The following is a 216,633-nucleotide window of genomic DNA, read 5'->3' as shown; positions in this document are numbered from 1 at the left end:
CCCCCGCGCTGCGGAGGAAGTGGCCCCGTCTGCGCTGCGAAGGAAGTGGCGCGTCCGCGCTACGCGCGCGAGTCGCGCGGCTTATCTCCCTCCCCCGCATCGCGGGGGAGGGCTGGGGTGGGGGCGCTGTTCGCGGCAAGCCCAGCCTCACCCGATGCCTGCGGCGTCGACCTCCCCCCAGGTGACGCGCGCGCGCCGTTACGCTGCGCCGGCCACGCGCCCGCGCCGCGCGCGTTCGAGGTGCACCAGCAGCAGCGAGATCGCCGCTGGGGTCATGCCCGGGATGCGCTGGGCCTGACCGACAGTCAACGGCCGCACCTGGCCGAGCTTCTGCACGATCTCCGCCGACAGCCCACGCACACCCGCATAGTCGAAGCCGTCCGGGATCGCCGTGCCTTCCTGACGCTGTTGACGTTCGATCTCCACGCGCTGGCGCTCCAGATAGCCGGAGTACGTCGCCTCGATCTCCACCTGCTCGGCGATCTGCGCATCCATCACGCCGGGCCCGATGCCCGCCACGCGCATCAGCGTCGGGTAATCGAGCCCGGGGCGGCGCAGCAGGTCGATCGCGTTGCTCTCCCGGCGCAGCTCGATGCCCAACGTCTCGACGGCGGCCCGGCCCAACGCGTTGTGCGGCGATGCCCACAGCCCGCGCAGGCGCGCGGTCTCGCGCTCGAGCCCCTCGCGCCGGGCGTCGAAGCGTCGCATGCGCGCATCGTCCACCACGCCCAGCTCGCGGCCGATGCCGGTCAGGCGCAGGTCGGCATTGTCCTCGCGCAGCTGCAGCCGGTACTCGGCGCGGCTGGTGAACATGCGGTACGGCTCCTTCGTGCCGTGGGTGATCAGGTCGTCGATCAGCACGCCGATGTAGGCCTGGTCGCGGCGCGGGGTCCAGGCATCGAGGCCCCGCACGTGGCGCGCGGCGTTGAGGCCGGCGATCAGGCCCTGCGCGGCGGCTTCTTCATAGCCGGTGGTGCCGTTGATCTGCCCGGCGAAGAACAGCCCCGCCACCGCGCGCGTCTCCAGCGACGCCCGCAGCCCGCGCGGGTCGAAGAAGTCGTACTCGATCGCGTAGCCGGCGCGGGTGATGTGCGCCTGCTCGAAGCCGACGATGCTGCGCACCAGCGCCAACTGCACGTCGAACGGCAAGGACGTCGAAATGCCGTTGGGATAGATCTCGGCGACGTCCAGGCCCTCGGGCTCGACGAAGATCTGGTGGCTGTCCTTGTCGGCGAAGCGCACCACCTTGTCCTCGATCGACGGGCAGTAGCGCGGCCCGATGCCTTCGATCTGGCCCGAGAACATCGGCGAGCGATGCAGCGCGCCGCGGATGATCTGGTGAGTGCGCTCGGTGGTGCGGGTGATCCAGCACGGCACCTGGCGCGGGTGGTCGGCCTGCGAGCCGAGGAAGGAGAACACCGGGCGCGGATCGTCGCCGGGCTGGATCGCCATCGCGTCGTAGTCGAGCGTGCGGCCGTCGATGCGCGGCGGGGTGCCGGTCTTGAGCCGATCGACGACGAACGGGCGCTCGCGCAGGCGCTGGGCGAGCGTGGTCGCCGGCGGATCGCCCGCACGCCCGCCCGCCGACTGGGCTTCGCCGACATGGATGCGACCGCCAAGAAACGTGCCGGCCGTCAGCACCACGGCCGGCGCGTCGAAGCGCAGGCCGGTCTGGGTGATGGCACCGCGGACCGCGTCGCCCTCGATGACGAGGTCGTCGACGGCCGACTGGAAGATCGTCAGGTTCGGCTGCGCCTCGACGGCCCGACGCACGAACGCACGGTAGAGATTGCGGTCGGCCTGGCAGCGGGTGGCGCGCACCGCCGGACCCTTGGAGGCGTTGAGCCGCCGCCACTGGATGCCGGCAGCGTCGGCGGCGCGGGCCATGACCCCGCCCAGGGCGTCGATCTCGCGCACCAGGTGGCCCTTGCCGATGCCGCCGATCGCCGGGTTGCAGCTCATCACGCCGATGGTCTCGACGTTGTGGGTCAGCAGCAGGGTGCGGGCGCCGGCACGCGCGGACGCGAGCGCCGCTTCGGTGCCGGCGTGGCCGCCGCCGACGACGATGACGTCGTAGCTATGGAAGTCGTTGGGCATCGACGGATTATCCGGCAGGTCGGCCGCCGCCGGCGAGCCGGTGCTTGGCACGATTTCTGCGTACGTTAGAACTGCACCCGGGACGGCGAGCGTCTGAAAGGGGGGCGCGGCTGGAGATTGGAACAGGGCCGGCCATGTACGTCCCGGGGAAGCGCGGGGCCGGATGTCGGGGGACATCCGGCCCCTTTTTCATTGGCTCGTCGCGCTACACACGCATCGTGCGCGGCAGAGCGAAGAGCCGACGCCCGGCGGAGGGCGGAACAGGGGGGATCCGAGAGTCCCCCGCCGGGCATCGACAGTCGTATGACCTTTTCGTCGCAAACCGACGCAATCGGTCAGGCGGGGCCAAGCTTCGCCCGGGAATGCCAAAGGCGCAAGCCCCAATGCAGGCCGACTTCCCGGAATGGGCCGGAGTTCACGAAAGCCGCCAAGCGCAGCAAAACCGGGAGGACCGGGAAAACCGGGGTCAGAGGCGCTTTTCGCCTAGACATCGCGCCATGTCGTCAGCAACGCATGCGCGAAAAGCGACTCTGACCCCGGTTTTTGGGCCGATCAGGGGATGCGCTGGTCGGGGCGGCGGTAGCCGGCGCGCTCGCGTGGGGCCGGGCGCGGGGTGTCGCTGCTCGGCGGACGGCTCGGGGGACGCTGCTCCGGCGGGCGCGCCTGCGGTGGCGGGCGGTAGCCCGGACGCGGGCCGCTGTGGCCGGGACGGCCGTCGCCGCCGCCGGGGCGGCCGCCCCAGTGCCCACCCGGGCGACCCGGGCGATCGGTGTCGGGGCGTCCGGGCCGATCCGGGCGGCCGACACCGGGTCGGCCATCGCCCCAGCCCGGGCGGCCAGGCCCGTGGCCGTGCGGCGGCCGGTATCCGGGTCGTCCGTGTCCGTACCCAGGGCGACCGGGCACGACCGGGCGCACGATCACCGGCGGCGGCCGGTAGTAGCCGCCGCCGTAGTCATACCCGTAGGGCCGGGTGCCGTAGTACGGCGCGCCGTACCCCGCACCGCCGTACCAGCCCGAATAGCGGCCATAGCCGACGCTGCCATAGGGCGCGCCATAGCTGCGATACACCGTGCCGGGCGCGCCGTAGTAGTAGTCGCCGCTGCCGCCGCGGTAGCCATAACTGGCGCAACCTGCGAGGGTGAGACAGGCGACGAGGATCAATCCCTTGCGGATCATGGCGGTCCCCCGGTCGATAAGGGGTCCAGCTTCGGCCGCGCCCATTGAATCGGCCCTTAAGGGCGCCGGTCCGCCACGCGACACGGTCAGGTTGGATCGTGAATCCGCAAGGCCGCTCGGCTACGCTGTCGCGATGCATGCCGCCCTGCCCTTGCCCGACGCCAACGCCCTGCTCGCCGCAGCTGCCCGGCTCGCGCCGGTCGCCCATCTCACACCGGTGCTGCGCAGCCGGGTGATCGACGCAGCCGCCGGTTGCGCGCTGCATTTCAAGGCCGAACATCTGCAGCGCGCAGGCGCGTTCAAGTTCCGCGGCGCCTGCAATGCGGTGCTGGCTCTGGACCCTTCGATCGCGGTGCGCGGGGTGGTCACCCATTCGTCCGGCAATCACGGCGCAGCACTCGCCCTGGCCGCGCATCTGCGCGGCATCGCCTGCCATGTCGTGGTGCCCGAGGGTGCGGTGGCGACCAAGCTGGCGGCGATCGCCAGCTACGGCGCGGTGTTGCACCACTGCGCGCCGACGCTGGCCGACCGCGAGCGCGCCTGCGAACAGGTCCGCGCACAGATCGGCGCCACACTCGTGCATCCGTATGCCGATACGCAGGTGATCGCGGGCCAGGGCACGGCCGCACTCGAACTGCTGCATGCGGCCGGGCCACTCGACGATCTGGTGGTGCCGGTCGGCGGCGGCGGGCTGGCGGCCGGTACCGCGTTGGCGATCGCGCACGCCGCGCCGCAGACCCGGCTGGTGCTGGCCGAGCCGCGCGGCGCCGACGACACCCTGCGCTCGCTGCAGCAGGGCACGCGTGTACACGACCTGGTGCCCGATACGGTCTGTGACGGCCTGCGCGGGCTGCTGGGCGCGCCGAACTTCGAGATCCTCTCGCGCCACGGTATCGAGCGCGGCCAGCCGGTCGAGGTGCTGGCGGTCGACGATGCCGACACCGTGGCTGCCGCACGGCGGATCGCCGTGCACACCAAGCAACTGGTCGAGCCGTCGTCGGCCATCGCGCTGGCCGCGGTGCTGGGCGCGCCGGCGCGCTTCGCCGGCCGTCGCGTCGGCATCGTGCTCAGCGGCGGCAACGTCGATCCGGACCAGCTGCCGTGGCGGCCATGAGCCAGCGGCGTCGACGTCGCCCGCTGCTGCGCCTGTGCGTCTGGATCGCGCTGCTGCTGGTCGCCTGGCTGGCCGGCGTCGCGGGCTGGATCGTGCATGTGGGCAGCCGCGACGAGGCCGGGCCGGCGGACGCGATCGTGGTGCTGGGCGCGGCCGCCTATGACGCGGTGCCCTCGCCGGTGTTCGAGGCGCGCATCGACCATGGCCTGGATCTCTACCGCGCCGGCCATGCGCCGGTGCTGATCTTCACCGGCGGCTACGGCGGCGCCAAGGCGCGGTTCTCCGAGGCGCAGGTCGCACGCCGCTATGCGTTGCGCCGCGATATCCCGGCCTCGGCGATCCTGACCGAGTCGCGCTCGCGCACCACGGTCGAGAACCTGGTCGAAGCGCAGCGGCTGATGCGCGAGCACGACCTGCATCGGGTCATCGTGGTGAGCGACCCGCTGCACATGGCGCGCGCCCTGCGCGCCAGCCGCCGACTCGGCATCGACGCGCTCGGTTCGCCGACCCCGTCGACGCGTTTTCGCACCTTCCGCACCCAACGCGAGTTCCTGCTGCGCGAGGTGTACTTCTTCCACCGCGATCTCTACGAGTCGATCGTTCGCAAGCTAGCTGCATGACCGAAACCCATTCGGCCGCGGTACTCGCGCTGGTTGAAGGCAGCGACAACTCGAGCACCGGCGCGCAGATCGTCTGAGGCGCGACGCACACGCGCGCTCCACGCACCGGGCGTTGTGGGTCAATCGCCGGCTTCGCTGTGGCCCGCAGATGCGTGTCGATCGACCGCGCCGCCGCTGAACGTCACGCGCGAGGATCGGCGCCGCCCCTTTGACATACGCAACGTATGTGAAAGATGATCCGCATCCCAATCCCACTGACCCGTCGCGATGCCGCGCCAGACCCGCCAGGCCATGATGGCGCAGACCCGTGCACTGCTGATTGCCAGCGCGCGTCAGGCGTTCGCACAGGTCGGCTATGCGCAGACCTCAATGGATGCGTTCACCGCCAAGGCAGGCCTGACGCGGGGCGCGCTCTATCACCACTTCGGCAGCAAGGAAGGGTTGCTGCGCGCGGTGGTCGAGCAAATCGAGGGCGAGGTCGCGCTGCGCCTGGAGGCCATCGGTGCAGCCGCCGGCACGCCCCTGGAGGGGTTCCGGCGCCGGTGCTGCGCTTACCTGGAATTCGCACTCGAACCGGAGATCCGACGAATCGTGCTGCAGGACACCCGCGCAGTCTTTGGCGATGTCCCGGCGGCCGCGCAATCGGCGGCCATCCTCACGCTCGAAACGGCGCTGCATACGCTGGTGGACGCGGGCACCATAGCGCCCGTGGCGGCCCCCGCCGCGGCGCGAATGATCTACGGCGCGGTCACTGAAGCTGCGTTCTGGATCGCCGAGTCAGACGACGCCCAGGCAGACCGCCTGGCGGAGGCGCTGCGAACACTCCATCGCGTGCTCGACGCGATCCTTCTCCCCCCGCCCCAAGGGCCGATTCGATGATGCAATGGTCGAACACCGCGACGCGCTTCGGCGCGATCGCCAAGCTGTTCCACTGGACCACCGCGGCCGCGTTCATCGGCGCCTACCTTGTGGTGTACGTCGTGATCTGGTGCATGGACGACACCTCGCCGGCCTCGTTGCCCGTCCTCAACATCCACTGGGCGCTCGGCTTGCTCGTCGGCTTCCTGGTCCTCCCTCGCTTGCTGTGGCGGGCGTGCAATGTCACGCCCGCCCCACCGGCGGCCTCGCGGGCCGAGCACTGGCTTGCCGAAACCGCGCACTGGCTGCTCTACGCCTGCATGATCGTCATGCCGCTCACCGGTTATCTCGGCACCGGGGCGCCGACCGACTTCGGCCTGTTCGTGGTGCCTGGCTTCAACGAGACCGCCGCTTTCCAGTGGCTGTCATCGACATGGCAGCTATCGTGGGAGGCCTTCGAGGCGCCGATCGACGTGATCCACCACGCGCTGGGCAAGTGGGTGGTCTGGGTGATCGTGCTCGGCCATGTCGCAGCCGCCCTGCATCACCACTGGATCCGCCGCGACGACGTGCTGTTGCGCATGTGGCCCGGTGCTCGTAGCGGACGCGCGACGCGCCGCTGACCCGTCCCGCGTCGGCGCACCGTCGATGGCGAAGCAGGCCGCCGCGGGCGTCAGCGCGCAGGCTGGCCGTCGGCCACCAGGGTCAGGCCCTCGGCCAGCAGCCAGCGGGTCGCGAGCACGCGCTGGGGCTGCGGCTGGTCCTTGAGCACGTCGACCATCTGCCGGAATGCGCGGCAGCGCCCTGCCCGGCTGGCCTCGTCGGTCCCGGTCGAAGTGAGCCCGAGCATGAAGCCGTCGTGCAGCAGCGTCGCGGTCACCGCCGCGGCGCGCAGCACCTGTTGCGCGGCGGCCGGATCGAAGGCCTGCGGCTGACCTTGCAGGCCGGTCAGCGCGACGTTGGTGAAGGCATTGGCGAAGCGATTGCGGCTGGCCGGTCCGAGCCGGTCGACGGTGCGCTGGAACGCGGCCAGGTCGCGCGCAGCGTCGGGCTCGAACAGATCGCACAACGCCCGCGCTTCGCCGGGTTCGCGCGAGGCGTGCAGGACCGCCTGGAACAGCCCGTCGATGGCCTCGGGCGCGGCGCGCCGCAGGACATCGCTGCCCGTCGACAGCACCGCGGTGGCATCGATCTGCGACAGGTCGATCTCGTACTGCTGCGCGGACGCCGGCAACGCCGGCAGCCACAACGCGGTCAACAGCAGCACAGCGGTCGGGCGCCAGCGCATCAAGGCATCCACGTAGCGGGAAGGAGGCGCCGAGTCTAGGCGGTGGCGTGCGGCGGCGGATGAACGCCGCGCTCAGGCGCCCATGTAGCGCCCGGGCCGGTGGTTGAACAGCAGCACCAGGTTGAGCACCAGCACGCCGAGCGCCGAGTACAGCACTTTGGAGGGCGGCAGTACGGTCAGCGAGACCAGCATCAGCACCGCGTCGAAGCCCAGCTGCAGCTTGCCCGCACTCCAGCCGCGGCTGCGCTGCAGCCAGACCACCACGATGCCCACGCCGCCCAGGCTGGCGCGGTGGCGGATGAACGACAGGATCCCCATGCCGACCAGCGCACCGCCAAACACCGCCGAGAACAGCGGCGTCATCGAGTCGAACGGTGCCATGCGCGGGATCACGTCGGCGACGACGCCGGTCACGCCGACCGCGAGGAAGGTCTTGAGGGTGAACTCCCAGCCCATGCGCCGCACCGCGATCCAATAGAACGGCAGGTTGAGCAGCACGAACAACAGGCCGAAATGCGCACCGGTCGCGTAGTGCGCCAGCAGCGCCATGCCGGCCACGCCCCCGACCATCAGGCCGCCGGTGGCCAGGATCGACATCCCCAGCGCACTGACCAGGCTGGCCAGGATCAGGCCCTGCACATCTTCGGCGACGGTATGGCGCTGCGGCAGCGGCGCCGGGGCGGCCACGGCCACGGCCGCGGCCACCTCGGCAGCGTCGGGCACGGGGTCGAAAGCGCCAGGGCGGGAATTGGCGGACACAGAAGGGAGATCCGGATATTGTTGCAGCGCAGCATAACGCTTGCGAGCCATCGTCGTCATTGCGCGCGGCACCCCGCCCGCGTCGTGGCGGGACCCATGCCACCGCAGGCGCGCCCTGGTGCGCCCGGCTACGCGGGTGCGATGACGTCCCGGGCGTAACGGGCCGGCGAGACGCCGACATGCCGCGTGAACGCCGTGCCGAAGGTGTTGGCGGTCGCGTAGCCGACGCGCTCGGCGACCTGGTCGAGACTGAAGCCCGCGCCGCGCAGCAGGCGCTTGGCCAGCGCCATGCGCCAGGTCAGCAGGTAGGCCATCGGCGCCATCCCGACCACGCGGGTGAAGCGCGCGAAGAACGCCGAGCGCGACAGCGCGGCCTCGGTCGCGAGTTCGGCGACGGTCCAGGGGTGCCGGGGCCGGGCATGCAGCGCGCGCAGCGCCGCCGCGAGCCGCTCGTCGGCCAAGCCCCGCGCCAGCCCGGAGGCCTCGCCGGCATCGCCGCGGCCGCGCAGGGCTTCGATCAACAGCACCTCGAGCAGGCGCTCGAGCACGACCTCGCGCGCCGGCCGATGCGCGCGCGCCTCCTCGCCGACCAGGTGCACCAGCGCGGCCAGCCGCGGGTCGTCGCGCACGTGCACGACCCCAGGCAGCAGCGAGACGAGAAGCCCTGCGTCGGGCGCCGCGAACTGGCAGTAGCCGATCTGGACGCGCAGATCGACCGGCGCCTCCGGTCGCCCGATGCGCACCAGGCCCTCGCGCACCTGCACCGGCACGGTGGCCGCGACCGCGTCGGCCGCGTCAGGCACGGCGCTGGTGGCCACCAGCGCGTGCATCGCCGGCGCCAGCAGGAAATCGCCCGCCTGCAGGGCGATCGTCGGGCCATCGTCGACCGACAGCCCGCAGGCGCCCTCGAGGACGGCGGCATAGAACGGCTCGCCGGTGCCGTCGCGATGGATGCGCCACGCGCCAGCGCCCTCGAGTAGTTTCGAGAACCGTGCGGCCGGTTGCAGCAGGCCCACGACCTCGGACAGCGGATCGACCATGCAGGACGCTCGGCGTGGAATGGGCGACGTTCGATTCTAGAGGGTCCGGCTGCCGCGCCCTATCGTCGAGGCTCCTTCCCCCAGACAGGCATCGCCCATGTCCACCGTCCTGATCACCGGCTGTTCCTCCGGCTTCGGCTTGCACACCGCGCAGTGGTTTCTCGACCGCGGCTGGCAGGTCGTGGCGACGATGCGCACGCCGCGCGCCGATGCACTGCCGGCATCCGACCGGCTGCGCGTGCTGCCGCTCGATGTCACCGATGCCGACAGCATCGCGCGGGCGGTCGACGCCGCCGGGCCGATCGATGCGCTCGTCAACAATGCCGGCTTCGGCGCGCCCGCCCCGATCGAGCTGACGCCGGCCGATGTCGCGCTGTCGCTGATGCGCACCAACGTCCTGGGCACGCTGGCGATGACGCAGGCGGTGCTGCCGCAATTCCGCGAACGCGGCGCCGGCGTCGTGGTCAACGTCAGTTCGTCAGTGACGCTGCGGCCGCTGCCGCTGTTGGGCGTCTATCGCGCCAGCAAGGCAGCGGTCGAGGCGATGACCGAATCGCTGGCCGTCGAGGTCGAACCACTGGGCATCCGCGTGCGGCTGGTCCTGCCCGGCCGGGCACCGGAGACGCGCTTCGGCGAGAACGCACGCGCGTACCTGCGCGGCGTCGACCATCCTGCGTACGGACCGCTGGTCGAGCGCATAGTCACCGGCTTCCGCGAGACCGGCGGCCCGGTCACCCAGGCCTCGGACGTGGCCGAGGCGATCTGGCGGGCGACGACCGAGCCCGGGACGCCGATGCGGATCGCGGCCGGCGCCGATGCCGAGGCCTGGATCGCCGAGGCCGGTTGAGCCTGCGCCGGCGGCGCGGCGTCAGTCGCGTCGCCGGCGGACCGGGATCGCGCTGGCCGGGAACCGCGCGAGTTCCTCGCCGCCGTCGCGGATCGGCGCCCCCGGCTGCGGCGCCCAGGCCATCGCGGTGATCCATTCCCAACTCGCCGGCAGGCCGTCGGCCTCGCGGAACTGTTCGTAGTGCGCCGCGGCCGCGGCGAAACGCGCGCGTCCGGTCAACGCACGACGGCGACCGGCCAGCGCGTTGGTCGCACCGACCGCGCGCAGCTCGCGCATCAGCGCGGCCATGTCGGGGTGATGGTGGACGGCGACCTCGCGGTCGAGCACCGGATTGCGGAAGCCGGCCTGCATCAGCGCGTCGCCGAACTCGGCGATCGACGCGAACGGGCTGACGTGCGGCACCTCGTCGGCATGGCCGAAGGCCTCGCGCAGTTCGATCAGCGTCTGCGGGCCGAAGGTCGAACACAGCAGCAGGCCGTCGGGGCGCAGCACCCGACGAAAGCCGGCAAACGCGGCTGCCAGGTCCTCGACCCATTGCAGCGACAGGTTGCAGAACAGCACGTCGACGCTGTCCTCGGCGATCGGCAGTGCGCGCAGATCGGCGCAGACCCGGTCGACGGGGCGCTGCAGGCCGAGGCGGTCGCGCCAGCCGGCGCGCACCGGCGCCTGCTGCAGCATCGGCAAGGCCAGGTCCACCGCCACGATGCGCGCCTTGGGCCAGCGCGCGCGCATCGCCAGCGCGGCATGCGCCGGGCCGCTGCCGACATCGAGCACGCAGCCGGGCACGCGGTCGTCGAGATAGTCCAGCGACTCGAGCAGATGCGCCTCGACCTGCCGTTGCAGAGCGGCGGCGCCGGCGTAGCTCGACGAGGCGCGCGAAAACGCCCGGCGGACGTAGGTGCGATCGAAGATGGCGGTCATGGGGTCGGCGATTCGGGGGCGGGGAAACGGCGCGCGCTAGGCCGCGGCCGTGGACAGGAACGCGAGCAGATGCTCGGCCACGGCATCGGCGTGAGTCAAAAACGGCGCGTGGCCGGCGTGCGCGATCGTGTGCGCCTGCGCGCCGGGGGCCTGCGCAGCGGCCGCGTGCATCGCCTGCGGGTCCACCAGCCGGTCGCGCCGACCGGCCAGCCACAGGCTCGGCACGGTGAGCCCGGGCAGTGCCGCACGCAGGTCGACGCTGCGCAGCAGCTGCAGCCCGTCGACGAGCGCATGCGCGGCCGGCTCACCGCGCGCGAAGACTTCGGCGCGCAGCGCGCGCACCTCGCCGCGCGCATCGTCCGAGCCGAAGGCTTCCAGCGCGATGAAGCGGTCGAGCGTGCCGCGGTAGTCCTCGCGCAGGCCGCGCGCGAAGTCGCGGAAGACCTCCGGCGCCATGCCGTGGGTCCAGTCTTCGCCGCGCACGAAGCGCGGACTGGCGCACAGCATGGCCAGTGCGGTCGCCGTGCCCGGGCGGCTCGCCGCAGCCTGTAGCGCGAACAATCCACCGAGCGACCAGCCCAGCCACGGCGCTGGCGGCAACCGCGACGCAAGCGCATCGACCACCGGGGCGAGCGCCAGCGGCACGGTGGCCTCGCGGCTGCGTCCATGACCCGGCAGGTCCACGCAGTAGACGGTGCGGTGGGCGCGCAGGCGCGCGACCAGCGGCGCGAACACGCCGCCATGCATCGCCCAGCCGTGCAGCAGCACCAGCGGCGGCCCGTCGCCGCCGACCTCGATGTGCAGGCCACTGCCGTCGTCGGGCAGCGTGGCCGCGGGGGGCATGTCGTGCATCGTCGGTGTGCCTGCGTGGGTCATGCGCCCTTGTCCCCGCGCAGCGCGCGTGTGCGGCGCGGGCTGCTGGCCGCCGGGCGTGCGACCAGCAGCGCGAACGCGACGATGCCGCCGGTCACCACCAGCGCGCCGATCAGCGCCCGGCCCTGCGGCCAGGCCTCGTGCAGGAACAGCGCGCCCAGCAGCGCGGCGAACAGCAGTTCGGCCGCCTGCATCGCTTCGGCCGCGCCGAGCGCGACCGGGTTGTGCCGGACCATGCCGGTGGCCTGGAAGAACAGGATCGTTGCGATCACGCCGGCGCTCAGCGCCACGCCCGCCGCCAGCCAGACCTGCGACAGCGCGGGCGGGCCGGCCTGGTGCCAGGCGAAGGCCGCCACCACCAGCCACAACGGCTGGCTGGCCAGCGTCAGACCGAACACGCGCTGGGTCGCGCTGAGGTCCTCGCCGGTGCGCTCCAGGTGCAGCAACAACAGGCGGTTGCCCAGTGGATAGGCGATCGCCGCGGTCAGCACGCAGGCCAGCGCGATCCAGCCCGCCGCATCCAGGCCCGCGCCGCCGTGGCCGAACTGCATCAGCAGCACGCCGACCAGGATCGCCGCCGCCACCGCCAGCGCGGCCGGCGGCACGCGGCGACGGGCGTCGCGATAGAGCAGCGGCGCGCACAACATGCCGGCGATCACAGTGAACTGGAAGCTGCCCGCCACCAGCCACGCCGGGCCGCTGGACGCGGCGAACGAGAGCATGCAATAGAACACCAGGAAGCCGATCGCGCTACAGCGCAGCCACGCCCACGGATGCGCGGCGATCGCACGCAGGACCGGCGCGGTGCCGCCCTGCCACGGCATCAGCGGCAGCAGCAGCGGCAGGGTGATGAAGTAACGCAGGCAGGCGGTCCAGGCCCAGTGGCCGCCGCCGCTGGCGCTGGCGCGGTTGAGCACATAGGTCAGCGTGAAGAACAGCGCCGAAGCGAGTGCGATCGCCACCGCCAGCAATGCGCGGCGGGTGTCTTGGGGCTGCGTGCTCATGCCGGGATCGCAGACGCTGTCGGTGCCAGCGTATCGCGCGCAGCGGCGAGCGCATCGACCAGCGCGTCGATCTGGGCGTCCTCGTGGGTCGCGGCGAGCGTGATGCGCAGTCGTGCCTGGCCCTCGGGCACGGTCGGCGGGCGGATCGCCGCGACCCAGAAGCCGGCCGCATCGAGGGCCTGCGACAGCGCGAGCGCGGTCGCGTTGTCGCCGCAGCACAGTGGCTGGATCGGTGTGTCGGACGGCATCAGGTCCAGGCCCGCGCGCGCGGCGCGTTCGCGCAAGCGCTGCACCAGCGCGCCCAGCCGCTCGCGGCGCCAGTGCTCGTGGCGCGCCAGCCGCACCGCGGCCAGCGTCGCGGCGGCCTGCGCCGGCGGCAGTGCGGTGGTGTAGACGTAGGGCCGCGCGGTTTCGGCCAGGTGCGCGACGAGGTCGGTATCGCCGGCCACCACCGCGCCGTAGCCGCCGAGCGCCTTGCCCAGCGTCAACAACTGCAGCGGCACCGCGTCGACACCGAGGCCGGCCTGGGCGACGCTGCCGCGGCCATCGGGCCCGCACACGCCGATGCCGTGCGCGTCGTCGACGTACAGCAGCGCCTGCTGCGCCTGCGCGACCGCGGCCAGTGCACGCAATGGCGCGATGTCGCCGTCCATGCTGAAAACGCCGTCAGTGGCCACCAGCGCCGCGCCGCCCGGCAGGCCCTGCAACTGGCGCAGCGCGCCTTGCGCGTCGCCGTGCGGGTAGCGGCGCAGCCGGCAACCGGCCAGCCGCGCAGCGTCGATCAGGCTGGCGTGGTTGAGCCGGTCCTGCACGCAGGCATCGTCCTCGCCCAGCAGCGCCTGCAGCACCGCGAGGTTGGCCGCAAAGCCGCTGCCCAGCAGCAACGCCGCCGGCACCTGCAGCCAGTCGGCGACCTCGCGCTCGAGCGCGACATGGCGGGCGTGATGACCGCAGACCAGGTGCGAGCCGCCACTGCCGACGCCGTCCTCAGTCGCCGCATCGCGCAGCGCCGCCGCCACCCCCGGATGCTGGGCAAGGCCGAGGTAGTCGTTGCCGCAGAAGTTCAGCAGCCAGCGGCCATCGACCTCGCAGCGCATGCCGTCGCGGCGCGCGACCGTGCGCCGCCGTCGGCGGGCGTGGCGGGCCTCGCGCGCCAGCCGCGCCGCGCGCGCGCGTTCGCGCAGGTCGGGCCGCTCAGGCGACATCGCCGCCCGCGTCCGCGCGTGCCGACGTCATGCCGCGCAGCTCGCCGGGTGCTGCGGCAGTTCGATGATGTCGGCGTGCACGGTGCCCGGGTGGTCGTGATCGGCGGCATCGACCATCACCTGCATCGGCCGCAGGCCCAGGCGCGCGAACAGCGCCAGGTCGCGCTCGGTGTCGGGGTTGCCGGTGGTCAGCAGCTGCTCGCCGTAGAAGATCGAGTTCGCGCCGGCCAAAAAGCACATCGCCTGCAGCTCGTCGCTCATGTCCTGGCGCCCAGCCGACAGCCGCACCATCGAGCGCGGCATCAGGATCCGCGCGACCGCGATCGTGCGCACGAAGTCGAATGGGTCGATCTGCTCGGTGCCATGCAGCGGGGTGCCTTCGACCTGCACCAGCCGGTTGATCGGCACCGAGTCGGGATGCGCCGGCAGGTTGGCCAGCGTGCGCAGCAGACCGGCGCGCTGGCGGCCACTCTCGCCCATGCCGACGATGCCGCCGCAGCAGGTCTTCAGGCCCGCCTCGCGCACGTGCTCGAGGGTGTCGAAGCGGTCCTGCAATTCGCGCGTGCGGATGATCGCGTCGTAGTACTCGGGGTCGGTGTCGATGTTGTGGTTGTAGTAGTCCAGGCCCGCGTCCTTGAGCGCGCGCGCCTGCTCGCCGCTGAGCATGCCCAGCGTGGCGCAGGTCTCCAGGCCCAGCGCTTTGACCTCGCGGATCATCGCCGCGACCTTCGGGATGTCGCGGTCCTTGGGCGAGCGCCACGCCGCGCCCATGCAGAAGCGGGTCGCGCCGGCGGCCTTGGCCTGGCGCGCCTTCTCCAGCACCGCCTCGGTGGCCATCAGCTTGGTCGCATCGACGCCGGTGTGGTAACGCTGGGCCTGCGGGCAGTAGGCGCAGTCCTCCGGGCAGCCGCCGGTCTTGACCGACAGCAGCGTGCTGACCTGGACCTCGGCCGGATCGAAGTGCTCACGATGCACCTGCGCGGCGCGGAACAGCAGCTCGGTCAGCGGCAGCGCGAACAGCGCCTCGACCTCCGAACGGCTCCAGTCGTGACGCAGGATGGGCTGGCCGGCGGTATCGCGGGCGTGGCTGACAACGGACATGGCGGTTTTCCGACGGTCGCGGCGGGATAGGGCCGGCAGTCTGGAAAGCATGACGCAGGCTGTCAACCAGACGCCGGCCTCGCTGGTTGACGAGCGCCGTGCCCATCGCTGGCTGCGGCGGCTGTTCGCGGCGCGCTGCCTGGTATGCGAGGCACGCGGCGACGACGGCCGCGCGCTGTGCGCGGCCTGCGCGGCGGCGCTGCCGTGGACCGGGCCGGCCTGCGCGCGCTGCGCCGTCCCGCTGGCGGCCGGCGACACGCTATGCGGCGGGTGCCTGCGTCGCCCGCCGCCGCTCGATGCGACCTACGCGGCCTTCGTCTACGGCTTCCCGGTCGACCGCCTGCTGCCGCGGCTGAAGTTCCATCACGACCTCGCCGCCGGTGCCCTGCTCTCGGCATCGATGGCGCGGGCGCTGGCCGCGCGGCCGCGGCCCGACGCGCTGGTGCCGGTGCCGCTGCATCCGGCGCGGCTGCGCGCCCGCGGCTACGACCAGGCGCTGGAACTGGCGCGTCCACTGGCCCGCGCGTTGGCGCTGCCGCTGCGTGCCGACCTGTTGCGCCGGTCCCGGGCGACCGCGCCGCAGTCCCGGCTCGATGCACCGGCGCGGCGCCGCAATGTCCGGGGCGCCTTCGTGGCGACAGCACGTGGCGCGTTGCCTGCGCACGTCGCACTGGTCGACGACGTCATGACCACCGGCGCGACCCTGCACGCGGCCGCGCTGGCGCTGCGTCGCCTGGGCATCGCACGCGTCGATGCCTGGGTCTGCGCGCGGGTGCCGTGAGCGCGGCAGGTAGGATGGGCCGACGTCCCCACACGGTCCTGCCCATGTCGAGAGCACGCCTGCTGCCCCTCCTGCTTGCCCTGTCCGCGCTCGGCGCGCTGTCCGGTTGCGTCGAGCGACCCGCCGAGTCCGCGGTTTCCGAGCGCTATGTCGACATTGAATTGCACCTGGAGCCCGCGCGCGATGCGCCGCCGGGCAGCGAGACGACCCGCGCCTGGACCACCGACGACGGCCGGACGCTTCACCTGCGCCACGTCGATACGATCCCCGGCGCCGATGTCCGCTCGGTCCGCGCCGAGGTCCTCGGCGATCGTCCCGCGATCGTGGTCGAACTCACCCCGCCAGGCGCCGCCCGACTCAAAGCACTGACCACCAACCATATCGCCCGGCAGCTGGGCCTGGTCGCCAACGACAGACTGCTGATCACCGCACGCATCGCCGGCCCGTTCTCTGACGGCTTCCAGGTGTCGACCGACACGCTCGAGGACGCCGAACGCCTGCGTCGCGCGTTGGTGGTCGGCGACGACCGGTAGCTGCCCCCACCCCAGCCCTCCCCCGCAGGCGGGGGAGGGAGCGAAGCGCGCGCACTTTGGGAGAGCGCTCGATTGGACGAGGAGGACTGGATGACGTGCGCAATGCTCCCTTCCCCGCCTGCGGGGGAGGGCTGGGGTGGGGGCGACCGCACGGCCCCGCCGCCAACGTCCGGTCGTCAGCCGCGCAGCGCGCGGGCGTGGTGGGCGATGTGGTCGCCGATGAAGCTGGCGATGAAGTAGTAGCTGTGGTCGTAGCCGGGTTGCATACGCAGCTCCAGCGGATGGCCGGCGGCGGCGCAGGCGGCCTGCAGCAGTTGCGGGCGCAGTTGGCCGTCGAGGAACTCGTCGGCCTCGCCCTGGTCGATCAGCAGCGGCAGGCGCTCGCTCGCGGTGGCCACCAGCGCGGTCGCGTCCCAGGCCTGCCAGGCGGCGCGGTCGTCGCCGAGATACGCCGAGAACGCCTTCTCGCCCCATGGCACCTGGCTGGGCGCGACGATCGGCGAGAACGCCGACACGCTGCGGTAGCGCCCGGGGTGCTTGAGCGCGATCACCAACGCGCCGTGGCCGCCCATCGAATGCCCGCTGATCGCGCGCGCATCGGTGGTCGGGAACTGGGCTTCGATCAGCGCCGGCAGCTCGCGCGCGATGTAGTCGTGCATGCGGTAGTGCGCCGACCACGGCGCCTGCGTGGCATCGACGTAGAAGCCGGCGCCCTGTCCGAGGTCGTAGCCCTCGGCGTCGGCCACGCCCTCGCCGCGCGGGCTGGTGTCGGGCGCGACGACGATCACGCCATGCTCGGCGGCGTAGCGCTGCGCACCGGCCTTGGTGATGAAGTTCTGCTCGTTGCAGGTCAGGCCGCTGAGCCAGTACAGCACCGGCCGCGGGCCGTGCTCGGCCTGCGGCGGCAGATAAACCGCGAACCGCATGGTGCAGCCGAGCGTGTCCGAGGCGTGTTCGTAGACGTCCTGCCAGCCGCCGAAGCTGGCGCGATGTTCGATGCGTTGCATGAGGCGCTCCTGCATGCCGGCCTTAGCCGGCCCGTGTATTGATCAGTGCATCCAGCTGCGAGAGAAGGCGCAGCAACGGTTGTGCGTCAGGCTGGCCGTCGAGATTGCGATAGGCGGCCACCGCCACGTCACTGCGCGTTGGCCATTGGCCATCGGCGCGAGCCTCGTGCAGGCGTGGCAGGAACACCTGCGCCAGCCAATGCTCGAACGGCATCTCGTCAATGCCGAACGGTGAATCCACCGCGCGCGGCGCCCCGACCTCGCCCTCGACCCAGCCCAGCGCGCGCAGCGCCTGCTCGATCGGCTCGACCAGAGGCCGCGCGCGGATCGACCGCACGCGACCCGCGCAGGGCGTCGAACCAGCCCACGCTGCGGCTCAGTAATGGACGACCGAGCGGATCGACTTGCCTTCGTGCATTAGGTCGAAGGCGTCATTGATCGCGTCCAGGCCCATCGTGTGGGTGACGAACGGCGCCAGTTCGATCTCGCCCTTCATCGCATCCTCGACCATGCCCGGCAGCTGCGAACGGCCCTTGACGCCACCGAACGCGGTGCCGAGCCACTTGCGCCCGGTGACCAGCTGGAACGGCCGCGTGCTGATCTCCTGGCCGGCGCCGGCGACGCCGATGATCACGCTCTGGCCCCAGCCGCGGTGCGCGCATTCGAGCGCGGCGCGCATCACGTTGACGTTGCCGATGCACTCGAACGAATGGTCCACGCCCCAGCCGGTCATCTCGACGATCACCTGCTGGATCGGCTGGTCGAAGTCCTTCGGGTTCACGCAGTCGGTGGCGCCGAACTCGCGTGCCAGCTCGAACTTCGACGGATTGGTGTCCACGGCGATGATGCGACCGGCCTTGGCCTGACGCGCGCCCTGGATCACCGCCAGGCCGATGCCGCCCAGGCCGAAAACGGCGACACTGTCGCCTTCCTGCACCTTGGCGGTGTTGTGTACCGCGCCGATGCCGGTGGTCACACCGCAGCCCAGCAGGCAGACGTGCTCGGGGTTGGCGTCGGGATTGATCTTCGCCAGCGAGACCTCGGCGACGACGGTGTACTCACTGAACGTCGAACAGCCCATGTAGTGGTAGATCGGCTCGCCGTTGTACGAGAAGCGCGTGGTGCCGTCGGGCATCACGCCCTTGCCCTGCGTGGCGCGCACGGCGACACACAGGTTGGTCTTGCCCGACTTGCAGAACAAGCACTCGCCGCACTCTGCGGTGTAGAGCGGAATCACGTGATCGCCCGGCTTGACCGAGGTCACGCCCTCGCCCACCTCGACGACGATGCCCGCGCCCTCATGGCCGAGCACCGCGGGGAACAGCCCTTCCGGATCGTCGCCCGACAGCGTGAACGCGTCGGTGTGGCAGACACCGGTGTGGGTGATCTTCACCAGCACCTCGCCGGCCTTGGGCGGCGCGACGTCGATCTCGACGATCTTCAGCGGTTGCCCGGGGGCGAAGGCGACAGCAGCACGGGATTTCATGGCGATGACTCCAGGGAATGTCAGGAAAGGAATGCGCGGGCGATGGGCCGCTCAGCGCAGGTAGGAGCGGACCAGCGCGATGGCGTCGTCGATCGAGGCCTGCCGCCGGTCGGCACTGCTGGCCCCGGCGAGCTCTTCGCGCAGATGACTTTCGAGCACACCGGCCATCAGGCCGTTGACCGCGCCGCGGATCGCGGCGAGCTGCTGGAGCACCGGCGCGCAATCGGTCCCGGCTTCGAGCGCGCGCTCGAGCGCGTCGAGCTGACCGCGCATGCGGCGCACACGGGCGAGCACACGCTTCTTTTCCTCGGGCGAATGGGGCATGGCCGGCCTGCGGACTCGGTACTGGGGTGGAGTATATCGCGATGAATGCGAACTCGTGCAACTCGCCTCGCGCGCGTCTTGAACAATGCTGTGCCCCGGGCCGGACATTGGCGGCTCGAGACGCGCGCGCGACGCATGCCAACGGCGCGCGTCGGCAATACACGGCGAGAAGGGGCTCACACGCAGGGCGCCGATCGCCTCACCACTCGCGCGGGTCGAGCGCCAGCGCCCTGAGGATCGCGTCGCAACCGCGACGTCGACGCTCCCATCGCAGTGCGCCGACGTGGTCGCCCGCGCGACGGAGGCGCGGCTCAACCGGTGTTCTGGATGCCTGCCGCGATGCCGTTGACGGTCGAGATCAACGCACGCAGCAGGTCGTCGTCCTCGCGGTCGGCCACGCGCCAGCGGCGCAGCAGTTCGACCTGCAGCAGGCTGATCGGATCGACGTAGGGGTTGCGCAGGCGGATCGACAGCTGCAGGCGGTAGTCGTCGGCCAGCAGCGTGTCCTGGTCCTTGAGCAGCAGGATCGCGTTGCGGGTGCGGCAGAACTCCGCCGCGATCTCGGGGAAGAACACCGCATGGGCATCGCCGGCCAGCTGCGAGTAGCGCTCGAAGATATCGATGTCGCTCTTGGCCAGCAGCATCTCGACATCGTCGAGCGCAGCGCGGAAGAACGGCCAGTCGCGCGCCATCTCCCTCATCGCTTCGCGACCGTGGCGCTCGATGCCGTGCATGAGCGCGGTGCCCAGGCCGTACCAGCCGGTCAGGCCGGAGCGGTTCTGCGCCCAGGCGAACACCCAGGGAATCGCGCGCAGGTTGGCGATGCCGCCTTCGCGTCGGCGCGAAGGCCGCGAACCGATCTGCAGCCGCTCGATGACATCGATCGGCGTGGCGGCGCGGAAGTAATCGGGGAAGTCCTCGCGCTCGTGCACCATCGCGCGGTAATGCGTACGCGAGACCCCAGCCAGCTCGCCCGCCAGGTCCCGCCAGGCATCCTCGCGCGGGTCGGCCGGGCGCGGACGCAGCGTGGCCTGCAGCACCGCGGCGGCGGTCTGCTCGAGGTTGCGCAGCGCCAGCGCGCGGATGCCGTATTTGCGATGGATCACCTCGCCCTGCTCGGTCACCCGCAGCACGCCGTCGACCGAGCCGCGCGGCGCGGCATGGATCGCGCGTCCGGTCTTGCCGCCACCGCGGCTGACCGAGCCGCCGCGGCCGTGGAAGAAGGCGATGCGCACCCCGGCGGCCTGGGCCAGTGCGGTCAGTTCGACCTGGGTGCGCTGCAGTGCCCAGCGCGAGGCCAGCAGGCCGCCGTCCTTGGCGCTGTCCGAATAGCCGAGCATCACCGTCTGGCGATTGCCGCGCGTAGTCAGGTGCGCCCGATAGCGGGGATCGTCGAACAGCGCGCGCATGACGGCCGGCGCCGCCTCCAGGTCGTCGACGGTCTCGAACAACGGCGCGACGTCGAGCGGCACGTTGCCGTTCTCGACGCAGCCGGCGATGCGCGCCAGCGCCAGCACCGCCAGCGCATCGGCGGCGCTGCGCGCCATCGAGATGATGTACAGGCCGGTCGCGGATTCACCATGACTGCGGCGCAGATCGGTGACCGCATCGAACACGCCCAGCGTCGAGGCGACGGTCGCGTTGGACAGCGCGCCGTTGGCCTTCGGGGGCGCATCGAGCATGGCGTGCAGACGCTCGACGCGCGCCTCGACCTCGAGCGCGGACCAGTCGCTGTCGTCGATGCGGCCGAGCACCTCGTCGTGCACGGCCGAATCCTGGCGCAGATCGAGCGCGGCGAGATGGAAGCCGAACGTACGCACACGCCACAGCAGGCGTTCGAGCGCGAACAGGCCGGCGTGATCGCCACGGTTGCCGCGCAGGCTCGTATCCATCAACACCAGATCGGCGAGGAACGCATCGGCATCCGCGTAGCCGGCGCGGTGATCGGCATCGGTCAGGCGCAGTCGCAGCTGCATCAGATCGAGCAGGCGCCGGTACGGCATGTCGGCATGGCGCGGGTTGAGTGCGGCCTCGGCGTCGGGCAGGCGGCGCCGGTAGTCGTCGACTCGCGCCATGATCGTTTCGTCGATCGTGGCGCGGCCCAGTGTTTGCGTGAGCACATTGCCGAGCCCGCGCAGGTCGCGGCGGTACTGCGCCAGCGCCTGGCTGCGCTGGGCGCCGAGCGCGGCGCGCATGGTGTCGGCGTTGACGTTGGGATTGCCGTCCATGTCGCCGCCGACCCAGGTCCCGAAGCGCAGCACCTGCGGCAGCGCCGGCCGCGTGCCGTAGACGCGTTCGATCGCGTCGCCGAGCGCTTCGTAGAACACCGGCAGTACACGGTAGAGCACATTCGACAGATAGAACCCGACGTGGTCGACCTCGTCGGCGACGGTGGGCTTGCGCGCGGGCGACTCGGAGGTCTGCCAGGCAGACGCGAGTGCCAGCCCGATCCGGGCATCGTCGGCCCGGCGTTCGGTCGGGGTGCGTTCGCGGTCGATGTCGGCGATCAGCCGCTCGACGATCGTGCGCTCCTTTTCCAGCAACACCCGGCGCACCGCCTCGGTGGGATGCGCGGTGAACACCGGCTCGACGTGCAACCGCGAAAGGCAGGCCTGCAGGTCGTCGAGCGTCACGCCATCGTCGTGCAGTGCGCGCACCGCCGCCTCCAAGCCACCGGGCTGCGGCGCGTCGCTGGCGCGCTGGTAGTCGCGGCGACGGCGGATGCGGTGCACACGCTCGGCGAGGTTGACCGCACCGAAATAGGCGGCGAACGCGCGCACCAGCGCCTCGGCATCGTCGGTGGCGACTTGCGACAGCCCCTCGGCCAGCGCATCGACCGGCGTACCGGACTCGCGCCGTGCGATCGCCGCGCGCCGCAGCGCCTCGACGCGCTCGAGCAGCGCCGGCGAGGCTTGTTCGGCGAGCATGTCGCCGACCATCGCGCCGAGTCGGCGGACATCGTCGCGCAGCAGGGTATCGGTACGCGCGAACTCGACTTCGCGCAGCGGCAGGGCGGACTCTCGGGTGGCGTCTGGCGTCATCCCGACAACTTACACAAGCCGGGCCCGTGGTGGGTGACGGCCGCGCGTCAGTAGGCGAACTCGCGGAACACGCGATCGATGTCGCCCTGCCAGGGGCCGTGGTAGAGCGCGAGCTTCTGCTCGGCCGGGGTCTGCCCCGACTCGGCGATCTCGATCAGCGTGTCCAGGAACACGCGCTCGTCCTGGCCGTCGCCGTTGTGGCGGGCGCGACGCTGCAGGCCGGCGGCGGAGATCTTCAGCGCCTCGACCGCGAGATCGCGCAGCGTGCCCGTGCGCCACGGCGTGGCGAGCGCCTGCCGGGGCACCGCGTCGCGCAGCGCGTTGCGCTCGGTGAGCGTGAGGTCGCGCACCAGGTCCCAGGCGGCATCGAGCGCGGTGTCGTCGTAGAGCAGGCCAACCCAGAACGCGGGCAACGCGCACAACCGGCTCCAGGGGCCGCCGTCGGCGCCGCGCATCTCCAGGTACTTCTTGAGCCGCACCTCCGGGAACGCGGTGGTCATGTGATCGGACCAGTCGCGCAGCGTCGGCAGCTGACCGGGCAGCGCCGGCAGCCGGCCGCGCAGGAAGTCGCGGAAACTCTGACCGCTGGCGTCGTGGTAAACCCCATCGCGATAGGAGAAGTACATCGGCACGTCGAGCAGGTAGTCGACGTAGCGCTCGTAGCCGAAGCCGTCCTCGAACACGAAATCCAGCATGCCGGTGCGATCGGCGTCGGTGTCGGTCCAGATGTGCGAGCGGTAGCTGAGAAAGCCGTTGGGCTTGCCTTCGGTGAACGGCGAATCGGCAAACAGCGCGGTCGCCACCGGCTGCAGCGCCAGCGACACGCGGAACTTCTTGACCATGTCCGCTTCGGACGCGTAGTCCAGGTTGACCTGCACCGTGCAGGTGCGGGTCATCATGTCCAGGCCGAGCGTGCCGACCTTGGGCATGTAGTCGCGCATGATCCGGTAGCGGCCCTTGGGCATCCACGGCATCTCGTCGCGCCGCCACTTGGGCTGGAAGCCCATGCCCAGAAAGCCCAGGCCGAGCGCTTCGGCGACCGCGCGCACCTCGCGCAGGTGCGTGTGCACCTCGCTGCAGGTGGCGTGGATGTCGATCAGCGGCGCGCCCGACAGCTCCAGCTGTCCGGCCGGCTCGAGCGTCACCGACGCACCGTCCTTGAGCAGGGCGACAGTGCGGCCGTTCTCGTCGACCGGCGCCCAGCCGAAGCGAGTGAGCCCGGTCAGCAGCGCCTCGATGCCCTGCGGTCCATCGAAGGTCGGCGGGCGCAGGTCGGACAGGCGGAAGCCGAACTTCTCGTGTTCGGTGCCGATGCGCCAGTCGGCGGCCGGCTTCTCGCCCGAGGCCAGCACCTCCACCAGTGCGTTGCGGTCGGTGATCGGCGTATCGGCGACGTGGCTGGGGCTGGACAAGGCGATGATGCTCGGCGGAAATGGCGGGGACAGCCGCAGGCCAGCCGCGGAATCCGCGCACTATACCGGTTGCTTCGGCGGCGATCGTTGAGCGGATCGGGCCGCAGATTTCCGCCGATGCAGCGCTCGCCCCGGCGACGCCGGACGGCTGCCGGGGCGACCGCACGATGCCCGGCGCGTGGCGCGGTCGTATTCACGTCCAGATGAATGTGGGCAGGCGCAGGCGCGTCCGATCATCCGTGACTCCAATCACAGCCAGGCACCGGGTTTGCGCCCATAGTGGTCGCTCGCGATCGCTGCGACATCGTGTCGCACCGCGCTGTCGCACGCCGTATCGGCTGGATGCCAGTCGCCGCATGTCGCGACGCAGGACAGGGAGGTGCTCCGAGGTCATTGCTGTATCGACGCATCGCATTGGCTGCGCGCCGACCGGCATCGATGCCGCATCGCCTTCGACGCCATGCCGGACCGCACCGCCGGGCGGCCCGGGGTATTTGCGACACGCTCTTTCCGGCGCATTCCCTCTCGAGGACCATCCATCGACACAAGGAGTTTTACGATGAAGCATGTGACCGTACTGGGGTTGACCCTCGCGCTGGGCGCATTGAGCGCCAGCGTCGCGAGCGCCGAGCCCTTGAAGTTCGAAAGGTTGGGCGAGAAGGCCCGGTTCATCCACGGCGACGACCTGGTGACGGGCATCCAGCCCGAGAACGCCGCCGCCGGCCGGCCTCCGACCCTGTTGCAGAAGGCCGCGGGCCTGACCACGATCATGGCCACGCGCGAGGGCGACCAGTACATCGCGACGATGGACCCGCGCGACGTCGCACTGTTCGAGCAGGCGATCGAGGCCCTGGAGGTCCTGGGCCGCACCCCCGCCGCAACGCCCGGGATGCCCCCCTCGCTGCCCCGGACCGACGGCCTGCCGACGGTTTCGCCCAAGGTCGTCATCGGCGCCGACAATCGCGTGCAGGTGACCAACACCACCGTTGCACCGTTCTACAACATCGGCCGCATCGGCATCGGCTGCACCGGCACGCTGATCGGGCCGAAGCATGTGCTCACCGCCGGGCATTGCGTCTCCAACGGGGCGGGCAGTTTCTATTCCAGCCTCAACTTCACTGTGGCGCAGAACGGCAGCTACCAGCCCTGGGGCACGACGTCCTGGAGCCGGGTCATGACGACCGCCGAATACCACAACGGCGGCAACACCAACTACGACTACGCGCTGATCGTGCTCAGCGCGCCTGCGCACGGCGGCTACGCGGCCTGGGGCACCTACGGCGGCGGCACGCACACCATCACCGGCTACCCGGGCGACAAGCCGTTCGGCACGATGTGGCGGCACTCGGGCACGGTCAACACCAGCGGCTCGTTCCGACTCTGCTATACGATCGACACCGCCGGCGGCAACAGCGGCAGCGGCATCTACGACAGCGGCTATGTCGTGCGCGGTGTGCACACGACCGGCTCGTCGAGCCAGAACTGCGGGACACGGATCACTGCCACAGTGCAGAACACGGTGCAGAACTGGATCTCCGCCAACCCCTGACCGGCGCGTTGCCGTTGCAGGCCGACAACCGCCATGGCGTCCCGGGCACGGGCGCCATGACGTTCCTTCCAGACGCCACGGGAGACGCCATGAAATCGATGCTTGCCGCCCTCGCCCTGCCGGTGCTGCTGACCGCCTGCGGCGCCACGCCCCCGTCCACCCAGCGCGCACCGCTGGAAGCGGCGACGATCGCGGGCAGCGCCGAATCGCCCGATCCGGTGCTCGAGCGGGTCCAGGCGCTGGAACGGCGCGGCGTCGTCAAGGACGTCGTAATACAGGAATCGTTCCCGGTGCAGATCCGCCTGCGCGCGCCGCGCGAGGTGATCGACGAACTCGAAGCGATGCCGCGGGTCGGCGTGGCGCGTCCGACCGCGCCGCAGTAACGCACCGGGCGCCTCGCACCGGCTAGTCGGCGCCGGCAGCGGGTGCGCCGATCTCCATCCAGCGCGCGACGATCGCGCGCAGTTCGTCGACGCCGGCCTTGGACTCCGACGAGAACGTCTGCACGCTGACCTGCTCGCCATGCTGGGCCTGCAGTTCGCGGCGCACGGCCTGCAAGGCATTGCCCGCCGCGCCGCGGCCGAGCTTGTCGGCCTTGGTCAGCAGCGCGTGCGCCGGCGTGCCGTTGCGGACCGCGAACTCGATCATCTGCCGGTCGTAGTCCTTGAGCGGGTGGCGGATATCCATGACCACCACCAGGCCGCGCAGCGCCTGGCGCTGGGCGAAGTAGTCGGCGATGAACGCCTGCCAGTGCGCTTGCAGTTCGCGCGGCACCTTGGCGTAGCCGTAACCCGGCAGGTCGACCAGGAACCGGCGCTCGTGCGGCGGCAGCTCGAAATACACCAGCTGCTGGGTGCGGCCCGGGGTCTTGGACACGCGCGCCAGGGCGTTCTGCCGGCACAGTGCATTGAGCGCGCTGGACTTGCCGGCATTGGAGCGACCGGCAAACGCGACCTCGAAGCCGTCGTCGGGCGGAAGCTGGCGCGGAACGTGCGCGGCGAGCAAGTACGCGGCGCGGTTGAAAGGATTGGCCATCGGCATAGCTTGGCACACCGCCCCTGCGGCGTCCGGTCGCGGTTTGACCGCTTCGGGTCCGCCACACATAATTTCAACCCTCGCGAGCCGCATTCCGCCGGCCGCAGCGTCGAGAATTCTCGGAGCCCAGCCATGCGCCACGCTCGCGTCTTTGCTATCGCCGGCCTTGCCGCCCTCGTGGTCGGCGCGGTCGCGTTCGCCCAGTCCACCGTGGCGCCGCTGCCCGATGCCCCCGAGGTGGAGGCCGTCGATCTGGACAGCCATCCCGACGTCAACGCGGTCGCCGCGCTGGCCAAGGCGCGTCCGGGCGATGCGCAGAAGGGCGGCCAGTTGGCCGGCACCTGCGCCGCCTGCCATGGCGTGGACGGCAATGCCGATGCCGCGCCGACGGTCTATCCGCGCATCGCCGGCCAGGGCGAGCGCTACATCGCCCGCCAACTCGCGCTGTTCAAGAGCGGCGAGCGCATGAGCCCGATCATGCAGCCGTTCGCCGCGATGCTCAGCGCGCAGGACATGCGCGACCTGGGCGCGCACTACGCGCTGCAGAAGAGCGGTGCGGGCATCGCCGACGATGCGGTCGTCGAAGGCGGGCCCTACGACGGCATGAAGTTCTACGAGATCGGCCAGACGCTGTTCCGCAGCGGCGACGCCAGGCGCGGCATCCCGGCATGCATGGCCTGCCACGGCCCGGCGGGCAGCGGCAACCCGGGCCCGGCATATCCGCACGTCGGCGGCCAGCAGGCCTGGTACAGCGCCGCGCGCCTGCAGGCCTACCGTGCCGGCGAGACCCACGAGGCCGACCGCCATCTGTTCGACATCATGGCCACGGTCGCCAAGCCGCTGACCGACCAGGAAATCGAGGCACTGGCCAGCTACATGCAGGGCCTGCACCAACGCCCCGACCCGAAGATGCTGGCCGCGATCGAGGCCCAGGCCGCGGCGATGCCGGCACCGGCCACGCCGCCGGCCGAGCAGCCGGTCCCGCCGACCGACGAGACTGCCGACCAGGCCCAACAGGGCGACGGCGCCGCCGATACGGCCCCGGCTGCCGACGCGCCCGCCGAGCCGGCGCCCGCGACCGAGTGAGTGCGCCGCCGGGCGGGGGCCATGCACGGTCCCGCCCGATCCCGTATTGTCCGCAACGCCGGCCGGGCTTCCCGCGCCGGCGTTCGCGTGTCTGCCCCACCCTGTGTCCATCCCCGTGTTCCCGGCCGGCCTGCGCCGCGCCGCTCCAGGAGTCCACGCCGCCATGTCCGTCTCCCGCTCCGTTTCCGCCTGGTGCCGCTGGCTGGCCTGCGCGCTGCTCGCGCTGGCGGCCGCCCTGCCCGCCGCCGCGCAGTCGCCCGCGCCGGTGGAGAACGTCGACTACGCCGTGATCGAGGGCGGCACGCCGTGGCAGCCGCTCGATGGTCACATCGAGGTGGTCGAGGTGTTCTCCTACGGCTGCATCCACTGCTTCCATTTTCAGCCGATGATCGACGCGTGGCTGGCCCGGCAGCCGCGCGATGTGCGCTTCACCTATCTGCCGGCGGTGTTCACCGCGGGCGACCCGTTCGCGCGGGCGTTCTTCGCCGCGCAATCGCTCGGCATCGACAAGCGCGCGCATGCCGCGGTGTTCGACGCCGTCCACAAGACCGGCCAGCTGCCGCGCAGCGGTGCGAGCCTCGATGCGCTGGCGGCGTTCTACGCCGCGCACGGCGCGCCGTCACAGGCCGCGTTCAAGACCGCGATGACCAGCGCACAGACAGACGAGCGACTGAACGCGGCGCAGGCCTTCGCGCGGCGCAGTGGCCTGCAGGGCACGCCGACGCTCATCATCAATGGCCGCTACCGGGTCCAGGCGCGTACCCTCGAGGGCGCGCTGACGATCGCCGACCAGCTCATCGCCCGGGAACGCGTCCGGCCCTGAGCCGACGCGCCGCCGCCACACCGGCGACCGGGCCCCCGTACCGACCGCTCACATCGAGAGACCGTCCATGAAGATCCGCCATTCCCTGCTGGTGCTGCTCGCCCCCGTCCTGATCGCCGCCTGCGGGCAGCAGCCCGACCCGGCCGCCACGCCCGACGCCGCGCCGACCGCGCCGGCCAGCGCCCCCGCAAGCGAGCAGACGCCCGCGCCCGACGCGACCCAGCCGCCGGCCGCCGAGCCGAGCCCCGGGGCAGAGGCCGCCGCACCGGCCCCCAACCACAATCCGGTCGTCGCGCCCGAGGGCCCGGCCCCGGTCGCCGGCACCGACTACGTCGTGATCGACAACGGCCAGCCGTTCGCGCAGACCGCCGGCAAGATCGAGGTCGCCGAAGTGTTCGCGTACTGGTGCGGCCATTGCGCGGCGTTCGAGCCGCTGCTCAACGCCTGGAAGGCCAAGCTGCCCGACGACGTGCATTTCGTCGCCGTGCCGGCGACGTTCGACGATCGCGACCAGTTCCCGCGTGCGTTCTATGCCTCCGAGGCGATGGGCACGCTGGCGCGCACCCACGATGCGACGTTCAACGCCGTCCACATCGAACGCAAGCTGCGTCAGAACGCCGATGCCGACAGCATCGTGGCGTTCTACGGCAGCCTGGGTGTGGACCCGCAGCGCTTCCGCAGCACGATGCAGAGCTTCGCGGTCAATGCGAACCTGGGCCGGGCACGGCAGTTCGCGATGCGCAGTGGCGTCGACGCCACGCCGACGATCATCATCGACGGCAAGTACCGCGTGATCGGCGGCCGCTCGCTCGAGGACGTCCTGCGCATTGCCGATCACCTGATCGCAACGGAGCGTGCCGCACGCTAGGGCCGATGTCGCAGCCCGACCCCACGCCCGCCCCAGTGTCCGAACCCGCACCGCAGCGCCTGCGGCTGCTCAGCGCCAACATCCAGGCCGGTTCGAGTACGCGCCGCTACAGCGACTATGCGACCCGCAGCTGGTCGCACGTGCTGCCGGCCGGCAAGCGCACCGCGCTCGACGCGATCGCGGCGCTGGCCGGCCGTCACGACATCGTCGGCCTGCAGGAGGCCGACCCAGGCAGTTGGCGCTCGGGCTTCACCAACCAGACCCACTACCTCGCCGAGCGCGGCGGCTTCGCGTTCTGGAGCCACCAGCCCAACCGCCGCGTCGGCGCGGTCGCCTCCAGCGCCAACGGGTTGCTGAGCCGGCTCGAGCCGGTCGAGGTCATCAACCACGCCCTGCCCGGCCGGATCGGCGGCCGCGGCTTGCTGCTGAGCCGGTTCGGCGAGGGCACCGAAGGCCTGGTGGTCGCCATCGCGCATCTGTCGCTGGGGGCACAGTCGCGGCGCGCGCAGCTGACCTTCATCTCCGAGGTGCTGCAGGACTATCCCAACGCGGTGCTGATGGGCGACTTCAACTGCACCTGGGACCGCCCGGAGATGGACGTGCTCTACCGCGGCACCGAGCTGCAACCACCGGCCTGCGCCGTGCATACCTTCCCCAGTTGGCGACCGCAGCGCGCGATCGACCACATCCTCGCCACGCGCACACTGCAGTGCACGAACATGCAGGCGTTGCCGGCGGCGTTCTCCGATCACCTGGCGCTGTCGACCGAGCTGGTGGTACCGGCCGACGCGCTGCGCCGCTGAGTCGCGCGCCCTTCTGCGAGCGGCCGCTGCGCGGCGAGCGCGTAGAATGCCGCGATGACCAACACGCCCAACCCCGTCGTCCGCCTCAAGAACGCCTGGCGTTCGAGTCATCCCTGGATCTTTCAGCGCCTGGTCGACAAGCCCGCGCAGCGGCCCAAGCCCGGCAGCATCGTCGAGGTCGTCGGCGTCGACGGCGAATGGATCGGCCGCGGCTTCTACAACGGCCATTCGCGCATCGCCGTGCGCATTCTCGAAACCCATCCCGATGTCCCGGTCGACGCGGGCTGGTTCTCGCGCAAGATCGCCGACGCGGTCGCGCTGCGCCGCGAGGTGCTCGGGCTCGACGCCGTCTCCGACGCCTGGCGCGTGGTGCACAGCGAAGGCGACGGCATCAGCGGCCTGGTCGTCGACCGCTATGGCGACCTGCTGGTGGTCGAGTTCTTCAGCGCCGGCGCGTTCCGCCACCGCGACTGGATCTTCGAGGCGCTGCGCGAGCAGTTCCCCGGCTGCCGGTTCCACAGCTTCGCCGACGAGCATGTGCAGAAGCAGGAGAGCTTCGACTTCCGCGGCAGCACGCCCGCCGAGCCTGCGATCATCACCGAGCACGGCGTGCGCTTCCGCGCCGACCCGGCCGGGGCGCACAAGACCGGCTTCTTCGCCGACCAGCGCGAGAACCGCGAATGGCTCAGCCGCCAGGTCGCGGGCAAGCGCATGCTCGACCTGTGCTGCAACACCGGCGGCTTCGGTGTCTACGCAGCCGTGCGTGGCGCCAGCGAAGTGGTCGGTGTGGACATCGACGAGGACGTGATCGAGATCGCCAAGGGCAATGCCCGCCTCAACGATGTGCGCATCCGCTTCGTGCAGGCCGACATCTTCCCGTGGCTGCGTGATGCGGGGAACGCGGGCGACGCCTACGACGTCGTCGTGCTCGACCCGGCCAAGATGACCCGCGATCGCGACCAGGTGATCCCGGCGCTGAAGAAGTACCTGGACATGAACAAGCTGGCGCTCGGCGTGGTGAAGCCGGGCGGCCTGCTGGCGACGTTCTCGTGCACCGGGCTGGTCAGCGAGGAGCAGTTCCTGGACATGCTGCGCCGCGCGGCGTTCTACGCCGGCCGCACGATCCAGGTGCTCAAGGTCGCCGGCGCCGGCCCCGATCACCCGTTCCTGGCGCACGTGCAGGAATCGCGCTATCTCAAGGCGGTGTTCTGCCGCGTGCTCGACTAGGGTGACGGCGCGGCTGCGGCCCGGCGCACGCCGGGCGCTGTGGGGCGTGGCGGCACTGACGCTCGCCGCGCTCGCGGGCAGCGTCTGGTGGGAGCGTCGGCACAGCGAACCGCCACTGCTCGGTCCGCCACCGGCGGGCCTGCCGGCACGCCTCGAGCTGGCGGCCGGCGACGGGCATCGCGGCGCGGTCGACGACGATCGTGCACAGGCGCGCTTCGACGACCCCTACGGCATCGTGATCGCGGCCGACGGCACGGCGTTCGTCGCCGAGGGCGGCGCATCCAACCGCATCCGGCGGATCGGCGCCGACGGCCGCGTCGACACCCTCGCCGGCGGCGCGGAGGGATTCGCCGACGGCCGCGGCGCGCGGGCGCGCTTCCACACGCCCTCGGGTCTGGCGATCGACGCCGCCGGCACGCTGCTGGTCGCCGACACCGGCAACCACGCGATCCGCGCCGTCGCGCCCGACGGCACGGTGACGACCCTCGCCGGCACCGGCGAGGCCGGTTTTGCCGACGGCCCGGTGAGCCAAGCGCGCTTCCATGCGCCGACCGGCGTTGCAGTCGACACGTCCGGCCGGATCTTCGTGGCCGATGGCTTCAACGACCGCATCCGTGTGATCGAGCACGGCCAGGTGCGCACGCTGGCCGGCGACGGCCGGCCGGGTTTCGCCGATGGCGCCGGGGCGCAGGCGCGCTTCGACACACCGAGCGGAGTCGCCGTCGACGCCGACGGCCGCGTGTGGGTCGCCGATACCGGCAACCACGCGCTGCGGCGCATCGCGCCAGACGGCAGCACGACGACGCCGCTCCTGCAGGGCGACGCGCCCTCGGCGCCGATCTCGGTCGCGATCGATGCCCAGGGCCGGCTCTACCTCGGCGAACTCGCGCGCGGGCGCGTGCTGCAAGTCGCGCCCGATGGGCAGACGCACGTGCTGATCGGCCGCGACATGGACCAGCGCCTGGCGCGACCGGCCGGGCTCGCGTTCGATGCCTGGAGCCGGCTGTGGGTCGCCGACGCGGCCGCGCATCGCGTGCACCGCATCGTGCAGGTGCGCCCGCAACGCGCCAAGCAGAACCTCGCCAATGCCGCCGTCGGTCCGGCACCCGACATCGCGCTGCCCGACACCCGCGGCCGCTGGCCGCTGGCGCCGCAGGACGGCTGGCACGAGGTCGTCGGCACGCTCGGCGAGGTCCGCGGCAACTTCCGCGGCGAGTCGCGCAACCACCTGCATGCGGGGTTCGACGTGCGTGGCGATGTCGGCACCCCGGTGCTGGTGATCGCCGACGCCAAGGTCGCCAGCCCGTTCGCCGCCGCCGGATTCGGCGACCAGGCCGAGCATCTGGTCCTCGACGAGCTGACCTACATGCACATGCGCGTGGGCCGCACGCCGCGCGGCGAGGCGCTCGATCCGCGCTTTCAACTGATCGCGGGCGACGACGGGCGCACCGCGCGCGTGCGCATCCCGCGCGGCACGCGGCTGCGCGCCGGCGATGCGATCGGCACGATCAACGCGCAGGCGCATGTGCACCTCATGGTCGGCCCCCCCGGCTATCAGCGCAATGCGATCGGGCTGCGCTTCCGCAACTTCGTCGACACCGTCGCGCCGCGCATCGATGACCTCGCCCTGCTCGACGCGAGCGACCAGCCGATCGTCGCGCGCGAAGACGGCCGGCTGCGCGTGCCGCGCGCGGGCGGTGGCGTGCAGATCGTCGTCGAGGCCTGGGACCAGGTCGACGGCAACCTGGCGCGCCGGCGCCTGGGCCTGCACGCGCTGGGCTGGCAACTGCTGACGGCCGACGGCACGCCGCTGCCCGGCTTCGAGACCCCGGTGATGACGATCGACTTCGACCGCATGCCGCCGCATCGCGAGGCGGTGCGCGTGGCCTACGCGGCCGACAGCGGCATCACCGTGCACGGCGCCTCACGCACGCGCTTCCGCTATGCGGTCAACAACGTGGTGCGCGACGGCCGCCTCGAACCGGCGCTGTGGGATCCGGCGACGCTGACGGCCGGCGACTATGTGCTGCGCGCAGTGGTGCGCGATGCCAGCGGCAACACCGCCACGCGCGCGCTGCCGCTGCGGCTGCATTGAGGCGCGTGCGGCACCCCGATCAGCGCAGCGCCGGCGCGTCGTCGGTCAACGGATAGCCGGCAAAGGCCTTGACCTCGTCCATCAGGAAGTGCGAGACGATCTTCTCTACGCCGTCGTCGCCGCTGAGCAGCGCGCGGGCGACGTCCTTCCAGTGGTGCACGTCGCGGACGATGACCCGCAGCATGTAGTCGTAGGGACCGGACACGCGACTGGCCTCGACGATCTCCGGCATCGCCAGGATGCGCCGGTCGAACTCGGTGAACCCCTCGAGCGCATGCTGGCGGAAGCTGACCTGCGCCATGACGATCGTCGCCGAGCGGATGCGATCGACCGCGACCTGGGCGCGGTAGCTGCGGATCAGGCCGCGCTGCTCCAGCGCACGCACCCGCGCCAGACACGCGCTGGGCGACAGCGCGACGCGCTCGGCCAGCGCATGGTTGGTGATGCGCGCGTCCTGCTGCAGCACGTCGAGGATTCTCAGGTCGGTGCGGTCGGGCGGACGGATCGTCATGACGGCATGGGCGGGACGATGGGGTGGTGTCGGAACAATGGACGGTACAACGTACCGAATTTTGGTGGTCGGGACGCAGATTCTGCGAAATTGGCCGCCCCATACCGTCGCATATGCGGTGCGGACCCGCACCCTCCCATTTGGATTCAATGACTTGGCCGATGATTGGCGGCCGTGGAATCTGCTGGACGCGGTCGCGCACGTCTTCTAATACTCGAAACGCGTCGCAGCGCGCCGGGAAGGGGACGCCCAGCCGCGCCACGGACGTATCCGTGTCCAGCCACCGCCAAACGGGGATTCCCATGCAGCCGCCTACCGTCTCACGCCTGACCCGCGCCGTTCATCTGGCCTGTCTGTGTACGCCGTTGCTGACGGCCCCGGCCGTGGCCCTGGCACAGGACGCCGCAGCAACCGGACCCTCGACCACCGAGCTCGACACCATCATCGTCACCGCCGGCAAACGCCAGGAGTCGGTGCGCGAGATCGCCGGCTCGGTGTCGGCGGTCACCGGGCAGCAGCTCGAGGATCTCGGCGCACAGTCGCTGGGCGACTACATCCAGCGCACGCCCGGCGTGGTGTTCAACAACTACCAGCCGGGCGTCTCGCATGTGGTCATGCGCGGCATCGCGACCAGCTCGGGCAACGTGCAGGGGCAGACCACGACCGGCTACTTCCTCAACGAAGTGCCGCTGACCGAGCCGGGCTGGACGATCGTCGTCCCCGACATCGACGCCTTCGACATCAATCGCGTCGAAGTGCTGCGCGGACCGCAGGGCACCTTGTTCGGTTCGGCGTCGATGGGCGGGGCGATCAACTACGTCGCCAACCTCGCCGATGCCTCGGGCTTCGACGCCGCCGCCGAACTCACCGCCAGCCAGACCCGCAATGCCGATGTCGGCTTCGGCGCCAAGGCGATGGTCAACCTGCCGATCGCGCAGGACGTGCTCGCGGTGCGCGCCGTCGCGCAGCTGCGCGAGGACCCGGGCTACCTCGACAACATCGGCCTGGGCCGCGACGGCAGCAACGACAGCCGGACCGCCGGCGGCCGACTGTCGGTCACGCTGACGCCATCGCAGGCCACCACACTGAGCTGGTTGAGCCTGTGGCAGAACACCGATGCCGACGACAACAGCTACCGCATCGCCGGGCTCGGCGAGTTCGAGCGCAATACCGCGATTCCCGAGTTCACCGACACGCGGGTCGCGGTGCACAGCCTGCGGCTGGACCAGGACCTGGGCTTTGCGACCCTGACCGCGCTGCTCGCCCAGCAGGACAAGCGCCAGGACTGGCAGTTCGACTACACCCCGATCCGCGGCGCCTACAACGCCGACCTCGGGCTCGATCTCGACACCCCGCTGTACATCGCATCCGGCGGCGAAAGCACCGGACGCAGCCTGGAACTGCGGCTGGCCTCGTCCGGTGCGCAACGGCTCGAGTGGCTGGTGGGGGGCATGGTGTTCCAGACCGACAAGGCCACCTACGAAGCGCTCGGCGCGCAGGGGGCGGCCGGGGCGTTCGACCGCTCGCCGCTGTTCGGACCGGGCAGCGGCGCGGTCATCGCGCCGGACGACGCGATCTTCAACGCGTTCTACAGCCATCTCGACGGCACCGAACTGGCGGTCTTCGGCGAGGGCACGTTCCATTTCAACGACCAGTGGAAAGCCACTCTCGGCGGCCGCTTCTTCCGCACCCGCGTCGAGTCGCGCAGCACCCAGGTCGGGTTCTCCACCTGGCCCGGCGCCCCGGTCGTCACCCGGGCGCGCACCGACGAGGACGGCTTCAATCCGAAGGCCTCGCTGACCTGGACACCGTCGCAGGACCTGATGGTCTACGCGCTGGTGTCGGAAGGTTTCCGCTTCGGCGAACCCAATACAGGGGGCCTGAGCGCCTACCCGATTCCCGCCGGCTCGCGCAGCGACAGCCTGGTCAACTACGAGCTCGGCGCACGCAGCAGCTTCGCCGACGGCCGCTGGCTGGTCGACGCCACGCTGTTCTACGTCGACTGGAAGGACATCCAACTGCGCCAGCAAACGCCCGACTTCTACAACTACGCCAGCAACGGCGGCCAGGCCTACAGCCGCGGCGTCGAACTGGCGACCACCTGGCGACCGGTCGCCGGCTTCGACTGGCAGTTGGCCGCGACCTGGCAACAGGCCCGACTGGACGAGGACCTGGAGATCCTCTGGGCCGGCACCGCGCCGGCAGGTGCGCAGCTGCCAGGCTCGGCCGACTGGACCGTCAGCAACGTGCTCAATTACCAGTTCGACGCACGCTTCGCGCCGACGCTGACGCTCGCCCACCAGTACGTCGGCAGCGGCATCAGCGACCTGGCATCGGCCGTGCCCGGTGCGGTCCGTCACACCCAGGGCAACTACAACACCGTCGACCTGCGCTATCGCATGACCTTCGGCAGCACCGACCTGACCCTGTTCGGCAGCAACCTGGGCGACGTGCGCGGCATCACCCGCAGCGTGTCCGAGGTCAACGGCATCGGCCAGGGCCTGGTGCGGCCGCGCACGTTCGGCGTGACGGTGCACTGGCGCTACTGATCCGACGCGGCTGCGCCGCGTCGCAATTCTTCATGCCGGCCCAACCCGGGCACGGCGCGACAGGAGATGCACGAGTCCATGACGTCATTCGATTCCCCGGCCGGGCGCGCCGATGCGCTGGCGCTGGGCCGGCTGGACGCGCACGCGCAGGCCGCGCTGCGCAGCAGCGGCAAGGTGTCCGCGCTCGAACTCACCGAGGCGGCGATCGTCCGCGCGCAATTGCTCGATCCCGCGCTCGGCGCGTTGAGCCATCCGGCGTTCGACGATGCCCGGCGCCGCGCGCGCGCACTCGATGCCGCAGGCCCGGACCCGGCCGCGCCGCTGGCCGGTGTCCCATGGCTGGCGAAGGATTCGCTGCGCGTACCGGGCATGCCCACGCGCGGCGGCTCGCGCAGCCGCAGCAGTGAACCGGCGACCGAGGCGCCGCCGTTCGTGCAGCGCTTCGACACTGCGGGCCTGGTGGCGATCGGCAAGAGCGCAATGCCCGAGTTCGGCCTGATGGGCTCGACCGAACCGCTGCTCGGCCCGGTCACGCGCAACCCGTGGTCGCGCGCGCATTCGCCGGGCGGCTCCAGCGGCGGCGCCGGAGCCGCACTCGCGGCCGGCATCGTGCCGCTGGCGCACGGCAGCGACGGTGCAGGCTCGATCCGCATTCCGGCCTCGGCCTGCGGCGTCGTCGGGCTCAAGCCCGGGCGTGGGGCCTGCGTGCAGGTGCGCGGCCGCCATGCGATCGAGGACCTGATCGTCGCCGACAGCCTGATGTCGCGCAGTGTTCGCGACACCGCCTGGGCCTTCGCCACCGCGCATCCCGACCGCCCGGCCGCGGTGACCGGGCCGGATCGCAAACGCCTGCGCATCGGACTGGTGCTCGAATCGCTGCCAGGGCTGGCGCCCGCTCCCGAGGTCGCGGCGGCGACGCAGTCGGCCGCGCAGCTGTGCGCATCGCTGGGCCATGCGGTCGAGGCGGTGACCTGGCCTCTGGACGGCGAGGCGGTCTGGGCGGCGTTGCACACCTTGTGGTCGCGGCTGGGCGTGGACGCGGTCGAACTGGCGACCGCCCAGGGCGGCGCCGCATTCGCGCAGCGCGCACTCGAGCCGTGGACGCAGGGCCTGGCGCAGTGGCACGAGGCGCACTGCGGGGTCGCCGAGCTCGAACGCGCCTGGACGACCATGGCCGCGCTGCCGGACCTGTTCTCGCGCTTCCACGCGCACTACGACGTGCTGCTGTGTCCGACCCTGCGCACGCCGCCACCGACCCTGGGCACGCTGGCGCCCGACCGCGACTTCGCCGCGCTGTTGCCGGCGATGTTCGAATGGATCTCCTACACGCCGCTGCAGAACCTTGCCGGCACCCCTGCGATCTCGCTGCCGCTGGCGCACAGCGACAGCGGCCTGCCGATCGGGGTGCAGTTCGCGGCCGACCGCGGCCGCGAAGCCCTGCTGCTGGCGCTGGCCTACGAACTGGAGGCGGCCGCACCCTGGCAAGATCGCTGGCCACCGACGTCGGTGGCCAACCACGAGGACACACGCTGATGGGTCACGCCCGCGACACCCGCTATGCGCCCCGCCACGACGGCGACATCGTGCGCCTGGTCCAGGCGCAACCCTTCGCCTGGCTGGTGTCGCCCGGCGGCGACGATGCGGCGTTCACCCCGCTGCCGTTGCGCGTGGAATGCGACGCCCAGGGGCGGCTGGTCGCACTGCGCGGCCACCTGGCACGACGCAACCCGCACGTGGCCAGGCTGCAACGCGATCCGCGGGCCCATGCCCTGGTCATCGGTCCGCACGCCTACGTGTCGCCGAGCTGGCTCGACGACCGCACCCAGGCCCCGAGCTGGAACTACGCCGCGGCTGCGTTCACGCTGGACGTCGCCTGCAGCGACAGCCAGGCCGACATCGCCGACGAGCTCGATGCGCTGGTGACGTCGATGGAAGCGGGCCGCCCGGCTGCCTGGTCGATGCAGGAAATGGGCGAACGCTACGCCCGGCTGGCGAGCGGAGTGACCGCGATCCGCGGCCACATCGCCGCCACCCGCGCCACGTTCAAGCTCGGCCAGGACGAAGCGCCGCACGACTTCGCGCAGTTGCTCGCGGGCCTGACCCGCGGCGGCGAACACGCGCTGGTCGACTGGATGCGCGACTTCGCCGCGGACCGCCACGCATGAGCGCCGCGCCCGACGCGCTGGACCCGATGCTGCGCGGCTTCGTGACCGCGATCTGCAGCGAAGGCGCCCGCCTGGCCGGCGGCCGCACGCTCGACTGGCCGCAGCGGCGTGCGATCGCCGAGACCGTACGGACGCCGTGGCGCGCGGGTGGGCCGACGATGGCGCAGACCACCACGCATCGCATCGACAGCGCGGCGGGCGCCTTCGACGTGCGCGTCTACCGTCCGGCGGGCGCGAGCCACCCGGCTCCGGCACTGGTCTACGTACACGGCGGCGGCTGGTGTCTCTTCAGCCTCGACACCCACGACCGGCTGATGCGCGAACTCGCTGCGCGCGCGGGCATCGTCGTGGTCGGGATCGACTACGCGCTTGCGCCCGAGCATCCCTATCCGACCGCACTGCGGCAATGTGTGGATACGGTGCGTGCGTTGCGCGCGCGCGCCGACGACTTCGGCCTCGATGCCACGCGACTGGCGATCGGCGGCGACTCGGCCGGCGCCAATCTCGCACTCGCCAGCGCACTGCAGTTGCGCGACGCGGATGGGCAGACGGGACTCGCCGGCTTGCTGCTGCACTACGGTGCGTTCGACACCGCGATCGACGCCGACTCGGCGACGACGCTGGGCGGCGACGATGCGATGCTCGGCGCGGACGAGATGGCCGATTACTGGCGCGCCTATCTCGGTGAGGCGGCGGACCGCTGCGGCGACCCCGCGGCCGTGCCCGCGCATGCCGCACTGCACGGCCTGCCCGCGACGCTGCTGCTGTGGGGCGAACGCGACGTGCTCGCGGCGCAGAACGCGGCGATGGCGGCGCGCCTGCGTGCGAGCGGCGTCGAGGTCGACGCGCAGGCGTATGCCGGGGCGCCGCACAGCTTCCTGGAGGCCATGTCGGTGTCCGACATCGCGCGCGATGCGCTGGCGCGCGGCGCCAGCTGGCTGCGCACGCGGCTGGCGCCTGCCGGAGCGGGCGCATGATCCGCCGTCTGGCGCTGGGCCTGCTGCTGTTACCCGGACTGGCGTCCGCGCACGTCCCTGCGCACGGCCACCTGCCGACCCCCGAAGACATCGCCGCGCTGGCCGCCGTCGACGATCCGCAGATCGCGCCCGACGGACGCCGCATCGCCTACACCGTCGGCACGCCGCAGCCCGGCGGCGCAGCGCCACGCACGCAGGTCTGGCGCGTGGCGTTCGACGGCGACACTGCGCCGCGTGCCCTGCCCGTGCCGGACGACGCCCAGGACCGCCAGCCGCGCTGGTCGCGTGACGGCCGGCAGTTGTTGTTCCTGTCCGACCGTCGGCCACCGGGCGCCGACGCCACCGGCCCGACCCAGGTCTGGCGCGTCGACGCCGACGGTGATGCGGCGACACCGCTCACCGATACGCCCGCCGATGTGACCGCGTTCGACCTGTCGCCCGACGGCACCCGGCTCGCCTGGCTGCAGACCGATCCACCCTCGCCCGATGAGGCCGCGCGCCTGGCGGCCAAGGACGATGCCGTCGTGGTCGAGCAGCCGACACGTTTCTCGCGCGTGTGGCTGCGTGCGCTGCCCGATGGCGCGGCACGCGCGCTCACGCCGGTCGGGCTGCAGGTCCACGACCTGGCGTGGTCGCCCGACGGCCGCACGCTGGCGCTGCGCACGTCTTCGGGCACCACGCTCAACGACTACTGGTACGACTCGGCAGTGGTCTTGCTCGACGTCGCCAGCGGACGCATCGGTGCGCCGCTGGAACCGCATGCCTCGGCGCATCCGCTGCAGTGGTCGCCCGACGGCACCCGGCTGCTGTACGGCCGCCTGGGCACGCACGGCATGGTCGCCACACCGATCGTGCACGACATCGCTCGCGACACCCGCGTCGCGCTTGGCGAACACTGGCCGGGCACGCTGTGGCTGGCGCGCTGGCAGGATGACGCGACCCTGCTCGGCCAGGGCCAGCGCGGCATCCGCGGCGCCTTGGTGCAGCTCAATGCGGCGACCGGCGCGGCGACCGAGCGCGCGCGGCCGCAGATTCCGTTCCGCGGTTTCACCGTCGCCGCCGATGGCCGCGCCGCCTACCTCGGCCTGCGCGACGACAGCCCCGGCAATGTCTGGACCTTCGACGGCACGCGGCTGGCGCAACGCAGCGACCACCATCGGCAGGTCGCCGGCTGGCGGCTGGGTCGGGTGCGCGAACTCGAATGGCCCGCCTCGCATGATGGCCGTTTGATCAGCGCCCTGCTGGTCACCCCGCCCGACTGGGACGGTGCGACGCGGCTGCCGACGCTGGTGCAGATCCACGGCGGGCCGGGTTGGGCCTGGTGGTCGGGCTGGCAGGGCTCGTGGCACGAATGGGCGCAGCTGCTCGCCGCACGCGGCTACGCCGTGTTGCTGCCCAACCCGCGCGGCTCGGAAGGGCACGGCAGCGAATTCGCCGAACTCGCCCGTGGCGACTGGGGCGACGGCCCGTTGCAGGACGTGCTCGACGGCCTCGACCTGCTCGAGCGCGACGGCATCGCCGATCCGGCGCGCGTCGCGATCGGTGGCTGGAGCTATGGCGGCTACCTGTCGGCCTGGGCGGTCGCACGCAGCGACCGGTTCCGCACTGCGATCGTCGGCGCCGGCGTGCTCGACCTGGCGAGCGCGGCGCTGACCAACGACGTGCCCGACTACCTGCCCGGCTACTTCGGCGATCCGCTGCGCGAGCGCGCGACCTACGACGCGCAATCGCCGGTGCACCACGCGCGCGACATCCACGTCCCGGTCCTGATCCTGCATGGCGAGGCCGACGCGCGCGTGCCACTGTCGCAGGCGCAGATGCTCCATCGCGCGCTGCGCTTCAACGGCACGCCGGTCGAGCTGGTCACCTATCCGCGCGGCCCGCACTGGTTCCACGAACAGGCCCACGAGATCGATCTGCAGCAACGCGTGCTCGACTGGCTCGATCGCACGCTGCGCTGAACCGGCTCGGTTCACGGTCCGCAGCCGTGCGGGCTGGCAGGGTGCGGGATCACGGCATCGCCCCGGCGCCCGCGCGCGGGGCGGTGCTGCCCGTTTCCCCGCACGATGGAGCCCGCCATGTCCTCCCGACGCGCTTTCCTGTCCGCCGCCGCCCTCGGCGCCGCCACCCTCGCCGCCGCGCCGCTGGCCGCGCGCGCCCAGACCGCCCCCGGCGATGTCCTGCCGACGCAGGGCCATCGCCGGTCCGCTGCGCTGCCGACCAATCCCGCGGGCAGCGGCAGATACCGCCCGCGCGCGCGCGTCGGGCTGGGCGGCGCGCCACTGGGCAACAACTGGGCGGTCGTCACCGAGGACGACGCGCAGGCCACACTGGAGGCCGCGTGGGACGGCGGCATGCGCCTGTTCGACACCTCGCCCTGGTATGGCCTGGGCCGCTCCGAACGTCGCTTCGGCCATGTGCTGGGCCAGAAACCACGCGACGAGTACGTCATCTCCAGCAAGGTCGGCCGCCTGCTGACCGCGACGAAGGAAACGCCGAAGGTCGGCTGGAAGGACCCGCCGCCGTTCGACTACCGCTACGACTACAGCGCGGCCGGCACGCGCCGCTCGATCGAGGACAGCCTGCAACGCCTGGGGATCGATGCGATCGACATCGTGCTGATCCATGATCTGTCGCCCGACAACGGCGACATGAAGGAACGCTGGACCGAGTACTTCGAGCAGGCCCGCACCGGCGCCTTCGTCGAGCTGACCAAGATGCGCGAAGAAGGCCTGATCAAGGCCTGGGGCATGGGCGTCAACACGCCAGACCCGGCGCTGCGGGCGATCGAGGTGGCCGACCCGGATCTCTTCCTGCTCGCCTGCCAATACTCGTTGCTCGACCACCAGCGCGCGCTCGACGACACCTTCGCCAAGCTCGCCGCGAAGGACATCTCGGTGATCGTCGGCTCACCGCTGCTGGCCGGCTTTTTGACCGGTCGCGACCGCTACCTGTACGGGTCGCAGCCGGTGCCGGCCGATGCCCAGCAAAAACGCGCGAAAGCCGAAGAAATCGTGCGTGCGCACGGCGTCGACCTGCGCACTGTCGCCCTGCAGTTCGCCAATGCGCCCGAGGTCGTCTCGGCGATCGTGCCCGGCGCACGTAACGCGCGGCAGGTGCAGGAAAACATCGCCTCGATGTCGGTGGCGATTCCCGGCGGCGTCTGGGACGACCTGCGGCGCGCCGGCATCGTCGCTGCGAACGCGCCGGTGCCTGCAGCGGGCTGATGCAGCCCGCCCCCGGCGCTACGGCGCCGAGTGCGAGGCCGCCAGCCGGGCGCGCACGGCCGCGATCAGCGCTGGCAGCGTCTCCACGCGCGGCACGCCTTAGCGCGCGGCGGTGATGTCCAAGTCGCCCTTGCGGAAGTAACCGGCCGGCGCCGCCAACAGCCGCTTGCCCGAGCGCGAGCAAGGTTCGACGCATCGTGGCCATACCTGCACAGGCCCGCCCTGATCGCAGACGCGCGGCCATCGCCACCGGCGACGCACCGCATGCGACGGGGCTGGCTACACTTGGCGCCAATGAACCCGCATGTCGTCCTGCTCGCCTTGATCCTCGTCCTCGTCGCGGTCGCGACGGGCCTGCTCGTGTTGTTGCTGTTGCGTCGTCCCGGCGCGGGCGGCGAGGCGCTGGAGCGCGCGCTGCGCGAGGAACAGCGCGCGGGCCGGACGGAGCTGCGCCAGCAGCTCGATGGCTTCGCCACTGCCCAGGCGCAGCGCATCGACGCGTTCGGCGCGCAACTGCAGGCGGTCGCCGCACGCACCGACCAGCGGCTGGATGAGTTCACCGTGCGCACCGATGCACGGCTCGACGCATTCACCCGCACCACCGACGAACGCCTCGACGTGCTGCGCGCGGCGCTGGGCGAGGACGCGCGCAAGGCCCGCACCGAGGGCGCGGACCAGCAGCAGCGGTTCGCCGATGCGCTGGGCGCACGCCTGAACGAACTGACCCAGCGCAATGAGCAGCGCATCGGTGAGATGCGCGCCACGCTCGAGCAGCAGCTGCGCGCCTTGCAGGCCGACAACGCCGCCAAGCTCGAGCAGATGCGCGCGACCGTCGACGAGAAGCTGCAGACCACGCTCGAGGCGCGCCTGGGCGCGTCGTTCAAGCTGGTGTCCGAGCGGCTCGAGCAGGTGCAGCGCGGCCTGGGCGAGATGCAGCAGTTGGCGACCGGCGTGGGCGACCTCAAGCGCGTGCTGAGCAACGTCAAGAACCGCGGCGGCTGGGGCGAGGTGCAGTTGGACAACATCCTCGAGCAGACGCTGACCCAGGAGCAGTATGGCCGTGGCGTGCGGGTCAAGCCGGGCGGTGCGGAAGTCGTGGATTTCGCGATCCGCCTGCCGGGCCGCGGGGATGCCGACGCCGTCGTGTGGCTGCCGGTCGATGCGAAGTTCCCGCGCGAGGATTACGAGCGCCTGCTCGATGCGCAGGAACAGGGCGACGCGGAGGCCGTGAAGACCGCGGTCGCCCAGCTCGAACGCGCAATCCGGGTGCAGGCCAAATCGATCTGCGACAAGTACGTGTGCCCGCCGCACACCACCGATTTCGCGGTGATGTTCCTGCCGACCGAAGGGCTCTACGCCGAGGTCATCCGCCGCGCCGGCCTGGTCGATCTGCTGCAGCGCGAGCACCGCATCGTGGTCGCCGGGCCGACGACGATCACCGCGCTGCTCAACAGCCTGCAGATGGGCTTCCGCACGCTGGCGATCGAGCAGCGTTCGAGCGAGGTGTGGCAGGTGCTGGGCGCGGTCAAGACCGAGTTCGGCAAGTTCGCGACCGTGCTCGAGCGCGCCACCAGCCAGCTCGACACCGTGCAGAACAGCATCAAGGCGGCGGGTGTGCGCACGCGTGCGATCGAGCGCCAGCTGCGCGGCGTCGAGTCGCTGCCCGGCCCGGACGCGCAGGCGCTGCTGGGCGATGCGCTCGACGACAGCGTCGACGGCGCGCAGGACTGACCGGCGCCCGCATCGCCGCCGCCATGACGGCGCGGCGGTGGCATGATCGGCGCTCCCCCACCTGCCGGCGCATCCCATGACCGCAGCACTGACCGACATCCCGCTCACGACCATCGATGGCGAGACCACGACACTCGGCGCCTACGCCGGCAAGGCGCTGCTGGTGGTCAACGTGGCCTCCAAGTGCGGGCTGACCCCGCAGTACGCCGGACTCGAAGCGCTGTATCGCGAGCAGCACGCGGCGGGGCTGGAGATCTTGGGCTTTCCGGCCAACGACTTCGCCGGCCAAGAGCCGGGCAGCGACGCGGAGATCCAGCAGTTCTGCGCGCTCCACTACGACGTGGGATTTCCGTTGTTCTCCAAGATCGCGGTCACCGGGCCAAACGCGCATCCGCTGTATGCCGCGCTGACCGCGGCGCAGCCGCAGGCGACCGGCGAGGGTCCGATGCGCGAACGCCTGCGCGGCCACGGCATGACCCCCAACCCGGCGCCGGGCGTGCTGTGGAATTTCGAGAAGTTCCTGATCGACCGCCACGGTCGCGTCGTCGACCGCTTCGCGCCGGACGTGACCGCCGACGATCCGCGGCTGCGCGCGGCGGTCGAGGCCGCGCTGGCGGGCTGAGCGGGTTCGCCCCGCCCACACGATCGACGGCGGGACCGCATGCGGCCCCGCTGTGACTCAGGGGTTGGAGATGCCCGGCACGACTGGGATCGCATCGACCGGCACGGTCGGCATCGCGTCGTCTTCGTAGAGGTAATCGGGCAGGTCGTCGTCGTCGCTGCGATGGCGGCGCACCGACTCGATCTGATAGGCGCGGCGCTGCATCCAGGCATCGCGGATCAGCGCGTACTCGTCGGTCGCGCCCTCGCGCATGCTGTCGACCACGAACAGCCGCGTACGCAGGTCGACCAGTTGCAGACCCTGCAGGCCATAGCGCCAAGTGTCGTCGCTGAGCTGGCGCAGCGGCGACAGCGGCGCGTCGCCGACCATGCCGAACCCGTCGCGCAGCGTGCGCGGGCCGAACAGCGGCAGCTCGACATAGCGCGAGTTCTGCCAGCCCCACACGCCCAGCGTCTGGCCGAAATCGGCATCGCGATGCGGGATGTCGGCGTCGGTAGCCGGGTCGAAGATGCCGCCGATGCCCAGCGTACTGTTGACGACGAACCGGCCCAGCGACTGACCGGCGTCCTTCGGCCGCCCCTGCAGCAGCGCATTGAGCGCCGACACAGGCTGACGGAGGTTGCTGAAGAAGTTGGTCACGCCCAGCCGCACTGGCCGCGGCACGATCTTCGCGTAGACCTTGGCCAGGGGCTTGGCGACGCCGCGGTCGACCGCGCTGTTGAACGCGAACATCTTGCGGTTGAACGGTTCCCACGGGTCGTAGCTGCGCGGCATCTGCGCGGCCGCCGGCAGCGTCGGGTCGGCGACCGGGTCGTAGACCTGCTCACCGTAGAGCGCGGCGTAATCGAGCTCAGCCTGGGTCGGCATGTCGGCGACCGGCGTGCCATCCGCGGGCGTGGCATCGCCGGCGATGCGCGCAGCCTCGTCGAAGGCCGCCACGACCGTGGCCTGATCGGGCGCGACCGGCCGCTCGGACGCATCGGCCTGGGCCGCGTCGGGCACCTCGGTCGGGGCAGGCGCATCGACCGCGACCGGCGAGGGAACCCGATCGCGCGGCGCGCCGGTCCCGGCGCAGGCGACGAGCGTGGCCGCGGCGAGCAGCGGCAGGATCGGGCGGAACGTACGAAGCGGTGTCGACATCGGAGAAGTCCGGTGGGGGGGCCGATGGAACATCAAGAAACCCTGGATCGAAGGGGCGCCGGTGGTCTCGCCGTCGTCCCCCCGGGGTCCGGCGCCGATGCCGCGCGCAGGCGCGACCTCAGGGCAGAACCGACCGCGTCGGCGACGACGACGATACACCCGCCGTCCTGCACGCCGCGCGTCACGCGCGCACGTAGGCCAGCGCCGGGGTCAGCCGGTAGGCGCTGCGCAGCTCGGCCAGGCCCGGCGGTTCGCCGTGGACCGTGAGCGCACCGTCCCCGGCCAGTTCGGCCAGCAACGCGAGCCCGGCGCTGTCGACGGCAGTGACCGTGGTCAGGTCGAGACGGCTGGCGCCGGCGCGCAGCGGCTGCACGCGCGGCCACAGCGCCGGCACCGTCACCGCCGACAACGCGCCGGCGAACGCCAGGGCATCGCCGTCGCGCCGGACCGAGGCTGCGGCGGGCGCGCTCATCGGCCGGTGTCGGCCTGGATCTGGCCGGCGCGCAGTTCGCGGGCGACCTGCTGGATCGACTTGCGCTGCAGCTCGGGGTCGAACTGCTCGCGGAACGTGCGCACGAACGACACGCCCTCGACCATGACGTCGAACACCTTCCAGGTGCCGCCGCTCTGGCGCATCAGGTAATCCACCGGGACCGGCTCGCCGCCGCTGCGCAGCAGCTCGCTGGACACACGCACGCCCAGGCCGCGCGGCAGGGGCGCCTCGGACTTGATGCGCACGCGCAGCTGGGTGTTGAAATCGAGCAGCGAGGAGCCGTAGCGGCGCATCAGGTTCTCGGCCAGCGCATCGCCGAATGCCTTGACGTCGGCATCCGAGGCGCCGCGCCCATGCCGTCCGAGCACCTGGCGCGCGGCGTAGTCGCGGTCGAACATGGTGTCGAACTCGCCGGTGATGAAGCGCTGTAGCGCCGCGCGGTCACGGCTGAACTCGGCGCGCCGGGCCTCGATCGTCTTGAGCACGCGTTCGCTGTTGGCCAGCACCAACTGGCTCGGGGAGCCGGCCTGGGCGTCGGCGACCGGCGCGGCGGCCGGACGGGCCTGCGCGGACACGGTCGCGACCGGCAGGGCGAGTGCGGCGGCCAGCGCCAGCGGCAGCACACGGCGGATCAGGGGCATGCGGATCATGGGAGCACTCCTTCGTCACGGGGGGACGCGTCGGGGGACGCGGCGGCGGGCGGATCGTCCGCCGGCGGCGCGGCATCGCCGCCACCGCTGAACATGTACTTGCCGACCATCTGGATCAGATCGACCGCCGGCGAGGTGAACGCGATCTCCTCGCCGGGCTGCAGCGATTCGAGGTCGCCGCCAGGCGACAGGCCGACGTAGCTCTCGCCCAGCAGGCCGCCGGTGAGGATCGCGGCCGAGGTGTCGGCCGGAATCTCGGCGTAGCGGTCCTCGATCGCCAGGGTCGCGATCGAATCGAACTTCACCGGGTCCAGGTCGATCCTGTCGACCCGGCCGATGGTCACGCCACCGATCTTCACCGGGGCGTTGGGGCGCAACTGGCCGAGATTGCTGAAACGCGCGGTGAGTTCGTATGTGCCGCCACGGCCGAAGCCGAACTTGCCGTTGGTCGAGGCGATCGCCAGCACCAGCAGCGAGCCGAGCGCCAGCAGCAGGAACGCGCCGACGGCGAACTCGAGACGGGGACCACGGGCGCTTGTCATGGGTGTCACCTTTGCAGCGGGCCGCCTGCGCGGCGGTGAAGGAAAAGACCGGACGCCGGATCGGGCATCAACGGAACAGGAATGCGGACATCACGAAGTTGAACATCAGCACCAGCAGCGAGGCGTTGACCACCGCCCGCGTGGTGGCGACCGAGGTGCCCTCGATCGTCGGCTCGGCATGGAAGCCCACATAGGAGGCGACCAGCGCCGCGGTGCCGCCGAACACCGCCGACTTCAGGAACGCGGTCAGAAAATCGCCGCGGAAGTCGACCGCATCCTGCATCGTCTGCCAGAACATGCCGTTGTCGATGCCCAGCACCTGGACCGCCTGGAACCAGCTTGCCGACAGCGCCAGGCTGCAGAAGAACGCGGTCAGCAGCGGCACGCAGATCACCGCCGCCCAGAACCGCGGCGCGACCGCCTTGGCGACCGGGTCGATCGCCATCAGGCCCAGCGCGGTGATCTGGTCGGTGGCCCGCATCAGACCCAGCTCGGCGGCGATCGAACTGCCGGCACGGCCCACGAACAGCAGCGCAGTCAGCACCGGCGCCAGTTCCCGGTACAGGCCCAGGCCGATCAGCACGCTGACCTGGTTGCTGGCGCCGTAGGTCTCCAGCGCGCGGTAACCCAGCAGCGTCAGCGACAGGCCGACGAAGGCGCCGCCCACGGCGATGATCGGCAACGAACGGCCGCCGATCTTGTAGACCTCGCGCAGCAACTCGGCGAAGAAGTCGGCAGTCGGCCGGGAGGCGCGCAGCACCGACAACGAGAACAGCCCGGCACGGCCGAGCGAACGGATGGCGGCGGTCATCGGCGGCATCCCGGGCAGCGATGGCGGGCGGTACACGGACGGATCGCGCGCGTCATGCCGCCTCCGTCCGGACGAGGTCGGCACGGTCGAACGCGATCGGCCCATCGGGCTCGCCGCGCAGGAACTGCCGCACCAGCGGGTCCTCGGAGGCCTCGAGCGCGGCTGGGGTGCCGGCGAACACGATCCGGCCATTGGCGATCACCACCGCGCGATCGGCGACCGGCAGCGTCTCGTGGACATGGTGGGTCACCACGATGCTGGTCAACCCCAGGCTGGCATTGAGCCGCGCGATCAGGCTCATGATCACGCCCGAGGCGATCGGATCCAGGCCGGTCAGCGGCTCGTCGTAGATCATCAGCGGCGGGTCGAGCGCCAGCGCGCGGGCCAACGCGACCCGCCGCGCCATGCCGCCCGACAGCTCGCGCGGATACAGATCGGCGGCCGCGCGCAGGCCTACCGCCTGCAGCTTCATGTCGACCAGTCGCGCGATCACCGGCTTGGGCAGGTCGGTGTGGATGCGCAGCGGCAGCGCGATGTTCTCGGCCGCCGTGAGATCGGTCAGCAGGCCGTTGCCCTGCAGCAGTACCCCGATGCCCTTGCGCATCTCCAACAGCGCGCGCTGGCGCTGCGGCACCGGACGCCCGAACACCTCGACCTTGCCGGCGGCGGGCACCAGCTCGCCGGTCAGCGCCGAGAGCAGCGTCGACTTGCCGCTCCCCGACGGGCCCAGCACCGCGGTCACGCTGCCGCGCGGCACCGTCAGGTCGATGTCCGCGAGCACGGTCCGGCCGCTGCGGTCGAGACGGACCCGGTCGAGACGGACGGCGATGTCGGGAGCGGGATCGAAGGACACGCAAGCAGCCGAAGTTAAAAACCCGTCAAGGTTGGCGGAATGCAACTGAACACAGGCGGAGTGACTGAACCGAATAGTACAGTAATTCGTGCCTCCCTGAACGCCTTGGCGGCGAGACGCAGCGCCTCGCGCGCCGCCCGATCGCCCGATCGCCCGATGTGGGACGCGGTGCGCCCGTCACTGGCTGGGCCGGACGCGGGGTCGGATCGGGTGTCGTGCCGACGACCGATCCGGGCGCGCGTCACGCGCCTGGATCGACGATCGCTTCGTGGCCGGGCCGCACCGGCGTGGCGTCCGGGCGCCCCGCCATGTCCTGGTGCAGGATCCGGCGGATCTCCAGGACCGCCGGTGCGGTCTCCTGCACGCTGTGCCCGGACACGATGACCTTTTCCGACAGCGCGTTCGGCAAGTGCGCGCTGCGGTACGGCACCAGACCATCGTCGCTGTCGGCCAAGTCGCCCTCGGCGCTGCGCCGCGCGACGATCGAGTGCAGCCGCACCGCGGGCGAGATCGGCAACTGCGCCGCCGCGCGCACGAACGGATCGTCCTTGGACAGGTTGTCGATGCTGTTGGGCGAGCGCGTCGCGTCGCTGTCCGCATCGTGGCCGGCCAAGGCCTGGATCACGTCGCCGAAGCCCTCGAGCAAGGTCAGTGGCAATCGCACCAGGCCCGATATCCAACGCCCGAGCCGGGTCCCGGCGACCTCGGTGCCGCGGTGCGGCGCGGCGATGAACACCGCACGGCCGACCTGCGGCATCGGCTCGAAGCGCAGCATCGGTTCGAGCCTGGGGCGGATCCGCGCCAGCCGCGCCGGTTCGATCTCGCGCGCCTCGACGACTGCGTCCCACAGCGCATCGCCTGACGACGACACCAGCAGCCGTGCGATCACCCCACCCATGCTGTGGCCGATCAGCACGATGTCGCGCGAAGCGGGGGCCTGTCCGTCGGGATCGACGTGCGCGAGCGCATCGATCACCAGGCGCCGGATCGCCGCCTGATTGAGCGCGATCGGCATGTTGGTCGGGTAATAGACCTGCCAGACCTGGTAGTTCCGGCGCAGCGCCTCGTCGCCCATGATTTCGTTGGCGACGTTGACCCACGCCTCAGGACTGCTGGCCAGGCCATGGATCATCAACACGATGCGCCGCTGCGGATCGTAGGGCTGCATCATGTACAGGTGCGGACGCTCGATTCCGCGCTCGCGGCCCAGCAAGGTGCGCAGCGACTGCACGGCGAAGCCCGAGCGCGCCAGCCACAGCCCGTAACCGGCGCTGAAGTTCGCGGCCAGCGGCACCGGCTGGCCGCGCAGCACGACGGTGTCCTCGATGTAGGGGTCGTGCGCGCTGGCCAGCACCTCGCGCGTGGCCAGCACTTGGGCCGCATCCTCACCCGGAAAGCGGAACAGCAGGGTCAGGCTCGGCGAAGGCATCTCGCTCCACGCCGGCACTTCGGGGCCGTGCCCGGCGCGCGCTTGGGGCGCGGCCGCAGCGGCGGCGGCCACCGGGTCGTCCATCACTGCCACCATCTCAGCGCCGAACCCATCACGACGGTAGATGCTGCGCAGGCCCTTGAACGACAGCGATGCGGCCGGCAGCAGTTCCTGCGGCATGTCCGTGCCGCCGGGCAGGCGCACGCCGGTCACGTCCATATGCAGCGTCCAGCCAACGACCTCGATGCGGTCGGCGGCCGGCGCGCTGCGCAAGCGGGTATCGAACAGCTGTGTCGCCGCCGCCTGGACGGCATGGTTGTACCAGTCCCGGACCTGGGTCTGGCGATCCTCGAACGCACGCTCCCCCGGCGAGCGCGCGGTGTAGAACAGGTAGACGTAGGCATGGCGCGCGGCTTCGAACAGCGCCTGCAGCCGGGCGTCCGCGCTTGCCGGGTCGATCGGCTTTCCAGGCACCGGCGAGGCCAGCGCCAGGGCGTGCTGCAACCACAGTTCCGACACCGCCGATTGCAAGCGCTCGTCCGCGATCCCCTCCACCCCCGGCAACGCGTCGATGCACGCGATCGACGGCTGCGCGCAGGCGGCGGTGTCGAGGCCGGCGACGCGGATCGTCTGCGCCGTGGCGGCGCTGAGACGACCGGTGGTCAGGATGTCGCCGCGTTGCAGCGCGATGGTCTCGCCGGGCGTCATCGGCTCGACGGCGACCGAGGGGCCGAACTCACGCAGGATCGCGCAGCCGCCCAGCAAGGCCACCAGCAGCGCGACGACGACCGCCCGCCGCAGCCGCCGGTCATGGCGCGGCGGCAGGCGCGCTCGGCACGCCTTCGCGGATTGCGCGCGGGAAATCGGCCGCCGGCCCGTCGAAAGCGCGGGCGCGCGCGGTGATGCGCCCGGCTGTCCGCAGCGTGTCCAGGTCGTAGCCGGGCATCAGCCCAGCGTGGTCGTAGGCGTAGCCGTCGAAGTGCCCCGACAGCAGCAGCCGGTAGTCGAGCGGCAGCGCCGGCGCGATGCGCCGCGCGAGCGCGAACACGATGGTCGTGCAGTTGCTGGTCAGCGTGTTGTAGAAGCGGGGCTTGCGACGCAGCCGCGCCGCCTCGTCCAGATAGCCCAGGAACACCTCGCGCAGTTCCGCCGGCGGCACGTCGAGCCGGTACAGATACACGTCCTCGCCGCGGACATTGCTGCGCACGCGCACGATGTCGTGCTCGTCGGCCGCCACCAGTACGGTCTCGAACTGGCGGAAGAAGCCGCCGACCGCCGAGAACGACTCGTCGCGCTCTTTGCGGATCTCCAGTGAGAACACCAGCTGCCGGCCATCGTCGAAGCCGAACGAGATCAGCGTGTGGGCGATGTGCGGCCCCATCCAGTACGACAGGATCAGATCGGCCGACACCAGGTGATCGAGGTCATAGGTGCGCGTCTCCCAGCGCACGGTGTAGTCCTGGTCGCTGCGCCAGTCGAAGTTGCGGACATTGCGCAGCGTGACCCGACTGCCATCGACATCGGCGTCGAGCAATCGCGCGACATCGTCCGCCCACAGGCGCGCGTGCGAGGGCATCAAGGTCTGCCACCAGCCGAGCAGCATCAGCAACGCGATCCCGCCGACGACCGGCGCGATACGACCCCGCGCCCGACGCGGCCGTGGCGGCAGGGACACCAGTACGGCCACCGCAACCGACAACCAGGCCGCGATCAATGGCCATCGCCAGGGCGCCGGCGCCTGGTACCCCAACGCGAACGCCCCCCACAGGGCGACAGGCACGACCGCCAGCGCGGCCATGGCGGCACCGAGCCAGCGCCGGGCCGGGTTGCCGGATGTCGTTGGAGGGGGATCTGAACGGAAATCGGGCGCCATGGTCGCGGTTCGAGCCGGGCCTGCAATAGGCAGGACGCGTTCATCCTAGCAATATTTGAACCAGCAAGTACACTATTTAAGTCCGCCCTCAGAGCCCGCCCGCACGCGGCCCATGGCCGTCCGGCGTGTCGCCGGACGCATCTCACGGCATGCTGCGACCCTGAACCGCACGCGTGCCGGAGGCGGGACACTCACGCAATTTGAGCCAAATCACGACACCCCCGCCACACCCGGCGCGGAAGACTGGGCGCGTCACTTCCGACCGACCCAGGAGTTTTCCATGCGTCGTATCGTGCTTCCTCTTGCGGCCGTCGCCGCCCTCGCGCTGTCTGCGTGCAACAACCACGACACGCCCGCCACCGGCCCTGCGTCCACGACCGATCCGGCGACGGCGCCGCCGCCGATGGACTCGCAGACGCCACCGGCCAGCGACCCGATGATGCCGCCGCCGACCGACCCGACGCTGCCGATCAACGACCCGGTCGACCCCAGCATGCCGCCGCCGACCGATCCCACGATGCAGCCACCCACCGATCCGACGACCACGCCGCCGGCACCCCCGACGGGTCAGGACGGAACGACCGGCACCTGATCGTCGCGTTCCGATCGCGCTCCTCTGCCCGGTTCGACACGCGGCAGGCGCGACACGCGCTCCAACCGACATGCCGCCCGTGTGTTCACGGGCGGCTCTTTGTTGGCTTACTGGCGCATTCGGCTCGAAATCGAACATGCCATCCACCCGAGGGTGGCGGCATCGGCGCGACCAGGTGCGTCAGCGCGACGGGTTGCGCCGGGCCTCGTCGCTGACGGTTCGACGCGCGCGGAACTCGCTGTCCTCGTTCCACTGCGGCCAGTCGCCCGTGTTGGCGAGCGCCGCCGCCAGGCGGTAGACCGTGCGCGTATCGGCTGTGGGGCCGGCCATGTCCCAGCTGTCGTCGAAGGCGTCACCGGGCTGGTGATAGCGATGCGCGAAGTAGTCTGCGCGCGCCGCTTTGCCGCCTTCGACGCCGCCATCGAGCTGGTCCATGCCCGGACCGATCGTCAGCGCCGGCACCCCGGCCTGGGCGAATGCGAAATGGTCGGCGCGGTAGAACAGCCCCGCTTCGAGATTGGGATCGGGCGACCAAGTGCGGCCGTCGATGGCCGCCGCCGCGGCCAGATCGCGCTCGAGCGAGACGCGGCCGTTGCCCCAGGACGAGATGTCGCGGGTTTCGCCGTCCGGGCTCCACATTTCCATGTTCAGCACCGCGGCCGTGGTCTCGAGCGGACGCAGCGGATTGGCCGCGTAATAGGTCGCACCGAGCAGGCCGTTCTCCTCGGCCGTCAATGCGATGAACTGCAAGGTACGCGCCGGGCGCGGACCGGCGGCGAACACGCGCGCCAGTTCGATCAGCGACGCGATCGCGGTCGCGTTGTCGACCGCGCCGTTGATGATCGCATCGCCACTGGCATCGGGCTGGCCGACACCGAAACTGTCCCAGTGGCCCGACAGCACGACCGTCTCGTCGGGACGCGACGCGCCCGGCAGCACGCCGACCACGTTGTGGCTGGTCACGCGCTCGCGCTGCACGTCGAAGGCGATGTCCAGGCGCGCATCGCCGAGCGCGCTGCCGCGAAAGCCCGTCTGCTGCGCCCGTCGCTTTTCGGCCTCGAAATCGAGCCCGGCATCGGCGAACAGACGCACCGCGACCTCGCGCTGCATCCAGCCACGCATCGGCAGGTGATGGGTCTGGGCGTCGGCGCGGACGATGTCGTACTGCGGCCCGGCGCGACCGTTGCGCACCGTCGCCCACGGGTAGGACGCCGGCTCGGTCTCATGGACGATCAGCACGCCGGCCGCGCCGCGTCGCGCGGCCTCTTCGTACTTGTAGGTCCAGCGGCCGTACCAGGTCAGCGCGCGCCCGCCGAAGCGACCCGGCGCCTCGGCCTCGAAATCGGGATCGTTGATCAGGACCACGACCAGCTTGCCGGCGACGTCGAGACCCGCGTAGTCGTCCCAGTCGAGTTCCGGCGCGGTGATGCCGTAGCCGGCGAACACCACCGGCAGGTCGGACAGCGCCACGCGCGCGCCCGGCCGCAGGGTCTCGACCGCGATGTCCTCGCCATTGGCGAGCGCGCGCGTCTGGCCGCCGACATGCAGCCGCGCCTCGACCGGGCCGACGATCGCACTGCGCTCAAGGACGACCGCCTGGGTCCAGCCACCGTCGTCGCCGCCCGGCGACAGTCCGGCCTGCGCGAACTGTTCGGCGATATAGGCAATGGTCTTGCGCTCGCCCTCGGTCGTTGGCGCGCGCCCTTCGAAGGCATCCGAGGCAAGCACCGACAGGTGACGGGCGAGATTGTCGGCGACGATCCCGCCGCCCGGCACATCGGCCGTTGCGGCCGGAGCGGGGCCGCGATCGGTCCCGGCGGCGGCGGCGAATGCCGGCTCGCCGGCGAGCGACAGCGCCAGGGCGGCGGACAGAAGAGCGACAGGGACAGCGCGGCGTGGCATCGGCGGATTCTTCCTCGCATGAATTCTCCCCATCATGCCGCAACTGGCCCGGGCCCCTGCCAGCGGCTAAAGTGGAAGATGGTCCCCCCGACAGGAGCACTGCATGTCACGACGCCTCCGCGTTTCGCTGCCCCGGCCCATGCTGGCCGCCTTGCTGGTGCCCGCGTTCGCACTGGCTGCCTGCGCACCTGCCCATGACGAGGGCTTCGAGGAAGAGCCGCCCGCAGCCGGCGTCGCCGATGCCGACACCGGGGCCGGCAGTGCGATCGAAACCGAAGCGGCGGCCGGCGAGCCGTCGGCCGAGGGCGCGATCGGCACCACGCCCTGCGACACCGAGGCGGTGCAGGCCATGATCGGCCAGCCCGGCAACGACGCGCTTTTCGACAAGGCCCAACAGGATGCCGGCGCCCGCACCCGTCGCGCGATCCGTCCTGGCGATGCGGTGACGATGGATTTCCGCGAAGACCGGCTGAACATCGATCTCGACGCCGAGGGCCGGATCACCGGATTCCGCTGCGGCTGATGTCGCGGCGGCCAAGGGGGCCCGGCACGCCGGTGCCAGGCCCCAGGCGCCTCATGTCGCGCCGTGCACGGCTGGGTGCGAGCCGCGATGGCGGAACCGGCGCGACAGCCAGTCGCCCAGGTCGTCGATGACCGTGAACGCGGCCGGGATCACGATCAGACTCAGCAGCGTCGAGGTGATCAAGCCGCCGATCACAGCGATCGCCATGGGCGCGCGGAAACTCGAATCGCCGGCAAAGCCCAACGCGATCGGCATCATGCCCGCGCCCATGGCCAATGTGGTCATGATGATCGGCTGGGCGCGCTTGCGGCAGGCGTCGACCAGCGCGTCGTGCTGGCTCATCCCCAACTCGTCCTCGGCGATCACCGCGTAGTCCACCAGCAGGATCGAGTTCTTGGTGGCGATGCCGATCAGCATCAGCAGGCCGATCAGCGCCGGCAGCGAGAGCATGTTCTGGGTCAGCAGCAGTGCGCCGAATGCACCGCCTGCGCTCAGTGGCACCGCCGCCAGGATCGTGACCGGCATCAAGGCGTGGTTGAACAGCAGCAACAGCACCATGTAGATGCACACAAGGCCGGCGGCCATCGCCAGCACGAAGCCCACGAACAGCTCGACGAACACCTCGGCATCGCCGCTGTTGAGGAAGCTCACGCCCGGCGGCAGCGTCTTGACGCTCGGCAACGCCTGCACCTGGGCCATGACATCGCCCATCGGACGCCCGTTGAGTTCGGCGGTCAGCGTTACGTTGCGCTGGCGCTGGTAGCGCGAGAGCTGCGACGGGCCGCTGCCGGGCCGGATCTCGGCGACCGCGGCCAGCGGCACCGGACCATCGCGACCGGGCACGCGCAACTGTCCGATCAACGCCGGGTCGGCGAGCACCGCTTCGGCGAAGCCGACCCGGATCGGCACCTGGCGGTCGGGCAGGTTGAGCTTGGCCAGGCGCTGCTCGTAGTCGCCGGCGGTGGCGATGCGGGCCGCTTCGGCGATGTCCGCCGTGGCCACGCCCAGGTCGGCGGCGCGCGCCGGCACGGGCACGATCTGCACTTCGGGTCGCAGCAGCGATGCACTGGAGGTGACGCTGCCCAGCCCTGGGATGCCGCGCAGGTCGCGCTCCAACGCGATCGCCGCCTCCTGCAGCCGCTGGGGGTCGTCGCCCGACAGCACCAGCTGCAGCAGGTTGCCCGGTTCGGAACTGACATAGCTCACGCGCACGCCGGGCAGGTCGGCCAGACGCTGCCGCGCCTCGCGTTCGAGGACCCGCTGGTCGCGATCGCGGGTATTGGCGGTGCCCCAGTCCAGCACCAGGACCGCCTTGCGCGACTCGCCGACGCCGGTCGCGCCGGGATCGCCGAGATCGAGCACCGCGCCCACCGCGGTATAGACCTGTCGAAGCTCGGGCATCTCGCCCAGCAGCCCGCGCGCGCGCTCGGCCATCGCCACGGTCTCCTGCAGGCGCGTGCCCGGCGGCAGCTCGAGGCTCAGGTTGCTGCGCCCCAGATCGGACTGCGGGATGAAGGTGGTCGGGATGAACGGCACCAGCGCCAGCGAGGCGACGAACAGGCCCGTCGCCAGCCACAGCGTGCGACCCCGGTGGCGCAGCGCCGCGTCCACCCAGCCCAGGTACCAGACCATCAGCCGGGAATCGGCCTTCTCCTCGCCGTGCGGCTTGAGTAGGTAGGCCGCCATCATCGGCGTGAGCAGGCGCGCCACCAGCAGCGAGAACAGCACCGCAGTGGCGGCGGTCCAGCCGAATTCCCGGAAGAACTTGCCGGCGATGCCGGGCATGAACGCCACCGGCACGAACACCGCGGCGAGCGTCAGCGAGGTGGCGATCACGGCATTGCCGATTTCGCCGGCGGCCTCGCGCGCCGCTTCCAGCGGCGGCTTGCCCATGCGCAGATGGCGCACGATGTTCTCGATCTCCACGATCGCGTCGTCGACCAGGATGCCCACCACCACCGACAGCGCCAGCAACGTGATCAGATTCAGCGTGAATCCGAACGCGTACATCACCGCGAAGGTCGGGATGATCGACAGCGGCAGCGCCAGCGCCGCCACCCAGGTCGCGCGCCAATCGCGCAGGAACAACCACACCACCAGCAGCGCCAGCAACGCGCCTTCGTAAAGCATGGTCATCGACGAGTCGTAGGACCGGTGGGTCTCGTCGATCGCGGTGGAGACCAGCCGGAAATCGACGCCGGGGTGATCGGCCTTGAGGCGGTCGAGTGCGGCATGCACGCCCGCCTCGACCTTGACCTCGCTGGAGCCGCGCGTGCGCGACATCGAGAACGCGACCACGTCCTCGCCGTCGAGCAGCGCCGCCTCGGTCGGATCGGCGGCGGCGTCGGTGACCGTGGCCAGCGTCGACAGCCGGACCGCACGACCATCGGGCAATGCGACCGCGTAATCGCGCAACGCCTGCGCATCGGCGACGGTGCCCAGCGTCCGGATGGTCTGCTGCGCACCCGCGATCTCGGTCTTGCCGCCTGCGCGTTCGACCTGGATGCGGGCCAACTGCTGCGAGACATCGCCGGCCGTGATGCCCATGGACATCAACGCTCTGGGGTCGAGATCCACCCGGATCTGCCGCTGCACGCCGCCCACGCGGGTGACCCGGGCCACGCCCGGCACGCCGTACATCGCCCGGGCGATGTCGCGGTCGACGAACCAGCTGGCCTCGTCGGCGGTCATGTGCGGCGCGACCAACGCATAGGTCATCAGCGAACCGCCGATGTCGACCTTCGAGATCACCGGCTCCTGGATGTCCTGCGGCAGGTCGGTGCGGATACGGGTGATCGCATCGCGGGTGTCGTCCAGCGCCGTGGCCAGGTCGGCCTCGAGCTGGAATTCGATCGTCGTGGTGCTCACGCCCTCACTGACCGACGATATCACCCGCTTGACGTTGCTGACCGTGGCCACCGAGTCCTCGACCTTGCGGGTGACCTCGGCCTCGAGTTGACTCGGCGAGGCGCCGGGCTGGCTCACGGTCACCGTGGTCATCGGAAACGCGATGTCGGGGAAGCGCGCCACCGGCAACTGGTGGAACCCCCACAGGCCGGCCACGCACAACACGAAGAAGATCAGCAGTGCCGGCAACGGACGCTTGATGGCCCAGGCGGAGATGTTCATCGCGCAGCCGCCCCGGTGCCGCCAACCACCCGTACGCGGTCGCCCTCACCGAGGAAGCCGGCACCGTCGAGCACGACACGGTCGCCGGCGGCCAGGCCATCGACGATCGCGGTCCGGCCGGCGACGGTCTGGCCCGTGCGCACGCGGCGTCGGGTGGCCCGCTGCTGGTCGTCGATGCCGAACACATAGCTGTGACCATCGCGCTGCACGATCGACGCCGTGGGCACAGTCAGCACCTGGCCTTCACCGGTGACGATACGGCCATCGACAAACACGCCGGCCTTCAACGGGCCGGGCGCCGGCAGGTCCGCATAGACCGTGCCGGTGCGCGTTTGCCCGTCCACACCGGGACTGACCGCGCGAATGCGGCCCTCGATCGTCTGGTCCGCGTACTGCAGCACCACGGCATTGCCGACGACGACGTCGGCCAGCTGCGCCTCCGGCAGCTCGGCCCGCCATTCCAGGCGACCGTCGCGGATCAGACGCAACAACTCGGTACCGGCCGCGACCACCTGCCCGGGTTGCACCAGGCGCTTGGAGATCAGGCCGTCGGCGGGCGCGCGCAGGTCCGCAAAATCGCGGCGCAACTGCGCCGCGTCGCGCGCCGCCCGCGCCGTCGCGGTCTGCGCTTCGGCATTCAGACGCGCGGCACGCAGTTCGTCCAGATTGCCGGCACTGATCAGCTGCTGCGCCGCCAGGGTCTCGCTGCGCGCGTAGTTCATCTGCGCCAGCGCCTGCGCAGCGTGCGCCTGGCGCAGCGACGCATCGGCCTGGGCCAGTTCGCTGTCCAGACTGCGGTGATCGAGCCGCAGCAGCACCTGGCCTTTCTTCACCCACTGGCCGACGTCGACCTCCAGCGCGGTGACACGTTGCCCGCTCAGTTCCACGCCCAGTTGCATGTCCTCGTACGCGCTGACCGGCCCGGACACCAGGACCGTGCGCGCCATGGTCTGGCGCTCCACGAGCGCCAGCGACACCGGCAGCGCCGAGGTCTCGGCGGTCGCGTCAGCGGTGGGCCCATCGGCGTCGCCACAAGCCGAGAGCGCTGCGACGAGCAGCAGACAGCAACAACGCAATAGTCGATCACGCATGGCGAGGGTCCCGGACCGCGGTAGCGGGGATGGAGGAGGAAGGAAAAGAGAGACGGTGAGATCAGCCGTCGCGGGCGATCCGCTGCGCGATGCCGTCGAGCATCAGGCCAAGTCCTTGCTCGAAGCGCGCGTCGAAATCGACCGCGTTCCAGGCGTCGCGGGCCTGCCAGCAGTGTGGGAACCGCGCCTCGGCCAAGGCGAGAAACGTCGCACCCAGCGCCTGCATGCTGCCGTCGCCGGGCCACGACTGTTCCTCGATGACGAAGCCCATCGTGTAGTAGACCAAGTCCATCGACGTGGTCGCGGCGAACGTCGCCGGCGCCCCGGCACCCACCAGCGCCGCGATGCTCGCCTCGCCCACGCGCAGCATGTTCTCGGTGGCCAGGAACGTGCCCACATAGACCCGGGCCCCGTCACGGCGCGCCTTGAACGCCGCCCGGAACTCGTGGGCGATCTGCAGCAGCGTTTGCCGCCAGGGCTGGCCGTCGGGCACGTTCCGCGCGACGTCGGCGAGCATCGCATCGGCCATCGCATCGAGCAGCGCCTGCTTGCTGCAGAAGTGCCAGTACAGCGACGGCGCCCGGATGCCCAGTGCACACGCCACCTTGCGCAGCGTGAGGCCTTCGAGGCCGGCGTCGTCGAGGACCTCGAATGCGGCTTGGATGATGGTGTCCCTGGCAATGGGCGTACGCACGCGACGAGGCGACCTAACTTTGTTAGGGAGAGAATCTAACAGCGTTAGTTTGACGCAGCAAGCATCGCAAACCCCGCCCATGCGGCGGTCTGCTCGATCTTCTGACCGATGGAGGCGTGGCGCCTAGCGGCCGGCTCGCGAGGCCTCGAGCATGCGGCGACCGGCCTGGCCGTCGTAGGGCATGCGCCCGAGCCGACGCTGCTCGGCCTGGATCGCGCGCGGTGGCGGTCCAGGTCATGCCGTCGACCTCGCCGAAGTGGTGTCCGTGCGCGGAGCAGGGTCTGCAGCGCGCGGGGCGTCGGCGCGCGGTCAGCGCTCGTCGCGTCTGCCGAACTCGACCGGTTGGGCGTCGGACTTACTGCGCCAGACCCCTTCGCGGTAACGCTCGCAGTCGCGCGACACCGGCTCGCCCGGCTGGTCGGGCCGGCTGACGCATAGCGGATTGTTGTCGACCGCGGCATTGGTATCGCGGTACTCCATCGTGCCGCAGGCGGCGAGCGGCAAGGCCGCTGCCAGGCTCCACAAGCTGCGCATGGATGCAAATTCCGTCGCGTGACGGCCTCGACAATGTCAGGGACACGCCGCCTGCGCAAGGCCGGCCCGGCTGACCAGGCGATGCGCAGCGCCGCGGGTCTCCCAGCCGGTATCGACGCGGCCACGTCGTGGCGATGGGATGCGCTCGACTGCGCCCGCGATGCCGGCGAGCCGTCCGCCTAGGGTCGGCCCGGGGATGCCTGCGCGATCGTCGCGCGCGACGCTGGCGCTCCCCTCTGATGACGGGAGCGCAAGGTGAACACGATCCAATCGACGACGTCGTCCGGACTTGCCGCCGAGGCCCGCCCCGGGCCGGATGAGACCGGGCGGCATCACACGGTCGAACGTGGCGACACGCTGTCGGCCATCGCCCGGCGCTACGGGACCGATATCGCCGGTTTGCTGGCCGCCAATCCCCAGATCCGGAACCCCGACGTGCTGTATCCCGGCGACACGGTCGTCGTGCCAGCAGGGCAAGGCGCCGTGGACGTGCGTGCTGGCGACACGCTGTCCGGCATCGCCGCCGCACATGGCACCACGGTGCGCGCCCTGCTCGACGCCAATCCGCAGATCCGAAATCCCGACCTGATCCACGCCGGCCAGTCGATCGCGCTGCCGGGCGACCGGGGCGCGGCGCCCGTGCCCGGGCAGCCCGCTCCGCCGACCGCCGTCGACACCCCCTCCACGCCGCCCGCCGATGCCGGCGACCATCGTCTGGGCCAGTTGTCGGAGCAATACGAGACCGGCGGCCGCGGCCCCGGCACGGTGTCGAGCGGCGTCGGCGATCCGGGGGGCGTGTCCTACGGCAGCTACCAACTGGCGACCAATCGCGGCCGTCCGCAAGAGTTCCTGGCCGAGGAAGGCAGCCGGTGGGCAGGCGCGTTCGGCGGCGCCGCTCCGGGAACACCAGCCTTCAGCGCGACCTGGCGCGAGATCGCCGCGCGCGAGCCGGCGGCATTCGCCGACGCACAGCATGCCTACATCCAGCGCACGCACTACGACGTACAGACCGAACACGTGCGGACTAACACCGGTCTCGACGTCTCCGACCGCTCGGCGGCGGTGCAGGACGCGGTCTGGTCCACGGCGGTCCAACATGGGCCGGCGCGACGAATGCGATCACCCGCGCCGTGCGCGACGTCGAAGCGCGCGGGCTGTCGCCCGACGACGGTGTCGCATACGACCGCGCGCTGATCGATGCGATCTACGACGAGCGCGGCCGCCGCAACGCCGACGGCGCGCTGGTGTACTTCACCAGTGCACCGGCGTCCACGCAACGCAGCGTGGCCGAGCGGTTCGAGAACGAACGCGCGGACGCGCTGGCGATGCTCGACCCACCGTGATGCGCCGATGATGGCGGCCCGGGTATCGTGCGGCGCAACCACGGACGATGGAGCCGACCCCATGCAGCGCATTTCCACGCCTCGTGCCAGCCGCCTGATCGGCGTCACTTGCCTGGCCCTCGCCCTGTCGGCCTGCTCGCAGGCTGCAGCGCCGCCGGACGAGGGGTCGTCTGGCGCAGCACCATCGCGCGGCGCGGCGCATGACGCCGGCCAGCCGGCCTCCGAGCATCCCGAACGCGCAGGGCGCTATGTCCTGCGGGGCGCGCACGCAGCCGACCTGGAGTTGGCGCCTGCGGCCGCCGGTGCGCACTGGGAGGTGGTGCTGCGCGGCGGCGGCGCAGCCGCCGATGGCGCGGCCGTGGCGGCCGATTGCGAACTCCATGCCCGCGGCCCGCTGCGCGACGACCGCATCGATGCCGACGTCGTGCCGTTCGAGGGCGAACTGATGTCGGTGACTGCCGCCGACCTCAAGCGCGTACCTGCATCGGTGACGGTCCGCTTCGACGGGCCCAGCGTCGTCGTCCAGACCGACGCCGCGCTGTGCGGCAACGGCGCGGACTTCAACGGGCGCTACCAACGCAGCCAGCAATTGCAGCACGCTGGGTGACCCAAGCCGGTGTCGCCATGCGCGCACTTGAAGGCCACACGCATCGGCGAGAGCGAACGCTAACGGCCGGCCTGCAAGGCCTCGAGAATACGGCGACCCGCCCGGCCGTCGTCGGGCGTGAGCCCAAGCCGGCGCTGCTCGGCCTGGATCGCACGCCGGGTGGCGGTCCCGATCATGCCGTCCACCTCGCCGATGTCGTGCCCGCGCGCAGCGAGCAGGGTCTGCAGCGCGCGACGGTCGGCGCGCGACAGCCCAGGATCATCGGTCGGCCACGGCGTCGCCAGGCCCGTCCCGCCGCGCAGCCGGTCGGCGAGCAAGGCGATCGCCAGTGCGTAGCTCTCGGCGGCGTTGTACGAGTAGATCGCATCGTAGTTACGCAACACCAGAAACGCCGGGCCCGACGCGCCGGTCGGTGCGATCACCGCCGCGCGTGTGTCGCCGGCCGGCAACGCGCCGCCGTCGACGCGGGTCACGCCGCGCGCGGCCCACTCGGACACCGGCCGGCGGTTCGTGCGCCCGGCCTGCGCGATCGCGAAGCCCGACGGCAACCGGACCTCATAGCCCCAGGGCTGGCCGCGGCGCCAGCCGGCGCGCGCGAGATAGTGCGCGGTCGAGGCCAGGGCGTCGGGAATGCTGTCGACGAGATCGCGGCGGCCGTCGCCATCGAAATCCACCGCGATGCGCGCGTAGGTGCTGGGCATGAACTGCGTGTGGCCGAAGGCACCGGCCCAGGAACCGGTCAGGCCCGGATCGCGCAGATCGCCGTCGTGCAGCAGCTTGAGCAGCGCCAGGAATTCGCCGCGGAAGAACGGCTGTCGACGACCGTTGCAGGCCAGCGTCGCCAGCGACACGCGCAGCGGCCGCTTGCCCGAGATGCGCCCGTAGTCGCTCTCCACGCCCCAGACCGCAACCACGGTCTCGGCATCGACGCCGTACTGCGCCGCAACTCGCGCCAGCAGGTCGCGGTGCTCGGCCAACATCGCGCGGCCATCCTCGACGCGCTGCGCATCCACCAGCCCGGCCAGGTAATCCCACAGCGGCGTGGTGAATTCGGGTTGCGCGTCGAGCAGCGGCAAGACGCTCATGTCCGGCTGCAGGTCGGACGTCAACCGGTCGAAGGCATCGCCGGGAATACCGCGCTTGGCCGCATCACCACGGATGCCGGCCAGGCACTGGGCGAACGCGGCCGGATCGGCCGGCGGTGGCGGCGGCGTGGCCGCCGACACCGTGCCGGCCGCGCCCAGCAGCGCGAAGGTCGTGAGGGTACGCAGACGGATCTTCATCGCATGGAACTCCTGGGCAAAACGGCCCTGCCACTGTGCCTGAGCAGGCGGTCAGCGGGCGCGTGCGCGGGTTCGGGTTTAACGCGCCGCTCAGGCGGCCGCGCACGAACGATGGCAGAACGCGCAGGCCGACTCGGCCTCAGCGCACGTCGCCATCGACGTAATACCAGTGGCCGTCCTCGCGCACGAAGCGGCTGCGCTCGCGCATGCGCACGACGCTGCCGCCGCCGATGCGATAGCGCGCGACGAACTCGACCTCGGCGCGATCGTCGTCCAGCACGTCGAACGCACGCACGTCCAGGCCCAGCCACGTGGGCTGCGGCCCGCGCAGATCGAGATCCGGCGGGCAGGTGCGCGGATGCCAGCTCGTCCGCAGGTAGTCGACATCGCCGCGCACATAGGCGCTGTAGCGCGCACGCATCAGGGTCTGGGCATCCGGCGCCGGCATGCCGGCGTGGATGCGACCGCAGCAGTCGTCGAACGACAGGTGGCGGCCACAGGGACAGGCGGTCACGGAGGACGTATCGGAAGCGGACATCCGGGCATTGTGCAAGCACCGCGGCGCGATCGCGAGCGTGGACGGGGCGCGCTCACAGAAAGCCCGTCGCCGCCAGCGACACTGCCTCGCCCTCGCCGATGACGAAGTGATCGAGCACACGCACGTCGACCAGCGACAACGCCTGCCGGATCATGCTGGTGACTGTGCGGTCGGCGCCGCTCGGGCGATTGCTGCCGCTGGGATGGTTGTGGCCGACGATGATCGCCGCAGCGTTGTGGGCGAGCGCGCGCCGTGCCAGTTCGCGCGGATACACCTGCGCGTTGTCGATCGTGCCCTGGAACACCTCCTCGAAGGCCAATGCGCGATGCCGGGCGTCCAGGTAGAGCACGGCGAAGACTTCATGGGGAAGGCCGCGCAGGCGCTGGGTGAAGTAGCGACCGGCCGTGCCGGGGTCGGTGATTGCCTCGCCACGTTCGAGCGTCTGGGCCAGCACCCGGTTGCCCACTTCGAGTGCGGCGCTCAGGCAACTGGCGCGCGCCATGCCCAGGCCCGGCAGTTGGGTGAGTTCTTGCGGCCCGCGCTCGAGCAATGCGCGCAGCGAGCCGTGGTCCTTGAGCAGGTGGCGGCCGGTCGCCACCGCGTCCATGCCGCGCAGGCCCGAGCCCAGGAAGATCGCCAGCAACTCCGCGTCCGACAGCGCGCCCGCGCCCCGGGCGAAGAGTTTCTCGCGCGGCCGCTCGCTCTTGGGCCATTTCGATATGTGCATCGCCGCCTCCGTTGGGGGAGCCGGCACCGGCGCGACGCGACGGGGAGGACGTCGGACGCGCATCGCCGGTGCCGGCGGGACCTGTATTGCAGCGCGTCCGCCGGTCCCCGCGCAGCCAGCGGTCCACACCGCTTCGGGTAAGCTGTCGGTCGATTTTCCGGTAGGGCTTCCCCGACCATGGCTGGCGCGTCGACCTCGCTGCATGGGCAGCGCATTCTGCTGTGCGTGTGCGGCGGCATCGCCGCCTACAAGGCCGCCGACCTCGTCCGGCGTCTGCGTGATGCCGGCGCCCAGGTGCGCGTGGCGATGACCGACAGCGCGCTGCACTTCGTCTCGGCCGCGACCTTCCAGGCGGTGTCGGGCGAACCGGTGCGCACCACCTTGTGGGACCCAGGCGCCGAGGCCGCGATGGGCCATATCGAGCTGGCACGGTGGGCCACGCGCGTGGTCGTGGCGCCAGCGACCGCGAACACGCTGGCCAAGCTCGCGCACGGTTTCGCCGACAACCTGGTCACCACGCTGTGCCTGGCGACGACCGCGCCGCTGACCGTGTGCCCGGCGATGAACCACCGCATGTGGCTGCACCCGGCCACGCAGGCCAACCTCGCGCTGCTGCGCGAGCGCGGCGCGCAGGTCGTGGGGCCGGAGGACGGCCCGCTGGCCGAAGGCGAATCGGGCCCCGGACGACTGGCCGAGCCGACCGCGATCGTCGCGGCGCTGCCGGTATGAGCGGGCCGCTGGCCGGCCGACGCGTGATCGTCAGTGCCGGACCGACGTACGAGGACCTCGATCCGGTGCGGTTCCTGGGCAACCGCAGCAGCGGCAAGATGGGCTTCGCGGTCGCCGCGGCCGCCGCCCAGGCCGGTGCCGAGGTGCGGCTGGTGGCCGGCCCCGTGCACCTGCCCACGCCCGACGGCGTGACGCGTGTCGATGTGCGTTCGGCCGCGCAGATGCACGCCGCGGTGTTCGCGGCCCTGCCCGCCGACGTCTACGTCGGGGCCGCTGCGGTCGCGGACTTCACACCGGCCCAGGTCGCCACGTCGAAGATCAAGAAGCGTGCCGGCGAGGCCGGCCTGACGCTCGAATTGGTGCGCACCCGCGACATCCTCGCCGAGCTCGCCGCCGACCCGCGCCGGCCTCGGCTGGTGGTCGGCTTCGCCGCCGAGACCGACGACGTCGACGGCAACGCCCGCCACAAGCTCGCCACCAAGCGCGTCGATCTGATCGCGGCCAACCGTGTCGGTGTCGCCGGCAGTGGGTTCGAGGGCGACGACAACCTGCTGGTGGTGCACGATGCCGCCGGCCAGCACACGCTGGGCCCCGGCCCCAAAACCGCGATCGCGGCCGACCTGGTCGCGCTGATCGCCCACCGCCTCGATCCGGAGCCGCCATGAACCACATCCTCGATGTCCGCGTGCTCGATGCGCGCTTCGGCCAGCAGTGGCCGCTGCCGGCGTACGCCACTGAAGGCAGCGCCGGTCTCGACCTGCGCGCGGCGCTCGACGAGCCGCTGGCGCTGTTGCCCGGCGACGTCGCGCTGGTGCCCTCGGGCCTGGCGATCCATATCGGCGACCCGGGCCTGTGCGCGGTCGTGTTGCCGCGTTCGGGGCTCGGCCACAAGCACGGCATCGTGCTCGGCAACGGCACCGGCTTGATCGACGCCGACTACCAGGGCCCGCTGATGATCAGCGTCTGGCACCGCGGCAAGGACGCCTTCACCATCGAACCGGGCGACCGCATCGCACAGCTGGTGCTGCTGCCGGTGGTGCGCGCGACGCTCAACGTGGTGGATACTTTCGTCGACACCGCACGTGGAGCCGGGGGATTCGGGCACTCGGGCGTCCGCTGACGGGGAAGGCCATGGGCGAGAAGGATCCGCATCGCACACGCGAACTGACCACGCAGCTGGCTCGCGTCGCGCCGGTGCTCGCCGTGGTGCTGGCGCTGCTGGCCCTGTGGTGCGCCTGGCAAGGCGTCCGCCAGTGGCAGGCCGGACAGCGCAGCGCCAGCGTGGCGCAGGCGCGCGATGCCGCGATCGATGCGACCGGGCAGGCGCTGCAGGCCGAACTGCGGCGGATGGGCGAACGCCTGGCCAGCGCGCCGGTGCAGCGCGCGCTGCAGGACGGCCGCCTGGATGCCGCCGGCGTCGAACTCGGCCGCGACTGGTCCGGCGCGACCGGCGTCGCGGTGGTGCCGCGCGACCTGCGCGGCGAGTACGACGCCCTGGGCCCGGGCCACTTCGGCCGACTCGCGGCCCTCGAAAGCGCACTCGCCGCCGGCGAGCCGGTGCTGATGGTGGCCGGCGGCCCCGCCGGTCCGCAGATCCTGGTCACCGCCCCCGCGCGCGCCGGCGAACGACCGGTAGGCGTGGCGATCGCCGCGCTCCCGCTCGAGCGCGCGACCGCCGGCCTGGCTGCGGCCGACGTCGACCCGGCGACCTACGTCGCGCTGCGGCAGGGGGGCCAGACGCTGCTGGCGCGCGGCGAGCCGGCGCTGTCGAACGTCGCCGAGCGCCTGGGCCGACAGGTGCCGGGCACGCAGTTGCGGATCGTCGCCGCAACCCCGCACGTCGGTCCCCCGCCGCTGGGACTGTCGGCAGTGCCGTTGCTCGTGCTCGCCGCGACGCTGCTGGCCTTGGCGGTCGTGGCCTGGCGACTCGCTCGGCGGCGCTCGCCTGCCGGCAGCGCACCCGATGCGGCGCCCACGCTCGCCCAGTCGCTGGCAACAGCCGACGCGGGGCGCCCGGCCCCCCGTCCGGCGCCGGCAACGGCGCCCAAGCCAGTGGCGGCACGGCTCGATCCGGCGATCTTCCGCGCCTACGACATCCGGGGCGTCGTCGGGCGCACACTCGATGCCGCGATCGCCGAGTCGATCGGGCGCGCGATCGGCACGCTGATGCACGAGCAGGGGCTGGACGAGATCGTGGTCGGTCGCGACGGCCGGCTCTCGGGCCCGGACCTGGTCGCCGGCCTCGTCACCGGTCTGCGCGCGAGCGGGCGCAATGTCGTCGACATCGGCCTGGTGCCCACTCCGCTGAGCTACTTCGCGGCCTACCACCTGCGCACCGGCTGCTGCGTCTCGGTCACCGGCAGCCACAATCCGCCCGAGTACAACGGGTTCAAGATCGTCGTCGGCGGCGAGACGCTGTCGGGCGAGGCCATCGCCGATCTGCATGCGCGCATCACGGGCGAGCGCCTGTACGCTGCGCCGGCGCCGGGCGGACTGGTCGAGCGCGACCTCGCCGAAGACTACATCCGCCGCATCGCCGACGACATCCAGATCGCACGGCCGCTGAAGGTCGTCGTCGATGCCGGCAACGGCGCGGCGGGCACGCTGGGCCCGCGCGTGCTCGAGGCGATCGGCGCCGACGTGATCCCGCTGCACTGCGAGATCGATGGCACCTTCCCGCATCACCATCCCGATCCGAGCGAGCCGCGCAACCTGGCCGACCTGATCGACGTCGTCAAGCGCATGGGCGCCGACCTGGGCGTGGCCTTCGACGGCGACGGCGACCGGCTGGGCGTGGTCGCCGCCGATGGCGCCATCATCGAGGCCGATCGCGTGTTGATGCTGTTCGCCGCCGACCTGCTCGAACGCAATCCCGGCGCGTTGATCATCCACGACGTCAAATGCACCGGCCGCTTGACCGGCCATGTGCTGCGCCACGGCGGCAGCCCGCTGATGTGGAAGACCGGTCACTCGCTGATCAAGGCCAAGATGCGCGAGACCGGCGCCGAGCTGGCCGGCGAGATGAGCGGCCATTTCTTCTTCGCCGAGCGCTGGTTCGGTTTCGACGACGGGCTCTATGCCGCCGCGCGGCTGCTGGAGATCCTCGCGCTGGAAGCCGACCCCACCGCCGCGCTCCATGCGCTGCCGGTCGGCGTGTCGACGCCCGAGCTCAAGGTCGAGGTGCCCGGCGGCGACCCGCACGCATTCGTCGCGAGATTCCTCGCGCAGGCCGCATTCGACGGCGCACGGCTGTCGACGATCGACGGGCTGCGTGCCGACTGGCCCGACGGCTGGGGACTGGTGCGCGCGTCGAACACGACGCCGGTGCTCGTACTGCGCTTCGATGCCGACGATGCACAGGCGCTGGCACGGATCCAGGGATTGTTCCGCGAGCGCCTGCTCGCGATCGAACCGGGACTGACGCTGCCGTTCTGAGGTGCGCATCGCCTGCGACCTGCACGCCGCGCGCCCTCGCGCTGGCGTGTGGCCACCGGGATCATGGAAAGCACCGCGCACCGCCCGACCCGCGCTCGCGGGCACGTCCGACATCGGCACGGGCAACAGGCCGATGTCACGCATCGACGCACTGACCGAGGCTGACGGCACACCTTCATCGGAGTGCCGCCATGTCGATGCCGATCCGTTTGTCCTGCCTGCTGTGGCTGTGCACCGGCCTGGCGCCGATGCCGGTGCCTGCGCAGCCAACCCCCGATGCGCTCATGCTGGCCACCGACCTGCGCGGCGAGATCGACGTCGGCGCCTACTACGTCAGCGAGAAACTCGACGGCGTGCGCGGGCGCTGGGACGGTCAGGCGCTGTGGACGCGCGGCGGCCACCGCATCGCGGTCCCGGCAGGCTTCACCCTGGGCTGGCCCGACGGCTCGATGGACGGCGAGTTGTGGCTCGGGCGCGGCCGGTTCGACGAGACCAGCGCGCTCGTGCGTGGCGCCGATCCGACCGATCCGCGCTGGCGGCAACTGCGGTTCCTGGTCTTCGACCTGCCCGACCACGCCGGCCCGTTTTCCGAGCGCATGGCCGCGATGCAAGTGCTGACCTCAGGCACGGCGCATCCACAGTTGGCCATGATCGCGCAGACGCGCCTGCCGTCGCGGGCCGCGCTCGACACCCGGCTGGCGGAGGTCGTGGACGGCGGCGGCGAGGGATTGATGCTGCACCACCGCGACGCGCGCTACGCCGCCGGCCGCAGTCCCGCGCTGCGCAAGCTCAAGCCGTTCGACGATGCCGAAGCGCGGGTCGTGGGTTACCTGCCGGGCAAGGGCAAGTACGCCGGTCTGGTGGGCGCGCTGGTGGTCGAGCATGCCGACGGACGCCGGTTCCGGATCGGCAGCGGACTGCGCGACGCACAGCGGCGCGACCCGCCCGCGATCGGCAGCCTGGTCACCTACCGCCACAACGGCGTGACCGCCAACGGCCTGCCGCGTTTCGCCCGGTTCCTGCGCGTCCGCGACGACGAACCCAACGCCTCGCCCCCTGGTGACGGCAAGCCGCCTGAGAGGCCCTCGCCGCGATCGTGATGCCGGCACCCCGGCCGGTCCTCCGGCAGGCGCACCCGAAACCGGGCGCGCCCGCCGGGACCGCTGGCAGGTTAAGGCGAGGGACCGTCGTCGCGGCGACGGTCCAGGTAGGCCTGCGCCCACCGGTCGGCCACCTTGCCGGCCGCTGTGCGCCCGCCCAGGCCGAAGGCCAATGCGACCGCCACCGCCACTGCACCGAGCACCAGGCCGAACGCGAGATTGACGATGTCATCGGCGATGCCCATCGCGCGCAGCCCCATCGCGATCACCAGCCCCAGGATCGCGACGCGGGCGATGCGCGACAGGCCGACGCCGCCGCCGGGATTGGCGCGCTGGATCGCGCGCGCGGCCAGGTCGGCCAGCCAGTAGCCCACGACCAGGATCACGCCGCCCAGCAGGATGTCGCCACCGAAGGCGATGAAGGTCGCCAACAGGTCGCGCACGCCGGTGAAGCCCAGTCGATGCGCGGCTTCGACCGTCGCAAACAGCAGGATGAAGAACAGCGCCACGCGGCCAACGCACACCGAAAGGCCGGTACCGGCAGGCGGCGCCGACGTTGCGGAGGCCGGGGCCACCGGTGTGGTCTTAAGCGGCAGGCCAGGCTCCGGCGTGCCGGCGGCGGCAACCGGATCGGCGGTCGCGAGCGCCGTGTCCACCGGCGCCGGCCCGGTCGGCGTCGTGCCGAACACGCCCCCCAATCCAAGGCGCTCGGGCAGGCGGTCGAAGCCGAGATTCTCCAGCAGGCGCGTCAGCAGCCCGGAGACGAACCGGCCCAGGTACCAGGCCACCAGCAGAATCAGCGCAGCGGCCAGGATGTTGGGCACCGCGGTCAGGAACAATCCCAGCATCTCGCCGGCCGGCTCGGAGATCGCGCGGATCGCAAGCGCGTCGAGCGCGGCGATCAGCGTCGGCACGATGACCAGCACGAACGCCAGCGTGCCGCCCAGTTGCGACAGGCGCACGCCCGCACCGGCCTGCCCGTGATCGCCGAAGCGGTCGATGCCGGTCGCCGCGAGCAGGTTGCTCACCAGCCCGCGCAGCACCTTGGCGATGAGCCAGCCGACCAGCCCGATCACCACGGCGGCAAAGACATTGGGCAGCATCGACGTGACCTGCGCGGTCATCTGCGACAACGGTGCCATGAGGCCTTCCACGCGCAGGGCTGCAACGATCGCCGGCAGGAACAGCAACAGCACCAGCCAGTAGACGACATCGCCGAGCACCGCCGAGATCGGCCGCACCCCGGCCGATGCCGACAGTTTCTCGTCCCAACGCCCGGCGGCCATCAGCCGGTTGACGCCCGCGCGCAGCGCCGTGGCCAGCAGCCAGGCGACCAGGGCGAGCACGCCGGCCAGAATGATCCGCGGCAGATACAGCATGACTTCGGCCACCAGCGCCGAGAACGGGCCGTACAGGCCATCGAAGCGCAGTACGCTGAACACGCCGATCAACGCGACGATGATCACGAACCAGAACGCGACCGACGCCGCCACCCGGACGACATCGATACTGGACGCGGTCTGGGCGTTCACCCGTTCGTTGAGGCGCAGACGGGTCAGCCCGCTGCGGACCAGGCCGCGCACGAACAGCGCGACGATCAGTCCGACGACCAGGACGGCGACCGCCGCCAGGACGGTCGGCAAATAGTGGCCCAGGCTCAGTTGAAGTTGCCGGGCGAGCGTATCGGGTTGCATGGGGCGTCTCTCCTCGCAGGGATGCGGATCCACCGCATCGCGTCGATGGCGCCGGCAGCGCGGGCGGCAGTGCCGACGGCGGAAGGCGCGCGGCGGCATCGGGATCGCACCGTCATGCGACGGTCGAGCAGAATCGATCCCCATGCCGGGGCGATGACGGTGACCGCATCGCCGGAACCGGGCGAGGTCCAGTCTGGTGATGACGATGTCGGCTCAGAGTGAACGGAACGTAACGCCCGTATCGTGCAGGCAACGCCATCAAGCGCCGTCCGGCGCGATGCCGCGCCCCCGGCCCCACGGCTCGCGGGTCAATTCACCGGCCAGGCATGACGCCGCCGGCGCGTCTCAGCAGGCGCGTTCCCGGGCGAAGGGATTGAGCCTGCGCACCCAGCTGTCGCCGCAGTCGATATCCACCGGCTCGGGCTCAACCGGCTTGGCGGGCGCACGCGCCGCCGCGCGCGCGCGCTCGAGTTCGGCGCGCTTCTCGCGGATGCGCGGCAGCGCGGCCAGCGCGGCGCGCTCGCCCTGCAGGATCGCCGCATTGCGCTGTTCGAAACTGGCCGGCCCGATGTCGTTGACCTGTGGGCGGATCACCACGTCCGCGCGGGCGAGTTCCTGCCGGCCGAGGTTCTGGCCCATGATCGCGATCGACTGGTTGACGATGCCCAGCATGCTGCCGGGCGTGCTGCCGCTGGCCTTGCTGGAGATATCGACCGCGATCACCAAGTCGGCGCCGAGTTGGCGGGCCGCATCCACTGGCACCGGGCTGACGACCCCGCCGTCGACATAGTGGCGGTCGCCGATCTTCACCGGTTCGAACACACCCGGCACGCTGCTCGAGGCGCGCACGGCCTGGCCGGTGTTGCCGCGGACGAACACGATGCGATCGCCGGTCTCCAGGCGCGTGGCAACGGCTGCGAACGGGATCGGCAGACGGTCGATCGTGCGATTGCCGACTTCGCGATTGACGTAGTCCTGCAGCGCGACGCCCTGCACCAGCCCGCCGGAGAACAACCGCACGTCACGGATGCTCGATTCGTCGAGCGCAACCGCCCGCTCCTGCATCCGGAACGGATCCATGCCGCTGGCGTAGAGCGCACCGACCACGCTACCGGCGCTGGTCCCGGCGACGACATCGGCCTTGATGCCATTGGCTTCGAGCATCTTGATCACGCCGATGTGCGCGAAGCCCTTGGCCGCACCGCCGCCGAGCGCCAGGCCGATCCGGACCGGAGGCGTCCTGGTCGCGGGCGCCGCGGACGTCTGGGCGGGGGCGACCGGCACGGGTTTGACGTTGTCGCGTCCGCAACCGGCCACGAGCAACGCCAACGCGCACAGCACGAGCGCCAGCGGGACGCGGCGCGAGACGGGAAACGGCGGGGAACATGGACGCATGGCGGTGGCATCGAAGGGGCGAGGCGCGAGGATACCGAGGCAGGCCCCGCACGGGCAGACACCGGCGACATGGCGCAACACGCGGGCGCATGACGCGCGATGGGCGTCGCATCGGCACGACGAAAAGCGGCCGACCCTGTCAGGATCGGCCGCTTCTTCGACGCTTGGAGACGACGCCGCGACGCGACGCCCGGGGGCGGCTCAGTCCTGGCCGGCGTCGTCCGACGCGGTCTGTCCACGTGCCGCGTTGACCGAGCGCTTGCGTGCGGCGGCGTTGCCGGCCTCGATGCGACGTGAGTTGCCCTGGATGGTGCCGTTGGCCTGCTTCTTGCGGTACTGCCGCGCGGCCACCCAGACCAGGCCCAGGCCGATGGCGCTGGCGGCCACGATCGCCGGGTTGCGACGCAGGAACCCGCCCGCGACCTTCGCGCCAGTGCGCGCGGCACCCACGGTCAGGCCGGTCTTGAGCCACTTTTCCGCCGTGCCCGGAATCGCGTGGCGCAGGCTGTCGCCTGCCTGGCCGACCAGCGACACGGCCTTGTCGGACAGCGCTTCGAACTTGCTCATCGGGGGCTCCTGGAAAATGACCATGGGGAAAGGCCGTCAGTGTGCGGCCGCGACCGTCGATCCAGCGTGAGCGCAGGCCCGGCGCGCCTTGGCGTTCAACCCCCGTTGTGCACGCCGCGCCGCGCCGCGCCACACACCACCAACCCCCGCAGCCGCGCCACGCACGCCCGACCGCCGCGGCAAAGTCCCACCGTCGCCACGGGTCCAGAGCCCCACGTCGCTAAGTACCGCGCGGTTTGGCCCGATGTGTTGCAGGGGCATTCCAAGGATCCTCCGGCCACGGATGTTTCGGATACCGCCCCTTCATCTCCTTGCGCACCTCGGGGTACGTCCGTGCCCAGAACCCCTGCAGGTCGCGGGTGACCTGCAACGGCCGACCGGCCGGCGACAGCAGGTGGATCGTCAGCGCGACGCGGCCATCGGCGATCGTCGGCGTGTCCCCCAGGCCGAACAGCTCCTGCAGCTTGACCGCGAGCACCGGCGGGCGCGGCGTGCCGTCGGCCTCGAGGCCGTACTCGATCGCGCGCACCTGACCGGATGGCACGGCGATCCGCACCGGTGCCAGGCGGTCGAGCTGCTGGCGCTGCGCCCAGTCGAGCCGGCCCTGCAACGCCTGCGCGAAGGTGTCGGCGTCCAGCGCGTCGAGCCGCGTGCAGCCGGCGAACGCCGGCGCCAGCCAGCCCTCGCGGGTGGCCAGCAGCGCCGCGTCGGACAGGTCGGGCAGGCCCAGCTCGGGCATCCACATCCGCAGCCCCTCGACACGCGCCTGCCACTGGCGCAGTCCGTCGCGCCACGGCAGCACGTCGAGTCCGAGTTCACCGACCGCGTCGCTGAGCGCGCGTGCAGCCTGCGCCGGATCGACCCGGCCGTTGGGCCGGGCATCGAGCACGATGCCGTCGAAACGCTGCACGCGCAGGCCCACCAGCGCGCGCTTGCCGGCATCCCAATGGGTCTCGTCGGCGACGACGAAGCGCGCAGGCCAGGCCCGCCGCAGCTGCGCCTCGTCGACCGGCGCGCCGCGCAGCAGCAGCGCGTCGCGCGCCTCGAAGCGCAGGTCGCTGGCGACGATCCATGGCTCACCGAGCAAGGCGCTGTCGTCGAACAACCGGGCCATGCGTCCGTTGCTCAGGCCGTAACGTCGGGCGTCGCGGGCATGGCGATGGCCGATCCGGTCCGGGAAGGCATGCGCCAGCAGGTCACCGAGCGCATGCGCTGGCACGCTCGACGGCGGCGCGACCTCGACCCGCAGGCGCCGCCGCCATTGCCGGGCCGCCGCATCGATCGCCGCCAGCGCCGAGCGCGCGGCATCGGCCGGCACGCGCCCGGCGCGGAACGCGGCCAGCGCCTGCCAACGCACCGCCAGCGCGTCCGAACGCGTCGCGCCGCGCATCGGATCGCGCGCCTCGATCAGCGCGCACAGGTCGCAGGCCAGTGCACGCGCGGCCGGCGCGTCGGCGGCCAGCAGCATCGCCGCCAACCGCGGATGGGTGCCCAGCGCGAGCATGCGTCGGCCGATCGGCGTGATCGTGTCCCCCGCATCGAGCGCGTCGAGCCGGCGCAGCAGATCGCGCGCGGCCGCCAGCGCCCCGATCGGCGGCGCATCGGGGAACGCGAGCGCGTTGTCACCCCAGGCCGCCAGTTCGAGCGCGAGCGCCGCCAGTTCGACCTGCGCGATCTCGGGACGACGCTGCGGCTCGAGCCGTTGCGATTCGGGCCACAGCCGCAGCGCCACGCCCGGTGCCACGCGGCCGGCGCGCCCGGCGCGCTGGTCGGCCGAGGCCTGACTGACCGTCACCACGTCCAGCCGCGAGAACCCGCTGTTGGGATCGAAGCGCGGTTCGCGCGCCAGTCCGCTGTCGATCACGATGCGCACGCCCGGCAACGTGACGCTGCTCTCGGCGACATTGGTCGCCAGCACGATCCGGCGCCGGCCGTGGGCGTCCGGCTGCAGCACGTGCGTCTGCGCCTCGACCGGCAGCTCGCCGTGCAGTGCGAGCACCTCGGGCGTGCCGCTCGCGTCCAGCCGCTGGACATCGCCCTCCAGCAGCGCCTGCACGCGCGCGATCTCGCGCTGGCCGGGCAGGAACACCAGCACGTCGCCCGGATACGCGGCGAGCGCGTCCACCAGCACGCGGCGGACCTGCTGCGCCAGCGCTTCGTCGCGGCGCGGCGGTGCGTGAGAGATCTCCACCGGGAAGCTGCGGCCGGCGCTCGACAGGCGCGGCGCATCCAGCCACTGCGCGATGCGCGCCCCATCGAGCGTGGCCGACATCACCACGATGCGCAGGCCCTCGCGCAAGCCCGCCTGCACCTCGCGCGCCAGCGCCAGCCCCAGGTCGCCGGCCAGGTGTCGCTCGTGGAATTCGTCGAACAGCAGCGCGCCGACGCCGGCCGGCCCCATGCCGCCGAGCTCGGGGTCGTCCTGCAGCATCCGGGTCAGGATGCCTTCGGTCACGACCTCGATGCGCGTGCGCGCCGACACCCGGTGTTCGAAGCGGATGCGGTAGCCGACCGTGCCGCCGACCTCTTCGCCGAGTTGGCGGGCCATGAACGTCGCGGCCGAACGCGCCGCGACCCGGCGCGGTTCGAGCATCACGATGCGGCGACCGGCGAGCCAGGGCGCGTCGAGCAGCGCCAGCGGCACCTGGGTGGTCTTGCCGGCACCGGGCGGCGCCTCGAGCACCAGCCGCGGGTGCGCGGCCAGGCTGGCGAGGAGCTCGGACAGCAACGGGGCGATCGGGAAGTCGGGAGCAGCGGCGGTCGTCACGGCGCACAGGCTAGCGGGCCGGTCGGCCGCGCGATAGCCGTGGCGCGCGCCCGACCGCTTAGGGTTGTCCCGGGTGGCAACCGTCATCTGCGGCGCTTAAGGTCGGCACGTCTCCGAGCCCGGAACCGCCATGTCCCGTCGCCCTGCCCGTCCCGCCCGCACCGCGGCGTGGCTGCTCGCCCTGCTCGTCGCCCCGGCTGCCCACGCCGAGGTGTTCGTCAACGAACTGCACTACGACAATGCCGGCGCCGATGCCGGCGAGGCGGTCGAGATCGTCGCCACCGCCGGCGAAGACCTCGCCGGTTACCGGCTGTGGCTCTACAACGGCAGCAACGCGCCAAACGCAGCGACGACCTACGCCAATGTGGCGGTGCCCGCCGGCCAGGCACGCAACTGCGGGGCGGCGGTGTCGATCGCGACGGTGACCTTCCCGCGCGACGGCTTGCAGAACGGCCCCAACGACGGCATCGCCCTCGTCGACGCGGCCGGCTCGGTCGTGCAGTTCATCAGCTACGAAGGCACGATCGTCGCCGGAAACGGCCCGGCCGCCGGGCTGTCGAGCCACAACCTGCCGGTGTCCGAAAGCGCGTCGGCGCCGGTCGGCACCTCGCTGCAGTTGACCGGCAGCGGCGCGACCGCCGACGACTTCGACTGGGCGCCGTCGGCGTCGCAGACCTTCGGGGCCTGCAACACCGGCCAGACCTTCGCAGGCACCGGCGGTGGCACGGGCACGCCGCCGGCGGTGGTCGCGACCATCCCGGTGGCCGGTGCCGGCGATTTCCCGGCCGCCGGCGATCTGTCGGTGGACTTCAGCGAAGCGGTCACGCTGTCGCCGGGCGCGTTCGCGCTGCAATGCGCGACGTCGGGCGCGATCGCGCTCGACCATGCGACCAGCGGCACGCATTTCGCATTGTCGACCGGCACCGCGCTGCATGGTGGCGAGTCCTGCACATTGACCATCACGGCCGCTGCGGTCCACGACGCCGACGGACGGCAGCCGGCCAGCGATGCCAGCGTCGCGTTCACCGTTGCCAGCGGCGGCACCGGCGGCGGCGACTACTACGCCCGCGTCAACACCAGCAGCGCCGCGCAACTGCGCTGCTCGCTGCACGCCACGATCCGCGGCCACACCTCGTATCCCTACAGCGGCAGCGGTACCAACACCTGGACGATCCTGGAGATCGCCGACGAGGACCCCAGCGATCCGGGCCGCATCCTCGATGCCTATCGCAACCGCAGCTACCCCAAGGTGTCGGGCCGCGCAGGCACCGGCAGCGGCCTGACCTACAACCGCGAGCACACCTGGCCCAAGTCGCTGGGCTTTTCGAGTGCGACCGGCGACAAGGGCCTGCCCAATGCGCCGCACACCGACGCGCACATGCTCTATCTCACCGACACCGACCACAACGCCGCGCGCGGCAACAAGCCGTTCGCCGACTGCAGCGCGCAGGCCAGCTGCAGCGAGCGCGCGACCGAGGCCAACCACGGCATCGGCGGCGGCACCGGCACGTTCCCGGGCAATTCGAACTGGACCGACAACGCCGGCTTCCAGGTCTGGCGCCATCGCAAGGGCGACATGGCGCGCGCGGTGCTGTACATGGCGATCCGCTACGAGGGCGGCACGCACCCGTCGACCGGCCAGTCCGAGCCCGACCTGGAACTGACCGACGACCGCAGCCGCATCGTCGGCACGTCGGCCTCGCCCGCGTACATGGGCCTGCTGTCGACGCTGCTGGCCTGGCACCAGGCCGACCCGCCGGATGCGGCCGAGCGCGCGCGCAACGAGGTCGTCTACAGCTTCCAGGGCAATCGCAATCCGTTCGTCGACCATCCCCAGTGGGCGACCCGTGCCTTGTTCGAGAGCAGTCAGCCGGCCAGCTGCCAGTTGGCGAACTGAAAGACCCCGCGCCCGTCCGGCACGCATGGCGTGCCGGGCGCGACGCGCCGCGTGTCCGTCGACCCACGGCCTACAATGCGCAGCCCGTTCTCAAGGTGCTCGCGCGTGACCCCGCCCCTGATCGACATCGGCGCCAATCTCACCCACGACAGCTTCGACCGCGACCGCGACGCCGTGCTGGCGCGCGCGCGCGATGCCGGCGTGACCCGGATGATCGTCACCGGCGCCAGCCGCGAGCACTCGCCCAAGGCGCTCGAGCTCGCGCGCCAGCACCCCGGCATGCTGTACGCGACCGCCGGCGTGCATCCGCACCACGCGGCCGAGTACACCGAGGAATGCGACGCCGAACTGCGCGCGCTGCATGCGCACGCCGAGGTGGTGGCGGTGGGCGAATGCGGGCTCGACTACTTCCGCGACTTCTCGCCGCGGCCGGCGCAACGCCGCGCCTTCGAGCGCCAGTTGCAGATCGCGGCCGATCTCGCCGCCGCCGGCACGCCCAAGCCGCTGTTCCTGCACCAGCGCGACGCACACGAGGACTTCGTCGCGATCATGAAGGACTTCGAGGGCCGCATCGGGCCGGCGGTCGTGCACTGCTTCACCGCCGGCCAGCGCGAACTGTTCGATTGCCTGGATCGCGACTGGCACATCGGCATCACCGGCTGGCTGTGCGACGAGCGGCGTGGCCACCACCTGCGCGAACTGGTGCCCAACATCCCCGCCCACCGGTTGATGGTCGAGACCGACGCCCCGTACCTGCTGCCGCGCACGCTCGACCCGATGCCCAAGGACCGCCGCAACGAGCCGGCATTCCTGCCGCACATCGTCGCCGAGCTCGCGCGCGACCGCGGCCAGACGCCCGAGGCCGTGGCCGCGGCCACCACGACCACGGCAGCTGCGTTCTTCGGTCTGGATTGATCGCAGGTCTGCGCAGCATCGCGATGCTGGTGATCCGGGCACACGGCCCGGCATCCGCACAAGCGGCGCGAAGCACCGCAGGGGGCGAGCATGCGATGCTCGCCACTCTGCCATCAGGATAGATCGCATGATCGAGATGATCATTCCGCAGCGCCGCCACGACCTGGGGGGCGGCTTCTCGGTCGGCCGGGTGCTGCCGTTCGCCAAGCGACGCATGATCGGGCCCTTCGTGTTCTTCGACCACATGGGGCCGGTCGATCTGCCCGCCGGCATCGATCGCAGCGTCGATGTCCGTCCCCATCCGCACATCGGGCTGTCGACCGTGAGCTATCTGTTCTCCGGCCAGATCATGCACCGCGACAGCCTCGGCTACGCCCAGGCGGTCAAGCCGCACGAGGTGAACTGGATGACCGCCGGCAGCGGCATCACCCACAGTGAGCGCTTCGACCACGCGCGCCAGCACGGCGACTGTGTGCACGGCATCCAGGCCTGGGTGGCGTTGCCCGATGGGCAGGAGGAGATCGCGCCCTCGTTCTCGCATCACGCCGGGCACGAACTGCCGCAATGGGACGAGGCGGGCGTCACCGGTCATCTCATCGCCGGCAGCGCCTACGGGCTGAGCGCGGGCGCCAAGACGCTCTCGCCGCTGTTCTACGCCCATCTCGAACTGGCCCCCGGCGCGGTCGCGGAGATTCCAGGCGGTCACCGGGAACGCGGCCTCTATGTCGCCACCGGCGCGGTGGAACTGGACGGCGCGCGCTACGGCGCCGGGACGATGCTGGTGCTGGACGCGGCAGCCTCTCGCGTGCGCGCCGCCGAGCAGGCCACAGTGATGGTGCTGGGCGGGGAACCGATCGGCGAACGCTTCATCTACTGGAACTTCGTCTCGTCCTCGCGCGAGCGCTTGGCGCAAGCGGCCGCGGACTGGAAAGCCGGCCGGATGAAACTGCCGGACGCCGACGATGCGGAGTTCATTCCGCTTCCCGACAACATGCCGTTTCCGGCGCCCCCGGCGATGTCGTAACGCGGGCGGCGTACGACCGCACCCGCGGGCACAGCTACCGCGACAGGCGTCCGCGCCGCGGCCAGGCCGCGAGCAAGGCCCAGACGCCGCCGATGCCCGCGACCCAGGTCGCGACCGGCAGGCCGCCCACCCGCGGGCCGCCGGCCTCGAGCGCGTAGAGCACCGCCGCGACGATCAGCAGGCCCACGCCGAGGATCGCCGCGACCACGCGCCGCTGCATGCCCTGCATCGTGGTGGTCAGCAGCGCCAGGTCGTCGGAGCGCATGCGCAACTCGTGCCGGCCCTCGACCTGCTGCTTGAGCCAGGCGTGCAGCAGCTGCGGCATCTCCGGCGCGCGCGTGACCAGTTCGGGCAGGCGGTCGCGGAACTCGCGCAGCAGCCGCGGCGGACTGTAGCGCTCGATGAGGATACGCTCGAGCACCGGGCGGGCAACGGCCCAGATATCGATCTTCGGGTCGAGCAGCCGGCCGATGCCCTCGATGCTCAGCAGGGTCTTCTGCAGCAGGATCAGCTGCGGCTGCAATGTCAGCTCGTAGCGCTGCGCGGTGCGGAACAGCTTGCCCAGCACCTCGCCCAGCGAGATCTCCGACAGCGGCCGGGTGAAGTACGGCTCGCAGACCGCACGCACCGCCGCCTCGAGCTCGTCGATGCGCAGATGCGCGGGCATCCAGCCGGCCTGCACGTGCAGCTCGGCGATGCGGCGGTAATCGCGGCGGAAGATCGCCATGAAATTCTCGGCGAGGTAGTACTGATCCTCGCGCGAGAGCTGGCCCATGATGCCGAAGTCGAGCGCGATGAAGCGCGGATTGGTCGTGCGCTCGGGATCGACCCAGATGTTGCCCGCGTGCGCGTCGGCGTGAAAGAAGTTGTCGCGGAAGACCTGGGTGTAGAACACCCGCACGCCCTTGGCCGCCAGCGCGGACCGGTCGATGCCGGCCGCGTCGAGCGCGGCGATGTCATCGCTGGGAATGCCGTACACGCGCTCGAGCGTGAGCACGCGCTGGGCGGTGCGCTCCCAGACCGGCGCCGGCACGTAGAGATCGCTCGATTGCGCCCAGAAGCGCCGCAGCACCGAGGCGTTGGCGCCTTCGCGCTGCAGATCGAGCTCGGCGGCGAGGGTGTTCTCGATCTCGGCCACGACTTCGCGCGGGCGGATCTTGTCGGCGTTGGGATGGGTGCGCGCGACCAGCGCGGCGAGATTGCGCAACAGCGCGACGTCGGCGGCGATCTGCTTCTCGATGCCCGGACGCAGCACCTTGACCACGACCTCGCGCGGCGGGCCGTCGGCAGTGCCGGGCAGCATCGCCGCGTGCACCTGGGCGATCGATGCCGAGGCCAGCGGCACCGGGTCGAAGGCAACGAAGGCCTGCGCGATCGGCATCGCCAGTTCGCGCTCGACGATCGCCTGCGCCAATGCGCCGTCGAACGGCGCGACCCGGTCCTGCAGCAGCGCCAGGTCGTCGACGATGTCGGGCGGCACGATGTCGCGACGGGTCGAGAGGATCTGTCCGAACTTCACGAAGATCGGACCGAGTTCCTGCAACGCCAACCGCAGCCGGGCGCCGCGCGACTGCGCGGCGATCGCGGCCGAGGCCCGCGGCACGAATGGCCGCGCCAGCCGCAGCCAGCGTTCGGCCGGCGTGCCGTCGAGCAGGTCGTCGAGCCGGTAACGCAGCAGCACCCGGCCGATGCGCGAAGCGCGCAGCAGGCCCTTCATGCGGCGGTCCCGCGACCGAGCCGCGCCACCCGCACCGCGAGCCGCTCGATATCGTCGCGCAGGCCGTCGACATCGTCATAGAAGGCCTCGAGCTCGGCGCGCGGCACCACATCGCGCGATTCCTCGGTCACGTACTCGGCGACACTCTCGGCCAGGTTGCGGCCGACCTCCTGCGCCTGGCGCAGCGCCGTGGCGAAGGCGTTGGCGACCTGCACACCGACCACCTCGCCGAGCACGGCGACAAACGGCCGCTGCCAGTCGGGGTCGAAGCCCGCGGCCAGGCGTTGCAGCCGGCGCGCGAGCTCGGCATCGCCCGAGACCCGGACCTGGCCGATCGGCGGCGCATCGCCGCGACGCAAGAACGGCAGCTGGCCAAGCGCGCCGGCCAGCGTGGTCCGCACCGACAGGTCGGCCTCGACCTCGGGATCGGGCGGGCCCACGCGCAAGCGCTCGCCGTCCACGCGCAACGTCAACGCCAGCGGCGGCGCACTCAGCGCGAGCGCGATCTGCTGGCCGTCGAGCGCGCGCAGCGCCGCCCCGGTGTCGGCATCGAGCGCGATCGCGCGGTTGAGCGCAGTCTCCAGCGCGCGGCCGGCCATCGGCTTGAGCACGGAGAACGGAGAGAACGGAAGGTCGGCCATGACGCGATTGTAGCGTCGGGCCTAGGCCAGGGCGCTCGCGCAACCCAACGCAAAAAGGCCCGCCGGTGGCGGGCCCTTTGCGTCATCGCGACGGTGCGGTCGGGGCGTCAGACCCCTCGTCCGCGCAGCATCGAGATCACGGCCAGGATCAGGAACACCACGAACAGGATCCAGGCGATATTGGTGGCGGCACCGGCCACGCCGCTGAAGCCGAGGACACCGGCGATGATGGCGACGACGAGGAAGATGACGGCATATCTGAGCATGGTGGTCTCCTGGTGGGCTTCGGCCAGTAGCGGCTGCGGGACCCACCGTATGCCCGCTCAGGTCGCGATCAGGTGATGGCTGAGCAGGACTTCCACGAATCTTTCAGTCGAATGAGACCGTCGTGAAGGGAGACCGCGGGCCGGTAGCCGAAATCCCGCATCGCCGGCGCCATGTCGTACCAATGCGTGGTGCTCAACTGCTCGGCGAGGAAACGCGTCATCGGCGGCTCGCCGGACAGGCGCAGCAGTGGCCAGAGCGTTTCGCACACCGCGCCTGCCGCATAGGCCGCGCGGAACGGGATCGTCTTGTGCACCGGCGGGGCTCCGGCCGCCTCGAGCAGCGCGTTGACGATCCAGCGCACCGTCGTCGGCTCGCCATTGCTGATGAAGTACGCGCGTCCGGCGCAGGCCGCGCCCGGCGCCAGATGCGCGAAGGCGTCGAAGTGCGCCTGCGCGGCATTGTCGATGTAGGTGGTGTCGATGCGATTCTCGCCGTCGCCGACGAAGCGCAGCCGGCCGGCGCGGGCCCGCTCGACCAGGCGCGGCAACAGTTGCTGATCGCCCGGCCCCCAGATCAGCCGAGGCCGCAGCGCGACCGTCGCCAGGTCCGGGCCGTTGGCCGCCAGCACCGCACGCTCGGCGATCGCCTTGGTCGCCGCGTACGGCGCCTTGAACCCCTCGCCGTAGGGCACGGTGTCGGCGGTGCCGCCCTCGACCGGATGCGTGGCGCGATGGGTGACGCTCGGCGTGGACGTGTACACGAGCCGTCCGATGCCGTGCGCGCGGCAGGCGTCGAGCACGTGCTGGGTACCGACGACGTTGGCCTGGTGGTAGCTGTCGTAGTCCCCCCACGCGCCCGCCTTGGCGGCGTTGTGGAACACCGCGTCCATGCCGGCCGTCGCCGCGCGCACGGCGTCGCGGTCGGCGAGATCGCCGCGGATCTGGCGCACGCCCAGGGCTTCGAGTTCGGGATAGTGGCCGCGATTGAAGCTGGCGACCGTGTGGCCGCGCGCGACCAGGCCGCGGCACAGCGCCTGCCCGAGGAAGCCGCCGCCGCCGGTGACCAGGATCTGCATGTCGCGCTCCACGCTTGAGGAGCGCACACGATAGCGGGCGCCTGCCGGGCTGGCGACGCAGGCGCGCGCAAGCGCTTGATCGGCAAGCCCTTCAGAAACCTTCATCCCACCACCGGGCACTTCATCCGCCGCTTTGGTGGGCTGGCCACTTCCCCAACGGAGTGCCGACGATGTCCATCCTCCCGCGCCTGCTTCTGCTGGCCGCCCTCGCCTGCCCGCTGTCCGTCGCCACCGCATCCCCCCCGGCGCTGGACGACGGCTGGCCAGTGGCCGATCCCGCCCGGCTGGGCTGGGACGCCGCACAACTGGCGGCGCTCGATGCCGCGATCCAAGCAGGCGCGGCGCCCGACGCCACCAGCGTGCTGGTCGTCCACCGCGGCGCCTTGATCCACGAGGCCTACTTCGACGGCGCCGAGCGCGGCACGCTGCACGACACCCGCTCGCTGACCAAGAGCGTGACCGCGCTGCTGGTGGGCGCGGCGCTCGATCGCGGCCTGATCGCCGATGTCCGAGCGCCGGTGCTGGGCTTCTTTCCCGACCGCCGGCCGGCCCATCCCGGCGCGTTCAAGGACGCGACGACCGTCGAGGACCTGCTGACGATGAGCGCGCAGTGGGAGTGCGACGACAACAACACGTTCTCCAGCGGCCACGAAGAACGCATGTACGTGAGCGCGGACTGGACGGGTTTTGCGCTCGACCTGCCCGAGCGCGGCTACGCGCCGTGGCAGACGCGGCCGGCCGACAGTCCGTATGGGCGGGCGTTCGCCTACTGCACCGCCAACAGCCTGCTGCTGGGCGCGATCGTCGAGCGCGTCAGCGGCAGGCCGCTGGCCGACTTCGCGCGCGACGCGCTGGAGCGACCGCTGGGCATCGCGGAGGCCACGTGGAAGCGCGCGCCAGAAGGCACCGGCATGGGTGGCGGCGGCACTGGATACCGCAGCCGGGATCTCGCCCGGCTTGGCCAGTTGCTGGCCGATGGCGGACGCTGGCAAGGCCGCAGCATCCTGTCGGCGGCGTGGATCGACGCGATGCTGCAGCCGCGCGCACGCACGCCGTTCGACGCCGACTACGGGTATCAGCTGTGGCGCTTCGATGTCGCCGCGGGCGCGCGGCGGTGGCAGGTCTGGACGATGTCGGGCAATGGCGGCAACGCGGTCTTCGTCATCCCCGAAGGCCAGTTGGTCGTGGTCGTGACCCGGACCCACTACAACCGGCCGGGGATGCACACGCAGACCCGGGCCTTGTTGTCGGACTACGTGCTCAGCGCGCTGCCGTGACCGCGACCGCGTCGGCCGGCAGGCGCCCGGCGGCGCGCACGCGCGCCCGCTCGTGCGCGATGCCGGCATCGATCCGCGCCAGCACTGCGGCGAAGCCCGGCGCGCCGCGCAGGTCGGCGAACAGCGGCGAGACCCGCAGGTAGTCCGCATCGCGGTGGCCGGCCGTGACCGCGGCGTCCAGCGCCTCGAGCGCCGCGGCGCGGTCGCCGGCCAGCTACGCCAGCAGCGCAGCATCGAGTCCATCCAGCGGATCGGCGCCGGCGGCCAGCCCCGTGCGCAGCGCGGCGCTGCGTGCGCGCAGTGCCGGCGCCGCGGGCCGCGACTCGGCCCCGACGATCCAGGCGACCGTCGCTGGCAGGCTCGCGTGCGGCTTGAGCGCACGCGCGCGCTGCGCCGCGTGCCGCGCGGCATCGAGATCGCCGCGCTGCAAGGCCAGCTCGGCGGCCAGCAGCTGCAAGCCGGCGTGGTCGGTGCCGCGCGACAAGGCTTCGTCCAGCGCCACCTGCGCCTCGACGTCGCGCCCGTGGCGGTGCAGGAAGCTCGGCCAGGCAAGGTTGGAGAACACATTGTCGGGATAGAGCTGGAAACTGCGCCGGTAGCGTCCTTCGGCCGCATCGGCATAGCCGAGCAGGTCGAGGTCGGCGGCGATCTGCAGCGCCAGGAACCGCGCGTCCTCGGGACGGTGCACGGCCAGGTTGGCCGCCAGCGCATCGGCCAGCCGGCCCTGGCGCGCGTACAGATAAGCGGCCGACGCCCGCGCGGCATCGTCGTCGGGGTCCAGCGCCACTGCGCGTTCGTAGCCGGCCAGCGCCGTGGCCACCTCACCCCGGCAATCGTGGGCATAGGCCAACGCGGCGTGCGCGGCCGCCAGGCGCGGCTGGCGCGCGAGCACGTGTTCGGCCAGCGCCTGCGCGCGGTCGGCATCGGCGGGGTCGCCGCCATACAGGCACAGCCGCGCAGCATGCGCGCGGGCCAGGCCCAACGCGGCCTGCACGTCGTCGGGCGCTTCTTGCAGGCGCTGCCGGTACAGCGCGAGCGCACGCGCGTTGTTCTCGCGCTGGCCGATGCGGGCGTAGTAGTCGGCACGCTGCAGCAGCGGCGACAGCGCCTGCGCGGCCGGCCTCGGCCACGACCACCAGCCGATCGCGGCGATCACCGGCAGCAGCGCCAGCACCGCGCCGGCAACGAGCCGCCTGCGGCGAACGCCGGGCACGCGCAGCGCATCGTCGTCCGGATGTGGCGGGCTGCACAGCTGATAACCGCAGCCCCGCACCGAGCGCAGGTAACGCGCCCGGCGCCCGTCGTCGCCGAGCGCCTGGCGCAGCAAGCGCACGCGCTGGGTGACGGTGTCCTCGCTGACCAGCGCCGGCGCCCAGACCTGTGCGATCAGTTCGTCGAAGCCAACGACCCGCGTGCCCTGCCTCAACAGGTAGTGCAGCAGGCGGAAGCTGAGCCCGGCCACTTCCAGCACCTGGCCGTCGTCGCGCACCACCCGCTGCCGGGCCACGTCGATGCGCAGATCGTCGAGACGATAGTGCGCAGGCGACGCGGCGGCGGGCTCAGACACGGGCGGCGGCCCAGGCGGCGAGCGTCTCGCGGCCGATCTTGGCGTTGTGGCGGATATCGACCGGGAAGCGCGGGTGGAACAGCACCGTCGCGATGCCGGCGGTGTGCACGAAGCCGGCACCGATATGGCGCAATTCGTCGGCGATGCGCGCGTGCTCGGTCTTGCCCACGCCCGGCCGCGGCTCCACGCACAGCACTGGGGTCTGGCGGCCGGCGGGGCCGACGCCGACCAGGGCGGTGCGCGCGACATCGGGGTGGACGTTGAACACCGGCTCGACCTGCTCGGTGCACAACGTGGCGTCGCCGGTCACGACGCGATGGCCCTTGCGCCCACAGAACCACAGCCGGCCCTCGCTGTCGAAATAGCCCAGGTCGCCCATGCGGTGGACGATGCGCACGCTGCCGTCGGGCCGGGTCTCGGCGATCTTCGCCAACCGGGTCTGCGCCTCGCGGCCGAAGTAGGTATCGGTCGCGGTGGGGCCGGCGACGGTGATTTCGCCGATCTGTCCGCGCGGCACCTCCAACGCATCGGACCACGTGGCGATCGCGGCATCGTCGACGCCGATGATCCGCACCTCGTTGGGCGGGACCGGCCGGCCGACACAGGTGCCCGCGCCCTGCTCGGTGCGGCTGCGCAGTGCCAGCAGTTCGCGTCCCTCCACGACCGCGACCGGCAGGCATTCGGTGGCGCCGTACGGCGTCCACAGCGAGGCCTGCGGCGGTAGCAGCGCGAGCATCGTCGCCACCACGTCCGGCGGCACCGGCGCCCCGGCCGAGGTGACCCGGCGTATGCCAGGCAGCGGCGCGCCATGCGTGGCGAGCACCCGCATCAGCGCCGGCGAGCCGAACAGCTGGTCGACACCGAAGCGCGCGATCGCCGAGTGCAGTTTGTGCGGGTCGGCGCGCGCCGGGCGGGTCGGGTCCATGTCCGGGACGATCGAGGTCAGCCCCAGCGCCGGATCGAACAGGGCGAACGGCGGGAACGTCGGCAGGTCGACGCCACCGGGTGGGATGCCGAACGCGTCGCGCAGCATCGCGATCTGCGCGACGAAATGGCGGTGCCGGTACACCACCCCCTTGGGCACGCCGGTCGAGCCGCTGGTGAACAGGATCGCGGCGACCTCGTCGGCGGCCGTGGCCGCCAACTGCGGCCCGGCGCCGGCGCCGGTACGTTCGACCTGCGCCAGGGTCGCGTCGGCCAGCACGGCGCGGTGGCCAGTGGTGATGCGGATCGCCGCCGAACGCGCCCAGCCCAGCAACACGCGCGCGAACTGGGCCAGCGGAATGCCGATGAAGGCCTGCGCCTGCGCCTCGTCCAGGCACTGCCGCAGGGCGCGCCGGTCGATGCCCGGATCGACCAGCACCGGCACCGCGCCGGCCTTGAACAGCGCGAACATCAGCAGGAAGAACTCGGGACTGGGCCGCACCATCAGCACCGTGCGGGTGCCGCGGACGATGCCGCGCGCGGCCAGGCCGGCGGCGATCGCGTCGCTGCGTGCATCGAGCGCGGCGTAGCTGAGTGCATGCGCATCGCGATAGCGCCCGTCCGGGCCGGGGCAGCGCAGTGCGATCTGGGTGGGGCGCTCGCGCGCCAGACGCGGCAACGCGGCCGCGATGTTGACCGCCTCGACGGCGGGGCTGGGGGCATCAGGGTGCGTCATCGGCGACAGGATACCGGCGTGCCGGGCCCGGCCGGCAGGCGTTGCGGCTACGATGCGCGCACGCCCGTTGCCCTGGACACTGCCGATGCGCGCGATCCGCCGCTCCTCCCTGCCGCTGCTGGTCCTGATCGCCGCCCTGGTGTTGACGATCGGCGGCTGCGCCAGCAGCAGCCAGCAACGCAACGCGCTGGAACGGGTACAGACCGCCTGGGCGAGCGCGATGCGCTGGAACGACATCGAGGGCGCCTGGCAGTTGGTCGACCCGGAGGTGCGCGCCGAGCGGCCGATGGGCGAGCTGGCGTTCGCTCGCTACGGGCAGTTGCAGGTCACCGGCTACCGCGCGCTCGGCGGCCAGGCCGGACCGGACGAGGCCCTGCGCGAGATCGAGATCCGGGTGGTCAACCGCCATTCGATGGCCGAACGCACGCTGCGCCACACCGAGCGCTGGCGCTGGGACCCGGACGCCGGCACCTGGTGGAATGTCAGCGGCCTGCCGGATTTCTGGGAAGGCGAATAGCCGGCCCGGGCGGCGGCCCTGCCCCCGGTCGGGGCCCCGGGTGGTGCGCTCGGCGCGGTGTGCGACAATCGCCGCCCGCTGACGCTGCGCGAATCGTGTCGTGAACTTCGAAGAACTGCTGGCCTTCCTGGGCCGAAACCAGATGATGTCGCTGATCCTCGCCGTGCTGACGGTGGCGATCGTCTTCAATGAGATCTCGCGGCTGTTCCGTGGCTTCAAGGCTTTGCGGCCTGCCGAGCTGACCGCGCTTGTGAACCGCGACAACGCGCTGGTCGTCGACCTGCGCCCGAGCGCCGACTTCGGCAAGGGCCACATCCCCGGCTCCAAGAACGTGCAGATGAGCCAGTTCGACCCGGAGAGCAAGCAGCTCGTCGCGGCCAAGGCGTTGCCGGTCGTGCTGGTGTGCAAGACCGGCAGCACTGCCGGCGACGCCGCCAAGCGCCTGAAGAAGGCCGGCTTCCAGAACGTCTACGTGCTCGATGGCGGCATCGCCGGCTGGCAGCAGGCCGATCTGCCGCTGGTCAAGGGCCGCGGCTGAAGGCCGACCGCCCTCCGCGGGTGCCATAATCGGCGATCCGCTTCATCCACATCATCGCTGGAGTCGATCCCATGTCCGAAGAACAGGCCAACAACGGCGCCAACGGCGCAGCCCCGGCACAGCCGGCCGGCGCGCAGTTCAGCGTCGAGAAGATCTACGTCAAGGACGTCTCGTTCGAGTCGCCCAAGGCCCCGCAGATCTTCAACGAGCAGGCCCAGCCGCAGCTCAACATGAACCTCAACCAGAGCGTGCAGCGCGTGGGCGACAACGCCTACGAAGTCGTGCTGGCGATCACCCTGACCTGCACGATCGGCGAAGACGACAACAACACCGTCTACGTCGCCGAGGTCAAGCAGGCCGGCGTCTTCGGTCTGGCCGGTTTCGACAGCGGCACGCTCGACGCGCTGCTGGGCACGCAGTGCCCGAACGTGCTCTACCCCTACGCGCGCCAGCTGATCGGTGACCTGATCCAGGCCGGCGGCTTCCCGCCCTTCCTGCTGCAGCCGATCAACTTCGACGCGCTGTACGCCGAGGGTCTGCGCCAGCGCGGTAGCCAGCAGCCGGCCGGCCAGCCGACCACCGACCAGATCGGCAACGCCTGAGCGTGACCGACCGCGCGACTGCCGTCGCGGTGCTGGGCGCGGGCTCCTGGGGCACCGCGCTCGCTTCGCTGATCGCCCGCAACGGCCACCCCACCACGCTGTGGGGCCGGGACGCGGCGACGGTTGAAGCGATCGACCAGCGCCACGAAAACCCGCGCTACCTGCCCGGCATTCCGTTGCCGGAACGGTTGCGCGCGACCACCGACTTGGCGCGCGCGCTCGACGGCGCCGGGCTGATCCTGGTCGTGGTGCCCTCGCACGCGTTCCGCGAGACGCTCGCCGACCTGGCGCCGCTGCGCCCGTCCGGCGTCGGCATTTCGTGGGCGACCAAGGGCTTTGAGCCGGGTTCGGGCCGGTTCCTGCACGAGGTCGCCGGCGAGTTGGTCGGCGACGACGTGCCGCTGGCCGTGGTCACCGGGCCGTCGTTCGCCAAGGAGGTCGCGTCCGGGCTGCCGACTGCGGTGACGGTGCAGTCCGAGGACGAGGATTTCGCCCGCAGCGTCGCCGATGTGCTGCATGGGCCGAGCTTCCGGGCCTACACCGGCACCGACATGCGCGGCGCCGAGCTCGGTGGTGCGATGAAGAACGTGTTGGCGGTCGCCACGGGCGCGGCTGACGGCATGGAATTGGGCCTCAACGCCCGCACGGGCCTGATCACCCGTGGCCTCAACGAGATGCTGCGCTTGAACCGCGCGATCGGCGGTCGCCCGGAAACGCTGATGGGACTGGCTGGCCTGGGCGATCTGGTGCTGACGTGTTCGGGCGATCTGTCGCGCAATCGCCGGCTGGGCCTGGCCCTGGGCCGGGGCGAACGGCTCGAGGATGCGGTGCGCGCGATCGGCCAGGTGGTCGAGTCGGTGCAGACGGCCGATGAAGTCATGCGGCTGGCGAACCGCCACGAGATCGAGTTGCCGATCTCGAGCAACGTCCAGGCCGTGCTGCACGGCGAGATCAGCCCTGCCGAGGGGCTCGCCCGGCTGATGGCCCGCGAGCGCAAGCCCGAGTACACCGGGGCGCTGTTCTAGGCGGCGTTGCCGGCTGGCGAAGATGCGCGGCGATGCCCGCAGCTGCGATGCTGGACCCGCAACCGCGGTCAAGATCGGTTGACGGTGCGGGCATCGTGCCGGACCCGATAGCGATCGCGCCTGCCTTCGGAGCCCCAGCCGCGATTTTCAGGAACGCCGAGATCGAAACGCGTGTGCCCCTGAGCGAAGACGAAAGGCGAGCCATCCCTCGCGGCACCGACGCAAGGGGCGTGGTGTGCATGGTCGGCCTTGCAATCGCCGCGGTGCTTGCCGGCTGCTTCTTCGTACTGTCGCTGGACTGGACCGACTACGTCTTCATCCTTGGCATCATCGCACTCGGGGTTCTCGTGTTCGGGGCGATCATCAGCGTCATGAACGCCGACGTGCGGCGCGATCTCAAGGCAGGGCAGAAGGCCGTGATCACGGGCACTGTGGAAGCGCGCGTGCTGACCCATATCGAGCAGCTTGCATTCCACAGCGTCCGAATACGGGAGCCGCAGGGCACCCGCCACGTGTTCGCGATCCATGAGGCGATCTACGCAAGGCTGCAGGCCGACGAGAACGTGGAAGTGAGTTGTCTGCCCTACTCGCGGATCCTCCTGAGCCTACGCACGCGCCATGTGCGATGGTCGCTGCAGGACGACGCCAGACGGCGCACCGCATGAGGCCCGCCCCGCCCTCCCGGGCCATGGCGCGGTACTACGGCGCCAGCCTGGTGCTCAGCGTGCTTGCGCTGTCGGTCTGGGCAGGCTGGTTGCTGCACTACCAACCGCCGCGTGCTGTCGATGGCAATGGCCCCGACCCGGTCGGCTTGCTGCTGTTCTTCGGCGCCTGGCCCCTGGGCCTGTTGCTGGTGCACTCGGCGCTGCTGGCCTGGCGCCTGCAGCGGCGACGCCCTGCAACGATTCTCGCCGGTCGGCACGGGCTGGCGATCCATGCCGTGCTGATCTGCCTCTTCATCGCCTGCCTGCTGCGCTGAGCGACATCTCGGGCTGGCGACCACGCCCGATCTGCCATGACGCCCTGCCACGTGCAGCGGTCTCGAGCGCACGGCAACCCGCCACACGACGGGGCGAGGCACCGCACATTCACGTGGACTGCTCCCCATCCAACGGGGTCCGGCACGGCTTGTCCCGCGCGATCCGGGCGAGCGCTCCGCCTGGCGCACCAAACCCGGGGTCAGAGTGCAATTTCGCCTCCCTAAATTGCACTCTGACCCCGGTTTTGATTTAGACCCGCCTTTGCGACGTCTGGACGCACGCGAATATCACCTGCTGGGATGTGGGGCAATCCCTGGCCAGGACGCCGCGCCGCCGGACGAGCACCTCGATGCGCCCGCTGACTTCGACACGAACCCCCAAAAAAAAACCCGGCCGTTTCCGGCCGGGTCGGTGCAGCATCCAGTAGGGGGAGAGAGGACGCGCCAGGGGAAGCGCGGACCGGATGCTGCGGGGACTCTTACCAGCTCAGACGGGGACCGACGAACCACTGCACGTCGCCGCCCTTGATGAGCTTGACGTCACCGGCGACGCCGAAGTTGGGGTTGAACTTCCACTGCGCGCCGAGGCGGCCGTAGAACTCGCTGTCGATGCCACGGCCGTAATGCTCGTAGCCGGCCAGTGCATAGCCTTCGAGCGCCGGCAGCAGCGCACTGCGCGCGCCCACTTCAACGGCGTAGCCGCTGGCGTCGAGGCCCTGACCGAAGTCGATGCGCTGGTAGGCCACGCGGGTCAGCAGGTCGGTGCGATCCGACAGTTCGTGGTTGTAGCCGATGCCCAGCCGCCACTGGTCGCGGTCGCGGTGCACGTTATCGATGCTTTCGCGGGTGTAGTCGCCGAAGGCGTGAAAATTGGGATGGAACGCCGCGGCGCCACGGATCGACCAGCCGTCGGAATCGACGTCGCGGTTGATCGGCGCGATGTCGGCCTTACTGGCCGAATAGCCGCCTTCGACATAGTTGTAGGACAGGCCCTGGGCCGCGTTCGCGGCGAACGGAAGGGCGGCGGCCAAGGCCGCGATCGGCAGGATGCGCTTCATGGGGGACAACTCTCTCTCAGTGAATCGGGACAACGAAATCGAACGTCTTGTTGTTTTTATGGACTTGCGCAGATGCGCGGACGCATCGAAAAAGGCCGGCCCGGGTGGCGGGGAGGGGATGGCGCTTCGAGGGGGAGGGGAAGCACGACCACCCGGGCCGTGAACGCATCTTCGGCCCGCGCGCTGAAATCCCGGCTGAATATTGAACTTTCCAGTACAGGAACTTTTGTCCCCGCATTCAGTCCGCTCATGCGCCGCCTTCGAAGCCCTGCTGCCGCCACGCCTCGAAGACGACCACCGCCACCGCGTTCGACAGGTTGAGGCTGCGGTTGCCTGGCCGCATCGGCAGCCGCAGGCGCTGGCCATCCGCGACGGAGGCGAGCACGTCGTCCGGCAGGCCGCGGGTCTCGCTGCCGAACAGGAACGCATCGCCGGGCGCGAAGTCCGGCGCGTCGTAGCGCACGGCATTCCGGGTACTCAGCGCGAACAGCCGAGAAGGCGCGATCGCCGCCAGCGCGGCGTCGAGGGTGTCGTGCACCTGCAGCGTCGCGTACTCGTGGTAGTCGAGCCCGGCGCGGCGCAGGTTGCGGTCGTCGAGGTCGAAGCCCAGCGGCCGGACCAGGTGCAGCCGCGCGCCGGTGTTGGCGCACAGCCGGATGACGTTGCCGGTGTTGGGCGGGATTTCGGGCGTGTGCAGGATGACGTCGAACATGGTGCGGGGGCCGGGACGCGGGCCGCCATTGTCCGTGCTTGCGGCGTCACCAGGGCATCGACGCGCCGGTCCAGTCGAGGAACCGGCCGCTGTCGTCGGCCGACAGGCCGTCGATCACCCGCAGCAGGCCGGCGACCGCGTCGTACGGGGTCTCGCTCGCCTGCTCGCCGCCCATGTCGGTGCGCACCCAGCCCGGGTGCAGCGCGACGACGACGATGCCGCGCTCGCGCAGCGCATGCGCCAGTTGCACCGTGGCCATGTTCAGCGCGGCCTTGCTGATCGCGTAGCTGGGCGTGCCAAAACGGGTGGTGCCGGCGATCGAGCCCAGTTGCGAGGACAGGTTGGCCACGCGGGCGCCGCCCGCCAACCACGGCGCCAGCGCCTGGGTCAGCAGCAGCGGGGCGATCGCATTCGTGCGCAGGCTGTGCTCGAGGGTGTCGCCGTCCAAGTGCCCGAAGCGCTCGCCGCCATGCAGGACGCCCGCGTTGTTGACCAGCAGATCGATCCGGCCGGCCTTGCCGATCGCCAGCGGCAGCTCGCGCACCAGCTCGGCGCGCGAACGCGGGTCGATCGCATCGAGCGGCAGGACCTTGAGGTGGCCGGGGTGTTCGCCAGCGAGTGCGTTGAGTGCTGTCGCGCGCCCTGGCTGCCGGCAGGTGGCGACGACCGGTGCGCCGTCCGCCAGCCGCTGCCGGACGAACTCCAGGCCCAGGCCGCGGTTCGCGCCAGTGACCAACGTCCACTCGGGCATGGCGGCAGACTCCAACAGGGCAGTGCCCCCACCCTAGCCCGCCGGCGATGAGGGCGAAGTCGTCGCAGCCGAGGCGATCGCGGCATGCGCGGCCGCCGGCCATGACCTGCGGCCCGTGCCAGCCCACGGGCGTGTGGCTAGGATGGGCGCATCGTCCGCCCCGCGCGGCCCGTTGCTCAGGAATTGCACATGTCCGTCGGTCTTGCCCGTCCCGCCTTCTTCCGTCCCCGCCGCGCTGTGTTGGCGCTGGCCACCGGGCTCGCCCTGGCCGGTGCCGGCCTCGCACCGTCGGCCATGGCGCAGGCATCCGCCCCGGCCGCCGTCGGCGTCGACATCCCCTTTGAGAGCTTCACCCTGCCCAACGGGCTGCGGGTGGTGGTCCACACCGACCGCAAGGCGCCGATCGTCGCGGTCAACATCTGGTACCACGTCGGCAGCAAGGACGAGCCGGCCGGCCGCAGCGGCTTTGCGCACCTGTTCGAACACCTGATGTTCCAGGGCAGCGAGAACCACCACGGCGAGTTCTTCGAGCCCTTCAAGCAGGTCGGTGTGACCGACCAGAACGGCACCACCAACACCGACCGCACGAACTATTTCCAGAACGTGCCGACCACGGCGCTGGACATGGCGCTGTGGATGGAATCCGACCGCATGGGCCATCTGCTCGGTGCGATCGACCAGGCTGCGCTCGATGAGCAGCGCGGCGTGGTCCAGAACGAGAAGCGCCAGGGCGAGAACCAGCCCTACGGCCAGGTGTGGGACAAGCTCACCCGCGCGCTCTATCCCAAGGGCCATCCCTACCACCACGGCGTCATCGGCTCGATGAACGACCTCGACGCAGCCTCGCTCGACGACGTCAAGCAGTGGTTCCGCACCTGGTACGGCCCCAACAACGCGGTGCTGGTGCTGGCCGGCGACATCGACCTGGCGACGGCCAGGCAGAAGGTCGCGCGCTACTTCGGCGATATCCCGGCCGGCCCGACGATGGCCCAGCCGCAGGTGGATGTCGCCCGGCGTAACGCCGACACCCGCGAGACCATGGAGGACCAGGTGCCGCAGGCCCGGATCTACCGCGCGTGGAACGTCGCGCAACTGGGCACCGCCGACCTCGACCATCTGCAGGTGCTGGCCAGCGTGCTCGGCGGCGCGAAGGCCTCGCGGCTCGACAAGCGCCTGCTGCACGACGACCGCCTGGTCGACAACATCAGTGCCGGGGCCTACGGCTCGCAGCTGGGTTCGAACTTCATCGTCATGGCGACCGTCAAGCAGGGCGTGGACCCGGCGAAGGTGGAAGCGGCGATCGAGGAGGAACTCCAGCGCCTGATCGAGCAGGGCCCCACGGCCGAAGAACTCGAGCGCGCCAAGACCTCGTTCCGCGCCGGTTTCGTCCGCGGCATCGAGCGCATCGGCGGATTCGGCGGCAAGGCCGACGCGCTGGCCGAATGCACCGTCTACGACGGCGACCCGGGCTGTTTCCGCGAAGCGCTGGCGAACGTGGCCGCGACCACCATCGACGACGTCAAGGCGGCCGGCGCGACGTGGCTCGATGTCGGCAGCCACACCATCACCGTGGTGCCGGGCGCGCGCACGCCGCTGGCCGAGGAACCCGCGGTCACGCCGGCACCGTTCACGCCGCCAGTGCCCGATCCGAAGTACCGCACCGCGCGCACGGACGTCGATCGCAGCCAGGGCGTGCCCCGGACCACGTCGTTCCCGGAACTGAAGTTCCCCCAGCAGCAGCGCGCGACGCTCACCAACGGCACCCAGGTGATTCTCGCCCGTCGCCCGGAAATCCCGGTGGTGCAACTGAGCTACGAATTCGGCGGCGGCTACACCGCCGACCAGGGGCGCACGCCGGGCACCGCGAGCTTCACGATGAGCGTGCTCGACGAAGGCGCTGGCGGCCTGGGCGCGCTGGACTTCGCCGACCGCGTCGAATCGCTGGGCGCGAGCTTGGGCGCCGGCGCTTCGCTCGACGGCAGCAACGCCTATGTATCGGCGCTCAAAGAAAACCTGGACGCATCCTTGGCGCTGTTTGCGGACATGGTCCGCCGCCCGAACTTCGAGCCCAAGGAGATCGAGCGCATCCGCGCCAGCTGGATCGCCGGGATCGGCCAGGAAAAGGCGCGGCCGTCGAGCGTGGCGATGCGGGTGCTGCCGCCGCTGGTCTACGGCGCCGGTCATCCTTACGCGATCCCGTTCACCGGCAGCGGCGACGAGGCCTCGATCGCCAAGCTCACGCGCGAGGACCTGGTGGCCTTCCATCGCGACTGGGTGCGCCCGGAAGGCGCGACGCTGATCGTGGTCGGCGACACCACGCTCGAGGAGATCGTGCCGCTGCTGGAGAAGCACTTCGGCGACTGGCGCGGCACCGGCACTGCGCCCGCCCCGATCACCGTGCCGGAGGTCGCCCGTCCCAGCGCGCCGCGGGTGTTCCTGATCGACCAGCCGGGCGCGGTGCAGGCCAACATCTTCGCCGCCCAGGTGATCCCCCCGACCAACGACCCAGCCTCCACCCGCTTCGACATGCTCAACACCGTCGTCGGTGGCGACTTCACCGCACGCTTGAACATGAACCTGCGCGAGGACAAGCACTGGTCGTACGGCGCACGCAGCTCGGCGACCGGCACGCTGGGCCAGCGCCCCTGGATGGCTTCGGCGCCGGTGCAGATCGACAAGACCGCCGAAGCGATGGCCGAGATCCGGCGCGAGCTGGCCGAGGTCGCCGATGGCGAGCGTCCGGCCACCGACGCCGAGCTCGCGCGCGCCAAGGCGATCCAGACCCTGAGCCTGCCCGGCGCCTACGAGACCGCGTGGTCGGTGATGTCGACGATCGGCGGCAACCTCCGCTTCGGCCGGCCGGACGACTACGTCTTCCAGCGCAAGGCCGAAATCGAGGCGATGACGGTGACCGACCTGGCCGGCGTGTCGCGCACGCTCGACCCCGCGACGTTGACCTGGGTGGTCGTGGGCGACCTGTCGAAGATCGAGACACCGATCCGTGCGCTCGAGTTGGGCGAGGTCCAGGTGCTCGACGCCGACGGCAAGCCGGTGGCCCGGTGACCGCATTGATCGCGCGTCCGCGCGATGCCCGCCACAATGGCGGGCATCGCGCCCTTCCTCGACTGTCCGGAGTCTCCATGCGCAAGTCCCTGCTGGTTCTGCTGCTGTCCGTGTCCGCCACCGGCTGTACCTGGGTGCACATGGCGCCCGGTGCGAGCGCGGTACGTGTGGTCAACCCGGCGCCGGGCAACTGCGAGAAGCGCGGCGAGGTCGAGGTCTCGGTCAAGCACAGCATCGCGTTCGTGGAGCGCAACGCGCTGCGTGTGCGCGAGGAGCTCGAGACACTGGCGCGCAACGAGGCGCCGGGCCTGTCGGCCGACACCATCAGCCCGCTGGGCGAGCCGGTCGCCGGCAGTCAGCGCTTCGGCGCCTGGCGCTGCGGACGCTGAACACGGTAATCCCCCTGCGGATCGGCCCGCAGGGCATCGCCCGCCCCATCCTCGCGCGGTCGGGCGGCCCGACTGCGCGCCCGCAACATGCGTCGCCCTGGCGAAGCGGTTACCCTATGCGGCTCCCTTTGCCACATCCGGCGCCCAGCCCATGCTTTTTGAAAACGTCGCCATCGCCGGCCTCGCCCATGTCGATGCGCCGCACCGTCTGTCCAGCGACGACATCAACGCTCGGCTGAAGCCGACCCTCGACCGCCTCGGCATCAAGACCGACGTCCTCAAGGACATCGCCGGCATCCACGCCCGCCACCTGTGGGACGACGAGACGCTCGCCTCCGACGCGGCGACGCTGGCCGGACGCAAGGCGCTCGCCGATGCCGGCATCGAGGCCACGCAGCTGGGCCTGCTGGTCAACACCTCGGTCAGCCGCGACTTTCTCGAGCCGTCCACGGCGAGCATCGTCGGCGGCAACCTCGGCATCGGCGACACCTGCCAGAACTACGACCTGGCCAATGCCTGCCTGGCATTCGTCAACGGCATGGACGTGGCCAGCCGCATGATCGAGCTGGGCGAGATCGACTACGCACTGATCGTCGACGGCGAGACCGCCAACCTCGCCTACGAAAAGACCATGGAGCGTCTGCTGCATCCCGACGCGACCGAAGAGGACTTCCGCAACGAGCTGGCCACGTTGACCCTGGGCTGCGGCTCGGCGGCGATGGTGCTCGCGCGCGCCGACTTGGTGCCCGACGCGCCGCGCTACAAGGGCGGCGTGACCCGCTCGGCGACCGAGTGGAACACCCTGTGCCGCGGCAACCTCGACCGCATGGTCACCGACACCCGCATGCTGCTGCTCGAAGGCATGAAGCTGGCGCAGAAGACCTTCATCGCCGCACGCGAGGCGCTGGGCTGGGTCGTCGACGAACTCGACGAGTTCGTGATCCATCAGGTCAGCAAGGTCCACACCGCCTCGTTCGTGCAGGCCTTCGGCATCGACCCGAAGAAGGTCCACACGATCTTCGGCGAGCACGGCAACATCGGCCCGGCCTCGGTGCCGATCGTGCTGAGCAAGCTGCGCGAGATGGGCCGCCTGAAGAAGGGCAACCGGGTCGCCCTGCTGGGGATCGGCTCGGGCCTGAACTGCTCGATGGCCGAGGTGGTCTGGTAACCATCGACCCGGCGTCGCGCGCATCGCGCGGGCGCCCGGCGGTCCCAGCATCGCCACGGGCCGGTCGTACCGGCCTGCGACGAGGCGTCAGTTCCCGGTCGCGTGCGCCGGTCCGATCAACGATTGCAGTTCGGCCTCCAGGCCGTTGATCCGCGCCGACAGCTGCGCCGCTTCCTGCGGGCTGACGTGCACCAAACCGTCGAGCAGTTCGGACATCTGCATCAGCCGGGTCCGCTGCTCGCGCACGTCCATGCGCGCGCGATGCGCACGCAGGTCGCCGACCTCGGCATGCAGCACGCTGTGGCGGTAGCGTTCGCGCAGGGTGGCCTGCAGGCGGCCGACGATCCGACGGTCGGCATCCGACCACGGCACGCCGAAGCCGCGCACGGTCTCGTGCCAGGCGGCAAAGCTCGCCCGCGGACCGATGCGACCGCCATCCTCGTCGATCAGGAACGGCTCGTCCGGGCGACCGGCCCAGCGCACATCCTGGACTTCCTCGCAGCGGAAGAAGAACAGCCATTCCTCGCGTGCCGGGTCGAGCGGCAATGCCAGCACGCCGGCGATGCCATCGGCCTCGTCCAGGTCGCGGCTCCAGTCGGCAGCGGTGTCGGTGCTCACCAGACCGGTGCCCGCATCGTTGCGCCGGATCCAGTCCAGCAGCCCGGGCATCTGGCCCTGGCCGGGCGTGCGTCCGGCACTGTGCCAATGCCCGCCCTGCAGCAAGCCGACGCCGTCGCAGTCGACTGCGCGGGCCAACAGGTCGAGCTCGGTGGACAGCGCCAAGCGCGGATCGATCGCGTTGTCGAGCCGCAGGGCGAGGGTCTCGCGTACACCGCGTGCCGCTTCCTCCAGCGCCAGCGCCCGCTGCTGCTCGCGCGCGGCCACCCGCATCGAGACGAACAGCCCGAACAGGTCGGCCGCCGCACGCACGCCCGGGGGCACGCGGCGCGCCGTGCGGTGGTGGCAGGCGATCAAGCCCCACAACCGGCCCGCGGACACGATCGAGATCGACATCGACGCGACCACGCCCATATTGGCGAGGTATTCCAGATGCACCGGCGAGACACTGCGCAGCGCCATCTGCGCCAGGTCCAGCGGCCCGCCGCGCCCGTCGCGATCGGGCAGGATCGGCACCGGCACATAGGTCGCATCGGGGATCACGCGGATGCGGTTGCGCAGGTACAGGGTGCGCGCCTGCACCGGGATGTCGGATGCGGGATAGCGCAGGCCCAGATAGGACGTCAGCGCCGAATCGCGCGACTCGGCGATCACCTCGCCCGAGTCGTCGTGGCGGAAACGATAGACCATCACCCGGTCATAACCAGTCAACAGGCGCACCTGCTCGGCGACCCGCTGGTGGAAGTCGACGATATCGTCGCTGCCGGCCACGCGCGCGATCATCGCCTGCGCGACCACCGTCGGCGAGCGCTCGGCTGCGCTGCGCGGCTGCGGCTCGATCTCCAGGTGCACCAGTCCATCGACGACGTGCACGCTGACATCGCATAGATGCGCCATCGGGCCGATGTTGCCCACCGCGGCGCGCTGCGGCGGTGCGCCGGATTCGCCAAAGCCGATGGTCTCGGCCACGGCCTGGATCAGGTCGTCGGTCAAGAATTCCCGCAACGTGTGCCGCAACATCTCCTCCGGACCCACGCCCAGCAGCGATTCGATGTTCGCCGAGACATGGTGGATGGTCCAGTCGGGCAAGTGGCAGCTGATCAGGTACCCGTGTGGCTGGATCGCCCCGGACAGGTGGATCGGTTCATTGGCACAGACCTGCAACGCGCGCTCGAGAGCGGTGTTCATGTGGCGGACTCCTGAGCGGGAACGGGGTGGGTCTAGAAACTGCGTTCGAAACAGTCATGCACCTGGACGAACGCATCGCAGGCGCCGCGCTGCAGGCGTGCCATCAGGGCCTCGTCCTCCGGCGCGCACGCCGCGAGACGTTCGAGCACGCGGGCCCAGCCTTCATCGTTCGCATGACGGGTGAGGAACCGCGCGCCGGCCGCCTCGTCGTGACCGAGCGCGAGCGCGTGCCGCAGCAGATAGCGGGCGCCGACGCTGCTGCCGGCCATCACGTAGTGCCAGCCCAGGCGTTCGTCGGCATTGGCGACCGGCGTGCAGACCCCACCCGGCGGCAAAGGGGCCAGCCCGAGCGTCTGCAGATCGCACGCAAGCCAGAACGACTGCCGCGGCAAGGCGCCGACGGCAATCTCGTGGTCGGCCGCAAAGCGATGCATGCCGACCAGATAGCGCGCGTAATCGCCCGCGGTCCGCAACCCGTCGGCGAAGAAGGCGTCCACACGCGCGTGCAGATGCCGCGTCTGGCAACGCAGGAATTGCCTGGCATCGACCCGTGGATCGGCCGGCTGATGGACGCTCGCATTCATCGAAAAAAGCATACCGGGCCGCATCGTCGCCTTCTGTTGGATTCCGACATTGCGTGCAGATCGCCGCACCCTCGGGCAGTTGAGGCCCTGGCGCCTACAATGGCGCGTTTCCACGACCGCGCCGGATCCACGTCACCGTGCAAGAATTTCCCGATTACGACTTCGCCCGCCATCGCCTGGAGGTCCGGCCCGGCATCGGCATGCATTACCTCGACGAGGGCCCGCGCGACGGCGATGTCGTGCTGATGCTCCACGGCAATCCATCGTGGAGCTATTACTGGCGACATCTGGTGCGCGGCCTGCGCGACCGCTATCGCTGCATCGTGCCCGACCATGTCGGCATGGGCCTGTCGGACAAGCCCGACGACGGCCCGCGCGCGTGCCCGCGCTACGACTACACGCTGGACTGGCGCGTCGAAGATGTCGGTACGCTGCTCGCGCACCTGGGCATCGACGGACCGCTGACGCTGGCCGTGCACGACTGGGGGGGCATGATCGGCTTCGGCTGGGCGCTCGCGCATCAGGCGCAGGTGCAGCGCCTGGTGATCACCAACACCGCCGCGTTTCCGATGCCGGCCGACAAGGCGATGCCCTGGCAGATCGCGCTGGGGCGCGACTACACCGTCGGCGAATGGCTCATCCGCGGCTTCAACGCGTTCTCGGCCGGGGCCTCGTGGCTGGGCGTCGAGCGACGCATGCCCGCCGACGTGCGCCGCGCCTACGTCGCCCCGTACGACAGCTGGCGCAACCGGATCGCCACGGTGCGCTTCATGCAGGACATCCCGCTGGGGCAAAACGACCGCGCCTGGCCGCTGCTCGAAGCCGCCGGCCGGGCGCTGCCCGACTACGCCGACCGCCCGGCATTCATCGGTTGGGGCCTGCGCGATTTCGTCTTCGACCGGCATTTCCTCGACGGGTTCCGCAGCGCGCTGCCGCAGGCCGACGTCGAGGCTTTCGACGACGCCGGTCACTACGTGCTGGAGGACCGGCATGCCGTGCTGGTCCCCCGGATCCGCAGCTTCCTCGAACGCCATCCGCTGCCCGCCTAGTTCACGTACGCGCAGCGGCGGTTCAAGCCGCAATGGGCGGCACCGTCGGTGGCGTCGGACTGTGGCCGTTGTCGTCGGGTTCGTCGTCGTTGGCCGGCTCGTCGCGCCAGCGCCAGTCGGCGGCCGACAGCAGCGGCAGGCCATGCGCCAGGCGCGCCCGATCGCACTGGCCGCTGCGCTCGCCGAACTCGAGCGAGGCCGGCACCGCGGCGCAGACCGACGGCCGCACCGGATGGATGGTGCAGCGCGAATACCGGCCGATGTCGGCGTCGAGTGCGATGCAGCGCGGCTGGGCACAGGACGTACCCCGCATCGCGCGTTCGTGCGTGCGCAGCGGTTCGGTCAGCGCCAGCGGGACCGGCCCGCCGAGTTCGGGGTCGGCCTCGCTCCAGTGGAAGCTGATGCGGAAATGCGCACAACAGGCACCACAGGTCAGACACGGATGCGGCATGGCGCGACCGGACGGGAGAAGGCAGGCGGGGCGCGGATTCTCGATCCCTGCGGCGGTGCGCGCAAGGGGGCCGGGGACCACGCCCACGCGGCATTCAGCCCAATGCGCTCAACGGTCGGCGCCGGGCCGGAGAATCGCGGCGTAGCGGGCCTGCATGCCAGTCGCGACTGCGCCATCGGGCAGCACCACCTGCGCGGCCAGTTGCACGCGTGCACGGCCCCGGATGCGCAGGGTCCGTACGAACGTGTCCCAGTCGCCGTCCGACAGCACGGCCTCGGCCTGCAGGTCGTCGCACAGCGGGGCACGGTAGCGGATCTGCGAATCGGCGACGTAGACATCGGCATCGAGTCCGGCGGCTTCGGTGCGTAGCGTGGTCAGCCCCCAGCCGGCGAGCGTCATCAGCGACACCAGGCTGCCGCCGAACGCCGACCCCTTGTCGTTGACGTGCTCGGCGAGCGGCGCGCGCAGGCGCAGGCGCTCGCCATCGAAGCCGGCGATGTCGATCCGCATCGCCGCGACCGGCGGCATGGAAGCGTAGTGCGCCGCGAGCCGGCGCAGCGGTTCTTCGTGTTGCATCGGGTGTCCTGTCGGGGGGAGAGTCGTCCGGCTTGCGCCGTTCCCCGGCAGCCACCAAGCTTCGCGCATGCATGTCGCGCCGGCTTCCTCGCTTCTGGCGGGATACTACGTCATCTCGCTGCGCCCGGTCGGGGCCCACGTCGCATTGCGGCGCGCCGCCGCACGCCTGGGTGCGCGCACGTTCGCACTGTCGCCTTGGCGCATCGCCCAGCGCGACGGCGACGCCGTCCGCGCCTCGCTGCAGGCCGCGCTCGAGGCCGAGATCGTGATCTTCTCCAGTCCGCCGGCGGTGGCCGCGGCCGCGGCCTTGCAGCCCCTGCTGCGCCGCGCAGGCCAGGACTGGCTTGCCGTCGGGGCCGGCACGGCCGCAGCGCTGGCGGCGCGCGGCGTGGCCGAAGTCCGCGCGCCGACGCGCATGGACAGCGAGGGCCTGCTGGCGCTGCTGCCACTGACCGACCTGGCGGCGCGCAGCGTCGGCCTGGTCACCGCGCCCGGCGGCCGCGGCATGATCGCGGCCGCACTCGCGGCCGCAGGCGCCCATCTGCGGCGCGCCGATGTCTACGCGCGGGTGCCGGTCCGGCCGTCCGCGCGCCGGCTGGCGGTCCTGCAGACCTTGCCAGACCCCTGGCTGTTGCCGGTCAGCAGCGGCGAAGCGCTGACGACGCTACTGGCCGACCTGCCCGATCGCGTCCGTACGCGTCTGCAGCGCGCGCAGGCGCTCGCGGCCAGCGAACGGCTGGCCGTGCTGGCGCGGACACTGGGATTTGACGACGTGCGCGTCGCCGCCGACGCCCGCCCGGCATCCCTGCTCGCGGCCGCATCGCCCGCCACGCAGGCGCGTGCGCACGTATCCTGAATGGCGCTCCCATCCACCACGGAGCCATCACGATGCTGTCAGGCACCGTAGCCTGTCTTCGCATCGCCTTTACGGAAGCCTCCCCATGTCCCTGCTTCGCGCGTTGCTGATCTGGATCGTCATTGCCCTGCTGGGCGCGCTGGCTGCGCAGTTGCTGCTGTCCAGCGATCCTGGCCTGGTCATCGTCCGCTACGACGGCCTCGATCGCAGTACCACGCTGGTCAATGCGATCGCGATGGCGCTGGGTGCGCTGGTGCTGCTCTGGCTCGTGATGAGCCTGATCGCCTTGCCGTTCCGCAGTTGGGGCCGCTATCGAGAGTCGCGCGCCCAGAGCCGTCTGGGCGAGGGGCTCGACGCCTTGCACCAGGGCCATTACACGCGGGCCGAGAAGCTGCTCACGCAGTCGGCGAACGAAAATCCGCATTACGAGCCGGCGGCCCGCCTGGCGGCCTCGCAGGCCGCATTCGCGCGCGGCGACGCGGCAGCGGCACGTGCGTACCTCGACGGCCTGGGCGACCGGCATCCGGCCACGCGCGCCATCGCACTGGCGCAGATCGCCATGCTCGAAGACCGTCCGATCGATGCGCTGACCGCACTCGATGCCCCCAACGCGCAGCCGCTGCCGCCGCGCGGCCTGGCGTTGCGCGCCGACGCCTGGGCCCAGACCGGGCACGCGGCGGAAGCCTATGGGCTGCTCGGCGCGCTGCGGCGCCAGCAGGCGCTGCCCGAGGCCGAACTCGCTGCCCGCGAGGTCCGCTGGGCGGCCGCGTCGCTGCACGAAGCGGCCGACGCCAACATGCTCGCCGAGCGCTGGGAAGCGCTGCCCAAGGGGCTGCGCACCGAGACCCCGGTGGTGCTTGTCTATGTCGACCGCGCATCCGCGCTGGGCTGGCACGATGCCGCACTGCGCAGCCTGGAAACCGCACTCGATGCCCGCTGGGACGAGCAACTGGCCTCCCGTTACGCGATGCTCGATGTCGGCGACCCCGAGCATCGACGTGCGCGCCTGGAGCGCTGGCTGCAGGCACATCCGGCCAGCTCGGCGGCGATGCTGGGCCTGGCGCGGCAGCATCACGCGCGCCGCGACTGGGGTCGTGGGCGCAGCCTGCTGCAGCGCGCGGCAGAGCAGGGCGCCGGCAGCGAGGCCTGGGTCCAGCTCGGCGACGGCTACGCGGCCGAGGGCGATGAGCGCACCGCACGTCTGTGCTACGCCAACGCCCTGCGTGCGGCGCGCAACGAGCCGATCCTGGCCTTGCCCGCGGACGCATCGGCACCCACGATGGCGGCGGCCGAACGGCGCGACGATCACGGCCTGCCGCACCTGCGCGATCCCGACGACCTCACGCCGCGGCCCTGAGCCCGACACCGCGGTCGCCTCGATGGGCGGCCGCGAACGGCCGTCACCCGCGGCCGGTCAGCGCATCAGGCGATGGATCGCCACTGCACCATCGACAGCCTGCGCCAAGGTCACATTGGCCACTGCGCCACGCGCGTTCGCGGCCAGGGTCACCGTGACCGGACCGACGATCACCTGCGGCCCGACCGGCCCCAGGATCTCGGCCCCATCCAGGCGTCCTTCGGGATAGGCGATGAAGCCGCCGAGCGCGGCGACCCTGGGATCGTCCACGTACAACCCGGCCCGGCGCATATCGGCCTCGGTCAGTGGCTTCTGGTCGACGATCACGATCGCGCCCAACGCAGCGCCATCGTCCGCCCCGCGCCAGGCGCAGCTCAGGCTGAAGGCGTCCGCGGTGTCCTGCCGGGTTCCGGCGGGGTCGACCACCTCCAGGCCGACGACCAGCTCGCCCAGCGCGGTGGCGATCGCATCGCAGTCCGGCAAGGCGTCGGGCGGGGGCGGCGCAGAGATGACCGCAGGTCCACGCGCCGGCGCCGGAGCCTGATCGCAGGCGGCGAGGGCGACGAGCAGGACCGCGGCGAGCGGCCCGAGCCGGCGCGCGGAAGAAGGGAGAGCGGACATGGATGCGGCCTTGGATGGACGTACGATCAACGTTCGAGGATCGCGACCACGCCCATGCCACCGGCGGTGCAGATCGAAATCAACGCCCGGCCGCCCCCGCGCTCGACGAGTTGCTTGGCGGTGGTGGCGACAATGCGTGCGCCGGTCGCCGCGAACGGGTGGCCGGTCGCCAGCGACGAGCCCAGCGGGTTGATCTTCTGCGGGTCGATGCGTCCCAGCGGCGCCTCCAGGCCCAGCCGCGTGCGGCAATAATCCGCGCTTTCCCACGCGCGCAGCGTGCACAGCACCTGCGCGGCGAAGGCTTCGTGGATCTCGTAGATGTCGAAGTCCTGCAGCGTCAGGCCGTTGCGCGCGAGCATCTGCGCGACCGCGACCGTGGGCGCCATCAGCAGGCCCTCGCCGTGCACGAAGTCGACCGCGGCCACGTGCGCGTCGCGGATGTGGCACAGCACCTGGTGTCCGTGCGCGGCTGCCCAGTCGTCGCTGGCCAGCAGGCACGCGGCCGCGCCGTCGGTGAGCGGCGTGGAGTTGGCGGCCGTCAGCGTGCCGCGGCCCGACGCCTTGTCGAATGCCGGCTTGAGCGTGGCGAGCTTCTCGATCGAGGTGTCGGGCCGCAGGATGTTGTCGCGCGCCACGCCGCGGAAGCTCACGACCAGATCGTCGAAGAACCCGCGCTCGTAGGCGGCGGCGAGCTTGTGGTGCGAGGCGACCGCGAGCTCGTCCTGCGAATCGCGCGCGATGTTCCATTCCTTGGCCATGTCCTCGCAGTGCTCGCCCATCGACTTGCCGGTGCGCGGCTCGGCCACGCCCGGGAAATCGGGCTTGAGTTCGCGCGGACGAAATCCCCGGAACGCCGCGATGCGGTCCTTGGTGGACTTGGCCGCGTTGGCCGTCAGCAGCCTGCGACGCAACGCGCGGCCGTAGACGATCGGCACGTCGGAGGTCGTGTCCGAGCCGCCGCCGATGCCCGATTCGATCTGGCCAGTCGCGATCTTGTTGCCGATCGCCACGATGGTGTCGAGCGAGGTGCCGCAGGCGCGCTGCATCGTGATGCCCGGCGTCAGCGCCGACAGCCCCGACGACAGCGCCGCCTCGCGTCCGAGGTTCCAGTCGCTCGAGTGCTTGATCACCGCCCCCATCGCCACCTCGCCCAACTGCTGCCCGTGCAGACCGAACTTCTCGACCAGGGCGCCGAGCGTGCGGACCGACATGCCCAGATTGCCGACGTCGGCGTACGCGGTGTTCTGGCGACAGAACGGGATGCGGACGCCACCGAGCACGGCGACGGGACGACCTAGCAGCATCGGATTTTCCTCGCAGGGGCTTGCGTGAGACTGTCCACGACGCGGGACGGGCATAATGTGAACGAGTGTATCCCTGCCCGTGTGGACGGCCAATGACCGCAGATCCCGACTTTTCCCGACACGATGCCGCGCCGCTCGTGCGCGGCGTCCTGGCCCTGGAACTGAGCGACGACTCGGTACCGGCCCGCGATGCCGTGGGCCAGCAGGCGGCCGGCGCACTGGCCACGCGCCTGGGGCGCGACCTGGGCGTGCTGGTGCCCGGGGTGCGCGATCTCGACCTGGTCTTCGCCGCGGCGCATTTCGACCCGGCCGAGCTGCTGCGCCCGGGCTGGCCGGTGCACCGCCGGCTCGAGGAACTGCGCGCGCGTGCGCCGCAGGCCGGGCAGGGGCCGCGGATCATCGCCTTCGGCGCCGACGAGCAGGGCGAAACACCGTTGCCGTTCCGCGCAGACCCGCAACTGGCCGGCGGTCGCCTGCGCGTGCTGCCGTATCTGTTCGTCGGCGAACCCGCCGCGACCGAAGCAGTCTCGGCGCACATGGAATCGATGCTGCTCGACCTGGGCATGGTCCAGGCCGACACCGCGTTGCAGACGCAGGACGCGTTCGGTGCACGCATCGAACACGCCCGTTACCTGACGCTGCACGACCTGTTGGCAATGACCGCGCTGCAGTACCGCAACCAGGGGCTGGAGCCGCTGTGGGACGTGCTCGAGGCTGCGTTGTTGGCGCCCGACGACGAGATCTGGCTCGATGCCCCGCCCGAGCCGCTGCTGCGACATGCGCAGGGCGAGGTGCGCATGGCACTGCTGGGCCCCGACGACTGGCGGCGACGCTGCGCGCCCGGCGAGCAGGACGAAAGTCGCCTCGCTCATGGCCTGGCGATGCACGAAGCCCGCCAGCGCCAGTTCGCGGCCGTGCTGCAGGCCCATGGCGTGCCGGCCGAGTTCGTGCACGTCACCCCGGGCCATGACCCGCGCGCCGCGCTGGCCTGATCACAGGCAGCCGATCGGCGCTACAGACGCCACGCGGAAGGTCGGCGGGGCCGCCTCCTGGCCGACCTGGACTCATCTCCCCGCATGCGGGGAGGTCGATGCCACAGGCATCGGTTGGAGGCAGCGGCTTCTGCATGCACCACCGCGGCCTCTTGCCCCCACCCAACCCTCCCCCGCGATGCGGGGGAGGGCTCATGGCATCGCGCCTGCGACAACTCATGGCATCGCGCCTGTGACGACGTGATCGCGCCTGTGACGAACTCGCGCGACGATAGGCAGCGCATCAGCGTGCCGAGGCCTGCGAACAGAGCCTACCTCCCCGCGCGCGGGACATCGGCGGGTGTAACCGTTTTGCGGCCGACCTGGATTCACCTTCCCCGCGCGCGGGAAGCGTCGATGCCGTAGGTATCGGGTGGGGGCAGCGGCTTCTGCATGCACCACCGCGGCCTCTTGCCCCCACCCAACCCTCCCCGCGATGCGGGGGAGGGCTCATGGCATCGCGCCTGCGACAACTCATGCCATCGCGCCTGCGACGACGTGATCGCGCCTGTGACGAACTCGCACGACATGACGGCGGGCAGCGCATCAGCGGTACCGCCATACCCCGTATCAAGCGCCGCACCGAGGTGCGATTCGACGCGGAATCTGGACGCCATCAACGCGCAGCTCCCCGCTCAGCCCGAAATACCAGCAGTGAACTGGCGCCAGACGCTGCCGAGGTTCGCTAGCAGAGCCACCTCCCCCGCTTGCGGGGGAGGTCGATGCCGCAGGCATCGGGTGGGGGCGAGGCTTTCATCTCGCTCGCCGACGCCCAGCCGCGAGGCGCAAGGCCCCGCGAGCGGGCCGGCAGTCCGTCAGGACCGGATCACACCGCAGGCCAGCCGATCGCCGGCATTGCCGGTCGGCTGGGTCACGTAGTCGTCGGCATTGGCATGGACGATGACCGCCTTGCCGACGATGTCGGTGGGCGCACCATCGCCGAGCGTCGCGCCTTCCAGCCAGCCGTCGACCGACGCGGTGCCGTCGGTACCGGCGACGATGTTGTCGCTGTCGCCGACGTGGTGCGCGCCGTGGCCCACTCGGCCGTGATCGCTGCTGGCCGGATTGAAGTGGCCACCGGCACTGGTGCCGTCAGGCGCGCTGCAATCGCCGTGTTCGTGCACATGGAAGCCGTGGGTACCGCCAGGCGGCAGGCCGGTGACCGTGCCGGTGACCTGGATGCGGCCATCGACCATCGCAAAGCGCAGGGTGCCGGCGGTCTCATGGCCCTGGGTCGGGGCGAGCTCGGCACTGGCGCCGGCGTTCGCGGCCTGCGCGGCAGGCGCGGACGCCTGGCCCGACGCAGGCGCAGCGGCGCGGTCGGCCTCGGCGGCGGCATCTTCGTTATCGGTCGTGCTGCTGTTGCCGCAGGCCGACAGTGCCAGCGCGAGCACGGCGACGGCAGGAACGAGGCGACGGGTCTGGGTCATGGGAACACTCCTTCGGGGTCGAAATGGCGCAGTGCGCCGAGAATGGGATGAACGCAGGCGGATCATTCGGTCCGGACGATGCCGCAGGCGACCCGCGCGCTGATCGCCCCAGGCGTGGCGCCAAGCACCAGCAGCGCGCGGCCGACGACATCGTTGGGCGCGCCGCCGCCCAGCACCGCGCCGGGCAGCAGCAGGTCGACCATGGCGACACCGCGCGCATCGGCAACGATCCGCCCGCGTTCGCCCGAGTCAGGCACTTGCGAGGGTGCGCCACGCTGGGCGTCGTACTCGGGGCCGGCGCTGGCGGCATCGACCGCGCTGCAGTCGCCGCGGGCGTGCAGACGCAGGTTGTGGGTGCCGTTGCCGACCAGGCCGCCGATCTCACCGCGTATGCGCACGCCGCCTTGCGCAGGGCTGAGCATCACGCGCCCACTGACCAGGGTGCCCGACGCCGACGCGAGGTTGGCGACCGCAGCATTCGCGGTGCCGGTGCCGGCCAATGGCGGCGTGGCCGCAGCGGCCGGCGGCGGCGCCGGGCGCGGCGCGCTCGCGCAGCCCACGACCAGTGCGGCGGCGAACAGGGACAACACGGGGCGAAACGATCGAAGCATCGGACGACACCTTATGGATCGGGAGTTCAGTGCGGATGAAGGCCCGGGACCCGCTCAGCCGCGCCGACCGCGGGCACCGAGCTTGCGGGTCAGCGTGTTACGGCCCACGCCCAGGCGCACCGCGGCCTCGGCGCGGCGCCCCCCGGTCTGGGCCAGCGCGGTTTCCAGCAGCACCCGGTCCAGGCGTTCGCGGGCCTGGGCATGGAGGTCGGCATCGCCGGCGCGCAGCCGCAGGTCGGCCCAGGCGCGCAGTGCGTCCTCCCAGTGCGTGGCGTCGCCCGGGGCCTCGTCGCTCGGCCGCGCGAGAACGGACTGCACCGGCAACAGCGCGTCGAGATCCTGCACGGTGATGCGCTCCGACGGCGCCAACGCCGCCAGCCGCCAGCACAGGTTCTGCAGCTCGCGCACGTTGCCCGGCCAGTCGTACGCCGCCAGCCGCTGCAGCACGGCCCGCCCCAGCCGCTTGGCCGGCGCGTCGAGCTTGGCGGCGGCCGCCTGCAGGAAACGTTCGGCCAGTCGCGGCACGTCGTCACGGCGCTCGCGCAGCGGCGGCAGGCGCAGGCGCACCACGTCCAGCCGGTGCAGCAGGTCGGCGCGAAACCGCCCCTGCGCGACCAGCGCTTCGAGATCCTGGTGGGTCGCGGCGATCACCCGCACATCGACCCGGATCAGTTCACGGCCGCCGACCCGGAAGAACTCGTCCTCGGCCAGGACGCGCAGCAGCCGGGTCTGCAGCGAGGCGGGCATGTCGCCGATCTCGTCGAGGAACAGCGTCCCGCCGTCGGCCTGCTCGAAGCGGCCGACATGGCGCCGCGCAGCGCCGGTGAACGCGCCGGCCTCATGGCCGAACAGTTCGCTCTCCAGCAGTTCGGCCGGAATCGCCGCGGTATTGAGGGCGACGAACGGCCGCCCAGCGCGCGGGGATTCACGGTGCAGCGCGCGCGCGACCAGCTCCTTGCCGGTCCCGGTCTCGCCAGTCACCAGCACCGCGACCGGGGCCTGCGCAAGCCGGCCGATCGCGCGGAACAACTGCCGCATCTGCGGCGTGTCGCCGACCAACGCATCGTCCGCACCCGCGTCCGCGCTCTCGACCGCCGGCTCGCCGGCGCCGGCCGGTGCAGGCTCGCGATCGCCGAGCACGCGCGCCGCCAGGGCCACCGCTTCGTCGAGATCGAACGGCTTGGACAGAAACTCCTGCGCACCGCCGCGGAATGCACCGGCGGTGCTGGCGACATCGGTATAGGCCGACATCACCACGACCGGCAGCTGCGGATGCGCCTGTTTGAGCGCATCGAGCAGTTGCAGACCACTGTCGCCGGGCATGCGTACGTCGGTGAACAACAGATCGGGCGCGGCACGCCGCTGCAGGGCCTCGTGCACCGCCTGCGCGCTATCGAAGCCGGACACGTCGTAACCCGCCTCGCTGAGCGCGGTGGCGAGCACGAAGCGGACGGCGCGATCGTCGTCGACGACCCAGATGCGGCGGGCAGTGGAGGTCATCGGGGTGCAGGATCCTCAGAGGCGCCGACCTCAGCAGCGGTGTCGGTGGGCAGCGCAGACGCGACATCGAGCGGTGGAAACGGCAGTTGCAGCGTGAACACGGTATGGCCCGGACGCGAGCGGTAGACCAGCGCACCGCGATGCTCGCGCGCGACCTGCTGCGCCAGCGCCAGCCCGAGCCCGCTGCCGTCCGGACGCCCCGACACCAGGGGCAGGAAGATCTGCTCGACGAGATCGCCCGGCACACCGCGGCCATCGTCGACGACCTCCAGTCGCAAGGCCATCGCATGCACCTCGTCGCCGATCCGCGCCGCGAGTGCGGCGCGGGTGCGCAAGGTCACGTTCGCCGCGCCGGCCTGGATCGCATTGCGCACCAGGTTCCAGATCGCCTGGGTCAGCCGATCGGCATCGCCCGCCAGCTCCGGCAGGCTGGGATCGTAGTCGCGGACCATCCGCACCGCCCAGCCGGCATCGGCCTCGGCCAGCCGCAGGACCTGTTCCAAGACACCGTGGATGTTCAACGGCCGATGCGGCTGCGGCGCCTGGGGCGACAACAACTGGTCGACCAGCGCACTGAGCCGGCCGACCTCCGAGCCGACCAGCGCGACCAGTTCCCCCGTTTCGCCGTCGCCGGCACGACGGGCCAACAACTGCGCTGCGCCCTTGAGCCCGGCCAGCGGATTGCGCAGCTCGTGCGCCAACCCGCGCAGCGCGGCCGACAACGCCATCGGCATCGCCAGCGTCGGATCGGCGCCCGGAAACTCGTCCACCGGGTGCGCCTCGAGCAGCACGCCGCCATCGGCGGCGTGCGTCACCCAGGCGTCGGCAAAGCGCGGCTCGCCGCCAAGGAAGGCCAGTGCCAGGCGCCGCAGTCGCAGCGGCGTGTCGCTCTCGTCGCCGGGCTGGCGCAACGCATGCCGCAAGGTCTCGCCCTCGACCTCCAGTGCGGCCAACGGCTGCTCCAGCAACCGGCGCCGGCCCACCCCCAACCAGCGCGCGAAGGCCACGTTGCAGTCGCGGATGCGGCCATCACCCCCGGTCCACACCAGGGGCGTGGCCAGCGTGTCGAAGTCGGCAGCGGGCAGGGGGGCGACGGCGGGCATCGCACCAATGTAGTGCACTGCGCCGCCGCCGGCACCCTTCCCCTCACGCCGCCCGTGTCGTGTAGAACTGCGCCTCCTCGGTCGAGCCGGTCAGTGCGGTCACGCTGGAGGCGCCGCCCTGGATCACGGTGGTGACATCGTCGAAGTAGCCGGCACCGACTTCCTGCTGATGCGAGACGAAGGTGTAGCCCTGGTCGCGGGCGGCGAACTCGCGTTCCTGCACCTGCTCGACGTAGTGGCGCATGCCTTCGCCGCGCGCGTAGTCGTGCGCGAATCGGAAGCTGTTGAACCAGTTGATGTGGATGCCCGCCAGGGTGATGAACTGGAATTTGTAGCCCAGCGCCGACAGTTCGTCCTGGAACGAGGCGATCTGGCGGTCGTCGAGGTTCTTTTTCCAGTTGAAGCTCGGCGAGCAGTTGTAGGCGAGCAGCTTGCCGGGTGTGGCGGCGTGGACGGCCTGGGCGAATTCGCGTGCAAAGCCCAGGTCCGGGGTGCCGGTTTCGCACCACACCAGATCGGCGAACGGCGCATAGGCAACGCCGCGGCTGATCGCCTGCTCCAGGCCGTTGCGGACCTTGTAGAAGCCCTCGGCGGTGCGCTCGCCGGTGACGAACGGCGCGTCGTTGGGATCGAAATCCGACGTCAGCAGCGTCGCGGCCTCAGCGTCCGTGCGCGCCAGCACGATCGACGGCACGCCGAGCACATCGGCGGCCAGGCGGGCGGCGATGAGCTTCTGCACCGCTTCCTGGGTCGGCACCAGCACCTTGCCGCCCATGTGGCCGCACTTCTTGACCGCGGCCAGTTGGTCCTCGAAATGCACGCCCGCCGCGCCGGCGACGATCATGTTCTTCATCAGCTCATAGGCATTGAGCACGCCTCCGAAGCCGGCCTCGCCGTCGGCGACGATCGGCAGGAAGAAGTCGATCGCCTCGTGCGCGTCGAGCTTGCCGTCGGCGATGTTCTTCCATTGGATCTCGTCGGCGCGCTGGAAGGTGTTGTTGATCCGCCGCACCATCGCCGGCACCGAGTCGTAGGCGTAGAGCGACTGGTCGGGATACATGGTCTCGGACGTATTGCCGTCGGCCGCAACCTGCCAGCCCGACAGGTACACCGCTTCCAGCCCAGCCTTGGCCTGCTGCATCGCCTGCCCGGCGCTGATCGCCCCGAACGCGTTGACATAGCCCTTCCTGGCCTGGCCGTTGAGCAGCGTCCACAGCCGCTGCGCACCGCGCCGGGCCAGCGTGTGCTCGGGCTGCACGCTGCCGCGCAGGCGCACGACGTCGGCCGCGGTATAGGTGCGCCGGATGCCGCTCCAGCGCGGGTCAGTGGTCCATTCGTGCTGCAGGGCGTCGATCTGGTGCTGGCGCGTGGTCATGGGGAACTCCTTCGGGCGTGGTGATGGGAATGGGTGCGGCGGCGCGGGCAATCGGCTTTCCGGATGCGTGTTGGGGGGACAATCACGCCACCCATCACCCATCGCGGGGTTTCACAGCCGCTCGTACGCCGGCAACGTCAGGAAATCGGCCAGCGTGTCGGCCCGGGTCAGCACCTCGAGCAGGGCAATGGCCTCGGCCACGCGAGCGGCGCCGGGGACCGCCTGGCGCGCCAGGCGCGAGGGCAGTGACAGCAGCACCCGGTCGAACAGCGCGTCGTCGATCGCGGTGCCGTCGTCGAGATGCAGCGGCGGGCCGGGCACCCCGCTGGCGTCGGCGTCGGCGCAATGCAGCCACTGCCACAGCTGGGCACGTGCGATCTCCGCGGTCGCGGCGTCTTCCATCATTCCGTGGATCGGCACGCAGCCGTTGCCGTCGAGCCAGGCAGCGAGGTAGCGCACGCAGACCTCGACATTGCCGGCGAAGCCGGCGTGCGTGATCGTGCCCAGCGACGGCACGATCAGATCGTCGCGTGCCACCAGCACGTCGTCGCGCGTCATCGCGTGCTGGTGCGGGCCGCGCATGCGCGCATCGAACACCTGCCGCGCGATCGGGATCAGCGCCGGATGCGCGACCCAGGTGCCGTCGTGGCCGGCGGTGACCTCACGCAGCTTGTCGGCGCGCACCCGGTCCATTGCCGCCTCGTTCGCAGCCGCGTCGCCCGGAATCGGGATCTGCGCGGCCATGCCCCCCATCGCATGCGCACCACGGCGATGACAGGTCTGGATCAGCAACTCGGAGTACGCCTTGAGGAACGGCTGGACCATCGTCACCTGGCCGCGCTCGGGCAACACGCGATCGCGGTGCCGGCGGAAGGTCTTGATGTACGAGAAGATGTAGTCCCAGCGTCCGCAGTTGAGGCCCGCGATGCGCCCGCGCAGGGCGTGCAGGATCTCGTCCATCTCGAAGGCGGCCGGCAGCGTCTCGATCAGCACCGTGACCCGGATCTGCCCCGTCGGCAGGCCCAGCGCGCGCTCGATGTGCGCCAGCGCGTCGTCCCACAGCTGCGCTTCTTCCATCGACTGCAGCTTGGGCAGGTACAGATAGGGCCCGCGATCGCGCGCGGCCAGCGCATGGGCGTTGTGGAACGCGAACAGGCCGGCATCGAACAGCGCTGCCGACATCGGCGCGCCATCGACGAGCACGTGCTTTTCGTCCAGATGCCAGCCACGCGGCCGCACGATCAGCACCGCCTGGCGTGCCTCGGGCAGCAGCGCGTAGTGCTTGCCGTTGCCTTCGAACGTCAGGCTGCCGGCGACCGCCTCGCGCAGGGCGCACTGGCCGGTCAGCAGATTGGCCCAGGTCGGCGAGGTCGAGTCCTCGAAATCGGCCATGTAGCACTGCGCGCCGGAGTTGAGCGCGTTGATGACCATCTTCGGATCGACCGGCCCGGTGATTTCGACCCGCCGGTCGCGCAATGCCGGTGGTGCCGGGGCGACCGTCCACGCCGACTCGCGGATCGTCCGGGTGTCGGTGCGGAAGTCGGGCAGGGCGCCGGCATCGAAGGCGGCCTGGCGGGTCTGCCGGGCGCGGAGCAGAGCCTGCCGCCTGGACTCGAATTCGCGGTGCAGATCCGCCAGACAGGCCTGGGCGGCGTCATCGAGCAGGTCGCCCGGGAGACCTGCCGGCAGGCCCGCCGGCAGGTCGCAGGCGGGAGAGGGGGACAGCGCATGCAGTCGGTGGACAGCGTTCATCGCAACGGTCGCCTTGGGGGTGGTGCGGTGCAGCAGACCGTCTCTCCACACCTGGTATTTGACAAACGAGTTCTGTCAATGCGAACTATGAGTCTGGCTAATAACCATGCCGAAATGGCCGCCAAGTCCCCGCCCGCATTACGGTTTCCGTACAAGAGCGACCGGCTCAAGCCGCTGCGCGCGTTCTGCCAGACGACCCGGCTGGGCTCGGTCTCGCGGGCCGCCGAGGCGCTCTACGTCAGCCAGCCCGCGATCTCGCTGCAGTTGCAGGCGCTCGAGCGCGAGCTCGGGGTCAAGCTGCTCGAGCGCAGCGGCCGACGGCTGGTGCCCACCCGGGCCGGCGAGGTGCTCTACGACCTGGCGCTGCCGCTGGTGGAGGGCATCGACGGGCTGCCGGCGGCCTTCCGCCGCGAAGTCGGCGGCCTGGACGCCGGTGCGCTGACGATCGCGGCCAACAGCGCGACCATCCTGTACCTGCTGCCGAAGATCGTCGAATTGTTCCGCCGCCAGCATCCCGATGTGCGGCTGACGCTGCATGACGCCATCACCGCCGACGGCAACGACCTGCTGCGCAGTGACGCGGTCGATCTGGTGGTCGGCTCGATGGTCGACGTGCCGCCGGACCTCGACTACGCACCGGTGTACCGCTTCGAACCGGTCCTGCTCACGCCGCCCGACCACGCCCTGGCGCGCGCGCGGCGGATCACGCTGGAGGAGATCGCGCGCTACGGCCTGATCCTGCCGCCCAAGCGGCATGTGACCTACCGGCTGGTCGACCAGGTGTTCCAGCAGGCGCGCGTGCCCTACACGATCGCGCTGGAAGTCGGCGGCTGGGAGGTGATCAAGCAGTACGTCGCGATGGGCCTGGGCATCTCGATCGCCAGCGCGATCTGCCTGGAGGCGGGCGATGCGACGCGACTGGCGACGCGTCCGGTCTCGGAGTGGTTTCCTGCGCGCAGCTACGGCGTCGTGGTGCGCAAGGGCAAGCTGCTCTCGCCACAGGCCCGCGCGTTCGTCGAGCTGATCCGCCCGGACCTGTTCGCCCGGCGCGACGGCAGCGGCAGCGGACACTCGGAACGCTGAGCGCCCGCGTCGCCGTCGTGACTGTCACCGGCCGGCGGTGACCGGCTCGGCGCGCTGGGGGTCCGGTGCCGCGGACCGGCGCGAGGCCTTCTCCAACTGCGCCAGTGCGACCTCGCCGGCGGCCTTGGCCTCCATCGCCTGCTTCTGCACCATGCACAGGGTCTGCATGTGGTCGGCGTCGAAGTTCAGGCGCTCGATGAGGAAGTCGACGAACGCACGGACCTTCGGCGAGACCAGCCGGCCGCCGGCGAACACCGCGTTGAAGTCGACCTCCGGGCCGGTCCAGCCGGCGAGCACGCGCTGGACCATGCCCGCTTCGACGAAGGCCTTGGCCATCACATCGCCGGTCAGCATCAGGCCCTCGCCCTTGATCAGTGCCCAGTTCAAGGCGGCCGGGTCGTTGCCGACCAACTGCGGATTGACCGGGAACTCGCGCAGCGCCTGGCCGTCGGTCAGCGACCACACGAACCGGCCGTTGTGCGGGTTGCGGCTCTTGCGCATCACCAGTGTGCGGTGGTGCTGCAGGTCGTCGGGATGCAGCGGCTCGCCGTGCTGTTCGATGTAGGCGGGGCTGGCAAAGACCTGTGTGCGCAGGCTGCCGAGCTTGCGCGCGACGAAGTTGGAATCGGGCAGGGTGCCCACGCGCAACGCCAGGTCGGCCTCGCCGCCGATCAGATCGAGATGCTCGTTGCCCATGTGCATGTCGAGCAGGATCTCCGGGTATTGGGCCTGGAAATCGCCGAGCAGCGGCGCGATCCAGGTGATGCCGATCGAGTAGGGCACGGTGAACCGCAGCCAGCCGCGCGGACCGCCCTGCAACTGGCCCACCGCGGCCTCGGCCTCTTCAAGCCCGCGCGCGATGCGCTGGCAATGCTCGTGGTAGACCGCGCCGGCCTCGGTCAGCCCCAGGCGACGTGTGGTCCGATGCAGCAGCCGCGCCCCCAGCCGCTGCTCGAGCTCCTGCACCTTGCGGCTGACCGTGGTCTTGGGCAGGCCGAGCGCGTTGGCGGCAGCGATGAAGCTGCCCTGCTCGACCACCTTGACGAAGATCAGCGTGTCGTTGAGATCGTGGGCCATGCGCGCACTCCGGTGGGGACGGACGCGATTGGCCCGTTCGAGGGACAATTATTCCCTCGAATCGGGACTAATCAAGTCCGGGATGGCGGCCTATCGTTTGCCGCCTCGCCCGACCGGAGTTCGCCGGTGTCCCTCGATCGCCCTGTTCCCAGCCTCCATGCCGTCGCCCGACAAGGCCGCACGGCCGCGCCCCGGCGTCGGTTGGAAATCCCGCCGAATCAATCATCTAGCGCCCGCCTTGCGGTCCCCCGCGGGGTGCGTGGTGGCGGTTTCGACTGGCGGCGGATGTGGGCGTGGCTGGGGGTGTCGACCCCCGACCAGGAGTCCCAGGCCTCGGTCGAAGCCTGTTTTTCGGGAGACAAAATCCCATGACCGGGACAATTTCGCCGCTGCTGGTGCTCGGCGCGACCGGGGCGATCGGCACGCGCCTGGTCGCCCGCGCTGCAGCCGCCGGACGTCGGACGATCGCGGTGGCGCGCGACGCCGCCGCCCTCGCCGCGCTGCGCGAGCGTCACGGCGCGACCGTGCTGCCGCTGGCCGCGACGTTGTGCAGCGATGCCGACGCCGCCGCGCTCGCGGACCGCGTCGCCGCGCTGGCCGGCCCCCGTCCCGGCGCGGTGGTCGCGGCCATCCGCGGCGCCGCCCCGGCACGCCGACTGCTCGATGCCCCGGCCGACTTCCTACGCCGGCGACTCGACGAAGACCTGCTGCCGCATCTGGCCGCCGCGCGGCATCTGTTGCCGCTGCTCGCACCGGTCCCTGGCGGCGCCTATGTCCTGGTCGGCGGCCCTGGCGCCGAGCAGCCTTGGTCGGGCTACGGCCACCGCTCGATCGGTGCGGCCGCGTTGCAGATGCTCGCCCGTGTGCTGCACGAGGAAGCACGGACGCTGCCGGTGCGGGTGCAGATGCTGGCGATCGACTCGCCGGTGCGCACCGCGCACAACGCCGCGCACGCCTGCACCCAGTGGCCGGACGCCGATGCGATCGCCGACTACGCACTGCGCATGGTCGACGGCCGCCTGCGCCCGGACGCCGCGCTGCTGCGGTTCCCGTCCGAGGGCCCGGTGCGCCCGCCCGGCCTGTCCGACGACATCGACCTCGCGGCGGCACCGTGCCTGCCCGCATCGACCCACGACACCGCCGCGCAGGCGCTGCTGCAGCGCATCGCGGCCCGTTCCCGATCCCCCCAGGAGTTCCGCTCATGACCCCCATCCTCACCCGCGCCCTGGCCGGCTCGCTGCTGGCCGCCGCGATCGCCGTCACCGTGACCGGCTGCGACAGCCGCGCCGAATCGGCCAGCCCGCCGCCCCCGCCTGAAGTCGGGGTCGCCGCGGTGCTCGCCGAGCCGGTCAAGGACTGGAACGACGCCACCGGCCGGATCGCTGCGGTCGAGAGCGTCGAGCTGCGCCCGCGGGTCAGCGGCTACGTCGAGCGCGTGGCTTACGCCGAAGGCGACGAAGTGAAGCAGGGCGACCTGCTGTTCGTCATCGACCCGCGTCCGTACCGCGCCGCGTTGCAGCGCGCCGAGGCCGAGCTGGCCCGGGCCCGCGCCGAGGCGCAGCTGGCGACGACCCGGCACGACCGCGCGCAGTCGTTGATCGAGGCCAGCGCGATCTCGCGCGACGACTTCGAGGCCCGCAGCGCCGGCCGCGCCGAAGCCGAGGCCGCGGTGCGCGCCGCGCAGGCCGCGGTCGAGACCGCGAAGCTGGACCTGGCCTTCACCCAGGTCCGCGCACCCGTCGACGGCCGCGCCGGACGCGCGTTGCTGACTGCCGGCAACCTCGCCCAGGCTGATGCCTCGCTGCTGACCACGGTGGTCTCGCAGGATCCGGTGCACGTCTACTTCGAGACCGACGAACGCACGTTCCTGCGGCACCAGGCACTGGCCCGCGAGGGCGCGCGCACCGCCGGCCGCAATGCGGTGCGCGTGGGCCTGTCGGATGAGACGGGCTACCCGCATGCCGGCACCGTCGATTTCCTCGACAACCAGGTCGATCCGGCCACCGGCACCGTGCGCGCCCGCGCCGTGCTGCCCAACCCCGACCGCCGGTTCACGCCGGGGCTGTTCGCCCGCGTGCAGCTCGAAGGCGCGACGGCGCGCGAGGCGGTGCTGATCGACGACAAGGCCGTGTTGACCGACCAGGACCGCAAGTACGTCTACGTGCTGGGCGAAGACAACACCGCGCAGCGCCGCGACATCGTCCCCGGGCGCATGGTCGATGGCCTGCGCGTGGTCGACTCGGGCCTGGCCGCCGGCGACCGCGTCATCGTCAACGGCGTGCAGAAAGTCTTCATGCCCGGCATGCCGGTCGCACCGCAGACGGTCGCGATGCGCGATGGCCAGCCGGTCAAGGCGGTCGCACAACACTAAGGGTCGCATGACCGCGGCCTCCCTCTGGGGAGACGCGTGCAGCGCATCGGGCACGAGCCGGGCCTTGCCGAGCAAGCCCGGTGCGCATCGGCACCCTCGGGGCATCTTCGTCGTCGCGGAGAAGGCCTCGCTGTACCCGCGTTTTCTTTCGCTGCGGCCTTCGCGCCGCCCACAAGGATGCTCCCGTGGACTTTTCCCGCTTCTTCATCGACCGGCCGATCTTCGCCGCGGTGCTGTCGATCCTGATCTTCGCCGGCGGCCTGATCGCGCTTCCCTTGCTGCCGATTGGCGAGTACCCGGAAGTCGTGCCGCCCTCGGTGGTCGTGCGCACCGTGTACCCCGGCGCCAACCCGAAGGTGATCGCCGAAACGGTGGCGACCCCGCTAGAAGAAGCCATCAACGGGGTCGAGGACATGATGTACATCAAGTCCGTGGCCGGCTCCGACGGCGTGCTGCAGCTCACCGTGACCTTCAAGCCCGGCACCGACGCCGATGACGCGGCGGTGCGCGTCCAGAACCGCGTGGCGCAGGCGCAGGCGCGACTGCCCGAGGACGTCCGGCGGCAGGGCGTGACCACGCAGAAGCAGTCGCCGGTGTTCCTGATGGTCGTGCACCTGACCTCCCAGGACGGCCGCTACGATTCGCTGTACCTGCGCAACTACATGCGCCTGCACGTCAAGGACGAGATCGCCAAGATCGCAGGCGTGGGCGATGCCCAGGTCTTCGGCGGTGGCGACTACGCCATGCGCTTGTGGCTGGACCCCGACAAGATCGCCGCGCGCGGCCTGACCGCCGGTGACGTGGTGCGTTCGGTGCGCGAACAGAACGTGCAGGTGTCCGCCGGCCAGCTCGGTGCCGAACCGATGCCCAACGGCAGCGACTTCCTGCTGCCGATCAATGCCAAGGGCCGCCTGGAGACCGTCGAGGAATTCGGCGACATCGTGCTCAAGGCCGGCAGCGACGGCGAGCTGGTGCGTCTGGCCGATGTGGCCCGAATCGAACTGGCCGCCGGCGACTACACGCTGCGCGCACGCCTGGACGGCAAGAACGCCGCGGCCATCGGTGTCTTCCAGGCCCCGGGCGCGAACGCGCTCGAGATCCGCGACGGCGTGGTCGAGACGATGGAACGGCTGCGGCCTTCGCTCCCGCCCGGCGTTGAGATCCAGTCGATCTACGACACCACGATCTTCGTGCGCGATTCCATCAAGTCGGTGGTGACGACGCTGATCGAAGCCACGCTGCTGGTGGTGCTGGTGGTGATCCTGTTCCTGCAGACCTGGCGCGCATCGATCATTCCGCTGCTCGCGGTCCCGGTGTCGATCGTCGGCACGTTCGCGGTGCTGTACCTGCTCGGCTACTCGATCAACACCCTCACACTGTTCGGACTGGTGTTGGCGATCGGCATCGTCGTCGACGACGCCATCGTGGTGGTGGAGAACGTCGAGCGCCACATCGAGCTGGGCGCCTCCCCACTGGAAGCGGCCCACTTGGCGATGCGCGAGGTGTCCGGGCCGATCATCGCGATCGCGCTGGTGCTGTGCGCGGTGTTCGTGCCGATGGCCTTCCTGACCGGCGTCACCGGTCAGTTCTACAAGCAGTTCGCGGTGACCATTGCCATCTCCACCGTGATCTCGGCGATCAACTCGTTGACGCTGTCGCCGGCCCTGGCGGCCAAGCTGCTGCAACCGCACGGCGCGCCGAAGGACCGGCTGACCCAGCTCATCGATCGGGCGTTCGGCTGGGTGTTCCGTCCGTTCAACCGCTTCTTCCATCGCAGCTCCGAGCGCTACGAAAGTGCGGTCTCGCGTTCGTTGGGCCGTCGGGGCGCGGTGTTCGTGGTCTATGCCGTGCTGCTGGCGGGCGCCGCCCTGATGTTCAAGATCGTGCCGGCGGGCTTCATCCCGGTGCAGGACAAGATGTATGTGATCGCAGGCGTCAAAATGCCCGAAGGCGCATCGATCGAACGCACCGACGCGGTGCTCAAGCGGATGGCGGCACTTGCCAGCGAGGTCGACGGCGTCGCCAGCGAGATCGCGTTCCCGGGCCTGAACCCGCTGCAGTTCACCAACACGCCCAACAATGGCGTGGTGTTCTTCACCCTCGATCCGTTCTCCGAACGCAGCCGCAGCGCCGAGGCGATCACCGCCGAACTCAACCAGAAGTTCTCGACCATCCAGGAAGGCTTCACCTTCGCCTTCATGCCGCCGCCGATCCAGGGGCTGGGCAACGGGTCGGGATGGTCGCTGTTCGTCGAGGACCGCACGCGCCTGGGCTACGGCGAGCTGCAGGCCGCGGTGCAGGCCTTCCAGGCGGCCGCGATGCAGACGCCGGGACTGGGCTATCCGATCAGCAGCTACCAGGCCAACGTGCCGCAACTCGATGCCGAGGTCGATCGCGTCAAGGCCAAGGCACAGGGTGTGCCGCTGACCGAGCTGTTCGACACGCTGCAGACCTATCTGGGGTCGGCCTACGTCAACGACTTCAACATGTTCGGCCGCACCTGGCAGGTCATCGCCCAGGCCGACGGTCCGTTCCGCGAGGACGTGTCGGACATCGCCGCGCTGCGCACGCGCAATGCGGCCGGTGAAATGGTGCCGGTGGGCTCGATGGTGCATGTCCGCCAGACGTATGGCCCGGACCCGGTGATCCGCTTCAACGGGTATCCGGCCGCCGATCTGCTGGGCGATGCCGACCCGCGCGTGCTGTCGTCGGGCGAGGCGATGGCCAAGGTCACCGAGCTCGCCGGCCAGGTGCTTCCGAACGGCATGGGCATCGGCTGGAGCGACCTGAGCTACCAGCAGTCCAACCAGAGCGGCGCCGCGCTGGTGGTGTTCCCGCTGGCGGTGATGCTCGCCTTCCTGGTGCTGGCCGCGCTGTACGAAAGCTGGTCGCTGCCGCTGGCGGTGATTCTGATCGTGCCGATGACGTTGCTGTCCGCTCTGTTCGGCGTGTGGCTGGCCGGCGGCGACAACAACGTGTTCGTGCAGGTGGGTCTGGTGGTGCTGATGGGCCTGGCCTGCAAGAACGCGATCCTGATCGTGGAGTTCGCCCGCGAACTGGAGATGCAAGGCAAGGACATCATCACGTCGGCGCTGGAAGCCAGCCGCCTGCGCCTGCGACCGATCGTCATGACCTCGGTCGCGTTCATCGCCGGCACCGTGCCGCTGGTGCTGTCCACCGGCGCGGGCGCCGAGGTCCGTTCGATCACTGGAATCACCGTATTCGCCGGCATGTTGGGCGTCACGCTCTTCGGCCTGTTCCTCACGCCGGTGTTCTACGTCGCGATGCGCAAGCTCGCCAACCGGCCACTCGTGTCGCATGCCCCGGTCGCCCCCGTGGCACCGGCCCATTCCTGACCCCCACTAGGAGTTGCTCATGTCCGTTTCCGATTCCCGCATCGCTCTGGTCACCGGCGCCACCCGTGGCATCGGCCTGGAAACCGTGCGCCAGCTCAGCGCCACCGGTGTGCACACGCTGCTGGCCGGCCGCAACCGCGACCGCGCGGTCGAGGCCGCGCTCAAGCTGCAAGCCGAAGGGCTGCCGGTCGAGGCGATCGCGCTCGACGTCACCGACGCGGCCAGCATCGCCGAGGCCGTGAAGACCATCGAGGCGCGCCACGGCCGTCTCGACATCCTGGTCAATAACGCCGGCATCGTTGCCGACGACCCGACGAAGGGCACGACCGGCCAATCGCTCGACACCTGGCGCACGACGTTCGAGACCAACGTGTTCGGCCTGATCGCGACCACGCAGGCGCTGCTGCCGCTGCTGCACAGGTCCAACGCGGGCCGGATCGTCAACGTGTCGAGCCTGCTCGGCTCGATCAGCCAGCACCAGGACCCGGCCTCCTTCATCTACGACATGAAGGGCCTGCCCGCCTACAACGTATCCAAGAGTGCGGTGAACGCGTGGACGGTGCACCTGGCGCACGTGCTCAAGGACGCCGGCATCAAGGTCAACACGATCCATCCCGGCTACGTGCGCACCGACATGAACAAGGCCGGCGATGAACAGAACGGCGAGCTCGAGGTCGTCGACGGCGCGCGCACCAGTGTGCGGCTCGCGCTGATCGACGACGACGGCCCGACCGGCGGCTACTTCTACTTCGATCAGGCACTGCCATGGTGACGCGTCCGCTCATCGCCACCTTGGCCACGGCGCTGCTCGCCGCCTGCGCCGTCGGCCCGGACCACGTGCGTCCGACGATGGCGGTGCCCGAGACATTCGGCGTGCAGGCCTCCGCGACTGATGCGGCGGCGGCGTTGCCCGTCTCCGCACCGGCCGATGGCGCTTTCTGGCAGGCCTTCGGCGACCCGCAGCTCACCGCGCTGGTCGACGAGGCGTTGACCACCAACCACGACTTGCGCATCGCGCTCGCCCGCTTCGATCGCGCCAACGCCTTGTTGCGCGGCGCGCGTTTCGACCAGCTGCCGACGATCGACGCCAGTGGCCGCGCAACCAGCAGCCGCGCCAGCGCCGACCAGGCACCGGGCGTGCCGCGTGACGCACGCGACAGCGACGCCTTCGAGGCCGGTATCGGCGCGAGCTGGGAGCTCGACCTGTTTGGCCGCGTGCGGCGCGGCGTCGAGGCCGGCCGCGCCGAAGCCGCCGCGAGCGCCGACGACCTGCGCGCCTTGCAGGTCGCGATCGTCGGCGAGGTCGCGACCGCCTACCTGGACCTGCGCGGGCTGCAAGAGCGGTTGCGCGTGGCGACCGAGAACGCCGGTAACCAGCAGCACACGCTGGCGCTGGTCGAGGCCCGCCGCAACGCCGGCCAGGACAGCGACTTCGACAGCGCGCGCGCCTCCGCGCAGGCGGCCTCGACCGCATCGCGGATTCCGGCGCTGGAGGCCGAGATCGCGGTCGCGATCCATCGCATCGCGGTCCTGACCGGCCGCACGCCCGACGCGCTGCGCGATGCCCTCAGCGCCGCGCGCGATCTGCCTGCCGTGCCGCGCGCGATCGACCCCGGCACGCCGGCCGACGTGCTGCGGCTGCGCCCGGATGTCTCGGCCGCCGAACACCGGCTGCACGCCGCGACCGCGCGCGTGGGCGTCGCGACCGCCGACCTCTTCCCCCGGCTCACCCTGGGTGGCCTGATCGGCAGCCAGGCTGGCGACGTCGACGCGCTGTTCAAGCGCGACAGCGAGACCCGGCTCGTGGCCCTGGGCATCGACTGGTCGTTCCTCGACATCGGGCGGGTGCGTGCCCGCATCGCTGCGGCCGATGCCGACGCCGAACTGGAACTGGCGCGCTACCAGCAGACGGTGCTGCGCGCGCTCGAGGACACGGGCAACGCGCTGGCACGCTTCGATCGCGCCCACGACGAAGATGTCGAGCTCGCGCGCGCCGCCCGCGACAGCGCGCGCGCCGCACGGCTGGCCCGCATGCGCTTCGAAGCGGGCACGACCGGGCTGCTCGACGTCCTCGACGCCGAGCGCACGCAGCTGCAGGCAGAAGACGCGTTCGCCGCGGGCCGCACCCGGACCGCCACCGGCGCCGTCTCGCTGTATCGGGCGCTCGCCGGCGGCTGGCCGCAATCGCTCCCCCAACGCGAAGCCCTCGACACGCAGGTCTCGCGACGCTGATCGACACCCGCGCCCCTTCCCGAACGCAGGGACGTAACGCTCAGCACATCTCCCCCGCTCGCGGGGAGGTCGGCGCCGGGTTGGGTGTGGGAAGGCTTTCATGCAGTCGCTTTTCGCATCCACCCCGCGACCTGCTCGGCCCCCACCCAACCCTCCCCCGCATTGCGGGGGAGGGCTCAGGGTGCCGCGCCATTGGCGTGGAGTCGGCACCGCACGCACGCATCGCTGTTGCGGCATGCGGCATGCGGCATGCGGCATGCGGCATGCGGCATGCGGCATGCGGCATGCGGCATGCGCGAGCAAAGCACACCTCCCCCGCTCGGGGGGGAGGTCGGCGCTATCGGCGCCGGGTGGGGGCAAGGCTTTCATGCAGTCGCTTTTCGCATCCACCCCGCGACCTGCTCGCCCCCACCCAACCCGCCCCCGCATTGCGGGGGAGGACACGTCAAGCTCAGCCCAGCAAGACGCGGTTGAGGCGCTGCACGAAGGCTGCCGGGTCGGGCAGCGGGGCACCGGCGGCGATCTCGGCCTGCTCGAGCAACAGCGTAGCCAGGTCGGTCGCCTTGGCGTCATCGGCCTCGGCTTCGATCCGCTGCAGCAACGCGTGCTGCGGATTGATCTCCAGCGTCGGCTTGCTGTCGGGGATCGCCTGGCCGGCCTCACGCAGCAGCCGCGCCAGGTGCGGGGCCATCTCGTAATCGGCCAGCGCCAGGCACGAGGGCGAATCGGTCAGGCGGGCGGACACGCGCACCTCGCCCACGCGCTCGCCGAGCAGGCCCTTGAGCCGCTCGATCAGCGGCGCGGCGGCCTTCGCGGCCTCTTCCTGCTTGGCCTTGTCGGCGGCATCGAGTGGCAGCTCGCCCTTGGCGACGTTCTTCAGCGACTTGCCGGCGTACTCGTGCAGGTGACCGAGCATCCACTCGTCGATGCGGTCGAACATCAGCAGCACCTCGATATCCTTCGCGCGGAAGGCCTCGAGCTGCGGGCTGCCGGCCGCGGCGGCGTAGCCGTCGGCGGTGATGTACCAGATCGTGTCCTGGCCCACGGCCATGCGGCCGACGTAGTCGTCCAGCGACACGGTCTGCGCCGCGCCCTCGCCCTGGGTCGAGGCGAAGCGCAGCAGCTTGGCGATGCGCTCGCGGTTGCCGGGATCCTCGACGATGCCTTCCTTGAGCGTGTTGCCGAAGGCCTTGTAGAACGCGGCGAACTTGTCGGCATCGTCGCGTGCGAGCTTCTCGATCAAGTCGAGCACGCGCTTGACGCACGCGCCCTTGATGCGCTCGAGCTGACGGTTGTGCTGCAGCAGTTCGCGGCTGACGTTGAGCGGCAGGTCGTCGGCGTCGACGACGCCGCGCACGAAGCGCAGGTAGTTGGGCAGCAGTTCCTCGGCCGCGTCCATGACGGACACGCGCTTGATGTAGAGCTTCAGGCCCTTGCGCTCGTCGCGGCCACCCATCATCAGGTCGAACGGCGGCTGCGACGGCAGGTACAGCAGCGTGGTGAAGCTCTGACTGCCTTCGACGCGGTTGTGCGTCCACGCGGCCGCGTCGTTGAAGTCGTGGCCGAGCGCCTTGTAGAAGTTCTGGTAATCCTCGTCTGAGATCTCGGACTTGGGCTTGGTCCACAGCGCCGAGGCGTCGTTGGCGGTTTCCCACTCCGGCGCGGCGTCGGCCTTGGTCGCGTCCTCGTCCGATGCGTCGTCGGCCGGCGACGGCGCGTCCTTGGGCATGCGGATCGGGAACGCAACATGATCGGAGTACTTGCGCACCAGCGCGCGCAGCTTCCAGCCGTCGAGAAACTCGTCCTCGTCGGCCTTCAGGTGCAGGACCACCGTGGTGCCGCGCTCGGGCAGCGTGACGTCTTCGAGCGCGTACTCGCCGCGGCCGTCGCTCTCCCATTTCACGCCGGCCTCGTGGGCGGCGCCGGCGTGGCGGGTGCGCACGGTCACCCGGTCGGCGACGACGAAGGCCGAATAGAAGCCCACACCGAACTGGCCGATCAGTCGCGCGTCGGCCTTCTGCTCGCCACTCATCGCTTCCAGGAACCGCCGTGTGCCGGAGCTGGCGATGGTGCCGATGTTGGCGACCACGTCATCGCGGGTCATGCCGATGCCGTTGTCGCGGATCGTCACCGTGCGTGCAGCCTTGTCCCAGCTCACGTCGATATGCAGTTCGCTGCTGCCGGCCAGCAGCTCGGGATTGGCGATCGACTCGAAACGCAGCTTGTCGCAGGCATCGGAGGCGTTGGAGATCAGCTCGCGCAGGAAGATCTCCTTGTGCGAGTACAGCGAGTGCGTCACCAGGTGCAGTACCTGGGCGACTTCGGCTTCGAACTTGCGGGTCTCGGTGGTGGCGGTCATGACGGTCCGTGTGGCGTGTTGCGAGAGCGCCGATATTGGTCTGGCTGCCGCGGAATCAAGCCGGGGGCACCTGGCACCGACACATACCCGCCAGGTCCGGTCGAGCGCTGGGTGCAAGATCGCAGCCCATTCAGCGGAATTAACCGCCGTTGAACACACCAGGCTCGTCGTTGGATGAATTGCGAGACCTCACGCGCTTGTCACATTAACGAGATCTTAACTGCGGCAGCCGCCCCGCACGCGTGTGCGGGCGACCGGGATCCCCGTTCCGTCGTCGCTTTCCAGCTCAGGACCCTTTCCATGACATCGCCCGTCCGCCGTCCCTTGCGCCGCCGTGCGCTCGCCCTGTCGATCCCCCTCGCGCTCGCCGCCATCGCGCCGATGCAGGCCACCGCGCAGCAGACCACCACCACGCTGGACCGCATCACCGTGACCGGCTCCAACATCCCGCGCACCGACACCGAGACCGCGTCGCCGGTGCAGGTGATCTCGCGCGAGCAGATCGACCGCACCGGCAAGACCACGGTCGGCGAGTACCTGCAAAGCCTGGCGGTCGATGGCGCGGGCTCGGTGCCCAAGAGCTTCGGCAACGGCTTCGCCGGCGGCGGTGCGGCCATCTCGCTGCGCGGCCTGGGCGCCGGCTCGACGCTGGTGCTGCTCAACGGCCGCCGCATGGCGCCGTTCGGCCTGGCCGACGACGGCCAAAAGGTGTTCACCGACCTGAGCACGATCCCGCTCGATGCGGTCGAGCGCATCGAGGTGCTCAAGGACGGCGCATCGTCGGTCTATGGCTCGGACGCGATCGCCGGCGTGGTCAACGTGATCCTGCGCACCGACTTCACCGGCGCAGTGGCGACCGTGTCGTACGGCTGGTCGGACGATGGCGGCGGCGACCAGCCCAAGGCGTCGCTGACCGCGGGCACCGGCAGTCTGACCGAGGACGGCTACAACGCCTTCTTCAGTATCGAAGCGGCCAAGACCGACGCCATCCGGCTCTACGACCGTCGCAACCGCGACTGGATCGGCACCGGCGACACCCGCCGCTGGGGCTACGGCATCGGCGGCAACCTGCCCGGCCGGATCACCGGCGGCGGCACCGGCGCCGGCGCCAGTCCAAACGGCGCGGTCCAGAACCCGGTCACCGGCCGCTTCGAGTCGCTGCCCGGCTGCGCGGGTCTGTCGGATGTGACCCCGCAGGATCCAGCCGGCGGCTGTCTGTGGGATGTGGCCCGATTCCGCGACCTGTCGCCCGAAGAGAAGTACGTGAACTTCTTCTCGCGCGCCGCATTCGCGGTCGGCGACAGCAGCGAGCTGTACATGGAACTGGGCATCGCCAACAAGCAGACCGTGTTCCAGAACACGCCCTCGAGTGCGTCGGGCGCCTGGGGCTATCCGGGCGGCCCGGTCAATGCGTCCGATCCGGGCCCCGGCGCGGTCGTGCTTGGCCCGGACCATCCGGACAACCCGTATCCGGGCACGGCCAACCGACTGCGCTACGCCGCGTTCGACGTCGGCCCACGCACGACCTACAACGACAGTCGCTTCATGCGCCTGCTGCTCGGCTTCAAGGGCACCGCCGGGGCCTGGGACTACGACGTTGGCTACCTGCACTCGGGCACCGACCTGACCAACGAGCGCACCGGCTTTTTGCGCTACAGCCACGTCAAGACCGCGCTCGAAGACCCCAACAGCCCGGTCGGCTGGTGGCGCATCGGCGACGACGCCGGCCGCAATAGCCAAGCGCTTTACGACTACATCTCGCCACGCATCCGCGCCACCGGGCGCACCCGCCTGGACATCATCGACGCCAAGGCCACGCGTTCGCTGGCCGACCTGGCCGGCGGTCCGCTGGGCCTGGCAGTCGGTGCCGAGTACCGCCGCCAGTCGGTGCTGCTGACGCCGCAGACCTACACCGACATCGGCGACATCATCGGCCTGGGCTACTCGGCCTATGGCGGCGTGGAGAAGGTCTCCAGCGCCTACGTCGAGTTGCAGGCGCCGGTGCACGAGACCCTGGAACTGACCGGCGCGCTGCGCGTGGACAAGTACGACGGCGGCGAGACCTCGACCACGCCCAAAGTCGGCGTGAAGTGGTCGCCCAGCGACTGGATCGCGCTGCGCGGCACCTACGCCGAGGGCTTCCGTGCCCCGAACCCGGCCGAGGCCGGCACCGGCGGCCTGGCCGCCTTCAGCACCGCGGTCGACCCGGTGCGCTGCGCCGCGCCCGGCCACGAACCGCAGGACTGCGATGCCGGCTCGATCGCGCTGATCACCTCGCCCAATCCGGACCTGCGCCCCGAGGAATCCAAGAGCACGACCCTCGGCCTGGTGCTCTCGCCCTGGACCGGCGGCTCGCTCGCACTCGACGCGTTCCGCATCAAGCGCACCGACGAGATCTTCGGCGGCAGCGCCGACGCGGCGATCGCCGCCGGCGGTGCCAACGTGATCCGCGGCACCAACGAGATTCCGGGCACGCCGGGCAGCGGCTCGATCCTCGCCGTGCTGGTGGGCTATGAGAACGCCTCCTCGACCACTGTCGAGGGCTTCGACGTCGACCTCGAGCAGCGATTCGAACTGGGCAATGCGGGCCGCCTGCGGCTGGACCTGCAGTTCACCCACATCAGCAAGTTCGCGCGCGAGGATGTCGATGGCACGGTGTACGAGTTCGCCGGCACCCACGGCAACTGCGATGTGACCAACTGCATCGGCACACCGAAGAACAAGGCGAACTTCGGCGCCACGTGGGAGATGGATCAGTTCACCATCAGCAGCGTCGTCAACTGGCGCGACAGCCTGCGCAACGTCACCGAGGCGAGCGACACCGACTGCGCGAACGGCTTCGCCAACGGCGACGACGCCCCGCGTGGCTGCAAGCTGCCCTCGTTCTACACGATCGACCTGTCGGCGCGCTGGATGCCGGCCGAGCACTGGGAGCTGTTCGGCTCGGTTGCCAACCTCACCGATCGTGTCGCACCGCTCGACCCGTTGACCTACGGCGCCATCAACTACAACCCGATGGACTTCAGCGGCGCGATCGGCCGCTACTTCACCGTCGGCGCGAAGTTCAAGTTCGACTGACCCTCCCGCAATCGGCAGGACTCGGACGCCCCGCTTGTCGGGGCGTCCGCATGTCTGCAGCCAGAAAGCACGATGCGGATCGACACGTGAATCCGCGGGGCCATCTGCGCACCGACGGTTGATCTGCATCAATGCCGGGCGTCCAGGGCGGCCCTACCTTGGGGCCACACCCACCGGCGATGCACCGCCACTCGCCGTCACCCGGAGCCGCTATGAACGTCCTGCCCTATTCCGCGTTCGAGGTACTGGCCATGGTCATGGAGGGCACGCATGTGCCGCCGCCGGCCATGCCCGCCGCGCCACCTGTCACCGACGCGCCCGCACCTGCGCCTGCCCAGCCGACTTACCTCGACGTGCGCCAGGCCGCCTGAGCGTTGTGCCGCGCTTGCCCCGGCAGCCCACCAGAGGTGGCTACAGGGGCCAGACGGACAGCAGCATCGGCATCGACACCGCGAACACGACCAGTTGGACGGGCAATCCGAGCCGCCAGTAGTCGCCGAAGCGGAAGCCACCCGGCCCGAGAATCAGCGTGTTGTTCTGGTGTCCGATCGGCGTGAGAAACGCGCACGAGGCACCGATCGCCACCGCCATCAGATACGGGTCGGCACTCACGCCGAGCGTGGCCGCCGCACCGATCGCGATCGGGCACATCACCGCTGCCGTCGCAGCATTGTTCATCAGGTCCGACAGCGTCATCGTGACCACCAGCACGAGCGCGAGCCCGATCACCGGATTGCCCTGGGCCACCGTTTCGAACATCACGCGTGCAATCCGCTCGGCGGTTCCGGTCGACTCCATCGCACCGGCTACGGGAATCAGCGCCGCCAGCAATACGATCACCGGCCAGTCGATCGCCGTGTAGACCTCGCGCGGCGGCACTGTGCCCAATGCCATTGACGCCAGCACGCCGAGCGCGAAGGCGACCGGTGCAGGCGCCAGACCGAAAGCGGCAATCGCGATGGCCCCTGCCAGGATCGCGGTGGCGGTGATCGCTTTGCGCCGATCGGGCATGCGCAGTTCGCGCGCCGCCAGCGGCACCCCGCCAAATTGCGAGGCGAATGCGGAGATCGACGCCGTCGTCCCTTGCAGCAGCAACAGGTCGCCGGCACGGAACACACGCGAACGCAGGCGCTTCATCGAGCGCTTGCCCCCGCGCGCGAGCGCCAGCAGGTTGATGCTGTACTGCGTGCTCAGCGACAGATCGGTGGCGCTGCGTCCGACCAGCGCGGACCCGGGCAGCACCGTGATCTCCTGCAGCACGATATCGCTGCGCGGGGTCCGTCGCTCCTCGGCGTCGTCATCGTCTTCGTCGGCATTGTCGCGCGCGATGTCTGTCTCTTCTTCTTTCGGGTGCGCGTGGTCCGCATCGTCATCGCGGACATCCTCTTCGAGCATCAGCCCCAAGTGCGCCAACGCGCCGGGCAGCGCGCCGACATCGGCTTCCAGTACCAGGATGTCGCCGGCACGCACAATGCGGTCGGGGCTTGGAGCGTGCACGCGGAATGCGTTCTGCACGATGCCGACCACCTGCGCCTCGTGCTCGTCGAGCATGGTCTCGATCTCGCGTACGCTGCGGCCGACGGCCTTGGCGCCTTCCGGCACCTTGGCCTCGGTCAGGTAGGCGCCGGTATCGAAGCTCTCCGCACCTGCGTTGCGGCGCGCCGGCACCAGCCGCCAGCCGCCGACTGCGATCAGCAACACCCCGGCCGCAGCGACCGAGACGCCCACAGGCGAGAAATCGAACATCGTGAAACCGCCGTCTCCGGCTTCTGCCCGGAAGCCGGAAACGATCAGATTGGGCGGCGTGCCGATCAAGGTGGTCATGCCGCCAAGAATCGAGCCGAACGCCAGCGGCATGAGAATCTGGCCAGCGGCCAGGCCCTGCTTGCGCGCAACCTGCACCGCGATCGGCATCAGTAAGGCCAGCGCGCCGACGTTGTTCATGAAGGCTGACAGCAACGCCGCCAACATGGTCAGCGCCGCGATCGACAGCGTCGGCCCGGCGCTGCGCGGCAGCGCAACGCGCATCAGAGCGTCCACGGCGCCGGAGAGCTGCAACCCGCGACTGAGCACGAGCACGCAGGCGACAGTGATCACCGCCGGATGTGCGAAGCCGGAAAAGGCCTGCTCAGGTTCGACCAAGCCGATCGACACGCAGGCCAGCAACGACGCACCCGCCACCATGTCGTGGCGCCAGCGCCCCCACAGGAACAGGGCCACCGTGCAAGTGAGGATGCAAAGGATCAGGATCTGGTCGGTCTGCATGCGCATCCATGAAAAGCAGGGCATCCGCAGCAGTGCACGCAGCGGTGAGGACACACGTCGTCCGGCGCCAGTATCACCGCCATCGTCAGGACGGGGTCATTGCTTGCCCAGTCGGTCACGCGATCCGCTCCACTCTGCATTGCCGACACAGCGGGTAATCGTCGAGGAACGGGCGAATCGCCGCGTGCATTTGCTCGAAATCGGCGCCGTACATGTAGAGCGCAGTCTCGCTCGGCCCCTGCCAATGGCTGTTGACCATGCCGCGCTCGCCCAGCAGGCGCTCGCATTCTTCGACGACGTGATGGATGTCGCACGTGTCATACACCGACTGCGGCAGATCGGCGCCATTGAGGTAGAGCGCCAGGCCCTGATGGGCGCCGAACACGATCGGCGCGTCGCGATCGGGCACATGCAGGCGCGAGCCGATCGGCGCGAGCATCGCGGTGAAGGCATCGCGGACGAAGTCGATCTGGGCCTGCGAGGCATCGGTCAGCTGGATCTCGATGTCGCAATTCTTGACCTCGCCGGTCTCCGCCAGCAGCGTGCCGCCGCCCACGACCTCCGCATCGATCTCGCGATGCCGGCACAGATCGCAGAACGCATCCTCGAGCGCCGCGCGATCGAAGGGCGCCAACCGCGCATTGAGGCTGACAGTGACCACCGCCGGCTGCGGCTTGCGCTTCAAACGTCCGAACATAGCGGGACTCGGTGAGGGGCGATCGCCGTATTTTCGATGAAGCGAAGCCAAATACCGATACCGCGACGACCGGCACGCGTGATCAAGGCCGCGTGCGCCGCCCGAGCGGCCAGGGTGCCATCGTCCGGAACACCCCATCCTGGCGTACCCAGACATGATGGAGGGCTGCGGCCAAGTGCAGCGCGATCACCGCCAGCAGCGCACGGGCGAGCCAGGCGTGCGCGGCGCGCAGCACGCTGTAGAGCGCCGGGTCGTGGGGGGCGATCGCCGGCAGCCGCACCTCGCCCCACAGCAGCACCGGATTGCCGGCGGCCGATACCATCGCCCAGCCGATCAGCGGCATGGCCAGCATCAGCACATACAGGGCGACGTGCGAAGCGTGCGCGGCAGCGCGCTGCCAACGCGGCAGATCAAGCGGCAGCGCCGGCGTGCGGCGCATCAGGCGATGCGCCAGGCGCACGACCACCAACACCAGCAACAACGCCCCGATCGGCCGGTGCAGCGCAAGCAACGCGGGGCGCAGCGTCATCGAGACGACCATCGTCACGCCGATGAACAGCATCGCCAGGATCAGCATCGCCATGCCCCAGTGCAGCAGCCGGGCGAACGCATCGTGGTGGTCGGGCCGCGGGCTCATCGCGCGGCGTCCGGCGGCGCCACGCCAGTGACGTCGGCGCCGCGCGCGATCTCGCGCTCGCGGCGGTCGAAGGACTGCGCATAGACCGCCGCGCGGGCGGCGAGGATCGGATCGTCGGACAGGGCCACGCCGGGCGGCACGATCGTGGGATCGAAATTGAGGTCACGGCACGCACCCGTCGCCTGATCCTGCGCCTGGGTCAGCACCAAGGTACCCACGCTCACCTGCTCGCGTGCCGCCGGCCAAGGCGTGCTCGGGTCGCGGGTGTCGTCTTCGGGGCCTGCGAGCGTGACGACCATGTCCCAGCGCAGCGGGCCGCGGGCCAGCCGCGCGCGCAGCTCGTCCTGCAGGTAGTCGCGCTCGGCGACCTCGCGCTGCGCGGCGTCCATCTCCACGAACGGCGCCTGCGGCCGCATCGACCAGCGCACCCACCGCGATACGCCTGCGGCATCGACGAAGCGGTAGGCATGGATGCCGTTGTACTGCGTATTGGCGAAGCTGTCCGACCACGGCGCCGCCTTGGCCCAGGCAGCGAAGCGCTGCGCCTCGGGATGACGCGCGGCGAACGCCGCCATGCGTTCGGGATCGGGCTTGCCGGTCGCCGGATCCGGCGCGGACGCGCGGGTCTGTTCGAGGAACGTCTCGATCGACGCCGCGCCGAAGAACGGAAAACTGTTCATCGCCATGCGCCATTGACTGCCGTCCGCGCCGTCGAGCACCAGCGCCATGCTGCGCACCCGCGCTTGCGCGTCCAGGCCGTACGGCGAGCCGCCCCCGATCGACAGCCGGCCGAGCACCGGGGTGCGTGCGTTGTCGAACACCGCGGCCCGGCTCAGCGCGCGCCCCGCCGGGTGCCCCTCGAAATGGCCGGCCACGCAGATGCCTTTCGCATGCGCACGTCGGAATCCGGGAAACGGCGTGGTCGAGGTCGCCTCGATGGCATCGGTCATGCGCGCGGGGGTCAACCGCCCGGGGCTCAACCCGCCGGCGGTCCAGGCGAACAGCAGGACCAGGGCGCCGACGATCGCGGCAATGGCGGCGTACGCCCACAGCGCGCGGCGGCGTGCAGGACCAGGAGACGACGGCTCGGCGGCAGGCATCATGGCGTCCGACAGGTGGCTGCGGCCGAGCATACGCCCAGACGCAGAACGCGCCGTGCAGGGCAATCCGCACAACCGCGACCGACCGGCGCACGCCATACGGGTTGACCCCGACGGGTCACGCGACCAGACTTCGCGCACCGCGACGCACCCGCGTCCTTTTTTCGCGGAACACCTTCCGATGTCCAGCGACAGTCCCAGTCGATCTTTGACGCCGCCCACGGCAACGACGGCCTGAGTCCGCCAGGACAGGCTGCCCGTGCCGCTGTTGCGGCACTGCGAGGCAGCCCATGTTCAAGCAGCACCCCACCGCCACCGGCCCGCTGGCGGCCTTCAACACCGCCGATGCCGTCGAGCATCTCAATCGACTGGACCTCGCGGAGGCCGCGCACCTGGTCGCGCAGGTTCCTCCTGCGCGCGGGGTGCGCCTGCTCGAACAGCCCGAGCTGACCCACGCCGCGCAGATCCTGCAGCGGTTGCCGCCCGCGCAGGCCAGCGCGCTGCTCGACGCCATGGCCGACGACCGCGCCGCTGACCTGCTGTTGGCCCTGGAGACCGACGAGCGCGAGCGCTTGATCGGCGCGCTGCCCGCCACGACGCAGCAGGCATTGCGCGGACTGATGCATTACCCAGCCGGCAGCGCCGGCAGCCTGATGACGACCGAGTTCGTCAGCGTCGCCGCCGACCAGCGCGCCGGCGAGGTGCTGCAGCACGTGCGCGAGGTCGAACGCGACCGCGAGACGATCTACGCGATCTACGTGCTCGACCCGAAGACCCGCGCGCTGCAGCAGGTGGTGACGTTGCGCCGGCTGATCACCGCCGATCCCGACGCGCCGATCCTCGACGCCGCGCAGACCAATCCACCGGTGTTCGTGACCCCGACCACCGACCAGGAAGAAGTCGCCCGCCTGATCCGCCGCCACGACCTGCTGGCGATCCCGGTGCTCGACCCGCAGCGGCAGGTCGTGGGGATCGTCACCGTCGACGACGTGCTCGATGCGCTGATCGCCGAGTCCAACGAGGACGTCCACCGCTTCGGCGGTGTCGAGGCGCTGGACCGGCCGTACATGCAGATCGGCTTTCTGGCCATGATCCGCAAACGCGCCGGCTGGCTGAGCGTGCTGTTCCTCGGCGAAATGCTCACCGCCAGCGCGATGCAGCACTACGAGGACGCACTGTCCAAGGCGCTGGTGCTGACGCTGTTCATCCCGCTGATCATGAGCTCGGGCGGCAACTCCGGCGGCCAGGCCACCTCGCTGCTGATCCGCAGTCTCGCCCTGCAGGAGATCCGCCTGCGCGACTGGTGGCGCGTCGTCCTGCGCGAATTGCCGACCGGCATGACCCTCGGCGCGATTCTCGGCCTGCTCGGCATCGCGCGCATCGCCACCTGGCAGCTGGCCGGCTTCTACGACTACGGCCCGCACTGGATGCTCATCGCCCTGACCATCGGCGCGGCACTGCTGGGCATCGTCACGTTCGGGTCGTTGGCCGGCTCGATGCTGCCGTTCATCCTGCAACGGCTCGGCTTCGATCCGGCCAGCGCCTCGGCGCCGTTCGTCGCCACGCTGGTCGACGTCAGCGGCCTGGTCATCTACTTCAGCATCGCCGCCGCGATCCTCGGCGGCACGCTGCTGTAGCGCCGCAGCAGGACGGCATATGCGGCCGCGCCCCAGGCGTCGGGTTGAGCCCCGTCCCGGCCGTTCCACTCGGGTCTGCCCGAGTAGTTCGCCGCCTGCGCGGCGACGACTGTCGTGCCTCACTCCCTGCGAATGGATGAACACGGCACACCCACCGATCCCGCGCTCGGTCCCAGCGTCGGCGACAAGCTCGGTGGGCGGCTCGATGCCGGTATCGACGCACTCGGCGCCGGTCTCGCGACCGGCCTGGGCGCGGTCGGCGAGGTGCTGCGCAACGGCCCCGGCGCGACCCCGGAGAGCTGGGTCGTGGGCAGTCTGCTCAACGGCGCAGGCGCCGTCGCTGGCGACCTGGGCCAGACCGTCAGCGACACCGCCGGTGATGTGGCGCAGACCGTGGCCGATGGCGCGCGCGACTTCGGTCGCGGCGTGACCGAGGGCGCCGGCAAGGTGGTCGACTTCCTCAATCCGTTCAAGTGAGCCGCGACGCGGTGCGTGCGCGACCTCCGCACAGCGCTGCGCGGCGCGGTCTGTGGGTGGAGATCACACGCGGCTTGACGCCTCTTGCGGCATGCTGCGCACCATGAACCGTCGCCCGCTTCCGCACCTGCTGCTCGCTGCCCTGCTGCTGGCGACCTCCGGTTGCACCCAAGGACACTCGCCGATGACCCCGGACGCGCCCACGTTCGCCAATCCCGACCAGGCCCAGTTGCTTGCGGCTGTCCGCAGCGGCGATACCGCGCTCGCGCGCCAGCTGCTCACGGCAGGCGCCAACCCCAACGCCACCGACGAGGACGGCACCCCCGCGCTCAACTGGCTGATCCGCCAGGGCGACCGTGAGGCCGTGCGCTTGCTGCTCACGCTCGGCGCCGACCCCACCCGTGGCGATGCCAAGGGCCGCACCGCACTGCACGAAGCCGCGCTGTCCAAGGACGACGACTGGATCGGACTGCTGCTCGAACACGGCGTCGCCGTGGACGTGCCCAACCCGCGCAACGGCCAGACGGCACTATTCGAGGCGCTGCGCGCCCGCGAACCCGACAATATCGAACGCTTGCTCGCTGCCGGCGCCAGACTCGATGTCCGCGACCGCGCGGGCCTCACCCCGCTCCATCAGGCCGCGTTGGTCAACGACATCCCGTCGGTAAAGCGGTTCATGGAGGCCGGTGCCGACCCGCAGGCCACCGACGACACCGGCGCCACGGTCGGTACCTATCTCTACGACGGCGATCCCTCGGTGCTGGACGCGCCGGTGCGCCGCGACTATCTGTGGATCCGGGCGCACCTCGAGTCCGCGCCGACGCGCTGAGGAGCCGGACGCCCATCGCGGCGTCGTGATCGATCAGGAAGCCGACGCCTGCCCGGACATCACGTCCTCGATCCAATCGGCGTAGTGACCCAGGCGCACGTTGCAGGTCGTCTGGCCGTAGCGCCCGGGCCGCGCCGTCCTCACGTCGCCTGCCACGACCTTCCAGGCCCCCAGTCCGGCCAGCCGCCATTGCCCGTCGGTTTCGATGAGCAATGGACCGCCACTGTCGCCATTGCCGAGCGCCCCTTCCAGTGGGATCGCCGCTGGCGGTGCGTCGAAGACGTAGCACAGCCAACGCTCGTGCGCGCTGCTGACCCGGTTGTATGCGCGACGAAGCACGGTGCGATTCGGGCCGCCCGGGTCGTGCCCCGTCGCCCCTGTCCCGGTCGCACCTTTACCAAGAAGCTTGACCACGTGCCCGGCCTCGTCGGTGCCGCGATAGAGCCCGACCGGCACGATGTCCTCGACCGGCTGTTTCAACCGGATCAGCGCGATGTCGTCCGACCCGGCCAGGAACACCACGATCAGCATCGCCTCGCCACTGGCCATCGCCTGGTCGATCAACGATTGCGGCAGCGTCCTGTAGCCGGGATGGACCACGACGTCGGCGACCTCACGCGATCGCCCGTCCAAAACGACCGATTCGAGCCTGCCATGCATGGGCAGCGTGTGTGCGGCGGTCACGATCCAGCTCGGCGCGATCAGCACGCCATGCCCTTCGCCCGGCATGTCGACCAGCGCGGGAAGCTCGGAGGCCGGCACCCGATACTGGCCATCGTCGACATCGTCACGCACGACGACCGCGCCGGCGGTCGAGCACGCCGCGAGCAGGATCACAGCGCCAAGGGCCCGGATCACGCGGTGTCACCCACGAGGCTTTGCGCCGCGCCATTGCTGCGGCCGATCTCGTCGATCGCGTCGAGATCGATGCCCTCGATGCACGCCAGGTTGAAGCCGTACTCGGTCGGCACGCTGCGGCGCTGATGATGGGTGTAGATACCGCATACGCTGCAGAACCAGTGCTTGGCGATCTTCGTGTTCCACTGGTACAGCGTCAGCACATCCGCGCCACGGATCACGCGTAGCCGGTCCAGCGTCGCGCCGGCCATGATCGCGCCCTTGCGGCTGCACAGCGAGCAGTTGCAGCGGCGGATGTTCTCGAAGCCGTCGGTCAGGTCGACCTCGAACGCGACGGCCTTGCAGTGGCAGGTGCCCACGACCGTGCGTTTGCCGCCAGGCAAGCCGGTCATGGCTGCGGCCCCGCGAGGGAGCCGACTGCGGCGTGGCGACCCAGCCCAGGCAAGACGGCGGACACGACGGCAGCACCGACATCGCGCCGGATCGAGGCAGACAGGGCCGAAAGCGCCATCGCACATCCCTCATAGGAAGAGAGGCGCATTGTGCGCCTCATCGCAGGTACCGGCATTTGCCGGTGCCACCTTCCAACGGACCCGCATCGCCGCTTCCGGCAGGCCTTCCTGGCCCGCTACGATGCCGATGCCCACACCGGGCGCCTTTCGCCATTGCCCGCCCTCGTCATGACGTTCGTCCGCCAGCTCGGCCTCTACCTGTTGTGCGGGACACTGGTGGCCGGGCTGCTGCTCGCGTGGATCGGGCTGGTCTACGCGATCAACGTGTACACCACGGTCGAGGTCTCGGCCGACGCCATCCTCAACATGATGCTGACCGGCCTGCTGAGTGTCGTCGGCCTGCCGATCGTGCACCGCGCGCTGTACCGGCGGTTCTGGGACGTCAGCCGCAAGACGGCAGCAGGCGAGTTGCGGCCCGGTGCGGCGGTGCCGGTGATCGGCGTCGCCAGCCCGCCTGTGCCGCGCGTCCGCACGACCTGGCAACAGCGGGCGCTGTACACCGCGCTCTACGTCGTCGGCATCGCCTCGTTGTTGGCCGCGTATGCGCCCTTGAGGCACCACGAAGCCCTGAACGCCTTCCTCGCTCGCTTCAGCGCCGGGCGCAGTTCGTTCTCCAGCCTCGCCACGCTGATGGTGGTGTACGTGCCGATGGCGATCAGCCTGGGGCTGGCGATGCTGTTGCTGAGCGGCGACCGCAAGCGCCTGGAGGCGGGCACACTGCCGCCGGACGAAACGCTACGCCTGCAACTGCGCCAGGACTGGGTGTTCTCGTTCATGGCCGCCTACGTGCTCATCGGCTTTCTGGCGTTCTTGGCCGGCCACATGCTCCTCGCCTACCTCTGAGCGACCCGCACGCGGTCGCCGGCCGGCGCGGCAAGCCATCGGCGGGCCCGCTGCACGTCGCCGGCACGCCGATGGCCGGATCGGCCCGTCGGCCTGCGCCTTCGAGCATCCTCCCCGGAAGGAAGTCACCGCGCCGCGTCGTGCAATGCGGCGGCGGTGGCCTCAGGCCTGGGACCAGACCGCGAGCTCGTAGCCATCGGGATCGGCGAAATGGAAGCGTCGCCCACCCGGGAAGTCGAACGCCGGGCGGACGAGGCGACCGCCCGCCCGCAGCACCGCGGCCTCGCTGGCGACGAGATCATCCGAGCCCAGCACCACAAGCGCCCCGCCGGGCGTCGGCGTGCCGTGGAAGAAACCGCCGGTCAGGCGGCCATCGCGGAACTCGCAGTAGTCGGGGCCGTAATCCTGGAACGTCCAGCCGAAGGCCTCGCCATAGAAGCGCCGCGACGCCTCGATGGAGGCCACGGCGTACTCGAGATAGTCGATGCGGTGATGCGCGTCGGAGCGGGTCATGACGAATCCTGGCAGTCGGGGAGCGGGCATTGTCGGGTGTCGCGACCCCGGCGGCTTGCAAGAATCGGACAGCCGGCCGTGCGATGGCTGCGCAGGCTCAATGGCCGTGATCGCGCAGCAACGACGTCGGGGTCAGCCCGGTCAAGCGCCGCACGTCGTGCGCCAGATGGGTCGCATCGGCGTAGCCGGCATCGAGCGCGGCCCGCGTCAGCGTGACCGCACCCGACGCCAGGCGCAGCCACCGCTGCAGGCGCAGCACGCGATCCAGCACCTTGGGCCCATAACCGAAGGCCTGCAGGCAGTGGCGGTGCAGGCTCCGCTCACTGAGACCCAGCTGCCGCGCCAGCTCGGGGAGGCGCGGCGCCGCCAACCCGCTCAGCTGCGCGAACACCCAGGCCATGCGCGGGTCGGGCTGCACCGAGCGCGCACCCACTGCCGCGAGCAAGGTCCGGGCCGGATCGTCGCCGTCGGCCAGGCGACGCTCCAGCGCGCCTGCGCGCGGGCCGATCACGGCCTCGGCGGCGATGCGCTGATCGGCGAGCGCCTGCATCGGCATGCCGAGCAGGCGGTGTGCCACACCCGGCGCCAGGCGCAGGCCGGTGAGCGTGGCCCCCGGCGCGAGTTGGGCGGGCATGGCTTGCTGGTCGGGACCGGCGATGAACAGCCGGGCGCCATCCCAGATCAGGTCGACGCATCCGTCCGGCAGGATCAGCGGCGCCACCGGCGAACCGCCGGACTGGAAGCACCAGACGCGCCTGACGCGGTCGCGCAAGGCCGCCGGCGGCAGCCCTTCTGCATAGGCCGACACGGGCGGCTCGGGGTCACGGGACATGCCGCGATGATGGCATTGGGGGCGCGACGCCGGCCATCTCAGTGGGCTGTCGAGCAAGATGGCATCCCACGATGCCGTGCCTTGCGTGGCCGCCCTAACGCACCGTCGACGACCACTGCACCATCGCCATGCCGGCGAGGATCGTCAGCACGCCGCCGATGCGGCCCAGGTTCGCCTCCTTGACCGGCAAGCCCATCAGCCCGAAGTGGTCGATCAGCAGGGACGTGAGCATCTGGCCGGCGACGACGCAGACGATGAAGCTGGTCGCGCCCAGGCGCGGGGTCAGCATCAGCGCCGAGGTGATGTAGATCACGCCGGCGACGCCGCCGAACCAGGCCCAGATCGGCAACGCGCCCACCTGGCCGAGTGCGGGTGATGGCGCCCGCATCGCCACGATGACCGGCAGCACCACCAGCAGGCTGACCAGCAGCGAGGTGACGGTCGCCCACAGCGGATGGCCAAGTGCGCGCCCCAGTGCGGCATTGCTGCCGGCCTGGAACGGCACCAGCGCGCCGGCGATGACGGCGGCCAGCGCCAAGCCTGCGCCGGCATAGGAAAGCGGAGAAGACATGCGTTCGCTCCAAGTCGTCGGGGTCTGCGCCTCACTCTACGGATCATATCTACGAATGGAAATTCGAACTTCGATGATCCATTATTCTTCGCATGAATAATTTGAGGCGGATGGATCTCAACCTGCTGGTCACCCTGCATGCCTTGCTGTCGGAGCGGCATATCTCCCGCGCGGCGTTGCGTCTGCACAGGAGCCAGCCGGCAGTGAGCCACGCACTGGCCCACCTGCGCCGGCTGTTCGACGATCCGCTGCTGGTCCGACGCGCGGGCAAGCTCGACCTCACCGAGCGGGCGAGTGCCTTGGTGCAGCCGCTGACCGAAGCGCTCGAACAACTCGGCGCGCTGCTCGACCCGCCGGCGTTCGACCCGGCGTCCGCACGGCGGACAGTCCGCCTGGCCATGTCGGACTACGGCGCGCGCGTGCTCCTGCCGGGGCTGGCACGCACGCTGCGCAGCCAGGCGCCGGGAATCGACCTCGTCGTCAGCCAGGCCAGCCGCGAATCGATGCTGGCCGATATCATCGACGGCGAGATCGAGATGGCGTTGGGCGTCTTTCCCGGGCGACACCCGGAACCGGTGCGCAGGCACACGCTCTTCGTCGAGGACTTCGCCAGTCTGGCCGATACGTCGACAGTGCCGCCAAGCGGCACGCTCGATCGCCAGGCCTGGCTGGCGCGCCCGCACGTGCTGGTCGCCCTGCGCGCGGAGAGCGACAACGAGATCGACCGTGCGCTCGCACGCGACGGCCTGCACAGGCGGGTCGCCATGACCCTGCCGCACTGGGGCGTCGCCAACGACCTGATCGCCGGCACCGATCTGATCCTGACCGTCGCCCGGCGCAATCTCGACTCCGTCGCCGCGGACCCGCGCCTGCGCATCTTCGCGCCGCCGCTGGCGATCCCCCCGTTCGACTTCGACCTGATCTGGCATCAACGTCGGGAGCGCGACCCGTCGCACACCTGGTTGCGCGACACGGTCATGCGCGTGGCGAAGGTGGGACACCCTGCCGCGACGGATTGAGGCTGCCGCCCGCGCCCACGAACGCAGGCGCCGCCGAAAAATGCACTCTGACCCCGGTTTAGAGCTGGGCCTCGACCGCGGCCTTGTCGATGATCGACCAGACCTCGTGGATCTTCTGGTCCCGAAACGCACACAGGGCGTGTTCGCAGAACATGATACGGCGGCCATTCACAGGCAGACCCAGGAACTCGCCACGCGAAGTGACATCGAAGCGATGCCTGCATGCCACCTGCCGCGGATCGGCGATCAGCCTCTCGATCTCGAAGTGCAGATCCGGAATCTGCGCGAGATCATTTTCGAGCATCGCGCGATCGCCATCGAGGCCGAGCGGCGCGTCGTCATGACGGCCATCGTCATGGGCAAACTGTCCAAGGCGAACCCAGTCCCGCGCATTGAGGCAGGTGATGTAGTCGCGGTAGATCGCTTCACTCTCAAGCTTTCGCATGCGTGGTGTCACCCTCCGTTATGCAGACAGATGTGCCCAACTGAGGCCTGACCAAGAGCGCCTGGCTCGACGACCGCCGGGCGCGCACTCGCGACGCAGCACGATGTCGAGCCCGGCCCCGGAAACGCATTGGCATTGCCGTGTCCGATGTGTGCCCCATGTCCTCGGTTCAAGTGCGATTGATCGACACGCCGCCATCGACCAGCATCGCGCTGCCCGTCAGGAACGTCGCCTCTTCCGAAGCCAGGAACAGCGCAGAGCGTGCAAGCTCCTCGGGCTGCGCCAACCGTTTGAGTGCATGCAGTTGCGCGACCTGCGCCAATGCCTCCGGTGTGCCGTTCATCTCTTCCGCCATCGGCGTGTGCGTGCCGCCGGGCAGCAACGCATTGACCCGGATCGCCTGCGGACCGAACTCGGCGGCCAGCGCCCGAGTCAGACCGATCAGGCCGGCTTTGCTGGCGGCATACGCGGCGGTACAGGGGAAGCCAACGGTGTGGCCGACGAAGGTGGAAGTGAAGATCAGCGACCCACCCCCGCGTGCCAGCATCGCCGGAATCTGGTGCTTGGCGCCGAAGAACGCGCCGCTGAGATTGATGTCAAGCGCCTCGCGCCAGGCCTGTGCCTCAAGCGTTGTGGTCGGGACCAGCGCTCCGAGCGTGCCGGCGTTGTTGAACGCGATGTCCAGTCCGCCGAAGCGTGAGGTCGCCAGTGCGACCAGCGCCTGTGCGTAGGCTTCCTCACGCACGTCGCCGGCCAGCCACGCAGCCTGACCGCCGGCGTCGATGATCTGCGTCGCAATGGCCCCTAGCCGCGCTTCGCGGCGTGCGCCCAGCACCACACAGGCGCCCTCGCGCGCGAATAGATGCGCCGCGGACTGGCCGATGCCGGAACTGGCGCCCGTGATGAGCGCGACCTTGCCGTGCAAACGTTGCATACGTCTCTCCACTGTCTCGAAGGAGCGCGGAGCATGGGCGCCGAATGGAAGCTGCGCTCGCCATGTTCGGACACGACATTGGCCGACCGCGCACGCGCTTGGCGATGCGGCACACGAAATTGCACTCTGACCCCGGTTTCAGAGTTCGATCGAGACTTGCGTTGGCATCGATTTCGGTGGCGAGTGGTCCCCATACAACATCGAACACCGCGCACGCGCCGAGCGATGCGGTGGCTCCTACATCCCGGCCGGAACCATACCTACGAGCGCAGCACACGAAGTTGCGCGCTGATCCTTTGTTGGAATTGAGTGGACCGTGCAATCAGGCACCCAACGCCTATCGCGCAAGCGCATTGCGCAGTGCCTCCGTCACCAACTGCCGCAGAAGCGGGCTTGAAACCTGTCGCATTTCGCCCGCGATAGTCGCCTGGGTGGAGCGAAACTTGGCGGCGTGGGGCGAACGCGTCCCCTGCGTCGCGAGGGAACGAAGTTCGTCTGCGGTGAAGTGCTTGGCGTAGATCGTCGCCAGATTCCGATCCCACCGCGCTTGATAGGCAGGGGCCAGCTTCGACATCTCGCCGGCCACCAATCGTTTGGCCTGCGCGGTGCCATGCCGCTGCGCCAGTGTGGCAAACGCCGTCGTCGCCCCCGCCGCTTGGTTCGCGATGGACTCAAGTCCCGCGCCCATCTTGAAGCGCTGAACAAGCGCAACCGCGGGATCGCCCCCGGCCGCTGGGATCGTGGACTGCGCCTCGGGCGCGGCCGGGCTACACCCCACTGCCGACAACGCCATCGACAAACAGACCGCCGCACCAAAACCGAGGTGCTTCCAGGACATGACCGCACTCTCCATGCGCCGTTGCAGTGTGATCTGGGGTCGCCGCGAAGCGACAACGCTTGAACACGTGTCAGGCGACGATCGAACGCTCTGACATCGGAGGTCTGCGCGGCCTCTGCCGCCCGCAATCCTTCTTGCAGGACCCGGCGCCCCAGCAGCGCTCGACCATGCGGCGTCAATCGGCATGTTGATGGAGATGCATCCGGGTTCCTGGGACTGGGTTGGCGTCCTCATCCCCATCGTCCACTGATGCCCCGGATGAACAATCGACTGATCACACCTCACGCCTGAGATGAGCCGCTCCGCGGAACGGCATCGGCCAGGAGGACTTGCTAGGTCGCACCCGGCCTACACATGCTGAAGGATGTTGATGAGCCTGCCCGTTGGGTCGCGTACGTAGAACCGCTTCACGCCCCACGGCTCGATGGCTGGCCCGTACTCGACTGAGATTCCCGCTTCTTCGACTCGGCGCAGCGCCTCTGCCAAGTCATCGACCTCCACGGAAAGATGGGGCACCTCGGTTCCGGAACCGCCCTCAGATGCGATGCTGACTTGGACCGTCATTTTCGCATCGCTGGTGTACGTTCGGATCCAGCCATGGTCCATGGCCAGCTCCAGACCCAATACGTCGCTGTAAAAGGCCGCAGCCTGTGAGGGGTTGGCGGCCTGGATGTCCGCGACGATGCGTTTTACTTTCATCCGCTTGCCTCCGCAGTTGACTGTTTACCCAAACCACGATTCAACCCCATAAATAGGGTGCACGGGAGTATGGCTGCGCCCGCTGCAGACCGCCAACTGCCTCATCCCGCGCTGCGCAGCGTTACCCGAACGCGTCCATGAGCAGATAGGTCCCCGGCGCGCGCTGGTGCTTGTCGATCAACGGCACCAGCCGCCGGAAATGCTCGGTGTTGCAGTGCGCGTCCAGGGCGGCGCGGTCCGGCCATTGCTCGATGAAAACGAAGTGCCCCGGGTCCTTTTGATCCACGTATAGATCGTACGAGATGCACAGCGGCTCTTGCCTGGTTTTCTCCACAAGCTCTCGATAGAGCGGGGCCACGGCATCGAGGTGTTCGATCTCGATGAAGTCTTGCGCGATCACTTTCAGCACGCGGCTCCTCCTGATACTGGCTTGTGCTTGCTCGCGCCACTGCGCGAGAGAGCACATGAGCAAACGACAACGGGGCGGCCCGAAGGCCGCCCCGCTCGGTGCTGCATGTCATGCGCCGCAGCGCGCGAGATGGCTCACTTCAGCCCACGATGCTCCAGCAGCGGCTCGACGCTGGGGTCCTTGCCGCGGAACTCGCGATAAGCGGTGCCGAGGTCGCGCGAGTGGCCGATCGACAGGATCTTGTCGCGGAAGGTCTGGCCGTTCTCACGGGTCAGGCCGCCGTTCTCGCCGAACCACTGGAAGGCGTCGTGGTCGAGGACTTCGGCGCCGAAGTAGGCGTAGTAACCCGCCGCGTAGCCGCCGCCCCAGATGTGGCTGAAGTAGCTGGTGCGGTAGCGCGGCGGCACGGCGGCCAGATCGACCTTGTACTTTTCGAGCGCCTGCTTTTCGAACGCGTCGACGTCCTGCTTGGCCTCGCCGGCCGGGAGCGTGTGCCAGGCGAGGTCGAGCAGCGCGGCCGAGAGGTACTCGGTGGTCGCATAGCCCTGGTTGAACGTACGCGCCTTGACGATCCGGTCGACCAAGTCCTGCGGCATCGCCTCGCCGGTCTCGTGGTGCTTGGCGTAGTTGGCGAACACCTTCGGGTCGAGCGCCCAGTGCTCGTTGAACTGCGAGGGGAACTCGACGAAGTCGCGCGGGGTGTTGGTGCCGGCGACCGACGGGTACTTGGTGTTGGAGAAGAAGCCGTGCAGCGCGTGGCCGAATTCGTGGAACAGCGTGGTCACGTCGTCGAAGCTCAGCAGCGCGGGCTGGCCGGCGGCGGGCTTGGTGAAGTTCTCGACGTTGTAGACCACCGGGATGGCGCCGGTCAGGCCGTTCTGCTCGACGAAGTTGCCCATCCACGCGCCGCCCTGCTTGCTGTCGCGCTTGAACGGGTCGAGGTAGAACAGCGCGAGCTGCTTGCCGTCGGCGTCCATGATGTCGAACACGCGCACGTCGGGGTGGTAGACCGGGATGTCCTTGCGCTCCTTGGCGGTGATGCCGTAGAGCTGGTTGGCAGCGAAGAACACACCGTCGTTGAGCACGCGGTCGAGCTCGAAGTAGGGCTTGATCTGCGCTTCGTCGAGGTCGAACTCAGCCTTGCGGACCTGCTCGGCATAGAAGTCCCAGTCGGCCGCGCCGGCGGTGAAGCCACCGTTCTGTGCGTCGACCACGCCCTGGATCTTCGCCAGCTCGGCGCGCGCACGTGCGGTGGCGGCCGGCACGGTGTCGGTCAGCAGCTTGAGCGCCGCTTCCGGGGTCTTCGCCATCTGATCGGCAATGCTGTAGGCCGCGTAGTTCGGGTAGCCGAGCAGCTGGGCCTGGCGCGCACGCAGTTCGGCCAGACGCTGGATGGTGGCGCGGGTGTCGTTGGCGTCGCCCTTCTCGGCGCGGCCGGTGGAGGCGGCGAGCACGCGCTCGCGCAAGCTCCGGTTCTTCAGCGAGGCCAGCACCGGTTGCTGGGTGGTGTTCTGCAGGCTCAGCAGCCACTGGCCCTCCTTGCCGGCGGCCTTGGCGGCGTCGGCCGCCGCGGCGATCGCGCCGGCGTCGAGGCCGTCGAGTTCGGCCACGTCGGTGACGAACACGCCACCGGCGTTGCTGGCGGCCAGCAGCTTGTTGCCGAACGCGGTCGACAGGGTGGACGACTCGGCGTTGAGCTTGCGCAGCTCGGCCTTGTCGGCGTCATTGAGCAACGCGCCGGCGCGCACGAAGTTGTCGTGCGTGTGCGCGAGCACGGTCGCCTGTTCGGGCGTGAGGCCCAGCGTGTCGCGCTGGTCGTACAGGGTCTTGACCCGGGCGAACAGCGCAGGGTCGAGGTAGATCGCATCGCTGTGCTCGGCGAGCTTGGGCGCCAGCGCCTCTTCGGCCGCCTGCAGGGTGTCGTTGGTGTTGGCGCCGGTAAGCATGAAGAACACGTTGGCGGCGCGGGTCAGCAGTTCGCCGCTGCGCTCCATCGCTTCGATGGTGTTCTCGAAGGTGGGCGCCTCGGTGTTGTCGGCGATCTTTCGGATCTCGGCCAGGTGCTGCTTCATGCCCTCTTCGATTGCCGGCTGGTAATCGGCGTCCTTGAGCTTGTCGAAGGGCGGGGCCTGGAACGGCAGCGTGCTGGCGACGAACAGCGGGTTGTCGGCCGGCGCGGCCGCGGCGGAGGCATCGGTAGCGGGCATCGTGGACTCGGCAGCAGGGCGGTCGCCGCAGGCGGTAAGCGCCAGCGCGATCGCGGAAGACAGGAGCAGCTTATGCAACATGGAGGGAACTCCGTTAGGGGACAGCGCGGTAACGGCGTCGGTCGCGGCACGCGGCCCGCCAACTGCGCAGGGTGCGCTCAATGGTAGAGCTTGGAAATGTGCCGTTGGTTTGCCGATTCAGGCGGGCGGTCGCCGGGTGGGGCACCCTGCACGCGTCCTTGTCGCTCGGAGTGCCCACGATGTCGTGCATTTTCGCGTTCGCGGCGGCGCTGGCTATGTGGGCCGCTGCCGAACCGGGCGGGCCGGCGACGCCGGTGGCGCCGGATCCGGCGATGGTTGCGGAGACTGCGCCGATCGGGACGGCGGTCATGCTCGCCGACGGCACGCTGGTGTTGCAACTGCGCGCGGCGCTCGACGGCGGCGCGGCGCACGGCGAGGCCGAAATCCGCTACCGGTCGGGCACGCCCGAACACGCGGCGGTACTGGCGCATATCGGTGGTCTGGCGCCGGGAGAGCGCAAGGCGGTGCCGCCCTGGCCGGAAGGGGAGTGACCGGCGATCTGGCGAGCCAGGCCAAGCATGGCGGGGCCTGGGGCCGGCCCGGCTCTGGGTCGTCTGCGATTGCAGGCCATGGCGGAGCATGTCCACGTGCCCCAACCAAAGCGCACGCGACCTGCATGCGCAGGCGTGCCGATTCATTCGAACGACGCTTCGATCTGACCGGCATGTTGCCGCGCTTGGCCCGTGCCTTGGCCGCCAGAGGGACGCCCCCCGCGCAGCGACCACGGACGCCAGCTCAGATACGACGCGAACAGTCTGTCGGGGGAGGGGGTCCGCAAGGCGGACGAAGGCCGCCACCGGATGGCCGCCACGCGACGGCGTTCGCCCTGGCCCCGCTCCCGTGGGGAGCGGGCGCATGGCCGCACATGCGCGTGCGGCGGTCGATCTGCCACGGTACGCCGTCGGTCCGACGCACCTGGCTTGGGGTCACCGCGTCCGGCACGCGCCCGTCGAGCGGGTCGCGTGCCGAGTTGCGGTCAGAAGTGCCAGCGCCAGTTGAGCTGGGCGCCGAAGTCGCGGGCGCCGTCGCCCCTGCGGCCTTGCGCGGCGATCGACAGGCGACTGCGCTCAGACGTGCTCAAGGCGATGCCGAGGTCGGCGACCGCGGCGTTGGCCGCCATCGGCGCGCCCTGCACCATGAAGGCATCGCCGCCAGCAACGAACCGATGACGGCTGTCGCGCGTCAGGTCGCCGCTCGCGTGCTCCCAGGCCAGGCCACCGAACAGGGTGGCTTGGTCGCGCTGCCCGCCGCTGATGTCCCACGTCGCGCGGACGCCGGCGGTAGCGACGGTGTAGCGATCCTTGCTGGCATCGACGTGCAGCGCCGCGCTGCCGCCACGTTCGGACGCGGCATCGGTCTCCAGCCGCGTGTGCGCGACCGCCAACGTCGGCGTCAGCGTGAGCCGGTCGAACGGGAACTCCCATCCGGCCTGCAGGAAGGCGGTGGTCGCCTTGGCGTCGTAGCGCGATCCCACCTCCTGCGCCAGCGTGTTGCCAGCGACGACGCGACGCGATGTCTCCACGCGATAGTCGGCGCGGGTCGCGCCGCCGTGCAGCCACAACGCATCCCAGCGCGCGCCGGCATAGAGGCCGTACTGGGTGGCGTCGGTGTCCGCCTGCGATCCGCGCGCACGGACGCGGGTGGTGATGTCCTCGTTGCCCAGTGCCAGCCCGACCACCCAGTGCTCGCCCAGGCGCCGATCGGCACCGGCCATCAGGCCCTGGCGGCTGGTCCGAGTGCCGGCCGCGTTGCCGTCGGTGTCCATCCGCCCCTGCATGCCGCTGCCGGCGACCCAGGCCACGGTGGCATCGGTCCGCGTGGCGGCGGCCTGGCCATGGAAGCGCTGGCCGATGCCATCACGCAGGAAGCGGTCTTCGAGCAGCGTGCCGCGAACATCGGCATGCAGTTCGCCGGCCAGGTGGTCGAATGCAGTGCGCGCGGTGTTCGCATCGAACAGCAGCAGGGTGTTGTACAACGCCAGCGCGTCACCGGACTGCGGAAGCGTGTTGAGCGCCAGCGCGGTGCGGTACTGGTTGCCTGTCTGCGCGACGGTCTGGAAGACCGCCGGCGGCTTCGGCGTTGTCGGCGGCTCTGGGGTCGTGGGCGGCTCCGGCGTTGTGGGCGGCTCGGGCGTTGTGGGCGGTCCCACATCCTTCAGCGCGATGCCCAGCACGACCCGGTCGGGTTCGTAGGTCAAATGGGTGTCCAGGAACGCGGACTGGCTGGCCACGCTGGCGAAGGTGCCGGCGACGCCGCCCTGGGCCTGCACGATGGCGTAGGTCTGGCCGGTCGTGTAGCTGGTCTGCGGGTCCAGTGCGGTGACCTGCACGCGACCGCCGCCGAGGGTGGCCTTGCCGGTGGTGGTCAGCGTGTCGCTGCCGCCGTTGCCGGCGATGTCCACTGCGAAGATCGAATCGGCTGCGAACCGCACATCGCCGCTGGACGTCAGGCCGCCCAGCGCGCCGGCGCCACCGATCGACAGGGTGCCGCCGCCGAGGACCTCGAGGGCCCCGATCGTGCCGGTGCCGGTGTAGGTTTCGCCGTTGCCGACGGTCACGTCATCGTTGCCGCCGCCGCCCAGCAGACCGATCTTCAGGTCGACCGAGGTGCCGGTGTAGGACAGGGCCACGTCGAGGAACGCGGACGCGCTGACGGCGTCGGCGAACGTGCCCTTCACGCCCTTGGCCGCCGTCAGGATGGTGTAGCTCTGCCCATTCTGGTAGCTGGTCGCCGGGTCGAGCGCGGTGACCACGACGCCCGCAGGGCCGCCGTCGAAGCCGTCGTGGGCGCCGATGCTGGCCTCGCCGCTGACCACCAGCAGGTCGCTGCTGCCGTTGCCCAGGATGTCCACGTCGTAGAACACCTTCTCGTCGCCGGCCGAGCCAGCGCCCAGCCGCAGGTCGCCGTCGATGGTCAGCGTGCCCACGGTGCCGTCGCCGGGGGCGATCCGCCCGCCCCGGCTCAGGCTCACGTCGCCGATCGTGCCGGTCCCGGCCAGCACGCCACCGGAGGTGACGCTCGCGGTGGCGGTGCGCTTCATCACGGGCGCCGAGACACCGGTGTTGAACTCCTGCAGGAAGCCGGCGGTGCCGTTGAGGACCAGCGTGCCGCCGGTGACCCGGTACTGCTGGTCGGCCAGGCGCCCGCTGAAGGCCGGCTCAGCCGGCTTGGCGTAGAGGTCGGCATCGAGGATCAGCTTGCCGCCGGTCACGACCACGTCACCACCGAACCGGCTCAGGTCGCCGGTCAGGCGCGTGGTGCCGGCCGCCTGGGTGATCGCGCCGGCGGTATGTGCATGGCCATTCGCGCCGCTGTTGGGCGCGCTCACGACGGCATTGGACAGTGCCAGCTCGTCGGTGTGGTTGAACAGCAGGCCGCCAGCACCCGACTGCATGGTGATCACGTCGTCGGTGTCGATCCCGCCGGCCGCCATGGCGGCCTCCAGCGCCGGACCGGCGGGTTGCGTGGCCCACGAGGCCATGCCGCCGCCGAACACCAGATAGCCGAGCGACTTGAGCGTGATGCCGCCGGTGCCGCCGCCGACCTGGCCACCGCGCGAGACGGTCAGCACGCCGTAGGCGTCGAACACCGAGTTGCCGATGGCGATGCCGTCGGTGGCCTGCAGGCGCGAGCCGGCGCCGTCCACGCGCACCTGTTCGTGCTTGAGGGCCGGGACGAACGAGACGCCGTCGCCACCACCGGAGATCAGCATGGTGCCGGTCTCCAGCACCGCCCCGTCGACGATCTGCAGGTTGGTGGTGACGTCCAGTTCGCCGGTGTTGGTCCACTTGGTCCCGGCGCCGGTCAGCGTCGCGGTCTCTTCCTGCTTGGCGAAGCTGTCGCGGACCTTGGCGGTCGTCGACGCGATGCTGGCCCCGTCCTCGACCCGCAGGTGGTTGGACACGACCAACTCGCCCGCTTGGAGCGTCGAGCCCGCGCCGCGGACGATCACCCGGCCGGTCTGGTCGAAGTCGCCGATGCCGAGCGAATCCTGGGCCTCGGCGCGCAGCGAATCGGCAACCACCCGCGCCCCGTCTTCGACGGTCAGCGTGCCGTCGGCATTCTGCGCGACGACCACGCTGCCGGCCTCGAGTGCGGTACCGGCGCCGCTCAGCAGCAGCGTGCCGCTGCTGTCGCGGCGCGACCCGATCACGACCGAATTGGCGGCGATGCGCGCGCCCGCACGGGCGCTGACAGTGCCGTTGCCTTCGTAGCCAATGGTGATGTTGCCGTTTGCGCCATTGGTGGCCAGGCGCGTGTCCGGGCCTTCCAGCTCGACGCGACCAGCGACGCCCTGGCGCAGGCCGATGGCGATGTTGTTGGCCCAGGCCTGGCCGCCGTCGGCAAGGCGCAGCGTGCCCTGGCCCTCGCCGCCCACGTACAGGTCGCCGCCGGTGGCGCGCAGCGCCGAGCCGGCACCGGTGACCGTGGCACTGCCCACGCCGCCCGCGGAGGTGCCCAGCGAAATGCCGGCCCCATTGCCGCCGCGGGTCGCGGTGACCTGCGCGCCATCGGCGACATTCAGTGTGCCGGTGCCCGCGAATCCGATCTGCAACAGCTGGGCGGTCGCGCTGGAGCCGGCACCCAGGACGTCCATGCGTCCTTCCGAACCGGCATCCACGCCCAGCGAAACCCGGTCACGCGCGGTGAACGTGGCCCCCGACAGGACGTCGAGGCGGCCCTTGCCGGCGACGCCGATCCGCACCCGGTCGTCGTCGCCGACGGTCAGGCTCGCCTGCGCACCCTCGACGACGATCGTGCCGTCGGCACCGGCGCCCACGCCCAGTTGCAGGTGGCTGCCATCCACCACGACCGCGCCGTTACCGACGATGCGCAGCGTGCCGGTGCCCGCGTTGCCGACATTCAGTCCGGTGGTATAGCGCCGCGCCTCGTCGATCGTCAGCTGCTCGTCGACGTTGACCGCCTGCGCCGCTGCCCCGCTGGCGGCGGCCATACCCAGCACGGCCAGAACGGCAGCCGCCAGCGGGTGCCGGCCGACCGCCGGCAGCGGGGGGGCACTGGCGCCGGGGGCGGTGCCGGCGGCCAGTTCGGAGGCGACCTGCACCAGGCCGAGGCGGCGATTGAAGACCAAGCGGAAAACTCTGTTCACGGCGTTGAGATCCTTCGGATTTGAAGCGAAAAGGGGAGAAGGCGTCGACGACGGCGGGGGCCGTCGCGCATGCCTGCAAGGGCGCCGCGGCGGCCGGTCCGACCGCCGACGGGATGCGGGGGAGCGGCGCCGTCCACAGGGACTTGCGCGCCGGGCGCCACCATAGGCAGGCCGGTCCGGCATCGGGGGTACTTTCCGGTAACGGATAGGTAACGGCCCGTTTCGAGGCGGCGGACTGGTATCGTGACCGGCCGCGAACCGGCGCCGAAAGCGCGTCGCACCGCCATCGGACTCCACCTTGACCACCATCGACCAGACCGACGAACCGCTCGCCAACGACGACGAAGGCCTCGACTTCCGTTACCGGTTCGGCACGGCGACGTTCGACGAATCCACGTTCGAACTCTGCGTCGACGACGCCCCGGTCGCGGTCGAGCGGCGCGCGTTGGAGGTGCTGGCCTACCTGCTGCGGCATGCCGGGGAGGTCGTCACCAAGGAAGAACTGTTCAAGGAGGTCTGGGCGGGACGGATCACCGTCGACAAGGTCCTGCCCAACGCCATCACCAAGCTGCGCAAGGCGCTGGGGCCGGCCAACGCGGGGGTGCTGACCACCCAGCCTCGGCTCGGCTATCGCCTGACCGGCCTGACCGAGCGCGTCGTCGTGCGCGCGCGCGCGCCGGCGCATCTGGCGCTACGCGAGTCCGATCCGGTGCCGCTGCGGCCGCGTTTCGTGCTGCGGCGGCTGCTCGGCAGTTCGTCGCATAGCGAAGTGTGGCTGGGCGAGCACGCCCGGACCGGCGAGCACCGGGTCTACAAGTACGCCAGCAGCGGCGGGCGCCTGCGCAGCCTCAAGCGCGAGGCCACGCTCGCGCGGTTGCTGGCCCGCGGCCACCAGGGACCGTCGGAGGCGCCGTTCGCGCGACTGATCGACTGGCATTTCGAGGCGCCGCCGTTCTTCCTCGAATACGCCTACTGCGGCACCAACCTGTCCGAGTGGTCCACGACCCATCTGGCCGAACTGCCGACGCCGGCGCGACTGGCGCTGTTCCTGCAAATCGCCGACGCAGTCGCCGCGGCGCACCAGATCGGCGTGCTGCACAAGGACATCAAGCCAGCCAATGTGCTCGTCGCTGCGGCCGGCGACGGCTGGCGCGTCTGCCTGACCGATTTCGGCAGCGGTAGCCTGCTGGAACCGGGCCGGCTCGATGCGATGGGCATCACCCGCCACGACCTCACCGCGACCGGCCTGCTCAAGAACGGCCCCGATTCGGGCACGCCGCTGTACCTGGCGCCTGAAGTGGTCGCCGGGCAGCCGCAGACCGTGCGCAGCGACGTCTACGCACTGGGGCTGATCCTCTACCAACTGCTGCAGGGCGATCTGAGCCGGCCGATGGCCTCGGGCTGGGAGCACGACATCGACGATGCCCTGCTGCGCGAGGACATCACCCTGGCCACCCACGGCAACCCCGAACGCCGGCTGGCCTCGGCCCCGGAGTTGGCACGGCGCCTGCGTCGGCTCGGGCAGCGGCGCGAGGAGGCCGAGCGGGCCCGGCAGGACCGCGAGCACGCGCTGCAGACCGCCGCCGTGCTCGCCCGCACCCGCGCGCAGCGTCCCTATCTGATCGCCGCCTTCGTCCTGCTGGTCACCGGTCTGTCGGCCTCGCTCTGGTTTCACCGCGAGGCCCGCCACGCGCAACAGATCGCCGAGACCGAACTGGCGCGCGCCAACGCGCTCAATACCTTCGTGACCGAGGACGTGATCGGACGCGCCAATCCGCTGATCACCGCCAACGGCCACAACGCCAACATCCGCGACGTCCTGCTGGCCGCCCGTGACCGGGTGGACCCGCGGTTCGGCGCGCGCCCCTTGATCGCCGCGACCGTGCACGCCTCGCTGGCGACGCTGTTCAACAGCGTGGAGCTGCTGCCCGAGGCCCGCCAGGAGTTCGCCCGCGCGCTCGAGTTGTTCGAGGCCCAGACCGGCGCCGACAGCCTGGAGACGTTCAAGGCGCGCTCCACGCTGATCCGGGTCATGACCCGGACCTCGGAGTTCGAGGCCGCGCGGCGCGCGCTCGACCTGCTCGAGCAGCAATACGCCGCCGCGCCCGATCCCGAGCGCGCGTACCAGCTCGCGCTGGCCCGGAGCACCTACTTCACCAACGCCGGCGAGTTCACCCGCGCCGTGCCCGAGTACGAGACCGCGTTGCGCCTGCTCGCGCAGTTGCACGCCGACGACCTGCCGATGCACGACTCGCTGCGCTTGGACCTGGTGCAGGTCTATACCCAGGTCGGCCGCGCCGAGGACGGGCGCCAACTGGCCCAGACCATGCTCGAGGACCTGCAAGCACGTGATGCACCCAATGCACTGGCCATTGCCGTCACCCGCCAGGTCATGGCCGGCGCCGAGATCAAGCTCGGCCGCTACGAGGAGGCCGAACGCATGCTGCTCGACGCGCAGCAGACCGTGGTCGCGATGACCGGCGCCGGCAGCATGCGCAACATGATGCTGGTCAACAGCCTGCTGGAAATCGACCAGCACAGGCAGCGCTGGCCGCAGGCGCTGGCCCACGCCCGCACGCTCTACGAAGGGATTCGCGCCAAGCTCGGCGAGGACAGCATCTTTGCCGCCACCACGCTGGGCGTCTGGGGACAGGTCCTGTTTCTGGCCGGCCAGCCGGACGAGGCCGCTCCCAAGCTCGAAGCGGCCTACCGGCAGTTGGTCCAGCTGCAGTCCTCGGCCAATCCGCAGACCCAGCTGGTCGGCTTCTGGTACGCGGCCACGACCGGCGCGCTCGGACACTGGGAACAGAACGAGGCCACCCTGGCGACCCTGGACGCGGCCCAGCTCAACGCTGCCGCCGCCAGTCCCGCGTGGCCGCTCCGGCTGGACGCCCTGCGCGGCGTACTGCGCCACCAGCATCACCACGATGCCCAAGCGCGCCCGGCCCTTGAGGCCACGCTGGCGAGCCTGCGCCAGCAGCCGGACGTCGAGCCGGCGCTGGTCGCGCTGGTCGAGACCGCATTGCACGCGCGCTGAACCCCACCCGGCCGGCGGGAACCTTGGCGGCGGGGTGATGCCAAAGCTCTGCGCCACGCCCCAGGACGCGCTGTCGGGATGCCTCCAACAGCGCGTCGATCCGCGCATCCTTGCAGACAGCATGGCCGCCGACGGCCGACCGGGTCACACCGTGCCGCGGTTCTTGCCCATCCACGGGGCGTACCAGGCACGGATCCTGGCCATGTCGGCGTCGAGGTCGTCGCCGGGCTCGATCAGCGGGCCGAAGCCGATGACCTTGTCGGGATAGTGGAAGTACAGGGTCTGGATCGGCACATTGGCGGCCTTGGCGATCTTCCAGAAGCCGGTCTTCCAGCGCTCCACGCGCTTGCGCGTGCCTTCGGGTGCCAAGCCATACCAGAACGGGGCGCCGCCGTGGATCGCCGCGGCGGCCTGTTCGACCACGCGCGAGGCGCGGCTGCGATCGACCGGGATCACGCCCAGGCCGCGCATCGCCCAGCCCAGCACAGGCACACGGAACAGCGAGTCCTTGCCGAGCACGCGGATATCCAGGCCCAGCGCGGCCTTGGCCGCGAAGCCCCAGACGCCGTCCCAGTTCGACGAGTGCGGGGCACCGATGAGCACCAGCCGCGGCAGGTTGGGCAGCTCGCCGACCATGCGCCAGCCGCCCAGGCGCAGGATGCTGCGCCCGATCCAGCGCGCGAGCCGGCTGGGTTTGACCCGCGGCGCGAGCGGCGGGACGGGGATCAGAAACGGGTACTTCGATGTGCTCATGCGTCCTCGGCGCGAAGGCCCGCTCCGGCGGGCGTCAATCCCAGTCACGCCCGGCGCGACCGCGCTTGATGGTACTGCGTTCGCGTTTCGCGCCCAGTCGTCGTTCCTTGGCACCGCGCGTGGGGCGGGTGGCGACGCGCGGCTTGGGCACCTCGTAACCCGCGGCGACAAAGGCGGCCAGCCGCGCGCGCGCGTCTTCACGGTTACGGTCCTGGGTGCGGAAGCGCTGGGCGCTGATGACCAGCACGCCGGCGTCCGTGACGCGGCGGTCGCGGCGCGCCAGCAAGCGGGCGCGCACGGCGTCGGGCAGCGACGGCGAGCCGGCGATGTCGAAGCGCAGTTCGACCGCGGTGGCGACCTTGTTGACGTTCTGCCCGCCTGGCCCGCTCGCGCGCACGAAGCGTTCGACGAGTTCGGACTCGGGAATGGCGGGCGGCGTGGACATCGTCAGCGATTGTAAGAGGGTGGGTGTCGACGCGTGCTCGCGGGACAACAGCCCGTCATGCCGGTGGACCGGGAAACAGCAGCAAGGCCTTGGCGAATGCATCGCCGGGCGGCGCGGCGATGTCCATACGCTGTCCGGTGTGCGGATGGGTGAAGCGCAGACGCTCGGCGTGCAGCAGCATGCGGTGGATGCCGAGTGTGCGGAAATGGCGGTTGTGGCGCCCGTCGCCGTGGCTGGTGTCGCCGATCAGATGATGCGAGAGATGCTTGAGGTGGCGGCGGATCTGCCGGAAGCGGCCGGTCATCGGCTCGGCGCGCAGCAGGGCGTAGCGCGAGGTCGCAAAGCCCGCCGACGGCAGCGCCAGTTCGGTGGTCGCCAGCCGCGTGAAGCGCGTGACCGCGGGCTTCTTCGACGGTTTGCCGGGGCCGCCATCGAGCGGGTGGTCGACCTCCAGCGCGGCGTCGGGCCAGCCGCGGCACACGGCCAGGTAGTGCTTGTCGACGCTGCGCGCCATCCATTGCGTGCCCAGCGCCGAGGCGGTCTCGCGATCGAAGGCCAGCAACAGGCAGCCACTGGTGGCGCGGTCGAGTCGATGGACCAGGAACAACGGCCGGCCAAACTGCAGACGCAGTCGGTCGGCGAGAAAATCGTGCTCGCCGCGCGCGAGCGCGCTGTCGTGGACCATCAGACCGGCGGGCTTGTCGACCACCGCCAGCCAGTCGTCCGCATACCGCACATCGATCGTCATTCCTCGCGCTCCGGGCGTCGTGGGGCATCCAGGCGCGCGGATGCGATCTGCTATTTTCGGCGATCGACTCGCTCCAAGGGAAACCGCATGCGTCGCCGCCTTCGTGTCTGCCTGTTCGCGCTGCTGCTGTGCGCGGGCATCGCACCGGCCATCGCGGCGCCGCAGCTCGACGCGCCGGTGCACAGCGCCGAAGGCATCACCGAGTACCGCTTCGACAACGGCCTGCGGCTGGTGCTGTTTCCCGACCCCGGCAAGCCGGTGACCACGGTCAACGTGACCTATCGCGTGGGCTCGCGCCACGAGGGCTACGGCGAGACGGGCATGGCGCACCTGCTCGAGCACCTGCTGTTCAAGGGCACGCCGACACATCCCGACATCCCCGGCGAGATGAAGCAGCGCGGCATCCGCTTCAACGGCACGACCTGGTTCGACCGCACCAACTACTTCGCCAGCTTCTCCAGCGATCCGGTCACGCTCGACTGGCTGCTGGGCATGGAGGCAGACCGCATGGTGGCCTCGCGCATTGCGCGCGCGGATCTCGACAGCGAGATGACCGTGGTCCGTAACGAACTGGAGGCCGGCGAGAACAACCCGGTCCGGGTGCTGGTGCAGCGGCTGATGTCGGCGGCCTACGACTGGCACAACTACGGGAATCCGACGATCGGCGCGCGCAGCGACATCGAGGGCATGCCGATCGAACGGCTGCAGGCGTTCTATCGCACCTGGTACCGGCCCGACAACGCGGTGGTGGTGATCGCCGGCGATTTCGATCCGGCGCACGCGCTGGCGCGGGTGGCCGCGCACTTCGGCGCGCTGCCGCGGCGGGCGACCGCACTGCCGCGCACCTACACGCGCGAGCCGGCGCAGGATGGCGAACGCCACGTCGTCGTGCGGCGCGTCGGTCGCACCCCGTACCTGGCCGCGGGCTATCACATTCCCGCCGGCCGCCATCCCGATGCCGGCGCACTGACGGTCCTGGCGCAGATACTCGGGCATGCGCCCAGCGGCCGGCTGCACCGCGCCCTGGTCGAACCGGGCCTGGCGACCTCGGTCTCGGCCACGGGCTATCGCCTGGACGAGCCGGGGTATCTGAGCGTGGTCGTCGAGGCGCCGGCGGGCAGCGACCTCGATGCACTGCAGGCGCGGCTGCTCGCGGTGCTCGAACAGGAGACGGCGTTCACCGACGACGAGGTCGACGAGGCGCGAACGCGCCTGCTGGCCGGCTTTGAACGCGCGTTGCGCGACCCCAACGCGGTCGGCATTGCGCTGTCGGACGCGATCGCGCAGGGCGACTGGCGGTTGTTGCTGCAGTCACGCGATCAGCTGGAGGCGGTGACCGCGGCCGACGTGCAGCGGGTCGCGCGCGCCTACCTGCGCCGCGACAACCGCACGACGGCGCACTTCGTGCCGACCGACGCTCCCGAGCGCATCGAGATGCCCGAGGCCCCGGACGCGGCGACGCTGTTGGCCGGTTTCGTCGGCCGGCCCGCGCTCGCGGCCGGAGAGGCCTTCGATCCGACGCCCGAGACCATCGACGCGCGCACGCGGACCTGGACGCTGTCCAACGGGGCCAGGCTGGCGGTGCTCGACAAGGCGACCCGCGGACAGGCGGTGCAGTTGCGCATGACCCTGCGCCTGGGCAGCGAACAGACGCTGGACGGGCGCATCGACGCAGCGATGCTGGCCGGCGCGATGCTGATGCGCGGCGCGGGCGATCTCGACCGCGCGGCGATCTCGCGCCGGCTCACCGCGCTGCGCTCGACACTGGGTGCGAGCGGCGGCGCGACCACGGTCAGCGTCGCGGCCTCGAGCGACCGCGCGCATATTGCGGGGCTGCTCGATCTGATCGCGACCGTGCTGAAGCAGCCGACATTCCCGCAGGACGAATTCGCGCAACTGCGCACCCAGCGGATCACCGGCATCCAGGGCAGCATGAGCGAACCGGGTGCGGTGGCGAACCAGGCGATGGCGCGGCATTTCGACATCTTTCCGCCCGGCCATCCGTTTCACGCACGTACCTTCGAGCAGCGCATTGCCGGACTCGAGGCGACGACGCGCGATGATGCGGTCGCGTTCCACCGCGCGTTCTACGGCATGGGGCCGGGCACGACGATCGCGATCGTCGGCGATGTCGATGCCGAGGCGGTGCGTGCGCAACTCGAAGCGCTGTTCGGCGACTGGCGCCCGACCACCCCGTTCGTGCGCATTCCCACGCCGTATGCGGCGCAGCCAGCCGCGCAATTGCGCGTGGTCACGCCCGACCGGCCGAACGCGGTGTTCCTGGCGCAGCAGGCGCTGCGCTTGGGCCAGGATCACCCCGACTATCCGGCGTTGTATCTGGGCAATCACTTGTTCGGCAGCGGTGGCATGAAGTCGCGGCTGGCCGACCGTATCCGCCAGCGCGACGGCTTGAGCTACGGGGTCAGTTCGAGCTTTGGCGCCAGTGCGTTCGACACGGTCGGCACGTTCTCGGCGCAGGCGATTGCCGCGCCGGAGAACATCGCCAAGGTCGCGCAGGCTTTCGACGAAGAACTGCGTCGGCTGCTCGCCGAGGGCATCGACGAGACCGAGCTTGCGCAGACCCGTGACGGCCTGCTGCTGTCGCGCCGCACGGCACGAGCCAGCGATGCGCAACTGGCCGGCACGCTCAACGACAATCTCTACCTGGAACGCGACATGGCCTACTCGGCCGCGTTCGAGGACGCGCTGCGCGCGCTCGACGCCGAGGCCGTACGCGCGGCAATGGCGCGGCATCTGGATCCCGACGCGACCACAACCGTCGTCGCCGGCGATCTGGACGCGCCTGCCGCGGGACCTTGAGCCCGCGCAGCGTCCCGGCTATTCGGTCGCCGGCGCCGGCGCCGAGGACGCCATCGACTCGAGCTCGGCGCACATCTGCTGTTGCTGCGCCGGCGTCGCCGTGTCGTACTGCGCGCGCACCTTGTCGTGCGCGGATGCGAACTCGCGGTCGAACATCGCCGCGTCGCCGCCCATCTTCACGAACTCCTGCTGCTGTCGCGCCCTGGCCTGCGCCAGTTGCTCCGCCGGGATGCTCGGGTCGCACAGTTCGACCGCCGCGTGCATCGCACCGCCGAGACCGGCGAGCTGAGTCAGCATCGTCGTCGCGGCATCGCCGGTCAGCGGCGCTTCGACCGGGGCACTGCCGTCTTCGAGCTGTGCGGCCGCGGCCTCCGAGGGCACCGTGTGGGTGTCTTCGACTGGCGCGGTCTGCGCGGGCGCGCCGTCGGCCTGTCGGTCGCCGCAGGCAGCGAGTGCGAGCGCGCCAGCGATGGCCAGGCCCAGGGGAAGTCGTACACGCAGTGTCCGCATCCGGGTGATCTCCATGATCGGGTAGAGCTCGAGCCTAGCAGAGCGGGTGTGGCAGGCTGACTGCACGGCTGCGATCGCACATCACGGGGTGTCCGGGGTCTGGCGGCGGCTGCGATAGCACTGCAGGTGCACCCAGGCGGCCTGCAGCATCGGTGCCGCGATCTCCGCCGCCTTCGCCCGCGCCAGCATGTCGCCGACGATCTGCGCCGCTTCGACGTCCTGGCCCGATTCGAGATCGCGCAGCATCGACGCAGTGGCCGCAGAGCCGGCGCGGGTCAGCAGCGACCGGGCCTGCTCGGCGGGTTGCCCCGGAATCGCCTGGCCCTGCGCGGCGGCGACCGCAAGGCACTCATCGTGCAGCGCGGCCATGAAGGCGGCGCCCTCGTCGCTGGCCACGATCCGGCCGATGCTGGCGCGCATCAGGCACGTTGCCGCCGCCATCGCGGTGAGGAAGCTGAACTTGTTCCACGCCGCCTGCAGGAAGTCGTCGCTGCGCACGGCCTCGAAGCCTTCGGCGCGCGCGCACGTGTCGGCAAACGCCTGGGTGCGCGCGCTGCCGTTGCGGACCGGGTCGCGCTCGCCGAACGTCAGCGACGGTGGCGAGGGCAGATGCACGACCTCACCATCGGCGCCCTTCACCGCGCTGATGAAACACAAGCCGCCGAGCACCGCGTCCGCACCGAAGCGCGCATCGAGCGCGGCGTAGTGCTGCAGCCCGTTGAGGATCGGCATCACCGTCGTGTCGGCCCCGACGGCCGGTGCGATCGCGTCGATCGCGGCATCGAGGTCGTAGGCCTTGCAGCTGAGGATGATCAGATCGAACGGCTGCGCCGCAGCGAGTGCCGCCAGCGCGTCGGCGGTGACGTGCGCGACCGCGAGATCGGCATCGCCGAGCGGGCTGCGCAGGCGCAGGCCCTCGCGCGCGAGTTGCGCCGCGCGCGCAGGGCGCACCAAGAACGTGACGTCGACGCCGGCCTGGGCCAGCCGGCCGCCGAAGTAGCCGCCGGTGCCACCGGCACCGAGGACGAGAATGCGCATGGGGGACTCCTGGCAAGAACGGGTGTCGCGTCCAGCTTAGCGGTGCGCGCAGCGCTGCGACCGCCGAACCGTTGCCACCATCGCGCTCGCTCGATGGCGATCGGCGACGCGTACACGGGTCAGCGTCAGCTGCGCAAGCCCACCCCGCGCTTGAGCAGCGTCAGCGCGATCACGGTCAGTACGACCACGAAGCCGAACATCAGCGCATAGGCGATGGACAGTGGAATGTCCGAGGTGCCCAGCAGGCCATAGCGGAACGCGTTGACCATGTAGAAGATCGGGTTGGCGTGGGTCGCGGCCTCGGCCCAGCCGGGCAGCAGCTTGACCGAATAGAACACGCCGCCCAGATACGTCAGCGGGGTCAGGATGAAGGTCGGCACGATCGCGACATCGTCGAACTTCTTGGCGTAGACCGCATTGATGAAGCCGGCCAGCGAGAAGATCGTCGCGCCCAGCAGCACCGTGCTCAGCGTCACCAGCGGATGCGGGATGCGCACCGTGGTGAACAGCATCGCGATGCCGAGTACGATCACGCCGACCGCCACCCCACGCGCGACCGCGCCCATGACGTAGCCGCCGAGCACGACCCAGCCAGGCATCGGGCTGACCAGCAGTTCCTCGACATGACGGCCGAACTTCGCGCCGAAGAAGCTCGAGGAGATGTTGCCGTAGCTGTTCTGGATGACGCTCATCATCACCAGGCCGGGCACGATGAAGTCCATGTAGGACACGCCGCCCATGTCGCCGATGCGCGCGCCGATCAGGCCGCCGAAGATCAGGAAGTACAACGTCATCGTGATCGCCGGCGGCACCAGGGTCTGGGCCCAGATCCGCAGGATGCGCACGATCTCGCGCCGGGCGATGGTGCCCAGGGCGGTCAGGTTGCGGGCAGTCGTGGTGGGTTCTGTGTGCATGCTCGGCGTCTGTGGAAAGAGGGGCGGGCGGGAGGCTCGCTGTGCGCGACCGGCGTCTACGACGCTTGATGCCCCGATCCGGAATCGCGTGCGGTCAGCCGCACGAACAGTTCTTCCAGGCGGTTGGACTTGGTCCGCATCGAGCGCACGCGCAGCCCGGCCGCATCGAGCGTGGCGAACACCCGGTTGAGATCCATCGCGCGCGGCATGTCGATGTCGAGCGTGTGCGCGTCGGGCGCCGTGATCGTCACGCCGTCGATCGCCGGCAATGCGTCGGGCAGCGCGCCGTCGATATCGAACATGAAGCCCTCGACGTCGAGCTGGGCGAGCAGGGCGCGGATCGGCCCCTGCTCGACGATGCGGCCGTGGTCGATGATCGCCAGGTTGCGGCACAGCGACTCGGCTTCCTCGAGGTAGTGCGTGGTCAGGATGATCGTCGTCCCTGCCGCGTTGATGTCGCGCAGGCTGCGCCACATGCCGCGGCGGATCTCGATGTCCACACCGGCCGTCGGTTCGTCGAGGATCAGCAGTCGGGGCCGGGTCATCATGGCGCGGGCGATCATCAGCCGCCGCTTCATGCCGCCCGACAGCGTGCGACTCATGACGTGGGCCTTGTCCCACAACTGCGCGGCGCGCAGCTCGGCCTCGGCCCGCTCGGCGGCCTCGCGGCGCGAGACCCCGTAGAAGCCGGCGTAGTTGACCAGAATGTCGAAGGGCTTTTCGAACAGATTGAAGTTGATTTCCTGCGGCACCAGGCCGATCAGGCGCATGGCCTGGTCGCGGTGGCGGACGATGTCCACGCCGAACACCTCGACGCTGCCCGCACTCATGTTGACCAGCGAGGAGACGATGCCGATCAGCGTGCTCTTGCCCGCGCCGTTGGGGCCGAGCAGGGCATGGAAATCGCCGGGCGCGACGTCGAGCGAGATGCCCTTGAGCGCCTCCACGCCACCGGCGTAGGTCTTGCGCAGCTCACGGACGGACAGCGCCGGCGCATCGGCCGGCAGGGGGCGGCTTGGAGTCATGGGTGCGAGGGGTCCGATGCCGGCGGCCGGGGGGAGGCCTGGGCGGAAAACGCTAGTATAGGCGCCCGGTCGCAGCCGGCCCCGCGATGCAGCGTTGCGCGGACGCGCGTCCGTTCCGCTTACGATCCGGTTGACCCGTGGCCATCCAGCACTTCCCACTCAAGCTCACCGGCCGGCGCATGATCGCGCCGACCGTCGCCCATCTGTCGTTCATGCGCGACGACGGCCAGCCGCTGGATTTCGTGCCCGGCCAGTTCATCCAGGTGCACTTCGCCTACGCCGACGGCACGCCGACCAAGCGCTCGTACTCGCTGGCAACGATCCACGACCATGCGATGGGGCCGGGCGAGGCGGTGGAGATCGCGGTCAGCTACGTGCCCGGCGGCGCCGCGACGGCGCTGTTCGAAGGCCTGGCGCTCGGCGACCACGTCCAGGCCAGCGGTCCGTTCGGCCGGTTCTGCCTGCTGCCGCACGACAGCAACCGCCGCTACCTGTTGATCGGCACCGGCACCGGCGTGACCCCGTATCGGTCGATGCTGCCGCTGCTGGAACGGGCGATCGCCGAACGCGGCGTGGAGGTCGTGCTGTTGCTGGGCGCACGCACCCCGGCCGAGCTGCTGTACGGCGACGATTTTCGCGCCTTCGCGCAGGCGCACCCGCAGTTCCGCTTCGTGCCGTGTTTCTCGCGCGAGCTGCCTGCGCCCGGGGATGCGCACGCGCACGCCGACGTGCGCCATGGCTACGTGCAGCAGTTCGTCGGCGAGTTCGCGCCCGACGCCGACGACATCGCCTACCTGTGCGGCAACCCGGACATGGTCGACGCGGCATTCGAGGCACTGAAGGGCTTCGGCTTGCCGGTGCCGCGGATCCGGCGCGAGAAGTACGTCAGCAGCAAGTAGGGCGGACATCATCGTGTCTGCAACCAACGCCCGATCGTCGATGCCGCATGAGGCGGACATCGCGGCGCTGATGCCGCCGCCCGATGCGCCGGCATCGTCGCGCACCGGGCTGCGCCGCCTGCTGCCGACGCTGCGCGGGGCGATCGGCGGCGCCGTGGTCGGCGTGGGCGCGGCGATGATCGGCATCCCGCTGCTCGACGCATTGCCGCCCGGTGCACTGACCGCGCTGCTGCTGGGCTTCGTGCTGTCGATCTGGCCGCACGTCGTGCTGCACGAGGCCGGACATGCCGTCGCCGGGCTGTCGCGCGGCATGCGCGCGATCGCGTTCGGCGTCGGGCCGTTCCGGTGCGAGCGGCGCGGCACGCGCTGGCGCTGGCGGCGGGGCGGACGTCTGCACGGCATCGGCGGGTTCGCGGCGCTCCTGCCCCAGGGCACGCGCGGGCTGTCGCGCCTCGACCAGGCCGTGTTCCTGCTCGGCGGTCCGATGGCCAATCTCCTCACCGCTGTGCTGTTGTTGGCCTGTGCGCGGTGGCTGCCGCTGCCGGTGCACCTGGCGGCGGCCTGCATCGGCAGCGCCATCGCCGCCGCGCTGCTGGGCCTGGGCAACCTGCTGCCGTTGCAGCTCTCGGGCTGGCGCCTGGATGGCCGGGTGCTGCTGGACCTGCTGCGCCGGACACCCGATGCCGCGCTGCACCTGCAGATCAGCCAGCTGATGGCCCTGAGCCTGGCCGGCGTGCGGCCGCGCGACTGGCCCGAGGCCGCCATTCCTGTGCTGTCGGCGTCGCTCGCCAGCGACGGCCTGGCGCTGAGCGGACGGATGCTGCGGCTATCGCATGCGATCGACAGACGCGATGCCGGGGCCGCCCGGGCCGATGCCGTCGCGCTGACGGCCGCATTCGCCTCTGCGCCCGCGGTGTCGCGAGGCCCCATCGCCGTCACCCTGGCCAGCCATGCCGCGCTGCTGGTCGGCGACCGGGCCTTGCTAGCGGCGTGGCGCCTGCGCTGCGACGGCGGGCTGCTGGACCTTTCGCCCTACCGGGCCTGGCTGGATGCGGAACTCGCGCGACTGGACGGCGATGCGGGCGCGCTGACGACGCATCTGGCAGATGCGCGCGCGCTGGCCGAGCGGATTCCGGACGCGGCAAGCCGGATGGTTTTCGACGACCGGCTTGAGGCCCTCGCCCAGGCGCTTCAGTCCGAGGTGTAAAGCGCGCTTGACATCCGGCGCGGTGCGGCCGCATGCTCACTGTCAAGTGCACTTGACAACGCAGGCCTCCATGACCCGTTGCTTCCGCCACCAGTTCCTGCTGACCGTCGCCGCGATGCTGATGACCGCGGCGATCGCATTGCGCCTGCTGCTGCCCGCCGTCCCGGCCTGGGCCCCCGCGCTGATCCTGCTGTCGGCGATCGCGATCGGTGCGGTCGCCGTGCGGCGCGGCGCGAGCGACTGCGTGAACGCGCCGCCCGCCCTGCAGCGCCGCTACACCCGCGACATGACGATCGGGATGGTCAGCTATGTGGCGTTGCTGTTCGCCTCGTTGCTGCTGCTGCGCACCGTGGAGGCCCCGGCGCTGCGGGCGCTGATCGCGCTGCTGCCAGTCGCACCGATCGCGTTGTTGTTGCGCGCGATGGTGCGCTTCATCCGCGGCGTCGACGAGCTGCAGCAGCGCATCGAGCTCGAGGCGATCTGCATCGCCGCCGCGCTGGTGTCCCTCGGCTACATGACCGGCGGGTTCCTGCAGGCGGCCCAGGTCATCGACGTGCCAGCGAGCGCCGCGATGCTGTGGGTGTTCCCCCTGGTGTGCGGCCTGTACGGCATCGCGAAATCGGTCGTCGCGCGGCGGTACCGGTAAGGGGCCCAGCATGAAGAGCCGGGTGCGGGCACTGCGCGAGGCAAGGGGCTGGTCACAAGCCCAACTGGGCGAACGTCTGCAGGTGTCGAGGCAGACGATCAACGCGATCGAGACGGAAAAGTACGACCCCAGCCTGCCGCTGGCGTTCCGGATCGCACGCGAGTTCGCCGAGCCCATCGAATCCATTTTCCTGTTCGAGGACGTTCCATGAGGACATCAACGCTTTCCGCGCTGGCGCTGGCCGCGGGCATCGGGCTCGCCGGCTGCAGCGGGAGTGCGCCGGCACCGGCAACCGGCGAGGCCGCCCGGCCGACGCGGATGTTCGGGCAGATCCCGTTCCACGCCTGCACGCTGGACGCGGGCAACGCGGCGACCCGGGTCGAGGCGCAGTGCGCGACCTACGAGGTCCCCGAGAATCCCGGCGCGCCCGACGGCCGGCGCATCGCGCTCAACATCGCCTGGCTGCCGGCCGATGCGAAGGACGGCGGCACCGCCGATCCGGTGTTCTTCCTCGCCGGCGGCCCGGGCCAGGCCGCGACCGAACTCGCCGCGCAGATCAACGCCGGCCTGCGCGAAGTGCGCCGCCAGCGCGACATCGTGCTGGTCGACCAGCGCGGTACCGGCAAGTCGAACCCGCTGACCTGCACCGATGCCGACGGCAAGGCGATGGAACTCGATGCGCTGGCCGCACCCGACGACGCCGCGCTCGACGCCTATGTCGGCCGATGCCTGGCCGGCCTCGACGGCCGCGCCGATCCGCGCTTCTACACGACGGCCAATGCGATCGTCGACTTGGACACCGTGCGCGCCGCGCTCGGTGCCGAACAGGTCAACCTCATCGGCGGCTCCTACGGGACCCGCGTCGCACAGCAGTACGCGATGGCCTATCCGCAGCACACGCGCAGCATCGTGCTCGACGGCGTGGCGCCGAACGATCTGGTCGTCGGCGGCGAGTTCGCGCATACCTTCGAGGATGCGCTGGCGCTGCAGTCCAAGCAATGCGCGCAGGACGCCGAGTGCCGCACGCGCTTTCCCACCGATCTGCAGGCGCAGCTGCGTGGGGTGCTGTCGACGCTGCGCACGACGCCGGCCCCGGTGACCTATCGCGACCCGACCACCGGCGCGCAGCGCGATGGCGTGGTCACGCCGGACACGGTGACCGGCCTTGCGTTCCTGTTCTCGTACGCGCCGCAGACCGCGTCGCTGCTGCCGTTGATCCTCGACGAAGCGGCGCAGGGCCGCTACGGACCGCTGATGTCGCTGTCGCAACTGATGTACAGCAACGTCGACGGTCAGATGACGCGCGGCATGCAGTGGTCGGTGATCTGCGCCGAAGACGCAGGCCGTTACCGCGAGGACGGTCGCGTCGCCGACACGATCCTGGGCCCCGGTGTCGCGCGCATGTTCTTCGGCGCGTGCCGCACCTGGCCGACGGGTGCGCCGCCGGCGAACCACACCGCCGCGCTGCAATCCGATGTGCCGGCCCTGCTGATGTCGGGCGAACTCGATCCGGTGACGCCGCCCGCCTACGCCGAGCGCGTGCTGGCCGGCCTGCCGAACGGACGCCATCTGGTGTTCAAGGGCCAGGGCCACGGCACGTTCGCGCTCGGCTGCGCGCCCAAGCTGCTCGCGCAGTTCATCGAATCCACCGATGCGAAGGCGCTCGACGCCAAGTGCCTGGACGCGATGCGTCCGGTGCCGCCATTCACCAGTTTCAACGGGTGGTCGCCGTGACCGCGCCGCGCCTTGCGATGTCCCTCTTTCTTCCGGAGCTCCGCCGATGATCACCGCCCAGCAACTGCACAAGGCGTTCGAGACCAAGACCGGCACGGTCCAGGCGGTCGACGGCGTGGACTTCGTCGCCGAGGACGGCCGTATCACCGGCCTGCTCGGGCCCAACGGCGCCGGCAAGACCACGACGCTGCGCATGCTCTACACACTGATGAAGCCCGACCGCGGCCAGGTGTTGGTGGACGGCCTCGATGCGAGCCGCGACCCGGCGGCGGTGCGACGCGTGCTGGGCGTGCTGCCCGACGCGCGCGGTGTGTACAAGCGGCTGACCGCACGCGAGAACATCCACTACTTCGGCCAGTTGCACGGCATGACGCCCGACCAGATCGCCGCGCGCACGCAGGCGCTGAGCGACCAGCTGGACATGGGCGAGATCCTCGACCGCCAGACCGACGGCTTCAGCCAGGGCCAGCGCACCAAGACCGCGATCGCGCGCGCGCTGGTGCACGACCCGCGCAACGTCATCCTCGACGAGCCGACCAACGGCCTGGATGTGATGACCACCCGCGCGATGCGCGAATTCCTGTTCAAACTGCGCGACGAGGGCCGCTGCGTGATCTTCTCCAGCCACATCATGCAAGAGGTCGCCGCGCTGTGCGACCGCATCGTCATCATCGCCAAGGGACGGGTGGTCGCCGCCGGTACCTCCGATGAGCTGCGCGCGCGCTACGGCACGCAGAACCTCGAGGACGCGTTCGTGCGTGCGATCGGCTCGGAAGAGGGGCTGCTGGCATGAGCGGCGCACTGCGATGGGTGTGGTGCGTGATGCGCAAGGAGCTGCTCGACATCGGGCGCGACCGGCGCACGCTGTTCATGGCGCTGCTGCTCGGTCCGCTGCTGTATCCGGTGTTGATGACCGGCATGAACGTGATGATGGAAAAGCGCGCCAAGACCGAACAGGACCGCATCCTGGAGGTCCCGGTGCTCGGCGCGGCGCATGCGCCGAACCTGGTCGCGCATCTGGCGACAATGGGCATCGTCGCGGTCGATGCGCCGGATGATCTCGATGCGGCCATCGCCCGGCAGGACGTCGACGTTGCGATCGAGATCCCGGCCTCGTTCGCCGAGGATTGGCAGGCTGGGCGCCCGGCGACGGTCGAGGTCATCAGCGACAGCACCCAGCGCAATGCGCAGACGCCGGCCACGCGTGTACGCGTGGCGATCGCGAGCTACGGGCAGCAGGTCGGCGCGTTGCGCCTGCTCGCGCGCGGCATCGACGCGTCGGTGGTGCAGCCGATCGCGGTCGGCACGCGCGATATGGCCAGCGAAGAGGCCAAACGCGGCGTCCTGCTCGCGGCGCTGCTGCCGTATCTGTTGATCCTGTCGAGCTTCATCGGTGGCTCGTATCTGATCATCGACGCAACCGCCGGCGAACGCGAACGCCAGTCGATCGAGCCGCTGTTGGCCACGCCCGCCGCACGCAGTGCGATCGTCAGCGGCAAGATGCTGGCCGCCTGCGCGATCGGCCTGCTGTCGTTGCTGCTCACGTTGCTGGCCTTCAAGCTCAGCGCCCAGATCGGCACCGGCATGACCCGCATGCTCGATGTGCGGCTGGCGGCGATCGGCAAGATGCTGTTGGTGCTGCTGCCGATGCTCTTCATCGGGACCTCGCTGCTGACCTTCCTCGCGGCCGCGGCCAAAAGCATGAAGGAAGCGCAGAGCCACATCGTCTGGCTGATGCTGCTGCCGATGGTCCCGACGTTCGTGCTGATCGTCAATCCGATCAAGACCGAGCTGTGGCAGTTCGCGGTGCCGTTCCTGGCGCAGAACCAGCTGCTGCTCAAGATCATCCGCGCCGAACCGATCGCGCCGCAGATCTGGGCGGTGTATCTGCTCGCGAGCCTCGCGCTGGTGGCGGTGTTCTGGGGACTGGCGGTGTGGCGCTACCGCCAGGAGCGGCTCGCGATCTCGGGCTGAGTTCGCGCCGGCATGGGTCACGTGCGTCATGCGTGGCCCAAGCGCCGTCTCGCGCGGAGGCCCGACGTCCGCAGGAGCCATGCGCCGGTGGGGCGCTCGCGTCAGTTGGCGGTCGGAGAGAACCCGATTGTGCGCCGCGTGGTGACCGGCGCCGGCACCGGCTCGAAGCGCCAGCGTCGCACGGCCGACAACGCCTCGCGATCGAAGGCGCGGGGCGGGTCGGCACGCACGATGCGCGCGCTGCTGACCGAACCGTCCACGCCCACGGTGAACTCGACCTGGACTTCGCCGCTGATGCCCGCACGCAGCGCGTCGGGGGGATAACGCGGGGCCGGCGTGCTCAACGGGCGCAGCTGGACCGGGGCCGGGGCCGGCGGCGTCTCGGCGGGCGGCGCTTCGGTAGCCGGCGTCGGCGCCGGCGCCGGACGTGCGGGTGTCGGGCGCGGCGTGTCCTGCGCTGGACGCGGGGTCGTCTGCGCGGGCGCCGGCGTCGGTGCGGACACCGGTGCACTGCGCGCGCCGGCGGTGTCGGCGGGTGGCGGTCCCGGTAGCTGCTGCGCCGCCGAGACCTGTTGCTCGCGCTGCTGCTCGGCACGCTCGCGCGCGATCTGCTGCTGGCGCTCGGCCTCTTGCGCGGCGCCGCGCTGCCGATGCACGGCCGCCTCTTCGGCGGTGGCGATACTGGTGCGCAACCGGCCGAGCGCCGGGTGGGTGGCGTCCGCACGTTCGATCAGGCCCAGCAGCCGGCGGGCCTCGGCGAAATCGCCGCGGTCACGGTTCTGCTCGGTCGCGATCACGGTGATCGGCAGCAGATCGATCAGCGCGCTGGTCGCCGCGGCGTCGCCCTGGGTCTTGTCGCGCAGCGCCAGGTAGTACTCCATCGCGTTCTCGCCGGGCGGGAAGTACAGCCGGCTGTCCTGGTAGGCCTGGCTGGCCGCCTTGCGCAGATCGTCGGCCGAGAGCGCAGCGAGTGCATCGTCGGCCGCGCGTTGCTGGCGAGCGGCCTGGTCGGCCGCCTGGCGGCTCACGTCCGCGGTCTCGGCCGGTGTCGCTTCGGGCTCGGGCGCATCGTCCCGGCCGCCGCAGGCGGCCAATCCCAGCGCCACGCACAACGCCGCGGCCAGCCCGGTCCGCGACGACACTGCGGGCGTCGATCGATTCGAGACCATCATCGTTCCCCAGGGTGCCTGTTCTTCAAAGTGCGTAGCACGCGGCAGCGCAGACGATTTGTCAACCGCGCAGCCACGCGTGCGGGCTACGATTGTAGGCGCGTTCGCAGCGTGTTCACCGAACATACGCGTTTTCATTGGGCATGTCCGCTGCCGCACCCGCCTACTTGCCAATGCAGAAACTCGAGAAGATGTGCCCCAGCAGGTCATCGGGCAGCACCCGGCCGGTGATCTCGCCGACTGCGTCGTGGGCGACGCGCAGCGCTTCGGCCGTCAGTTCCAGGGTCTGCGCCTGCAGCGTCGCGCGCGCATCGTCCACAGCATCGGCGGCGACGCGCAGGGCATCGACGTGGCGTTGCCGGGCGGTGAATGCGCCTTCGCCGGCGGCGGGTCCGGCGCCCTGAATCGCCAGCGCGTCGCGCAGCGCATCCAGGCCCGCACCCGTGCGCGCAGAGACACGCAGCACGTCATCGTCCACGGCGGCGGCGTCTTCGAGCAGGTCGACCTTGTTGTGCACGACCAATCGCGCCGGCACATCGGCGATGTCGCCGGCCACCGCGCTCAGGCCTTTGTCCGGATCGCGTGCATCCAGCACGACGATCGCCAAGTCCGCGCGGCGCAACTCGGCGCGGGCGCGGCGGATACCCTCGCGCTCGATCGCATCCCCAGCCTCGCGCAGACCCGCGGTGTCGACCAGGGTCAGCTCGGCGCCGGCGATGCGCACCGTCTCGTGCAACAGATCGCGCGTGGTGCCGGCGATCTCGGTGACGATCGCACGCTCGCTGCCGGCCAGTGCATTGAGCAGCGAGCTTTTGCCGGCGTTGGGCGGGCCGACGATCACCGCATGCACGCCATCGCGCAACCGGCGTCCCTGCTCGGCTTCCGCAAGCAGGGTGCCCAGCGACACGGCCAGCGCATCGAGCCGTTGCGCCACGACATCGCCGCCGAGCGCATCGATCGGCTCGTCGGAGAAATCGATCATCGCCTCGACGTGCACGCGCAGGTGCAACAGTTCGGCGGCCAGGGCATCGCAACGCGTCGAGAACGCCCCATCGAGCGCGCGGCGCGCAGCACGTGCGGCGCGCGCATCGCCGGCAGCGATCAGGTCGGCAACGGCCTCGGCCTGGGTGAGGTCGAGCCGGCCGTTGAGGAAGGCGCGTTCGCTGAACTCCCCCGGCCGCGCGAGCCGCGCACCGAGCGCGCGGCACCGTGCAAGCAGCTGCTGCAGCACGACCGGACTGCCGTGACCCTGCAACTCCACGACGTCCTCGCCCGTGTAGCTGGCCGGGCCGGCGAACGCGATGGCGATGCCGTCGTCGAGCGTCTCGCCATCCTGGTCACGCAAGCGGACGTGATGCGCGTGGCGCGACCGCAACTCCCGGCCGCACAACGCACGCGCGATCTCGACCGCACGCGGGCCCGACAACCGCACGATGCCCACGCCCCCTGCACCGGTCGGCGTGGCGATCGCAGCAATGGTGTCGGTCGGCTGCATCCACGCCTCCTCAAAACCGGGGTCAGAGTGGCTTTTCGAAGCGCCCGGGGCCACATGGACATCTGCGAAGACACTCCACTCTGACCCCGGTTCTGCTGTCTGCTCAGGCCTTGGCCGGGGCTTCGCTGTAGCGCTTGATCATCCACCACTGCTGCAACAGGCCCAGGCCGCCGTTGGTGACCCAGTACAGCACCAGGCCCGAGGGGAAGAAGATCATGATCACGCCGAAGATCAGCGGCATCAGCTGCATGATCTTCTGCTGCATGGGATCGACACCGACCATCGGCGACAACTTCTGCGTCGCCCACATGATCGCGATGTTGAGCACCGGCAGGATGAAGTAGGGATCGCGTGCGGTCAGGTCCTGGATCCACAGCATCCACGGGGCGTGACGCAGCTCCACCGACTCGAGCAGCACCCAGTACAGGGCGAAGAACACCGGCATCTGCAGCAGCACCGGCAGACAGCCGCCGATCGGATTGATCTTCTCCTTCTTGTACAGCTCCATCATCGCCATCTGGAACTTCTGCTTATCGTCCCCGTAGCGTTCCTTGAGCTGAGCGATACGCGGCTGGAACTTGCGCATCTTCGCCATCGACTTGTACTGCGCGACCGACAGCGGGTAGAGCGCCAACTTCACCAGCAGCACCAGGCCGATGATCGACCAGCCCCAGTTGCCGATCAGGCCGTGCAGCTTGGCCAGCACCCAGAACAGGCCTTCGCCGAGCATTGCGAACAGGGTGAAGCGGCTGTAGTCGACGACGCGGTCCAAGCCGCGCACGCCCTGTGCCTTGATCAGGTCGACCTGCTTGGGCCCGATCCACAGCCGGGCGCTGGTGGCGGCCTGCTGGCCAGCGGCGACCGAGATCGGCGGGCCGAGCTCGCGGATCAGGTAGCGCGGCGCGCCGGTGCTGCGATCGACCTGCATCGAGATCGTGCTCGCATCGTCGGCGCGCGGGATCCAGGCGCTGAAGAAGTGGTGCTGCGCCATCGCGATCCACACCTGCGTGTCTTTCGCGTTGAGCGGACCGTCGCTTTCGAAATCGCCGAGCTGGCGGCGGCTGTAGCCGATCTCGCTGCCGAACCAGGTCGCACCGACCAGGCTGTAGGACTCGGGGTTGGTCATGCCGCGCTTGACCGCAGGCGCGGTGCGCATCAGCTGGCGATACGCGAAGCCCTGCCACGGTGCGCTGCCGGCATTGACGATCTCGTCGCGCACTTCGATCGCGTAGTCGGCCCGTGAGAACACGAAGTTGCGGCGGATGGTGACGCCGTCGGCGCCCGTCCACACGAACGGCACCACCAAGGTGCCTTCGCCGTCGGCCAGCGTGTAGGTCGAGGCCTGGCCCTCGGGTACGAACGCACCCTCGTGACTGGGCGCGGCGTTGTTGCCGCTGACCCAACCGGCCTGGGCGACGTAGTAATGCAGCGGATCGGCGTCGAGCATCCGCACCGGCGGGCTGCCAGCGTCCCGGGTCTGCGGGTAGGCCAGCAGGTCGGCCTCGACCACGTTGCCGCCGTCGAGCACGACGCGCAGCACATCGGTCTGCACCACCACCCGGCGCGCAGCGGCGGCGGCACTGGTCGCCGGCGCGGTGCTCGCACCCGGGACGGTGGGCGCCGCGGTCGCGGCCGGTGCTTCGGGGACAGCGGCACCTGGTGCCTGCGGCGTCGGCACCGTCGGCGAGCCGGCGGTGGCGGCGCTGGTCTGGGCCGGCTGCGCGGCGGCCGCCTTTTCCTTGCCCCACTCCATCCAGAGCAGCACGGCAACCATCAGCCAGGCGAGGATCAGGAAAGTACGGATCTGGTTCATCAGGCGGGCAGGCTCATGCGCCGGGCGTCGCCGGCGTGGATGGAATCGGGGAAGCGGGCATTGTGCCGACCGGGGCGTCCAGCGGCAACGCGCGGGCACGCCGCAATGCGGAGACGAAGGCCGTGCGCAGCGCGGCGTTGTCGGCGCCGGCCGCAGGCGGGCGAGCGACGACGACATAACTGCCGGGCTTGAGCGCCGCCTGGAGGAGGCGGAATTGGTCGCGCAGCACGCGCTTGATGCGGTTGCGGCCGACTGCGCGCTTATCGACCTTGCGCGAGACCGCCAGTCCGAGACGGGCTGGGCCGGGCTCGGGCAACAGATGCACGGCCAGCAACGGCGACGCGGTCCGCGTCGCGCTGGCGAAGATGCGATCGAAATCGGCACGCGCGCGAACGCGCACGTGCCGCGGGTAGCGGGCACCTGCGTTCATCGGGATGGCGCGGCGGACGGAACGGCGCGCGGCAGGTTGCGGCGCACCGTTCCGGCAGGAAGCATCCTGGCGGCGATTAGGCCGAGAGGACCTTGCGGCCCTTGGCGCGGCGACGGGCCAGGATCTTGCGGCCGTCGGCGGTCGCCATGCGGGCACGGAAGCCGTGGTCGCGCTTGCGCTTGAGGTTGCTGGGTTGGTAAGTGCGCTTGGTAGCCATGGTGACGCCTTCTGGGGCAACGCGACGAAAAGGAACCGGAAATTCTAGCGGCGCCCCGCCTGGCCGGTCAAGTCGGCCCTCCGACACGGGACGGGCGCGCCGCCGCGTCGCAGGGCGAGTGCCGACGGCGACATGGTAGTCTGCCAGCCCTCTTTCCCGGTGCCGGAAGTCGCGCGGCTGCGCGACGGCCGCACCGTACTTTTTGGTCGATTGCGCGCCCTATGGATGTCTGGCCCCGCTGCCTCCAACGCCTCGAAGCCGAGTATCCGGCCGAGGAAGTCCACACCTGGCTCAAGCCGCTGCAGGCCCGGGCCGATGCGCAGGCCACCGTGCTCTACGCGCCGAATGCGTTCGTCCGCGACGAGGTGCAGGCGCGCTACATGCCTCGCATCCGCGAGCTGCTGGCGCATTTCGCCGGCCATGACGAGGTGAGCCTGCAGGTCGGGTCGCTGCCACGCGCTGCCGCCCCGCCGCCGCCACACGCCGCGCCCGCGGCATTCGGCGAGTCCCGCTCCAGTACGCCGGCGGCGCCGATCGAGGCGTTCGCCGGCAACATGGACAGCCATTACACCTTCGACAACTTCGTCGAAGGCCGCAGCAACCAGATGGGTCGGGCCGCGGCCTGGCAGGCCGCGCTCAAGCCCGGCGACCGCGCGCACAACCCGCTGCTGCTCTACGGCGGCACCGGCCTGGGCAAGACCCATCTGATGTTCGCCGCCGGCAACGAGATGCGCCGGCAGAACCCCCGCGCGCGCGTGCTGTACCTGCGCTCGGAGGAGTTCTACAGCGCGTTCTTCCGCTCGATCCAGGAGAAGACGTCGGACCAGTTCAAGCGCCAGTTCCGCCAGATCGACGCGCTGCTGATCGACGACATCCAGTTCTTCGCCGGCAAGGACCGCACCCAGGAAGAGTTCTTCCACACCTTCAACACGCTGTTCGACAGCAAGCAGCAGATCATCATGACCTGCGACCGCTATCCGCGTGAGGTCGACGGCCTGGAGCCGCGGCTCAAGTCGCGGCTGGCGTGGGGGCTGTCGGTGGCGATCGACCCGCCGGACTTCGAGACGCGCGCCGCGATCGTGCTGGCCAAGGCCGCCGAGCGCGGCACCCAGGTCCCTGACGACGTGGCGTTCCTGCTCGCCAAGAAGATGCATTCGAACGTGCGCGACCTGGAGGGCGCGCTCAACACGCTGGCCGCGCGCGCCAACTTCATGGGGCGGGCAATCACCGTCGAGTTCGCGACCGAGACGCTGCGCGACCTGCTGCGGGCCCAGCAGCAGGCGATCAGCATCGCCAACATCCAGAAGGTCGTCGCCGACTACTACGGGCTGCAGATCAAGGACCTGCTGTCCAAGCGTCGGACACGCTCGCTGGCGCGGCCCCGACAGGTGGCGATGGCCCTGTCCAAGGAGCTGACCGAGCACAGCCTGCCGGAGATCGGCGAGGCCTTTGCCGGGCGCGACCACACGACGGTGCTGCATGCCTGCCGCCAGATCCGCACCCTGATCGAAAGTGACGGCAAGTTGCGCGAGGATTGGGACAAGCTGATCCGCAAGCTCAGCGAGTAAGCTGCGCAAATCCGGGGATTGCACAACACCGGGACGCGCAGTGGACAGCATGTGGATAATTTCGGACCTGCAAAGTTGCCCACAGCTTGATCCACTTCTCCACAGGCACTGTCCACCGGGTTTGAAGGCGTGAAATCTCGTTTGAAATCAGTGGCTTAAATGAGATATCACCCGGTTTTCGCTGCATCCAGCTCCACCTTTTTTAGATTTATAACCATCTTAAGAAAGCACGGCTCAAGGGGATAACACCGACATGCGCTTCAGTCTGCAACGCGAAACCCTGCTCAAGCCGCTGGCCCAGGTCGTCAACGTCGTCGAGCGGCGTCAGACCCTGCCCGTGCTGGCGAACCTGCTGGTCCAGGTCCAGGATGGGCAGCTGTCGTTGACCGGTACCGACCTCGAAGTCGAGATGGTCTCGCGCCGCGCCGTCGACGACGCACAGGACGGTGAGACCACGATTCCCGCACGCAAGCTGTTCGACATCGTTCGTGCGTTGCCCGACGGCAGCAAGGTCGCGATCTCGCAGTCGGGCGACAAGATCACGGTGCAGGCCGGCCGCAGCCGCTTCACGCTGGCGAGCCTGCCGGCAGGCGACTTCCCGTCGGTGGACGAGGTCGAGGCGACCGAACGCATCGCGGTGCCGGAAGCCGCGCTCAAGGAGCTGATCGAACGGACCGCGTTCGCCATGGCGCAGCAGGACGTGCGCTATTACCTCAACGGCCTGCTGTTCGACCTGGGCGAAACCCGCCTGCGCTGCGTGGCGACCGATGGTCACCGGCTGGCGCTGTGCGAGACCGAACTCGAAGCGGCGGTGCAGACCAAGCGCCAGATCATCCTGCCGCGCAAGGGTGTCACCGAGCTGCAGCGCCTGCTCGAGGGCGGCGACAAGATTCTGGAGCTGGAGCTGGGCCGCAACCATCTGCGAGTCAAGCGCGACGATGTGACGTTCACCAGCAAGCTGATCGACGGTCGCTTCCCCGACTACGAAGCCGTGATTCCGATCGGTGCCGACCGCGAAGTCGCAGTGGACCGCGAGCTGCTGCGCGCGGCGCTGCAGCGCGTGGCGATCCTGTCCAACGAGAAGTACCGTGGTGTGCGCGTCGAGGTCTCGCCGGGGATGCTGCGGATCAATGCGCACAACCCCGAGCAGGAAGAGGCGCACGAAGAGGTCGAGGCCGATACGAAGGTCGACGAGCTCGCGGTCGGTTTCAACGTCAACTACCTGCTCGACGCGCTGACTGCGCTGCGTGGCGAACAGGTGATCCTGAAGCTGCGCGATGCCAACTCCTCGGCGCTGGTGCGCGAGGCCGCGGACGAGCGCAGCCGCCACGTGGTCATGCCGCTGCGTCTCTGACGACCGGACTATCATGCGCGGGCCCGCCCGACGCACTGTTTCACGTGGAACAAGCGCCCGGCCATGCCGGGCGTTTTCCGTTGTCGACTTCACAGGACTTGCGTGCAGCTCACTCGACTCGATCTTGGCCGCGTACGGAACCTGGATGCGGTCTCCCTCGCGCCGGGACCGCGCCTGAATCTGTTGCTGGGCGCCAATGGTGCCGGCAAGAGCAGCGTGCTCGAGGGCCTGCACCTGATGGCCTATGGCCGCAGCTTTCGCGGCCGGGTGCGCGATGGCCTGATCCAGCGGGGCGCCGAAGCGCTGGAGGTCTATGCGGAGTGGCGACCGGACCCCGCACGTCCCGAGCAGCGGCGGCGCGCGGGGCTGCGCCATAGCGGGCAGGCGTGGACGGGGCGGCTCGATGGTCAGTCCGTCGGCCAACTCGGCGAGTTGTGCGCCGCACTGATGGTGGTGACCTTCGAACCTGGCAGCCACGCACTGATGTCCGGCGGAAGCGAGATCCGACGCCGCTATCTCGATTGGGGATTGTTCCACGTGGAACAGGACTTTCTGACGCAGTGGCGGCGCTACGCGCGAGCGCTGCGCCAACGCAACGCGTTACTGAAGGCTGGCGTTGGTGGTTCGCAGCTGGACGCCTGGGATCACGAGCTCGCGGACGCGGGCCAGCCGCTCGATCTGCGCCGCGAGGCCTATCTGGCGCGGTTGCAGACGGCGCTGCAGCGGATCGCAGCGGTGCTGGCCCCTACGCTGGGGGAGGCGACCCTGTCGTTCCAGCCAGGGTGGCGCAGGAACGACCTGTCGCTGGCGGACGCACTGCTGGTCGCGCGCGATCGGGATCGTGCGCTTGGTCATACCTCCGTCGGGCCACATCGCGCGGACTGGCGGATCGCCTTCGAGGCGCGGCCCGAACAAGGATTGCTGTCGCGCGGCCAGGCCAAGCAGGCCGCGCTGTGCTGCCTGCTTGCACAGGCAGCGGACTGTGCCGACGCGGCTGGCGGGCGCTGGCCCGTCGTCGCGCTGGACGACCTGGCATCGGAGCTGGATCGCGATCACCAGCGCCAGGTACTTGAGTTCCTCCATGCTGCGGATGCGCAGGTGCTATTGACGGGCACCGAGCGGCCGCCGCACTGGCCAGCGGAGTTGCTCGCTGACGTGCGTGTGTTCCACGTGGAACACGGCAAGATCGAAGGCGCCGGCCAGGGCAGGTGACTTGCCTCGACGGTCGTACCGACGTCGAGGATGGTTCCACGTGGAACCGGCCCGGTGCGCAAGGTAGTGTTGGCGTGTTTCACGTGGAACCACGCGCCGCCCCCTCCAGGTCCCACTGCCCGCGTCTGGCACATGCGCTACCGATGGAGCGCGGAACCAACTTCTGCGCTTGCCGGCTTGGCGCCATGCATTCGGTTGGTAGGGATCTGCTTCGTTGCCGACAAAAGAGGCCGAGCCATCGAAGACGGGTCTCCCATTGCGCCTGCCGATGGCCAGGACGTGGGCCGCCACATCTTGGTGTTCTGCCGCCGATCCTCAGGCCATCCAATAGCGCAATGCTCGCTGGCTGGCGGATGCCGCCGCCATGGCCGCCGACTCTCGGGCGCTGGCGGCCATGGCGCATGCGCCTGGCGCGGCGCGGGCAATGCGCGTCAGCGATCGCCGGGGCAGGGGGTACCCCACGGACGCGCCGCAGCGCACATCGCATCCGTCGCCGTCGAGCGCCGGTGTCTGCAAAGCCGCTGGACGCGCTCAGAAGGGGGCGGCGCGTCGCTTGCTTCAATCGTCGCGACAACATGGGCGTGCGGCGATGCGCCGTACGAACGTACTCGCAAGCGGTAATCAGCCTTCGGCAGAGCCCGTGAGGTCCTGCGACCCACGTCGCATGAGCGCCCGCCCAGTGGCAGCATCGTCCCGAATCTGTGCCGCCACAGCCGAAGGTTCCACGTGGAACCTCCCCGGGGAGGGCTGGGGGCGGGGTGGTATGATGGCCCTCTATGCCGGCCTGTTCGACCGCCGCATGTGCCTCGCGGCGCTTGCGCGTCGCGGACCGCGCGCCTGCCAGACAGCGAATCGAATGAGCGACGAGACCATCCACGGCGGCGCCCCCGCCAATACCGATTACGATTCCAGCCGGATCACCGTGCTGCGCGGCCTCGAGGCCGTCCGCAAGCGGCCGGGCATGTACATCGGCGACGTACACGATGGCACCGGCCTGCACCACATGGTGTTCGAGGTCGTGGACAACGCGATCGACGAAGCGCTCGCCGGCCATGCCGACGAGGTCGTCGTGACGATCCACGAGGACGGCTCGGTTTCGGTGTCCGACAACGGCCGCGGCATCCCGGTCGACATCCACAAGGAAGAGGGCGTGTCGGCCGCGCAGGTCATCATGACCCAGCTGCACGCCGGCGGTAAGTTCGACGACAACAGCTACAAGGTCTCCGGCGGCCTGCACGGCGTGGGCGTTTCGGTGGTCAATGCGCTGAGCGAGAAGCTCACGCTCGACATCTGGCGCGACGGCTACCACCACCATCAGGAATATGCGACCGGCGAGCCGGTGGCCCCGCTCGAGCGCCGCGAGGCCTCGACCAAGCGCGGCACCACGCTGCGCTTCTGGCCGGCCGTGGCGACGTTCAGTGACGTCACCTTCCACTACGACATCCTGGCCCGTCGCCTGCGCGAACTCTCGTTCCTCAACTCCGGCGTCAAGGTCACCCTGGTCGATCTGCGCGGGGAAGGGCGGCGCGATACCTACCAGTACGAAGGCGGCATCCGTTCGTTCGTCGAGCATCTGGCACAGCTCAAGACGCCGCTGCATCCCAACGTGATCTCCGTCACGGGCGAGCAGAGCGGCATCACCGTCGATGTCGCGCTGCAGTGGACCGACGCGTACCAGGAAACGATGTTCTGCTTCACCAACAACATCCCGCAGAAGGACGGCGGCACGCATCTGCAGGGCTTCCGCGCTGCGCTCACGCGCACGTTGACGCAGTACATCGAGCACAACGGCATCGCCAAGCAGGCCAAGGTCGCGCTGTCGGGCGACGACATGCGCGAGGGCATGATCGCGGTGCTGTCGGTGAAGGTGCCCGACCCGAGTTTCTCGTCGCAGACCAAGGAAAAGCTGGTCTCCTCCGAAGTCCGCCCGGTCGTCGAGAGTGCGTTCGGCCAGCGGCTGCAGGAGTTCCTCGAGGAAAACCCGAACGAAGCGCGCGCGATCGCCGGCAAGATCGTCGATGCCGCCCGTGCGCGTGAGGCCGCGCGCAAGGCGCGCGATCTGACCCGCCGCAAGGGGGCGCTGGACATCGCCGGCCTGCCGGGCAAGCTCGCCGATTGCCAGGAAAAGGACCCGGCGCTGTCGGAACTGTTCATCGTCGAGGGCGACTCGGCCGGCGGTTCGGCCAAGCAGGGCCGCAATCGCCGCAACCAGGCGGTGCTGCCGCTGCGCGGCAAGATCCTCAACGTCGAGCGCGCGCGGTTCGACCGCATGCTCGCGTCGGCCGAAGTCGGCACGCTGATCACCGCGCTCGGCACGGGCATCGGCAAGGACGAGTACAACCCCGACAAGCTGCGCTACCACCGCATCATCATCATGACCGACGCCGACGTCGACGGCTCGCATATCCGCACGCTGCTGCTGACGTTCTTCTACCGGCAGATGCCGGAGCTGATCGAGCGCGGTCATGTCTACATCGGCCTGCCGCCGCTGTACAAGATCAAGCAGGGCAAGAACGAGCTCTATCTCAAGGACGACGCGGCGCTCGACGCCTATCTGGCCGGCAATGCGGTCGAGGGTGCGCAGTTGATTCCCGCGGCCGGCGAACCGGCGATCGAAGGTGTTGCCCTGGAACGTCTGCTGCTCGATTTCGCAGCGGCCAAGGACGCGATCGCGCGCAACGCACACCGTTACGATCCGGCCGTGCTGGAACTGCTGCTCGACGCCGCGCCGCTGTCGGGCGATGCCGAGGCCGCGCAGGATGCACTGCGTGCGCTGGAAGGACGTCTCAACCAGTCCGGGCTGGGCCGTCCGCGTTACCGGTTCTCGGTGCAGCCGGCCAATGAATCGCGCGGCGCGGTGCTGACGATCGAACGCCAGCACATGGGCGTCGACCTGATCCAGATGGTGCCGCTGGCCGCGCTTGAAAGCGGCGACCTGCGTGCCGTCGGCGAGATCGCGCGCCAGCTGCACGGCCTGATCCGAGAAGGCGCGCAGATCGTCCGCGGCAATCGCGCCCAGCCGGTCAAGACCTTCGCAGGCGCCCAGGCGTGGCTGCTCGAGGAAGCCAAGAAGGGGCGGCAGATCCAGCGCTTCAAGGGCCTGGGCGAAATGAATCCCGAGCAGCTGTGGGACACGACGGTCAATCCCGAGACGCGACGCCTGCTGCAGGTGCGGATCGAGGACGCGGTCGCCGCCGACGAGATCTTCAGCACGCTGATGGGCGATGTCGTCGAGCCGCGCCGCGCCTTCATCGACGACAACGCGCTCAAGGTCGCCAACCTCGACGTCTGAGGACGCGCGCCGCGCGGCCTGCGCCGCGCAGGCCGTGCGCCCGGATTGACGGAACGTTAATCCGGGCCGCACTACAACGGATGCCCTGACCATCCGTATTCGAGCAAGGGGAAGCCCGACCATGAAAGCGCCCATCGCAGCCGTGACCGTTGCGTTGCTGCTCACCGCCTGCGCCACCACCACGTCGCCGACCGGGCGCACCCAGTACGTGGGCGGCGTCTCCCAGGCCCAGCTCAACCAGATGGGCGAGCAGGCGTTTGCCGAGACCAAGGCCAAGACCCGGCAGTCGAGCGACGCCCGGCAACAGGCTTACGTGCGCTGCATCGTGACCGACATCGTGCGCGAGCTGCCCGCCAACTGGCAGCAGCTCAAGTGGGAGTCGGTGGTGTTCGTCGACGACAACCCCAACGCATTCGCGCTGCCCGGCGGCAAGGTCGGTGTCCATACCGGCATCCTGACCGTGGCCAAGAATCAGGACCAACTGGCGGCCGTCATCGCGCACGAGATCGGCCACGTCTATGCCAACCATCACGACGAGCGCATCACCCGCCAGCTCGGTGCCCAGGGCGCACTCGGCGTCGCCGGTGCGTTGCTCGGCTCGCGCTACGGCGAAGGCGCGCAGCAGACCACCAGCCAGCTCGGCGGCGCGGCGTTGCAGGCGACGTTCCTGCTGCCCGGTACCCGCACGCAGGAAACCGAGGCCGACGTGGTGGGGCAGGAGCTCATGGCCAAGGCCGGGTTCGACCCGCGCGCGGCCGTTGCGCTGTGGCAGAACATGATCACCGCCAGCGGCGGCAATCAGCCGCCGCAGTGGCTATCGACCCACCCCAACCCGCAGAACCGCATCGCCGAACTGCAGGCGCGCGCGACGTCGCTGGTGCCGGTCTACGAGCAGGCCCGCGCGGCCGGTCGCCGCCCCAACTGCGGTTGATCGGGCTGCCCACGACGGTCGAGCGTCGGCCATAATCGCCGTCCAGACTCCTGCGCCCGCGTTCGCGGCGCATCCACCCCAATCGAGGTGATCCGATGTCCAAGTCCCGTTTCTCTCACAAGGCGCTGGTCGCCGCGATGACCACTGCGCTGCTAGCCTTCGCTGTGCCGGCGATGGCGCAGGACGAGGGCGGTAGCGATCGCAGCGAGCGCAGCAGCCGTGCGGACCGCAGTTCGCGCTCGGCCGATCGCAGCGAGCGCCGTGGCGGCCGCCAGGCGCAGCAGAAGGAAGAAGCGCGCTATCCCAACGCCACGCGCAAGGAGCCGGGCGTGCAGGCCAGCCAGCGTGTGGTCAAGGATCTCAACGCGTTGTCGGAGGCCTACAACGCGCAGGACGCGGCGAAGGGGCTGCCGCTGGCCGAGCAGATCATCGCCAACGAGCGCGCGAACGAGTACGACAAGTCGATGGCCGCGCTGCTTGCCGGCCAGTTCCTGCTCAACGACGACAACGCCCGTGCAATCACGTACCTGGAACAGGCGATCGCCGGTGGCGGCCTGGACAACAACAACCACTTCCAGGCGATGCTGATCGTCGCCCAGCTGCAGGCGCAGGAGCAGGACTATGCCGCCGCGCTGGCGTCGCTGGAGCGCTATCTCGCCGAGTCCGGATCGTCCGATCCCAAGGATCAGGCGCTCAAGGGCAATCTGCTCTATCGCCTCGAGCGTTACCCCGAGGCGATCGCCACGCTCAAGCCGCTGGTTGAAGGCGGCGGCGAGGTCGATCCACAGTGGACGCAGGTGCTGATGGGCGCCTACGCCGAGTCGGGCAACACCGCCGAGGCCACGCGCCTGGCCGAACAGGTCGCGCAGGCGACGCCGGACGACAAGCGCTCGCAGATCAACCTCGCCGTGTCCTACCTGCAGACCGATCAGAACGACAAGGCGATCGAGGTGTTCGAGCGTCTGCGCAGCAGCGGCCAACTGACCGAGGACACGGAGTACCGCAACCTCTACGCGCTGTATCTCAACAGCGACGGCAAGGAGCGCGAGGCGATCGCGGTGATCAACGAAGGCCTGCAGAAGAACATCCTGCCGTCCGACTACCGCACGCTGTCGGCGCTCGCCCAGGCGTACTACTTCTCCGACCAGATCGAGCCGGCGATCGAGACCTGGCGCAAGGCGGCGCCGCTGGCCGAGAACGGCGAGACCTACCTCAACCTGGCGCGTGCACTGCACCAGGAAGGCCGCAGCGCCGAAGCCAAGGAGGCCGCGCGCCAGGCGATCGCCAAGGGGCTCAAGTCCAATGCCGACGCGGAGCGAATCATCTCCGCCCGTTAAGGAAAAGTTCTGCGCGTCACGGATGGTGCACGTTACTCGGATTGGTATAAGCTTCAGGATTCCTGCCGCCAGACAGGGCGGCAGGTTGACCTTTCCACCGGAGCGTTTCGCTCTGGCCTCACGTGAGTTCTCCGCATGACGCAACGCTCGACGACGACCAACGACGAAGACGAAGGCCTGAACTGGGCCCGCATCGCCGGATTCACGATGGTGGTCGCCTTCCACGCCGCCGCGGTCATGCTGCTGCTGGCGCCGGTGAATCCGCCGAACGCTGCCCCCGAAGAAGAGATGGCCACCCGCGTGGTCATCATCGAGCCGCCGCCGCCGCCGCCCCCGCCGCCGCCCCCGCCGCCCGAACCGCCGAAGCCGCAGCCCATCAAGGAGCTGTCGCCGCCGCGACCGACACCGGTGCCACCGCCGCCCGAAGCGCCGCCGGTCGTGTTCGACGATCCGTCGCCGATGGATGCCCCGGCCCCGCCGCCGGCTCCGCCCGCGCCGCCCGCGCAGGTCGCCGACATCGGTGCCAGCGTCGACATCTCGTCGAAGAACATGAACCCGCCGCGCTACCCGCCGGCCGCCGCCCGTGCCCAGATCGAGGGCACCGTCATCCTCGTCATCGACGTCGATGCGCAGGGCAACGTCACCAACGTCTCGGTCGAGAAGTCCAGCCGCAACCGCGATCTCGACCGCGCCGCGATCGAGGCCGCCCGCAAGTGGTCGTTCGCTCCGGCGATGAAGAATGGCCAGCCGGCCGCCGGTCGCGTCCGCGTCCCGGTCGACTTCAGCCTGAGTTGATCATGGCGGCCTAAGGGCCGCGCAGATTCGGCGCCCGTTCGCGGGTGCCTGTTAGTCCCCGCGTCACGTTCCACTTCTTCAAACCACTACATCTAGAAGGTAAGCGTTATGCTGCAGGAAACCACCACCGCCCCGACCGGAGCCGGCAACGCTGCAGCCCTGCAGCAGATGGGCTTCGCGGACATGATTCAGCACATGGACGCGGTCGGCTGGGTCGTCCTCATCGTGCTCGTCACGATGTCGGCCATGTCGATCTACTGGATCATCTACAACGCGATCAAGAATGCCCGCCTGCGCGGCAGCTCGGACCGCGTCATCAACACGTTCTGGGAAACCCCGAACGCCCAGGATGCGATCCGTCACATGGAAGAGCAGCCCAAGAGCGAGCCCTTCTCGAAGGTCGCCCTGGACGCCGCCCAGGCCGCTGCGCACCACCAGCGTCACGAAGGCTCGCGCCTGGTCGAGTCGCTGAACCGCTCGGAGTTCGTCGACCGCGCGCTGCGTCAGGCCGTCACCCGTGAATCGCTGAAGCTCGAGAACGGCCTGACCGTGCTCGCGACCGTCGGTGCGACCGCGCCGTTCGTCGGTCTGCTCGGTACGGTGTGGGGCATCTACCGCGCCCTGATCCGCATCGGTGCCAGCGGCCAGGCCGACATCGGCGCAGTGGCAGGCCCCGTGGGCGAGGCGCTGATCATGACCGCGATCGGTCTGGGCGTCGCGATCCCGGCGGTGCTGGGCTACAACTTCTTCGTCCGCCTCAACCGCGGCACGAACAACAAGCTCGACACGTTCGCGCACGACCTGCACGACTTCTTCGCCACCGGTTCGCGCGTCGGCGATGCCGTCCCGCCGGCCAAGGTCTAAGAACGTACGTCAGTAGCGACAACGGAGTCCCGATATGGCTTTCAGCTCAGGTGGTGGCGGTAACGACAAGGTCAACGCCACGATCAACATCGTCCCGCTTGTCGACGTCATGCTGGTGCTGCTGATCATCTTCATGGTCACAGCACCGATGATGGCGCACAAGGTCAAGGTCGAGTTGCCGCAGGCCAATCTGGACGAGCGTCCGGATACGGCGCCCCCGGCGCCGCCGATCACGGTCGCGATCACCGACAGCGGCGAGATCTACGTCAACGACGAGCCGGTGTCGATTGAGTTGCTCGAGAGCACGCTGTCGGTCGAGGCGCAGAAGACGCCTCAGCCGCCGGTCAACATCCGGGCCGACTCGACCGCCAAGTACCGGACGGTCAACCAGGTGGTCAACGTTGCGCAGGCCCAGGGCATGCGCAAGGTCGGCTTCGTGGCGACGACCGAAAGCAACTAAACCGGAGCATCATCCATGGCATTTTCATCCGGTGGCGAAGGCCCAATGGCCGACATCAACATCATTCCGCTCTGCGACGTGATGTTGGTGCTGCTGATCATCTTCATGGTGACGGCGCCGCAGTTGTCCTATCCGATCGACATCGACCTGCCGCAGCGGTCGACCCAGCAGCCTGACAATCCGGTGGAACCGCCGGAGCCGATCAAGCTGCGCATCGACGGCTCGGGCCAGATCTTCTGGAACGACAGCCCGACGCCGGTCTCGGCGCTGCGCAACATGATGGAATCGGAAGTCCAGCGCGATCCGACCAACCAGCCCACGCTGGAGATCGACACCAACGAGGACGCCGATTACGGCGTGCTGGCGAAGGTGCTGGCCGAGGCCAAGAACGCGCAGATGCAGAAGATCGGATTCGTCCGCAAGTAATCCGCAATACCGCCGACGCGCCTGCAGCACGCTCGGCGCTTACCCTGCTTCATTTGACGCCGCCTTCGGGCGGCGTTTTTTTAGGTTCGACGCTGCCGCGTGGATGGTGTTGCTGCGCATGCGCGGCGCGAACACGATGAGAGGCGATGAGGGCGATCCGCGGGCACCGTTCGTCTTCCCGTTGCCGATGACACGGTGCCAACCTGCGCGAAGCGTCCCATCGCAGCCCCGCCGAGCGCGCGAGGCGCCCCGACCACTCCCGCACGCGGCGAAGGTACTCGCGACGCCCTCGCCTGTGCCGCGCTCACGCGGGAGCACATCAAAGCGCAGCCACTCACGCCTTCCCCCAGCGCGGGGGAAGATTGGGATGGCGGCGCTTTGCCGGCGTCAACGCTCTGCGTTGACGATCGCGAGATAGCGACCGACCGTGGGGGCAAGGCCGTCGTAGAGCGCCTCCCCGATCAGGGCGTGGCCGATGGAGACCTCGTCGACGGTGCCGAGCGCGTCGAGCAGCGCGCCGAGATTGGCCTGGCTCAGATCGTGACCGGCATTGACGCCCAAGCCGGCCGCGCGTGCGCGGCCGGCTGTGTCGACGAGACCGGGCAGCGCGGCCTCGGGCGTGCCGGCGGCGAAGGCTTCGGCCCAGGGGCCGGTGTAGAGCTCGATGCGATCGGCGCCGGTGGACACTGCCGCCTCGATGTCGGCGCCGGCATCGGCGAACAGGCTGACGCGGCAGCCCAGTGCGTGCAGTTGGGCGACCAGAGGATGCAGCACGGCGCTGTCGCGGGTGAAGTCGAAGCCGTGGTCGGAGGTCAGCTGTGCATCGCCGTCGGGCACCAGCGTGACTTGCGCGGGACGGACCTGTGCGCAGAGCGCGAGCAGGCCGGGATAAGCGCCGCGCGCAGGCGCGAATGGGTTGCCCTCGATGTTGAACTCGACGTCGCGCGCGGCCGTCAGTGCGCCCAGTGCGAGGACGTCATCGGTACGGATATGCCGGGCGTCGGGGCGCGGGTGCACGGTGATGCCGTGCGCGCCGGCATCCAGGCAAACCCGGGCGGCGTGCAGCACGTCGGGATCGCGCCCGCCGCGTGAGTTGCGCAGCACGGCGATCTTGTTGAGGTTGACGCTCAGTCGGGTCGTGCGCCGAGTGAGGACATTGCGCGCATCGCTCATGCGCCGGGCGGAGGTGGCAGGTCTGGCGTCGTGGCGGCGGCGGCCCGGCGGGCTTGCGCCTGCTCGCGCAGACGGCGCAGTTCCACCGGATCGACCATCATCGCTTCGCTGCGGCTGCGTTCGCCCACGCGCTGGGCCAGCAGACCGAGCACGCCGACGACGACCAGCGCCAGCGACAACAGCAGGGCAACCACCGCCACCGGCACCGATGTGGTGGTGAACGCAACGACGATCGCGCCGAGCGCGAGCAGCAGCAACAACCACGACATGGGCAGGGCCTCCGCCTGACTTGGGTGCAGTCTAACCGCTCGAAGGCGCAGCGCCAGAGGCCGAGTGTGACCTGCCATCGGAGCGTGATCGGCCGGTGTTGCCGCCCATCGTCGCGCGTCTGCGCTCAGGCGAACTCGGGCGGAAGATGGGCGGCGACCCGGGTCCAGTCGTGGACGATCGCGGCGGCGACGCGGCCGCGTGGCGTCGGTACCGCGCCGATATGGACCCGCAGGTGGACCAGCAGCCAGGCATCCGACCAGCCCGACCAGTTGCCGGCCACGCTGCGCAGGTTGGGCGCCAGCACCGGGTAGACCTCGCCCCACAGGGCGCGGTGCACTTCGTCGGCGCTGTAGCTGGTGTCGCGCACCACGCGGGCGATCGCGGCGATCGCGCCATCGTCGATCTCGGTGTCGAGAAACAGCGCCGACAGCGCTTGCCACAGCTGCAATCGCTTCGGCTCGACGGAGGGCTGGACGGGCGACGCCTTGTTGCTGGGGGGCATGGGAAGGTGTCCTCGTGCGCACGCGCGTCGGGCGGGCGCGTCTTGCGTGTCGACTACAGCAGCGGCGAGCACAGCCGTGCCAGCGCCTCGGGCAAGCGCGCGGTCAGCAGCGGGCGGTGCCTGCCGCGCTGCACGCGCGGGGCATGCGCGAACTCCCGTTCGATGATCTGCGCGAGCGCGGTGGCGACGCCCGGATCGTCGAACAGCACCGACAGCTCGAAGTTCAGCCGGAAACTCCGGTGGTCAAAGTTCGCGCTGCCGATGATCGCCAGGCTGTCGTCGATCAGCAGCGATTTGCTGTGCAGCATCCGCGAGCGGTACTCGTAGATCTTGACCCCGGCGACCAGCAGTTGACCGAAGTAGGATCGCGCGGCGAGCGTCACCAACTGCGAGTCGCTGGTGCGCGGCACCAACAGGCGCACGTCGAGTCCGGCGAGCGAGGCCGAGGTCAGCGCCATCATCGCCGCCTCGCCCGGCACGAAGTAGGGCGTCGTCAGCCAGACGCGATGCCGTGCGGCATGGATCGCGCCGACATGGAGGCGGTGGATCGCCTCCCAGTTCGAATCCGGGCCGGAGGTCAGTACCTGAGTGCGGATCGGGCCGGGGTCGGCGGCTGGCGTCTGCGCCTCGACATCGGCGAGGAAGTCGCGTCGGCCGGTCGCGTAGGCCCAGTCCTCGGCGAACACCAGTTGCAGCGTGCGCACCGACTTGCCGATCAGCCGCATGTGCAGATCGCGGTAGGCGTCGGCGCGCAGGCGCTCGTCCTGCTCGTCGGTGACATTCATCCCGCCGGTGTAGGCGATCCGGCCATCGATCACGACCAGCTTGCGATGGGTGCGCAGGTTGGTCCACGGGCGCTTCCAGACCCGCCCAAAGCGCATCGGGTGAAACCAGGCGAGTTCGCCGCCGGCCTCGACCAGTGCAGCGAAGAAACTGCGCCGGGCGCGCGTGCCGACGAAATCGAGCAGCAGCCGGACCCGCACACCGGCGCGCGCGCGCTCGACCAATGCGTCGCGCAGCGCGCTGCCGGTCGTGTCGGGCTCGAAGATGTAGTACTCCAGGTGCACGTGGTGGCGTGCCTGGGCGATGTCGGCGAGCAATGCGGTGTACTTCGCTGCGCCGTCGACCAGCAGATCCACCTCCGCCGACGAAGTCGCCGGCAATCCCGTCGTGTTCTGCGCCAGGCGGACGAGCTCGGCGGCGTCACCGTCTTCGCTGTCGATCTGGGCGCTGTGCATCCAAGCGCGGCTGCGGCTGCGACGCAGCCGGTTGCGATGGATCTTCTGCGGTCCGAACACGTGATAGATCAGAAAGCCCACGTAGGGCAGCAGCGCCAGGCCGAGCAGCCAGCTCATGGTCGCGACTGGCTCGCGCTTCTGCAGCACGATCCAGCCGCCCAGCAGAATCAGATAGAGCAGCCAGCCGGCGATCAGAAGCGCGAGCAGGTGCGGGGCGGTGACGAGCGAATCCCAGGCGCGCTGCACGGTCGGTTCCAGCCATGGCGGCGCCGGTCGCGCCGCGCACAGGATAAATGCGCACGCGGCCGCTGCGATGACGGCCTCGTCGCACCCGCTGAGACGCCCGCCCGGCATTGTGGGCCGATGAGCGCCGATCGCCTCCGCCCGCCTGTGCCTGCGGCCCGCAAGGGGCGCGGTAGCGCGTCATGGGTCCCCGGACGCTTTGAGAAACGGGTCGCGGTGGCCGAGGACGATGGCTGGGAGGCGCTGCAGATGCTGCAGGACGAGGCCTCGGCGCCGGAGACCGTGGTCGTCGAGGAACACGCGCGCAGCGTGCTCACCCGCAACCGCTCGCCCGATGTCGGCTTCGACCGCTCGGTCAATCCCTACCGCGGCTGCGAGCATGGCTGCATCTACTGCTTCGCGCGGCCCTCGCACGCCTACCTCGACCTGTCGCCCGGCCTGGACTTCGAGACCCGGCTGTTCGCCAAGACCAACGCCGCCGAACGGCTGCGCGCCGAGCTCGCCAAGCCGGGCTACGTCTGCGCGCCGCTGGCGCTGGGCATCAACACCGACGCCTACCAGCCCATCGAGCGTCGCTACCGGGTCACCCGCGAGCTGATCGCGCTGCTGGCGCAGGCCCGGCACCCCTTCAGCCTGATCACCAAGAGCGCCGGCATCGTGCGCGACCTCGACCTGCTCGCGCCGCTGGCGGCCCAGGGGCTGGTGACCGTGCACTTTTCGGTGACCACGCTCGACCATCGCCTGTCGGCTCGCATGGAGCCGCGGGCGGCCGCGCCGCATGCCCGCCTGCGTGCGATGCGCGCGCTGGCGGCGGCGGGTATCCCGGTCGGTGTGATGGTCGCGCCGGTGGTGCCGGCGATCACCGATCACGAACTGGAGGCGATCCTGGGCGCCGCACGCGAGGCCGGTGCGGACTCGGCGGGCTATGTGCTGCTGCGCCTGCCGCACGAGCTCAAGACGCTGTGGCGCGAATGGCTGGACCTGCACTATCCCGATCGCGCCCAGCATGTGATGAGCCTGCTGCAGCAACTCCATGGCGGGCGCGACTACGACAGCCGCTTCGGCCACCGCATGCGCGGCCAGGGGCCGTTCGCCGACCTGCTCGCCCAGCGCTTTGCGCGGGCGCGGCGCGCACTGGGTTTTGGCCGGCTGCCGCCGCTGCGGACCGATCTGTTCGTCGCGCCGCAACCACCGTCGCCGCAGGGCACGCTGTTCTAGGGCGCATTCACGGCGCGTGCACGATACGTCCACGCCTGGATTTTCTACACTGCACGGCTTCCCGCCGCCTGCGCCGCGCATGCCCGACGCTGTCTCCCTGCCCTCGCCCGGTGCCCCCACCGCGCAGATCGATGTGTTCGACCATCTCGCCATCGGTCTGGCGCAGCTCGCGCCCGATGGCACGTGGCGGCGTGTCAATGGGGCGTTGACTGCGCTGCTCGACCGTAGCCCGGACGCGCTGGTCGGCACTGCCGCGCATCGCGAGGGGTTGGCACCGGTTGCCGCGCAGCTCGACCAGGCACTGGCTGGGTTCGCCGGTGGCGGCGACGGCCTGCACGCAATCCCGGTCGCGATCGACCGGGGCGAGGACGGCACGCGGTCGCTGCAGCTGACGCTGACCGCGCTGCCGGGCGGTGACGCGCTGCTGCAGGTCCACGATATGACCGCGCTGCGTGCGATGGAACTGCTGCAGGACACGCTGGCGTTCGGCATCTCGCACGAGCTGCGCGCGCCGGTGCGCACGATCGAGCAGTTCTCCCGGCGCCTGGCCGCGCAGGGCGAGGACGCCGATGCCGTCGTGGTGCGCGACCATATGCAGCGAATCCGTGGCGCAGCGACGCAGGCCGGCGCCTTGATCGACGCATTGCTCGAGACCATGCGCGCCGCGCGTCCGCTGCGGCAGCCCGGGCCCGTCGACATCAGCCTGCTGGGCGACTGGATCTGCGCCGAGCTGCAAGATGCCGATCCCGGGCGCGCGGCGCAGATCCACGTCGCTTCCGGGCTGTGGGCCTGGGGCGACGAGCATGCCCTCAAGCAGATGCTCGGCAAGCTGCTGCACAACGCCTGGAAGTTCTCCGCCGATCGCGACACCGTGCGGATCGATCTCGATGGCGAGCGAGTCGGCGACCGCCTGCGGCTGCGCGTGCGCGATGCCGGCCGCGGCTTCGACATGCGCTATGCTGATCGACTGTTCGTGCCGTTCCGGCGCTTGCACGGCGCCGACGACGGTGCCGGCCATGGATTGGGGCTGGCGATTGCCCAGCGGGTCGCGCATGCGCATGGCGGCCGCATCCGGGTGGAATCGGCGGAGGACGTCGGGACCACTTTCCACATCGACCTGCCGGCACCGCCGGCCGAGGACGCATCGCCCCAATGAGCGAACACACGATCCTGTTGATCGAGGACAACCCCGACGACGCTGAGCTCACCCGCATCGCGTTCGCGGAAGCCCGGATCGATGGCCGACTGGTGGTGGTCGGCGACGGCGCCGAGGCGCTCGATTACCTGTTCGCACGCGGCCGCCACGCCGGACGCGACGCGAGCCAGCTGCCGTCGATCGTGCTGCTCGACCTCAACCTGCCCAAGCTCGATGGCCGCGAAGTGCTGCAGGCGCTGCGCGCCAGTCCGGCAACGCGCGGCCTGCCGGTGGTCGTGCTGACGACCAGCACCGAGCCGTTCGACGTCGAGGCCAGCTACGCGATGGGCGTCAACAGCTACATCCGCAAGCCTGTGGATTTCGGCAAGTTCGTCGAAGTCGTCAAGCAGATCGGCCTGTACTGGCTGGTGCTCAACCACCCGCGCGGCTAGGGCATCGCGCGCCCGGCGGTGCAGCGGCAGGGATACGCACATGCGGCGACTGCCGGCGCCCCTGGCGCCGTCCCGTGATGACCGCGGCGCCTCAGCCCTTGCCGTACAGCGCTTCGGCGCGCTGGAACAGGATCCAGCTGGTGGCGATGAACTTGTCGCCGCCCTGCGGCTTGTTGCCGCGATGGGTATGGGTGAACGCGGTCGGCGCGATCAACAGGTCGCCGGTGCGCGGCGCGATCCGGCGCTGCTGGAACAGGAACTCGGTCTCGCCGGCCTCGAAGCCGTCGTTGAGGTAGATCGTCCACAGCAGGTGGCGATGCAGGGTCTCGCAGCCGGCATCGCGTGGAAACAGCTCGCAGTGCCAGTACGGGTAGCCACCCTCGCCCGCTGCGTACCACTGCAGGTTGATCTGGCCGGGCCGCAGGCAGGTCTGCAGCAGGCCGCCGAGCCGGGCGTCGTCCATGTCGGCGAAGTCCTCGGCAACCAGTCGTCGAGGTGTGCCGGCCGCATCGGGTTGTTGCAGCATCAGCGGCGCGATCAGGGCCTGCGGGTACCGGCGCAGGTAGCGCAGCAGGCCGCCGTAGACGGCCACGTTGAGCTGACGGACCACGTCGGCCCAGTCGCTGCGATCGCCCAGCGACAGGTCGCGGCTGCGCTTGAGCTCGGGGTGCAGCCCGCCGCCGACCTGCCCGGGCTGCAGGTCGGGGCTGGCGCGCAGCCGCGCGACGATCGCCGCGCAGGCCTCCGGCGCCAGGGCGCCGGGCACGACTTCGATGAAGTCGGCCGCGGTCACGCGGCGTCGCCGTCGTGTCGCAGGTGGTAGCCCGTCGCGGCCTCGACCTCGTCGCGCGAGCCCAGGAACACCGGCACGCGCTGGTGCAACGAGTCGGGCTCGATGTCCAGGATGCGGGTACGCCCGTTGGTTGCCGCGCCGCCGGCCTGCTCGACCAGCATCGCCATCGGGTTGGCTTCGTACATCAGCCGCAGCTTGCCGGGCTTGGACGGGTCCTTGCGGTCCCAGGGATAGATGAAGATCCCGCCGCGGGTCAGGATGCGATGCACGTCGGCGACCATCGCCGCGACCCAGCGCATGTTGAAGTCCTTGCCGCGGGGGCCGTCGGCGCCGGCCAGCAGGTCGGCGACGTAGGCCTGCGTCGGCGCTTCCCAGTGGCGCTGGTTGGACATGTTGATCGCGAACTCGCGGGTCGTGTCGGGAATCCGCAGGTCGGCCCGGGTCAGTACGAACGAGCCCTGCTCGCGGTCGAGCGTGAAGGCGTGCGTGCCGTGGCCGATCGTGAGCACCAGCATCGTGCTCGGCCCGTACAGGCAGTAGCCGGCGGCGACCTGGGTGCGGCCGGCCTGCAGGAAGTGCGCGTCTTCGACCGCGGCCGTGCCCTCGGGGCAGCGCAGGACCGAGAAGATCGTCCCGACGCTGGCATTGATGTCGATGTTGGAGCTGCCGTCGAGCGGGTCGAACACCAGCAGGTAGTTGCCGCGCGGGAAGGCGTCGGGAATGGGTTCGCAGTGCGCCATTTCCTCCGACGCGCACGCGGCCAGGTGGCCGCCCCAGGCGTTGGCCTCGAGCAGGATCTCGTTGCTGATCACATCGAGCTTCTTCTGCGCTTCGCCCTGGACGTTGATGCTGCCCGCCTCGCCGCCGGCCTCGCCGAGCACATCGCCCAGCGCGCCCTTGCCGACCGCGACCGAGATGCGCTTGCATGCGCGCGCGACCACCTCCAGCAGCAGCCGCAGGTCCGGGGTGACGTGCCCCAGGCGTTGCTCCTCGATCAGGTGGCGGGTCAGGGAGATGGCGGGCATGGCGGCTCCACGGCGGACAGGGTGGCGGCATTGTCGCCCGGAAGCGCCGCGCTGTCCCGGCGGCATCGCGCGCGCGACGCCGGCCGGCTATCCTGCATGGGTTTGCCGCGCGCCCGACGCGCCGCATCTCCTCCCCCTCAACCGTCGCAGGCCGTGCCGTGTCCTCCTTCTTCGCTGCTGTCGAACTCGTCCCCGGTGATCCCATCCTCGGTCTGACCGAGGCCTACAACGCCGATCCGCGCACCACCAAGGTCAATCTCGGCGTGGGCATCTACTACGACGAGGCCGGCCGCATTCCGGTGCTGGACGCGGTGCGCGAGGTCGAGCAGCGCCTGGCCGCCGAAGCCAAACCGCGCGGCTACCTGCCGATCGACGGCATGCCCGACTACACCCGCGCGACCCGCGAGCTGTTGTTCGGCGCCGATTCGCCGCTGCTCGCCGACGGCCGCGTCGCGACCACCCAGACGATCGGCGGCAGCGGCGCGCTGCGCACCGGCGCCGACCTGCTGAAGAAGCTGCTGCCGCACGCGACGATCGCGATCAGCAACCCGAGCTGGGAGAACCATCGCGCGGTGTTCGGCGCGGTCGGGTTCGAGGTCGTCGACTACACCTACTTCGACCCCGCCCGCCACGGCATCGACTTCGACGGCATGCTCGCCGACCTGCGCAAGCTCGAGGCCGGCACCGTCGTGCTGCTGCACGCCTGCTGCCACAACCCGACCGGCGCCGACCTCACCGCCGACCAGTGGCGCCAGGTCATCGAGGTGCTGGGCGAGCGCGGGCTGTTCCCGTTCGTGGACATGGCCTACCAGGGCTTCGACCAGGGCATCGCGCAGGACGCGGCCGCCGTGCGCCTGCTCGCCGCGTCGGGCATCGCGGAGTTCGTCGTCGCCAGTTCGTACTCCAAGTCGTTCTCGCTCTACGGCGAGCGCGTCGGCGCGCTGACCGTGGTCTCGGCCAATGCCGAACAGAGCCGCGCGGTGCAGTCGCAGATCAAGCGCATCGTGCGCGCGAACTACTCGAGCCCATCGACGCACGGCGCAGCGCTGGTCGCCGGCGTGCTCGGCAGCGACGAACTGCGCGCGCGCTGGGAGGCCGAGCTCGGCCAGATGCGCGAGCGCATCCACGCGCTGCGCGCCGGTCTGGTCGAGAAGCTCGCCGCACACGGCGCGCCGCAGTTCGCCTTCATCCAGGACCAGGCGGGCATGTTCTCGTATTCGGGCCTGAGCCGTGCGCAGGTCGACCGGCTGCGCGACGAGTTCGGCATCTACGCCGTCGGCACTGGGCGCATCTGCGTTGCGGCGCTGAGTCTGAAGACGCTCGACTACGTCGCCGAGGCGGTGGCGACGGTGTCGCGCTGAGCCACGCATGCGCGCCAGGCGGCGTTCGCGATCCCGCGACGCAGTCGTCGGCAATCGCCCGGGCGCGCCACCGCGCCCGGTGCGGCCGCCGGGGTGGCGGCGCGTGCTGCGCTCGCCCTTGGCCTGGGCTGCGGCCTGTACAGCATTCGCGATCGTCGCCGGACGCCACGCAATGGCGTTCCCGCCATATCTGGCGGTATTGCTGGCCGGGGTGCTCTGTGGCGTGTCCTTCGTCGCCGCGACCTTCCGGGTCTCGTCGCCGCGTCTGGGCGTCGTACTCCATGTCGCCGGCGCCGCGGTAGGCGTCGGGGTGGTGGCGTGGGCGATCCACGGCAACCTGCCCGAGTTGTCCCCACTGCCCGAACCGCTGCGCCATGCCGTGCTCTGGGTGCAGCTGGGGATCGCGCCGATGTTCGGCTGGATCTGGCTGGCCCTGCTCGGACGGGTGAGCGGGTACTTCCAGCGCGACGCCCAGGCGCGCGCGGCGACGATGACGCGAACGCAGTGGCGCCGCGACGGCGCTGCCTGGACGCTGTGCTTTCCGGCCGTGCCCATGCGCACGCGCACCCTCGTCGCACTGATCGCATCGGTGACGGTGGTCGCCGGGGCGCTGGCGATCGCCGGCCTGATCGCGTTTTACGACGTCGCGCTGCGCATCGGCGCCTACGGCGCGATCCTGCTCTTCGCCTTGGTCGTTGGCCTGCCCGGCTATCTGGTGCTGACGGCGCTGCTGCGTCGTGGCACCGAGACCGTGACGCTGCGCATCGATGCGCAGCGCCTGACCCTGGAGCGCCCGGGCCAGCCGCCGCGAAGCGTTGCTTTGCGCGATCTCACGCTGTTCCGCTGGCAGAGCGCATCGGACCACGCGCGGCTCGAATTCACCGCGCCCGGTATCGAGGCGGTGAGTCTTCTGGCCGGCGTGGCGCGCGTGCCGCGCGGCACCAGCGCCGAACTGCCGGCGCTTGTGCCGCAACTGGTGCAGTGGCTGACCGCGGCGGGCCTGCGCGAACGGCCGGTCCGGGTCGCGGCGCGGCCGCGGACGTTCGCGCGCGATTGATGCATCGGATCGGCCGGCGACCGGACCGATCATCTGCACCGAAATGTGGCGCGGTCGCGTTGCCGGCATAGGGCCGGGTGTAGCGCCGTGCGCCTGCTCGCCGGCGGCTACTCAAACAAGGAGATCGCACGCAGTCTGTTTCTGGCCGAGGGCACGGCGAAGAACGACGTGTCGGCGATCCTCGACAAGCTCGGCACCCGCGACCGTACGCGCGCGGTGCGCAAGGCGATCACGCTGCGCGTCATCTGACCCCGCCCGCCGCCGCGGCGACGGGATTGATGCGGATCAAGGCGCTCGCCCTCGCAGCGCGCTAGCCTGATCTTCCCTTGACTGTGCTGGAGCCTGACGATGGACAAGACGATGAAGGCGGCGGTGGTCCGCGAATTCGGCAAGCCGTTGGTCATCGAGGAGGTCGCGGTGCCGCGCCCGGCGGCCGGCGACATCCTGGTCAAGATCGAGGCCTGCGGCGTCTGCCATACCGACCTGCATGCGGTCGATGGCGACTGGCCAGTCAAGCCCAACCCGCCGTTCATTCCCGGCCACGAAGGCGTGGGCCACGTGGTCGCGGTTGGCCAGGGCGTGACCCACATCAAGGAAGGTGACCGGGTCGGCATTCCGTGGCTGTACTCGGCCTGTGGCCATTGCGAACACTGCCTGGGCGGCTGGGAGACGCTGTGCGAGGCGCAGCAGAACAGCGGCTACTCGGTCAACGGCGGTTTCGCCGAGTACGCGCTGGCCAATGCCGGCTACGTCGGCCACCTGCCGAAGAACGTCGGCTTCGTCGAGATCGCGCCGGTGCTGTGCGCCGGCGTCACCGTCTACAAAGGCCTGAAGGTCACCGACACCAAGCCCGGCGACTGGGTCGTGATCTCGGGCATCGGCGGCCTGGGCCACATGGCGGTGCAGTACGCCCGCGCCATGGGCCTGAACGTGGCCGCCGTCGATGTCGACGACGCCAAGCTCGACCTCGCCACGCGGCTAGGCGCGACGGTCACGGTGAATGCGAAGACCACCGATCCGGTCGCCTACCTGAAGAAGGAGATCGGCGGCGCGCACGGCGCGCTGGTCACCGCGGTCTCGCCCAAGGCCTTCGAGCAGGCGATCGGCATGGTCCGCCGCGGCGGCACGGTCTCGCTCAACGGCCTGCCGCCGGGCGAGTTCCCGCTCGACATCTTCGGCATGGTGCTCAACGGCGTGACCGTGCGCGGCTCGATCGTCGGCACCCGCCTGGACCTGCAGGAGTCTCTGGACTTCGCTGCGCAGGGCAAGGTCGCCGCGACGGTCTCGACCGATCGCCTGGAGAACATCAACGACGTGTTCTCGCGCATGCACGCGGGCAAGATCGAAGGGCGCGTGGTGCTCGATTTCGCGGCCTGATCTGCAACGTGCCGCCGGCCCGAATGAGGCCGGCGGCACAGGCGCGTCGCAGGGCGTCTGCTACGGTGCACGGCCCTCGTTGCGCCCGCCTGCCGATGCCTCTGCCGTTCGTCGCGTTCCGCTCCGCCCCGTTTCTCGCGTCCCTGTCGCTGGCGATCGCCGCCTGCTGCGCCGCCGTCCCGGCCGGCGCGTTCGATGCGCCGCGCACCCTCGAACGGGTGCGGGTCGACGCCACCCGGCTGCGTGGAGTGTCGGACTTCGACACGCCGGCGTCGGTCGATGCGTTGCGGCTCGACGATGCCGACAGCAACCGCGGCGGCACCGTTGCCTCCGAGCCGCTGGCCGGCGTGCCGGGGCTGCTCGCGCGCGACCGCCAGAACCACGCGCAGGACACCCAGCTGTCGATCCGCGGCTTCGGCGCGCGTTCGACCTTCGGCGTGCGCGGCGTGCGGCTCTATGCCGACGGCATTCCGGCCTCGATGCCCGACGGGCAGGGTCAGCTCTCGCATTTCAGCCTGGTCGGCGGTGATCGGATCGAGATCATGCGCGGGCCGTTCTCGTCGCTGTACGGCAATTCCTCGGGTGGTGTGGTGCAGATCTGGAGCGCCGACGGCGCGCCGGGCGACGACTGGCGATTCAAGGCCAGCCACGGGCGCGATGCCACCACGAGCCTGGCCGCGCAGCTGCGCGGCGGCAGCGAGACGGTGGGTTACAACTTCGCGCTGTCGCGCTTCGACACCGATGGCTGGCGCGATCACAGTGCCGCGCGCCGCGATTCGGCGAACGCGAAGCTGCGCTTCGATCTGGGCGATCGGCGGCGCCTGGATCTGGTCGCCAACTGGGTCGATATCGACGCCCAGGACCCGCTGGGCCTGAGCGCCGACCAGGTCCGCGCGAACCCGCGTCAGGTCGCGCCGGTGGCGCGGCAGTTCGACACCCGCAAGACGGTGCGCCAGCAGCAGGCCGGCGTCGTCTACGAACACGGTGTGGGCGAGGCGCATACCCTGCGCGCGATGGCCTATGGCGGTGAGCGCGCGGTGGTGCAGGTGCTGCCGATCCCCGCGGCGGCACAGGCCAACCCGCTGAACTCAGGGGGCGTGATCGACCTGGACAACGCCTACGGTGGGCTCGACCTGCGCTGGAGCTGGGAAGGCGCACTCGCCGGCCGGCCGCTGGAACTGACCGTCGGCGCGAACGCCGACCGCCAGCGCCAGCATCGCCAGGGCTTCGAGAACTTCGCCGGCGACGCGCTCGGCGTGCGCGGCGCCCGGCGCCGCGACGAGCGCAACACGGTCGAGAACCGCGACCAGTTCGCACAGGCGTACTGGGCGTTCGCACCGCGCTGGTCGCTGCTGGCCGGTGTGCGCCACAGCGAGGTCGAATTCGTCTCGCGAGATGCCTACGTCACCGCGACCAATCCCGACGACAGCGGTCGCATCGCCTACCGCCAGACGTCGCCGGTCGCCGGGCTGATGTTCGCACCGCGCGACGACCTGCGCGCCTACCTGTCGGCCGGCCGTGGCTTCGAGACGCCGACCTTCAACGAGCTGGGCTATCGCAGCGATGGCGGCGCCGGGCTGGCCTTCGACCTTGCGCCGGCGATCAGCGACAACCTCGAGCTCGGTGCCAAGTGGCGCGCGCCCACCGGCGCCACGTGGAACGCCGCGCTGTTCCGCGCCGACACCGATGACGAGCTCGCGGTCGCGCGCAATGTGGGCGGCCGCAGCAGTTTCCAGAACGTGGGACGCGCGCGTCGCCAGGGCGCCGAACTGTCACTGCGCCAGCCGCTGGGCGCGGCCTTCGAACTCCGTGTCGCGGCGACCTGGCTCGATGCGACCTTCCGCGACGCCTACCGCGTCTGCACCGGCGCGGGCTGCACCGTGCCGACGACGCCGGTCGCGGCCGGCGCGCGCATCCCCGGCGTGCCGGCGCGCCAGCTGTTCGCGCGGCTGGACTGGACCGGTGGCCCCTGGAGCGCGGCGATCGAAGGCGTCGGCGTGGGCGATGTCGTGGTCGACGATCTGGCCACCGGGCGCGCTGCGGGCTACGCGCTGCTGCATCTGGAAGGCGCGCGCCGCTGGCGTTTCGAGGCCGGCGAGCTGCGCACGTTCCTGCGCGTGGACAACCTGCTCGATCAGGCCTACATCGGCTCGGTGATCGTCAACGAAGGCAACGGCCGGTTCTACGAACCCGGCCCCGGCCGCGGCGTGCTGCTCGGCGCGCAGTGGACCTGGCACCGCTGAACGAAACATCAGCGCATCGTGCGCAGCCGACGCCTCACACGTCGCCGCCGCTGGCCCAGCCTTCGCCGGTGCCGCGATGGAACACCCGGTCGCTGTCGTGCACCGTGCCGGCATCGATCGCGTCCAGCGGCGCCAGCCGCGCATAGATCGGCGCGAAGTCCGGACGCGTGGCCTCCATCAACTGCTCGAAGCTGTCGATGACGAAGTAGGTCTTCTGGAAGGTGTCGATGCGGTAGCGCGTGCGCATGATCCGCTCCAGATCGAAGCCGATGCGATTGGGCGCGTCGGATTCGAGCGAATGGATCGATTCGCCCTTCGACGACACGATGCCGGCACCGAAGATGCGCAGGCCCTGCGCCTGTCGGATCAGCCCGAATTCCACGGTGTACCAGTACAGTCGCGTGAGGTGCTGCAGCGCGTCGGGGCCGATGCCGTGCGCCTTGACCCCGCCGCGGCCGTAGGCCTGCATGTAGTCGGCGAACACCGGGTTCATCAGCAGTGGCACGTGGCCGAACAGATCGTGGAACAGGTCCGGTTCCTCGATGTAGTCGATCTGGTCCGGACGGCGGATCCACCACGTCACCGGGAAGCGGCGATTGGCGAGGTGGTCGAAGAAATCGAGCTCCGGCAGCAAGCCCTCGACGCCCATCAGCGTCCAGCCGGTTGCGGCCTCGAGCACGGCGTTGAGCTCGGAGAATTTCGGAATCGCGTCGGGTGTCATGCCCATTGCGTCCTGCGCCTCCAGAAACTCGTCGCAGGCGCGCCCGACCAGCAGCGCGCGCTGGCGCGCATAGAGTGCGGCCCAGGTGGCGTGGTCGTCGGCGCTGTAGTCGTCCCACGGCTGTTCGACGATGCCGGTGGCGTAGACCGGGACCTTGCCCTTGTCGGTCTGCAGGTTCTCGACCCGGCGCGGGGCGCTCGAAGGCTGGGCGGACATCGCACGCTCCTAGGAAGAACACGAGGCTTTCGACGATAACGCCCCAGGCCCGCAACGGGGTTGCGTTCGTTGCGCGCAAGGCTGGTTCGCGCGCAAGATCCGTGCGTCTGAATACGAAATGGAGCAATTCATGGCTGCCGCGACGCTGGACCGCACCGATCTGCTGCTGCTCGCCGAGCTGCAGCGCAACGGCCGACAGAGCAATGCCGACCTCGCCGAGCGCGTGCACCTGTCGGCCTCGGCGTGCCTGCGCCGGGTCCAGCGGCTCGAACGCGACGGGGTCATCGCCGGCTACCGCGCCGAGGTCAATGCCGAGCGCCTGGGGCTTGGGCTGCAGGCGTTCGTTCGCGTGCAGCTCAAGCACCACGACAGCGCTGCGGTCGCCGGATTCGCGCAGCTGGTCGACGACTGGGACGAGGTCGTGGCCTGCCATGCGCTGACCGGCGACATGGACTATCTACTGCAGGTCGCGGTGCGCGACCTCGAGCATTTTTCGCGCTTCCTGCTCGATCGACTGCTCAACCAGCCGGCGGTCGACGACGTCAATTCCAGCTTCGTACTGCGCACCGTCAAGGCCTGGCGCGGGCTGCCGCTGCCGGTCTGAGCGCCGCACCGGTGTTGTGCAGACTGCGGTCAATAGCACCAAGATGGTGCATTGTCTTCCGTCTCGTACCGCACAGAATCGACGCAAGTCATTGATCTGAAGGACGGCCTGCAGTTGGCACGCAGGTTGCTTGATCAGGGGCACACCCAACATCAAGGCGGTCGTTCCCGATGTCCATCGACAACGTCGAAAAGCTGATCAAGGACCACAAGATCGAGTTCATCGATCTGCGCTTCACCGACATGCGCGGCGTGCAGCACCACGTTACGTTCCCGCAGTCGATCGTCGAGCCCGGCCTGTTCGAGGACGGCAAGATGTTCGACGGCTCGTCGATCAGCGGCTGGCGCGGCATCCAGAACTCGGACATGGTGCTGATGCCCGACGCCTCGACCGCGTTCGTCGACCCGTTCACCGCCGACCCGACGCTGGTGATCACCTGCGACATCCTCGACCCGACGACGATGCAGTCCTACGAGCGCGACCCGCGCGGCATCGCCAAGAAGGCCGAGGCCTTCCTCAAGTCCAGCGGCATCGCCGACCAGGCCTTCTTCGGCCCCGAGCCGGAGTTCTTCATCTTCGATTCGGTGCGCTACGGCAACGAAATGGGCCACACCTTCTTCCACATCGATTCGGAAGAGGCGCATTGGAACTCGGCCAAGGAATACGAGGGCGGCAACAGCGGCTACCGGCCCGGCATCAAGGGCGGCTACTTCCCGGTTGCGCCGCTCGACTCGCTGCACGACATCCGTGCCGAGATGTGCAAGACGCTGGCCCAGGTCGGCATCGAGGTCGAAGTCCATCACCACGAGGTCGCCAATGCCGGCCAGTGCGAGATCGGCACCCGCTTCAATTCGCTGGTCGCCAAGTCCGACGAACTGCAGACGCTCAAGTACATCGTCAAGAACGTCGCCTTCCGCAATGGCAAGACCGCGACCTTCATGCCCAAGCCGATCGTCGGCGACAACGGCAGCGGCATGCACGTGCACCAGTCGCTGGCCAAGGGCGGCACCAATCTGTTCACCGGCGACGGCTATGGCGGCCTGAGCCAGACCGCGTTGTGGTACATCGGCGGCGTGTTCAAGCACGCGCGTGCGATCAACGCGTTCGCCAATGCCTCGACCAACTCCTACAAGCGCCTGGTGCCGGGCTTCGAGGCGCCGGTGATGCTGGCCTACTCGGCCTCCAACCGCTCGGCCTCGTGCCGCATCCCGTATGTCGCCAACCCGAAGGCGCGCCGCATCGAGATGCGTTTCCCCGATCCGATGCAGTCGGGCTACCTTACGTTTGCCGCGCTGATGATGGCGGGCCTGGATGGCATCAAGAACCAGATCGACCCGGGCGGCCCCAGCGACAAGGACCTCTACGATCTGCCGCCGGAGGAAGAGAAGAACTTCCCGACCGTGTGCCATTCGCTCGACCAGGCGCTCGAAGCGCTCGACGCCGACCGCGAGTTCCTCAAGGCCGGTGGCGTGTTCACCGACGACTTCATCGATGCCTACATCGCGTTGAAGATGAAGGAAGTCACCGCGTTCCGCAGCGCGACCCATCCGCTGGAGTACCAGTTGTACTACGCGATCTGATGCACCCCAAGGGCCTGCCGCACGGCAGGCCCTTCTTCGTTTCACCGCGCAAGCGGCGCCGTACGCAGTCGACGAGGGATCGAAAGCGGCCAACAGACGCCATAGAGCGCCGGTCGCGGCGGACGACAGCCAGGGGGCAGGTCGCCACGCCGAAGCACCATCTGCTCGGCATCGCCGATGCAAGCAGCAATGACCGGGGAGGGCTTTCCTTTCAGATGAGGAGCCTGTCATGTCGTCATGCAAGCACGTACGCAAGGCCTTGCTGTGCGCAGGATTGCTGTCGGGGGGCGCCGCGCACGCGGAGGTGTCCGGCACGATCACGTTGACCAGCGATTATCTGTTTCGCGGCATCACCCAGACCGACGAGAAACCTGCCCTGCAGGGGGGCGTGGAGTGGGCGCACGAGAGCGGCGTCTATGCCGGCACCTGGGGCAGCAGCATCAGTTGGCTCGCCGACAGCGATCCAGAGGTGTCGAGCCAACTCGAACTCGACGGCTACCTCGGTATCCGCGGCGACTTCGGTGACTCGGGCGTCGGCTGGGATGTCGGTGCCGTGCATTACTGGTATCCGGGCCGCTATCCGGCCGGCTTCGACAAGGCCGACACCACCGAGCTCTATGCCGGGCTGAGCTGGGGAATCCTCAGTGCGAAGTACGCCTACGCCGTGACCGACCTGTTCGGCATTCCCGACTCGGACGGCAGCAGCAACCTTGACGTCGGCCTGGGCTGGGAGTTCGCCCCGGGCTGGTCGCTCAACGGCGCCGCCGGCAAGCAGTGGGTCGCCGGCAGCGCGGGCACGGCGACCTACGCGTTCTGGTCGGCGGGCGTGGGCAAGACCTTCGACAACGGCTTCGACCTCGCCCTGACGTGGCACGACAACGACCTCGTCGGTCCCGACGACACCCTCACTTTCGCGATCACCCAGTCGTTCTGACACGGCGATCGTGCAACCGGAGACATCCATGAAACTGATCACCGCGATCATCCGCCCCTTCAAGCTCGACGAGGTCCGCGAGGCGCTCGGCGAGGCCGGCGTGACCGGCCTGACGGTCACTGAGGTCAAGGGGTTCGGACGTCAGAAGGGCCACACCGAGCTCTACCGCGGCGCGGAGTACGTCGTCGACTTCCTGCCCAAGCTCAAGATCGAATGCGCGGTCACCGACGAAGCCTACGAGGCCGCGCTCGAGGCGATTACCGCGGCCGCGGCGACCGGCAAGGTCGGCGACGGCAAGGTCTTCGTCGTCGCGCTCGAACAGGTCCTGCGTATCCGTACCGGCGAGATCGGCGCCGATGCGCTCTAACCCCATCCGGAGACATGCCATGAACTCGATCCAAACCCGCGGGTGGACCACCCGGATGCAGGCGGCGGGCCTGTCGCTGCTGTGCGCGCTCGCACTGCTCGGCGTCTCGACCGGCGCGATGGCACAGGCTCCCGAGGCGACGCCCCCGATGTTCGACAGCGGCAACGTCGCCTGGATGCTGACCTCCACGCTGCTGGTGTTGATGATGGTGGTGCCGGGACTGGCGCTGTTCTACGGCGGCATGGTCCGCGCCAAGAACGTGTTGTCGGTGCTGGTGCAAGTGCTGGTGGTGTTTTCGGTGGTGATCCTGCTGTGGATCGCCTACGGCTACAGCGCCGCGTTCACCCCCGGCAACGCATTCTTCGGCTCGTTCACCGACAAGGCCTTCCTGCGCGGGATCACCCCGCAGAGCGATGCCGGCGGCTTGCCGGAGTTCCTGTTCGTGGTGTTCCAGTCGACCTTCGCCGGGATCACCGCCGCACTGGTGATCGGCGCTTTCGCCGAGCGCATCAAGTTCTGCGCGGTGCTGCTGTTCTCGGTGCTGTGGGTCACGTTCGCCTACCTGCCGATGGTCCACATGGTGTGGAGCGGCGAGGACGGGTTCCTCGCCCACAAGGGCGTGATCGACTTCGCCGGCGGTACCGTGGTGCACATCAATGCCGGCATCGCGGGACTGATCGGCGCGTACTTCGTCGGCCGCCGACTGGGCTACGGCCGCGAGGCGCTCAAGCCGCACAGCGTGCCGTTCACCTTCATCGGCGCCTCGCTGCTGTGGGTCGGCTGGTTCGGCTTCAATGCCGGTTCGGCGTTGGCCGCCGACGCCAGTGCGGCGTTGGCGATGATCAACACGATGGTGGCCACGGCTGCCGGCGTGGTCGCCTGGAGCCTGGTCGAAGCGATCAGCAAGGGGCGACCGTCGGCACTGGGCGCAGCCTCGGGCGCAGTGGCCGGCCTGGTCGGTGTGACGCCGGCTGCCGGCAGCGTCGGGCCGATCGGCGCACTGGTGATCGGCGTGGCCGCTGGCGCGGTCTGCGTGTGGGGCGTCAACGGCCTCAAGCGCCTGCTGCGCGCCGACGACACCGCCGACGTGTTCGGCGTGCACGCGGTGGGCGGCATCGTCGGCGCGATCCTGACCGGCGTCTTCAGCGATGCCTCGCTCGGCGGCACTGGGATCGAGGGCTCGATCGGCGCCCAGGTCTGGGCGCAGACCTTCAGCGTGCTGTTCACGATTCTCTGGTGCGCCGTCGTCACCACGCTCGCGATCCTGGTCACGCGCGCGGTCGTCGGGCTGCGCGTGAGCGAGGAGGACGAGCGCCAAGGCCTGGACATCGTCTCGCACGGTGAATCGGCCTACGAGAGCTGATCGGGGAAGGGGCCGCGCGGGCGGCAGTGGGGACTGCCGCCCGCGCCTGCAGGCAAGCAGGCGCGATTTGTCCGCGGCGCGGCGGCGGGGCTAGGATGCCGTCCACATGATCGGCCCCCGCCCTTGTCGATGACCGCCGCGCTGCACGTCGCCGTGCTCGAGGACGAGGCCATGCTCCGCGAGCGGATCCTGCTGCCCGGTCTGCAGCGTTTCGGCTTCGCCGCGGTCGGGTTCGAGACCATCGCGGCCTTGCGCGCGCATCTCGATGCGCACCCGGTCGACCTGGTCGTCCTCGACGTCGGCCTGCCCGATGGCGACGGCTTCAGTCTTGCGCGCGCGCTGCGTGAGACGCGCCCGCAGTTGGGCGTGGTGATGCTGACCAGCCGCGCCGAGACCGGCGACCGCGTTCGCGGCTTGACCGAGGGCGCGGACGCGTATCTCACCAAGCCGATCGAGATCGATCTGCTCGCCGCCACGCTGCACAGCCTCGCGCGGCGCCTGGAGACCATCGCGCCCGCTGGTATGCCCGCCACGCCGCATGGGTGGCGTCTGAGTGCCGACGGTTGGTGCTTGCTGTCGCCATCGGGCGGCTCTGCGGCACTGACCCAGAGCGAACGGCGGCTGTGCCGGCGGCTGTTCGACACCCCCGGCGAGCTGGTGGCGCGCGAAGCGCTGATCGAGGCCTTGACCGACCAGATCCACGACTTCGATGCGCACCGCATCGACTCGATGATCCATCGTCTGCGCAGCAAGGCCCGCACCCGCTGCGGCGAGATGTTGCCGCTGACGGCCGTGCACGGCCGCGGCTACATGCTCACGCCACAGGGCTGAGCGGCAACGCGATCCGGAACGTGGTGCCGACGCCCGGCGCGCTGGTCACGGCGATCGTGCCGCCGGCGGTGGTCACCAACTCGTGCACCACCGCCAGACCCAGGCCGGTGCCGCTGTCGGCGGGCTTGGTGCTGAAAAAGGGCTCGAACACGCGTGCGGCCACCTCGGGCGGCATGCCCGCACCGTCGTCGTGCAGGGCGATCGCGACATGGTCGGGTGCGCGTCGTGCCTGGATGTCGAATGCGCCCGTGCCACCGATCGCATCGCGCGCATTGGAGGCCAGGTTGAGCAGCATCAGTTCGAACTGGCTGCGGTCGAACAGGATCGGCAGCGGCGCGGTGTCGCGATCGAAACGCAGCACGATGCGCGCATCGAGCAGTTGCCGGAGCATCGGCTGCAGCGCGTCGATCGCCTCGCCGGCGTCGAACACCTCGGCCTGGGTGTTGTCGCGGCGATTGAAGCGCAGCAGTCGGCGGCTGATCGCCATGCCGCGGCGCGCCGACGCTTCGACCGACGCCAGGCTGTTTTCGAGTTGTGCGGCGCGCTGCGCATCGCTGCCGCCGTCGTCCTCGTGGCGCTCGGCCGAAAACCCCGCGATGACCGAGAAGATGTTGTTGAAATCGTGCGCCATTCCACTGGCCATGCGCTCGGTGATCTCTTTCTTCTGCGCATGGATGAGCTGGGCGTGCGTGCGCTCGCGTTCACGGATCTCCTGCTCGAGCGCGGCGCCGCGCGCATTGGATTCGCGCAGGCTCTCGCGCAGCGCCTCGGTCGTGCGGTCGATGAGGATGGCGACGAGCAGATAGGTGAACAGCACCGACGGCAGGTTGTAGAACGCACGGGCCGGCGTCTGTGCGAACAGCACGTATGCGTCGTGCACCGCGCCCAGCACCACGCTCGATGCGAGCAGCGCAAAGCTCGTCCACAGCGCGCGCCGCCCCAGCACCAGGCCGCTGAGCAGCATCACCAGCAGTTGCGCGAGCTGGTCGGGAATCTGCTGTTGCAGGCCGTTGAGCGCCATGTTCACCGCGAACACCGCCAGCAGCACGCCGATCAGCAGCTTGACCGCCAGGCGGAAGCGGCCATAGCGGATCAGCGCCAAGCCACCCAGTGCGATCAGGCCGATCGCCAGGCTCATCGACAACGAGACGGCGATCTGCCACGGCAGCCCTTCGGCACGCAGCATCGGCCAACTCGCCACCAGGGCGAACGCCACTGTCGCAGGCACGGTGACGCCGAGAAACAGCAACAGCCCCTGGATCACGCGCGCATTGCGTTGATCGACCGGGTCTTGGACCGGTGCGCGATCGAGCCAGTGCAGGAACGGGCGGTACATGGCGAGTCCGGCAGGCCGTGAGAATCGCGTGATCTTCCGGCGAGATGTTGCGGGTGACAAGAGGCGCCGGCCGCTCGTACGGTCGCAGACGGGGACGCCCTACCCGATCGGGATGACAGGGCCAAGACACGGAAGCCAGTGATGGCGGGCGCAGGCCCGCCGCACGGCTTCGCTCGCCTTCACGAAACGCCTGCTGGAGACCTCCGAAATGAATCGCATCTACCGCACCCTCTGGAACGCCGAGCTCGGTCGCATGGTCGTGGCTTCGGAGCTTGCGCGCAGCCATGGTGGGCGTCGCGCCGCCGCGCTCGTCGCCGGCATCGCGCTGGCCTTGCCGTTGACGGCGATGGCGCAGGCCACCGCCATCGGTGTGCAGGCGTACGAAATGCCCGGGGCCGTCGACGACACCACGCAGGGCCGGTACTTCCAGGCCAGCGGTAGCGCCGAGAGCGACGCTGGCGCTTACGTCGAGGGCGACAACGCCCTTGCGGCAGGCGAGGCGGCCTCCGCGATCGGCAATGGCGCCGCGGCGCTGGGCGCGGGGGCGGTCGCCTACGCCGACAACGCAACCGCGCTCGGGCACGACAGCCTGGCCACGGGCACGTCCGCGACCGCCCTGGGCGGCGTGTTGCAACTGGACTACAGCGCAGTCGGCGAGTTCGGCGTGGTCCTCGACCAGCAGACGGCTGCCAACGGGCTGGCCGCCACGGCGCTGGGCGCAGGCGCACGCGCCGACGACGACTTCAACACCGCGATCGGCGCGCAGACCGAGACCAGCGGCAAGTCGGCGGTCGCGATCGGCGGCATCGTCGACGTGCTCGAGGAGCAGCTCGGCAGTGATTTCGCCGGCCGCGAACTGCAGAACACCCAGGCGGTCGGCCGCTTGTCGACCGCCATCGGCGGCGGCGCCCAGGCGACTGACTACGCCGCGACCGCGATCGGTGCGCTGTCGCGGGCCAGCGGCATCCGCGCGGTTGCGATCGGCTACGGCAGCCAGGCCCTGGCCTATGACGCCACCGCGCTCGGCGACCGCGCTGTCGCCGGGGACGAGTGGGCGACCGCGGTCGGCGGCGGCGCCCGCGCCACGCACCTGCGGTCCAGCGCCCTGGGCAGCTTCGCCAGCGCGATGGCCGAGAACGCCACGGCGGTCGGTCAGGCCGCGATGGCCAACAATGTCAACAGCACCGCCGTGGGCAGCGGCTCCTGGGCGGCAGGCGCCAACAGCATCGCGATCGGCAAAGCGTTCGTGTGGAACAGCAACCCATGGGGCGAGGAAACCGTGCTGTTCACCGATGGCATCGCGATCGGCACCGATGCTGAGGTGCACGGTGGCCGCTCGATCGCGATCGGTGCCGGTGCCATCGTTGGCGGGTGGAGCATGCCCGACGACAATGGCCTGCCGCGCAATGTCGAAAACGCCGTTGCACTGGGCGCCGGTGCGGTGGCCGATCGCGACCGCTCGGTCTCTGTGGGACGTACGGGCGCCGAGCGCCAGATCACCCATGTTGCGGCTGGCACCGAGGCGACCGACGCGGTGAATCTGGCGCAACTCGACGCGGTGGCCGCCGAGGCCTCGCGCTACCTTCAGGCGACGGGCAGCGCCGACAGCGATGCGGGCGCCTACGCCGAAGGCGAGAATGCGCTGGCGGCCGGCGAGGCGGCCTCTGCAGTCGGCGCCGGTACGGTTGCGCTCGGGGCCGGCGCGGTGTCGTATGCGAACAACGCCACTGCGCTTGGCCGCGACAGCCTGGCGGTCGGCGACTCGTCGACCGCGCTCGGCGGCATCCTCGACATCGACTACAGCGCACTGCCGCGCGGCGTGGTGATCCACAGCCAGACCGCCGCCTCGGGGCTGGGCGCAACGGCTGCGGGCGCTGGCGCCCAGGCCAACGGCGACTTCAATACCGCGATCGGTGCGCAATCGGAGACCAGCGGCAAGTCGGCCGTCGCGGTCGGCGGCATCGTCGACGTGCGCGAGGACGAGATCGGCTCGAACTTCGCGGGCCAGGTCCTGCGCAACACCAAGGCGCAGGGCCGCCTGTCGACGGCGCTCGGCGGCGGCGCGCAGGCCACCGAGTACGCGGCGACGGCGATCGGTGCATTGGCTGAAGCCACTGCCATCCGCTCGATCGCGATCGGCTATCGGACACGGGCCACCGCTTACGATGCGATCGCGATCGGCGATCGCGCACAGGCCACGTTCGACTTCACCACGGCGATCGGCTCGGGCGCGCGCGCCAACGCCAAGGGCACCACGGTGATCGGGTCGAGCGCAAACGCCCTCTATGAAGGTGGCACGGCACTGGGTAACGCGGCATCTGCCCGCAACGTCAACGCCGTCGCGCTCGGCGCGGCGGCGGCCGCGGCCGGGCAGAACTCGATCGCGATCGGCAACCGATCGATGGTCTGGAACGGCGACTTCTTCGCGCCGTCGCCGATCCTCTATCTCAACAGCATCGCCATCGGCGTCGGCACCAACACCTACGGCACGGACTCGATCGCGCTGGGCACGTCGGCGATCGTCGGTCGCCAGCAGGCCAATGGCCTGTGGACGGGCGTCGACAACAGCGTCGCCCTGGGCGCGAACTCGTGGGCGAACCGAGAGAACACGATCTCGGTCGGCCGTGCGGGCGCCGAACGTCAGATCGCCAACGTCGCCGCCGGCACCGAAGCAACCGATGCGGTGAACCTGGCGCAACTCGATGCCGTCGCCGATGGCCTGGGCGAGCTGTCGGCCAATGCCGTGGCCTACGACGACACCGACAAGGCGCGCATCTCGTTGGCCGGCGCCGAGGGCACGGCGATCACCAATGTCGCCGCGGGCGACCTCACCGAAGACAGCACCGATGCCGTGAACGGCGGTCAGCTGTTCGAGACCAATACGCGGGTGACGGCGGTCGAAGGCCGCGTGGACGACCTGGACACGCGCATCGGCGATGTGGCCGGCGTCGCGCAGAACGCGGTGGCC

The 216,633-nt window shown here is 70.3% G+C and carries 189 protein-coding genes and 5 pseudogenes; 97 read left to right on the top strand and 97 right to left on the bottom strand.

Translation table 11 applies throughout. The features are described 5' to 3' along the window. Positions 1–198 precede the first annotated feature (198 nt). Both mnmG and ABE505_RS03660 read right to left on the bottom strand, forming a co-directional pair. A complete protein-coding gene (gene mnmG / locus ABE505_RS03665; protein ID WP_346441886.1) occupies positions 199–2,097 on the bottom strand; it encodes a tRNA uridine-5-carboxymethylaminomethyl(34) synthesis enzyme MnmG in 1,899 nt (632 codons plus the stop codon). 552 nt (positions 2,098–2,649) lie between these two features. Beyond that, positions 2,650–3,273 (bottom strand): hypothetical protein, encoded by a 624-nt coding sequence (locus ABE505_RS03660; protein WP_346441887.1) that lies wholly within the window; start codon positions 3,271–3,273, stop codon positions 2,650–2,652. 133 nt (positions 3,274–3,406) lie between these two features. On the opposite strand from ABE505_RS03660, the gene ABE505_RS03655 reads away from it, so the two are divergent. The 4 genes from ABE505_RS03655 to ABE505_RS03640 all read left to right on the top strand — a co-directional run bounded on the left by ABE505_RS03655 (position 3,407) and on the right by ABE505_RS03640 (position 6,488). After that, entirely contained in the window at positions 3,407–4,387 is a 981-nt protein-coding gene (locus ABE505_RS03655) for a pyridoxal-phosphate dependent enzyme (protein ID WP_346441888.1), read from the top strand. After that, positions 4,384–5,007 carry a YdcF family protein gene (locus tag ABE505_RS03650; protein WP_346441889.1) on the top strand — a complete coding sequence of 208 codons (624 nt, stop codon included), beginning with the start codon at positions 4,384–4,386 and terminating at the stop codon, positions 5,005–5,007. Before ABE505_RS03655 ends, ABE505_RS03650 begins: the two co-directional genes overlap by 4 nt. A 267-nt stretch (positions 5,008–5,274) precedes the next feature. Continuing rightward, positions 5,275–5,886, top strand: coding sequence for a TetR/AcrR family transcriptional regulator (locus tag ABE505_RS03645; protein ID WP_346441890.1), 612 nt, complete (start codon positions 5,275–5,277; stop codon positions 5,884–5,886). Next, positions 5,886–6,488 carry a cytochrome b gene (locus tag ABE505_RS03640; RefSeq protein WP_346441891.1) on the top strand — a complete coding sequence of 201 codons (603 nt, stop codon included), beginning with the start codon at positions 5,886–5,888 and terminating at the stop codon, positions 6,486–6,488. Before ABE505_RS03645 ends, ABE505_RS03640 begins: the two co-directional genes overlap by 1 nt. Positions 6,489–6,538: 50 nt before the next feature. On the opposite strand, the gene ABE505_RS03635 is transcribed toward ABE505_RS03640, so the two are convergent. The 3 genes from ABE505_RS03635 to ABE505_RS03625 form a co-directional block, all read right to left on the bottom strand. Next, positions 6,539–7,153 carry a hypothetical protein gene (locus ABE505_RS03635; RefSeq protein WP_346441892.1) on the bottom strand — a complete coding sequence of 205 codons (615 nt, stop codon included), beginning with the start codon at positions 7,151–7,153 and terminating at the stop codon, positions 6,539–6,541. A gap of 72 nt (positions 7,154–7,225) precedes the next feature. Continuing rightward, entirely contained in the window at positions 7,226–7,858 is a 633-nt protein-coding gene (locus tag ABE505_RS03630) for a YitT family protein (protein ID WP_346442078.1), read from the bottom strand. Positions 7,859–8,040: 182 nt separating this feature from the next. Beyond that, positions 8,041–8,952 (bottom strand): AraC family transcriptional regulator, encoded by a 912-nt coding sequence (locus ABE505_RS03625; protein WP_346441893.1) that lies wholly within the window; start codon positions 8,950–8,952, stop codon positions 8,041–8,043. Between the two features lie 97 nt (positions 8,953–9,049). Here ABE505_RS03625 and ABE505_RS03620 point away from each other — a divergent pair, with 97 nt between their 5' ends. Then, on the top strand, positions 9,050–9,799 hold the full coding sequence (locus tag ABE505_RS03620) for an SDR family oxidoreductase (RefSeq protein WP_346441894.1): 750 nt from the start codon (positions 9,050–9,052) through the stop codon (positions 9,797–9,799). A 21-nt stretch (positions 9,800–9,820) separates the two neighbouring features. Here the strand turns inward: ABE505_RS03620 and bioC are convergent, their stop codons facing one another. The 5 genes from bioC to bioB form a co-directional block, all read right to left on the bottom strand. After that, positions 9,821–10,720, bottom strand: coding sequence for a malonyl-ACP O-methyltransferase BioC (bioC, locus tag ABE505_RS03615; protein WP_346441895.1), 900 nt, complete (start codon positions 10,718–10,720; stop codon positions 9,821–9,823). A 36-nt stretch (positions 10,721–10,756) separates the two neighbouring features. Next, positions 10,757–11,524 carry a pimeloyl-ACP methyl ester esterase BioH gene (bioH, locus tag ABE505_RS03610; protein WP_346442079.1) on the bottom strand — a complete coding sequence of 256 codons (768 nt, stop codon included), beginning with the start codon at positions 11,522–11,524 and terminating at the stop codon, positions 10,757–10,759. A 68-nt stretch (positions 11,525–11,592) separates the two neighbouring features. Next, the gene (locus ABE505_RS03605; protein WP_346441896.1) at positions 11,593–12,597 is read right to left on the bottom strand and encodes a multidrug resistance efflux transporter family protein; all 1,005 of its coding nucleotides are present in this window, start codon (positions 12,595–12,597) and stop codon (positions 11,593–11,595) included. After that, positions 12,594–13,802: an 8-amino-7-oxononanoate synthase gene (gene bioF / locus ABE505_RS03600; protein WP_346441897.1), complete on the bottom strand. Its 1,209-nt coding sequence runs from the start codon at positions 13,800–13,802 to the stop codon at positions 12,594–12,596. The genes ABE505_RS03605 and bioF overlap by 4 nt, the downstream gene beginning before the upstream one ends. 27 nt (positions 13,803–13,829) lie before the next feature. Next, complete coding sequence (bioB, locus tag ABE505_RS03595; protein ID WP_346441898.1) at positions 13,830–14,903, bottom strand: biotin synthase BioB; 1,074 nt, start codon at positions 14,901–14,903, stop codon at positions 13,830–13,832. A 49-nt stretch (positions 14,904–14,952) separates the two neighbouring features. Between bioB and ABE505_RS03590 the strand changes: the two genes are divergently transcribed. Next, complete coding sequence (locus tag ABE505_RS03590) at positions 14,953–15,684, top strand: double zinc ribbon domain-containing protein (RefSeq protein WP_346441899.1); 732 nt, start codon at positions 14,953–14,955, stop codon at positions 15,682–15,684. A gap of 44 nt (positions 15,685–15,728) precedes the next feature. Beyond that, on the top strand, positions 15,729–16,217 hold the full coding sequence (locus ABE505_RS03585; protein ID WP_346441900.1) for a hypothetical protein: 489 nt from the start codon (positions 15,729–15,731) through the stop codon (positions 16,215–16,217). A gap of 176 nt (positions 16,218–16,393) precedes the next feature. Here the strand turns inward: ABE505_RS03585 and fghA are convergent, their stop codons facing one another. From fghA to ABE505_RS03555, 6 genes and pseudogenes are all read right to left on the bottom strand, one after another. Beyond that, complete coding sequence (gene fghA, locus ABE505_RS03580) at positions 16,394–17,224, bottom strand: S-formylglutathione hydrolase (RefSeq protein WP_346441901.1); 831 nt, start codon at positions 17,222–17,224, stop codon at positions 16,394–16,396. Positions 17,225–17,246: 22 nt separating this feature from the next. Beyond that, a pseudogene (locus tag ABE505_RS03575) lies at positions 17,247–17,592 on the bottom strand (YqcC family protein). An 8-nt stretch (positions 17,593–17,600) separates the two neighbouring features. After that, positions 17,601–18,710, bottom strand: a complete 1,110-nt coding sequence (locus ABE505_RS03570; RefSeq protein WP_346441902.1) for an S-(hydroxymethyl)glutathione dehydrogenase/class III alcohol dehydrogenase — start codon at positions 18,708–18,710, stop codon at positions 17,601–17,603. A gap of 51 nt (positions 18,711–18,761) precedes the next feature. Then, a complete protein-coding gene (gene frmR, locus ABE505_RS03565) occupies positions 18,762–19,034 on the bottom strand; it encodes a formaldehyde-responsive transcriptional repressor FrmR (RefSeq protein ID WP_346441903.1) in 273 nt (90 codons plus the stop codon). A gap of 311 nt (positions 19,035–19,345) precedes the next feature. After that, positions 19,346–22,075 carry a phosphoenolpyruvate carboxylase gene (gene ppc / locus ABE505_RS03560; protein ID WP_346441904.1) on the bottom strand — a complete coding sequence of 910 codons (2,730 nt, stop codon included), beginning with the start codon at positions 22,073–22,075 and terminating at the stop codon, positions 19,346–19,348. Between the two features lie 47 nt (positions 22,076–22,122). After that, entirely contained in the window at positions 22,123–23,487 is a 1,365-nt protein-coding gene (locus tag ABE505_RS03555; protein WP_346441905.1) for a glutamate--cysteine ligase, read from the bottom strand. Between the two features lie 559 nt (positions 23,488–24,046). Here ABE505_RS03555 and ABE505_RS03550 point away from each other — a divergent pair. Both ABE505_RS03550 and ABE505_RS03545 read left to right on the top strand, forming a co-directional pair. Continuing rightward, on the top strand, positions 24,047–25,036 hold the full coding sequence (locus ABE505_RS03550; RefSeq protein ID WP_346441906.1) for a trypsin-like serine protease: 990 nt from the start codon (positions 24,047–24,049) through the stop codon (positions 25,034–25,036). An 89-nt stretch (positions 25,037–25,125) separates the two neighbouring features. Then, positions 25,126–25,419, top strand: coding sequence for a hypothetical protein (locus tag ABE505_RS03545; RefSeq protein ID WP_346441907.1), 294 nt, complete (start codon positions 25,126–25,128; stop codon positions 25,417–25,419). Between the two features lie 22 nt (positions 25,420–25,441). Here ABE505_RS03545 and yihA read toward each other — a convergent pair whose 3' ends face one another. Beyond that, positions 25,442–26,071 (bottom strand): ribosome biogenesis GTP-binding protein YihA/YsxC, encoded by a 630-nt coding sequence (yihA, locus tag ABE505_RS03540; RefSeq protein ID WP_346441908.1) that lies wholly within the window; start codon positions 26,069–26,071, stop codon positions 25,442–25,444. 132 nt (positions 26,072–26,203) lie between these two features. Here yihA and ABE505_RS03535 point away from each other — a divergent pair. From ABE505_RS03535 to ABE505_RS03510, 6 genes and pseudogenes are all read left to right on the top strand, one after another. Next, positions 26,204–26,974: pseudogene (locus ABE505_RS03535) on the top strand (cytochrome c4); the annotation flags it as partial. A gap of 346 nt (positions 26,975–27,320) precedes the next feature. Further along, positions 27,321–27,980, top strand: coding sequence for a thiol:disulfide interchange protein DsbA/DsbL (locus tag ABE505_RS03530; RefSeq protein WP_346441909.1), 660 nt, complete (start codon positions 27,321–27,323; stop codon positions 27,978–27,980). A 67-nt stretch (positions 27,981–28,047) separates the two neighbouring features. Further along, positions 28,048–28,848, top strand: coding sequence for a thiol:disulfide interchange protein DsbA/DsbL (locus ABE505_RS03525; RefSeq protein ID WP_346441910.1), 801 nt, complete (start codon positions 28,048–28,050; stop codon positions 28,846–28,848). A 5-nt stretch (positions 28,849–28,853) separates the two neighbouring features. Continuing rightward, entirely contained in the window at positions 28,854–29,651 is a 798-nt protein-coding gene (locus tag ABE505_RS03520; RefSeq protein WP_346441911.1) for an endonuclease/exonuclease/phosphatase family protein, read from the top strand. 54 nt (positions 29,652–29,705) lie between these two features. Further along, complete coding sequence (locus tag ABE505_RS03515) at positions 29,706–30,878, top strand: class I SAM-dependent rRNA methyltransferase (protein ID WP_346441912.1); 1,173 nt, start codon at positions 29,706–29,708, stop codon at positions 30,876–30,878. A 1-nt stretch (position 30,879) separates the two neighbouring features. Then, positions 30,880–32,973: an SMP-30/gluconolactonase/LRE family protein gene (locus ABE505_RS03510; RefSeq protein WP_346441913.1), complete on the top strand. Its 2,094-nt coding sequence runs from the start codon at positions 30,880–30,882 to the stop codon at positions 32,971–32,973. A gap of 19 nt (positions 32,974–32,992) precedes the next feature. Here the strand turns inward: ABE505_RS03510 and ABE505_RS03505 are convergent, their stop codons facing one another. Then, on the bottom strand, positions 32,993–33,484 hold the full coding sequence (locus tag ABE505_RS03505; protein ID WP_346441914.1) for an Lrp/AsnC family transcriptional regulator: 492 nt from the start codon (positions 33,482–33,484) through the stop codon (positions 32,993–32,995). Positions 33,485–33,786: 302 nt separating this feature from the next. Here ABE505_RS03505 and ABE505_RS03500 point away from each other — a divergent pair, with 302 nt between their 5' ends. The 8 genes from ABE505_RS03500 (at position 33,787) to ABE505_RS03465 (ending at position 44,755) form a co-directional block, all read left to right on the top strand. Beyond that, positions 33,787–36,033 carry a TonB-dependent receptor gene (locus tag ABE505_RS03500; RefSeq protein ID WP_346441915.1) on the top strand — a complete coding sequence of 749 codons (2,247 nt, stop codon included), beginning with the start codon at positions 33,787–33,789 and terminating at the stop codon, positions 36,031–36,033. A 78-nt stretch (positions 36,034–36,111) separates the two neighbouring features. Continuing rightward, complete coding sequence (locus ABE505_RS03495; RefSeq protein ID WP_346441916.1) at positions 36,112–37,566, top strand: amidase family protein; 1,455 nt, start codon at positions 36,112–36,114, stop codon at positions 37,564–37,566. Continuing rightward, on the top strand, positions 37,566–38,198 hold the full coding sequence (locus ABE505_RS03490; protein WP_346441917.1) for an FMN-binding negative transcriptional regulator: 633 nt from the start codon (positions 37,566–37,568) through the stop codon (positions 38,196–38,198). Before ABE505_RS03495 ends, ABE505_RS03490 begins: the two co-directional genes overlap by 1 nt. Further along, positions 38,195–39,175 carry an alpha/beta hydrolase fold domain-containing protein gene (locus tag ABE505_RS03485; RefSeq protein ID WP_346441918.1) on the top strand — a complete coding sequence of 327 codons (981 nt, stop codon included), beginning with the start codon at positions 38,195–38,197 and terminating at the stop codon, positions 39,173–39,175. The genes ABE505_RS03490 and ABE505_RS03485 overlap by 4 nt, the downstream gene beginning before the upstream one ends. Further along, on the top strand, positions 39,172–41,136 hold the full coding sequence (locus tag ABE505_RS03480; RefSeq protein WP_346441919.1) for a S9 family peptidase: 1,965 nt from the start codon (positions 39,172–39,174) through the stop codon (positions 41,134–41,136). The genes ABE505_RS03485 and ABE505_RS03480 overlap by 4 nt, the downstream gene beginning before the upstream one ends. A gap of 117 nt (positions 41,137–41,253) precedes the next feature. Beyond that, positions 41,254–42,402, top strand: a complete 1,149-nt coding sequence (locus ABE505_RS03475) for an aldo/keto reductase (protein ID WP_346458263.1) — start codon at positions 41,254–41,256, stop codon at positions 42,400–42,402. A 294-nt stretch (positions 42,403–42,696) separates the two neighbouring features. Then, the gene (gene rmuC / locus ABE505_RS03470; protein WP_346441921.1) at positions 42,697–44,133 is read left to right on the top strand and encodes a DNA recombination protein RmuC; all 1,437 of its coding nucleotides are present in this window, start codon (positions 42,697–42,699) and stop codon (positions 44,131–44,133) included. A gap of 76 nt (positions 44,134–44,209) precedes the next feature. Beyond that, positions 44,210–44,755 carry a glutathione peroxidase gene (locus ABE505_RS03465; RefSeq protein ID WP_346441922.1) on the top strand — a complete coding sequence of 182 codons (546 nt, stop codon included), beginning with the start codon at positions 44,210–44,212 and terminating at the stop codon, positions 44,753–44,755. A gap of 57 nt (positions 44,756–44,812) precedes the next feature. Here ABE505_RS03465 and ABE505_RS03460 read toward each other — a convergent pair whose 3' ends face one another. From ABE505_RS03460 to ABE505_RS03425, 8 genes are all read right to left on the bottom strand, one after another. After that, positions 44,813–45,895: an MlaA family lipoprotein gene (locus tag ABE505_RS03460; protein WP_346441923.1), complete on the bottom strand. Its 1,083-nt coding sequence runs from the start codon at positions 45,893–45,895 to the stop codon at positions 44,813–44,815. A 181-nt stretch (positions 45,896–46,076) separates the two neighbouring features. After that, positions 46,077–46,367, bottom strand: coding sequence for an STAS domain-containing protein (locus ABE505_RS03455; protein ID WP_346441924.1), 291 nt, complete (start codon positions 46,365–46,367; stop codon positions 46,077–46,079). After that, on the bottom strand, positions 46,364–47,023 hold the full coding sequence (locus tag ABE505_RS03450) for an ABC transporter substrate-binding protein (protein WP_346442080.1): 660 nt from the start codon (positions 47,021–47,023) through the stop codon (positions 46,364–46,366). The genes ABE505_RS03455 and ABE505_RS03450 overlap by 4 nt, the downstream gene beginning before the upstream one ends. 11 nt (positions 47,024–47,034) lie before the next feature. Continuing rightward, entirely contained in the window at positions 47,035–47,580 is a 546-nt protein-coding gene (gene mlaD, locus ABE505_RS03445; RefSeq protein WP_346441925.1) for an outer membrane lipid asymmetry maintenance protein MlaD, read from the bottom strand. 67 nt (positions 47,581–47,647) lie between these two features. Next, entirely contained in the window at positions 47,648–48,391 is a 744-nt protein-coding gene (locus ABE505_RS03440) for an MlaE family lipid ABC transporter permease subunit (protein ID WP_346441926.1), read from the bottom strand. Between the two features lie 52 nt (positions 48,392–48,443). Then, positions 48,444–49,220 (bottom strand): ATP-binding cassette domain-containing protein, encoded by a 777-nt coding sequence (locus ABE505_RS03435; protein WP_346442081.1) that lies wholly within the window; start codon positions 49,218–49,220, stop codon positions 48,444–48,446. Positions 49,221–49,485: 265 nt separating this feature from the next. Next, positions 49,486–51,444 (bottom strand): alpha/beta fold hydrolase, encoded by a 1,959-nt coding sequence (locus tag ABE505_RS03430; RefSeq protein ID WP_346441927.1) that lies wholly within the window; start codon positions 51,442–51,444, stop codon positions 49,486–49,488. 37 nt (positions 51,445–51,481) lie between these two features. Then, entirely contained in the window at positions 51,482–52,471 is a 990-nt protein-coding gene (locus ABE505_RS03425) for a DUF4105 domain-containing protein (protein WP_346441928.1), read from the bottom strand. Between the two features lie 355 nt (positions 52,472–52,826). Here ABE505_RS03425 and ABE505_RS03420 point away from each other — a divergent pair, with 355 nt between their 5' ends. Beyond that, on the top strand, positions 52,827–53,138 hold the full coding sequence (locus tag ABE505_RS03420) for a hypothetical protein (RefSeq protein WP_346441929.1): 312 nt from the start codon (positions 52,827–52,829) through the stop codon (positions 53,136–53,138). Positions 53,139–53,318: 180 nt separating this feature from the next. Here the strand turns inward: ABE505_RS03420 and ABE505_RS03415 are convergent, their stop codons facing one another. After that, positions 53,319–55,040, bottom strand: coding sequence for a M28 family metallopeptidase (locus tag ABE505_RS03415; RefSeq protein ID WP_346441930.1), 1,722 nt, complete (start codon positions 55,038–55,040; stop codon positions 53,319–53,321). Positions 55,041–55,143: 103 nt separating this feature from the next. Here ABE505_RS03415 and ABE505_RS03410 point away from each other — a divergent pair, with 103 nt between their 5' ends. Then, entirely contained in the window at positions 55,144–55,563 is a 420-nt protein-coding gene (locus tag ABE505_RS03410; protein ID WP_346441931.1) for an I78 family peptidase inhibitor, read from the top strand. 51 nt (positions 55,564–55,614) lie between these two features. Here ABE505_RS03410 and ABE505_RS03405 read toward each other — a convergent pair whose 3' ends face one another. From ABE505_RS03405 to ABE505_RS03390, 4 genes are all read right to left on the bottom strand, one after another. Next, positions 55,615–58,692, bottom strand: a complete 3,078-nt coding sequence (locus ABE505_RS03405; protein ID WP_346441933.1) for an efflux RND transporter permease subunit — start codon at positions 58,690–58,692, stop codon at positions 55,615–55,617. Continuing rightward, the gene (locus tag ABE505_RS03400; protein ID WP_346441934.1) at positions 58,689–59,783 is read right to left on the bottom strand and encodes an efflux RND transporter periplasmic adaptor subunit; all 1,095 of its coding nucleotides are present in this window, start codon (positions 59,781–59,783) and stop codon (positions 58,689–58,691) included. The genes ABE505_RS03405 and ABE505_RS03400 overlap by 4 nt, the downstream gene beginning before the upstream one ends. A gap of 61 nt (positions 59,784–59,844) precedes the next feature. Next, a complete protein-coding gene (locus tag ABE505_RS03395) occupies positions 59,845–60,477 on the bottom strand; it encodes a TetR/AcrR family transcriptional regulator C-terminal domain-containing protein (RefSeq protein ID WP_346441935.1) in 633 nt (210 codons plus the stop codon). Positions 60,478–60,786: 309 nt separating this feature from the next. Continuing rightward, positions 60,787–61,011: a hypothetical protein gene (locus tag ABE505_RS03390; RefSeq protein ID WP_346441937.1), complete on the bottom strand. Its 225-nt coding sequence runs from the start codon at positions 61,009–61,011 to the stop codon at positions 60,787–60,789. A gap of 255 nt (positions 61,012–61,266) precedes the next feature. Between ABE505_RS03390 and ABE505_RS03385 the strand changes: the two genes are divergently transcribed. From ABE505_RS03385 to ABE505_RS03375, 3 genes are all read left to right on the top strand, one after another. Next, the gene (locus ABE505_RS03385) at positions 61,267–62,205 is read left to right on the top strand and encodes a LysM peptidoglycan-binding domain-containing protein (RefSeq protein WP_346441938.1); all 939 of its coding nucleotides are present in this window, start codon (positions 61,267–61,269) and stop codon (positions 62,203–62,205) included. Beyond that, positions 62,142–62,354 carry a hypothetical protein gene (locus tag ABE505_RS03380; protein WP_346441939.1) on the top strand — a complete coding sequence of 71 codons (213 nt, stop codon included), beginning with the start codon at positions 62,142–62,144 and terminating at the stop codon, positions 62,352–62,354. Before ABE505_RS03385 ends, ABE505_RS03380 begins: the two co-directional genes overlap by 64 nt. Positions 62,355–62,415: 61 nt before the next feature. Then, positions 62,416–62,961 (top strand): hypothetical protein, encoded by a 546-nt coding sequence (locus ABE505_RS03375; RefSeq protein ID WP_346441940.1) that lies wholly within the window; start codon positions 62,416–62,418, stop codon positions 62,959–62,961. A gap of 59 nt (positions 62,962–63,020) precedes the next feature. Here the strand turns inward: ABE505_RS03375 and ABE505_RS03370 are convergent, their stop codons facing one another. The 3 genes from ABE505_RS03370 to radC all read right to left on the bottom strand — a co-directional run bounded on the left by ABE505_RS03370 (position 63,021) and on the right by radC (position 65,509). Continuing rightward, positions 63,021–64,244, bottom strand: a complete 1,224-nt coding sequence (locus tag ABE505_RS03370) for a lytic murein transglycosylase (RefSeq protein ID WP_346441941.1) — start codon at positions 64,242–64,244, stop codon at positions 63,021–63,023. Between the two features lie 139 nt (positions 64,245–64,383). Continuing rightward, entirely contained in the window at positions 64,384–64,782 is a 399-nt protein-coding gene (locus tag ABE505_RS03365) for a YchJ family metal-binding protein (RefSeq protein WP_346441942.1), read from the bottom strand. Between the two features lie 52 nt (positions 64,783–64,834). Continuing rightward, positions 64,835–65,509 (bottom strand): DNA repair protein RadC, encoded by a 675-nt coding sequence (radC, locus tag ABE505_RS03360; protein ID WP_346441943.1) that lies wholly within the window; start codon positions 65,507–65,509, stop codon positions 64,835–64,837. A gap of 177 nt (positions 65,510–65,686) precedes the next feature. Here radC and coaBC point away from each other — a divergent pair. From coaBC to ABE505_RS03340, 4 genes and pseudogenes are all read left to right on the top strand, one after another. Next, positions 65,687–66,903, top strand: a pseudogene (coaBC, locus tag ABE505_RS03355) (bifunctional phosphopantothenoylcysteine decarboxylase/phosphopantothenate--cysteine ligase CoaBC). Then, positions 66,900–67,358 carry a dUTP diphosphatase gene (gene dut, locus ABE505_RS03350; protein ID WP_337243592.1) on the top strand — a complete coding sequence of 153 codons (459 nt, stop codon included), beginning with the start codon at positions 66,900–66,902 and terminating at the stop codon, positions 67,356–67,358. The pseudogene coaBC and the gene dut overlap by 4 nt, the downstream one beginning before the upstream one ends. Before the next feature lie 11 nt (positions 67,359–67,369). Further along, positions 67,370–69,673 (top strand): phosphomannomutase/phosphoglucomutase, encoded by a 2,304-nt coding sequence (locus ABE505_RS03345; protein ID WP_346441944.1) that lies wholly within the window; start codon positions 67,370–67,372, stop codon positions 69,671–69,673. 191 nt (positions 69,674–69,864) lie between these two features. Continuing rightward, the gene (locus tag ABE505_RS03340; RefSeq protein ID WP_346441945.1) at positions 69,865–70,773 is read left to right on the top strand and encodes a DNA ligase; all 909 of its coding nucleotides are present in this window, start codon (positions 69,865–69,867) and stop codon (positions 70,771–70,773) included. Between the two features lie 71 nt (positions 70,774–70,844). Here the strand turns inward: ABE505_RS03340 and ABE505_RS03335 are convergent, their stop codons facing one another. The 4 genes from ABE505_RS03335 to hrpB form a co-directional block, all read right to left on the bottom strand. Beyond that, entirely contained in the window at positions 70,845–72,467 is a 1,623-nt protein-coding gene (locus ABE505_RS03335; protein WP_346441946.1) for a mechanosensitive ion channel, read from the bottom strand. A gap of 345 nt (positions 72,468–72,812) precedes the next feature. Next, a complete protein-coding gene (locus tag ABE505_RS03330; RefSeq protein WP_346441947.1) occupies positions 72,813–73,862 on the bottom strand; it encodes a patatin-like phospholipase family protein in 1,050 nt (349 codons plus the stop codon). Positions 73,863–74,063: 201 nt separating this feature from the next. Beyond that, positions 74,064–74,429 (bottom strand): hypothetical protein, encoded by a 366-nt coding sequence (locus tag ABE505_RS03325; RefSeq protein ID WP_346441948.1) that lies wholly within the window; start codon positions 74,427–74,429, stop codon positions 74,064–74,066. A 220-nt stretch (positions 74,430–74,649) separates the two neighbouring features. Next, positions 74,650–77,283: an ATP-dependent helicase HrpB gene (hrpB, locus tag ABE505_RS03320; RefSeq protein ID WP_346441949.1), complete on the bottom strand. Its 2,634-nt coding sequence runs from the start codon at positions 77,281–77,283 to the stop codon at positions 74,650–74,652. A 43-nt stretch (positions 77,284–77,326) separates the two neighbouring features. Between hrpB and ABE505_RS03315 the strand changes: the two genes are divergently transcribed. The 3 genes from ABE505_RS03315 to ABE505_RS03305 all read left to right on the top strand — a co-directional run bounded on the left by ABE505_RS03315 (position 77,327) and on the right by ABE505_RS03305 (position 81,032). Beyond that, a complete protein-coding gene (locus tag ABE505_RS03315; RefSeq protein WP_346441950.1) occupies positions 77,327–79,093 on the top strand; it encodes an endonuclease in 1,767 nt (588 codons plus the stop codon). A 105-nt stretch (positions 79,094–79,198) separates the two neighbouring features. Further along, complete coding sequence (locus ABE505_RS03310; RefSeq protein WP_346441951.1) at positions 79,199–80,008, top strand: TatD family hydrolase; 810 nt, start codon at positions 79,199–79,201, stop codon at positions 80,006–80,008. Between the two features lie 127 nt (positions 80,009–80,135). Further along, positions 80,136–81,032 carry a pirin family protein gene (locus ABE505_RS03305; RefSeq protein ID WP_346441952.1) on the top strand — a complete coding sequence of 299 codons (897 nt, stop codon included), beginning with the start codon at positions 80,136–80,138 and terminating at the stop codon, positions 81,030–81,032. Positions 81,033–81,066: 34 nt separating this feature from the next. Here the strand turns inward: ABE505_RS03305 and ubiB are convergent, their stop codons facing one another. From ubiB to oleD, 4 genes are all read right to left on the bottom strand, one after another. After that, complete coding sequence (ubiB, locus tag ABE505_RS03300; RefSeq protein WP_346441953.1) at positions 81,067–82,749, bottom strand: ubiquinone biosynthesis regulatory protein kinase UbiB; 1,683 nt, start codon at positions 82,747–82,749, stop codon at positions 81,067–81,069. After that, positions 82,746–83,390 (bottom strand): SCP2 sterol-binding domain-containing protein, encoded by a 645-nt coding sequence (locus ABE505_RS03295; protein ID WP_346441954.1) that lies wholly within the window; start codon positions 83,388–83,390, stop codon positions 82,746–82,748. Before ABE505_RS03295 ends, ubiB begins: the two co-directional genes overlap by 4 nt. 107 nt (positions 83,391–83,497) lie before the next feature. Beyond that, a complete protein-coding gene (locus ABE505_RS03290) occupies positions 83,498–83,656 on the bottom strand; it encodes a DUF1328 domain-containing protein (protein WP_047137175.1) in 159 nt (52 codons plus the stop codon). A gap of 68 nt (positions 83,657–83,724) precedes the next feature. After that, positions 83,725–84,732 (bottom strand): 2-alkyl-3-oxoalkanoate reductase, encoded by a 1,008-nt coding sequence (gene oleD / locus ABE505_RS03285; protein ID WP_346441955.1) that lies wholly within the window; start codon positions 84,730–84,732, stop codon positions 83,725–83,727. Between the two features lie 170 nt (positions 84,733–84,902). On the opposite strand from oleD, the gene ABE505_RS03280 reads away from it, so the two are divergent. Further along, entirely contained in the window at positions 84,903–86,009 is a 1,107-nt protein-coding gene (locus tag ABE505_RS03280; protein WP_346441956.1) for a serine hydrolase, read from the top strand. A 214-nt stretch (positions 86,010–86,223) separates the two neighbouring features. On the opposite strand, the gene ABE505_RS03275 is transcribed toward ABE505_RS03280, so the two are convergent. Continuing rightward, the gene (locus ABE505_RS03275; RefSeq protein ID WP_346458262.1) at positions 86,224–87,576 is read right to left on the bottom strand and encodes a winged helix-turn-helix domain-containing protein; all 1,353 of its coding nucleotides are present in this window, start codon (positions 87,574–87,576) and stop codon (positions 86,224–86,226) included. After that, positions 87,569–89,236: an olefin beta-lactone synthetase gene (oleC, locus tag ABE505_RS03270; protein WP_346441958.1), complete on the bottom strand. Its 1,668-nt coding sequence runs from the start codon at positions 89,234–89,236 to the stop codon at positions 87,569–87,571. The genes ABE505_RS03275 and oleC overlap by 8 nt, the downstream gene beginning before the upstream one ends. 85 nt (positions 89,237–89,321) lie before the next feature. On the opposite strand from oleC, the gene ABE505_RS03265 reads away from it, so the two are divergent. The 6 genes from ABE505_RS03265 (at position 89,322) to ABE505_RS03240 (ending at position 92,897) form a co-directional block, all read left to right on the top strand. Further along, complete coding sequence (locus tag ABE505_RS03265; protein ID WP_346441959.1) at positions 89,322–89,753, top strand: hypothetical protein; 432 nt, start codon at positions 89,322–89,324, stop codon at positions 89,751–89,753. Between the two features lie 100 nt (positions 89,754–89,853). Continuing rightward, the gene (locus ABE505_RS03260) at positions 89,854–90,291 is read left to right on the top strand and encodes a rhodanese-like domain-containing protein (RefSeq protein ID WP_346441960.1); all 438 of its coding nucleotides are present in this window, start codon (positions 89,854–89,856) and stop codon (positions 90,289–90,291) included. Positions 90,292–90,362: 71 nt separating this feature from the next. Continuing rightward, positions 90,363–90,893, top strand: a complete 531-nt coding sequence (gene secB / locus ABE505_RS03255; protein WP_346441961.1) for a protein-export chaperone SecB — start codon at positions 90,363–90,365, stop codon at positions 90,891–90,893. Between the two features lie 2 nt (positions 90,894–90,895). After that, positions 90,896–91,918: an NAD(P)H-dependent glycerol-3-phosphate dehydrogenase gene (locus tag ABE505_RS03250; RefSeq protein WP_346441962.1), complete on the top strand. Its 1,023-nt coding sequence runs from the start codon at positions 90,896–90,898 to the stop codon at positions 91,916–91,918. Positions 91,919–91,950: 32 nt separating this feature from the next. Next, a complete protein-coding gene (locus ABE505_RS03245) occupies positions 91,951–92,583 on the top strand; it encodes a hypothetical protein (RefSeq protein WP_346441963.1) in 633 nt (210 codons plus the stop codon). Next, a complete protein-coding gene (locus ABE505_RS03240) occupies positions 92,580–92,897 on the top strand; it encodes a hypothetical protein (protein WP_346446105.1) in 318 nt (105 codons plus the stop codon). Before ABE505_RS03245 ends, ABE505_RS03240 begins: the two co-directional genes overlap by 4 nt. A 479-nt stretch (positions 92,898–93,376) precedes the next feature. Here the strand turns inward: ABE505_RS03240 and ABE505_RS03235 are convergent, their stop codons facing one another. The 3 genes from ABE505_RS03235 to ABE505_RS03225 form a co-directional block, all read right to left on the bottom strand. Then, the gene (locus ABE505_RS03235; protein ID WP_346441965.1) at positions 93,377–93,955 is read right to left on the bottom strand and encodes a diffusible signal factor-reguated Ax21 faimly protein; all 579 of its coding nucleotides are present in this window, start codon (positions 93,953–93,955) and stop codon (positions 93,377–93,379) included. Between the two features lie 247 nt (positions 93,956–94,202). Then, positions 94,203–94,667, bottom strand: coding sequence for a tRNA (cytidine(34)-2'-O)-methyltransferase (locus ABE505_RS03230; protein ID WP_346441966.1), 465 nt, complete (start codon positions 94,665–94,667; stop codon positions 94,203–94,205). Positions 94,668–94,713: 46 nt separating this feature from the next. Further along, a complete protein-coding gene (locus ABE505_RS03225; protein WP_346441967.1) occupies positions 94,714–95,418 on the bottom strand; it encodes an SDR family oxidoreductase in 705 nt (234 codons plus the stop codon). Between the two features lie 294 nt (positions 95,419–95,712). Here ABE505_RS03225 and ABE505_RS03220 point away from each other — a divergent pair, with 294 nt between their 5' ends. From ABE505_RS03220 to ABE505_RS03210, 3 genes are all read left to right on the top strand, one after another. Further along, positions 95,713–98,481 carry a pitrilysin family protein gene (locus ABE505_RS03220; protein ID WP_346442082.1) on the top strand — a complete coding sequence of 923 codons (2,769 nt, stop codon included), beginning with the start codon at positions 95,713–95,715 and terminating at the stop codon, positions 98,479–98,481. A 77-nt stretch (positions 98,482–98,558) separates the two neighbouring features. After that, complete coding sequence (locus tag ABE505_RS03215) at positions 98,559–98,870, top strand: DUF4156 domain-containing protein (protein WP_346441968.1); 312 nt, start codon at positions 98,559–98,561, stop codon at positions 98,868–98,870. 151 nt (positions 98,871–99,021) lie between these two features. Next, positions 99,022–100,038, top strand: coding sequence for a 3-oxoacyl-ACP synthase III (locus ABE505_RS03210; RefSeq protein ID WP_346441969.1), 1,017 nt, complete (start codon positions 99,022–99,024; stop codon positions 100,036–100,038). 87 nt (positions 100,039–100,125) lie between these two features. On the opposite strand, the gene ABE505_RS03205 is transcribed toward ABE505_RS03210, so the two are convergent. Both ABE505_RS03205 and ABE505_RS03200 read right to left on the bottom strand, forming a co-directional pair. Then, the gene (locus ABE505_RS03205; protein WP_346441970.1) at positions 100,126–101,844 is read right to left on the bottom strand and encodes a GAF domain-containing protein; all 1,719 of its coding nucleotides are present in this window, start codon (positions 101,842–101,844) and stop codon (positions 100,126–100,128) included. 32 nt (positions 101,845–101,876) lie between these two features. Then, complete coding sequence (locus ABE505_RS03200) at positions 101,877–102,428, bottom strand: biliverdin-producing heme oxygenase (RefSeq protein WP_346441972.1); 552 nt, start codon at positions 102,426–102,428, stop codon at positions 101,877–101,879. Between the two features lie 200 nt (positions 102,429–102,628). Here ABE505_RS03200 and ABE505_RS03195 point away from each other — a divergent pair, with 200 nt between their 5' ends. Next, positions 102,629–103,477, top strand: a complete 849-nt coding sequence (locus ABE505_RS03195) for an alpha/beta fold hydrolase (protein WP_346442083.1) — start codon at positions 102,629–102,631, stop codon at positions 103,475–103,477. A gap of 22 nt (positions 103,478–103,499) precedes the next feature. Here the strand turns inward: ABE505_RS03195 and ABE505_RS03190 are convergent, their stop codons facing one another. After that, complete coding sequence (locus ABE505_RS03190) at positions 103,500–103,928, bottom strand: YkgJ family cysteine cluster protein (protein WP_346441973.1); 429 nt, start codon at positions 103,926–103,928, stop codon at positions 103,500–103,502. A 108-nt stretch (positions 103,929–104,036) separates the two neighbouring features. Then, the gene (locus tag ABE505_RS03185) at positions 104,037–104,504 is read right to left on the bottom strand and encodes a YiiD C-terminal domain-containing protein (RefSeq protein ID WP_346441974.1); all 468 of its coding nucleotides are present in this window, start codon (positions 104,502–104,504) and stop codon (positions 104,037–104,039) included. A gap of 67 nt (positions 104,505–104,571) precedes the next feature. On the opposite strand from ABE505_RS03185, the gene ABE505_RS03180 reads away from it, so the two are divergent. Together ABE505_RS03180 and ABE505_RS03175 are read left to right on the top strand one after the other, a co-directional pair. After that, positions 104,572–105,360, top strand: a complete 789-nt coding sequence (locus ABE505_RS03180; protein WP_346441976.1) for a uroporphyrinogen-III synthase — start codon at positions 104,572–104,574, stop codon at positions 105,358–105,360. 85 nt (positions 105,361–105,445) lie between these two features. Further along, positions 105,446–106,717, top strand: a complete 1,272-nt coding sequence (locus tag ABE505_RS03175) for a heme biosynthesis HemY N-terminal domain-containing protein (RefSeq protein WP_346441978.1) — start codon at positions 105,446–105,448, stop codon at positions 106,715–106,717. A 57-nt stretch (positions 106,718–106,774) separates the two neighbouring features. Here the strand turns inward: ABE505_RS03175 and ABE505_RS03170 are convergent, their stop codons facing one another. Next, complete coding sequence (locus ABE505_RS03170; protein WP_346441979.1) at positions 106,775–107,338, bottom strand: hypothetical protein; 564 nt, start codon at positions 107,336–107,338, stop codon at positions 106,775–106,777. Positions 107,339–107,364: 26 nt separating this feature from the next. Further along, positions 107,365–108,642, bottom strand: coding sequence for an acetyl-CoA C-acetyltransferase (locus ABE505_RS03165; RefSeq protein WP_346441981.1), 1,278 nt, complete (start codon positions 108,640–108,642; stop codon positions 107,365–107,367). A 92-nt stretch (positions 108,643–108,734) separates the two neighbouring features. On the opposite strand from ABE505_RS03165, the gene ABE505_RS03160 reads away from it, so the two are divergent. Beyond that, on the top strand, positions 108,735–109,634 hold the full coding sequence (locus tag ABE505_RS03160; RefSeq protein WP_346441982.1) for a hypothetical protein: 900 nt from the start codon (positions 108,735–108,737) through the stop codon (positions 109,632–109,634). A gap of 854 nt (positions 109,635–110,488) precedes the next feature. Here the strand turns inward: ABE505_RS03160 and ABE505_RS03155 are convergent. The 6 genes from ABE505_RS03155 to aceB form a co-directional block, all read right to left on the bottom strand. After that, a complete protein-coding gene (locus ABE505_RS03155) occupies positions 110,489–111,103 on the bottom strand; it encodes a superoxide dismutase family protein (protein ID WP_346441984.1) in 615 nt (204 codons plus the stop codon). 62 nt (positions 111,104–111,165) lie between these two features. Continuing rightward, complete coding sequence (locus ABE505_RS03150; protein ID WP_346441986.1) at positions 111,166–111,693, bottom strand: superoxide dismutase family protein; 528 nt, start codon at positions 111,691–111,693, stop codon at positions 111,166–111,168. A gap of 75 nt (positions 111,694–111,768) precedes the next feature. Continuing rightward, complete coding sequence (ntrC, locus tag ABE505_RS03145; RefSeq protein WP_346441987.1) at positions 111,769–113,214, bottom strand: nitrogen regulation protein NR(I); 1,446 nt, start codon at positions 113,212–113,214, stop codon at positions 111,769–111,771. Next, positions 113,211–114,317 carry an ATP-binding protein gene (locus tag ABE505_RS03140; protein ID WP_346441988.1) on the bottom strand — a complete coding sequence of 369 codons (1,107 nt, stop codon included), beginning with the start codon at positions 114,315–114,317 and terminating at the stop codon, positions 113,211–113,213. The genes ntrC and ABE505_RS03140 overlap by 4 nt, the downstream gene beginning before the upstream one ends. A 43-nt stretch (positions 114,318–114,360) precedes the next feature. Continuing rightward, a complete protein-coding gene (gene aceA / locus ABE505_RS03135) occupies positions 114,361–115,692 on the bottom strand; it encodes an isocitrate lyase (protein ID WP_346441990.1) in 1,332 nt (443 codons plus the stop codon). Between the two features lie 111 nt (positions 115,693–115,803). Continuing rightward, positions 115,804–117,444: a malate synthase A gene (gene aceB, locus ABE505_RS03130; protein ID WP_346441991.1), complete on the bottom strand. Its 1,641-nt coding sequence runs from the start codon at positions 117,442–117,444 to the stop codon at positions 115,804–115,806. A gap of 114 nt (positions 117,445–117,558) precedes the next feature. Between aceB and ABE505_RS03125 the strand changes: the two genes are divergently transcribed. Next, positions 117,559–118,527, top strand: a complete 969-nt coding sequence (locus ABE505_RS03125; RefSeq protein ID WP_346441992.1) for a LysR family transcriptional regulator — start codon at positions 117,559–117,561, stop codon at positions 118,525–118,527. 165 nt (positions 118,528–118,692) lie between these two features. On the opposite strand, the pseudogene ABE505_RS03120 reads toward ABE505_RS03125, so the two are convergent. Further along, positions 118,693–119,604: pseudogene (locus tag ABE505_RS03120) on the bottom strand (LysR family transcriptional regulator); the annotation flags it as partial. A gap of 368 nt (positions 119,605–119,972) precedes the next feature. Between ABE505_RS03120 and ABE505_RS03115 the strand changes: the two are divergent. The 5 genes from ABE505_RS03115 to ABE505_RS03095 all read left to right on the top strand — a co-directional run bounded on the left by ABE505_RS03115 (position 119,973) and on the right by ABE505_RS03095 (position 127,563). Then, a complete protein-coding gene (locus ABE505_RS03115) occupies positions 119,973–120,809 on the top strand; it encodes an SDR family NAD(P)-dependent oxidoreductase (RefSeq protein WP_346441993.1) in 837 nt (278 codons plus the stop codon). Then, complete coding sequence (locus ABE505_RS03110) at positions 120,806–121,975, top strand: efflux RND transporter periplasmic adaptor subunit (protein ID WP_346441995.1); 1,170 nt, start codon at positions 120,806–120,808, stop codon at positions 121,973–121,975. Before ABE505_RS03115 ends, ABE505_RS03110 begins: the two co-directional genes overlap by 4 nt. Positions 121,976–122,160: 185 nt before the next feature. After that, positions 122,161–125,331, top strand: coding sequence for a multidrug efflux RND transporter permease subunit (locus ABE505_RS03105; RefSeq protein ID WP_346441996.1), 3,171 nt, complete (start codon positions 122,161–122,163; stop codon positions 125,329–125,331). 19 nt (positions 125,332–125,350) lie between these two features. Continuing rightward, on the top strand, positions 125,351–126,103 hold the full coding sequence (locus ABE505_RS03100) for an SDR family oxidoreductase (RefSeq protein ID WP_346441997.1): 753 nt from the start codon (positions 125,351–125,353) through the stop codon (positions 126,101–126,103). After that, positions 126,097–127,563, top strand: a complete 1,467-nt coding sequence (locus tag ABE505_RS03095; protein ID WP_346441999.1) for an efflux transporter outer membrane subunit — start codon at positions 126,097–126,099, stop codon at positions 127,561–127,563. Before ABE505_RS03100 ends, ABE505_RS03095 begins: the two co-directional genes overlap by 7 nt. Before the next feature lie 451 nt (positions 127,564–128,014). Here the strand turns inward: ABE505_RS03095 and htpG are convergent, their stop codons facing one another. Next, positions 128,015–129,922: a molecular chaperone HtpG gene (gene htpG, locus ABE505_RS03090; protein ID WP_346442000.1), complete on the bottom strand. Its 1,908-nt coding sequence runs from the start codon at positions 129,920–129,922 to the stop codon at positions 128,015–128,017. Between the two features lie 300 nt (positions 129,923–130,222). On the opposite strand from htpG, the gene ABE505_RS03085 reads away from it, so the two are divergent. Then, on the top strand, positions 130,223–133,000 hold the full coding sequence (locus ABE505_RS03085; protein ID WP_346442001.1) for a TonB-dependent receptor: 2,778 nt from the start codon (positions 130,223–130,225) through the stop codon (positions 132,998–133,000). 212 nt (positions 133,001–133,212) lie between these two features. Continuing rightward, positions 133,213–133,371, top strand: coding sequence for a hypothetical protein (locus ABE505_RS03080; protein ID WP_346442002.1), 159 nt, complete (start codon positions 133,213–133,215; stop codon positions 133,369–133,371). A 40-nt stretch (positions 133,372–133,411) separates the two neighbouring features. Here the strand turns inward: ABE505_RS03080 and ABE505_RS03075 are convergent, their stop codons facing one another. The 4 genes from ABE505_RS03075 to ABE505_RS03060 form a co-directional block, all read right to left on the bottom strand. After that, positions 133,412–135,265 carry an SLC13 family permease gene (locus ABE505_RS03075; RefSeq protein ID WP_346442004.1) on the bottom strand — a complete coding sequence of 618 codons (1,854 nt, stop codon included), beginning with the start codon at positions 135,263–135,265 and terminating at the stop codon, positions 133,412–133,414. A 115-nt stretch (positions 135,266–135,380) separates the two neighbouring features. Next, the gene (locus tag ABE505_RS03070; protein WP_346442005.1) at positions 135,381–135,962 is read right to left on the bottom strand and encodes a hypothetical protein; all 582 of its coding nucleotides are present in this window, start codon (positions 135,960–135,962) and stop codon (positions 135,381–135,383) included. Between the two features lie 82 nt (positions 135,963–136,044). Further along, on the bottom strand, positions 136,045–136,599 hold the full coding sequence (locus tag ABE505_RS03065; RefSeq protein WP_346442007.1) for a cytochrome b/b6 domain-containing protein: 555 nt from the start codon (positions 136,597–136,599) through the stop codon (positions 136,045–136,047). Further along, on the bottom strand, positions 136,596–137,699 hold the full coding sequence (locus ABE505_RS03060; RefSeq protein ID WP_346442008.1) for a catalase family peroxidase: 1,104 nt from the start codon (positions 137,697–137,699) through the stop codon (positions 136,596–136,598). The genes ABE505_RS03065 and ABE505_RS03060 overlap by 4 nt, the downstream gene beginning before the upstream one ends. Positions 137,700–137,989: 290 nt before the next feature. Between ABE505_RS03060 and mgtE the strand changes: the two genes are divergently transcribed. The 3 genes from mgtE (at position 137,990) to ABE505_RS03045 (ending at position 140,642) form a co-directional block, all read left to right on the top strand. Next, entirely contained in the window at positions 137,990–139,336 is a 1,347-nt protein-coding gene (gene mgtE, locus ABE505_RS03055; RefSeq protein WP_346442009.1) for a magnesium transporter, read from the top strand. Between the two features lie 132 nt (positions 139,337–139,468). Then, on the top strand, positions 139,469–139,813 hold the full coding sequence (locus ABE505_RS03050) for a hypothetical protein (protein WP_346442011.1): 345 nt from the start codon (positions 139,469–139,471) through the stop codon (positions 139,811–139,813). Between the two features lie 103 nt (positions 139,814–139,916). Further along, positions 139,917–140,642 carry an ankyrin repeat domain-containing protein gene (locus tag ABE505_RS03045; RefSeq protein ID WP_346442012.1) on the top strand — a complete coding sequence of 242 codons (726 nt, stop codon included), beginning with the start codon at positions 139,917–139,919 and terminating at the stop codon, positions 140,640–140,642. 33 nt (positions 140,643–140,675) lie between these two features. Here ABE505_RS03045 and ABE505_RS03040 read toward each other — a convergent pair whose 3' ends face one another. Both ABE505_RS03040 and ABE505_RS03035 read right to left on the bottom strand, forming a co-directional pair. Further along, the gene (locus tag ABE505_RS03040) at positions 140,676–141,404 is read right to left on the bottom strand and encodes a trypsin-like serine protease (RefSeq protein WP_346442013.1); all 729 of its coding nucleotides are present in this window, start codon (positions 141,402–141,404) and stop codon (positions 140,676–140,678) included. 92 nt (positions 141,405–141,496) lie between these two features. Next, entirely contained in the window at positions 141,497–141,892 is a 396-nt protein-coding gene (locus ABE505_RS03035) for a GFA family protein (protein ID WP_346442014.1), read from the bottom strand. A gap of 288 nt (positions 141,893–142,180) precedes the next feature. Here ABE505_RS03035 and ABE505_RS03030 point away from each other — a divergent pair, with 288 nt between their 5' ends. Next, complete coding sequence (locus ABE505_RS03030) at positions 142,181–142,855, top strand: hypothetical protein (RefSeq protein WP_346442015.1); 675 nt, start codon at positions 142,181–142,183, stop codon at positions 142,853–142,855. Between the two features lie 162 nt (positions 142,856–143,017). Here the strand turns inward: ABE505_RS03030 and ABE505_RS03025 are convergent, their stop codons facing one another. The 3 genes from ABE505_RS03025 to ABE505_RS03015 all read right to left on the bottom strand — a co-directional run bounded on the left by ABE505_RS03025 (position 143,018) and on the right by ABE505_RS03015 (position 144,771). Next, positions 143,018–143,368, bottom strand: a complete 351-nt coding sequence (locus ABE505_RS03025; protein WP_346442016.1) for a VOC family protein — start codon at positions 143,366–143,368, stop codon at positions 143,018–143,020. A gap of 97 nt (positions 143,369–143,465) precedes the next feature. Then, entirely contained in the window at positions 143,466–144,200 is a 735-nt protein-coding gene (locus tag ABE505_RS03020; RefSeq protein WP_346442017.1) for a helix-turn-helix domain-containing protein, read from the bottom strand. A gap of 94 nt (positions 144,201–144,294) precedes the next feature. Next, positions 144,295–144,771 (bottom strand): DMT family transporter, encoded by a 477-nt coding sequence (locus ABE505_RS03015; RefSeq protein WP_346442018.1) that lies wholly within the window; start codon positions 144,769–144,771, stop codon positions 144,295–144,297. Positions 144,772–144,863: 92 nt separating this feature from the next. On the opposite strand from ABE505_RS03015, the gene ABE505_RS03010 reads away from it, so the two are divergent. Further along, positions 144,864–145,790, top strand: coding sequence for a LysR family transcriptional regulator (locus ABE505_RS03010; RefSeq protein WP_346442019.1), 927 nt, complete (start codon positions 144,864–144,866; stop codon positions 145,788–145,790). A gap of 58 nt (positions 145,791–145,848) precedes the next feature. On the opposite strand, the gene ABE505_RS03005 is transcribed toward ABE505_RS03010, so the two are convergent. The 6 genes from ABE505_RS03005 to dcp form a co-directional block, all read right to left on the bottom strand. Then, a complete protein-coding gene (locus ABE505_RS03005) occupies positions 145,849–146,235 on the bottom strand; it encodes an ester cyclase (protein WP_346442020.1) in 387 nt (128 codons plus the stop codon). A 169-nt stretch (positions 146,236–146,404) separates the two neighbouring features. Beyond that, entirely contained in the window at positions 146,405–147,169 is a 765-nt protein-coding gene (locus tag ABE505_RS03000) for an SDR family oxidoreductase (protein ID WP_346442021.1), read from the bottom strand. 337 nt (positions 147,170–147,506) lie between these two features. Next, positions 147,507–148,007 (bottom strand): hypothetical protein, encoded by a 501-nt coding sequence (locus ABE505_RS02995; protein ID WP_346442022.1) that lies wholly within the window; start codon positions 148,005–148,007, stop codon positions 147,507–147,509. Between the two features lie 348 nt (positions 148,008–148,355). After that, positions 148,356–148,706, bottom strand: a complete 351-nt coding sequence (locus ABE505_RS02990) for a VOC family protein (RefSeq protein WP_346442023.1) — start codon at positions 148,704–148,706, stop codon at positions 148,356–148,358. Between the two features lie 121 nt (positions 148,707–148,827). Continuing rightward, positions 148,828–149,115 (bottom strand): putative quinol monooxygenase, encoded by a 288-nt coding sequence (locus ABE505_RS02985; protein ID WP_346442024.1) that lies wholly within the window; start codon positions 149,113–149,115, stop codon positions 148,828–148,830. A gap of 134 nt (positions 149,116–149,249) precedes the next feature. Then, positions 149,250–151,403 (bottom strand): peptidyl-dipeptidase Dcp, encoded by a 2,154-nt coding sequence (gene dcp, locus ABE505_RS02980; protein WP_346442025.1) that lies wholly within the window; start codon positions 151,401–151,403, stop codon positions 149,250–149,252. A 179-nt stretch (positions 151,404–151,582) separates the two neighbouring features. On the opposite strand from dcp, the gene ABE505_RS02975 reads away from it, so the two are divergent. Beyond that, positions 151,583–151,894, top strand: coding sequence for a hypothetical protein (locus ABE505_RS02975; protein WP_346442026.1), 312 nt, complete (start codon positions 151,583–151,585; stop codon positions 151,892–151,894). Positions 151,895–152,379: 485 nt separating this feature from the next. Here the strand turns inward: ABE505_RS02975 and ABE505_RS02970 are convergent, their stop codons facing one another. Continuing rightward, positions 152,380–156,513, bottom strand: coding sequence for an autotransporter domain-containing protein (locus tag ABE505_RS02970; RefSeq protein WP_346458261.1), 4,134 nt, complete (start codon positions 156,511–156,513; stop codon positions 152,380–152,382). A 298-nt stretch (positions 156,514–156,811) separates the two neighbouring features. Here ABE505_RS02970 and ABE505_RS02965 point away from each other — a divergent pair, with 298 nt between their 5' ends. Further along, the gene (locus ABE505_RS02965; RefSeq protein ID WP_346442029.1) at positions 156,812–159,550 is read left to right on the top strand and encodes a winged helix-turn-helix domain-containing protein; all 2,739 of its coding nucleotides are present in this window, start codon (positions 156,812–156,814) and stop codon (positions 159,548–159,550) included. A gap of 144 nt (positions 159,551–159,694) precedes the next feature. Here the strand turns inward: ABE505_RS02965 and ABE505_RS02960 are convergent, their stop codons facing one another. From ABE505_RS02960 to ABE505_RS02950, 3 genes are read right to left on the bottom strand one after another with little or no spacing between them, the layout of a single operon-like run. Continuing rightward, positions 159,695–160,303 carry a lysophospholipid acyltransferase family protein gene (locus ABE505_RS02960; RefSeq protein ID WP_346442030.1) on the bottom strand — a complete coding sequence of 203 codons (609 nt, stop codon included), beginning with the start codon at positions 160,301–160,303 and terminating at the stop codon, positions 159,695–159,697. 34 nt (positions 160,304–160,337) lie between these two features. After that, complete coding sequence (arfB, locus tag ABE505_RS02955) at positions 160,338–160,748, bottom strand: alternative ribosome rescue aminoacyl-tRNA hydrolase ArfB (protein WP_346442031.1); 411 nt, start codon at positions 160,746–160,748, stop codon at positions 160,338–160,340. A 55-nt stretch (positions 160,749–160,803) separates the two neighbouring features. Beyond that, positions 160,804–161,496 (bottom strand): pseudouridine synthase, encoded by a 693-nt coding sequence (locus ABE505_RS02950; protein ID WP_346442032.1) that lies wholly within the window; start codon positions 161,494–161,496, stop codon positions 160,804–160,806. A gap of 87 nt (positions 161,497–161,583) precedes the next feature. Between ABE505_RS02950 and ABE505_RS02945 the strand changes: the two genes are divergently transcribed. Continuing rightward, the gene (locus ABE505_RS02945) at positions 161,584–164,316 is read left to right on the top strand and encodes a pitrilysin family protein (RefSeq protein ID WP_346442033.1); all 2,733 of its coding nucleotides are present in this window, start codon (positions 161,584–161,586) and stop codon (positions 164,314–164,316) included. 18 nt (positions 164,317–164,334) lie between these two features. Here ABE505_RS02945 and ABE505_RS02940 read toward each other — a convergent pair whose 3' ends face one another. The 4 genes from ABE505_RS02940 to ABE505_RS02925 all read right to left on the bottom strand — a co-directional run bounded on the left by ABE505_RS02940 (position 164,335) and on the right by ABE505_RS02925 (position 167,803). Next, on the bottom strand, positions 164,335–164,892 hold the full coding sequence (locus tag ABE505_RS02940) for a hypothetical protein (protein WP_346442034.1): 558 nt from the start codon (positions 164,890–164,892) through the stop codon (positions 164,335–164,337). Between the two features lie 15 nt (positions 164,893–164,907). Further along, on the bottom strand, positions 164,908–165,864 hold the full coding sequence (panE, locus tag ABE505_RS02935; protein ID WP_346442035.1) for a 2-dehydropantoate 2-reductase: 957 nt from the start codon (positions 165,862–165,864) through the stop codon (positions 164,908–164,910). A gap of 125 nt (positions 165,865–165,989) precedes the next feature. Further along, on the bottom strand, positions 165,990–166,778 hold the full coding sequence (locus tag ABE505_RS02930; RefSeq protein WP_346442036.1) for an ABC transporter permease: 789 nt from the start codon (positions 166,776–166,778) through the stop codon (positions 165,990–165,992). Positions 166,779–166,834: 56 nt separating this feature from the next. After that, positions 166,835–167,803: an ABC transporter ATP-binding protein gene (locus ABE505_RS02925; protein WP_346442037.1), complete on the bottom strand. Its 969-nt coding sequence runs from the start codon at positions 167,801–167,803 to the stop codon at positions 166,835–166,837. Between the two features lie 137 nt (positions 167,804–167,940). On the opposite strand from ABE505_RS02925, the gene ABE505_RS02920 reads away from it, so the two are divergent. The 7 genes from ABE505_RS02920 to ABE505_RS02890 all read left to right on the top strand — a co-directional run bounded on the left by ABE505_RS02920 (position 167,941) and on the right by ABE505_RS02890 (position 174,263). Continuing rightward, complete coding sequence (locus ABE505_RS02920; RefSeq protein ID WP_346442038.1) at positions 167,941–168,702, top strand: ferredoxin--NADP reductase; 762 nt, start codon at positions 167,941–167,943, stop codon at positions 168,700–168,702. 40 nt (positions 168,703–168,742) lie between these two features. Then, positions 168,743–169,909 (top strand): site-2 protease family protein, encoded by a 1,167-nt coding sequence (locus ABE505_RS02915; RefSeq protein WP_346458260.1) that lies wholly within the window; start codon positions 168,743–168,745, stop codon positions 169,907–169,909. Between the two features lie 70 nt (positions 169,910–169,979). Continuing rightward, positions 169,980–170,555, top strand: a complete 576-nt coding sequence (locus ABE505_RS02910) for a hypothetical protein (RefSeq protein ID WP_346442040.1) — start codon at positions 169,980–169,982, stop codon at positions 170,553–170,555. A 10-nt stretch (positions 170,556–170,565) separates the two neighbouring features. After that, the gene (locus tag ABE505_RS02905; RefSeq protein WP_346442041.1) at positions 170,566–170,766 is read left to right on the top strand and encodes a helix-turn-helix transcriptional regulator; all 201 of its coding nucleotides are present in this window, start codon (positions 170,566–170,568) and stop codon (positions 170,764–170,766) included. Continuing rightward, entirely contained in the window at positions 170,763–172,289 is a 1,527-nt protein-coding gene (locus ABE505_RS02900) for an alpha/beta hydrolase (RefSeq protein ID WP_346442042.1), read from the top strand. The genes ABE505_RS02905 and ABE505_RS02900 overlap by 4 nt, the downstream gene beginning before the upstream one ends. Before the next feature lie 46 nt (positions 172,290–172,335). Continuing rightward, a complete protein-coding gene (locus ABE505_RS02895; protein ID WP_346442043.1) occupies positions 172,336–173,082 on the top strand; it encodes an ATP-binding cassette domain-containing protein in 747 nt (248 codons plus the stop codon). Further along, positions 173,079–174,263 carry an ABC transporter permease gene (locus ABE505_RS02890; protein ID WP_346442044.1) on the top strand — a complete coding sequence of 395 codons (1,185 nt, stop codon included), beginning with the start codon at positions 173,079–173,081 and terminating at the stop codon, positions 174,261–174,263. Before ABE505_RS02895 ends, ABE505_RS02890 begins: the two co-directional genes overlap by 4 nt. Positions 174,264–174,364: 101 nt before the next feature. On the opposite strand, the gene ABE505_RS02885 is transcribed toward ABE505_RS02890, so the two are convergent. From ABE505_RS02885 to rpmH, 5 genes are all read right to left on the bottom strand, one after another. Continuing rightward, positions 174,365–175,405: an energy transducer TonB gene (locus tag ABE505_RS02885; RefSeq protein WP_346442045.1), complete on the bottom strand. Its 1,041-nt coding sequence runs from the start codon at positions 175,403–175,405 to the stop codon at positions 174,365–174,367. A gap of 190 nt (positions 175,406–175,595) precedes the next feature. Further along, entirely contained in the window at positions 175,596–176,927 is a 1,332-nt protein-coding gene (mnmE, locus tag ABE505_RS02880) for a tRNA uridine-5-carboxymethylaminomethyl(34) synthesis GTPase MnmE (protein ID WP_346442046.1), read from the bottom strand. 103 nt (positions 176,928–177,030) lie between these two features. Then, positions 177,031–178,740 carry a membrane protein insertase YidC gene (gene yidC, locus ABE505_RS02875; protein ID WP_346442047.1) on the bottom strand — a complete coding sequence of 570 codons (1,710 nt, stop codon included), beginning with the start codon at positions 178,738–178,740 and terminating at the stop codon, positions 177,031–177,033. A 13-nt stretch (positions 178,741–178,753) separates the two neighbouring features. Continuing rightward, positions 178,754–179,170 (bottom strand): ribonuclease P protein component, encoded by a 417-nt coding sequence (gene rnpA, locus ABE505_RS02870; RefSeq protein ID WP_346442048.1) that lies wholly within the window; start codon positions 179,168–179,170, stop codon positions 178,754–178,756. A gap of 76 nt (positions 179,171–179,246) precedes the next feature. Beyond that, positions 179,247–179,387, bottom strand: a complete 141-nt coding sequence (gene rpmH / locus ABE505_RS02865) for a 50S ribosomal protein L34 (RefSeq protein ID WP_047138036.1) — start codon at positions 179,385–179,387, stop codon at positions 179,247–179,249. Positions 179,388–179,608: 221 nt separating this feature from the next. On the opposite strand from rpmH, the gene dnaA reads away from it, so the two are divergent. The 10 genes from dnaA to ABE505_RS02815 all read left to right on the top strand — a co-directional run bounded on the left by dnaA (position 179,609) and on the right by ABE505_RS02815 (position 191,626). Beyond that, complete coding sequence (gene dnaA / locus ABE505_RS02860; RefSeq protein ID WP_346442049.1) at positions 179,609–180,955, top strand: chromosomal replication initiator protein DnaA; 1,347 nt, start codon at positions 179,609–179,611, stop codon at positions 180,953–180,955. Between the two features lie 253 nt (positions 180,956–181,208). Then, positions 181,209–182,309: a DNA polymerase III subunit beta gene (gene dnaN, locus ABE505_RS02855; RefSeq protein WP_346442050.1), complete on the top strand. Its 1,101-nt coding sequence runs from the start codon at positions 181,209–181,211 to the stop codon at positions 182,307–182,309. Between the two features lie 102 nt (positions 182,310–182,411). After that, entirely contained in the window at positions 182,412–183,521 is a 1,110-nt protein-coding gene (gene recF, locus ABE505_RS02850; protein ID WP_346442084.1) for a DNA replication/repair protein RecF, read from the top strand. A gap of 856 nt (positions 183,522–184,377) precedes the next feature. Further along, the gene (gyrB, locus tag ABE505_RS02845) at positions 184,378–186,813 is read left to right on the top strand and encodes a DNA topoisomerase (ATP-hydrolyzing) subunit B (RefSeq protein ID WP_346442051.1); all 2,436 of its coding nucleotides are present in this window, start codon (positions 184,378–184,380) and stop codon (positions 186,811–186,813) included. A 121-nt stretch (positions 186,814–186,934) separates the two neighbouring features. Then, positions 186,935–187,744 (top strand): M48 family metallopeptidase, encoded by an 810-nt coding sequence (locus ABE505_RS02840; protein WP_346442052.1) that lies wholly within the window; start codon positions 186,935–186,937, stop codon positions 187,742–187,744. A gap of 95 nt (positions 187,745–187,839) precedes the next feature. Next, complete coding sequence (locus ABE505_RS02835; protein ID WP_346442053.1) at positions 187,840–189,081, top strand: tetratricopeptide repeat protein; 1,242 nt, start codon at positions 187,840–187,842, stop codon at positions 189,079–189,081. 135 nt (positions 189,082–189,216) lie between these two features. Then, entirely contained in the window at positions 189,217–189,876 is a 660-nt protein-coding gene (locus ABE505_RS02830) for an energy transducer TonB (RefSeq protein ID WP_346442054.1), read from the top strand. A 108-nt stretch (positions 189,877–189,984) separates the two neighbouring features. After that, entirely contained in the window at positions 189,985–190,740 is a 756-nt protein-coding gene (locus tag ABE505_RS02825; protein ID WP_047138029.1) for a MotA/TolQ/ExbB proton channel family protein, read from the top strand. Positions 190,741–190,774: 34 nt separating this feature from the next. After that, positions 190,775–191,200 carry a biopolymer transporter ExbD gene (locus tag ABE505_RS02820; protein ID WP_047138028.1) on the top strand — a complete coding sequence of 142 codons (426 nt, stop codon included), beginning with the start codon at positions 190,775–190,777 and terminating at the stop codon, positions 191,198–191,200. Positions 191,201–191,215: 15 nt separating this feature from the next. Further along, complete coding sequence (locus ABE505_RS02815; RefSeq protein WP_346442055.1) at positions 191,216–191,626, top strand: biopolymer transporter ExbD; 411 nt, start codon at positions 191,216–191,218, stop codon at positions 191,624–191,626. Positions 191,627–192,013: 387 nt separating this feature from the next. Here the strand turns inward: ABE505_RS02815 and ABE505_RS02810 are convergent, their stop codons facing one another. From ABE505_RS02810 to cls, 4 genes are all read right to left on the bottom strand, one after another. Next, entirely contained in the window at positions 192,014–192,799 is a 786-nt protein-coding gene (locus tag ABE505_RS02810; protein WP_346442056.1) for a pyridoxine 5'-phosphate synthase, read from the bottom strand. After that, the gene (locus ABE505_RS02805) at positions 192,796–193,068 is read right to left on the bottom strand and encodes a hypothetical protein (RefSeq protein ID WP_346442057.1); all 273 of its coding nucleotides are present in this window, start codon (positions 193,066–193,068) and stop codon (positions 192,796–192,798) included. Before ABE505_RS02805 ends, ABE505_RS02810 begins: the two co-directional genes overlap by 4 nt. 125 nt (positions 193,069–193,193) lie before the next feature. Further along, positions 193,194–193,571, bottom strand: a complete 378-nt coding sequence (locus tag ABE505_RS02800; RefSeq protein WP_346442058.1) for a hypothetical protein — start codon at positions 193,569–193,571, stop codon at positions 193,194–193,196. Positions 193,572–193,624: 53 nt separating this feature from the next. Continuing rightward, positions 193,625–195,055 (bottom strand): cardiolipin synthase, encoded by a 1,431-nt coding sequence (gene cls / locus ABE505_RS02795; RefSeq protein ID WP_346442059.1) that lies wholly within the window; start codon positions 195,053–195,055, stop codon positions 193,625–193,627. A 117-nt stretch (positions 195,056–195,172) separates the two neighbouring features. On the opposite strand from cls, the gene ABE505_RS02790 reads away from it, so the two are divergent. The 3 genes from ABE505_RS02790 (at position 195,173) to ABE505_RS02780 (ending at position 197,857) form a co-directional block, all read left to right on the top strand. Further along, positions 195,173–196,270 carry a PA0069 family radical SAM protein gene (locus ABE505_RS02790; protein ID WP_346442060.1) on the top strand — a complete coding sequence of 366 codons (1,098 nt, stop codon included), beginning with the start codon at positions 195,173–195,175 and terminating at the stop codon, positions 196,268–196,270. A 79-nt stretch (positions 196,271–196,349) separates the two neighbouring features. Further along, the gene (locus tag ABE505_RS02785; protein ID WP_346442061.1) at positions 196,350–197,426 is read left to right on the top strand and encodes a HAMP domain-containing sensor histidine kinase; all 1,077 of its coding nucleotides are present in this window, start codon (positions 196,350–196,352) and stop codon (positions 197,424–197,426) included. Beyond that, a complete protein-coding gene (locus tag ABE505_RS02780) occupies positions 197,423–197,857 on the top strand; it encodes a response regulator (RefSeq protein WP_346442062.1) in 435 nt (144 codons plus the stop codon). The genes ABE505_RS02785 and ABE505_RS02780 overlap by 4 nt, the downstream gene beginning before the upstream one ends. Positions 197,858–197,948: 91 nt before the next feature. On the opposite strand, the gene ABE505_RS02775 is transcribed toward ABE505_RS02780, so the two are convergent. Continuing rightward, the gene (locus tag ABE505_RS02775) at positions 197,949–198,650 is read right to left on the bottom strand and encodes a 2OG-Fe(II) oxygenase (protein WP_346442063.1); all 702 of its coding nucleotides are present in this window, start codon (positions 198,648–198,650) and stop codon (positions 197,949–197,951) included. Next, entirely contained in the window at positions 198,647–199,675 is a 1,029-nt protein-coding gene (locus tag ABE505_RS02770; protein WP_346442064.1) for a class 1 fructose-bisphosphatase, read from the bottom strand. The genes ABE505_RS02775 and ABE505_RS02770 overlap by 4 nt, the downstream gene beginning before the upstream one ends. Positions 199,676–199,833: 158 nt before the next feature. Between ABE505_RS02770 and ABE505_RS02765 the strand changes: the two genes are divergently transcribed. The 5 genes and pseudogenes from ABE505_RS02765 (at position 199,834) to ABE505_RS02745 (ending at position 205,713) form a co-directional block, all read left to right on the top strand. Continuing rightward, positions 199,834–201,036: an amino acid aminotransferase gene (locus tag ABE505_RS02765; protein ID WP_346442065.1), complete on the top strand. Its 1,203-nt coding sequence runs from the start codon at positions 199,834–199,836 to the stop codon at positions 201,034–201,036. 172 nt (positions 201,037–201,208) lie between these two features. Next, a complete protein-coding gene (locus ABE505_RS02760; protein ID WP_346442066.1) occupies positions 201,209–202,093 on the top strand; it encodes a hypothetical protein in 885 nt (294 codons plus the stop codon). 87 nt (positions 202,094–202,180) lie between these two features. After that, positions 202,181–202,342 (top strand): annotated as a pseudogene (locus tag ABE505_RS02755) (LuxR C-terminal-related transcriptional regulator); the annotation flags it as partial. Positions 202,343–202,441: 99 nt separating this feature from the next. Further along, the gene (adhP, locus tag ABE505_RS02750; RefSeq protein WP_346442067.1) at positions 202,442–203,470 is read left to right on the top strand and encodes an alcohol dehydrogenase AdhP; all 1,029 of its coding nucleotides are present in this window, start codon (positions 202,442–202,444) and stop codon (positions 203,468–203,470) included. A gap of 95 nt (positions 203,471–203,565) precedes the next feature. Continuing rightward, positions 203,566–205,713, top strand: a complete 2,148-nt coding sequence (locus ABE505_RS02745) for a TonB-dependent receptor (protein ID WP_346442069.1) — start codon at positions 203,566–203,568, stop codon at positions 205,711–205,713. Between the two features lie 34 nt (positions 205,714–205,747). Here the strand turns inward: ABE505_RS02745 and phhA are convergent, their stop codons facing one another. Further along, the gene (phhA, locus tag ABE505_RS02740; protein WP_346442070.1) at positions 205,748–206,650 is read right to left on the bottom strand and encodes a phenylalanine 4-monooxygenase; all 903 of its coding nucleotides are present in this window, start codon (positions 206,648–206,650) and stop codon (positions 205,748–205,750) included. A 130-nt stretch (positions 206,651–206,780) separates the two neighbouring features. On the opposite strand from phhA, the gene ABE505_RS02735 reads away from it, so the two are divergent. From ABE505_RS02735 to ABE505_RS02710, 6 genes are all read left to right on the top strand, one after another. Beyond that, positions 206,781–207,254, top strand: coding sequence for an Lrp/AsnC family transcriptional regulator (locus tag ABE505_RS02735; RefSeq protein ID WP_346442071.1), 474 nt, complete (start codon positions 206,781–206,783; stop codon positions 207,252–207,254). A gap of 170 nt (positions 207,255–207,424) precedes the next feature. Next, a complete protein-coding gene (glnA, locus tag ABE505_RS02730) occupies positions 207,425–208,834 on the top strand; it encodes a type I glutamate--ammonia ligase (RefSeq protein ID WP_346442072.1) in 1,410 nt (469 codons plus the stop codon). A 229-nt stretch (positions 208,835–209,063) separates the two neighbouring features. Then, complete coding sequence (locus ABE505_RS02725; RefSeq protein WP_346442073.1) at positions 209,064–209,768, top strand: TorF family putative porin; 705 nt, start codon at positions 209,064–209,066, stop codon at positions 209,766–209,768. A 28-nt stretch (positions 209,769–209,796) separates the two neighbouring features. Next, positions 209,797–210,135, top strand: coding sequence for a P-II family nitrogen regulator (locus tag ABE505_RS02720; RefSeq protein ID WP_183425138.1), 339 nt, complete (start codon positions 209,797–209,799; stop codon positions 210,133–210,135). Between the two features lie 19 nt (positions 210,136–210,154). Then, a complete protein-coding gene (gene amt / locus ABE505_RS02715; protein WP_346442074.1) occupies positions 210,155–211,498 on the top strand; it encodes an ammonium transporter in 1,344 nt (447 codons plus the stop codon). A 129-nt stretch (positions 211,499–211,627) separates the two neighbouring features. Next, positions 211,628–212,329 (top strand): response regulator transcription factor, encoded by a 702-nt coding sequence (locus tag ABE505_RS02710; protein ID WP_346442075.1) that lies wholly within the window; start codon positions 211,628–211,630, stop codon positions 212,327–212,329. On the opposite strand, the gene ABE505_RS02705 is transcribed toward ABE505_RS02710, so the two are convergent. Further along, complete coding sequence (locus ABE505_RS02705; protein ID WP_346442076.1) at positions 212,313–213,665, bottom strand: ATP-binding protein; 1,353 nt, start codon at positions 213,663–213,665, stop codon at positions 212,313–212,315. The two genes, ABE505_RS02710 and ABE505_RS02705, sit on opposite strands and share 17 nt — an antisense overlap. A gap of 208 nt (positions 213,666–213,873) precedes the next feature. Between ABE505_RS02705 and ABE505_RS02700 the strand changes: the two genes are divergently transcribed. Then, on the top strand, positions 213,874–216,633 hold a 2,760-nt coding region (locus ABE505_RS02700; protein WP_346442077.1), incomplete at its 3' end, for an ESPR-type extended signal peptide-containing protein.

The organism is Luteimonas sp. TWI382 (genome assembly GCF_039674545.1).
GTDB lineage: Bacteria > Pseudomonadota > Gammaproteobacteria > Xanthomonadales > Xanthomonadaceae > Luteimonas.
The sequence above is the reverse complement of the archived record's forward strand: the minus strand, read 5'-3'. Positions and strand labels throughout refer to the sequence as shown.

Bases quoted from the DNA above. Each gene is read 5' to 3' on its own strand.
- mnmG (WP_346441886.1), bottom strand. From the start codon at position 2,097: ATGCCCAACGACTTCCATAGCTACGACGTCATCGTCGTCGGCGGCGGC.
- ABE505_RS03660 (WP_346441887.1), bottom strand. From the start codon at position 3,273: ATGATCCGCAAGGGATTGATCCTCGTCGCCTGTCTCACCCTCGCAGGT.
- ABE505_RS03655 (WP_346441888.1), top strand. From the start codon at position 3,407: ATGCATGCCGCCCTGCCCTTGCCCGACGCCAACGCCCTGCTCGCCGCA.
- ABE505_RS03650 (WP_346441889.1), top strand. From the start codon at position 4,384: ATGAGCCAGCGGCGTCGACGTCGCCCGCTGCTGCGCCTGTGCGTCTGG.
- ABE505_RS03645 (WP_346441890.1), top strand. From the start codon at position 5,275: ATGCCGCGCCAGACCCGCCAGGCCATGATGGCGCAGACCCGTGCACTG.
- ABE505_RS03640 (WP_346441891.1), top strand. From the start codon at position 5,886: ATGCAATGGTCGAACACCGCGACGCGCTTCGGCGCGATCGCCAAGCTG.
- ABE505_RS03635 (WP_346441892.1), bottom strand. From the start codon at position 7,153: ATGCGCTGGCGCCCGACCGCTGTGCTGCTGTTGACCGCGTTGTGGCTG.
- ABE505_RS03625 (WP_346441893.1), bottom strand. From the start codon at position 8,952: ATGGTCGATCCGCTGTCCGAGGTCGTGGGCCTGCTGCAACCGGCCGCA.
- ABE505_RS03620 (WP_346441894.1), top strand. From the start codon at position 9,050: ATGTCCACCGTCCTGATCACCGGCTGTTCCTCCGGCTTCGGCTTGCAC.
- bioC (WP_346441895.1), bottom strand. From the start codon at position 10,720: ATGACCGCCATCTTCGATCGCACCTACGTCCGCCGGGCGTTTTCGCGC.
- ABE505_RS03605 (WP_346441896.1), bottom strand. From the start codon at position 12,597: ATGAGCACGCAGCCCCAAGACACCCGCCGCGCATTGCTGGCGGTGGCG.
- bioF (WP_346441897.1), bottom strand. From the start codon at position 13,802: ATGTCGCCTGAGCGGCCCGACCTGCGCGAACGCGCGCGCGCGGCGCGG.
- bioB (WP_346441898.1), bottom strand. From the start codon at position 14,903: ATGTCCGTTGTCAGCCACGCCCGCGATACCGCCGGCCAGCCCATCCTG.
- ABE505_RS03590 (WP_346441899.1), top strand. From the start codon at position 14,953: ATGACGCAGGCTGTCAACCAGACGCCGGCCTCGCTGGTTGACGAGCGC.
- ABE505_RS03585 (WP_346441900.1), top strand. From the start codon at position 15,729: ATGTCGAGAGCACGCCTGCTGCCCCTCCTGCTTGCCCTGTCCGCGCTC.
- fghA (WP_346441901.1), bottom strand. From the start codon at position 17,224: ATGCAACGCATCGAACATCGCGCCAGCTTCGGCGGCTGGCAGGACGTC.
- ABE505_RS03570 (WP_346441902.1), bottom strand. From the start codon at position 18,710: ATGAAATCCCGTGCTGCTGTCGCCTTCGCCCCCGGGCAACCGCTGAAG.
- frmR (WP_346441903.1), bottom strand. From the start codon at position 19,034: ATGCCCCATTCGCCCGAGGAAAAGAAGCGTGTGCTCGCCCGTGTGCGC.
- ppc (WP_346441904.1), bottom strand. From the start codon at position 22,075: ATGACGCCAGACGCCACCCGAGAGTCCGCCCTGCCGCTGCGCGAAGTC.
- ABE505_RS03550 (WP_346441906.1), top strand. From the start codon at position 24,047: ATGAAGCATGTGACCGTACTGGGGTTGACCCTCGCGCTGGGCGCATTG.
- ABE505_RS03545 (WP_346441907.1), top strand. From the start codon at position 25,126: ATGAAATCGATGCTTGCCGCCCTCGCCCTGCCGGTGCTGCTGACCGCC.
- yihA (WP_346441908.1), bottom strand. From the start codon at position 26,071: ATGGCCAATCCTTTCAACCGCGCCGCGTACTTGCTCGCCGCGCACGTT.
- ABE505_RS03530 (WP_346441909.1), top strand. From the start codon at position 27,321: ATGTCCGTCTCCCGCTCCGTTTCCGCCTGGTGCCGCTGGCTGGCCTGC.
- ABE505_RS03525 (WP_346441910.1), top strand. From the start codon at position 28,048: ATGAAGATCCGCCATTCCCTGCTGGTGCTGCTCGCCCCCGTCCTGATC.
- ABE505_RS03520 (WP_346441911.1), top strand. From the start codon at position 28,854: ATGTCGCAGCCCGACCCCACGCCCGCCCCAGTGTCCGAACCCGCACCG.
- ABE505_RS03515 (WP_346441912.1), top strand. From the start codon at position 29,706: ATGACCAACACGCCCAACCCCGTCGTCCGCCTCAAGAACGCCTGGCGT.
- ABE505_RS03505 (WP_346441914.1), bottom strand. From the start codon at position 33,484: ATGACGATCCGTCCGCCCGACCGCACCGACCTGAGAATCCTCGACGTG.
- ABE505_RS03500 (WP_346441915.1), top strand. From the start codon at position 33,787: ATGCAGCCGCCTACCGTCTCACGCCTGACCCGCGCCGTTCATCTGGCC.
- ABE505_RS03495 (WP_346441916.1), top strand. From the start codon at position 36,112: ATGACGTCATTCGATTCCCCGGCCGGGCGCGCCGATGCGCTGGCGCTG.
- ABE505_RS03490 (WP_346441917.1), top strand. From the start codon at position 37,566: ATGGGTCACGCCCGCGACACCCGCTATGCGCCCCGCCACGACGGCGAC.
- ABE505_RS03485 (WP_346441918.1), top strand. From the start codon at position 38,195: ATGAGCGCCGCGCCCGACGCGCTGGACCCGATGCTGCGCGGCTTCGTG.
- ABE505_RS03480 (WP_346441919.1), top strand. From the start codon at position 39,172: ATGATCCGCCGTCTGGCGCTGGGCCTGCTGCTGTTACCCGGACTGGCG.
- ABE505_RS03475 (WP_346458263.1), top strand. From the start codon at position 41,254: ATGTCCTCCCGACGCGCTTTCCTGTCCGCCGCCGCCCTCGGCGCCGCC.
- rmuC (WP_346441921.1), top strand. From the start codon at position 42,697: ATGAACCCGCATGTCGTCCTGCTCGCCTTGATCCTCGTCCTCGTCGCG.
- ABE505_RS03465 (WP_346441922.1), top strand. From the start codon at position 44,210: ATGACCGCAGCACTGACCGACATCCCGCTCACGACCATCGATGGCGAG.
- ABE505_RS03460 (WP_346441923.1), bottom strand. From the start codon at position 45,895: ATGTCGACACCGCTTCGTACGTTCCGCCCGATCCTGCCGCTGCTCGCC.
- ABE505_RS03455 (WP_346441924.1), bottom strand. From the start codon at position 46,367: ATGAGCGCGCCCGCCGCAGCCTCGGTCCGGCGCGACGGCGATGCCCTG.
- mlaD (WP_346441925.1), bottom strand. From the start codon at position 47,580: ATGACAAGCGCCCGTGGTCCCCGTCTCGAGTTCGCCGTCGGCGCGTTC.
- ABE505_RS03440 (WP_346441926.1), bottom strand. From the start codon at position 48,391: ATGACCGCCGCCATCCGTTCGCTCGGCCGTGCCGGGCTGTTCTCGTTG.
- ABE505_RS03425 (WP_346441928.1), bottom strand. From the start codon at position 52,471: ATGGCCGCGCTGGCGGTCGTGCCTGTCGCCCTGTGGGGGGCGTTCGCG.
- ABE505_RS03420 (WP_346441929.1), top strand. From the start codon at position 52,827: ATGCGTCGTATCGTGCTTCCTCTTGCGGCCGTCGCCGCCCTCGCGCTG.
- ABE505_RS03415 (WP_346441930.1), bottom strand. From the start codon at position 55,040: ATGCCACGCCGCGCTGTCCCTGTCGCTCTTCTGTCCGCCGCCCTGGCG.
- ABE505_RS03410 (WP_346441931.1), top strand. From the start codon at position 55,144: ATGTCACGACGCCTCCGCGTTTCGCTGCCCCGGCCCATGCTGGCCGCC.
- ABE505_RS03405 (WP_346441933.1), bottom strand. From the start codon at position 58,692: ATGAACATCTCCGCCTGGGCCATCAAGCGTCCGTTGCCGGCACTGCTG.
- ABE505_RS03400 (WP_346441934.1), bottom strand. From the start codon at position 59,783: ATGCGTGATCGACTATTGCGTTGTTGCTGTCTGCTGCTCGTCGCAGCG.
- ABE505_RS03390 (WP_346441937.1), bottom strand. From the start codon at position 61,011: ATGCGCAGCTTGTGGAGCCTGGCAGCGGCCTTGCCGCTCGCCGCCTGC.
- ABE505_RS03375 (WP_346441940.1), top strand. From the start codon at position 62,416: ATGCAGCGCATTTCCACGCCTCGTGCCAGCCGCCTGATCGGCGTCACT.
- ABE505_RS03370 (WP_346441941.1), bottom strand. From the start codon at position 64,244: ATGAAGATCCGTCTGCGTACCCTCACGACCTTCGCGCTGCTGGGCGCG.
- ABE505_RS03365 (WP_346441942.1), bottom strand. From the start codon at position 64,782: ATGTCCGCTTCCGATACGTCCTCCGTGACCGCCTGTCCCTGTGGCCGC.
- radC (WP_346441943.1), bottom strand. From the start codon at position 65,509: ATGCACATATCGAAATGGCCCAAGAGCGAGCGGCCGCGCGAGAAACTC.
- dut (WP_337243592.1), top strand. From the start codon at position 66,900: ATGAACCACATCCTCGATGTCCGCGTGCTCGATGCGCGCTTCGGCCAG.
- ABE505_RS03345 (WP_346441944.1), top strand. From the start codon at position 67,370: ATGGGCGAGAAGGATCCGCATCGCACACGCGAACTGACCACGCAGCTG.
- ABE505_RS03340 (WP_346441945.1), top strand. From the start codon at position 69,865: ATGTCGATGCCGATCCGTTTGTCCTGCCTGCTGTGGCTGTGCACCGGC.
- ABE505_RS03335 (WP_346441946.1), bottom strand. From the start codon at position 72,467: ATGCAACCCGATACGCTCGCCCGGCAACTTCAACTGAGCCTGGGCCAC.
- ABE505_RS03330 (WP_346441947.1), bottom strand. From the start codon at position 73,862: ATGCGTCCATGTTCCCCGCCGTTTCCCGTCTCGCGCCGCGTCCCGCTG.
- ABE505_RS03325 (WP_346441948.1), bottom strand. From the start codon at position 74,429: ATGAGCAAGTTCGAAGCGCTGTCCGACAAGGCCGTGTCGCTGGTCGGC.
- hrpB (WP_346441949.1), bottom strand. From the start codon at position 77,283: ATGACGGTTGCCACCCGGGACAACCCTAAGCGGTCGGGCGCGCGCCAC.
- ABE505_RS03315 (WP_346441950.1), top strand. From the start codon at position 77,327: ATGTCCCGTCGCCCTGCCCGTCCCGCCCGCACCGCGGCGTGGCTGCTC.
- ABE505_RS03305 (WP_346441952.1), top strand. From the start codon at position 80,136: ATGATCGAGATGATCATTCCGCAGCGCCGCCACGACCTGGGGGGCGGC.
- ubiB (WP_346441953.1), bottom strand. From the start codon at position 82,749: ATGAAGGGCCTGCTGCGCGCTTCGCGCATCGGCCGGGTGCTGCTGCGT.
- ABE505_RS03295 (WP_346441954.1), bottom strand. From the start codon at position 83,390: ATGGCCGACCTTCCGTTCTCTCCGTTCTCCGTGCTCAAGCCGATGGCC.
- ABE505_RS03290 (WP_047137175.1), bottom strand. From the start codon at position 83,656: ATGCTCAGATATGCCGTCATCTTCCTCGTCGTCGCCATCATCGCCGGT.
- oleD (WP_346441955.1), bottom strand. From the start codon at position 84,732: ATGCAGATCCTGGTCACCGGCGGCGGCGGCTTCCTCGGGCAGGCGCTG.
- ABE505_RS03280 (WP_346441956.1), top strand. From the start codon at position 84,903: ATGTCCATCCTCCCGCGCCTGCTTCTGCTGGCCGCCCTCGCCTGCCCG.
- oleC (WP_346441958.1), bottom strand. From the start codon at position 89,236: ATGACGCACCCTGATGCCCCCAGCCCCGCCGTCGAGGCGGTCAACATC.
- ABE505_RS03265 (WP_346441959.1), top strand. From the start codon at position 89,322: ATGCGCGCGATCCGCCGCTCCTCCCTGCCGCTGCTGGTCCTGATCGCC.
- secB (WP_346441961.1), top strand. From the start codon at position 90,363: ATGTCCGAAGAACAGGCCAACAACGGCGCCAACGGCGCAGCCCCGGCA.
- ABE505_RS03245 (WP_346441963.1), top strand. From the start codon at position 91,951: ATGCCCGCAGCTGCGATGCTGGACCCGCAACCGCGGTCAAGATCGGTT.
- ABE505_RS03240 (WP_346446105.1), top strand. From the start codon at position 92,580: ATGAGGCCCGCCCCGCCCTCCCGGGCCATGGCGCGGTACTACGGCGCC.
- ABE505_RS03235 (WP_346441965.1), bottom strand. From the start codon at position 93,955: ATGAAGCGCATCCTGCCGATCGCGGCCTTGGCCGCCGCCCTTCCGTTC.
- ABE505_RS03230 (WP_346441966.1), bottom strand. From the start codon at position 94,667: ATGTTCGACGTCATCCTGCACACGCCCGAAATCCCGCCCAACACCGGC.
- ABE505_RS03225 (WP_346441967.1), bottom strand. From the start codon at position 95,418: ATGCCCGAGTGGACGTTGGTCACTGGCGCGAACCGCGGCCTGGGCCTG.
- ABE505_RS03220 (WP_346442082.1), top strand. From the start codon at position 95,713: ATGGCGCAGGCATCCGCCCCGGCCGCCGTCGGCGTCGACATCCCCTTT.
- ABE505_RS03215 (WP_346441968.1), top strand. From the start codon at position 98,559: ATGCGCAAGTCCCTGCTGGTTCTGCTGCTGTCCGTGTCCGCCACCGGC.
- ABE505_RS03210 (WP_346441969.1), top strand. From the start codon at position 99,022: ATGCTTTTTGAAAACGTCGCCATCGCCGGCCTCGCCCATGTCGATGCG.
- ABE505_RS03205 (WP_346441970.1), bottom strand. From the start codon at position 101,844: ATGAACACCGCTCTCGAGCGCGCGTTGCAGGTCTGTGCCAATGAACCG.
- ABE505_RS03200 (WP_346441972.1), bottom strand. From the start codon at position 102,428: ATGAATGCGAGCGTCCATCAGCCGGCCGATCCACGGGTCGATGCCAGG.
- ABE505_RS03195 (WP_346442083.1), top strand. From the start codon at position 102,629: ATGCATTACCTCGACGAGGGCCCGCGCGACGGCGATGTCGTGCTGATG.
- ABE505_RS03190 (WP_346441973.1), bottom strand. From the start codon at position 103,928: ATGCCGCATCCGTGTCTGACCTGTGGTGCCTGTTGTGCGCATTTCCGC.
- ABE505_RS03185 (WP_346441974.1), bottom strand. From the start codon at position 104,504: ATGCAACACGAAGAACCGCTGCGCCGGCTCGCGGCGCACTACGCTTCC.
- ABE505_RS03180 (WP_346441976.1), top strand. From the start codon at position 104,572: ATGCATGTCGCGCCGGCTTCCTCGCTTCTGGCGGGATACTACGTCATC.
- ABE505_RS03175 (WP_346441978.1), top strand. From the start codon at position 105,446: ATGTCCCTGCTTCGCGCGTTGCTGATCTGGATCGTCATTGCCCTGCTG.
- ABE505_RS03170 (WP_346441979.1), bottom strand. From the start codon at position 107,338: ATGTCCGCTCTCCCTTCTTCCGCGCGCCGGCTCGGGCCGCTCGCCGCG.
- ABE505_RS03165 (WP_346441981.1), bottom strand. From the start codon at position 108,642: ATGCTGCTAGGTCGTCCCGTCGCCGTGCTCGGTGGCGTCCGCATCCCG.
- ABE505_RS03160 (WP_346441982.1), top strand. From the start codon at position 108,735: ATGACCGCAGATCCCGACTTTTCCCGACACGATGCCGCGCCGCTCGTG.
- ABE505_RS03155 (WP_346441984.1), bottom strand. From the start codon at position 111,103: ATGACCCAGACCCGTCGCCTCGTTCCTGCCGTCGCCGTGCTCGCGCTG.
- ntrC (WP_346441987.1), bottom strand. From the start codon at position 113,214: ATGACCTCCACTGCCCGCCGCATCTGGGTCGTCGACGACGATCGCGCC.
- ABE505_RS03140 (WP_346441988.1), bottom strand. From the start codon at position 114,317: ATGCCCGCCGTCGCCCCCCTGCCCGCTGCCGACTTCGACACGCTGGCC.
- aceA (WP_346441990.1), bottom strand. From the start codon at position 115,692: ATGACCACGCGCCAGCACCAGATCGACGCCCTGCAGCACGAATGGACC.
- aceB (WP_346441991.1), bottom strand. From the start codon at position 117,444: ATGAACGCTGTCCACCGACTGCATGCGCTGTCCCCCTCTCCCGCCTGC.
- ABE505_RS03125 (WP_346441992.1), top strand. From the start codon at position 117,559: ATGGCCGCCAAGTCCCCGCCCGCATTACGGTTTCCGTACAAGAGCGAC.
- ABE505_RS03115 (WP_346441993.1), top strand. From the start codon at position 119,973: ATGACCGGGACAATTTCGCCGCTGCTGGTGCTCGGCGCGACCGGGGCG.
- ABE505_RS03110 (WP_346441995.1), top strand. From the start codon at position 120,806: ATGACCCCCATCCTCACCCGCGCCCTGGCCGGCTCGCTGCTGGCCGCC.
- ABE505_RS03100 (WP_346441997.1), top strand. From the start codon at position 125,351: ATGTCCGTTTCCGATTCCCGCATCGCTCTGGTCACCGGCGCCACCCGT.
- ABE505_RS03095 (WP_346441999.1), top strand. From the start codon at position 126,097: ATGGTGACGCGTCCGCTCATCGCCACCTTGGCCACGGCGCTGCTCGCC.
- htpG (WP_346442000.1), bottom strand. From the start codon at position 129,922: ATGACCGCCACCACCGAGACCCGCAAGTTCGAAGCCGAAGTCGCCCAG.
- ABE505_RS03085 (WP_346442001.1), top strand. From the start codon at position 130,223: ATGACATCGCCCGTCCGCCGTCCCTTGCGCCGCCGTGCGCTCGCCCTG.
- ABE505_RS03080 (WP_346442002.1), top strand. From the start codon at position 133,213: ATGAACGTCCTGCCCTATTCCGCGTTCGAGGTACTGGCCATGGTCATG.
- ABE505_RS03075 (WP_346442004.1), bottom strand. From the start codon at position 135,265: ATGCAGACCGACCAGATCCTGATCCTTTGCATCCTCACTTGCACGGTG.
- ABE505_RS03070 (WP_346442005.1), bottom strand. From the start codon at position 135,962: ATGTTCGGACGTTTGAAGCGCAAGCCGCAGCCGGCGGTGGTCACTGTC.
- ABE505_RS03065 (WP_346442007.1), bottom strand. From the start codon at position 136,599: ATGAGCCCGCGGCCCGACCACCACGATGCGTTCGCCCGGCTGCTGCAC.
- ABE505_RS03060 (WP_346442008.1), bottom strand. From the start codon at position 137,699: ATGCCTGCCGCCGAGCCGTCGTCTCCTGGTCCTGCACGCCGCCGCGCG.
- mgtE (WP_346442009.1), top strand. From the start codon at position 137,990: ATGTTCAAGCAGCACCCCACCGCCACCGGCCCGCTGGCGGCCTTCAAC.
- ABE505_RS03050 (WP_346442011.1), top strand. From the start codon at position 139,469: ATGGATGAACACGGCACACCCACCGATCCCGCGCTCGGTCCCAGCGTC.
- ABE505_RS03045 (WP_346442012.1), top strand. From the start codon at position 139,917: ATGAACCGTCGCCCGCTTCCGCACCTGCTGCTCGCTGCCCTGCTGCTG.
- ABE505_RS03035 (WP_346442014.1), bottom strand. From the start codon at position 141,892: ATGACCGGCTTGCCTGGCGGCAAACGCACGGTCGTGGGCACCTGCCAC.
- ABE505_RS03030 (WP_346442015.1), top strand. From the start codon at position 142,181: ATGACGTTCGTCCGCCAGCTCGGCCTCTACCTGTTGTGCGGGACACTG.
- ABE505_RS03025 (WP_346442016.1), bottom strand. From the start codon at position 143,368: ATGACCCGCTCCGACGCGCATCACCGCATCGACTATCTCGAGTACGCC.
- ABE505_RS03020 (WP_346442017.1), bottom strand. From the start codon at position 144,200: ATGTCCCGTGACCCCGAGCCGCCCGTGTCGGCCTATGCAGAAGGGCTG.
- ABE505_RS03015 (WP_346442018.1), bottom strand. From the start codon at position 144,771: ATGTCTTCTCCGCTTTCCTATGCCGGCGCAGGCTTGGCGCTGGCCGCC.
- ABE505_RS03010 (WP_346442019.1), top strand. From the start codon at position 144,864: ATGAATAATTTGAGGCGGATGGATCTCAACCTGCTGGTCACCCTGCAT.
- ABE505_RS03005 (WP_346442020.1), bottom strand. From the start codon at position 146,235: ATGCGAAAGCTTGAGAGTGAAGCGATCTACCGCGACTACATCACCTGC.
- ABE505_RS03000 (WP_346442021.1), bottom strand. From the start codon at position 147,169: ATGCAACGTTTGCACGGCAAGGTCGCGCTCATCACGGGCGCCAGTTCC.
- ABE505_RS02995 (WP_346442022.1), bottom strand. From the start codon at position 148,007: ATGTCCTGGAAGCACCTCGGTTTTGGTGCGGCGGTCTGTTTGTCGATG.
- ABE505_RS02990 (WP_346442023.1), bottom strand. From the start codon at position 148,706: ATGAAAGTAAAACGCATCGTCGCGGACATCCAGGCCGCCAACCCCTCA.
- dcp (WP_346442025.1), bottom strand. From the start codon at position 151,403: ATGTTGCATAAGCTGCTCCTGTCTTCCGCGATCGCGCTGGCGCTTACC.
- ABE505_RS02975 (WP_346442026.1), top strand. From the start codon at position 151,583: ATGTCGTGCATTTTCGCGTTCGCGGCGGCGCTGGCTATGTGGGCCGCT.
- ABE505_RS02960 (WP_346442030.1), bottom strand. From the start codon at position 160,303: ATGAGCACATCGAAGTACCCGTTTCTGATCCCCGTCCCGCCGCTCGCG.
- arfB (WP_346442031.1), bottom strand. From the start codon at position 160,748: ATGTCCACGCCGCCCGCCATTCCCGAGTCCGAACTCGTCGAACGCTTC.
- ABE505_RS02950 (WP_346442032.1), bottom strand. From the start codon at position 161,496: ATGACGATCGATGTGCGGTATGCGGACGACTGGCTGGCGGTGGTCGAC.
- ABE505_RS02945 (WP_346442033.1), top strand. From the start codon at position 161,584: ATGCGTCGCCGCCTTCGTGTCTGCCTGTTCGCGCTGCTGCTGTGCGCG.
- panE (WP_346442035.1), bottom strand. From the start codon at position 165,864: ATGCGCATTCTCGTCCTCGGTGCCGGTGGCACCGGCGGCTACTTCGGC.
- ABE505_RS02930 (WP_346442036.1), bottom strand. From the start codon at position 166,778: ATGCACACAGAACCCACCACGACTGCCCGCAACCTGACCGCCCTGGGC.
- ABE505_RS02925 (WP_346442037.1), bottom strand. From the start codon at position 167,803: ATGACTCCAAGCCGCCCCCTGCCGGCCGATGCGCCGGCGCTGTCCGTC.
- ABE505_RS02915 (WP_346458260.1), top strand. From the start codon at position 168,743: ATGCCGCATGAGGCGGACATCGCGGCGCTGATGCCGCCGCCCGATGCG.
- ABE505_RS02910 (WP_346442040.1), top strand. From the start codon at position 169,980: ATGACCCGTTGCTTCCGCCACCAGTTCCTGCTGACCGTCGCCGCGATG.
- ABE505_RS02905 (WP_346442041.1), top strand. From the start codon at position 170,566: ATGAAGAGCCGGGTGCGGGCACTGCGCGAGGCAAGGGGCTGGTCACAA.
- ABE505_RS02900 (WP_346442042.1), top strand. From the start codon at position 170,763: ATGAGGACATCAACGCTTTCCGCGCTGGCGCTGGCCGCGGGCATCGGG.
- ABE505_RS02895 (WP_346442043.1), top strand. From the start codon at position 172,336: ATGATCACCGCCCAGCAACTGCACAAGGCGTTCGAGACCAAGACCGGC.
- ABE505_RS02890 (WP_346442044.1), top strand. From the start codon at position 173,079: ATGAGCGGCGCACTGCGATGGGTGTGGTGCGTGATGCGCAAGGAGCTG.
- mnmE (WP_346442046.1), bottom strand. From the start codon at position 176,927: ATGCAGCCGACCGACACCATTGCTGCGATCGCCACGCCGACCGGTGCA.
- yidC (WP_346442047.1), bottom strand. From the start codon at position 178,740: ATGAACCAGATCCGTACTTTCCTGATCCTCGCCTGGCTGATGGTTGCC.
- rnpA (WP_346442048.1), bottom strand. From the start codon at position 179,170: ATGAACGCAGGTGCCCGCTACCCGCGGCACGTGCGCGTTCGCGCGCGT.
- rpmH (WP_047138036.1), bottom strand. From the start codon at position 179,387: ATGGCTACCAAGCGCACTTACCAACCCAGCAACCTCAAGCGCAAGCGC.
- dnaA (WP_346442049.1), top strand. From the start codon at position 179,609: ATGGATGTCTGGCCCCGCTGCCTCCAACGCCTCGAAGCCGAGTATCCG.
- dnaN (WP_346442050.1), top strand. From the start codon at position 181,209: ATGCGCTTCAGTCTGCAACGCGAAACCCTGCTCAAGCCGCTGGCCCAG.
- gyrB (WP_346442051.1), top strand. From the start codon at position 184,378: ATGAGCGACGAGACCATCCACGGCGGCGCCCCCGCCAATACCGATTAC.
- ABE505_RS02840 (WP_346442052.1), top strand. From the start codon at position 186,935: ATGAAAGCGCCCATCGCAGCCGTGACCGTTGCGTTGCTGCTCACCGCC.
- ABE505_RS02835 (WP_346442053.1), top strand. From the start codon at position 187,840: ATGTCCAAGTCCCGTTTCTCTCACAAGGCGCTGGTCGCCGCGATGACC.
- ABE505_RS02830 (WP_346442054.1), top strand. From the start codon at position 189,217: ATGACGCAACGCTCGACGACGACCAACGACGAAGACGAAGGCCTGAAC.
- ABE505_RS02825 (WP_047138029.1), top strand. From the start codon at position 189,985: ATGCTGCAGGAAACCACCACCGCCCCGACCGGAGCCGGCAACGCTGCA.
- ABE505_RS02820 (WP_047138028.1), top strand. From the start codon at position 190,775: ATGGCTTTCAGCTCAGGTGGTGGCGGTAACGACAAGGTCAACGCCACG.
- ABE505_RS02815 (WP_346442055.1), top strand. From the start codon at position 191,216: ATGGCATTTTCATCCGGTGGCGAAGGCCCAATGGCCGACATCAACATC.
- ABE505_RS02810 (WP_346442056.1), bottom strand. From the start codon at position 192,799: ATGAGCGATGCGCGCAATGTCCTCACTCGGCGCACGACCCGACTGAGC.
- ABE505_RS02805 (WP_346442057.1), bottom strand. From the start codon at position 193,068: ATGTCGTGGTTGTTGCTGCTGCTCGCGCTCGGCGCGATCGTCGTTGCG.
- ABE505_RS02800 (WP_346442058.1), bottom strand. From the start codon at position 193,571: ATGCCCCCCAGCAACAAGGCGTCGCCCGTCCAGCCCTCCGTCGAGCCG.
- ABE505_RS02790 (WP_346442060.1), top strand. From the start codon at position 195,173: ATGAGCGCCGATCGCCTCCGCCCGCCTGTGCCTGCGGCCCGCAAGGGG.
- ABE505_RS02785 (WP_346442061.1), top strand. From the start codon at position 196,350: ATGCCCGACGCTGTCTCCCTGCCCTCGCCCGGTGCCCCCACCGCGCAG.
- ABE505_RS02780 (WP_346442062.1), top strand. From the start codon at position 197,423: ATGAGCGAACACACGATCCTGTTGATCGAGGACAACCCCGACGACGCT.
- ABE505_RS02770 (WP_346442064.1), bottom strand. From the start codon at position 199,675: ATGCCCGCCATCTCCCTGACCCGCCACCTGATCGAGGAGCAACGCCTG.
- ABE505_RS02760 (WP_346442066.1), top strand. From the start codon at position 201,209: ATGGCGTTCCCGCCATATCTGGCGGTATTGCTGGCCGGGGTGCTCTGT.
- adhP (WP_346442067.1), top strand. From the start codon at position 202,442: ATGGACAAGACGATGAAGGCGGCGGTGGTCCGCGAATTCGGCAAGCCG.
- ABE505_RS02745 (WP_346442069.1), top strand. From the start codon at position 203,566: ATGCCTCTGCCGTTCGTCGCGTTCCGCTCCGCCCCGTTTCTCGCGTCC.
- phhA (WP_346442070.1), bottom strand. From the start codon at position 206,650: ATGTCCGCCCAGCCTTCGAGCGCCCCGCGCCGGGTCGAGAACCTGCAG.
- ABE505_RS02735 (WP_346442071.1), top strand. From the start codon at position 206,781: ATGGCTGCCGCGACGCTGGACCGCACCGATCTGCTGCTGCTCGCCGAG.
- glnA (WP_346442072.1), top strand. From the start codon at position 207,425: ATGTCCATCGACAACGTCGAAAAGCTGATCAAGGACCACAAGATCGAG.
- ABE505_RS02725 (WP_346442073.1), top strand. From the start codon at position 209,064: ATGTCGTCATGCAAGCACGTACGCAAGGCCTTGCTGTGCGCAGGATTG.
- ABE505_RS02720 (WP_183425138.1), top strand. From the start codon at position 209,797: ATGAAACTGATCACCGCGATCATCCGCCCCTTCAAGCTCGACGAGGTC.
- amt (WP_346442074.1), top strand. From the start codon at position 210,155: ATGAACTCGATCCAAACCCGCGGGTGGACCACCCGGATGCAGGCGGCG.
- ABE505_RS02710 (WP_346442075.1), top strand. From the start codon at position 211,628: ATGACCGCCGCGCTGCACGTCGCCGTGCTCGAGGACGAGGCCATGCTC.
- ABE505_RS02705 (WP_346442076.1), bottom strand. From the start codon at position 213,665: ATGTACCGCCCGTTCCTGCACTGGCTCGATCGCGCACCGGTCCAAGAC.